This window comes from Streptomyces sp. NPDC003016 (genome assembly GCF_053591455.1).
Genome location: NZ_JBSFTV010000005.1, coordinates 1 through 225096, shown reverse-complemented (window position 1 = coordinate 225096; position 225096 = coordinate 1). Strand labels below are relative to the sequence as shown.

General features: G+C 71.6%; 200 protein-coding genes, 4 tRNA genes, 7 pseudogenes and 1 riboswitch (1 of these 212 only partly in view). Of the genes and pseudogenes, 84 read left to right on the top strand and 127 right to left on the bottom strand.

Annotated elements, in window-relative coordinates:
• From ACWDZ4_RS06350 to ACWDZ4_RS06340, 3 genes are all read left to right on the top strand, one after another.
• Positions 1–251 carry the end of a cysteine dioxygenase gene (locus ACWDZ4_RS06350; RefSeq protein WP_451507283.1) on the top strand. The gene continues 304 nt to the left of window position 1, outside the view, so 251 of the gene's 555 nt are visible here — the last part of the coding sequence; the start codon falls outside the window, past its left edge; it ends in the stop codon at positions 249–251.
• A gap of 13 nt (positions 252–264) precedes the next feature.
• Positions 265–1221, top strand: a complete 957-nt coding sequence (gene cofD, locus ACWDZ4_RS06345; RefSeq protein WP_451507282.1) for a 2-phospho-L-lactate transferase — start codon at positions 265–267, stop codon at positions 1219–1221.
• Positions 1222–1304: 83 nt separating this feature from the next.
• Positions 1305–2600, top strand: coding sequence for a coenzyme F420-0:L-glutamate ligase (locus tag ACWDZ4_RS06340; protein ID WP_451507281.1), 1296 nt, complete (start codon positions 1305–1307; stop codon positions 2598–2600).
• A gap of 255 nt (positions 2601–2855) precedes the next feature.
• Here ACWDZ4_RS06340 and ACWDZ4_RS06335 read toward each other — a convergent pair whose 3' ends face one another.
• The 3 genes from ACWDZ4_RS06335 to ACWDZ4_RS06325 form a co-directional block, all read right to left on the bottom strand.
• Positions 2856–3785, bottom strand: a complete 930-nt coding sequence (locus tag ACWDZ4_RS06335) for a DNA-3-methyladenine glycosylase family protein (RefSeq protein ID WP_451507280.1) — start codon at positions 3783–3785, stop codon at positions 2856–2858.
• 69 nt (positions 3786–3854) lie between these two features.
• Complete coding sequence (locus tag ACWDZ4_RS06330) at positions 3855–4937, bottom strand: sugar phosphate nucleotidyltransferase (protein WP_451507279.1); 1083 nt, start codon at positions 4935–4937, stop codon at positions 3855–3857.
• An 85-nt stretch (positions 4938–5022) separates the two neighbouring features.
• Positions 5023–6387, bottom strand: coding sequence for a peptidoglycan recognition protein family protein (locus tag ACWDZ4_RS06325; protein ID WP_451507278.1), 1365 nt, complete (start codon positions 6385–6387; stop codon positions 5023–5025).
• 137 nt (positions 6388–6524) lie between these two features.
• Here ACWDZ4_RS06325 and ACWDZ4_RS06320 point away from each other — a divergent pair, with 137 nt between their 5' ends.
• The 4 genes from ACWDZ4_RS06320 to ACWDZ4_RS06305 all read left to right on the top strand — a co-directional run bounded on the left by ACWDZ4_RS06320 (position 6525) and on the right by ACWDZ4_RS06305 (position 12496).
• Positions 6525–7289, top strand: a complete 765-nt coding sequence (locus tag ACWDZ4_RS06320; protein WP_451507277.1) for a TIGR03089 family protein — start codon at positions 6525–6527, stop codon at positions 7287–7289.
• Positions 7290–7453: 164 nt separating this feature from the next.
• On the top strand, positions 7454–8683 hold the full coding sequence (locus tag ACWDZ4_RS06315; protein ID WP_451507276.1) for an LCP family glycopolymer transferase: 1230 nt from the start codon (positions 7454–7456) through the stop codon (positions 8681–8683).
• A gap of 217 nt (positions 8684–8900) precedes the next feature.
• Positions 8901–10682, top strand: a complete 1782-nt coding sequence (locus ACWDZ4_RS06310) for an LCP family protein (RefSeq protein WP_451507275.1) — start codon at positions 8901–8903, stop codon at positions 10680–10682.
• Between the two features lie 350 nt (positions 10683–11032).
• Positions 11033–12496 (top strand): LCP family protein, encoded by a 1464-nt coding sequence (locus ACWDZ4_RS06305; RefSeq protein ID WP_451507274.1) that lies wholly within the window; start codon positions 11033–11035, stop codon positions 12494–12496.
• A gap of 355 nt (positions 12497–12851) precedes the next feature.
• Here ACWDZ4_RS06305 and ACWDZ4_RS06300 read toward each other — a convergent pair whose 3' ends face one another.
• Entirely contained in the window at positions 12852–13868 is a 1017-nt protein-coding gene (locus ACWDZ4_RS06300) for a glycosyltransferase family 2 protein (RefSeq protein ID WP_344496602.1), read from the bottom strand.
• A gap of 126 nt (positions 13869–13994) precedes the next feature.
• On the opposite strand from ACWDZ4_RS06300, the gene ACWDZ4_RS06295 reads away from it, so the two are divergent.
• On the top strand, positions 13995–15437 hold the full coding sequence (locus ACWDZ4_RS06295) for an LCP family protein (protein ID WP_451507309.1): 1443 nt from the start codon (positions 13995–13997) through the stop codon (positions 15435–15437).
• Positions 15438–15465: 28 nt separating this feature from the next.
• Here the strand turns inward: ACWDZ4_RS06295 and ACWDZ4_RS06290 are convergent, their stop codons facing one another.
• The gene (locus ACWDZ4_RS06290) at positions 15466–16035 is read right to left on the bottom strand and encodes an acyl-CoA thioesterase (RefSeq protein ID WP_451507273.1); all 570 of its coding nucleotides are present in this window, start codon (positions 16033–16035) and stop codon (positions 15466–15468) included.
• Between the two features lie 119 nt (positions 16036–16154).
• Between ACWDZ4_RS06290 and ACWDZ4_RS06285 the strand changes: the two genes are divergently transcribed.
• Positions 16155–17456 carry an LCP family protein gene (locus ACWDZ4_RS06285; protein WP_451507272.1) on the top strand — a complete coding sequence of 434 codons (1302 nt, stop codon included), beginning with the start codon at positions 16155–16157 and terminating at the stop codon, positions 17454–17456.
• A gap of 83 nt (positions 17457–17539) precedes the next feature.
• Here ACWDZ4_RS06285 and ACWDZ4_RS06280 read toward each other — a convergent pair whose 3' ends face one another.
• Positions 17540–18697, bottom strand: a complete 1158-nt coding sequence (locus tag ACWDZ4_RS06280) for an acyl-CoA dehydrogenase family protein (RefSeq protein ID WP_451507271.1) — start codon at positions 18695–18697, stop codon at positions 17540–17542.
• Positions 18698–18886: 189 nt separating this feature from the next.
• Between ACWDZ4_RS06280 and ACWDZ4_RS06275 the strand changes: the two genes are divergently transcribed.
• Positions 18887–20233, top strand: a complete 1347-nt coding sequence (locus tag ACWDZ4_RS06275; RefSeq protein ID WP_451507308.1) for a UDP-glucose dehydrogenase family protein — start codon at positions 18887–18889, stop codon at positions 20231–20233.
• A 53-nt stretch (positions 20234–20286) separates the two neighbouring features.
• Here ACWDZ4_RS06275 and ACWDZ4_RS06270 read toward each other — a convergent pair whose 3' ends face one another.
• Positions 20287–20790: a CGNR zinc finger domain-containing protein gene (locus ACWDZ4_RS06270; RefSeq protein WP_451507270.1), complete on the bottom strand. Its 504-nt coding sequence runs from the start codon at positions 20788–20790 to the stop codon at positions 20287–20289.
• Between the two features lie 88 nt (positions 20791–20878).
• Between ACWDZ4_RS06270 and ACWDZ4_RS06265 the strand changes: the two genes are divergently transcribed.
• On the top strand, positions 20879–21250 hold the full coding sequence (locus tag ACWDZ4_RS06265) for a VOC family protein (protein WP_451507269.1): 372 nt from the start codon (positions 20879–20881) through the stop codon (positions 21248–21250).
• 10 nt (positions 21251–21260) lie between these two features.
• Here the strand turns inward: ACWDZ4_RS06265 and ACWDZ4_RS06260 are convergent, their stop codons facing one another.
• The 4 genes from ACWDZ4_RS06260 to ACWDZ4_RS06245 form a co-directional block, all read right to left on the bottom strand.
• Positions 21261–22400, bottom strand: coding sequence for a dipeptidase (locus tag ACWDZ4_RS06260; RefSeq protein ID WP_451507268.1), 1140 nt, complete (start codon positions 22398–22400; stop codon positions 21261–21263).
• A 345-nt stretch (positions 22401–22745) separates the two neighbouring features.
• Positions 22746–23945, bottom strand: a complete 1200-nt coding sequence (locus ACWDZ4_RS06255) for a dipeptidase (RefSeq protein WP_451507267.1) — start codon at positions 23943–23945, stop codon at positions 22746–22748.
• On the bottom strand, positions 23942–24478 hold the full coding sequence (purE, locus tag ACWDZ4_RS06250; RefSeq protein WP_451507266.1) for a 5-(carboxyamino)imidazole ribonucleotide mutase: 537 nt from the start codon (positions 24476–24478) through the stop codon (positions 23942–23944). The genes ACWDZ4_RS06255 and purE overlap by 4 nt, the downstream gene beginning before the upstream one ends.
• Positions 24475–25593: a 5-(carboxyamino)imidazole ribonucleotide synthase gene (locus ACWDZ4_RS06245; protein WP_451507307.1), complete on the bottom strand. Its 1119-nt coding sequence runs from the start codon at positions 25591–25593 to the stop codon at positions 24475–24477. The genes purE and ACWDZ4_RS06245 overlap by 4 nt, the downstream gene beginning before the upstream one ends.
• Positions 25594–25833: 240 nt before the next feature.
• On the opposite strand from ACWDZ4_RS06245, the gene ACWDZ4_RS06240 reads away from it, so the two are divergent.
• Positions 25834–26400, top strand: coding sequence for a GtrA family protein (locus ACWDZ4_RS06240; RefSeq protein ID WP_451507265.1), 567 nt, complete (start codon positions 25834–25836; stop codon positions 26398–26400).
• 32 nt (positions 26401–26432) lie between these two features.
• On the opposite strand, the gene ACWDZ4_RS06235 is transcribed toward ACWDZ4_RS06240, so the two are convergent.
• Positions 26433–27698, bottom strand: a complete 1266-nt coding sequence (locus ACWDZ4_RS06235) for an ATP-binding protein (protein ID WP_451507264.1) — start codon at positions 27696–27698, stop codon at positions 26433–26435.
• Positions 27699–27713: 15 nt separating this feature from the next.
• Complete coding sequence (locus tag ACWDZ4_RS06230; protein ID WP_450259941.1) at positions 27714–28391, bottom strand: response regulator transcription factor; 678 nt, start codon at positions 28389–28391, stop codon at positions 27714–27716.
• Between the two features lie 426 nt (positions 28392–28817).
• Between ACWDZ4_RS06230 and ACWDZ4_RS06225 the strand changes: the two genes are divergently transcribed.
• Positions 28818–30317 (top strand): peptide MFS transporter, encoded by a 1500-nt coding sequence (locus ACWDZ4_RS06225; protein WP_451507263.1) that lies wholly within the window; start codon positions 28818–28820, stop codon positions 30315–30317.
• A gap of 218 nt (positions 30318–30535) precedes the next feature.
• Here the strand turns inward: ACWDZ4_RS06225 and ACWDZ4_RS06220 are convergent, their stop codons facing one another.
• Both ACWDZ4_RS06220 and ACWDZ4_RS06215 read right to left on the bottom strand, forming a co-directional pair.
• On the bottom strand, positions 30536–31027 hold the full coding sequence (locus ACWDZ4_RS06220) for an ATP-binding protein (RefSeq protein ID WP_451507262.1): 492 nt from the start codon (positions 31025–31027) through the stop codon (positions 30536–30538).
• A 192-nt stretch (positions 31028–31219) separates the two neighbouring features.
• Positions 31220–31588, bottom strand: coding sequence for an STAS domain-containing protein (locus ACWDZ4_RS06215; RefSeq protein ID WP_451507306.1), 369 nt, complete (start codon positions 31586–31588; stop codon positions 31220–31222).
• A 251-nt stretch (positions 31589–31839) separates the two neighbouring features.
• Between ACWDZ4_RS06215 and ACWDZ4_RS06210 the strand changes: the two genes are divergently transcribed.
• Positions 31840–32739, top strand: a complete 900-nt coding sequence (locus tag ACWDZ4_RS06210) for an RNA polymerase sigma factor SigF (RefSeq protein WP_451507261.1) — start codon at positions 31840–31842, stop codon at positions 32737–32739.
• Positions 32740–32829: 90 nt separating this feature from the next.
• Here the strand turns inward: ACWDZ4_RS06210 and hutI are convergent, their stop codons facing one another.
• From hutI to hutU, 4 genes are all read right to left on the bottom strand, one after another.
• Positions 32830–34017: an imidazolonepropionase gene (hutI, locus tag ACWDZ4_RS06205; RefSeq protein ID WP_451507260.1), complete on the bottom strand. Its 1188-nt coding sequence runs from the start codon at positions 34015–34017 to the stop codon at positions 32830–32832.
• Between the two features lie 161 nt (positions 34018–34178).
• A complete protein-coding gene (locus ACWDZ4_RS06200; protein WP_451507259.1) occupies positions 34179–35537 on the bottom strand; it encodes a formimidoylglutamate deiminase in 1359 nt (452 codons plus the stop codon).
• The gene (locus ACWDZ4_RS06195; protein ID WP_451507305.1) at positions 35528–36742 is read right to left on the bottom strand and encodes an allantoate amidohydrolase; all 1215 of its coding nucleotides are present in this window, start codon (positions 36740–36742) and stop codon (positions 35528–35530) included. The genes ACWDZ4_RS06200 and ACWDZ4_RS06195 overlap by 10 nt, the downstream gene beginning before the upstream one ends.
• A gap of 71 nt (positions 36743–36813) precedes the next feature.
• On the bottom strand, positions 36814–38487 hold the full coding sequence (gene hutU, locus ACWDZ4_RS06190) for a urocanate hydratase (RefSeq protein ID WP_451507258.1): 1674 nt from the start codon (positions 38485–38487) through the stop codon (positions 36814–36816).
• Positions 38488–38606: 119 nt separating this feature from the next.
• Between hutU and ACWDZ4_RS06185 the strand changes: the two genes are divergently transcribed.
• The 6 genes from ACWDZ4_RS06185 (at position 38607) to ACWDZ4_RS06160 (ending at position 43650) form a co-directional block, all read left to right on the top strand.
• The gene (locus ACWDZ4_RS06185; protein WP_451507257.1) at positions 38607–39953 is read left to right on the top strand and encodes a diaminopimelate decarboxylase; all 1347 of its coding nucleotides are present in this window, start codon (positions 38607–38609) and stop codon (positions 39951–39953) included.
• 104 nt (positions 39954–40057) lie between these two features.
• Positions 40058–41425 (top strand): APC family permease, encoded by a 1368-nt coding sequence (locus ACWDZ4_RS06180; protein ID WP_451507256.1) that lies wholly within the window; start codon positions 40058–40060, stop codon positions 41423–41425.
• Between the two features lie 132 nt (positions 41426–41557).
• Complete coding sequence (locus ACWDZ4_RS06175) at positions 41558–41932, top strand: hypothetical protein (protein WP_451507255.1); 375 nt, start codon at positions 41558–41560, stop codon at positions 41930–41932.
• 47 nt (positions 41933–41979) lie between these two features.
• On the top strand, positions 41980–42729 hold the full coding sequence (locus ACWDZ4_RS06170; protein ID WP_451507254.1) for a transcriptional regulator: 750 nt from the start codon (positions 41980–41982) through the stop codon (positions 42727–42729).
• A 37-nt stretch (positions 42730–42766) separates the two neighbouring features.
• On the top strand, positions 42767–43198 hold the full coding sequence (locus ACWDZ4_RS06165) for a roadblock/LC7 domain-containing protein (protein ID WP_451507253.1): 432 nt from the start codon (positions 42767–42769) through the stop codon (positions 43196–43198).
• 77 nt (positions 43199–43275) lie between these two features.
• Positions 43276–43650 (top strand): hypothetical protein, encoded by a 375-nt coding sequence (locus ACWDZ4_RS06160; protein ID WP_451507252.1) that lies wholly within the window; start codon positions 43276–43278, stop codon positions 43648–43650.
• Here ACWDZ4_RS06160 and ACWDZ4_RS06155 read toward each other — a convergent pair.
• The 3 genes and pseudogenes from ACWDZ4_RS06155 to ACWDZ4_RS06145 form a co-directional block, all read right to left on the bottom strand.
• Complete coding sequence (locus tag ACWDZ4_RS06155; RefSeq protein WP_451507251.1) at positions 43619–44233, bottom strand: hypothetical protein; 615 nt, start codon at positions 44231–44233, stop codon at positions 43619–43621. The genes ACWDZ4_RS06160 and ACWDZ4_RS06155 overlap by 32 nt on opposite strands.
• A gap of 149 nt (positions 44234–44382) precedes the next feature.
• Positions 44383–45219 (bottom strand): MurR/RpiR family transcriptional regulator, encoded by an 837-nt coding sequence (locus tag ACWDZ4_RS06150; protein ID WP_451507250.1) that lies wholly within the window; start codon positions 45217–45219, stop codon positions 44383–44385.
• Between the two features lie 85 nt (positions 45220–45304).
• Positions 45305–45535 (bottom strand): annotated as a pseudogene (locus ACWDZ4_RS06145) (histidine ammonia-lyase); the annotation flags it as partial.
• A gap of 202 nt (positions 45536–45737) precedes the next feature.
• On the opposite strand from ACWDZ4_RS06145, the pseudogene ACWDZ4_RS06140 reads away from it, so the two are divergent.
• Positions 45738–45887 (top strand): annotated as a pseudogene (locus ACWDZ4_RS06140) (ABC transporter ATP-binding protein); the annotation flags it as partial.
• Between the two features lie 51 nt (positions 45888–45938).
• Here ACWDZ4_RS06140 and ACWDZ4_RS06135 read toward each other — a convergent pair.
• Entirely contained in the window at positions 45939–48389 is a 2451-nt protein-coding gene (locus ACWDZ4_RS06135; protein WP_451507249.1) for a glycoside hydrolase family 95 protein, read from the bottom strand.
• A 416-nt stretch (positions 48390–48805) separates the two neighbouring features.
• On the opposite strand from ACWDZ4_RS06135, the gene ACWDZ4_RS06130 reads away from it, so the two are divergent.
• On the top strand, positions 48806–49222 hold the full coding sequence (locus ACWDZ4_RS06130; protein ID WP_451507248.1) for a hypothetical protein: 417 nt from the start codon (positions 48806–48808) through the stop codon (positions 49220–49222).
• A gap of 297 nt (positions 49223–49519) precedes the next feature.
• On the opposite strand, the gene ACWDZ4_RS06125 is transcribed toward ACWDZ4_RS06130, so the two are convergent.
• Positions 49520–50920, bottom strand: a complete 1401-nt coding sequence (locus ACWDZ4_RS06125; protein WP_451507247.1) for a cystathionine beta-synthase — start codon at positions 50918–50920, stop codon at positions 49520–49522.
• A gap of 157 nt (positions 50921–51077) precedes the next feature.
• Here ACWDZ4_RS06125 and ACWDZ4_RS06120 point away from each other — a divergent pair, with 157 nt between their 5' ends.
• The 3 genes from ACWDZ4_RS06120 to ACWDZ4_RS06110 all read left to right on the top strand — a co-directional run bounded on the left by ACWDZ4_RS06120 (position 51078) and on the right by ACWDZ4_RS06110 (position 54622).
• Positions 51078–52076: an SGNH/GDSL hydrolase family protein gene (locus tag ACWDZ4_RS06120; RefSeq protein ID WP_451507304.1), complete on the top strand. Its 999-nt coding sequence runs from the start codon at positions 51078–51080 to the stop codon at positions 52074–52076.
• A gap of 196 nt (positions 52077–52272) precedes the next feature.
• Entirely contained in the window at positions 52273–53493 is a 1221-nt protein-coding gene (locus ACWDZ4_RS06115) for an acetyl-CoA C-acetyltransferase (RefSeq protein WP_451507246.1), read from the top strand.
• 232 nt (positions 53494–53725) lie between these two features.
• Positions 53726–54622 carry a hypothetical protein gene (locus ACWDZ4_RS06110; RefSeq protein WP_451507303.1) on the top strand — a complete coding sequence of 299 codons (897 nt, stop codon included), beginning with the start codon at positions 53726–53728 and terminating at the stop codon, positions 54620–54622.
• Between the two features lie 30 nt (positions 54623–54652).
• On the opposite strand, the gene ACWDZ4_RS06105 is transcribed toward ACWDZ4_RS06110, so the two are convergent.
• Positions 54653–54982 (bottom strand): hypothetical protein, encoded by a 330-nt coding sequence (locus ACWDZ4_RS06105; RefSeq protein WP_451507245.1) that lies wholly within the window; start codon positions 54980–54982, stop codon positions 54653–54655.
• A gap of 100 nt (positions 54983–55082) precedes the next feature.
• Between ACWDZ4_RS06105 and ACWDZ4_RS06100 the strand changes: the two genes are divergently transcribed.
• Positions 55083–55313, top strand: a complete 231-nt coding sequence (locus ACWDZ4_RS06100) for a DUF4287 domain-containing protein (RefSeq protein WP_451507244.1) — start codon at positions 55083–55085, stop codon at positions 55311–55313.
• A gap of 135 nt (positions 55314–55448) precedes the next feature.
• Here the strand turns inward: ACWDZ4_RS06100 and ACWDZ4_RS06095 are convergent, their stop codons facing one another.
• Both ACWDZ4_RS06095 and ACWDZ4_RS06090 read right to left on the bottom strand, forming a co-directional pair.
• Entirely contained in the window at positions 55449–56321 is an 873-nt protein-coding gene (locus ACWDZ4_RS06095; RefSeq protein WP_451507243.1) for a Bax inhibitor-1/YccA family protein, read from the bottom strand.
• Between the two features lie 102 nt (positions 56322–56423).
• A tRNA-Leu gene (locus ACWDZ4_RS06090) sits at positions 56424–56505 on the bottom strand.
• Between the two features lie 389 nt (positions 56506–56894).
• On the opposite strand from ACWDZ4_RS06090, the gene ACWDZ4_RS06085 reads away from it, so the two are divergent.
• On the top strand, positions 56895–57671 hold the full coding sequence (locus tag ACWDZ4_RS06085; RefSeq protein ID WP_451507242.1) for an ABC transporter ATP-binding protein: 777 nt from the start codon (positions 56895–56897) through the stop codon (positions 57669–57671).
• A gap of 57 nt (positions 57672–57728) precedes the next feature.
• Complete coding sequence (locus ACWDZ4_RS06080; RefSeq protein ID WP_451507241.1) at positions 57729–60257, top strand: ABC transporter permease; 2529 nt, start codon at positions 57729–57731, stop codon at positions 60255–60257.
• 81 nt (positions 60258–60338) lie between these two features.
• Here the strand turns inward: ACWDZ4_RS06080 and ACWDZ4_RS06075 are convergent, their stop codons facing one another.
• From ACWDZ4_RS06075 to ACWDZ4_RS06035, 9 genes are all read right to left on the bottom strand, one after another.
• The gene (locus ACWDZ4_RS06075; RefSeq protein ID WP_451507240.1) at positions 60339–61658 is read right to left on the bottom strand and encodes a class I SAM-dependent methyltransferase; all 1320 of its coding nucleotides are present in this window, start codon (positions 61656–61658) and stop codon (positions 60339–60341) included.
• A 312-nt stretch (positions 61659–61970) separates the two neighbouring features.
• Complete coding sequence (locus ACWDZ4_RS06070; RefSeq protein ID WP_451507239.1) at positions 61971–63365, bottom strand: NAD(P)/FAD-dependent oxidoreductase; 1395 nt, start codon at positions 63363–63365, stop codon at positions 61971–61973.
• Positions 63366–63816: 451 nt separating this feature from the next.
• Positions 63817–64758: a Ppx/GppA phosphatase family protein gene (locus tag ACWDZ4_RS06065; RefSeq protein ID WP_451507238.1), complete on the bottom strand. Its 942-nt coding sequence runs from the start codon at positions 64756–64758 to the stop codon at positions 63817–63819.
• Complete coding sequence (locus ACWDZ4_RS06060) at positions 64755–65303, bottom strand: DUF501 domain-containing protein (RefSeq protein WP_344496673.1); 549 nt, start codon at positions 65301–65303, stop codon at positions 64755–64757. Before ACWDZ4_RS06060 ends, ACWDZ4_RS06065 begins: the two co-directional genes overlap by 4 nt.
• 67 nt (positions 65304–65370) lie before the next feature.
• Entirely contained in the window at positions 65371–65847 is a 477-nt protein-coding gene (locus tag ACWDZ4_RS06055; RefSeq protein ID WP_451507237.1) for an FtsB family cell division protein, read from the bottom strand.
• Between the two features lie 130 nt (positions 65848–65977).
• Entirely contained in the window at positions 65978–67264 is a 1287-nt protein-coding gene (gene eno / locus ACWDZ4_RS06050; protein WP_451507236.1) for a phosphopyruvate hydratase, read from the bottom strand.
• 258 nt (positions 67265–67522) lie between these two features.
• Positions 67523–68260, bottom strand: a complete 738-nt coding sequence (locus tag ACWDZ4_RS06045) for a transglycosylase family protein (protein ID WP_451507235.1) — start codon at positions 68258–68260, stop codon at positions 67523–67525.
• A gap of 3 nt (positions 68261–68263) precedes the next feature.
• Positions 68264–68434, bottom strand: a riboswitch (cyclic di-AMP (ydaO/yuaA leader).
• 267 nt (positions 68435–68701) lie between these two features.
• Complete coding sequence (locus ACWDZ4_RS06040; RefSeq protein WP_451507234.1) at positions 68702–69715, bottom strand: transglycosylase family protein; 1014 nt, start codon at positions 69713–69715, stop codon at positions 68702–68704.
• Between the two features lie 113 nt (positions 69716–69828).
• The gene (locus tag ACWDZ4_RS06035; protein WP_451507233.1) at positions 69829–71100 is read right to left on the bottom strand and encodes a cytochrome P450 family protein; all 1272 of its coding nucleotides are present in this window, start codon (positions 71098–71100) and stop codon (positions 69829–69831) included.
• A gap of 467 nt (positions 71101–71567) precedes the next feature.
• Here ACWDZ4_RS06035 and alr point away from each other — a divergent pair, with 467 nt between their 5' ends.
• Positions 71568–72731, top strand: a complete 1164-nt coding sequence (alr, locus tag ACWDZ4_RS06030; RefSeq protein ID WP_451507232.1) for an alanine racemase — start codon at positions 71568–71570, stop codon at positions 72729–72731.
• Between the two features lie 112 nt (positions 72732–72843).
• Here the strand turns inward: alr and ACWDZ4_RS06025 are convergent, their stop codons facing one another.
• The 4 genes from ACWDZ4_RS06025 to ACWDZ4_RS06010 form a co-directional block, all read right to left on the bottom strand.
• Positions 72844–73824 (bottom strand): nucleoside triphosphate pyrophosphohydrolase, encoded by a 981-nt coding sequence (locus ACWDZ4_RS06025; RefSeq protein ID WP_451507231.1) that lies wholly within the window; start codon positions 73822–73824, stop codon positions 72844–72846.
• A 60-nt stretch (positions 73825–73884) separates the two neighbouring features.
• Positions 73885–74541 (bottom strand): SurA N-terminal domain-containing protein, encoded by a 657-nt coding sequence (locus ACWDZ4_RS06020; RefSeq protein ID WP_451507230.1) that lies wholly within the window; start codon positions 74539–74541, stop codon positions 73885–73887.
• Between the two features lie 71 nt (positions 74542–74612).
• Complete coding sequence (locus ACWDZ4_RS06015; RefSeq protein ID WP_451507229.1) at positions 74613–75062, bottom strand: GtrA family protein; 450 nt, start codon at positions 75060–75062, stop codon at positions 74613–74615.
• A complete protein-coding gene (locus tag ACWDZ4_RS06010; RefSeq protein WP_451507228.1) occupies positions 75059–76021 on the bottom strand; it encodes a glycosyltransferase family 2 protein in 963 nt (320 codons plus the stop codon). Before ACWDZ4_RS06010 ends, ACWDZ4_RS06015 begins: the two co-directional genes overlap by 4 nt.
• A gap of 222 nt (positions 76022–76243) precedes the next feature.
• Between ACWDZ4_RS06010 and ACWDZ4_RS06005 the strand changes: the two genes are divergently transcribed.
• The gene (locus tag ACWDZ4_RS06005) at positions 76244–78886 is read left to right on the top strand and encodes a YfhO family protein (protein WP_451507227.1); all 2643 of its coding nucleotides are present in this window, start codon (positions 76244–76246) and stop codon (positions 78884–78886) included.
• 62 nt (positions 78887–78948) lie between these two features.
• The gene (locus tag ACWDZ4_RS06000; protein ID WP_451507226.1) at positions 78949–79860 is read left to right on the top strand and encodes a class I SAM-dependent methyltransferase; all 912 of its coding nucleotides are present in this window, start codon (positions 78949–78951) and stop codon (positions 79858–79860) included.
• 113 nt (positions 79861–79973) lie between these two features.
• On the opposite strand, the gene ACWDZ4_RS05995 is transcribed toward ACWDZ4_RS06000, so the two are convergent.
• From ACWDZ4_RS05995 to ACWDZ4_RS05985, 3 genes are all read right to left on the bottom strand, one after another.
• Positions 79974–81506: a protein kinase domain-containing protein gene (locus ACWDZ4_RS05995; protein ID WP_451507225.1), complete on the bottom strand. Its 1533-nt coding sequence runs from the start codon at positions 81504–81506 to the stop codon at positions 79974–79976.
• On the bottom strand, positions 81503–82159 hold the full coding sequence (locus ACWDZ4_RS05990; RefSeq protein WP_451507224.1) for a hypothetical protein: 657 nt from the start codon (positions 82157–82159) through the stop codon (positions 81503–81505). The genes ACWDZ4_RS05995 and ACWDZ4_RS05990 overlap by 4 nt, the downstream gene beginning before the upstream one ends.
• 121 nt (positions 82160–82280) lie before the next feature.
• Entirely contained in the window at positions 82281–84335 is a 2055-nt protein-coding gene (locus tag ACWDZ4_RS05985; RefSeq protein WP_451507223.1) for an N-6 DNA methylase, read from the bottom strand.
• Positions 84336–84531: 196 nt separating this feature from the next.
• Between ACWDZ4_RS05985 and ACWDZ4_RS05980 the strand changes: the two genes are divergently transcribed.
• Complete coding sequence (locus tag ACWDZ4_RS05980) at positions 84532–85368, top strand: DUF4190 domain-containing protein (protein ID WP_451507222.1); 837 nt, start codon at positions 84532–84534, stop codon at positions 85366–85368.
• A gap of 98 nt (positions 85369–85466) precedes the next feature.
• Here ACWDZ4_RS05980 and ACWDZ4_RS05975 read toward each other — a convergent pair.
• From ACWDZ4_RS05975 to ACWDZ4_RS05965, 3 genes and pseudogenes are all read right to left on the bottom strand, one after another.
• Positions 85467–85988 (bottom strand): annotated as a pseudogene (locus ACWDZ4_RS05975) (N-acetyltransferase); the annotation flags it as partial.
• A gap of 2 nt (positions 85989–85990) precedes the next feature.
• Positions 85991–86740, bottom strand: a complete 750-nt coding sequence (locus ACWDZ4_RS05970) for an HNH endonuclease family protein (RefSeq protein ID WP_451507221.1) — start codon at positions 86738–86740, stop codon at positions 85991–85993.
• A 50-nt stretch (positions 86741–86790) separates the two neighbouring features.
• Complete coding sequence (locus tag ACWDZ4_RS05965) at positions 86791–87690, bottom strand: SCO6745 family protein (protein ID WP_451507220.1); 900 nt, start codon at positions 87688–87690, stop codon at positions 86791–86793.
• Positions 87691–87789: 99 nt separating this feature from the next.
• On the opposite strand from ACWDZ4_RS05965, the gene ACWDZ4_RS05960 reads away from it, so the two are divergent.
• From ACWDZ4_RS05960 to ACWDZ4_RS05950, 3 genes are all read left to right on the top strand, one after another.
• Positions 87790–88434: a TetR/AcrR family transcriptional regulator gene (locus tag ACWDZ4_RS05960; protein WP_451507219.1), complete on the top strand. Its 645-nt coding sequence runs from the start codon at positions 87790–87792 to the stop codon at positions 88432–88434.
• Positions 88431–90026, top strand: coding sequence for a hypothetical protein (locus tag ACWDZ4_RS05955; RefSeq protein WP_451507218.1), 1596 nt, complete (start codon positions 88431–88433; stop codon positions 90024–90026). Before ACWDZ4_RS05960 ends, ACWDZ4_RS05955 begins: the two co-directional genes overlap by 4 nt.
• A 178-nt stretch (positions 90027–90204) precedes the next feature.
• Entirely contained in the window at positions 90205–91515 is a 1311-nt protein-coding gene (locus ACWDZ4_RS05950; RefSeq protein ID WP_451507217.1) for an SGNH/GDSL hydrolase family protein, read from the top strand.
• A 72-nt stretch (positions 91516–91587) separates the two neighbouring features.
• Here the strand turns inward: ACWDZ4_RS05950 and ACWDZ4_RS05945 are convergent, their stop codons facing one another.
• Both ACWDZ4_RS05945 and mfd read right to left on the bottom strand, forming a co-directional pair.
• Positions 91588–91881 carry a hypothetical protein gene (locus ACWDZ4_RS05945; RefSeq protein WP_451507216.1) on the bottom strand — a complete coding sequence of 98 codons (294 nt, stop codon included), beginning with the start codon at positions 91879–91881 and terminating at the stop codon, positions 91588–91590.
• 175 nt (positions 91882–92056) lie between these two features.
• A complete protein-coding gene (gene mfd / locus ACWDZ4_RS05940; protein ID WP_451507215.1) occupies positions 92057–95587 on the bottom strand; it encodes a transcription-repair coupling factor in 3531 nt (1176 codons plus the stop codon).
• Positions 95588–95796: 209 nt separating this feature from the next.
• Here mfd and ACWDZ4_RS05935 point away from each other — a divergent pair, with 209 nt between their 5' ends.
• The gene (locus ACWDZ4_RS05935) at positions 95797–96063 is read left to right on the top strand and encodes a type II toxin-antitoxin system Phd/YefM family antitoxin (protein ID WP_451507214.1); all 267 of its coding nucleotides are present in this window, start codon (positions 95797–95799) and stop codon (positions 96061–96063) included.
• Positions 96060–96434 carry a type II toxin-antitoxin system VapC family toxin gene (locus ACWDZ4_RS05930; protein WP_451507213.1) on the top strand — a complete coding sequence of 125 codons (375 nt, stop codon included), beginning with the start codon at positions 96060–96062 and terminating at the stop codon, positions 96432–96434. The genes ACWDZ4_RS05935 and ACWDZ4_RS05930 overlap by 4 nt, the downstream gene beginning before the upstream one ends.
• 84 nt (positions 96435–96518) lie before the next feature.
• Here the strand turns inward: ACWDZ4_RS05930 and ACWDZ4_RS05925 are convergent, their stop codons facing one another.
• Both ACWDZ4_RS05925 and ACWDZ4_RS05920 read right to left on the bottom strand, forming a co-directional pair.
• Positions 96519–99101 carry an ABC transporter permease gene (locus ACWDZ4_RS05925; RefSeq protein ID WP_451507212.1) on the bottom strand — a complete coding sequence of 861 codons (2583 nt, stop codon included), beginning with the start codon at positions 99099–99101 and terminating at the stop codon, positions 96519–96521.
• On the bottom strand, positions 99098–99886 hold the full coding sequence (locus ACWDZ4_RS05920; RefSeq protein WP_451507211.1) for an ABC transporter ATP-binding protein: 789 nt from the start codon (positions 99884–99886) through the stop codon (positions 99098–99100). The genes ACWDZ4_RS05925 and ACWDZ4_RS05920 overlap by 4 nt, the downstream gene beginning before the upstream one ends.
• Before the next feature lie 424 nt (positions 99887–100310).
• On the opposite strand from ACWDZ4_RS05920, the gene ACWDZ4_RS05915 reads away from it, so the two are divergent.
• Both ACWDZ4_RS05915 and ACWDZ4_RS05910 read left to right on the top strand, forming a co-directional pair.
• Positions 100311–102086 (top strand): MDR family MFS transporter, encoded by a 1776-nt coding sequence (locus ACWDZ4_RS05915; RefSeq protein ID WP_451507210.1) that lies wholly within the window; start codon positions 100311–100313, stop codon positions 102084–102086.
• A gap of 344 nt (positions 102087–102430) precedes the next feature.
• Positions 102431–103744, top strand: coding sequence for an LPXTG cell wall anchor domain-containing protein (locus ACWDZ4_RS05910; protein WP_451507209.1), 1314 nt, complete (start codon positions 102431–102433; stop codon positions 103742–103744).
• Between the two features lie 107 nt (positions 103745–103851).
• Here the strand turns inward: ACWDZ4_RS05910 and ACWDZ4_RS05905 are convergent, their stop codons facing one another.
• The 4 genes from ACWDZ4_RS05905 to ACWDZ4_RS05890 all read right to left on the bottom strand — a co-directional run bounded on the left by ACWDZ4_RS05905 (position 103852) and on the right by ACWDZ4_RS05890 (position 105287).
• Entirely contained in the window at positions 103852–104007 is a 156-nt protein-coding gene (locus ACWDZ4_RS05905) for a hypothetical protein (protein WP_451507208.1), read from the bottom strand.
• Complete coding sequence (locus tag ACWDZ4_RS05900; protein WP_451507207.1) at positions 104004–104153, bottom strand: hypothetical protein; 150 nt, start codon at positions 104151–104153, stop codon at positions 104004–104006. The genes ACWDZ4_RS05905 and ACWDZ4_RS05900 overlap by 4 nt, the downstream gene beginning before the upstream one ends.
• Positions 104154–104247: 94 nt before the next feature.
• Positions 104248–104463, bottom strand: coding sequence for a DUF397 domain-containing protein (locus tag ACWDZ4_RS05895; RefSeq protein WP_451507206.1), 216 nt, complete (start codon positions 104461–104463; stop codon positions 104248–104250).
• A complete protein-coding gene (locus tag ACWDZ4_RS05890; RefSeq protein WP_451507205.1) occupies positions 104439–105287 on the bottom strand; it encodes a helix-turn-helix domain-containing protein in 849 nt (282 codons plus the stop codon). The genes ACWDZ4_RS05895 and ACWDZ4_RS05890 overlap by 25 nt, the downstream gene beginning before the upstream one ends.
• A 117-nt stretch (positions 105288–105404) precedes the next feature.
• Here ACWDZ4_RS05890 and ACWDZ4_RS05885 point away from each other — a divergent pair, with 117 nt between their 5' ends.
• The 3 genes from ACWDZ4_RS05885 to ACWDZ4_RS05875 all read left to right on the top strand — a co-directional run bounded on the left by ACWDZ4_RS05885 (position 105405) and on the right by ACWDZ4_RS05875 (position 107277).
• Positions 105405–105710 (top strand): hypothetical protein, encoded by a 306-nt coding sequence (locus tag ACWDZ4_RS05885; protein ID WP_451507204.1) that lies wholly within the window; start codon positions 105405–105407, stop codon positions 105708–105710.
• Between the two features lie 154 nt (positions 105711–105864).
• Entirely contained in the window at positions 105865–106812 is a 948-nt protein-coding gene (locus ACWDZ4_RS05880) for a hypothetical protein (RefSeq protein WP_451507203.1), read from the top strand.
• Positions 106813–106887: 75 nt separating this feature from the next.
• On the top strand, positions 106888–107277 hold the full coding sequence (locus ACWDZ4_RS05875) for a thiol-disulfide oxidoreductase DCC family protein (RefSeq protein ID WP_451507202.1): 390 nt from the start codon (positions 106888–106890) through the stop codon (positions 107275–107277).
• 36 nt (positions 107278–107313) lie between these two features.
• Here ACWDZ4_RS05875 and ACWDZ4_RS05870 read toward each other — a convergent pair whose 3' ends face one another.
• The 3 genes from ACWDZ4_RS05870 to ACWDZ4_RS05860 form a co-directional block, all read right to left on the bottom strand.
• Positions 107314–108207, bottom strand: coding sequence for a cellulose-binding protein (locus ACWDZ4_RS05870; RefSeq protein WP_451507201.1), 894 nt, complete (start codon positions 108205–108207; stop codon positions 107314–107316).
• Between the two features lie 333 nt (positions 108208–108540).
• Positions 108541–111168, bottom strand: coding sequence for an SUKH-4 family immunity protein (locus ACWDZ4_RS05865; RefSeq protein ID WP_451507200.1), 2628 nt, complete (start codon positions 111166–111168; stop codon positions 108541–108543).
• 7 nt (positions 111169–111175) lie between these two features.
• Positions 111176–112159: an SMI1/KNR4 family protein gene (locus ACWDZ4_RS05860; RefSeq protein WP_451507199.1), complete on the bottom strand. Its 984-nt coding sequence runs from the start codon at positions 112157–112159 to the stop codon at positions 111176–111178.
• A 238-nt stretch (positions 112160–112397) separates the two neighbouring features.
• On the opposite strand from ACWDZ4_RS05860, the gene ACWDZ4_RS05855 reads away from it, so the two are divergent.
• Both ACWDZ4_RS05855 and ACWDZ4_RS05850 read left to right on the top strand, forming a co-directional pair.
• A complete protein-coding gene (locus tag ACWDZ4_RS05855) occupies positions 112398–112988 on the top strand; it encodes a YwqJ-related putative deaminase (protein WP_451507198.1) in 591 nt (196 codons plus the stop codon).
• A gap of 10 nt (positions 112989–112998) precedes the next feature.
• A complete protein-coding gene (locus ACWDZ4_RS05850; RefSeq protein ID WP_451507197.1) occupies positions 112999–113535 on the top strand; it encodes an SUKH-3 domain-containing protein in 537 nt (178 codons plus the stop codon).
• Positions 113536–113794: 259 nt separating this feature from the next.
• Here the strand turns inward: ACWDZ4_RS05850 and ACWDZ4_RS05845 are convergent, their stop codons facing one another.
• Entirely contained in the window at positions 113795–115117 is a 1323-nt protein-coding gene (locus tag ACWDZ4_RS05845) for a sensor histidine kinase (RefSeq protein ID WP_451507196.1), read from the bottom strand.
• A gap of 154 nt (positions 115118–115271) precedes the next feature.
• Here ACWDZ4_RS05845 and ACWDZ4_RS05840 point away from each other — a divergent pair.
• The 7 genes from ACWDZ4_RS05840 to ACWDZ4_RS05810 all read left to right on the top strand — a co-directional run bounded on the left by ACWDZ4_RS05840 (position 115272) and on the right by ACWDZ4_RS05810 (position 121065).
• A tRNA-Gln gene (locus tag ACWDZ4_RS05840) sits at positions 115272–115343 on the top strand.
• Between the two features lie 109 nt (positions 115344–115452).
• Positions 115453–116901, top strand: coding sequence for a bifunctional UDP-N-acetylglucosamine diphosphorylase/glucosamine-1-phosphate N-acetyltransferase GlmU (glmU, locus tag ACWDZ4_RS05835; protein ID WP_451507195.1), 1449 nt, complete (start codon positions 115453–115455; stop codon positions 116899–116901).
• Between the two features lie 121 nt (positions 116902–117022).
• Positions 117023–118000: a ribose-phosphate diphosphokinase gene (locus ACWDZ4_RS05830; protein ID WP_451507194.1), complete on the top strand. Its 978-nt coding sequence runs from the start codon at positions 117023–117025 to the stop codon at positions 117998–118000.
• Between the two features lie 194 nt (positions 118001–118194).
• Entirely contained in the window at positions 118195–118776 is a 582-nt protein-coding gene (locus ACWDZ4_RS05825; RefSeq protein ID WP_451507193.1) for a 50S ribosomal protein L25/general stress protein Ctc, read from the top strand.
• Positions 118777–118910: 134 nt separating this feature from the next.
• Positions 118911–119501 carry an aminoacyl-tRNA hydrolase gene (gene pth, locus ACWDZ4_RS05820; RefSeq protein WP_451507192.1) on the top strand — a complete coding sequence of 197 codons (591 nt, stop codon included), beginning with the start codon at positions 118911–118913 and terminating at the stop codon, positions 119499–119501.
• 67 nt (positions 119502–119568) lie between these two features.
• Entirely contained in the window at positions 119569–120036 is a 468-nt protein-coding gene (locus ACWDZ4_RS05815; RefSeq protein WP_451507191.1) for a hypothetical protein, read from the top strand.
• 207 nt (positions 120037–120243) lie between these two features.
• A complete protein-coding gene (locus ACWDZ4_RS05810; protein ID WP_451507190.1) occupies positions 120244–121065 on the top strand; it encodes an LPXTG cell wall anchor domain-containing protein in 822 nt (273 codons plus the stop codon).
• Positions 121066–121154: 89 nt separating this feature from the next.
• On the opposite strand, the gene ppc is transcribed toward ACWDZ4_RS05810, so the two are convergent.
• Positions 121155–123881 carry a phosphoenolpyruvate carboxylase gene (ppc, locus tag ACWDZ4_RS05805; protein WP_451507189.1) on the bottom strand — a complete coding sequence of 909 codons (2727 nt, stop codon included), beginning with the start codon at positions 123879–123881 and terminating at the stop codon, positions 121155–121157.
• Between the two features lie 202 nt (positions 123882–124083).
• On the opposite strand from ppc, the gene ACWDZ4_RS05800 reads away from it, so the two are divergent.
• From ACWDZ4_RS05800 to ACWDZ4_RS05775, 6 genes are all read left to right on the top strand, one after another.
• The gene (locus ACWDZ4_RS05800) at positions 124084–125067 is read left to right on the top strand and encodes an acyl-CoA desaturase (protein WP_451507188.1); all 984 of its coding nucleotides are present in this window, start codon (positions 124084–124086) and stop codon (positions 125065–125067) included.
• Positions 125064–125753 carry a TetR/AcrR family transcriptional regulator gene (locus ACWDZ4_RS05795; protein ID WP_037647586.1) on the top strand — a complete coding sequence of 230 codons (690 nt, stop codon included), beginning with the start codon at positions 125064–125066 and terminating at the stop codon, positions 125751–125753. The genes ACWDZ4_RS05800 and ACWDZ4_RS05795 overlap by 4 nt, the downstream gene beginning before the upstream one ends.
• 72 nt (positions 125754–125825) lie before the next feature.
• Positions 125826–126323 carry an ATP-binding protein gene (locus ACWDZ4_RS05790; RefSeq protein WP_451507187.1) on the top strand — a complete coding sequence of 166 codons (498 nt, stop codon included), beginning with the start codon at positions 125826–125828 and terminating at the stop codon, positions 126321–126323.
• A 35-nt stretch (positions 126324–126358) separates the two neighbouring features.
• Complete coding sequence (locus ACWDZ4_RS05785) at positions 126359–126961, top strand: Uma2 family endonuclease (protein WP_451507186.1); 603 nt, start codon at positions 126359–126361, stop codon at positions 126959–126961.
• Positions 126962–127063: 102 nt separating this feature from the next.
• A complete protein-coding gene (locus ACWDZ4_RS05780) occupies positions 127064–127369 on the top strand; it encodes a DUF6247 family protein (protein ID WP_451507185.1) in 306 nt (101 codons plus the stop codon).
• Positions 127366–127626, top strand: coding sequence for a hypothetical protein (locus ACWDZ4_RS05775; RefSeq protein WP_451507184.1), 261 nt, complete (start codon positions 127366–127368; stop codon positions 127624–127626). The genes ACWDZ4_RS05780 and ACWDZ4_RS05775 overlap by 4 nt, the downstream gene beginning before the upstream one ends.
• Before the next feature lie 57 nt (positions 127627–127683).
• On the opposite strand, the gene ACWDZ4_RS05770 is transcribed toward ACWDZ4_RS05775, so the two are convergent.
• The 6 genes from ACWDZ4_RS05770 to ACWDZ4_RS05745 all read right to left on the bottom strand — a co-directional run bounded on the left by ACWDZ4_RS05770 (position 127684) and on the right by ACWDZ4_RS05745 (position 132484).
• On the bottom strand, positions 127684–128745 hold the full coding sequence (locus ACWDZ4_RS05770) for a serine hydrolase domain-containing protein (RefSeq protein WP_451507183.1): 1062 nt from the start codon (positions 128743–128745) through the stop codon (positions 127684–127686).
• Positions 128745–129671: a DUF6895 family protein gene (locus ACWDZ4_RS05765; RefSeq protein ID WP_451507182.1), complete on the bottom strand. Its 927-nt coding sequence runs from the start codon at positions 129669–129671 to the stop codon at positions 128745–128747. Before ACWDZ4_RS05765 ends, ACWDZ4_RS05770 begins: the two co-directional genes overlap by 1 nt.
• Positions 129668–130651, bottom strand: a complete 984-nt coding sequence (locus ACWDZ4_RS05760; RefSeq protein WP_451507181.1) for a DUF6895 family protein — start codon at positions 130649–130651, stop codon at positions 129668–129670. The genes ACWDZ4_RS05765 and ACWDZ4_RS05760 overlap by 4 nt, the downstream gene beginning before the upstream one ends.
• Positions 130648–131364 carry a hypothetical protein gene (locus ACWDZ4_RS05755; RefSeq protein ID WP_451507180.1) on the bottom strand — a complete coding sequence of 239 codons (717 nt, stop codon included), beginning with the start codon at positions 131362–131364 and terminating at the stop codon, positions 130648–130650. Before ACWDZ4_RS05755 ends, ACWDZ4_RS05760 begins: the two co-directional genes overlap by 4 nt.
• Positions 131364–131549, bottom strand: coding sequence for a hypothetical protein (locus ACWDZ4_RS05750; RefSeq protein WP_451507179.1), 186 nt, complete (start codon positions 131547–131549; stop codon positions 131364–131366). Before ACWDZ4_RS05750 ends, ACWDZ4_RS05755 begins: the two co-directional genes overlap by 1 nt.
• An 80-nt stretch (positions 131550–131629) precedes the next feature.
• A complete protein-coding gene (locus ACWDZ4_RS05745) occupies positions 131630–132484 on the bottom strand; it encodes a trans-aconitate 2-methyltransferase (protein WP_451507178.1) in 855 nt (284 codons plus the stop codon).
• An 88-nt stretch (positions 132485–132572) separates the two neighbouring features.
• Here ACWDZ4_RS05745 and ACWDZ4_RS05740 point away from each other — a divergent pair, with 88 nt between their 5' ends.
• On the top strand, positions 132573–133070 hold the full coding sequence (locus ACWDZ4_RS05740) for a MarR family winged helix-turn-helix transcriptional regulator (RefSeq protein ID WP_138907813.1): 498 nt from the start codon (positions 132573–132575) through the stop codon (positions 133068–133070).
• Here ACWDZ4_RS05740 and ACWDZ4_RS05735 read toward each other — a convergent pair.
• The 6 genes and pseudogenes from ACWDZ4_RS05735 to ACWDZ4_RS05710 all read right to left on the bottom strand — a co-directional run bounded on the left by ACWDZ4_RS05735 (position 133029) and on the right by ACWDZ4_RS05710 (position 138925).
• Complete coding sequence (locus ACWDZ4_RS05735) at positions 133029–133796, bottom strand: LuxR C-terminal-related transcriptional regulator (protein ID WP_451507177.1); 768 nt, start codon at positions 133794–133796, stop codon at positions 133029–133031. The genes ACWDZ4_RS05740 and ACWDZ4_RS05735 overlap by 42 nt on opposite strands.
• A gap of 328 nt (positions 133797–134124) precedes the next feature.
• Positions 134125–135312, bottom strand: coding sequence for a galactokinase (galK, locus tag ACWDZ4_RS05730; RefSeq protein ID WP_451507176.1), 1188 nt, complete (start codon positions 135310–135312; stop codon positions 134125–134127).
• Entirely contained in the window at positions 135309–136277 is a 969-nt protein-coding gene (gene galE, locus ACWDZ4_RS05725; RefSeq protein WP_451507175.1) for a UDP-glucose 4-epimerase GalE, read from the bottom strand. The genes galK and galE overlap by 4 nt, the downstream gene beginning before the upstream one ends.
• Positions 136274–137344: a galactose-1-phosphate uridylyltransferase gene (gene galT, locus ACWDZ4_RS05720; RefSeq protein WP_451507174.1), complete on the bottom strand. Its 1071-nt coding sequence runs from the start codon at positions 137342–137344 to the stop codon at positions 136274–136276. Before galT ends, galE begins: the two co-directional genes overlap by 4 nt.
• A 405-nt stretch (positions 137345–137749) precedes the next feature.
• Positions 137750–137911 (bottom strand): annotated as a pseudogene (locus tag ACWDZ4_RS05715) (transposase); the annotation flags it as partial.
• A gap of 477 nt (positions 137912–138388) precedes the next feature.
• Complete coding sequence (locus ACWDZ4_RS05710) at positions 138389–138925, bottom strand: hypothetical protein (protein WP_451507173.1); 537 nt, start codon at positions 138923–138925, stop codon at positions 138389–138391.
• A gap of 271 nt (positions 138926–139196) precedes the next feature.
• Here ACWDZ4_RS05710 and ACWDZ4_RS05705 point away from each other — a divergent pair, with 271 nt between their 5' ends.
• The gene (locus tag ACWDZ4_RS05705) at positions 139197–142058 is read left to right on the top strand and encodes an AfsR/SARP family transcriptional regulator (protein ID WP_451507172.1); all 2862 of its coding nucleotides are present in this window, start codon (positions 139197–139199) and stop codon (positions 142056–142058) included.
• A gap of 821 nt (positions 142059–142879) precedes the next feature.
• Here ACWDZ4_RS05705 and ACWDZ4_RS05700 read toward each other — a convergent pair.
• The 10 genes from ACWDZ4_RS05700 to rsmI all read right to left on the bottom strand — a co-directional run bounded on the left by ACWDZ4_RS05700 (position 142880) and on the right by rsmI (position 155483).
• Complete coding sequence (locus tag ACWDZ4_RS05700; protein WP_451507302.1) at positions 142880–143554, bottom strand: helix-turn-helix transcriptional regulator; 675 nt, start codon at positions 143552–143554, stop codon at positions 142880–142882.
• Positions 143555–143834: 280 nt separating this feature from the next.
• Complete coding sequence (locus ACWDZ4_RS05695; RefSeq protein WP_451507171.1) at positions 143835–145589, bottom strand: outer membrane protein assembly factor BamB family protein; 1755 nt, start codon at positions 145587–145589, stop codon at positions 143835–143837.
• A gap of 71 nt (positions 145590–145660) precedes the next feature.
• Positions 145661–147496: an outer membrane protein assembly factor BamB family protein gene (locus ACWDZ4_RS05690; protein ID WP_451507170.1), complete on the bottom strand. Its 1836-nt coding sequence runs from the start codon at positions 147494–147496 to the stop codon at positions 145661–145663.
• Between the two features lie 229 nt (positions 147497–147725).
• Positions 147726–149525 (bottom strand): ABC-F family ATP-binding cassette domain-containing protein, encoded by a 1800-nt coding sequence (locus ACWDZ4_RS05685; protein WP_451507169.1) that lies wholly within the window; start codon positions 149523–149525, stop codon positions 147726–147728.
• 89 nt (positions 149526–149614) lie between these two features.
• Positions 149615–150514, bottom strand: coding sequence for a 4-(cytidine 5'-diphospho)-2-C-methyl-D-erythritol kinase (locus ACWDZ4_RS05680; protein WP_451507168.1), 900 nt, complete (start codon positions 150512–150514; stop codon positions 149615–149617).
• Positions 150511–151404: a 16S rRNA (adenine(1518)-N(6)/adenine(1519)-N(6))-dimethyltransferase RsmA gene (rsmA, locus tag ACWDZ4_RS05675; protein WP_451507167.1), complete on the bottom strand. Its 894-nt coding sequence runs from the start codon at positions 151402–151404 to the stop codon at positions 150511–150513. Before rsmA ends, ACWDZ4_RS05680 begins: the two co-directional genes overlap by 4 nt.
• A gap of 243 nt (positions 151405–151647) precedes the next feature.
• Complete coding sequence (locus ACWDZ4_RS05670) at positions 151648–152976, bottom strand: ubiquitin-like domain-containing protein (RefSeq protein ID WP_451507166.1); 1329 nt, start codon at positions 152974–152976, stop codon at positions 151648–151650.
• Between the two features lie 109 nt (positions 152977–153085).
• Positions 153086–153958, bottom strand: coding sequence for a TatD family hydrolase (locus ACWDZ4_RS05665; protein WP_451507165.1), 873 nt, complete (start codon positions 153956–153958; stop codon positions 153086–153088).
• An 86-nt stretch (positions 153959–154044) separates the two neighbouring features.
• Positions 154045–154458, bottom strand: coding sequence for a hypothetical protein (locus ACWDZ4_RS05660; protein WP_451507164.1), 414 nt, complete (start codon positions 154456–154458; stop codon positions 154045–154047).
• A 128-nt stretch (positions 154459–154586) separates the two neighbouring features.
• A complete protein-coding gene (gene rsmI, locus ACWDZ4_RS05655) occupies positions 154587–155483 on the bottom strand; it encodes a 16S rRNA (cytidine(1402)-2'-O)-methyltransferase (RefSeq protein WP_451507163.1) in 897 nt (298 codons plus the stop codon).
• 61 nt (positions 155484–155544) lie between these two features.
• Here rsmI and ACWDZ4_RS05650 point away from each other — a divergent pair, with 61 nt between their 5' ends.
• From ACWDZ4_RS05650 to ACWDZ4_RS05640, 3 genes are all read left to right on the top strand, one after another.
• A complete protein-coding gene (locus ACWDZ4_RS05650) occupies positions 155545–157275 on the top strand; it encodes a dolichyl-phosphate-mannose--protein mannosyltransferase (protein WP_451507162.1) in 1731 nt (576 codons plus the stop codon).
• A gap of 151 nt (positions 157276–157426) precedes the next feature.
• On the top strand, positions 157427–159058 hold the full coding sequence (locus ACWDZ4_RS05645) for a penicillin-binding transpeptidase domain-containing protein (RefSeq protein ID WP_451507161.1): 1632 nt from the start codon (positions 157427–157429) through the stop codon (positions 159056–159058).
• A gap of 57 nt (positions 159059–159115) precedes the next feature.
• On the top strand, positions 159116–159607 hold the full coding sequence (locus ACWDZ4_RS05640) for a YbaK/EbsC family protein (RefSeq protein ID WP_451507160.1): 492 nt from the start codon (positions 159116–159118) through the stop codon (positions 159605–159607).
• A 173-nt stretch (positions 159608–159780) separates the two neighbouring features.
• Here ACWDZ4_RS05640 and ACWDZ4_RS05635 read toward each other — a convergent pair whose 3' ends face one another.
• The 10 genes and pseudogenes from ACWDZ4_RS05635 to ACWDZ4_RS05590 all read right to left on the bottom strand — a co-directional run bounded on the left by ACWDZ4_RS05635 (position 159781) and on the right by ACWDZ4_RS05590 (position 166818).
• Positions 159781–159984, bottom strand: a complete 204-nt coding sequence (locus tag ACWDZ4_RS05635; RefSeq protein WP_451507159.1) for a hypothetical protein — start codon at positions 159982–159984, stop codon at positions 159781–159783.
• Positions 159981–160151 (bottom strand): hypothetical protein, encoded by a 171-nt coding sequence (locus tag ACWDZ4_RS05630; RefSeq protein WP_451507158.1) that lies wholly within the window; start codon positions 160149–160151, stop codon positions 159981–159983. Before ACWDZ4_RS05630 ends, ACWDZ4_RS05635 begins: the two co-directional genes overlap by 4 nt.
• A 67-nt stretch (positions 160152–160218) precedes the next feature.
• Positions 160219–160437 (bottom strand): annotated as a pseudogene (locus tag ACWDZ4_RS05625) (hypothetical protein); the annotation flags it as partial.
• A gap of 277 nt (positions 160438–160714) precedes the next feature.
• Positions 160715–161656 carry a transcriptional regulator gene (locus tag ACWDZ4_RS05620; RefSeq protein ID WP_451507157.1) on the bottom strand — a complete coding sequence of 314 codons (942 nt, stop codon included), beginning with the start codon at positions 161654–161656 and terminating at the stop codon, positions 160715–160717.
• The gene (locus tag ACWDZ4_RS05615; protein ID WP_451507156.1) at positions 161631–161954 is read right to left on the bottom strand and encodes a helix-turn-helix transcriptional regulator; all 324 of its coding nucleotides are present in this window, start codon (positions 161952–161954) and stop codon (positions 161631–161633) included. Before ACWDZ4_RS05615 ends, ACWDZ4_RS05620 begins: the two co-directional genes overlap by 26 nt.
• A gap of 199 nt (positions 161955–162153) precedes the next feature.
• A complete protein-coding gene (locus ACWDZ4_RS05610) occupies positions 162154–162936 on the bottom strand; it encodes an SDR family NAD(P)-dependent oxidoreductase (protein ID WP_451507155.1) in 783 nt (260 codons plus the stop codon).
• A gap of 7 nt (positions 162937–162943) precedes the next feature.
• A complete protein-coding gene (locus tag ACWDZ4_RS05605) occupies positions 162944–164101 on the bottom strand; it encodes a serine hydrolase domain-containing protein (protein WP_451507301.1) in 1158 nt (385 codons plus the stop codon).
• Between the two features lie 104 nt (positions 164102–164205).
• Positions 164206–164949 carry an energy-coupling factor ABC transporter ATP-binding protein gene (locus tag ACWDZ4_RS05600; RefSeq protein WP_451507300.1) on the bottom strand — a complete coding sequence of 248 codons (744 nt, stop codon included), beginning with the start codon at positions 164947–164949 and terminating at the stop codon, positions 164206–164208.
• An 11-nt stretch (positions 164950–164960) separates the two neighbouring features.
• On the bottom strand, positions 164961–165722 hold the full coding sequence (gene cbiQ, locus ACWDZ4_RS05595) for a cobalt ECF transporter T component CbiQ (protein ID WP_451507154.1): 762 nt from the start codon (positions 165720–165722) through the stop codon (positions 164961–164963).
• 1 nt (position 165723) lies between these two features.
• Complete coding sequence (locus ACWDZ4_RS05590; protein WP_451507153.1) at positions 165724–166818, bottom strand: energy-coupling factor ABC transporter permease; 1095 nt, start codon at positions 166816–166818, stop codon at positions 165724–165726.
• Positions 166819–166975: 157 nt separating this feature from the next.
• Between ACWDZ4_RS05590 and ACWDZ4_RS05585 the strand changes: the two genes are divergently transcribed.
• Positions 166976–167359 (top strand): SsgA family sporulation/cell division regulator, encoded by a 384-nt coding sequence (locus ACWDZ4_RS05585; RefSeq protein WP_344496779.1) that lies wholly within the window; start codon positions 166976–166978, stop codon positions 167357–167359.
• A gap of 215 nt (positions 167360–167574) precedes the next feature.
• On the opposite strand, the gene ACWDZ4_RS05580 is transcribed toward ACWDZ4_RS05585, so the two are convergent.
• Positions 167575–169809, bottom strand: coding sequence for an MMPL family transporter (locus tag ACWDZ4_RS05580; RefSeq protein ID WP_451507152.1), 2235 nt, complete (start codon positions 169807–169809; stop codon positions 167575–167577).
• Positions 169810–169955: 146 nt separating this feature from the next.
• Entirely contained in the window at positions 169956–170531 is a 576-nt protein-coding gene (locus ACWDZ4_RS05575) for a TetR/AcrR family transcriptional regulator (protein ID WP_451507151.1), read from the bottom strand.
• Positions 170532–170970: 439 nt separating this feature from the next.
• Here ACWDZ4_RS05575 and ACWDZ4_RS05570 point away from each other — a divergent pair, with 439 nt between their 5' ends.
• Positions 170971–174306, top strand: a complete 3336-nt coding sequence (locus ACWDZ4_RS05570) for a S41 family peptidase (RefSeq protein WP_451507299.1) — start codon at positions 170971–170973, stop codon at positions 174304–174306.
• Between the two features lie 186 nt (positions 174307–174492).
• On the opposite strand, the gene ACWDZ4_RS05565 is transcribed toward ACWDZ4_RS05570, so the two are convergent.
• From ACWDZ4_RS05565 to ACWDZ4_RS05550, 4 genes are all read right to left on the bottom strand, one after another.
• Complete coding sequence (locus ACWDZ4_RS05565) at positions 174493–174753, bottom strand: hypothetical protein (RefSeq protein WP_451507150.1); 261 nt, start codon at positions 174751–174753, stop codon at positions 174493–174495.
• A gap of 100 nt (positions 174754–174853) precedes the next feature.
• Positions 174854–175771, bottom strand: a complete 918-nt coding sequence (locus tag ACWDZ4_RS05560) for an SDR family oxidoreductase (RefSeq protein WP_451507149.1) — start codon at positions 175769–175771, stop codon at positions 174854–174856.
• Entirely contained in the window at positions 175768–176709 is a 942-nt protein-coding gene (locus ACWDZ4_RS05555; protein ID WP_451507148.1) for an alpha/beta fold hydrolase, read from the bottom strand. Before ACWDZ4_RS05555 ends, ACWDZ4_RS05560 begins: the two co-directional genes overlap by 4 nt.
• Complete coding sequence (locus ACWDZ4_RS05550; RefSeq protein WP_451507147.1) at positions 176706–178286, bottom strand: flavin-containing monooxygenase; 1581 nt, start codon at positions 178284–178286, stop codon at positions 176706–176708. Before ACWDZ4_RS05550 ends, ACWDZ4_RS05555 begins: the two co-directional genes overlap by 4 nt.
• A gap of 164 nt (positions 178287–178450) precedes the next feature.
• Between ACWDZ4_RS05550 and ACWDZ4_RS05545 the strand changes: the two genes are divergently transcribed.
• A complete protein-coding gene (locus ACWDZ4_RS05545) occupies positions 178451–179149 on the top strand; it encodes a MerR family transcriptional regulator (RefSeq protein ID WP_451507298.1) in 699 nt (232 codons plus the stop codon).
• A 53-nt stretch (positions 179150–179202) separates the two neighbouring features.
• Here ACWDZ4_RS05545 and ACWDZ4_RS05540 read toward each other — a convergent pair whose 3' ends face one another.
• Positions 179203–180000 (bottom strand): exodeoxyribonuclease III, encoded by a 798-nt coding sequence (locus ACWDZ4_RS05540; RefSeq protein ID WP_451507146.1) that lies wholly within the window; start codon positions 179998–180000, stop codon positions 179203–179205.
• Positions 180001–180065: 65 nt separating this feature from the next.
• Here ACWDZ4_RS05540 and ACWDZ4_RS05535 point away from each other — a divergent pair, with 65 nt between their 5' ends.
• Together ACWDZ4_RS05535 and ACWDZ4_RS05530 are read left to right on the top strand one after the other, a co-directional pair.
• Positions 180066–180548: a GNAT family N-acetyltransferase gene (locus tag ACWDZ4_RS05535; RefSeq protein ID WP_451507145.1), complete on the top strand. Its 483-nt coding sequence runs from the start codon at positions 180066–180068 to the stop codon at positions 180546–180548.
• 116 nt (positions 180549–180664) lie between these two features.
• The gene (locus ACWDZ4_RS05530; RefSeq protein WP_451507144.1) at positions 180665–182134 is read left to right on the top strand and encodes an MFS transporter; all 1470 of its coding nucleotides are present in this window, start codon (positions 180665–180667) and stop codon (positions 182132–182134) included.
• Positions 182135–182245: 111 nt separating this feature from the next.
• Here ACWDZ4_RS05530 and ACWDZ4_RS05525 read toward each other — a convergent pair.
• The 7 genes from ACWDZ4_RS05525 to galU all read right to left on the bottom strand — a co-directional run bounded on the left by ACWDZ4_RS05525 (position 182246) and on the right by galU (position 187673).
• A tRNA-Ala gene (locus ACWDZ4_RS05525) sits at positions 182246–182319 on the bottom strand.
• 61 nt (positions 182320–182380) lie between these two features.
• Positions 182381–183481 carry a divisome protein SepX/GlpR gene (sepX, locus tag ACWDZ4_RS05520; RefSeq protein ID WP_451507143.1) on the bottom strand — a complete coding sequence of 367 codons (1101 nt, stop codon included), beginning with the start codon at positions 183479–183481 and terminating at the stop codon, positions 182381–182383.
• Positions 183482–183643: 162 nt separating this feature from the next.
• Positions 183644–184270 carry a GNAT family N-acetyltransferase gene (locus tag ACWDZ4_RS05515; protein ID WP_451507297.1) on the bottom strand — a complete coding sequence of 209 codons (627 nt, stop codon included), beginning with the start codon at positions 184268–184270 and terminating at the stop codon, positions 183644–183646.
• The gene (locus ACWDZ4_RS05510; RefSeq protein WP_451507142.1) at positions 184267–184926 is read right to left on the bottom strand and encodes a MogA/MoaB family molybdenum cofactor biosynthesis protein; all 660 of its coding nucleotides are present in this window, start codon (positions 184924–184926) and stop codon (positions 184267–184269) included. The genes ACWDZ4_RS05515 and ACWDZ4_RS05510 overlap by 4 nt, the downstream gene beginning before the upstream one ends.
• On the bottom strand, positions 184923–185402 hold the full coding sequence (gene moaC / locus ACWDZ4_RS05505) for a cyclic pyranopterin monophosphate synthase MoaC (protein ID WP_093800458.1): 480 nt from the start codon (positions 185400–185402) through the stop codon (positions 184923–184925). Before moaC ends, ACWDZ4_RS05510 begins: the two co-directional genes overlap by 4 nt.
• 62 nt (positions 185403–185464) lie before the next feature.
• Positions 185465–186766: a molybdotransferase-like divisome protein Glp gene (gene glp, locus ACWDZ4_RS05500; RefSeq protein WP_451507141.1), complete on the bottom strand. Its 1302-nt coding sequence runs from the start codon at positions 186764–186766 to the stop codon at positions 185465–185467.
• A gap of 4 nt (positions 186767–186770) precedes the next feature.
• Positions 186771–187673 carry a UTP--glucose-1-phosphate uridylyltransferase GalU gene (gene galU, locus ACWDZ4_RS05495; protein WP_451507140.1) on the bottom strand — a complete coding sequence of 301 codons (903 nt, stop codon included), beginning with the start codon at positions 187671–187673 and terminating at the stop codon, positions 186771–186773.
• 80 nt (positions 187674–187753) lie between these two features.
• Between galU and ACWDZ4_RS05490 the strand changes: the two genes are divergently transcribed.
• Positions 187754–188350, top strand: a complete 597-nt coding sequence (locus ACWDZ4_RS05490) for a 5-formyltetrahydrofolate cyclo-ligase (protein WP_451507139.1) — start codon at positions 187754–187756, stop codon at positions 188348–188350.
• Between the two features lie 34 nt (positions 188351–188384).
• On the opposite strand, the gene ACWDZ4_RS05485 is transcribed toward ACWDZ4_RS05490, so the two are convergent.
• Positions 188385–191231: a penicillin acylase family protein gene (locus ACWDZ4_RS05485; protein WP_451507138.1), complete on the bottom strand. Its 2847-nt coding sequence runs from the start codon at positions 191229–191231 to the stop codon at positions 188385–188387.
• 202 nt (positions 191232–191433) lie between these two features.
• Here ACWDZ4_RS05485 and ACWDZ4_RS05480 point away from each other — a divergent pair, with 202 nt between their 5' ends.
• The 6 genes from ACWDZ4_RS05480 (at position 191434) to mscL (ending at position 197190) form a co-directional block, all read left to right on the top strand.
• Positions 191434–192939, top strand: coding sequence for a potassium/proton antiporter (locus ACWDZ4_RS05480; protein ID WP_451507296.1), 1506 nt, complete (start codon positions 191434–191436; stop codon positions 192937–192939).
• 255 nt (positions 192940–193194) lie between these two features.
• A complete protein-coding gene (locus ACWDZ4_RS05475; protein ID WP_451507137.1) occupies positions 193195–194460 on the top strand; it encodes an MFS transporter in 1266 nt (421 codons plus the stop codon).
• A 66-nt stretch (positions 194461–194526) separates the two neighbouring features.
• Positions 194527–194883 carry an FmdB family zinc ribbon protein gene (locus tag ACWDZ4_RS05470; RefSeq protein ID WP_451507136.1) on the top strand — a complete coding sequence of 119 codons (357 nt, stop codon included), beginning with the start codon at positions 194527–194529 and terminating at the stop codon, positions 194881–194883.
• Between the two features lie 89 nt (positions 194884–194972).
• Positions 194973–195806, top strand: a complete 834-nt coding sequence (locus ACWDZ4_RS05465; RefSeq protein ID WP_451507135.1) for an S-methyl-5'-thioadenosine phosphorylase — start codon at positions 194973–194975, stop codon at positions 195804–195806.
• Between the two features lie 256 nt (positions 195807–196062).
• On the top strand, positions 196063–196590 hold the full coding sequence (locus tag ACWDZ4_RS05460) for a hypothetical protein (protein ID WP_451507134.1): 528 nt from the start codon (positions 196063–196065) through the stop codon (positions 196588–196590).
• A gap of 123 nt (positions 196591–196713) precedes the next feature.
• Complete coding sequence (gene mscL, locus ACWDZ4_RS05455; protein ID WP_451507133.1) at positions 196714–197190, top strand: large conductance mechanosensitive channel protein MscL; 477 nt, start codon at positions 196714–196716, stop codon at positions 197188–197190.
• A 10-nt stretch (positions 197191–197200) separates the two neighbouring features.
• On the opposite strand, the gene ACWDZ4_RS05450 is transcribed toward mscL, so the two are convergent.
• The gene (locus ACWDZ4_RS05450; RefSeq protein ID WP_451507132.1) at positions 197201–197425 is read right to left on the bottom strand and encodes a hypothetical protein; all 225 of its coding nucleotides are present in this window, start codon (positions 197423–197425) and stop codon (positions 197201–197203) included.
• Positions 197426–197563: 138 nt separating this feature from the next.
• Between ACWDZ4_RS05450 and ACWDZ4_RS05445 the strand changes: the two genes are divergently transcribed.
• Positions 197564–198652 (top strand): P1 family peptidase, encoded by a 1089-nt coding sequence (locus ACWDZ4_RS05445; protein ID WP_451507131.1) that lies wholly within the window; start codon positions 197564–197566, stop codon positions 198650–198652.
• Between the two features lie 143 nt (positions 198653–198795).
• Positions 198796–199602 carry a DUF6227 family protein gene (locus tag ACWDZ4_RS05440; protein ID WP_451507130.1) on the top strand — a complete coding sequence of 269 codons (807 nt, stop codon included), beginning with the start codon at positions 198796–198798 and terminating at the stop codon, positions 199600–199602.
• An 87-nt stretch (positions 199603–199689) separates the two neighbouring features.
• On the opposite strand, the gene ACWDZ4_RS05435 is transcribed toward ACWDZ4_RS05440, so the two are convergent.
• From ACWDZ4_RS05435 to ACWDZ4_RS05420, 4 genes are all read right to left on the bottom strand, one after another.
• Positions 199690–201834 carry a PTS fructose transporter subunit IIABC gene (locus ACWDZ4_RS05435; RefSeq protein ID WP_451507129.1) on the bottom strand — a complete coding sequence of 715 codons (2145 nt, stop codon included), beginning with the start codon at positions 201832–201834 and terminating at the stop codon, positions 199690–199692.
• A gap of 34 nt (positions 201835–201868) precedes the next feature.
• Entirely contained in the window at positions 201869–202816 is a 948-nt protein-coding gene (pfkB, locus tag ACWDZ4_RS05430; RefSeq protein ID WP_451507128.1) for a 1-phosphofructokinase, read from the bottom strand.
• 12 nt (positions 202817–202828) lie between these two features.
• The gene (locus ACWDZ4_RS05425; protein ID WP_451507127.1) at positions 202829–203590 is read right to left on the bottom strand and encodes a DeoR/GlpR family DNA-binding transcription regulator; all 762 of its coding nucleotides are present in this window, start codon (positions 203588–203590) and stop codon (positions 202829–202831) included.
• 165 nt (positions 203591–203755) lie between these two features.
• Positions 203756–205294 (bottom strand): MFS transporter, encoded by a 1539-nt coding sequence (locus tag ACWDZ4_RS05420; RefSeq protein WP_451507126.1) that lies wholly within the window; start codon positions 205292–205294, stop codon positions 203756–203758.
• Between the two features lie 62 nt (positions 205295–205356).
• Between ACWDZ4_RS05420 and ACWDZ4_RS05415 the strand changes: the two genes are divergently transcribed.
• Positions 205357–206340, top strand: coding sequence for a helix-turn-helix transcriptional regulator (locus ACWDZ4_RS05415; RefSeq protein WP_451507125.1), 984 nt, complete (start codon positions 205357–205359; stop codon positions 206338–206340).
• Between the two features lie 97 nt (positions 206341–206437).
• Here the strand turns inward: ACWDZ4_RS05415 and ACWDZ4_RS05410 are convergent, their stop codons facing one another.
• Complete coding sequence (locus ACWDZ4_RS05410) at positions 206438–207460, bottom strand: sigma-70 family RNA polymerase sigma factor (protein ID WP_344496806.1); 1023 nt, start codon at positions 207458–207460, stop codon at positions 206438–206440.
• A gap of 162 nt (positions 207461–207622) precedes the next feature.
• Between ACWDZ4_RS05410 and ACWDZ4_RS05405 the strand changes: the two genes are divergently transcribed.
• From ACWDZ4_RS05405 to ACWDZ4_RS05395, 3 genes are read left to right on the top strand one after another with little or no spacing between them, the layout of a single operon-like run.
• Positions 207623–207769: a hypothetical protein gene (locus tag ACWDZ4_RS05405; RefSeq protein ID WP_451507124.1), complete on the top strand. Its 147-nt coding sequence runs from the start codon at positions 207623–207625 to the stop codon at positions 207767–207769.
• 40 nt (positions 207770–207809) lie between these two features.
• A complete protein-coding gene (locus ACWDZ4_RS05400) occupies positions 207810–208307 on the top strand; it encodes an N-acetyltransferase family protein (protein WP_451507123.1) in 498 nt (165 codons plus the stop codon).
• Positions 208308–208367: 60 nt separating this feature from the next.
• Positions 208368–209390, top strand: a complete 1023-nt coding sequence (locus ACWDZ4_RS05395) for a questin oxidase family protein (protein ID WP_451507122.1) — start codon at positions 208368–208370, stop codon at positions 209388–209390.
• A gap of 87 nt (positions 209391–209477) precedes the next feature.
• Here the strand turns inward: ACWDZ4_RS05395 and ACWDZ4_RS05390 are convergent, their stop codons facing one another.
• A complete protein-coding gene (locus tag ACWDZ4_RS05390) occupies positions 209478–210239 on the bottom strand; it encodes a dioxygenase family protein (protein ID WP_451507295.1) in 762 nt (253 codons plus the stop codon).
• 106 nt (positions 210240–210345) lie between these two features.
• On the opposite strand from ACWDZ4_RS05390, the gene ACWDZ4_RS05385 reads away from it, so the two are divergent.
• Positions 210346–210837, top strand: a complete 492-nt coding sequence (locus tag ACWDZ4_RS05385) for a MarR family winged helix-turn-helix transcriptional regulator (protein ID WP_451507121.1) — start codon at positions 210346–210348, stop codon at positions 210835–210837.
• Between the two features lie 94 nt (positions 210838–210931).
• Here the strand turns inward: ACWDZ4_RS05385 and ACWDZ4_RS05380 are convergent, their stop codons facing one another.
• Entirely contained in the window at positions 210932–212458 is a 1527-nt protein-coding gene (locus ACWDZ4_RS05380; RefSeq protein WP_451507120.1) for an MFS transporter, read from the bottom strand.
• Positions 212459–212536: 78 nt separating this feature from the next.
• On the bottom strand, positions 212537–213259 hold the full coding sequence (locus ACWDZ4_RS05375) for a TetR/AcrR family transcriptional regulator (protein ID WP_451507119.1): 723 nt from the start codon (positions 213257–213259) through the stop codon (positions 212537–212539).
• A gap of 274 nt (positions 213260–213533) precedes the next feature.
• Between ACWDZ4_RS05375 and ACWDZ4_RS05370 the strand changes: the two genes are divergently transcribed.
• Positions 213534–214901, top strand: coding sequence for a M6 family metalloprotease domain-containing protein (locus ACWDZ4_RS05370; RefSeq protein WP_451507118.1), 1368 nt, complete (start codon positions 213534–213536; stop codon positions 214899–214901).
• A gap of 85 nt (positions 214902–214986) precedes the next feature.
• Here the strand turns inward: ACWDZ4_RS05370 and ACWDZ4_RS05365 are convergent, their stop codons facing one another.
• Positions 214987–216690 (bottom strand): class I adenylate-forming enzyme family protein, encoded by a 1704-nt coding sequence (locus ACWDZ4_RS05365; protein WP_451507117.1) that lies wholly within the window; start codon positions 216688–216690, stop codon positions 214987–214989.
• Positions 216691–216895: 205 nt separating this feature from the next.
• Between ACWDZ4_RS05365 and ACWDZ4_RS05360 the strand changes: the two genes are divergently transcribed.
• Positions 216896–216971, top strand: a tRNA-Arg gene (locus tag ACWDZ4_RS05360).
• Positions 216972–217039: 68 nt separating this feature from the next.
• Here the strand turns inward: ACWDZ4_RS05360 and ACWDZ4_RS05355 are convergent.
• From ACWDZ4_RS05355 to ACWDZ4_RS05310, 10 genes and pseudogenes are all read right to left on the bottom strand, one after another.
• Positions 217040–218191, bottom strand: a complete 1152-nt coding sequence (locus ACWDZ4_RS05355) for a tyrosine-type recombinase/integrase (RefSeq protein WP_451507116.1) — start codon at positions 218189–218191, stop codon at positions 217040–217042.
• Positions 218191–218379 (bottom strand): helix-turn-helix domain-containing protein, encoded by a 189-nt coding sequence (locus ACWDZ4_RS05350; protein WP_189882858.1) that lies wholly within the window; start codon positions 218377–218379, stop codon positions 218191–218193. The genes ACWDZ4_RS05355 and ACWDZ4_RS05350 overlap by 1 nt, the downstream gene beginning before the upstream one ends.
• Complete coding sequence (gene repSA, locus ACWDZ4_RS05345) at positions 218376–219755, bottom strand: replication initiator protein RepSA (protein WP_451507115.1); 1380 nt, start codon at positions 219753–219755, stop codon at positions 218376–218378. The genes ACWDZ4_RS05350 and repSA overlap by 4 nt, the downstream gene beginning before the upstream one ends.
• Complete coding sequence (locus ACWDZ4_RS05340; protein ID WP_451507114.1) at positions 219752–219949, bottom strand: hypothetical protein; 198 nt, start codon at positions 219947–219949, stop codon at positions 219752–219754. The genes repSA and ACWDZ4_RS05340 overlap by 4 nt, the downstream gene beginning before the upstream one ends.
• A gap of 90 nt (positions 219950–220039) precedes the next feature.
• Complete coding sequence (locus tag ACWDZ4_RS05335) at positions 220040–220384, bottom strand: SpdD-like protein (protein ID WP_451507113.1); 345 nt, start codon at positions 220382–220384, stop codon at positions 220040–220042.
• 17 nt (positions 220385–220401) lie between these two features.
• The gene (locus ACWDZ4_RS05330) at positions 220402–220596 is read right to left on the bottom strand and encodes a hypothetical protein (protein ID WP_451507112.1); all 195 of its coding nucleotides are present in this window, start codon (positions 220594–220596) and stop codon (positions 220402–220404) included.
• 14 nt (positions 220597–220610) lie between these two features.
• The gene (locus tag ACWDZ4_RS05325; protein ID WP_355253339.1) at positions 220611–220802 is read right to left on the bottom strand and encodes a mobile element transfer protein; all 192 of its coding nucleotides are present in this window, start codon (positions 220800–220802) and stop codon (positions 220611–220613) included.
• A 17-nt stretch (positions 220803–220819) separates the two neighbouring features.
• A pseudogene (locus tag ACWDZ4_RS05320) lies at positions 220820–221469 on the bottom strand (DUF2637 domain-containing protein).
• Between the two features lie 106 nt (positions 221470–221575).
• Positions 221576–222469: pseudogene (locus tag ACWDZ4_RS05315) on the bottom strand (FtsK/SpoIIIE domain-containing protein); the annotation flags it as partial.
• Positions 222470–222476: 7 nt separating this feature from the next.
• Complete coding sequence (locus tag ACWDZ4_RS05310) at positions 222477–222731, bottom strand: HD domain-containing protein (RefSeq protein WP_451507111.1); 255 nt, start codon at positions 222729–222731, stop codon at positions 222477–222479.
• 543 nt (positions 222732–223274) lie between these two features.
• On the opposite strand from ACWDZ4_RS05310, the gene ACWDZ4_RS05305 reads away from it, so the two are divergent.
• Positions 223275–224102: a DNA-methyltransferase gene (locus tag ACWDZ4_RS05305; RefSeq protein ID WP_451507110.1), complete on the top strand. Its 828-nt coding sequence runs from the start codon at positions 223275–223277 to the stop codon at positions 224100–224102.
• A gap of 45 nt (positions 224103–224147) precedes the next feature.
• On the opposite strand, the gene ACWDZ4_RS05300 is transcribed toward ACWDZ4_RS05305, so the two are convergent.
• Positions 224148–224963, bottom strand: coding sequence for a ScaI family restriction endonuclease (locus ACWDZ4_RS05300; protein ID WP_451507109.1), 816 nt, complete (start codon positions 224961–224963; stop codon positions 224148–224150).
• Between the last annotated feature and the right edge of the window lie 133 nt (positions 224964–225096).

Here is a 225096-nt window from a genome sequence, read left to right as displayed (position 1 = left end):
CCGAACGGGCGGGGCGGGCACAGCGCACGCTGGGCGCGGGCTCGCAGCGGGTGTTCACTCCCGGGTACGTCCACGAGGTCACCAACGACTCGCTGGAAGCGGCGGTCAGCCTGCACGTCTACTTCCCCGGGCTCACCGAGATGCCGATGCGTCCGGCGCAGTCGGACCAGGCGGCTCAGTGCTCCTCGGGCTCTCCGGGTTTCCCGGGTTCTCCGGGCTCCCCGGCGGCCCGGGATGTCGTACCTGCCTGACAGACTGCTGTGCATGCGCATTGTGGTTCTGGCAGGCGGTATCGGTGGCGCTCGCTTCCTCCGCGGCCTCAAGTCGGCCGCGCCTGACGCGGACATCACCGTCATCGGCAACACCGGTGACGACATTCATCTGTTCGGGCTCAAGGTCTGCCCCGACCTCGACACCGTGATGTACACCCTCGGCGGTGGCATCGACGAGGAGCAGGGCTGGGGGCGTGCGGACGAGACCTTCCAGGTGAAGGGCGAACTCGCGGCGTACGGCGTGGGGCCCGAGTGGTTCGGGCTCGGTGACCGTGACTTCGCGACGCACATCGTCCGTACGCAGATGCTCGGCGCGGGCTATCCGCTGAGCGCCGTGACGGAAGCGCTGTGCGAGCGGTGGCAGCCCGGGGTGCGGCTGCTGCCCATGTCCGACGACCGGATCGAGACGCATGTCGCCGTCGAGGTGGACGGGGAGCGGAAGGCGATCCACTTCCAGGAGTACTGGGTGAAGCTGCGCGCTTCGGTGGACGCGCAGGCCGTTGTGCCGGTGGGCGCGGAGCAGGCGAAGCCGGCCCCGGGGGTCCTGGAGGCCATCGGTGCGGCCGACGTCATTCTCTTTCCGCCGTCCAATCCGGTGGTGAGCATCGGGACCATTCTGGCGGTGCCGGGGATTCGTGAGGCGATCGCCGACGCGGGGGTGCCGGTGGTCGGGCTCTCGCCGATCGTCGGGGACGCGCCCGTGCGGGGCATGGCCGACAAGATGCTGGCCGCGGTGGGTGTCGAGTCGACCGCTGCCGCTGTCGCCCGGCATTACGGGTCCGGGCTGCTCGACGGGTGGCTCGTCGACACGGTGGACGCGGGGGCGCTCGAGGACGTGGAGAGCGCGGGGATCCGGTGCCGGGCCGTTCCGCTGATGATGACCGGTGTCGAGGCCACGGCCGCTATGGCCCGGGAGGCGCTGGTGCTGGCCGAAGAGGTACGGGCGTGAGAGCGTCGGGGGGTGGGGTCGTTGGTTCTGGGGCTGGGGCTGTTGGTTCTGGGGCTGGTTCTGGGGCTGTCCCGGCCTATCGGGTGTGGGCACCGGGCGGGATTCCGGAGGTGCGGGCCGGGGACGACCTCGCCAAGCTGATCGCGGATGCGGAACCCGGGCTCGTCGACGGCGACGTCCTGCTCGTCACTTCGAAGATCGTCAGCAAGGCGGAGGGCCGCGTCGTGGAGGCGGTCGACCGCGAGGCGGCCATCGACGCCGAGACCGTACGGGTGGTCGCGCGGCGCGGAGCGCTCCGTATCGTCGAGAACCGGCAGGGGCTCGTCATGGCCGCGGCCGGTGTCGACGCGTCCAACACGGCGGCCGGGACCGTGCTGTTGCTGCCCGAGGATCCGGACGCTTCGGCGCGGCTGATCCGGGACGGACTGCGGGACGCGCTCGGCGTGGACGTGGGGGTTGTCGTCACGGACACCTTCGGGCGGCCCTGGCGCACCGGCCTGACGGATGTCGCGATCGGGGCGGCCGGGGTCCGGGTTCTGGACGACTTGCGGGGCGGGACCGACGCGTACGGCAACCCGTTGAACGCGACGGTCGTCGCCGTCGGGGACGAACTGGCGGCGGCGGGCGATCTGGTGAAGGGGAAGGCGGAGGGGCTGCCGGTCGCGGTGGTACGGGGGCTTTCGCATCTGGCCGGCGGAGGCTCCGGCGGCGACGGTGGCGACGTCGGCGGGCGGGCGCTGGTCCGGGCTGCGGCCGACGACATGTTCCGGCTCGGGACGTCGGAGGCTGTGCGGGAAGCGGTGACACTGCGGCGTACGGTCCGGGACTTCACCGACGAGCCCGTGGATCCGGGCGCGGTACGACGCGCGGTCGCGGCGGCTGTGACGGCGCCCGCGCCGCACCATACGACGCCTTGGCGCTTCGTACTGGTCGAGTCGGAGGCGGCGCGGGTGGCTCTGCTCGACGCGATGCGGGACGCGTGGGTCGCGGACCTGCGGGCGGACGGGAAGTCCGAGGAGTCGGTGGCGAAGAGGGTGCGACGGGGGGACGTGCTGCGCAGGGCGCCGTATCTGGTGGTGCCGTGCCTGGTGATGGACGGCTCGCACGTGTACGGGGACGCCCGTCGCGACGCGGCGGAGCGGGAGATGTTCGTGGTCGCGGCCGGGGCGGCTGTGCAGAATTTCTTGGTGGCGCTGGCGGGTGAACGGCTGGGGTCGGCCTGGGTTTCGTCGACGATGTTCTGCCGTGGGGTGGTGCGGGACGTGCTGGGGCTGCCGGAGGGGTGGGACCCGATGGGCGCGGTCGCGGTGGGCCACGCTGCGGCTCCGCCGAAGGAGCGGGCGGCGCGGGATTCGGCGGCGTTCGTCGAGGTGCGCTGAGGCGGGGCGACACGGGGTGCGTGCGGGGCGGGGTGCGGAGTGCGGGGCGGGATGGTTGCGGGGGCTTCGGGGTCGGTGCCGCGCCGGGGCGTCTCCTCGGGCGCCGGACGTTCGGGTACGCCGGTGTGTCCGGGGTGGTTGCGTTCGACGCCCTGCGGGGAGCGCCCCGGTGCGTCCCCTCCCGGCACCGCGACGGGTGGGGCGGGGAAATATGCCGGGGCTGCCGGCACCGTGGCAGGTGGGGCGGGGTGGTGGTCAGAGGCGGGCTATGTCGCGTGGGGTCATGCGGGGGGACCGGCGGGGCGGGGTCCGGCCGGAGAGAAGGATCAGGCGGGCCGCCCGGTGGCGTTGGCCCGCGTACGGGGCCAGGAGTTCGAGCATGGCCGCGTCGTCCGCGTCGCGGTTGCCCGCCAGGGCGTAACCGACCGTGCCCGGCAGGTGGAGGTCGCCCACCGTCACCGCGTCGGGGGCTCCGTTGCTGCGCTGCAGGGTTTCCGCCGCCGTCCAGGGGCCGATGCCGGGGATGAGTCGCAGGCGGGCCGAGGCGTCCTCCGGGGACATGGCCGCGGCCTCCTCCAGGCGGCCTGCCACGCGTACCGCCCGCAGGATCGTCGAGGAGCGCTTGCTGTCGACGCCCGCGCGGTGCCACTCCCAGGAGGGGATCAGCGACCAGGTGCGGGGGGAGGGCATGACGTGCATGTTTTTTACCGGGCCCGGGGCCGGTTCGCCGTACGTGCGGAGCAGCAGGCGCCATGCCCGGTACGCCTCGTCCGTCGTGACCTTCTGCTCCAGGACGGAGGGGATCAGCGATTCGAGGACCAGGCCGGTGCGGCCGAGCCGCAGGCCGGGGCGGCGGCGCCGTGTCTCGGCGAGGAGGCGGTGGCGCGGCACGAAGGCGGACGGATCGTCGGACGCTCCGAGGAGGGAGGGGAGCTGGTCGAGGAGCCAGTCCGCTCCCCGGCCCCAGGCGGTCGCCTCCACCTCGCCGTGGTGCGCGGCGAGGTGGAGGGTGCCGGGGCCCGCGGGCGTTCTGCTGGTGCGCCAGAAGGAGCCGTCGGGGGCCGTACGGAAGGTGGGGTCGGCCGGTCCGCGCCGCAGTGGGGCGAGCACCAGTTCGAGGTCCAGCGGACCCGGTGGTGTCCAGGCGCGGGTGAGCCCCGTGGTGGTGGCGGCGCGGCCTGACATGGGGGTCCTCGGGTCCGGGATGGACTTCGAGCCTACGGGCATCGGGGCCCCGGACCCAAGGGACCGGCGTTACTGGTCCGACGAGAAGCGGAGCGAGGCGTCGGGGAGGGACGCGCCGCACCACACCCGTACGCCCTCGCGCAGCTCGTTGTCCGCCCCCACCGTCGCGCCGTCGCCGATCACCGCGCCGGAGACGACCGTACGGGCGCCTATCCTGGCGCCCGCGCCGACGAGGGAGTCGGTGATCACCGCGCCCGGCTCGATCACGGAGTGGGGAAGAAGGGCGCTGCCGGTGATGCGGGCGCCCTCGCCGACCACCGCGCCCTCGCCGACCACCGTGCCGCCGGTGAGCTTCGCGTCCGTGGCGACGGATGCGGTCGGCAGGACCAGGCGGTCGCCGCAGCGGCCCGGTACCGCCGGGGACGGGGCGCGGCCCATGACCAGGTCGGCGGAGCCGCGGACGAATGCCTGCGGGGTGCCCAGGTCCAGCCAGTACGTCGAGTCGACCATGCCCTGGAGGTGCGCTCCGGAGGAGAGGAGGTCGGGGAACGTCTCGCGTTCGACCGAGACGGGGCGGCCGGCCGGGATCGTGTCGATGACCGAGCGGCGGAAGACGTACGCCCCCGCGTTGATCTGGTCGGTGACGATCTCCTCGGGGGTCTGGGGTTTTTCGAGGAAGGCGGTCACCCGGCCGGTGGCGTCGGTGGGGACCAGGCCGAAGGCTCTGGGGTCCTCGACCCGGGTGAGATGGAGGGAGACGTCCGCGCCGGAGGCGGTGTGGGTGGAGACGAGGGCGCCGATGTCGAGGCCCGTGAGGATGTCACCGTTGAAGATCAGGACCGGCTCGTCGGGGGCCGAGTGGAGGCGCGAGGCCACGTTGCGGATGGCGCCGCCGGTGCCGAGCGGTTCTTCTTCGGTGACGTACTCCAGGTGCAGACCGAGGTCGGCTCCGTCGCCGAAGTACGGTTCGAAGACCTCGGCGAGGTACGAGGTCGCGAGGACGATGTGTTCGACTCCGGCCGCCCGGGCGCGGGCCAGCTGGTGGGTGAGGAAGGGCACACCCGCCGCCGGGACCATCGGCTTCGGTGTGTGCACGGTGAGCGGGCGCAACCGGGTGCCCTTGCCGCCGACCAGGAGGATCGCTTCAGTCACCTTGTCGTCTCTGCTTCCTGCTGGGGCCGGCCGGGGTACGGGCAGGCCAGTGTATGCAGACCGTTCGGTGTACCCCGGGCGGCGGTCAGCGGCCCTGGAGACGGGCCGAGGCGGTCCGGGTCGCACCGAGCTTGCGGTAGAGGCGGCCTCCGGGGCAGTCGGTCACGTATCCGTCGCGGTGTCCGGAGATGACGTTGAGCTTGACCTTGGTGCCCTTCTTGTAACGGTTGCCGCCACCGGACTTGAGCGTGGTCTTCGCGCGCGGATCCGCGCCGTACAGGCCGAGTTTCCAGGCGGTGAGGCGGGCAACTCCGTTCACGACGGCGGTGGGTGGTTTCGACTTGCTGTACGTCCCGAGGACGGCGATGCCCGTGCTGTTGGTGTTGAAACCGAGAGTGTGCGCCCCCAGGACCGGCTTGGCCACACCGCCTGCCCGGCCCTCGTAGATGTTTCCGCACTTGTCGATGGCGAAGTTGTAGCCGAAGTCACGCCAGCCACTGCTCTTGACGTGGTAGCGGTAGATACCGCGCAGGACTGAGGGTGCTTGCGAGCAGGTGTAGTTGTTCCCGGTCGCGCTGTGGTGCACGAAGGCCGCCTTGACGCGCTTGGTGTAGACGAAGCTGCGCTCGCGGAGCTTCTCGTCCGCGCCCCACCCCTTGCGCGTGACGATGCGCGGGCGTGGCCCGATATGCGGCTTCGCTCCCAGGAAGGCGACTTCCTCCTCCGTCTCCGCCCGGCTCAGGGCGGGCACTTCGGTGGCGCCGAGCGGTGCGAGGTCGGCGTTGACCGCCGAGCTGGCGGCTTCCTCGGCGGACAGGACGACGGTGGTGGTGGTCCGGGGGTCGTCGATGGCGTCGGTCTCGGCTTCGGTGTTGGTCGTGGTGTCGTCGTCGACGCGGGAGCCCGCAGGGGGGTCGTCGCCGGGGTCGACCAGTTCGAGGCGCAGGCCGGCCGGGAGCGGAGGGGGGGTGGCGGCGCGTACGCCGTCGGCTCCCTCGGGGCGTACCCGTACCTCCACGCCGTCACTGTCGCCGACCCACAGGGGCGCGGTCGAGCCGCGGACCTTCCCCGCCTCGCGCTCCGCCGTGCCCAAGTCGGCGGCGTGGTCGTGGTTGTGGGTCTCGACGTCCTGCCAGCCGGACCAGCCGGCCGACCCGGTGGGGCGGGTACGGACCTGGACCGTGCCGTGAAGTTCGGCATCGGCGTCGTCCCAGACGACCCCGACCAGCGAGAACGGTCTGACGTCGCGTGGTGGCAGGCCGCGCGGGGCGGTGCCGGCGGCCCGGTCGGTCCCGGGGCCCTCCGGCACGAGTGGCGCGAGTGGCAGCGACTGGGTGGAGCCGGGCGGCGCGGGGGCGGGTTCGGCGACGGGAGCGGCCACGGCGCCGGTGGGCAGGACCAGAGCGGCGGTGCACGCGACTCCGATCGCGGAAGCAAGGAATGCACGCATGGTGTAGATCTTGTGCATAACCCTACAAATATGTCCATTTGTGGATGTGACGCCTCGTCGGTCCGACGGGGTACGGCCGGCCCGCCCGCGCCCGGACTCCACGGCGTCCGGGCGCGGGCGCGGCGTACTCTTGCGCGGTGAACGCCACTGATCGCACCCCCGCCGACCTGCTGCGATCCGCGCTCGCCGCGGATCCGGCCCGTCCTCTGGTCACCTTCTACGACGACGCCACGGGCGAGCGCGTGGAACTGTCCGTCGCCACCTTCGCCAATTGGGTGGCCAAGACCGCCAATCTGCTCCAGGGCGACCTCGCCGCGGCCCCGGGCGACCGGCTCGCGCTGCTGCTGCCCGCGCACTGGCAGACCGCGGTCTGGCTGCTCGCCTGCTCCTCGGCCGGCGTGGTCGCGGACGTGGGCGGCGACCCGGCCGACGCCGATCTGGTGGTCAGCGGGCCCGACACGCTGGAGGAGGCGCGGGCCTGCGGCGGGGAGCGCGTGGCGCTCGCCCTGCGCCCCTTGGGCGGCCGCTTCCCGCAGCCGCCCGCCGGATTCGCCGACTACGCCGTCGAGGTGCCGGGGCAGGGCGACCGTTTCGCGCCGTACGCCCCCGTCGCCCCGGACGGGCCCGCGCTGCGGGTCGACGGTACGGAGCTGACGGCCGCGGAGGTGGTCGACCGGGCGCGCGCCGACGCGAAGGCCCTCGGACTCGGCCCCGGGGCGCGGCTGCTGTCGGGGCTGGCGTACGACACCTGGGAGGGCCTGTCCTCGGGGCTGTTCGCGCCGCTCGCCTCCGGTGGTTCCGTGGTGCTGTGCCGGCATCTCGGCCGGCTCTCCGAAGAGGGCCTCGCCCAGCGGGCCGAGAGTGAGCGGGTCACCAACACGGCGGTACGACAAGCGCCCTGAGGTCCACCCGTCCGGCCCACCGGCTGCCGAGTCCTTGGGGCGGAGCGCCGGCTCCGGTAGATGATCGGCGGTACGCACCGCACAACCAAGCGCGAGGTTCGGCCGTCTACCCCTGCGACCGGCGGCCCAGCGCGCCGTCGACCCCGTGAAGGATGGACGCAGACGTGACCGACAGTGCTGGCACGCCCTCCGAACCGGACAGCACGGCCGAGGCCGAGGCGGAGGGCCAGGCCGCGGAAGGTGCGGGCGCGGACGAGGAAACCGGGGCCGGCGCCAACGGGAGGCGGCGCTGGCTCCATTGGACCGCTCTCGGTGTCTCCTTCCTCCTCCTCGTCGCGGCCGGCGCCGGCTGGTGGCTCTACCAGAAGCTCGACGACAACATCACCACGGACACCGGCGCCGCCACCGAGCTGGAGAAGTACGAGAAGGAACGCCCCGCCTCCCTCGCGCTGGACGCCCAGAACATCCTGCTCATCGGGTCCGACACCCGCTCCGGCAAGGGCAACCGCAAGTACGGCCCGGACGGGGGAACCCAGCGCTCCGACACGACGATCCTGCTGCACCTCGCCGCGGACCGCAGGAGCGCGACGGCCGTCTCGCTGCCGCGCGACCTGATGGTGGACATCCCCGGCTGCCGCAAGCCCGACGGCACCCGCACGAAGAAGCAGTTCGCGCAGTTCAACTCGGCGTTCGAGCTCGGGGGTACGGCGTGCACGATCCGTACGGTCGAACGGCTCACCGGCATCCGCATGGACCACCACATGGTGATCGACTTCGCGGGGTTCAAGGGGATGGTCGACGCGGTGCACGGCGTCGAGATCTGCGTCAAGGAGCCGATCGACGACGACGACGCCCTTCTCCGGCTGGACAAGGGCCTCCAGAAGCTCGACGGCGAGCAGGCCCTCGGCTACGTACGGGCCCGCAAGACCGTCGGCGACGGCAGCGACACCGAACGCATGGACCGCCAGCAGAAGTTCCTGGGCGCCCTGGTGAACAAGGTGCAGAGCAACGGCGTGCTGCTCAATCCGGCCAGGCTCTACCCGGTGCTGGACGCGGCGACGAAGTCCCTCACCACCGATCCCGGGCTCGACTCGCTCAGGGATCTGTACGACCTGGTGCGCGGCATGCGGGACATTCCGACCGAGCGGGTGCAGTTCCTGACCGTGCCGCGCCAGCCGTACACGTACAACCGCAATCGCGACGAACTCGTCGAGCCGGCCGCCGGTCGTTTGTTCGAGCGATTGCGGGAGGACGCGCCCGTCTCGGTCGTGCCGACGGGCTCGGAGAAGGACGACGAGAAGGACGACGAGAAGCCGGACGATCCGGGACCGTCCAGCCCTGCTCCGGCGCCCACTTTCACCGGAAGCAATGCCGCCGTCGGCACGTGCGAGTAAAGCCATACCCAAGGCATGACCGCCAACAGAACAGATTGGGCGTATTGCCCAGTTGTAAGGGGCGTGGAATTTGTCACGGACGTCGCTCCGCGCTGAACTGGGCGGATACTGTGACGCGATCCGGTGCTTCCGGCCCTGAGGTCGCACTGCTGGAATGAACGACCGGGCGCCTGGGGGAGGCGCATCGCGTCGCACCCGACGGAGGACTCAAGCAACCGTGGATGCGCAAAACCGTGGGCGGGCGGAAGAAATCGATCCCGCTGACCAGTGGGTGCTCAACCCGGAGACCGGTCATTACGAATTGCGACTGGAACAATCCGCTGGGCAATCTCCCGCGGCGCCCCAGCCCCGGAGAGCCCCGTCGAGAACACAGGCCCGCGAGCGGACCGCCGCACCCCGGCGTGAGGTCCCGGCGCAGCGCAGCCGGCGGGCCGCGAACGGCTCACGCGGTTCCGGCGGCTCACGCGGTTCGGGCGGTTCACGCGGTTCCGGCGGCTCACGCGATTCCGGCGGCGAAAAATCCGCTCCGCAGGCCGGCCGGCGCAAGCGCAAGGCGAAGAAGTCCGGCAAGAAGAAGGCGCTGATGTGGACCGGTGGCGTCATGGGCTTCGTGCTCGTCGGCGTCTCGGTCGGCGCGTACGTCCTCTACGACCGCCTCAACGGGAACATCAACTCGGTCGACGTCGGTGACGCCGCCAACGGCGGCTCCCTGAAGGACGGGCCGATCAACATCCTGATCATCGGCACGGACATCCGGACCGGCGAGGGCAACGAAGACTACGGAGACCGGCAGAACACCACCGGCCACGCCGACACGACGTTCCTCTTCCATGTGTCGGAGGACCGCACCAACGCGACCGCGCTGAGCATCCCCCGCGACTTGAAGACCGACATCCCCGACTGCCCCACCAAGCAGCCGGACGGTTCGACCAAGATCATCCCTGGCAAGGCGTACACGAAGTTCAACGAGAGCTTCGGCGTGGCGGGCCGTGACCCGGGTTGCACCATGCGCACGGTCAAACAGATCACCGGCGTCTCGATCGACCACTTCATGATGGCCGACTTCAACGCGGTCAAGACGCTGACCACCGCGATCGACGGCGTGGACGTCTGCCTGACCGAGCCCATCAAGGACGACAAGTACTCCAAGCTCGATCTGGCGGAGGGGGACCACACCCTCCAGGGCGAGGAAGCGCTCGCGTTCCTCCGCAACCGGCACGGCCTCGGCAACGAGAGCGACCTCGACCGGATCAAGATGCAGCAGCAGTTCATCGCCTCGATGATCCGCAAGATGAGGGAGGAGACCCTCGGCAACCCGAAGCGGATGCTCGCTCTCGCGGACGCGGCCACCCAGGCGCTCACGGTGGACAAGGGAATCAGTGACATCCCGAAGCTGAAGGGTCTCGCCGACGAGCTGGGGCGGATCAACCTCAAGAACATCACGTTCACGACGGTCCCCGTGGTCGACAACCCCGATGAGAAGGTCAGGGCGACCGTCGTGCTGGACCCGGTCAAGGCCCCGCAGGTCTTCAGCATGCTGCAGACCGACACCTCCTTCACCGCGGTGAAGAAGAAGGAGAAGGCCGCCAAGAGCAAGCAGGCAGCGCTGCTCAAGGGCCCGAGGGCCGATGCCTCCGAGGTGCGCGTCGACGTCTACAACGGCAGCGAGACCGCCGGGGCCGCACAGAAGACACTCAACTGGCTGCAGGTCGAGAAGGGCGTGCTCAAGTCCACGAACAAGAGCAACGCCCCGGAGAAGATCGCCAAGACGACTCTTGAGTACGCGCCGGACCAGGCCGACCAGGCACGCAAGCTCGCGGACCTGATGGGCCTGCCCGCCACGGCGCTCAAGAAGGGCGCCGAGGACGCCGGCGAGACGCAGGCGATGGTCCTGACCCTCGGCGGCGACTTCAAGGGCGCGGGGGTGCCCATCGCCGGTCCGGTGGAGCCGCCCGAGGTGGACAAGGTCGAAGCGGACAAGAAGGTCTGCGCACAGTGAAACCGGGACGCCCGAGGACGAGGCGCGCCTGAATGACAGGGGGGCCAGGGGTGGGACGCGACAGCGTGCGCGGGGAGGGGATGCGAGGGGGCGTCCGAGACGCCGGTGAACGAGGCCGCGGCGGGGGCGGACCGGAGGGAACCGGGCCGGCGGCCGGCACGGCGCCGGAACCGGAGGGACCGGTGCCCGAACCGGCGAGACCGGTGCCCGAACCGGCCAGACCGGTGCCCGAACCGGCCAGACCGGTGCCCGAACCGGCGGGACCGGTGTCCGACGGCACCGGTCCGCGGCGACGCGACGGCGTGCGCCGGTACGGTGGCACACGCGGGAAGCGGCGGATACTGCGCTGGGTGGCCTCCGTACTGTCCCTGCTGATACTCGGCACGGCCGGCGCCGGTTACCTCTACTACCGCCAGCTCAACAGCAACCTGAAGAAGGAAGAACTCAACCTCGGCGACAAGCCGATGGCCGGTCACAAGGTCAACGCCGCGGGCCAGACCCCGCTGAACATCCTGCTCATCGGCTCGGACGCGCGTAACTCGGACGCGAACAAGCGGCTCGGCGGCGCCAGGGACACCTTCGACAGCCCGCCGCTCGCCGACGTACAGATGCTGCTCCACGTCTCCGCCGACCGCAGCAGCATCTCGGTGATCAGCATGCCGCGCGACACGCTGCTCAAGATGCCCAAGTGCACGGACCCGGAAACCGGCGAGGTCTACCCGGCGACGACGGGGCCGAGGATGACCAACGAGAGCCTCGGACGCGGAGGGCCGGGCTGTACGGTCGCCACCTGGTACGAACTGACCGGCATCACCATCGACCACTTCATGATGATCGACTTCTCCGGAGTGGTCTCCATGGCGGACGCCATCGGCGGCGTCCCGGTCTGCGTCACCGACAACGTCCACTCGCGCAACAGCAAGGGCCAGGGATCGGGCCTGAAGCTGGAGAAGGGCACGACCTACGTCAAGGGCGAGCAGGCCCTCCAGTGGCTGCGCACCCGCTACGGCTTCGAGGACGGCACCGACCTCGCCCGTACGCACGCGCAGCACATGTACATGAACTCGATGGTCCGCGAGCTGAAGAAGAACACCAAGCTCAGCGACCCGGACAAACTGCGGAAGCTGGCCGAGTCCGCCACCCGGGCGCTCACCGTCGACGAGCGGCTCGACACCGTCAAGAAGCTGTACGACCTCGGCGAGGAGCTCAAGAAGGTACCGGCGAGCCGCATCACCATGGTCACCATGCCCTGGGTGCCGCAGGGCGGCCGGGTCCTCCCCAAGCCGGGCGAGGCCGAGCTGCTCTTCAAGATGATCCGCGAGGACACCCCGCTGGACGGCGAGGCTTCGAAGAAGCAGAAGCCGAAGGCGTCCGGGGACCCGGCCGCGCCGGACGCGGAGATCGGTGTGATGGTGCGGAACGGCACCTCCACGGATGCCCTCGGAGTGGCCGCGGGGCGCGCCGCGGAAGTCGCCGGCGTACTCGCGGAGAAGGGCTTCGCGCAGGCGAAGGCCGACACTCAGCGCACCCCGCGGGAGCGGACCACCGTGTACTTCCCGAGCGTCGACCTGGAGGGCGACGCCCAGGCGGTCGCCAAGTCCCTGAGCCTGCCCCTGAGTTCGGCGAAGAGGTCCACCGACGTCTCGGGCGTCACGCTGGTCGTGGGCGCGGACTGGCGCACCGGCAGCACGTACCACGGGTCCGCGGCGGAGGACGACGGCAAGGACAAGGACGAGGCCCTGAAGTCCGGCCGCGCGCTGAACGGCGAGGACACCAAGGCCTGCATGACGGTGCAGCCGGGGTTCACCTGGTAACCGGGCCGAGCCACAAGGCGGCGGTGCTCCTCACGCGCGAGTGAGGGGCACCGCCGCCTTTTCGAATGGGCCGACAGGGCAGACGGCGTAGAAGTCGAAACACTGCGACGCGTTGTTGTTGTTCTTCAGCGTCGAGTGGAAGTCGTCCGAAGCGAAGCGCCTATCAGGCCGAGACCGAGGCTGGGCACTCCGACGGATACCGCTTCCGCGGTGACCTTGTTCCGGGTGTTCGTTTATTTCCCCTCAAGACAAGCACAGCGCCAACTCGCCCCCCGCGCAGCACTGATGAACGGGGAAACTGCGCACGAACGGGCGAGTGCTTGTTCTTGGCGGGAAAACGTCCGCCCGCCCGGCGTCAGACCGTCGTGGCCGTGACCGCGGGGCGGCGGCTCGCGATGACCTTCTTCGCCAGCGAGCGCGGGCTCGTCAGGAAGCCGTAGCCCCACGACATGTGCATGGTCGCCAGGGCCACGGGGATCTGCGCGCGTGCCTTCAGCGACAGGCCCTTGCCGGCCGGGACCGAGCCCGCCACGATCGCGGCCAGGTAACCGGCCGGGACGACGAAGCCCCACGGCGTGAGGGCGGCGCCGACGACGAGGCCGGCCGCGATGGCGCACACGGCCGTCGGGGGCGCGAGGTAGCGCAGGTTGATCGAACCGGCGTGGTAGCGGGCGACGACGTGGCGCCAGCGGCCGTAGTCCTTGTACTGCTTGGCGAGGGCCCGGACGGAGGGGCGGGGACGGTACTGGACCCTCAGCTCGGGCGAGAACCAGATCAGGCCGCCCGCCTCGCGGATGCGGAAGTTCAGCTCCCAGTCCTGGGCCCGGATGAACTCCTCGTTGTAGCCGCCCTGCTGTTCGAGGGCCTCGCGCCGGAAGACGCCCAGGTACACGGTCTCGGCGGGCGCGGCCTCGCCGCCCGTGTGGAACGCCGCGTTGCCGACGCCGATCTTCGAGGTCATCGCGGCCGCGACCGCGTCCTCCCAGGCGTTCTCGCCCTCGGCGTGCATGATGCCGCCGACGTTCTGCGCGCCGGTCTCCTCCAGGAGGCGGACGGCGGTCGCGATGTAGTCCGGCGAGAGCATGCCGTGGCCGTCGACCCGTACGACGACGGGGTGCCGGGACGCCTTGATGGCGGCGTTCAGCGCGGCGGGGGTACGGCCGGTGGGGTTCGGGACGGTGCGGACGCGGGGGTCCTCGCGCACCAGCTCGGCGGCGATCTCCTCGGTGCGGTCCGAGGACGGGCCGATCGCGATCACCACCTCCATCTCGCCGTCGTACTCCTGCTCCAGGATGTGGCGGACCGAGTTGCGCAGATGCCGCTCCTCATTGAGGACCGGCATGATCACGGAGACTGCGGGTGTGGCGTTCATATCAGGGGTCACGTTACCGCGAACGGGGGACGCGGACGCGCGGCGGCCACGTCGCTGCCCGGGACGTAGATCGTATGGGCTTACGTTGCTCACTTGTCCCCCCTCGCCTTCGCGGAGGTGTCCCACGTGCCCACGTCGCCCCCTCCACAGCCCCGTCCGCGGCAGGGCCGCGGCCGGAGGCAGGACGAGCATCCGCGGTGGTCGACGCGTCTGGTCACCGCGATCTCGGTCCTGGTGCTGTGCGCCGGCGGCATCGGCCACGCCGTGGTGACCGGCTTGGACACCCGCATCGAGCGGGTCGATCCGTTCAAGGACATGAAGAACCGTCCCGCGGGGGGCCACGGCACGAACATCCTGCTCGTCGGCACCGACGGCCGCGACAGGATCACGTCCGAGGAGAAGCGGAAGTACCGGCTGGGCGGCGAGCCCTGCCACTGCACCGACACGATCATGGTGGTGCACATCTCCGCGGACAGGAAGCGCGCGAGCATCGTGAGCCTGCCGCGCGACAGCTACGCACAGGTGCCCGGGCACACCGACCGGTCCACGGGCGAGCACCACGACGCCCACCCCGTGAAGATCAACGCGGCGTACGCGGAGGGCGGTCCGCAGCTGACGGTGCGGACCGTGGAGCACATGACGAAGGTGAAGATCGACCACTACCTGGAGCTCGACTTCACCAGCTTCATGAAGACGGTCGACGTGCTCGGCGGGGTGGAGATCTGCACGGTCCGCCCGCTCGAGGACCACTACACCGGCCTCGACCTGCCCGCCGGCACCCACCGGCTGAACGGCGGCCAGGCACTCCAGTACGTCCGCTCCCGGCACGTCGACGGGGCGTCCGACTTCGGCCGCATGCAGCGCCAGCAGCGCTTCCTCGCCGCCCTGATCGCCAGGGCCACCGAGAGCGGCGTCCTGCTGAACCCGGCGAAGTTCCGGCAGGTGACGTCCACGCTGCTCTCCTCCGTCCGCGCGGACAAGGGGTTCGGTACGGAGGAGATGCTCGCCCTGGGGCAGGCGATGCGCGGCTTCACACCCGCGTCGTCGGAGTTCACGTCCGTGCCGGTCGCGGGCATCAACCCGCCCGCCCGGGGCATCGGCTCGACGGTGAAGTGGGACCAGGCGAAGGCGGAGAAGCTCTTCCGGGCGCTGCGCGACGACAAGCCGCTCGCTTCCCGCTCCCCGAAGAAGGCGGGGGCGGCGCTCGTCGACGTACCGCCGCGGCAGATCGCCGTGCAGGTCTACAACGGGACGTCGGTCCCGGGCCTGGGCAGGCGCGTGGACGACGCGCTGCGCTCCACCGGGTTCAGGACCACCCGCACGCCCGGCGACGCCGAGCTGGACGACGTACGGCGCACGATCGTCATGTACGACCCGCGCTGGGACCGCTCGGCGAAGGCGCTCCAGGCCGCGCTGCCCGGGTGCGAGCTGCGGGCGGTGGACGGGCAGGGCGGGCTGCTGAAGGTGCTGGCGGGCACGGACTTCAAGAAGGTGCGGCCGGTACGGGCGGACGATCCGTATCAGGGCAGGCCCGCCGCGGTCACCGGGGACCAGGTCGTCTGTCCGTGACCGTGACCGGCCGTGCCGGTCGTCCGTGTCAGCCCTCCGCGTCCAGGCCCTCGGCGGCGCGCCTGTCCCGCAGCTCCTTGATCGCGCGGCGCCGCGCGAGGCGGTGCGTGCGCCGGATCTGGGCCTCCTGGTAGCGGCGCCGGTCGCGCTCCGTCTCGGGGACGACCGGGGGCACGCGGCGGGGCTTGCCGTCCGCGTCGACGGCGGCGAACACGAGATAGGCGCTGCCGACCTGCGTGGCCGGGGTCGACTCGTTCCAGCGCTCGGCCAGGACCCGTACGCCGACCTCCATCGAGGACCGGCCCGTCCAGTTGACCTGGGCTTTCACATGCACCAGATCTCCTACACGCACCGGCTCCAGGAAGACCATCTCGTCCATGGAGGCGGTGACGGCAGGCCCGCCGGAGTGCCGGCCCGCGACGGCGCCCGCCGCGTCGTCCACCAGCTTCATGATCACGCCGCCGTGCACCGTACCGAGGAGGTTGGTGTCGCTGCCGGTCATGATGTGGCTGAGCGTGGTGCGGGAAGCGGAGGTGGGCTTGCCCGGAATATCGCCCGGCTGGAGTGTTCCGGTCGGAACGGGGGCCTGATCTGTCATGCCCTCCACCTTATGCGGGGGCTTGCGCGGGGGCGCATTGCATCAGGACTGCAACAGCCCTGACTCGATTTCCCACCCGCCCTGTAAGCGGCCCACCCCTTGCCTGCACACTGGTCCGCATGAGCGACTGGCCCGACGGATGGACCGACGACCGCGGCGACCGGCACGGACGCGGCAGCGGCAGCGCGCAGCCCGAGGGCGCGCGCGTGATGCGGCATGTGCAGCGCGGCCAGGTCCCGCCGCAGCCCACCGCCCCCGTGCCTGCCGCGCCTCCGGTCCACGGTCCGGTGCCGTCGCAGCCGCAGGGGTACGACGACGGCTACGGCCAGGGCGGCTACGGCCGGGCGCACGGCGGCGACGGCTACAACACGGGCCAGGTCTACGGCGGCGGACATGCGTCCTCCGGCGGCCGGGGCCCCCGTCCGCCGCGCGGCGGCCCGGCGCCCGACTGGGGCCGCCGGATCAAGCTCGGGTCGCTGACGCTGGTCGTCGTGCTCCTCGCCGTCTCCATCGGTACGTACTTCTGGGCGGACTCCAGGCTCAAGCGCGAGGTCGACCTGGCGAAGGTCATCGACCGGCCCGAGGAAGGCGACGGCACCAACTACCTGATCGTGGGCTCCGACAGCCGCGAGGGCATGAGCGCCGACGACAAGAAGAAGCTGCACACCGGGTCGGCCGAGGGCAAGCGGACCGACTCGATGATGATCCTGCACGACGGCTCCAACGGCCCGACGCTCATCTCGCTGCCGCGCGACTCCGACGTGGAGATCCCGTCCTTCGTGGGCTCGGAGTCCGGCAAGAGGTTCCCGGCCCAGGGCCGGCGCGTGAAGCTGAACGCGGCGTACGCCGAGGACGGCCCCGAGCTGCTGGTCCGTACCGTCGAGCACAACACCGGTCTGCGCATCGACCACTACGTCGAGATCGGCTTCGCCGGCTTCGCCAACATCGTGGACGCGATCGGCGGGGTGGAGATGGACATCCCGAAGGCGTTCAAGGACAAGAAGTCGGGCGCCGACTTCCAGGCGGGCAAGCAGACCCTCGACGGCGAGCAGTCGCTGGCCTTCGTCCGCACGCGGTACGCCTTCGCGGGCAGCGACCTGGACCGTACGAAGAACCAGCAGAAGTTCCTGGCGGCGCTGGCGAGCCAGACGGCGACGCCCGGCACGATCCTCAACCCGTTCAAGCTCTACCCGACGATGGGCGCCGGCCTGGACACGCTCGTCGTCGACAAGGACATGAGCCTGTGGTCCCTGGGCCAGATGTTCTTCGCGATGAAGGGCGTCACGGGCGGCGAGGGCACGTCGATGAACATGCCGATCTCGGGCAGCAACGGCGGGAACCTGGTCTGGGACAGGGCGAAGGTCGCGCAGCTCGTGGAACAGCTGAAGAACGACGAGAAGGTCACCGTCAAGGGCAACTAGCCGCGGCGGACGAGGACGAGGGGCCCGGACGGATCACCGTCCGGGCCCCTCGTCCTCGTCCGTGTCTACGGCGTCTACGGCGTCTACGGCAGGTTGCGCGCCATGACGATGCGCTGGACCTGGTTCGTGCCTTCATAAATCTGCGTGATCTTCGCGTCGCGCATCATGCGCTCGACCGGGTAGTCGCGGGTGTAGCCGTAGCCGCCGAGGAGCTGGACCGCGTCCGTGGTGATCTCCATGGCCGCGTCGGAGGCGTAGCACTTGGCCGCGGCGCCGAAGAAGGTCAGGTCGGCGTCGACGCGCTCGGACTTCGCGGCGGCCGCGTACGTCAGCTGGCGGGCGGCCTCCAGCTTCATCGCCATGTCGGCGAGCATGAACTGCACGCCCTGGAAGTCGCCGATCGGCTTGCCGAACTGCTTGCGCTCCTGGACGTAGCCCTTGGCGTAGTCGAGCGCGCCCTGCGCGATGCCGAGGGCCTGGGCCGCGATCGTGATGCGGGTGTGGTCCAGGGTCTTCATCGCCGTGGCGAAGCCGGTGCCCTCCTCGCCGATCATGCGGTCGGCGGGGATGCGGACGGTGTCGAGATAGACCTCGCGGGTCGGCGAGCCCTTGATGCCGAGCTTCTTCTCCGGGGCGCCGAAGGAGACGCCTGCGTCGGACTTCTCGACGACGAAGGCGCTGATGCCCTTGGAGCGCTTCGCCGGGTCGGTGACGGCCATGACGGTGTAGTACTCGCTGACGCCCGCGTTGGTGATCCAGCGCTTCACGCCGTCGAGGACCCAGAAGTCGCCGTCGCGGACCGCCCTGGTCTTCATGCCCGCCGCGTCCGAGCCCGCGTCCGGCTCGGAGAGGCAGTACGAGAACATGCCCTCGCCCTTGGCGAGCGGCGTCATGTACTTCTTCTTCAGCTCCTCGGAACCGGAGAGGATCACCGGCAGCGAGCCGAGCTTGTTGACCGCCGGGATCAGGGAGGAGGAGGCGCAGACGCGCGCGACCTCCTCGATGACGATGACGGTGGCCAGCGCGTCGGCGCCCGCGCCGCCGTATGCCTCCGGGACGTGGATGGCCTGGAGGTCGGAGGCGACCAGGGCGTCCAGCGCCTCCTGCGGGAAGCGGGCCTCCTCGTCGACCGCCGCGGCGTACGGCGCGATCTTCGCCTCGGCGAGCGAGCGCACCGCGTCACGGAGCATGTCGTGCTCCTCGGACGGGCGGTACAGGTCGAAATCAGGCGAGCCTGCCAAGGTCTCTCACTCCCCAAAGATGCTAACTACCGTTAAGTAACCCAATTTTAGTGGGCGGGCCGCCCCCAGGGATACGTGAGCTTGCCGACAGGGGCCCGGCAGGGGCCCGTCACGGGAAAAGCGTCCCCGTCGGCGGGCGCGACTATGCTCGGGCGGCGAATGTCTGCCCGTACCCTCCTGGAGCACTACATGGCCCTCAAGATCACCGTGATCGGCACCGGCTACCTCGGCGCCACCCACGCCGCGGCCATGGCTGAGCTGGGCTTCGAAGTCCTCGGCCTCGACGTCGTGCCCGAGAAGATCGAGATGCTGGCGGCCGGCCGGGTCCCGATGTACGAACCCGGGCTCGAGGAGCTGCTGCGCAAGCACGTCGCGGGGATCGAGGGGTCGACCGGGCGGCTGCGCTTCACGACCTCGTGGGAGGAGGTCGGTGCGTTCGGCGACGTGCACTTCGTGTGCGTGAACACGCCGCAGAAGCACGGCGAGTACGCGTGCGACATGAGTTACGTCGACTCCGCCTTCGCCTCGCTCGCGCCGCAGCTGACCCGGCCCGCCCTCGTCGTCGGCAAGTCGACGGTCCCGGTCGGCAGCGCCGCCCGGCTCGCGGCGAAACTCGCGGAGCTGGCGCCGGTGGGGGCGGACGCGGAGCTGGCGTGGAACCCGGAGTTCCTGCGCGAGGGGTTCGCCGTGCGGGACACGCTGCACCCGGACCGGATCGTGGTGGGCGTGGAGAGCGAGCGCGCCCAGAAGCTGCTGCGCGAGGTGTACGGCGGGCCGATCGAGGAGGGGTCGCCGTTCGTGGTGACGGACTTCCCGACGGCCGAGCTGGTGAAGACGTCCGCGAACTCGTTCCTGGCGACGAAGATCTCATTCATCAACGCGATGGCGGAGGTGTGCGAGGCCGCCGACGGCGACGTGGTGAAGCTGGCCGAGGCGATCGGGTACGACGAGCGGATCGGCAAGAAGTTCCTGCGGGCCGGGATCGGCTTCGGCGGCGGCTGCCTGCCCAAGGACATCCGGGCGTTCATGGCGCGCGCCGGTGAGCTGGGCGCCGACCAGGCGCTGACCTTCCTGCGCGAGGTCGACTCGATCAACATGCGGCGCCGGGGCCACATGGTCGAGCTGGCGCGCGAGGCGGTGGGCGGCAGCGGCGGTTTCCTGGGGAAGCGGGTCGCGGTGCTGGGCGCGACGTTCAAGCCGGACTCGGACGACGTACGGGACTCGCCGGCGCTCAACGTCGCCGGGCAGATCCACCTCCAGGGCGGCCAGGTCACGGTCTACGACCCGAAGGGGATGGAGAACGCGCAGCGCGTCTTCCCGACCCTCGGGTACGCCCCGACCGCGCTCGAAGCGGTGCGCGGCGCGGACGTGGTGCTGCACCTGACGGAGTGGCGCGAGTTCCGGGAGCTGGACCCGGTGGAGCTGGCCGAGGTGGCTTCGGTACCGCTGATCCTGGACGGGCGCAACGCGCTGGACCCGGAGCTGTGGCGCGGGGCGGGCTGGACGTACCGGGCCATGGGGCGTCCGAAGGCGTAGCGGCGACCGTTGTTCCGACGAGGGCGCCCCTTCCGCGCGGGAGGGGCGCCCTCCTACGTTCTCGCGCGGCCGGCGCGGTACTTGCGCATCTTGGCCCGGCTGCCGCAGACCGCCATCGAGCACCAGCGGCTCCGGCCCGCCGGGCTGCGGTCGTAGTACGCCCACCGGCAGTCCTCGGCCTCGCACGCCTTGAGGCGCGGCCAGGTCCCCTCGGCGGTCGCCGTCGCGATGGCCGCGGCGATGCGCGAGGCCAGGGCGTCCGGGTCCGCCGGGCGCAGGGCGGCCGCGCCCGCGGCGTCCACCGTGACCAGCAGCGGGGCCGTCGCCAGCAGCCGGTCGAGGGCGGCGGTGGACACGTCGTGGCCCGCGTGGGCCAGGCACGCGGCGCGCAGGGCCTCGCGGAGTTCGCGGGCCGCCGGTACGTCGCTTTCGGCGAGGCCGAAGGGGGCGCGGCCGGGCTCCGTACCGAGGGAATCCGTACCCGTTTCCACGTCGAGCGTGTTCACCAGGGCTTCCACCAGTGCGAGTTCTCCCGGTGCGGGCGCCCTGTCGTTCATGGTTGCGAGGTTACCCCCGATACGGCAGCATGCAGTAACGGTTACCGCTTGAAAGCATTTAACGGTAACCACAACCGAGGGAGGAATCATGGGAAGCACAGCCGTGGTGGCCAAGCTGGGAGCCGTCGTCCTGGACTGCCCGGACCCGGACGCGCTCGCCCGTTTCTACGCGGAGCTGCTGGGCGGGGAGCCCGGGGGCGACGACGGGTGGGTGGACCTCGCGGGGCACGAGGGGACGCCGCTGGCGTTCCAGAAGGCGCCCGGGTTCGTACCCCCGCGGTGGCCCGCGCCCGAGGGCTCGCAGCAGTTCCATCTGGACCTGGCGGTCGGTGATCTCGACGCGGCGGAGGAACGGGTGCTCGCGCTCGGCGCGAAGCCGCTGGACGCGGCGGACCGTGGACGGTCCTGGCGGGTCTACGCCGATCCGGCCGGGCACCCGTTCTGTCTCTGCGCCTGCTGAGCGGACGACGTCACGGGGCGGCGCGGCGACGGGAGGCGCGGGAGGTGAACTCCGCGTCCCGCACCACTCGTGCCACGTTGCCCCACGTCAGCAGGGCCACGTCCGTCCCGTCCCAGCCGCGGTCGAGCAGCTCCGCGACGAGACGCGGGTAGCAGGACACGTCCCGCAGGTCGTCCGCGTGCGGTACGTCCGCCACGTCCCTGCCGTACATGCCACTGAGCCCCACGCACTCCCGGCCCGCCACCTCCCGCACGTGGTCGAGGTGGTCCGCCACGCGGCCCACGCTCTGTTCGGGGGCGAAGCCGACCATGCAGACACCCCGGTCGGGGGCGAGGGCGCGCAGGACGTCGTCGGAGACGTTCTCCGGGGTGTCGGTGAGCGCGCGGGCGCCCGAGTGGGAGAAGAGCACCGGGGACCGGGTGACGGACAGCACGCCGTGCACGGCCCGGTCCGGTGCGCCCGTGAGGTCGATGAGTACGCCGAGGCGGTTCATTTCCCGTACGGCCTCGTGGCCGAAGGAGGACAGCCCCTCCCCCTCGCCGCCGGACCAGCGCGTTCCGGCGAACAGCACGCTGCGTACCCCCAGTGCGTGGTACGCGCGGAGCGTGCCCAGGGAGTCGCCGAGGGCCTGGCCCGAGACCGGTCCGAGGAGGGAGGCGATGCGGCCGCAGTTGCGGGCGTCGGCCAGGTCACCGGCGGTGAGGGCCAGGCGCAGACCCTCGGGGTACGCCGCGACGACCGTCTTGACGAGGTCGAGCTGTTCGAGGGTGGCGCTGACGGCCCGGTCGCCGGTGCACTCCGCCGGGACGCTCAGGGACCAGAACTGGGCGCCCACGCCGCCGGCGCGCAGGCGGGGGAGGTCGGTGTCCAGGGTGCTCTCGCCCAGTTCGAGGTCGTGCCACTGGCGCTGCGCGAGGGCCCGGCCGAGGTGATTGCACCCGTCGGCGACGGGATGCGCGGCGAGGAGTGCGCGGGCACGGGCGAGACTGCCCTCGGGCGCGGGCGGCTCCTCGGGAGCGGGCGGTTCCTCGGGAGCGGGCGGCTCGGCGGGCTGCGCTCGTGCGGGGGCGGCCGTCCGCGGTATTCGGTCGAGCTCGCCGACCGCGGCGGTGGACGAGGACTGCGGGTCGTCCTGCTGCAGATCTGCCATGACGGGGCTCCGGATTCAGAGACGCGGTACGGCCACCGTGTCACGGGAGCGGCGAGGGTTCGCGGCGGACGGTGCGTTCGGGGGACGGGGACCGCCGCACACCGCTCCGCCTCGCCTCGCCCGTCACCGTGCCGGAAGGGGACGCGCCGGGGCGCTCCCCGCAGGGCGCCGAACGCAACCACCCCGAAGAACTTCCCGTACCCGACCGCTCGGCGCCCGAGGAGACCCCCCGGCGCGGCGCCGGCCCCCCGCGCCGGCAACATCACGGCACCCCCGCCGGACCATGGCCCCGGGCGCGCTGGGCCCCGCCCCCAGCACACCGGCCTGCGCGTCCCTGCCCCGTCCCTACCCGTCCAGCTCGCTCAGCGTCGCGTTCGACGGGGGACGGTGCCGGAGCCCCGCGGCCACCGACTCCGCGTCGCGCAGGGCCCGTACCGCGTTGTGCCACGTCAGCTTCGCCAGGTCGGCGTCCGACCAGCCGCGCCGCAGCAGCTCCGCGACCAGGTTCGGGTACCCGGCCACGTCCTCCAGCCCGGCCGGAGTGAAGGCCGTGCCGTCGTAGTCGCCGCCGATGCCGACATGATCGACGCCCGCGACCTCGCGCATGTGGTCCAGGTGGTCGGCCACCGTGGCCGCCGTCGCGACCGGACGCGGATGCGCGTCCTCGAAGGCGTGCTGCACCTTCATCGCTTCCGCCGTCATCTCCAGGTGGTGGAAGCCGTGCGCGCGCATGTTCTCGTCCGCGCGCCGCGTCCACTCCACCGCCTCCGGCAGCACGAACTTCGGCACGAACGTCGCCATCGCCACTCCCCCGTTGCCCGGGAGCAGCTCCAGCACGTCGTCGGGGACGTTGCGCGGGTGGTCGCACACCGCCCGCGCCGACGAGTGCGAGAAGATCACCGGAGCCACCGACGTGGCCAGCGCCGCCCGCATCGTCGTGGCCGCCACATGGGACAGGTCCACCAGCATCCCGATGCGGTTCATCTCGCGGACCACCTCGTGGCCGAACGGCGAGAGCCCACCGACCCCCGGCTCGTCCGTCGCCGAGTCCGCCCACGCGATGTTGTCGTTGTGCGTCAGCGTCATGTACCGGACGCCCAGCGTGAACAGGGCGCGCAGCGTGGCGAGGGAATTGTTGATCGAGTGCCCGCCCTCGGCGCCCGTCAGTGACGCGATCCGCCCCGCGCCCCGCGCCGCCTCCATCTCGTCCGCCGTCGTCGCCCGCGCCAAGTCGCCCGGGTAGCGCGCCAGAAGCTGCTCGACGACGTCGATCTGCTCCAGCGTCGCGCTGACCGCCTCGTCCCCGGCGAGGTCGGAGCGGACGTACACGGACCAGAACTGCGCGCCCACGCCCCCCGCCCGCAGCCGGGGGATGTCGGTGTGGAGGCAGGCCGACTGGTCGGTGGCGAGGTCGCGCCGGTCCAGGTCGTAGCGGACCTGCTCGCGCAGCGCCCACGGCAGGTCGTTGTGGCCGTCGACCACCGGGTGCGCGGCGAGCAGCTCGCGCGCCCGGCCGGTCAGCCGGTCGTGCTCCACGGGCGTCACGTGCCGAAGCCGAAGGAGTCCGCGCCCATAGCCTTCGCGCGCAGCCGCTTGCCCTTCTCCGTCGCCTGGTCGTTGAGCTCCTGCTGGAACTCCCGCATGCGGCCGAGGAGTTCGGGGTCGTGCGCCGCGAGCATGCGGATCGCCAGCAGCCCCGCGTTGCGCGCCCCCGCCACCGACACCGTGGCCACCGGCACGCCGGCCGGCATCTGCACGATGGACAGGAGCGAGTCCATCCCGTCGAGGTACTTGAGCGGGACCGGTACGCCGATGACCGGCAGCGGCGTCACCGAGGCCAGCATGCCCGGCAGGTGCGCCGCGCCACCCGCGCCCGCGATGATCACCTTGAGGCCGCGGCCGTCCGCCTCCTCGCCGTACGCGATCATCTCGCGCGGCATCCGGTGCGCCGAGACGACGTCGACCTCGTACGGGACCGAGAACTCGTCCAGCGTCTTCGCGGCGGCCTCCATGACCGGCCAGTCGGAGTCGGAGCCCATCACGATGCCGACTACGGGGGCTGCAGCAGGGTTCGTCATTCGGTGATCGTTCCTCGCAGGTAGCCGGCGGCGTGACGGGCGCGCTCCAGCGCGTCGTCGAGGTCGTCGCCGTAGGTGTTGACGTGGCCGACCTTGCGGCCGGGCTTCACGTCCTTTCCGTACATGTGGATCTTGAGCTGCGGGTCGCGCGCCATGCAGTGCAGGTACGCCTGGTACATGTCCGGGTAGTCGCCGCCGAGGACGTTCGCCATGACCGTCCACGGCGCGCGCGGGCGCGGATCGCCGAGCGGCAGGTCCAGCACCGCGCGGACGTGGTTGGCGAACTGCGAGGTGATCGCGCCGTCCTGCGTCCAGTGGCCGGAGTTGTGCGGGCGCATCGCCAGCTCGTTGACGAGGATGCGGCCGTCCGTCGTCTCGAAGAGTTCGACGGCGAGGTGGCCGACGACGCCGAGTTCCTTCGCGATGCGCAGCGCCAGGGTCTGCGCCTGTCCGCCGAGTTCCTCGGAGAGGCCGGGCGCCGGGGCGATCACGGTGTCGCAGACGCCGTCGACCTGCCGCGACTCGACGACCGGGTAGGCGACGGCCTGGCCGTGCGGGGAGCGGACGATGTTCGCCGCCAGTTCCCGTACGAAGTCGACCTTCTCCTCGGCGAGGACCGGGACGCCGGCCCTGAAGGGCTCCTCGGCGTCCTTCTCGTCGCGCACGAACCAGACGCCCTTGCCGTCGTATCCGCCGCGCACGGTCTTCAGGATCACCGGGAAACCGCCGGTCTCGGCGGCGAACGCCGCCGCGTCCGCCGGGTCGCCCACGATGCGGTGGCGCGGGCAGGGCGCTCCGATCTCCGTGAGCTTCGCTCGCATCACGCCCTTGTCCTGGGCGTGCACCAGTGCGTCGGGCCCCGGCCGGACGGGGATGCCGTCCGCCTCCAGGGCCCGCAGGTGCTCGGTCGGGACGTGCTCGTGATCGAAGGTGATCACGTCGCAGCCGCGCGCGAAGTCGCGCAACGTGTCCAGATCGCGGTAGTCGCCGATGACGACGTCGCCGACGACCTGGGCCGCCGAGTCCTGGGGTGTGTCACTGAGGAGCTTGAATCTGATGCCGAGGGGGATACCGGCCTCGTGGGTCATACGGGCGAGCTGACCGCCACCGACCATGCCGACTACGGGGAACGTCACTCCTCCAGGGTATCCGCAGGCCCGCGGCCCCCTGTCCGCGCCCGCCGGCGCATCCCTCGCCCGCCGGCGCGCCCCTCACCCGCTGCCGCAGCTTCGGCACGTCTTCGACGGCGCCCACGAACATCCTGGCGGGCCGCTGGTTAGCATGGCTGGGTCGACGGCACCGACCGGCCGTCGACGACGGGGCGACACCGATCGAAACGGGGCTGAGCGATCACCATGAGTGGACGGGACGGCGGCCCTCTGCGAAGGCGCCTGGAGCGGTTCGGGCGCGAATTCGCGAAGTTCGGCACGATCGGCGGTCTGGGGCTCCTCGTCGACCTCGCCGTCTTCAACCTCCTGCGCCACCTCACGGACGTTCCCGTGGTGCGGGCGAGCATCTTCGCCACGGTGGTCGCGATCGGCTTCAACTACCTGGGTTTCCGCTACTTCACGTACCGGGAGCGCGACAAGAACCGCAGGACCAGGGAGCTCACGCTCTTCCTGCTGTTCAGCGTGGTCGGCCTGGTGATCCAGAGCGGTGTGCTGTACACCGCGACGTACGGCTTCGGCTGGGACAGCCCGCTCCAGAGCAACGCCTTCAAGTTCCTGGGCATCGGCATCGCGACCGTCTTCCGCTTCTGGTCGTACCGCACCTGGGTCTTCCGGAAGCTGCCCGAGCGCGACGCCGTGGAGAGCGACGGCATAGAGCCCGGCGCCGTGGAGACCGGCGCCGTGCGGGCCGCGGAGTCGGATCCGCTCCTGGGCACCCCCGCCCCCCGGGTCCCCGTCGACCGCGCCACCTGACCGCCGGCTGCCTCACCCGACCGCCGGCCACGTCACCTGACCGTCGGCTCCGGCTCCTGCCGGGGGCGCGTCACCCTGCTCAGGAAGAGCGCGAACACCGGCGGCTGCTGCTGGAGCATCTCCAGGCGGCCGCCGTCCGCCTCCGCCAGGTCACGTGCGACGGCCAGGCCGATCCCCGTCGAGTTGCGGCCGCTGATGGACCGCTCGAAGATCCGCGCGCCGAGGTCGGCGGGCACCCCCGGGCCCTCGTCGGTCACCTCGATGACGGCCTGGTTGCCGGTGACGCGGGTGCGCAGGGCGACCGTACCGCCACCGTGCATCAGGGAGTTCTCGATCAGCGCGGCCAGCACCTGGGCGACCGCGCCCGGCGTGCCGACGGCCTGCATGCCGTGCTTGCCCGAGTGCACGATGGCCCGGCCCGCGCTGCGGTAGGCCGGGCGCCATTCCTCGATCTGCTGCTTGACGACCTCGTCGAGGTCGAAGACGACGGCGGAGCCCGTGCGCGGGTCGCGGGAATTGGTGAGCAGCCGTTGTACGACGTCGGTGAGCCGCTCGACCTGCGTCAGCGCGATCGTCGCCTCCTCCTTCACCGTGTCCAGGTCCTCGGTGAGGGTGATCTCCTCCAGCCGCATGGAGAGCGCGGTCAGCGGCGTACGGAGCTGGTGGGAGGCGTCGGCCGCGAGCCGGCGCTCGGCGGTCAGCATCCGGGCGATCCGCTCGGCACTGGAGTCGAGCACGTCGGCGACCCGGTCGAGCTCGGGCACGCCGTACCGCTTGTGGCGGGGGCGCGGGTCGCCGGAGCCGAGGCGTTCGGCGGTCTCGGCGAGGTCGGTGAGCGGGGAGGCGAGCCGGTTGGCCTGGCGTACGGCGAGGAGGACCGCGGCGATCACGGCGAGCAGCGCCACCGCGCCGATGATCAGCAGCGTACGGCCGACCTCGTCGGTGACGGTGGAGCGGGACTCCTGGACGGTGACCTTCTCGCCGGACTCGCTCCGCGCCACGCCCTCCATGACGCTGCCCTCGGGGCGTTCGCCGATCTCGATGGGGGCGCGGCCCGGGATGTCGATACGGGCGTACCGCCGGGGGTCGATCTGCTCGCCCAGCACCCCCGGGTTGACGCTCTCATCGCCGAGGAGACGGCTCTCCACGACGCTGATCAGGCGCAGCGCCTCGGAGTCGACGCTCTCCTGGGCGCTGTTGCTGATGGTGCGGGTCTCCACGATGACCAGGGAGACGCCGAAGACGGCGATGACGACGAGCACCACGGCGAGCGTGGAGTTGATCAGACGGCGGCGCATGGCTGTGTGTGTACGTCAGCTCTTCTCGAAGCGGAAGCCGACGCCCCGCACGGTGGCGATGTAGCGCGGGTTGGCGGCGTCGTCGCCGAGTTTCTTGCGGAGCCACGAGATGTGCATGTCGAGGGTCTTGGTCGACGACCACCAGGTGGTGTCCCAGACCTCGCGCATCAGCTGGTCGCGGGTGACGACCCGGCCGGCGTCCCGGACGAGGACCCGCAGCAGGTCGAACTCCTTGGCGGTGAGCTGGAGTTCCTCCTCACCCATCCAGGCGCGGTGCGACTCGACGTCGATCCGTACGCCGTGGGTGGCGGGCGCGGGGGCGTGGTCGCCGGCGCCGCGCCGCAGGAGGGCCCGTACGCGGGCGAGGAGCTCGGCGAGGCGGAACGGCTTGGTGACGTAGTCGTCGGCGCCGGCGTCGAGGCCGACGACGGTGTCCACCTCGTCGGCGCGGGCGGTCAGCACCAGGATCGGGATGGTGTGGCCCTCGGCGCGCAGCCGGCGGGCGACCTCCAGGCCGTCCATGCCGGGCAGCCCCAGGTCGAGCACGACCAGGTCGACGCCGCCCTGGAGGCCGGCGTCGAGTGCGGACGGACCGTCCTCGCGCACCTCGACCTCGTAACCCTCCCGACGCAGGGCGCGGGCCAGCGGCTCCGAGATGGATGCGTCGTCCTCGGCGAGCAGTACACGGGTCATGGGGTGATGGTAGTCCGCGACAGGTACGGGACGTGGTCGCCCGTCGAGTGATCGTTCCGACCTGTGGCCCTGGGATGCGATCCTGGTATCGACCTTCGAATCAGGCCCCTTGGTTCCGACGTCACCTGTGATCCATCTCTCAACCTCTTCCATATGGGGCACTGCCGTGACGTATGGTGGCAAGACTGCTTTATCACGACTCAGGGGCCTTTGGTCTGTCCTAACACGCCGAAGGTCTCTTTTTCTGTGCGGGGTTGGCACTGCCGGCCCGGCAGGGAACGACCTTTGGGCCGGGCCCCTCACGCGATGGCGCGCGGAGGGAGTTGATCCTGGCGCGGACCTGCTCCGCGTCGGTGCCGGCCGCCCCTCCACCGGGCGCGTATCCGCTCACGAGGCGGACGCGTCCCGAGCAAGCAAGGATCGATCATGGCGTCCAGCCTGACGAAGGACACCCCCGAGGCCGCCTCGGGCGGGAAGACCTTCCTCGGCCACCCCCTCGGCCTGCCTATCCTCTTCCTGACGGAGATGTGGGAGCGGTACAGCTTCTACGGCATGCGAGCGCTGCTCGTGCTCTACCTCTCGGCCACGGTGGCCGACGGCGGGCTGGGTTTCGACACCGCCACGGCCGTCGCGATCTACAGCGTGTACAACGCGATGGTCTACCTGCTCGCCCTTCCCGGCGGCTGGTTCGGCGACCGCGTCTGGGGCGCCCGCAAGACCGTGACCGTGTCCGGCACGATCATCATGGTCGGGCACTTCCTGCTGGCCGTGCCGCTGGAGATCTCGTTCTTCGCCGGTCTGGTGCTCATCGCGGCCGGCTCGGGCCTGCTCAAGGCCAACATCTCCACGATGGTCGGCCACCTGTACCCGGACCGGAACGACCCGCGCCGTGACGGTGGGTTCACCATCTTCTACATGGGCATCAACCTCGGTGCCTTCATCGCGCCGCTGACCATCGGCTACGTCGGCCAGAAGGTCAACTGGCACTACGGCTTCGCCATGGCCGGCGTCGGCATGGCCCTGGGCCTCGCCTGCTTCCTCCTGGGCTCCCGCACCCTGGCCGAGGAGAGCAGCCTCGTTCCGGCTCCGCTCTCCGACGTCGAACGTGCCGCCGTCATCAAGAAGGTGCTGATCTGGCTGGCCGTCGCGGCCGTCGCATACGGCGTCATCGGCGGCAGCGGTTCCTTCACCATCGACTGGGTGCTGTGGCCGCTGACCATCCTGGGCCTGGTGCTGCCCGCGTACTACATCTTCCGCGTCAAGCGTGACCCCGAGCTCGACGCCGTCGAGAAGTCCCGCATGTCGGCGTACGTCTGGTTCTTCGTCGCCGCCGCCATCTTCTGGGGCATCTACGACCAGACCGGTTCCACGCTGAGCCTGTTCGCGGAGCGGAACACCGCCACCGACCTGTTCGGCTTCGACTTCCCGGCCAGCTGGTTCCAGTCGCTGAACCCGCTGTACGTGATGGCGCTGGCCCCGGTCTTCGCCTGGGCCTGGGTGGCACTCAACCGCCGCTCCAAGGAGCCGAGCACGCTGACGAAGTTCGCCTTCGGCCTGGTGCTCGTCGGTGTCTCCTTCGGCGTGATGATGCTGGCGCAGACCGCGGCCGCGGGCGGCGCGATGGTCACCCCGCTGTGGCTGGCCGCCGTGTACCTCCTCCAGACCGTCGGCGAGCTGACCCTCTCCCCGGTCGGCCTGTCCCTCACGACGAAGCTGGCCCCGGCGAAGTACGCGAGCCAGATGATGGGTGTCTGGTTCCTGGCCGTGACGGCCGGCGACTCGGTCATCGCGCTGCTCCAGCTGCTGGGCGCGCCGACGGACACCGAGTTCTGGTTCGCCAGCCAGGGCGCGCTCGCCGTCCTCGCCGGCGCCGCGATCTTCATGTACCGCAAGAAGGTCCAGCCGCTCATGGGCGGCGTGCACTGACGCGCTGAAGCCCGCAGAAGGAAGGGCCGCCGCACCGACTCGGTGCGGCGGCCCTTTTCGTCGTACGACGCGTGCGAGGCGCTGTCCGGCCGCACACCGGCCGGGACGCCCCGCCGCCGGGCAGGGGTACCACCGGGGCAGGGGTCCCGCCGGGCAAGAAGAAAGTGCACGCCGGGCCGGCGTGCACCAGAAAGGCCGTGAACCGCCGCCGGGGCGGGTTACGCGGGAGCGGCGAGTTCCGCCCAGACCGTCTTGCCGGGGGAATCCTGGTTCCGCTCGACTCCCCAGTCGAGACACAGCCGCTCCACGATGAACATGCCGTGGCCGCCGGGCCGTCCCGCCCGGTGCGGCGTACGCGGGGCCGGCTGGCCCGCGCCGCGGTCGACGACCTCCAGGCGCAGCACCTTGCCGTCGCACGCGACGCGCAGCTCTTCCGGCCCCTCGGCGTGCAGGCAGGCGTTGGTGACCAGTTCGGAGACGACCAGCAGGACGTCCTCGGCGGCGGCCCGCCGGTCCGCCGACGAAGCGGGGAGCCAGCCCCAGTCGTACAGCGCCTGGCGGGTGAAGTCACGAGCCAGCGGCACGATGCCGCTGGCACTGCTCAGCGCCAGGGAACGCGCCTGGTCGGTGGCGGACACGGCAGAGGCCGAGCTGTGACTCGCAGCCTCCGGGCCGAGATCATCCGACCGAGGCTGCCGGGTGGTGCTCATCAGCGCTTCACCTCACCGATTCGCCAATTCATCAATTCATCACTGCAGGAACGTGGAGGCTTCCGAAGCCTCCGGAGTCGTCGGGGTCAGAGACCTCCTGCCCGGCCGAACGGTGAGAACACCCACTTTTTCGGTACGGACGTGCGACACGGGTGACCAACCGGTCGACAGGAGGCGCCGGAGGGCCGGAATTCAGTCTTCCATCGCGGTTTCGAGCGACTCGTGGATCGTGAAGACAGCCTCGGCCCCGGTGATCTCGAAGACCCTGGCCACTACCGGCTGCATCCCGGCCAAGTGGACTCCTCCCCCGGCCGCTTCGGCCTTGAGGCGAGCACCGAGCAGCACGTTGAGCCCGGTGGAATCGCAGAAATCGAGCGAGGAGCAGTCGATGACCAGGCGCGAACGCCCGGCTTCGACCGCGTTTTCCAGAGGCTCACGGAGCAGCTCGGCGGTGTGGTGGTCCAGCTCACCCGCCGGCGTGACAATCTCGCTCTGTCCCTCGGTCCGAACTGCGACCCGGAGCCGACCCCGGTTCGCGCTGCCGACCGTCCCGCGCTCCATGCCCGTCTCGTCTCTCTTCGCGGTCGTGCCTGTCATTGACGTGCCAGAACCTTACGCCTTCTGTGCGCCGATCGGTACCCGAAGAGCCGCGCAATACTTACCAATTCGGACATAAGGAACTTGCGAGTGCCGGTCACGAGCGGGTAGGGGTAGGAGGGACACAACCAACACGACCGGCTTTGGAGGCGCCGCACATCGCACGCAGACGTATCGGCATCGGCAGCCATATGCCGAGAACGATGGAGGACACCATGTCACCCCGGCTCGACGACCCGCGCACGCTTCCCCCGCAGCAGACCGCGACGTCGACACCCCCGCCCGAGCAGATCGAGACCGGACCCGAGGGCCTTGAAGGGCTCCCGGAGATCCCCCCGTACGACCAGGTGGGGGCGCTGGACGCCAGGGCACTGTCGAAGACGCTCTTCGGACGTCTGGAAACCCTCGAAGAGGGAACGCACGCGTACGCGTACGTGCGCAACACACTCGTCGAACTCAACCTGGCCCTGGTCAAGTTCGCCGCTTCCCGGTTCCGCTCCCGCAGCGAACCGATGGAGGACATCGTCCAGGTCGGCACCATCGGCCTGATCAAGGCGATCGACCGCTTCGAACTCAGCAGAGGCGTCGAGTTCCCGACCTTCGCGATGCCGACGATCGTCGGCGAGATCAAGCGGTTCTTCCGCGACACGTCCTGGTCGGTCCGCGTGCCGCGGCGCCTCCAGGAACTGCGTCTGGACCTCGCCAAGGCCGGCGACGAGCTCGCCCAGCAGCTCGACCGCTCCCCCACGGTGAGTGAGCTCGCCCAGCGCCTCGACCTCAGCAACGAAGAGGTCGTCGAGGGCATGGCCGCGAGCAACGCGTACACCGCGAGCTCGCTGGACGCCCAGCCCGAGGAGGACGACTCCGAGGGCGCGCTGGCCGACCGCATCGGTTACGAGGACCACGGACTCGAAGGCATCGAGTACATCGAATCCCTGAAGCCGCTGATCGCCGGGCTCCCTGCACGGGACCGGAAGATCCTCTCGCTGCGCTTCGTCGCCAACATGACGCAGTCCGAGATCGGCGACGAGCTCGGCATCTCGCAGATGCACGTGTCGCGCCTGCTGTCGCGCACGCTGACCAAGCTGCGCAAGGGCCTGACGCTGGAGGAGTGACGCCCCGGCGTACGCGTCGACGAGCCCATGAAGAAGTGAGGGCCTGCCCCAGGCGCTATCCGGGGCAGGCCCTCTTCTTCGCCGTGATGCCTACCCGGCGTGCCCGGCCGTACGCACACCCCGGTGCCATACCTCGGCGACGAGCGGCACTCCGGGGCGGTAGGCGAGGTGGACGTGGGACGGGGCGTCGAGGAGGGCCAGGTCGGCGCGGGCGCCGGGGGTGACGCGGCCGACGTCCGTGCGGCGGAGGGCTGCCGCGCCGCCCGCCGTGGCCGACCAGATCGCCTCGTCCGGGGTCATGCCCATCTCCCGTACCGCCAGGGCGACGCAGAACGGCATCGAGCTGGTGAAGGACGAGCCCGGGTTGCAGTCCGTGGACAGCGCGACGGTCGCGCCCGCGTCGATGAGCCTGCGGGCGTCGGGCCAGGCGGCTCGGGTGGAGAACTCGGCGCCGGGCAGCAGCGTGGCGACCGTACGGCTGTTCGCGAGGGCGTCCACGTCGGCGTCGGTGAGGTGGGTGCAGTGGTCGGCGCTCGCCGCGTCGAGTTCGGCGGCGAGCTGGACGCCGGGGCCGTAGCTGAGCTGGTTGGCGTGGATGCGGGGGTGCAGGCCCTTCGCCTTGCCGGCGGTGAGGACGGCGCGGGCCTGGTCGCCGTCGAAGGCGCCCTTCTCGCAGAAGACGTCGATCCAGCGGGCGTGGGGGGCGCAGGCGTCGAGCATGTCGCCGGTGACGAGTTCGACGTACGCCGCCGGGTCGTCGGCGTAGTCGGGGGAGACGATGTGGGCGCCGAGGTAGGTGACCTCGTCGGTGTGGGCGGACGCGATGCGCAGGGCGCGGGCCTCGTCGTGGGTGGTCAGGCCGTAGCCGGATTTCGTCTCGAAGGTGGTCGTGCCCTGGCGCAGCGCCTCGCGGAGGTAGTGGGTGAGGTTCGCTTCGAGCGCCTCGTCGGACGCGGCGCGGGTGGCGGTGACGGTGGTGCGGATGCCGCCGGCGGAGTAGGCGCGGCCCGACATGCGGGCGTTGAACTCCTGGGTGCGGTCGCCGGCGAAGACGAGGTGGGAGTGCGAGTCGACGAAACCGGGGATCGCGGCGCGGCCCTGCGCGTCGTAGGAGGTGTCGGCGGCGGGTGCGGCGGCGGCTTCGCCCACCCAGGCGATGCGGTCGCCTTCCATGACGACGGCGGCGTTCTGGATCAGGCCGAGGGGGCCTGTGCCGGTGCCTTGGGCGGGGTCGTTGGTGACGAGGGTGCCGATGTTGGTGACGAGGGTGGTGCTCACGGGGTCCTCTCGGGGGGCGGTGGGGGCTGGGGCCGACCGCTGCGCGGGGCTTGTTCCCCGGCCCGCCCCTTCCCGGACCGGGGCGGGCCGGGCCGGGCCGGGGTGGAGTGGGAAGGGGCGGGTGGGGAACAAGCCCGCCTCAGGCGCCGCGCCCGTACCCGTTATCTGTAAACGGCGGTGATCGCCTCGGCCAGGGCCCGGGGGACGTCCGGGATCATGGTGTGGGCGCCGTCCTTCACGATGTGGCGGCCCGCCACGACCGTGTGGCGCACGTCGCAGGCCGAGGCCGCGAACACCGCCGTCTCGGCGCCCAGGCGCGGCAGTGGGCCCGCCGTCCTGACCGAGTCCAGGGCGATGGTCGTGAGGTCGGCCAGGGCGCCCGGCTCGATCGTGCCCGCGTCCGGCCAGCCCAGCGCCGCGTGGCCGTCCACCGACGCGGCCCGGAGCAGGGCCGCCGCCGTCCAGTGGCCGCGGGTGCGGGAGCTGAGGCGTTCGTTCAGCTCCATCGCGCGGGCCTCCTCCAGGAGGTCGATCACCGCGTGGCTGTCGCTGCCGAGGGAGAGGGGCGAGCCCGCCCGCTGGAGGCGGGAGGCCGGGCCGATGCCGTCGGCCAGGTCGCGTTCCGTCGTGGGGCACATGCACGTACCCGTGGAGGTTCCGCCGATGAGGGCGATGTCCTCGTTCGTCAGGTGCGTGTTGTGGATGCCCGTGGTGCGGGGGCCGAGGACCCCGTGGTCCGCGAGCAGCCGGGTCGGGGTGCAGCCGTGCGCGGCCAGGCAGGCGTCGTTCTCGGCGGTCTGCTCCGAGAGGTGGACGTGCAGCGGGGCCTCGCGGGCCCGCGCCCAGGCCGCCACCGTCGCCAGCTGGCCGGCGGGGACCGCGCGCACCGAGTGGACGGCCGCGCCGATCCGCGCGTGGTCGCGGTCCTTGAGCAGCGACGCGCGCTCCGCCCAGGCGTCGGCCGTGCCGTCGGAGAAGCGCTGCTGCGGGCGGCTCGGCGGCGTACCGAAGCCCGACGCCAGGTAGGCCGTGTCGAGGAGGGTGATGCGGATGCCGGCCTCGGCGGCGGCCGCGATCAGGGCCTCGCCCATGGCGTTGGGGTCGGAGTAGGGGGTGCCGCCCGGCGCGTGGTGGAGGTAGTGGAACTCCCCCACCGCGCTGACCCCGGCCAGCGCCATCTCCGCGTACACGGCCCGGGCGAGGTCGAAGTACGTCTGCGGGGTGAGGCGGGAGGCGACGCCGTACATCACCTCCCGCCACGTCCAGAACGTGCCCGAGCCCACCTGCACCGTGGATCGCAGCGCCCGGTGGAAGGCGTGCGAGTGGGCGTTGGCGAGGCCGGGGAGGGTCAGGCCCCGCAGGACCACGGCGCCGGGCGGCGGGGCCGGGACGTCCTTGCGGACCGCCGTGATCCGGCCGTCGGTGCCCGTGGCGGAGCCACCGGTGGACACGGTCAGGGCCACGCCCGGTTCGACGAAGGCGTCGAGCCAGGCGTGCTCCAGCCAGTAGGTCACGTGCACGCGAGCCCCTCCAGTACGTCGGCGAGTGCGATGACCCCCGCGACGCAGTCGTCCTCGGCGGCGTACTCGGCCGGGGAGTGCGAGATGCCCGTGGGGTTCCGTACGAACAGCATGGCGGTCGGGACCGAAGCGGACAAAATACCCGCGTCGTGTCCCGCGCCCGTGCCGAGGACGGGGATGCCGCCGCCGAGGAGCTTCGCGAGCTCGTCGCGCAGGGCGTGCTCGAACTCCACCACCGGGGTGAACGACTCCCGCGTGATGCGCAGGTCGATGCCGCAGCGGGTGGCGTTCTCGTGCGCCGCCTGCTCGATGCCGGCGATGACCCGGTCGAGAGTTTCCTGGTCAGCGGCGCGCGAGTCGAGCCAGCCGCGGACCAGCGACGGGATCGCGTTGACACCGTTCGGCTCGACGGCGACCTTCGCGAAGGTGGCGAGGGCCCCGGCGAGCCGCGCCTCGCGGCGGGCGGCGAGGACCGTCTCGGCGTACGTCAGCATCGGGTCGCGGCGGTCCTCCAGGCGGGTGGTGCCCGCGTGGTTGGCCTCGCCGTGGAAGTCGAACCGCCAGCGGCCGTGCGGCCAGATGGCGGACGCGATGCCGACGGGGTGGCCGGCGCCCGCGGCGGAGCCGCTGTCGGACACAGCCAGCGCCCGGCCCTGTTCCACGTGCAGCTCGACGAACGCGCCGATACGGGCCAGGCGTTCCGGGTCCGGGCCGATGGCGGCCGGGTCGTGACCGGCCGCCTCCATCGCCCGGGGGAGGCTGACGCCGTCCCCGTCCCGGAGTTCGTGGGCCTTGGCGGCCGTCAGCTGACCGGCCGCCAGCCGGGAGCCCACGCAGGCCAGACCGAAGCGGGCGCCCTCCTCGTCACCGAAGTTGGTGACGGCCACCGGCTTGGTGAACTCCGCTCCCCTGCGGCGGAGTTCGTCGAGCGCGGCGAAGGAGGACACGACACCGAGCGGGCCGTCGAACGCGCCGCCGTCCGGGACCGAGTCGAGGTGCGAGCCGGTGACGACCGCGTCCCCGGCGAGGGGATCGCCCTGCCAGGCCCACTGGTTGCCGTTGCGGTCCACCTCGTAGGTCAGGCCGCGGGACTCGGCCTGGGCCCTGAACCAGGCGCGGCAGTCGGTGTCCGCCGCCGTCCAGGCGTAGCGGCGGTAGCCGCCGGAGCCGTCGTCGCGGCCGATCGGCAACAGATCCGCCCACATCTCGTGGAACGAGGTGGAGGTGGAGCCGGCGGCGGAGGGGTGCGGCGGGCCGTCGGCGGGCGCCACGGAGGTCACTCGCCCTCCCGCATCGGGACGCGTACGCCCTGCTCGTCCGCCGTCTTCTCCGCGATGTCGTAGCCCGCGTCGACGTGACGGATGACGCCCATGCCCGGGTCGTTCGTCAGTACGCGCCGGATCTTCTCGCCCGCGAGCTCCGTGCCGTCCGCGACCGACACCTGGCCGGCGTGGATCGAGCGGCCCATGCCGACGCCGCCGCCGTGGTGGATGGAGACCCAGGAGGCGCCGGAGGCGACGTTGACCATGGCGTTGAGCAGCGGCCAGTCGGCGATCGCGTCGGAGCCGTCGAGCATGGCCTCGGTCTCGCGGTACGGGGATGCCACCGAGCCGCAGTCGAGGTGGTCGCGGCCGATCGCGAGCGGGGCCGCGAGGGTCCCGTCGGCGACCATGTCGTTGAACAGGGCGCCCGCCTTGTCGCGCTCGCCCTGGCCGAGCCAGCAGATGCGGGCCGGCAGGCCCTGGAAGTGGACGCGCTCGCCGGCCATCTTGATCCAGCGGTGCAGGGACGCGTTCTGGGCGGAGTCGTCCGCCGGGAAGAGGTCGAGCAGCGCCTTGTCGGTCTTGTGGATGTCCGACGCCTCGCCGGACAGCGCCGCCCACCGGAAGGGGCCCCTGCCCTCGCAGAACAGCGGGCGGATGTACGCCGGGACGAAGCCGGGGAAGTCGAAGGCGCGCGCGTACCCGGCCAGCCGGGCCTCGCCGCGGATCGAGTTGCCGTAGTCGAAGACCTCGGCGCCGGCGTCCATGAAGCCGACCATCGCCTCGACGTGCTTCGCCATGGACTCGCGGGCGCGCAGGGTGAAGTCGGCGGGCTTCTCGGCGGCGTACGACGCCATGTCGTCGAACTCGACGCCGACGGGGAGGTACGCGAGCGGGTCGTGGGCGCTGGTCTGGTCGGTGACGATGTCGATGGGCGCGCCCTCGGCCAGCATGCGCGGCAGCAGCTCGGCCGCGTTGCCGAGGAGGCCGATGGACAGCGGCCTGCGGGCGTCGCGGGCCTCGACGGCGAGCTGGAGGGCGTGCTCCAGGCTGTTCGCCTTCACGTCGAGGTAGCGGTGCTCGGTGCGGCGCTCGATGGCGCGCGGGTCGACGTCGATGCAGATGGCGACGCCGTCGTTCATCGTCACGGCCAGCGGCTGGGCGCCGCCCATGCCGCCGAGGCCGGCGGTGAGGGTGATCGTGCCGGCGAGGGTGCCGTTGAACCGCTTCGCCGCGACGGCCGCGAAGGTCTCGTACGTGCCCTGGAGGATGCCCTGGGTGCCGATGTAGATCCACGACCCGGCGGTCATCTGGCCGTACATGGTCAGGCCGAGCGCCTCCAGGCGGCGGAACTCCTCCCAGTTCGCCCAGTCGCCGACCAGGTTGGAGTTGGCGATGAGCACGCGCGGCGCCCACTCGTGGGTCTGCATGACGCCGACCGGGCGCCCGGACTGGACGAGCATCGTCTCGTCCTGCTTCAGGGTCTTCAGGGTGCGCACCATGGCGTCGAACGAGCGCCAGTCCCGCGCCGCCTTGCCCGTGCCGCCGTAGACGACGAGCTTGTCGGGGTGCTCGGCGACCTCGGGATCGAGGTTGTTCTGGAGCATGCGCAGGGCGGCCTCCTGCTGCCATCCCAGGGCGCTCAGCTCCGTACCGCGCGGTGCCCGTACGGGGCGGGGTCCTGACATGGGGTGCCTCCTCGCAAGTGACTGCATCGTCGTCTATTCACATCCTGGCCGGGTGAATAGAACTAGTCAATACCGCCGGCCGCCCGCGCGCGGCCGGAGCCGGTGGTTGGCTGGAACACATGGCTTCGGACATGAGTGCACCCGAGCGGCGCGAGCGGGCCGTACGCGCCGCCGTCGAGCAGGGGGTCGTCGGCCCCGGCGCCCCGCTCGCCGGTCTCCTCGACATCACCGGCATCCGGGCCTCGGCCGCCGCCCTGCGCGCCGCGTTCGACGAGGTCACCCCGCCCGGCACCCCGGTCCTGCACGCCTTCGCCGTCAAGGCGACGCCACTGGTCCCCGTCCTGCGGCTGCTGTACGCGCACGGGGGCATCGGCGCCGAAGTCGCGAGCCCCGGCGAGCTGGCCCTGGCCCGCGCCGCCGGCGTGCGCCCGGCGGACACCGTCCTCGACTCCCCCGCCAAGACCCGAGCCGAGCTGCGCGAAGCCCTCGCCCTGGGCATCGCGGTCAACGCCGACAACCCCCAGGAGCTGGCGCGCATCGACACGCTGGTGAAGTCGGCGGCCCCCGCCTCCCCCGTCGGCCTGCGCGTCAACCCGCAGATCGGCGGCGGCTCCATCGGCGCGCTCTCCACCGCCACCGCCACGTCCAAGTTCGGCGTGGCGCTGCGTGATCCCGGCGCCCGCGCATGGGCCGTGCGCGCCTACCTCGACCGGCCGTGGATGACCCGGCTGCACACCCACTCCGGGTCGCAGGGCCTGCCGCTGGAGCTGATGGTCCGGGGCGTGGCGGCGGCGTACGAACTCGCCGAGGAGGTCAACGCGGCGGCGGGCCGCCGGCAGATCGACACCGTCGACATCGGCGGCGGCCTCCCCGTCGACTTCGCCTCCGACACCGAGACCCCGACGTACGCCGACTACGCCCGCCTCCTCAAGCAGCACGTCCCCGGCCTGCTCGACGGGCGCTACGGCCTGGTCACCGAGTTCGGCCGCTCCCTGCTCGCCAAGCACGGCACGGTCCTCGCCCGCGTCGAGTACGCGAAGACCTCCGGCGGCCGGCCGATCGCCGTCACCCACGCGGGCGTCCAGGTCGCGACGCGGACCGTGTACGCCCCCGAGTCCTGGCCGCTGCGCATCACCGCGTACGACGCGGAGGGCCTGCCCAAGCCGGGCCCGCCCGTCGCGCAGGACGTGGCGGGCCCCGCGTGCTTCGCGGGCGACCTGCTCGCCGAGAACCGGCCGCTGCCGCTCCTGGAACAGGGCGACTACGCGGCGGTGCTGGACACCGGGGCGTACTGCATGGCCGCGCACTACGGTTACAACAGCCTTGCCAGGGCCGGGATCCACGGCTTCACCGCCACCGCCACCGCCGACGGGGTCCGCTTCAGCGTCGTACGGCCGCCGCAGACCTTCGACGAGATCGTCGCCGAGTCGGGCGGGGAACACGCGGACGCGCTCCTGGACTTCTGAGGTTCCGGCCGCACCTGTGGCCCGGACGGCACGCGTCGCACCACACGCATCACACCGGCCGCACCGGGCAGAACATCCCCCAGTCCATCTCGGGGGAGGTTCCCTTGTCCGCATCCGACGCCACACCCGGCGCATCCGCCGCACCAGTCGTCGACGAGACACCGCTCAAGCGCGCGCTCGGGCCCAAGCTGCTGATCCTGTTCGTGATCGGCGACATCCTGGGCACCGGGATCTACGCCACCACGGGAAAGGTGGCGGGGAAGGTCGGCGGCGCGCTGTGGCTGCCGTTCGCGATCGGCTTCCTCGTCGCGGTCCTGACCGCGGCTTCGTACGTCGAACTCGTCGGCAAGTACCCGAAGGCGGCCGGCGCCGCGCTCTACACCCAGAAGGCCTTCAAAGTCCCCTTCCTCACCTTCATCATCGCCTTCATGGTGATGTGCTCGGGCCTGTCGTCCGCGAGCGCGGCCGCCCGCGCCTTCAGCGGCGACTACCTGGCGGAGTTCACGGACGCCGTGCCGCCGACGCTCGTCGCGATCCTGTTCATCGTGGCGCTCGCGGCGCTCAATCTGCGCGGCGTCTCGGAGTCGGTGAAGACGAACGTGGTGCTGACGCTCGTCGAGCTGACCGGCCTGGCGATCATCCTCGTGATCGGCGCGTACGCCGTGTTCTCGGGCGACGGCGAGCCCGCGCGGCTCGGCGAGTTCCAGGCGTCCGGCACCGGTTACGCCCTGCTGACCAGTGTGCTCGGCGCCACCGCGCTCGGCTTCTTCGCCTTCGTCGGCTTCGAGGACTCCGTCAACATGGCGGAGGAGACGAAGGACCCGCAGCGCACCTTCCCGAAGGCGATCTTCATCGGTGTCGCGGTCACCGGCACCATCTACGTCCTGGTCGCGCTGGTCTCCTCGCTGCTCGTCGACTACACGACGCTGGAGAAGTCGAGCGGGCCGCTGCTGGAGGTCGTGAAGGCGGGCGGGGTCGACTTCCCGCCCAGGCTCTTCGCGCTGATCGCGCTGTTCGCCGTGGCGAACTCCGCGCTGATCAACATCATGATGGCCTCGCGGCTCTGCTACGGAATGGCCAACGAGCGCATCCTGCCGCGCGCCATGGGCCGCGTCCTGTCCCGGCGCCGTACGCCCGTCGTCGGCATCGTCTTCGTCTCGCTGCTGGCGATCGGCCTGGTGTCGACGGGCGAGATCGAGGGTCTCGGCGACACCACGGCGTTCCTCCTGCTGTGCGTCTTCGCCGTCGTCAACGTCACCGTGCTGGTGCTGCGCAAGGACCGGGTGGCGCACCGCCACTTCCGTACGCCGACGATCCTGCCGGTGCTCGGCGCGATCACCGCGATCCTCCTCGCCAGTCCGCTGGCCGACCGGCCGGCGGACGTGTACATCCGCGCAGGTGTCCTACTTCTGATCGGAATCGGTCTCTGGGCGATCAATAAAGCAGTAATGAAGATACGAGGCGAAAGCTAGCTGGCATGTGCGCCGGGAAAATGCCGGAACCACGTGCCGGCGCACCTCTCTTTACGTAACGTCCTCACCACTGCCACAGAACGTGTGTCCGGCAGACCGCATCCGTGTGCCACGCCGGAAGGGGGGTTCCGCATGCCCGGAATCGACGAATGTCTGCTCTCGGCGATGGCCGTGCCCGGCGCCCTCGGAGCCTCCCTGGTGGACTGGACGAGCGGGCTCGCGCTCGGTACGGAAGGGCAGTCGCCCAACGGCGACCACGAGGCCACCGCGGCGGAGACCGCGGAACTGGCCCGGATGGCCGCCGAGTACCGGGCGTTCTCCCCGCAGGGGCTCCCCGTCGAGGACGTCATCGTCACCACGCCGAGCGGCTACCACCTGCTGCGCTTCGTCGAGACCGCCTTCGACAGCAGCGTCTTCCTGCACCTGTGGCTCGACCGCGAGGAAGGCAATCTGGCCCTGGCCCGATTACGCCTGCGCGGCCTCGCCGAGCAGTTGGTCCTGGCATGACCGGGGCGGGGGCCGGGGCCACGACCGGGGCCGCGACCGTTTCCCCGATGCTCGTGCGGCTGGCCGCCGAGCGCGCCACCGGCGCCCTGCTGCGGGACCACGGGACCCTCTACCTCGACGAGGGACGGATCGTGCACGCCGAGAGCCCGGCGGCGCCCGGCATCGACGTACTGCTGACCTCGGCCGGGCGGCTGCCCGCCGCGGACTGGCGGGAGGCCGTCGACCGGGCGGGCGCCCGCGGCCGGGTCGGGCGCTTCCTCGTCGACAGCGGCCGGCTGACCGGCGGCGAGCTGGAACTCTGCCATCTGAGCGCGCTGTTCGACGCCGCCTTCTTCGTCCTCGCCCCCGGCAGCGGCCCGACGCGGTTCCGTTACGGGGCGGCCCACTGGCTGGGCCGGATACGCCCGGTCTCCGCCGCGGCGGTCGAGCGGGAGTCGTGGCGGCGCAGACGGCTGCTGGACGGGCTCTGGCCGTACCCGGACACCGACACCGCCCCCGTCGTACGCCGCAGCGGACCGTCGGGGCGGCCGGTCACCCGCAGGCAGCGCGCCGTCCTCGACCTGGCGGACGGCGAACGCACCCCGGGGGACATCGCCCGGGCCCTGGGCCGGCCGGCCTTCCACACGCTGGTCGACGTACGCAGGCTCGCGGCGGCGGGGACGGTCGCCACGCCCCGCGACACCCCGGCGCCCCCGCCCCCCGTGCCCGCCCGGGTCGCGCTGGCCCTGCAGACCACCGACGACCCGGACACCGCCCTGTTGCGCCGGCTCCGCGACGCCCTGGAGGCAAGTCTGTGATTCCCCGGACCGTCGGCGCGGCCCTCGCCACCGCGTCATGAGGCGCGCCCTGAGACAACGTGCCGAAAGGAGAATGCTGATGGCGTCCGAGCCCGAAGTCCTCCACGAGTTGCGGCAGTTGAGAGCCAGGGTCCCCCAGCTGACCGGGTCCCTGGCGGCGAGCGTCGACGGCCTCGTACTGGCTCAGGACACCCCGGCCGTGGAGGCCGAGGGGGTGGCGGCGCTCACCGCGGCGGCGCTCGGCGTCGCGGTACGGCTGGCGGACGCGACCGGGCAGGGCGCCTTCCGCGAGCTGCTCGTGCGCGGTGACGACGGCTACGTGGCCACCTACGCGGCGGGGTCCTCCGCCGTCCTCACGCTCCTCGCCGAACCGCGCGTCAACGTGGGCCGCCTCCATCTGGAGGCGCGCCGGGCCAGTGTCCGCATCGGCGCGCTGGTCGACGGCGCCCGGGCCCGGGAGAACGCATGACCGTACCGAAGCGCACGGCAGCAGCAGCCAGGAACACCACCGGACGAACCATCGGACGAAAAGGAAGTGCGACGCTCATGGCCAACACCGAAACCGCGCTCAAGGAAGCGATGACCGGCATCGAGGGCACCCTGGGTGTCGCCCTGGTCGACTACACCAGCGGCATGGCACTGGGCACCCTCGGCGGCGGCAAGGACCTCGACCTGACGGTGGCCGCCGCGGGCAACACCGATGTGGTGCGCGCCAAGGTCCGCACCATGGAACACCTGGGTCTCAAGGACGAGATCGAGGACATCCTGATCACCCTCGGCGGCCAGTACCACCTGATCCGGCTCCTGAAGGGGCGCGGCACGAACGGCCTGTTCCTCTACCTGGCGCTGGACAAGGCGCGGGCCAATCTCGCGATGGCCCGCCACCAGCTCAAGAGGATCGAGGCCGAACTCGACCTGTGAGCACCGCCGCGGGTGCCGGGCGGCGCCGCGCGCCGCCCGGCGCGGCGTCGCCCGCCGCGATCCCGGTGGTGCGGTACACCGCGACCCGCTTGCCGGCGGGTCCGCCGCCGAGCCAGTCGGTACGTACCCACAGCAGGGTCTCCTCGCGGCGCTCCCCGGCGCCGATCCACACCGCCTTCAGCCACAGTCCGGCGCCCGCGCCCGCCATCAGCAGTCCGCCCGCGCCCGGAACGGCGAACGAGGTGCCCACGGCGGCGAGGAAGGCGGCCGCCAGCCACCAGCGGCGGCCGCGACGCCGGACCCGCGCCGTCACGGACCGGTCCTGGAGGAAGTCGCGGCGGGCGGCGCGGGTGGCCGCCGAGGCCAGAGCGGTGTAACGGCCCCTGCGCGCGAGCAGGGTGGTCGCGGCGGCGACCACGCAGAGCGCGGCCCCCGCCAGCAGCCCGATCCTGCGCCCGGTCAGGCCGGGTACGAGTGCTCCGATCCCGGCGGCCGACAGTCCGAGCCACCACAGCGGCGCCGCCCCGGCCCGTACGACCACCGCCACCCGCGCCAACGACTGTGCCTGTTCTCCGCGCCCCACGACCGCCCCTCCTTGCCGGCTTCGACTGTTTCCAGTCGGGGAGGGTAACGCCCGATTCTGAGCACCGTCTGAGAAACCGCCGATGACACGGAAGGACACAGGCGGACCCAGGCGGACCCAGCGGGCGGGACCGGGCCAAGGGCCGCCGGTCACTCGACGAACAGGCCCCGCGCCGCCGCCTTCGCGTCGAACTCCTCCAGCCGCGCCTGCGCGTCCGGCAGGCCGTCGCACATCGCCTCCAGCAGCACCCGCCCCAGCAGCATCGGCGCGCACGCCGTGTCGAAGGCGAGGCCCGTGCCGACCGCCGCCGGGATCAGCAGGTCGCTGTGGGCGGCCACGGGCGCGAAGGCGGAGTCGGCGACCGTCACCACCGTCAGGCCCTGTTCGCGCGCGTACGCCAGCGCGTCCACGACCTCGCGCGGATGGCGCGGCAGAGCGAAGCACAGCAGCGCGCTCGCGCCCGCCCGGCGGGCCCCGTCGATGCGGTCCGCGAGCATCGTGCCGCCCTCGTCGAGCAGCCGTACGTCCGGGTGGACCTTCGCGGCGAAGTACGCGAAACCGCGGGCCTGCGAAGAAGCGGCGCGCAGGCCGAGGACGGGCAGCGGACGGGAGGCGGCGAGAACCCGGCCCGCCTCCTCGACCGGACGGGGGTCGGTGAGCAGCTCGGCGAGGTGCTGGAGGTTCTCGATCTCGGCCTGGACGGCCTGCTGGTACTCGTTGTAGTGGTCCTCGCCCCGCGCGGACTCGGCGGGCGCGACCTCGCGCAGGTGCTTGCGCAGCGCCGGGTAGCCGTCGAAGCCGAGTGCGACCGCGAAGCGGGTGACGGAGGGCTGACTGACCCCGGCCAGTTCGGCGAGCTCGACGCTCGACAGGAACGGCACCTCGGCGGCCTTGCGTACCATGCAGTGCGCGATGCGCCGCTGGGTCGGCGTGAGCCGGTGCCCGTCGAAGAGCTGCTGCAGTCGTGCGGCAGGGCTGTCGCTCATGCCATCCCCCTCGGAGGTCGGTGAATCGGAGGTCGGTGAATCGGAGGCCGGTGAATCGGAGGCCGGTGAATCGGAGGCCCGCGTATCAGGTGTCCGCGAACCGGTCGAGCAGCGCGGCCGCCGCAGTCACATCATCGGTGAGCGGGCGGTCCACGTGTCCGGGATCGAGCGCGGCGTCCGCGAGCGCGAAGGCGCGGCCGACCGGGAGCGCCGGGCCAGGGCGCAGATCACGCTGACGCAACGCCCCTACGGCGGCGGCACGTTCGCAGCCGGCGCCGTGGGCGAGCCGTACGGCATCGGCGACGGGGAGGCTCTGCCCGCCCGGGACGACCGCCCTGTGGGACGACTTCATTCGTGAACCCCTCCTTTCCGGACAGCTCGTCTCGCACACCGGCCGGCCGCCACCGGTGATTCACCTCGGGGCATGGGCATCTATTCAGTCACACAGAATTCTGCATGATTGTATGCAGTCCCGGCAGGGAACGGCCGATGCCCACATGCGGCGCAGCGCACAAGCGCTCCACATGACCCACCGCATGCTCGACCCGGCCTCGGGCACCATCCGGGTCGCGGGCCGGCACATCCTCGAAGCGGACGCCGCCGAGCTGCGCCGCGGCACCGGTTACGTCATCCAGCAGTCGGGGCTCTTCCCGCACCGCACCGTCCTCGGCGACACGACGGGCATCGTGGTCTTCGCGGCCGTCACCGCGTGACCCCCGTCAGCCGGCCGGCCGGGCGACGATCCGGTAGTGCTCGCCGGCCCGGGTGGGCAGGGTGAGCACGCCGTCGTCCACCGTGTGACCGGCGGGCTCCCCGTCCTGCGCGTCGTCCCGTACGACACGGAACGGGCCCGCGAAGAGCGGGCTGCGCAGCCTCGCGGTCACCCCGCTGCCCGAGGTGATCCGGATCTCCGTGGCCGCCCCCCGCCGCCAGTCCACGCCGACGGTGAAGTCGCCGCGGGCGCGCAGGCCGTCGTACGACCCGCGTGCGGCCCAGACCGAGGGCAGCGCGGGCAGCACGTCGACGACAGTGCCCGCACCTGCGTCCGCGCCCGCGTCGCGCCCGTGGCTCTGGAGCAGCATCTCCGCGATGCCGGCCGTGGCTCCGAAGTTGCCGTCGATCTGGAACGGCGGATGGGTGTCCCAGAGGTTCGGCAGGGTGGAGGACTTCAGCTGTTCGGCGAGCATCCTGGCGGCGTGGTCGCCGTCGCGCAGCCGCGCCCAGAAGTTGATCTTCCATGCCTTCGACCAGCCGGTGCCGCCGTCCCCGCGCGCCGTGAGCGACACGCGCGCCGCGTCGGCGTACGCCGAACCGGCCTCGATCCGGCGCCCCGGGTGCAGCGCGAAGAGGTGGGAGACGTGCCGATGGGTGTTGGTGCGGCTGTCGAGGTCGGCCTTCCACTCCTGGAGCTGGCCCCACGAACCGATGCGCAGCCCGGAGTCGAGGCCGTCGAGCGCGTCCCTGACCTCCGCACGGAACCCGGCGTCGGCGCCCAGGACTTCGCTCGCCTCGGCGGTGTTCGTGAGCAGGTCGTGCACGATCTGCTGGGAGAGGGAAGGACCGGCCGTGAAGTCGCCCTGTTCGGGCGAGTAGCCGGGCGAGACGACCAGCTTGCCGTCGCGCGGGTCGGTGTGCAGGTTCGCCAGCCAGAACCGGGCCGCCTCCTTCATCGCGGGGTAGGCCGTCTCCCGCAGGAAGTCCTCGTCCCGGCCGAAGAGGTAGTGCTCGTACAGCTGCTGGACCAGCCAGCCGTTGGCCTCCGGCATCCAGAAGGAGGTGGGCCAGTCGTGCACGCCGGTGTGGCCGAACGCGTTGGTGTTCTGGTGCACCACCCAGCCTTGCGTGCCGAACATCGACCGGGCGGTCCTGCGCCCCGGCGCCCGCAGGCCCTCGATGAACTCGTGGTACGGCCGGGCGGTCTCCGCGAGGTTCGCCGGCTCGGCCGGCCAGTAGTTCATCTGGAGGTTGATGTTGGTGTGGTAGTCCGCGTTCCAGGGCGGGGTGTTGGAGTTGTTCCACACGCCTTGGAGGTTGGCGGGGAGCGAACCGGGCCGCGAGGAGGCGATGAGCAGGTACCGCCCGTACGCGAAGAAGAGCGCTTCCAGCGCGCGGTCGGCGGGTGACGCCCCGTCGCCCGTGTAGGAGCCGAGCAGCTGGTCGGTCGGCACATCGGGGGTCGCGCGCTGCCCGATGTCCAGCCGCACCCGGTCGAACAGCGCCCGGTGGTCGGCCGCATGGGCCCGCAGCAGCTCGCCGTACGGCTGCTCGGCGGCCCGGTCGACGGCGGCCGTGACGCGGGCGTGCGGGTCCTCGCCCCGGTAGTCCGGAGGGGTGGGGGCGTAGTCCGTCCCGGCGCAGAACACGAACGTGGCGCTGTCCGCGCCGGTGACGGTGATCCGCCCGTCGTCGCCGTCGGCCCGCTTCCCGCCGGTGGTGAGGACCCGTACCTGCCCCTCGTACGTCAGCCCGTTGTCGGCGAGCGCGCCGCGGACGAGCAGCCGGCCGTCCTTCGCCGTCACCGACGCCCGGTCCTGCGCGCTCCTGAAACCCAGCGTGAAGGAGACCTTTCCGGGCCGGTCGGCGGAGATCCGCCCGACGACGACGCCGCCGGGGCGGCTGGCGAAGTACGCACGGGTGAAGCGGGTCTCCCCGTCGCCGTACGAGACGGTGGCGACGGCGTCGGCGAGGTCGAGGCCGCGGCGGTAGCCGGCGGGCGAGGCCGGAGCGCCGGGCACGTCGAGGAAGAGGTCGCCGAAGTTCTGGTAGTCGCCGAAGCCGGGGATCCTGCCGCCGGTCGCGTACGCCGGGTTGCCGAGCCGCCGGGACACCTCGTCGGGGTCCATCGCCCCCTTCTCGTCGATGATCCTCTGCACGTCGGCGAGGGCCCCGGGGCGCGGCGTGGGCCAGTCGCCGTGGTCGTAGCCCTCCGCGCTGCCGGGGCCGCCGGTCCACAGGGACTTCTCGTTGAGCTGCAACCGCTCCCGTGCCACCTCGCCGAAGACCATGGCGCCCAGGGCGCCATTGCCGATGGGCAGCGCTTCGCGCTCCCAGTCGGTGGCGGGCTCGTCGTACCAAAGGAGGGTGGGAGAGGCGGCGGGAGCGTGGGCGGCGCCGCCGCCGGTCGTTCCCGGAGAGGCGGAGACGGTGGCGAGACCGGTGGCTGCGGTCATGACCGTTCTCCGGGTGCGCTTCCGCGACAACGGACCCACTCCTCAAGCAGTAGCGGCACAAGAGCTCGGATGAATGACGAGCCGAACCTAGGAGGAGAGGGGCGGTCGAGGCAATAGTGCGGCACCGCTCGGCGAGATGTGCGCTCAGTCATCGGGTGTACGGCGGTGGGGGAAGCGGCGGGCTGTCCGTCCGAGGCGCAGGGCGGCTTGGGCGCGGGTCCAGGTCCTCACCGGGTCGGACGCCTCCGCCTCCCCGGTGGTGGAGGTCGGCGCGCCGCGCCCCCCGCACCGGCGCGTGATCGCGGCATGGGGCGGCCGGCCGCCGCCGCGAGGAGGCCGCACCGGCGGCTTCTCCCCTCGCGAAAGGGGGGGTAGCCCTACTGCGGCAAGCCACCCCGCTCCCTAGCGTTGTCACCATGGAAGCCCGCGACCCTGAACTGAAGAAGGAACTCGACGCCACCTTGCGTGCCCGCAAGGAGCTGGGCGAGGACTACGAGTCCGCGCTGGTCGAGTCGTTCCTGGAGAAGGTCGAGCAGCGTCTCGACAGTACGGTCGACCGCCGCGTCCGGCGCCGGCTCGCCGAGCAGCGGACGGCCACCGCCCGGGGCACCGCCGAGCCGCCGCGCGGCGGGCCGGGCTTCGGCGAGCGGTTCGGCTTCGGCGCGGTCTCGCTGGTCCTCGCCGTCCCGCTGTCGGCGATCGGCGTCGCGAACGAGGGCCTCAAGGGCCTGGTGGTGGCCTGGCTGGGCATCGTCGGCGTCAACGCGGTCCACGCGGTGCGCGGTCTGCCCCGGCTGCGCGGGGACCGCGGGAAGTCCGACTGGGAGGAGTGAGAAGGAGGCAGTGGCGCGGGGACCGCCGCACCCCCGGTTGCCCGGAGGGCGGGACGACGGCGGTCCCCGCGAGGGGCGCGGGCCGGGTTCAGGGCCGGCCTCGCGTCCAGGCGTCCATGGAGGTCCGGGAGCCGCTCCGGTTCTCCTTGACGCCGACAACGACCACTGTGCCCCAGGCGTGTTAAGCCGGTGCTGCGCGGACGTGTCGCGCTCGTACCGCTTTCGCGAACCGCGGCCTTCCGCCTCCCCGGGAAGCCGCGGCCACGGATGCGCCCACGACCGCGCTCACGCCTGCGGTTACGGCTGCGCCTGCGGCTTCGCCAGGAAGGCCAGCAGGTCCTGCCTGCTCACCACACCCGTCGGCTTCCCCTCGACCAGCACGATGGCCGCGTCGTGCTGCCCCTTGCCGCCCAGCACCGCCATCAGGTCCTCCACCGGCTCGCCCGAGCCGACCTGCGGCAGCGGCGCGCTCATGTGCTTGTCCAGCGGGTCGTTCAAGGACGCGCGCTGCGCGAACAGGGCGTTCAGCAGCTCGCGTTCGACGACCGAGCCGATGACCTCGGCGGCCATGACGTCCGGGTGGCCCGCACCCGGCTTCACGATCGGCATCTGCGAGACGCCGTACTCGCGCAGCACCTCGATCGCCTCGCCGACGGTCTCCTCCGGGTGCATGTGCACCAGCTTGGGGATCGCGCCCTCCTTGTGCCGCAGGACGTCGCCGACGCTCGCGGACGGGCCCGAGTCCTCCAGGAAGCCGTAGTCCGCCATCCACTCGTCGTTGAAGATCTTGCTGAGGTAGCCGCGGCCGCTGTCCGGCAGCAGGACGACCACGACGTCGTCGGGGCCGAGCCGCTCCGCCACCCGCAGCGCGCCGACCACCGCCATGCCGCAGGAGCCGCCGACCAGCAGGCCCTCCTCCTTGGCGAGGCGCCGCGTCATCTGGAACGAGTCCTTGTCGGACACCGCGACGATCTCGTCCGTGACGGTCCGGTCGTACGCCGACGGCCAGAAGTCCTCACCGACGCCCTCGACGAGGTACGGCCGCCCCGAGCCGCCGGAGTACACCGAGCCCTCCGGGTCCGCGCCGATGACCTTGACCCTGCCGCCGCTGACCTCCTTCAGGTAGCGGCCGGTCCCGGTGATCGTGCCGCCGGTGCCGACGCCCGTGACGAAGTGGGTGATCTTCCCATCCGTCTGCGTCCACAGTTCGGGACCGGTGGTCTCGTAGTGCGAGCGCGGGTTGTTCGGGTTGCTGTACTGGTCGGGCTTCCAGGCGCCCGGCGTCTCGGCGACCAGCCGGTCGGAGACGTTGTAGTACGAGTCGGGGTGCCCGGGGTCGACGGCCGTGGGGCACACGACGACCTCGGCGCCGTACGCGCGCAGCACGTTGATCTTGTCCGTGGACACCTTGTCCGGGCAGACGAAGATGCACTTGTAGCCCTTCTGCTGGGCCACGATGGCGAGACCGACACCGGTGTTGCCGGACGTCGGCTCGACGATCGTGCCGCCGGGCTCGAGGGCGCCGCTCTCCTCCGCCGCCTCGATCATGCGCAGGGCGATCCGGTCCTTCACGGACCCGCCCGGGTTGAAGTACTCGACCTTGGCCAGGACTGTCGCCTGGATGCCGGCCGTCACACTGCCCAGCCTCACGAGCGGGGTGTTGCCGACGAGGGTGATCATCGAGTCGTGAAATTGCACGATTTTCTCCGGGGTCTCCGTGATGGTGCAGCCCAGCGTAAAGGGCCGACGACGGCGCGTTCACCTCTGGGCGCGATTGAAAAGCGCCCACTACCGGGCAGTAAGCAAGTGTGCGGGAGGCTTCGAGGAGGTGGCTGCGACGGTGTCGAGGGCAAGGGTGGCACGGCGGATCGCCGCCGGCGCGGCGTACGGCGGGGGCAGCATCGGTCTGGTCGGCGCGGCGGCGGTGGGGATCTTCCTCGCCGAGGTCCAGCTGGCCAAGCGGTCGGTGGGTGGCGGCCGGGCCCCGGTGCCCCCACTGGCGGACGGGCTCTACGGCATGCCCCTGGCCGGGTACCCCATGGATCCCCCGCTGCGGCTCGCCATGCTCGGTGACTCGACGGCGGCCGGCCAGGGCGTACGCCGGGCCGGGCAGACACCGGGGGCGCTGCTCGCGTCCGGTCTCGCGGCGGTGGCGGAGCGCCCGGTCGCACTCCACAACGTCGCGCAGCCCGGAGCGCGGTCCGACGACCTGGAGCGCCAGGTCACGGTGGCGCTGGCGGACCGGGAGCGGCAGCCGGACGTCTGCGTGATCATGGTCGGCGCGAACGACGTCACGCACCGCATGCCGCCCACGCAGTCGGTGCGCCACCTCGCCTCGGCGGTACGGCGCCTGCGTACGGCGGGGGTGGAGGTGGTCGTCGGCACCTGCCCCGACCTGGGCACGATCGAGCCGGTCTACCAGCCGCTGCGGTGGCTGGCCCGGCGCGTCTCGCGGCAGCTCGCGGCGGCGCAGACGATCGGCACGGTGGAGCAGGGCGGCCGTACGGTGTCGCTGGGCGACCTGCTGGGCCCCGAGTTCCTCGCGAACCCCCGCGAGCTGTTCGGCCCGGACAACTACCACCCCTCGGCGGAGGGCTACGCGACCGCGGCGATGGCCGTACTGCCCACACTGTGCGCGGCGCTCGGGCTGTGGCCGGAGTCGGACCGCCTGGACGCCTCGCGCGACGAGGACATGCTGCCGGTCGCCAAGGCGGCGGCAGAGGCCGCGGCGGAAGCCGGTACGGAGGTCACCGCCGCACGGGCCCCCTGGGCCCTCCTCAAGCACCGCCGCCGCCGGCGCCTCCCCGTCCCGGCGGAACCGGCCCACCAGCCGGAGCCCCGCCGCGCGCTGTGACCCTTCCCGGCTCCGCCGCGCGGGGCGGAGCCGCAGTTTGGGCACGGGGCGGGCAGGGGAAGGAAACCCACCGACTGAGCGGACGCTTAGAAAAGAGGCCCGCATCACATCACCCGGTCGGTGACCGCAGCCGTACGTACGGGTAACTTCCCACTCAGCCGTGCCCAACCGCCCTTCTCGCCCCCATGGAGCCGTCGTGCCCGAAGCCGTGATCGTTTCCACCGCCCGTTCGCCCATCGGCCGCGCCTTCAAGGGCTCCCTGAAGGACCTGCGGCCCGACGACCTGACCGCCACCATCGTGCAGGCCGCCCTCGCCAAGGTGCCCGAGCTCGACCCGCGCGACATCGACGACCTCATGCTCGGCTGCGGCCTCCCCGGTGGCGAGCAGGGGCACAACCTGGGCCGCATCGTCGCCGTACAGATGGGCATGGACCACCTGCCGGGCTGCACCGTCACCCGGTACTGCTCCTCCTCCCTCCAGACCTCCCGCATGGCACTGCACGCCATCAAGGCCGGTGAGGGCGACGTCTTCGTCTCCGCCGGTGTCGAGATGGTGTCCCGCTCCGTCAAGGGCAGCTCCGACGGCATGCCCGACACCCACAACCCGCTGTTCGCCGAGGCGGAGGCCCGTACCGCCGCCGTCGCGCAGAGCGAGGGCGCGGACTGGCACGACCCGCGCGAGGACGGCCTCGTCCCCGACGCGTACATCGCCATGGGCCAGACCGCCGAGAACCTCGCCCGCCTCAAGGGCGTCTCCCGCGCCGAGATGGACGAGTTCGGCGTACGGTCGCAGAACCTCGCCGAGCAGGCCATCAAGAACGGTTTCTGGGAGCGCGAGATCACCCCGGTCACGACCCCCGACGGGACCGTCGTGTCGCAGGACGACGGCCCGCGCGCCGGCGTCACCCTCGAAGGCGTCCAGGGCCTGAAGCCCGTCTTCCGCCCCGACGGCCGCGTCACCGCCGGCAACTGCTGCCCGCTCAACGACGGCGCCGCCGCCCTCGTCATCATGAGCGACACCAAGGCCCGTGAGCTGGGCCTGACCCCGCTGGCGCGGATCGTCTCGACCGGCGTCTCCGGGCTCTCGCCCGAGATCATGGGGTACGGCCCGGTCGAGGCCAGCAGGCAGGCGCTCAAGCGCGCCGGGCTGACCATCGGCGACATCGACCTCGCCGAGATCAACGAGGCCTTCGCCGCCCAGGTCATCCCGTCCTACCAGGACCTCGGCCTGGACCTGGACAAGCTCAACGTCAACGGCGGCGCCATCGCCGTCGGCCACCCCTTCGGCATGACCGGCGCCCGCATCACCGGCACGCTGATCAACAGCCTCCAGTTCCACGACAAGCAGTTCGGTCTGGAGACGATGTGCGTGGGCGGTGGCCAGGGCATGGCGATGGTCGTCGAGCGCCTCAGCTGACCCCGTCCGGGGCCCCGACCGCACCCGGTTCGTAATCCAATCTCCCCCAGGATGTGATCTATCTCCTGGGGGAGAGGCATACCCCCAGGTCAAGGACGGTTTCAGGCCGAACGCCCGCCAGAAAGATCTGTCCAATTCGTGACGTAATGCACTGACAGGCGGCGCGCACTCACCTCAAGCTGATGTAGGAAGTCGGGGGATCGATGAAACCGGGAGTAAGTCAGTGAGCGCCATGCCTCTTGCCCTGCTGCTGACCACGGCCGTCGCCACGGCTGTGGGCGCCGCTGCCCTGCACGCAGTCCACGGACTGCGCAAGCAGGTCGCCGCTCTGCGTACCGAACTCACAGCAGCCGCGTTCGGCCGCTCCGGGGCCGCCGTCCCCCGGCAGCCCCGTTTCGCGGAGGCCGACGGGATACGGACGGCCGTGGCCGAGGCCCTCGCGGAGGAGCGCGAGCGCGAGCTCGCCGAGGCGCGCGCCTTCTGGGCCGCGCAGGAGGCCCGTGACGCCGCCGACGCCCCGTCGCTGCTGGGCGGCCTGGCCGGCCTGGGCGACGAGACGCCTCCGTTCTTCGTCCCGCGCCAGGCGGACTTCACGGGCCTGGAGTCGTTCGACGCGTACGAGGCGCTCGAATCCCTCGACCGGGCCGACCGGGCCGACGCCCTCGATCCCCTCGGCTGCGTCGACGGCATCGACGGCATCGACGGCATCGAAGGGCTGGACGACCTGGAGCCGGCCGACGCGTTCCCCGAGGACTCCCCCGAGCTGGCCGCCGCCCGCCGCCGCCACCCTTCGCACCCGGACTTCGTGCCGGTGCAGGCGCCGGTCGTGACCGACCACGAGCGCACCGTGGCCCGCCTGGAAGAGCTCGCGGCCGCCCGTACCGCGCTCACCGACGTACGCCCGGGACCGCTCGGCACCCTCGACGTCTACGTCTTCACGGACGGTACGACGCTCTGCATGACCCCCGGCCACCGCGAGACCGCCGAGCGTCTCGCCGAGTCGCTGCGCGCCGGCGAGTCCCCGGTCCTGCTGGGCGGCTCCGGGATCTCCGGTGCGTACGCGCTGACCTTCTCCTGCGGCGAGGAGAGCGTCTACATCCTCGCCGACCGCGTCATCGCGTCGGTCTGAGCGGCCGACCGGCCGACCGGTCAGAACCGGTCAGACCTGCGCCCGCGACGCGGCGGCTCCCACCAGACTCACGGCCTCGTCCAGCCCGGCCCGGGCGGACGGGGCCGTTCCCCGTTCCAGCGCGCACGCCAGATCATGACCGGCCACCGCGAGTTGGTCGGCCACCGCGAACACGCCCGCGTCCGGCATGATCCGCGGCTCCCGCCCGGGCTCCTCGATCCGCTGCGCCCGCAGGGCCAATTCCCTGGCCAGGGCGAGCCCTTCGGCGGCGGCGCCGCGCTGCAGGCGGCTCTGCGGGGCGGCGCGCAGCCGGTCGGCGAATCGGTCCACGGCGGCCGTAAGGGGCGTTGTATCGAGCACGCCGCGACCCTACGCGCCTCCCCGGGGCTGTTGCCAACGGGCGGACACTCGGGCACGGTGACGTGAAGGAGCACTCGCGCGAAGCGTCCGGAGGCGCCGAATGTCCCACGTCTTCTCCGAAGAGACCCACCGCAACCTGCTGTCCCGCATCCCTCACTGCACCGGTCGTGAAGTCTCCGACTGGCTCCGCGCCGTGGACGACGGCCCCGCCCTCTTCCGTTTCGAGGAGAAGGTGAGCTGGCTCCGGAGCGAACACGATCTCGCCTACGGTCACGCCAAAGCGATCATCCACGAGCACGACCTGAGGCGCGCCGCCCGGCGACTGCTCTAGCGACCGGGCCGGGGCGCGCTCAGCAGCACATGAGGAAGGGCCCGCCGGGCGAATGCCGGACGGGCCCTTCCTCAGTTCTCAGCGGTTCCCAGCGGTTCCCAGCAGCTTTCAACAGCTCCCGGACCGCCGGGGCGACTAGTCGTTGCCGCTGAGGATGGAGACCAGCCGCAGCATCTCCAGGTAGATCCACACCAGGGTCATGGTGAGGCCGAAGGCCGCCATCCAGGACTCCTCGCGCGGAGCGCCGTACGCGACCCCGTCCTCGACCTGCTTGAAGTCCAGGGCGAGGAAGAAGGCGCCGAGCAGCACACCGACGACACCGAAGATGATGCCCATGGTGCCGCTGCGGAAGCCGAGGCCGTCACCGCCGCCGAACACCATGAACAGCAGGTTCACGGCGGTCAGGACCATGAAGCTGATCGCGGCGATCATCAGGTAGCGCGTGAAGCGCTGGGTGACCCGGATGATCCGGGTCTTGTACAGGACGAGCATGGTGACGAAGACCGCCATCGTGCCCAGCACCGCCTGCATCGGCGCACCCGGCGACACCCATGTGTTCACCAGGTTGCTGAGGGCGCCGAGGAAGATGCCCTCGAAGGCCGCGTACGCCAGGATCAGCGCCGGGACGGGCTTGCGCTTGAAGGACTGGACCAGCCCGAGCACCATCGCCACGAGAGCGGCCCCGATGGCCAGGCCGATACCGAGGTTCATCACCCAGGCGACGGTGGCGCCGGCGATCACGAGGCCGAGCGTGATGCCCGTCCGCGCGACGACGTCGTCCATCGTCATGACGGTGCCGCGTACGGGCGCCTGCGGGGCGCCGTACTGCGTGTCCTGCTGGGCGTAAGGGTTCGTCGCGTACGGGTTCGCGGGGGCGCCCTGGGCGTACGGGTTGCCCTGCGCCGTACCGACGGCGGGGCCCCCGGCCTGCGGTGCCGCGGTGAAGCCCGCAGTGCCGTTGTCGCGGCTGAAGCCCCGTCGCGAGAAGACCGGGTTGCTGCTCCTCATCTCACTCCTCCATGGCCACCCTGCGTGGCCTTGACTCAAGAGTAATGGGAAAGCAAAAGGAACACCCTAGTGCCAGGGGAGGATCTTTCTGGGACCGTGACGTGCCCGGAGCCGGACTCGAACCGGCACGCCCCGAGGGGCAGCGAGGTTTAAGCTCGCCGTGTCTGCATTCCACCATCCGGGCAAGGTGCGCGGCTCCGCAATTCGCGGGTCAGAGCCTATCCGGACGATTCCCCCGGACAGCGGAACTCCTGGCCAATGTTGTCTTATTTTATGGGCGCCTGAGGGGGCGTCAGCGCACATAACGGGCCGTCGGCACATGCCCGACGCGGCGGGCGGGCCCGGGGGACCACATGCGGGAAAGGCGGAAAGTCGACTGCCCGGCCCCTGACCCGCACCCCGCCCGCACCCTTGCCCGGCCTGGGGGACGGCGTCATACCAAAGGAGGACGGGCGGGCCCGGCGGTGCGACTCAAGAGGGCCGCGGGAACGGGTACGAGGGCTGATCCGCGGGCGCCGGCCGGACGGGACGATGGACGAGTCCCACAAACGTCCCCGACAGGAGTGCCCTCTCGTGACCACCACCCCCACCGCCACCGCCCGCCGCACCACCGCGGTGGCCGCACGCGCCACGGAACTCTCGAAGGTCTACGGGCAGGGCGAGACCCAGGTGGTCGCCCTGGACCGGGTCACCGTGGACTTCCGGCAGGGTGAGTTCACCGCGATCATGGGGCCGTCCGGGTCCGGCAAGTCGACGCTGATGCACTGCGTCGCCGGTCTCGACTCCTTCAGCTCCGGCTCCGTGCGGATCGGCGAGACCGAGCTGGGCACCCTCAAGGACAAGCAGCTCACGCAGTTGCGCCGGGACAAGATCGGCTTCATCTTCCAGGCGTTCAACCTGCTGCCGACGCTCACCGCCGCAGAGAACATCACGCTGCCGATGGACATCGCGGGCCGCAAGCCCGACAAGGAGTGGCTGGACACGGTCATCGGCATGGTCGGTCTGGCCGACCGGCTCAGCCACCGCCCCACCGAGCTCTCCGGCGGCCAGCAGCAGCGCGTCGCCGTGGCCCGCGCCCTGGCGAGCAGGCCGGAGATCGTCTTCGGCGACGAGCCGACCGGAAACCTGGACTCGCGCTCGGGCGCCGAGGTCCTCGGCTTCCTGCGCAACTCCGTGCGCGAGCTGGGCCAGACCGTCGTCATGGTGACGCACGACCCGACGGCCGCGTCGTACGCGGACCGCGTGATCTTCCTGGCGGACGGCCGGATCGTCGACGAGATGCTCGCCCCGACCGCGGACGGCGTCCTCGACCGGATGAAGGAGTTCGACTCCAAGGGCCGCACCAGCTGACCCGTACGAGCCCGTCGCCCTCCGGCCGCCCCCTCCATCCTCAGGACTGACAGAAACATGCTCCGTACCGCCCTGCGCAATGTGCTCGCGCACAAGGCCAGGCTGCTGATGACCGTGCTCGCCGTCATGCTCGGCGTGGCCTTCGTGTCCGGCACCCTGGTCTTCACCGACACCCTCTCCCACGCCTTCAGGAACCAGTCCGCGAAGAGCTACGACAACGTCGCCGTAGCGGTCACCACCTACCCGGACCGCGAGAACGGCGAGAAGGAGCAGGGCATAGACGCCCGGACCCTGGAGAAGATCCGGGGCCTGGACGGCGTCGCCTCCGCCACCGGGCGCGTCTCCGGCTTCGCCGGTGTCGCCGACCCCGACGGCAAGCTGATCGGCAACGGCTGGTCCAACACCGGGGCGAACTTCGCGCCCGGCGGCGACGGCAAGGACGCCGCGTACGACTTCACCGACGGCTCCGGCCCCGCGAAGGCCGGCGAGATCGCCCTCGACAAGGCCACGGCCGACAGGGGCGAGTACAAGACCGGTGACACCGTGCGGGTCGCGACCAACGGCCCGGTGCGGGAGTACACCCTCTCCGGCGTCTTCACCACCGAGGACGGCCAGGTCAACGCCGGCGGCTCGCTGGTGCTCTTCGACACGCCCGTCGCGCAGAAGCTCTACCTGACGCCCGGCCGCTTCAAGGACGTCACCGTCACCGCCGCCGCCGGCGCGTCCGAGCAGCGGCTGCTCGACGCGGTGGAGCCGCTGCTGCCCGAGGGCGCCGAGGCCCGGACCGGCCAGGAGCTCGCCGACGACCAGGCCAAGATGATCGAGGACAGCCTGAGCGCGCTCAACCAGGTGCTGCTCGCCTTCGCCGCGATCGCGCTCTTCGTCGGCATCTTCCTGATCTCCAACACCTTCACCATGCTCGTCGCCCAGCGCACCAAGGAACTGGCGCTGATGCGGGCCGTCGGCGCCTCCCGCCGCCAGGTCAAGCGCTCGGTGCTGCTCGAAGCGCTGGTGGTCGGCGCGCTCGCGTCGGTCGTCGGCTTCGCCCTCGGGCTGGGGCTCGCGACGGGGCTGCGCTCCGCGATGTCCGCCTTCGGCGCGAAGACCCCGGCCGGCCCGCTGATCGTCTCCCCCACCGCCGTCGCCGCCGCGTTCGCGGTGGGCGTGCTGGTCACGATGGGCGCCGCCTGGCTGCCCGCCCGCCGGGCCGCCAAGATCCCGCCGGTCGCGGCGATGAGCAGCGTGCACGCCTCTCCGACCACCAAGTCGCTGGTCGTACGCAACTCCGTCGGCGGCGCGATCACGCTGCTGGGCGCGGCCGCCATCCTCGGCGGCGCGGCGGCCGGCGAGGACGGCCGGATGCTCATCGGGGCCGGTGCCTTCCTCGCGCTGATCGGCATCATCGTGCTGATCCCGCTGCTGTCGCGGCCGGTGATCGCGCTCGTACGGCCGCTGATCGGCAAGCTCTTCGGAGTGTCGGGCACGCTGGCCGGCCAGAACGCGGTGCGCAATCCGCGGCGTACCGGAGCCACCGCGTCCGCGCTGGCCATCGGTCTCACCCTGGTCACCGGGCTCTCCGTGCTCGGCGTCACCATGGGCCGGGCCGTGGACAAGATGACCACGGACAACATCAAGGCCGACTACATGCTCTCCATGGCCAACGGGGGCTCGCTGGACGCGTCGGCGCTCGGTGCCCTGGAGAAGACGCCCGGTGTTTCGGCCCTCTCCCCGCAGACGGCCGCCGACCTCGAACTGAAGGGCACCTGGGCCGCGGCCTCCGGTGTCGTCCCCGGCGACATCGAGCGGGTCATCAACGTCGCGCCGGTCTCCGGCTCGCTGGGCTCGCTCGCCGAGGGCGGGATCGCGGTCGCCGAGGAGACCGCGAAGAGCAGCGGCCTCGAGGTCGGCGACAGCGTGCCGGTGGAGTTCGCGGACGGTGAGAAGGAGAAGCTGACGGTCGGCGCGACGTACAAGGGCAACGAGTTCCTCTCGCCGGTGCTGATCGACCAGAAGATCGTGGCGGAGCACGAGGCCAAGCCGTACATCCGGGAGATCTGGGTGAAGACGGACGGTGGCGCGAGCGCGGCGAACGAGAAGGCGCTCGTGGACGCGCTGGGCCAGAACCCCGCGATCAACGTGATGGACCAGCAGGACATCCGCAACCAGTTCGGCGGCATGATCAACCAGATGCTGAACATCATGTACGGGCTGCTGGGCATGGCCCTGCTGATCGCGGTGCTCGGTGTCATCAACACCCTGGCGATGTCCGTCTTCGAGCGTCAGCAGGAGATCGGCATGCTGCGGGCGATCGGCCTCGACCGCGGCAAGGTCAAGACCATGATCCGGCTGGAGGCCGTGGTCATCTCGCTCTTCGGCGCGGTGATCGGCATCGGCCTCGGCACCTTCCTGGGCTGGGCCGTCGGCCGGACGGTCAAGGACTCGGTGCCGGGTTACGCGCTGGTCCTGCCGTGGGACCGGTTCGGCGTCTTCCTGCTGCTGGCCGCGGTGGTCGGCGTACTGGCCGCGATGTGGCCGGCCCGCAGCGCCGCGAGGCTGAACATGCTCGCCGCGATCAAGGCCGAGTAGGCGGCCCGCGCGGCGGTGGTACCGCGCGCACGGTGAAGGGCCGGTCCCGTCCGGGGCCGGCCCTCCACCGTGCGCCGGCCGTTATCCGGCCGCCGGGTTCCACGTCCGGGCGCGCAGCGGCATGCCCGACGCGCCCCCCTCCCCGGGCCGTACGGCGAGGACCTGGTTCACGCCGATCCTGTTGTGCTCGAAGGAGAGCGCGGAGGCCGCCATGTAGAGCCGCCAGACGCGGGCCCGCCCCTCGGAGGTCGCCCGTACGGCCGCCGCCCAGTTCGCCTCCAGGTTGGCGACCCACTGACGCAGTGTCAGGGCGTAGTGCTCGCGGATCGACTCGACGTCGCGGACCTCGAACCCCGCCTCCTCCAGCGTCCCCACGGTCCGGCCGATGGGCGCCAGTTCGCCGTCCGGGAAGACGTACGCGTCGATGAACTCGTCCACGTGGTACACCTCTTCGTTCCGCTCGGGGCGCCGCGCGATCTGGTGGTTGAGCAGCCGGCCGCCGGGCTTCAGCAGGGCGAACAGGTCCTCGGCGTACTCCCGGTAGCGGACCGAGCCGACGTGCTCGGCCATCCCGATCGACGAGATCGCGTCGTACGGACCGTCCCTGACGTCCCGGTAGTCCTGCACCCGGATCTCGACGCGGTCGGTCAGGCCCTCGTCGGCGATGCGCTTGCGGGCGTACGCCGCCTGCTCCTTGGAGAGCGTGACGCCGGTGACCCGGGCGCCGTACTCGCGCGCCGCGTGGATGGCCATCGAGCCCCAGCCGCAGCCCACGTCCAGCAGCCGCGTCCCTTCCCCGATCGCCAGCTTGCGGCTGATCAGGTCGAGCTTGGCGTACTGGGCCTCTTCGAGGGCCGGCCCCCCGGCAGAACCGGCGGAGTCGTCGAAGTACGCGCACGAGTAGACCATCGAGGGGCCGAGCACCAGCCCGTAGAAGTCGTTGCCCACGTCGTAGTGGTGGCTGATCGCCTCCTTGTCGCGGCGCTTGGTGTGCAGCGGCCCCGTGCGGCGTCTGACCTCTTCGGCGGGCGGGGGCGGTGGCGGCCAGGGGCCCGCGATGGCGATCAGGCCGCGGGCGGCGGCGCGCAGGCGGGGGTCGCGCACGGCGTGGACGGCGGACTTGGCCTCGGCGCCGCGCTCCCAGAGCAGTCCGGCGATGCGGTCGAGGGTCTCGTACAGGTCGCCCGGGATGTCGATCTCACCGGCCACCCAGGCGCGGGCCAGGCCGAGTTCGCCGGGTTTCCACAGCAGGCGACGCAGCGCGCGGCGGCTCCGGACGACGAGGGTCGGGGCGTCGGAAGGGCCGGATTCACTTCCGTCCCAGGCCCGGATACGGATCGGTAGGGGAGATCCGAGGAGTTCCTCGGCAAGCGTGGTCAGCCGCAGGGCGGCGTCGGCCATGGTGCGCACCTCCGTGACGGTGGAGCCCGGATTGTTCGGCGACGTTCTCCCCTCAATAACGCCGCTGCGCACTCCGCCGCATCCTGGTCCCGGGTAAGGGATCAGCAAAGCGGATGGTCTCTACATGCTCTGCGTGTACGAACGTCGTAAGCCGGTACGCCGAAGGGGCCGCCCGCACCACGGATGGCGGGCGGCCCCTTCGGGCTGCGCTGTACTGACTGACTACCTGACTGTCCGGCTGTCCGGCTGTCCGGCTGCCTGCGGATCGGCCGCTGCTCGGCCTACCGCCGCTTCACCGGGGCTGCCGGTGTGTCAGGACGCCTTGGCCTTCTGGCTGCCGGCGGGCGCGCCCGCCTGGGCGGCCGGGGCCGGGGCCGGCTTGGCGGCCTCGTAGAACTCCTCGCGCGGAGTCTCCATGGCGCCGAGCGAGACGACCTCGCGCTTGAGGAACATCGCGAGGGTCCAGTCGGCGACGACGCGGATCTTGCGGTTCCAGGTGGGCACGGCCAGACCGTGGTAGCCACGGTGCATGTACCAGGCGAGACGGCCCTTGAGCTTGATCTTCATCTTGCCCATGACGATCATCGCGACGCCCTTGTGCAGGCCGAGACCGGCGACCGCACCCTTGTTGGCGTGGCTGTAGTCCTTCTGCGGGAAGCCGCGCATCCCGGAGATGACGTTGTCGCCGAGGACCTTGGCCTGGCGCAGCGCGTGCTGGGCGTTCGGCGGGCACCAGGCGTTCTCGACGCCGGCCTTGCGGGCGGCGATGTCCGGGACCTGGGCGTTGTCGCCGGCGGCCCAGATGTAGTCGGTGCCCTGCACCTGGAGCTTCTCGGACGTGTCCACGTGACCGCGCGGGCCGAGCGGCAGGCCGTAGCGGGCCAGCGCCGGGTTCGGCTTCACGCCGGCGGTCCACACGATGGTGCTGGAGTCGACCTCCAGGCCGTTGTTCAGCACCACGTGGCCGTCCACGCAGGAGTCCATGCCGGTCTTGAGGTAGACCTCGATACCGCGGCCTTCGAGGTGCTCCTTGCCCCACTTGCCGAGCTCGGGCCCGACCTCGGGGAGGATCTTGTCGGCCACGTCGACCAGCAGGAAGCGCATGTCCTCGCGCTTGACGTTGGTGTAGTACTTGGCCGCGTCGCGGGCCATGTCCTCCACCTCGCCGATGGTCTCGGCGCCGGCGAAGCCGCCACCCACGAAGACGAAGGTCAGCGCCTTGCGGCGGACGTCCTCGTCGGTCGTGGAGTCGGCCTTGTCCAGCTGTTCCAGGACGTGGTTGCGGAGGCCGATGGCCTCCTCCACGCCCTTCATGCCGATGCCCTGCTCGGCCAGGCCGGGGATCGGGAAGGTGCGGGAAACCGCGCCGAGCGCGACGACCAGGTAGTCGAAGGGCAGCTCGTAGGCCTCGCCGACGAGCGGCGCGACCGTGGCGACCTTGCGGTCCTGATCGATGGTGGTGACCCGACCGGTGAGCACCTCGGCCTTGGGCAGGACGCGTCGCAGGGGTACGACGACGTGCCTCGGCGAGATGCTGCCGGCGGCGGCTTCGGGGAGGAAGGGCTGGTACGTCATGTACGAGCGCGGGTCGACGACCGTGACGGTCGCTTCCGCGTAACGCATCTTCTTGAGGATGCGTCGAGCTGCGTACAGGCCTACGTACCCACCGCCTACTACGAGGATCCTGGGACGCTCCGTGGTGCTCATGCCATCGAGTATCCACCCCTCGGAGGGGGGTGGCTCGTGAGCCCCTTCACAAGCATCCGGGGCACCTCTGCTACACTCCGCCGCCCACGTGACACAGGTCATGGTGCGGCAGGGGAACCACGGTGTACGACAGAGCGTTGAAAACCCCTCGTGAGCTTGTGGTTCGGGACTTTTCGGGGGCTGTACCACCGGCCTGTTTCACCTCGGCGCAACGCGCCCGGAACCGTCCGAAATGCGAGTGGCGCACCCGAGTTGGGCCGCGGACGGGGCCCCGGACCCCCGATCGGAGGCCGACAGCCCCCAATTCCTTGTGAAGAACTTCACGAAGTTCGCCGACGGGGAGCCTCCGCGATGCCCGGGGAGGGCTCGGGGAGGCCCCGGGGAGGGCCTGCGGACCCCGCCCGGAGCCTCTCCGGGCGGGGTCCCGCCGCCCCGGGGTCCGGGCGCCCGCTCAGGCGATGGACCAGCCGATCCCGTCGAGGATGTCGTGTTCGCTGACCACGACCTCCCGGGCCCCGGTCCGCTCCATGACCTCCAGCAGTACGAGCGCGCCGGCCGCGATGACGTCCACCCGGCCCGGGTGCATGACGGGGATCGCGGCCCGCTCGTCGTGCGTCGAGGAGAGCAGCCGGTCGGTGATCTCCGCGACCCGCTCGTACGGAATGCGGGAGTGGTGGATCGCCGCCGAGTCGTACGTTTCGAGGCCCAGCGCGATCCCGGCCACGGTCGTCACCGAACCCGCGAGTCCGACGAGGGTGTGCGCCTCGCGCAGCGGCACCGTCTCCTCGGCGAGGTCGAGCGCGGCGCGGATGTCGGCGCGGATCGCGGCGGTCTGCCCGGGGGTGGGCGGGTCGGTGACGACGCCGTCCCGTACGAGGTGGCGCTCGGTCATCCGTACGCAGCCGATGTCGACGGAGCGGGCCGCCCGTACCCGGTCGTCGCCGGTGACGAACTCCGTGGAGCCGCCGCCGATGTCCACGACGAGGTAGGGCCCGGTCAGGTCCTCGCGGCCGGTCAGCTCCCTGGTCGCGCCGGTGAAGGAGAACTCGGCCTCCTGGTCACCGGTGATCACCTCGGGCTCCACGCCCAGGATGTCGTGGACGCCGCGTACGAAGTCCTCGCGGTTCTCGGCGTCGCGGGAGGCCGAGGTGGCGACGAACCTGACCTTCTCGACGCCGTGCGCCGCGATGGCCTCGGCGTACTCGCGGCAGGCGGCGAAGGTGCGCTCCAGCGCCTCGGGGGCCAGGCGCCCGGTGCGGTCGACGTCCTGGCCGAGCCGCACGATCCGCATCCGGCGGTCGATGTCGGTCAGCTCGCCCGTGGCGGGGTCGGCGTCGGCGACGAGCAGGCGGATGGAGTTCGTACCGCAGTCGATGGCGGCCACCCGGGTCACTTGGCGTCCTCCTGGCCGGTGTCGCCCTCGGCGCACGGCGTCACGCACGGGCCCTTGGCCCACCACTCGGGCAGCAGCGCGAGCGCCTCGTCGCCGAACGGGTTCACCCCGGGGCCGGCCGCCAGCGCGTGGCCGACCAGGACGTGCAGGCACTTCACGCGGTCCGGCATGCCGCCGGCGCTCGGGAAGCCCTGGAGCACCTCGATCGCGTCGCGGCGCCGGATGTAGTCCTCGTGGGCGGCGCGGTAGGCGGCGGCCAGCTCGGGGTCCTCGGCGAGGCGGTCCTGCATCTCCTTCATCAGGCCGGAGCCCTCCAGGGTGCCGATCGCCCCGGCAGCGCGCGGGCAGGTCAGGTAGTACAGCGTCGGGAACGGCGTGCCGTCCTCCAGGCGCGGGGCCGTCTCGACCACGTCCGGCTGTCCGCACGGGCAGCGGTGCGCGATGGCGCGCAGTCCGCGCGGCGGGCGGCCCAGCTGCAGCTTGAACGCGGCGATGTCCGCCTCGGTGGGCTCGGTGCGCGGGGTGGTCGGGGGTGCGGCGTCCATGCGTGCGTTCGTGCCTTCGTGTGTGTCGTGACTGCTGATGACTGGTTGCTGCGCTGCTGACCGCCGGTCACCCGGCCGGGCGGTCGGCCTGGTCGACACCGTCCCAGAGGTTGGTGTACCAGGGACGGCCGGTGCCCGCCCGGTCGTCGCGGCGCTTGTCGCGGGCGCCGGGGTCGACGACGGTGAAGCCCGTCTCCCCCGGCCGTACGAGGTGGAGGTGCTCGCGGGCGAGGCGCTCGATGTACGCGTCGTCCTTGAGCCGGGCCTTCTCGTCGCGGAGCTCCTCGACGCGCCGGCCGGCCTCCCGCATCTTGCGCTGCTGGTCGGCGATCTCGCCGCGCTGCGACACGTACTGACGCATCGGATAGGCGAGGGCCACGATCAGCGAGCACAGGACCAGGACGAGGAGCGCGGCCCGGCCGGTGAGCCGGGAGCGGCGGGCCTGACGGCGGTTCTGCGAGCGGTAGACGCGGGCGGCGGTCTGCTCGCCGAGCACCCGCAGCCTGGTCGCGGTGGAGAACCGGTCCCGGTCCTTCCCGGCCATGTCTCCCGCCTCCCCTGCCGTTACGCACGTACGTCCCCGGACACGGTACGGGACCGCGGCCGGGGACGTACGGACGACTGGCTGTGCTGTTACGCCGTGGCTGGTGCGCCGTGACTGGTGCGCCTCGCGGTTACGCCTTGAAGCGCGGGAAGGCGGAGCGGCCGGCGTACACCGCCGCGTCGTCGAGGATCTCCTCGATGCGCAGCAGCTGGTTGTACTTGGCGACGCGCTCGGAGCGGGCCGGGGCGCCGGTCTTGATCTGGCCGCAGTTGGTGGCGACGGCGAGGTCGGCGATGGTGACGTCCTCGGTCTCGCCGGAGCGGTGCGACATCATGCACTTGAAGCCGTTGCGCTGCGCGAGCTCGACGGCGTCCAGGGTCTCGGTCAGCGAACCGATCTGGTTGACCTTGACGAGCAGCGAGTTGGCGGCGCCTTCCTCGATGCCGCGCGCCAGGCGCTCCGGGTTGGTGACGAAGAGGTCGTCGCCGACGATCTGGACCTTGGTGCCCAGCTTGTCGGTGAGCGCCTTCCAGCCGGCCCAGTCGTCCTCGTAGAGCGGGTCCTCGATGGAGACGAGCGGGTACGCCGCCACGAGCTCCTCGTAGTACTCCGTCATCTCGGCGGCCGAGCGGGACTTGCCCTCGAACTCGTAACTGCCGTCCTTGTAGAACTCGGAGGCGGCGACGTCGAGCGCGAGCGCGATCTGCTCACCGGGGACGTAACCGGCCTGCTTGATCGCCTCCAGGATGAGGTCGAGCGCGGCGCGGTTGGAGTCCAGGTTCGGGGCGAAGCCGCCCTCGTCGCCGAGGCCGGTGGACAGGCCCTTGGACTTCAGGACGGACTTGAGGGTGTGGTAGACCTCCGTGCCCCAGCGCAGGGCCTCGGAGAAGGACTCGGCGCCGATCGGCGCGATCATGAACTCCTGGATGTCGACGTTGGAGTCGGCGTGCGACCCACCGTTGAGGATGTTCATCATCGGAACGGGCAGCAGGTGCGCGTTCGGGCCGCCGAGGTAGCGGAAGAGGGGGAGGTCGGACGCCTCGGAGGCGGCGTGCGCGACGGCGAGGGAGACGCCGAGGATGGCGTTGGCGCCGAGGGAGCCCTTGTTCTCGGTGGCGTCCAGGTCGAACATGGCCTGGTCGATCAGGCGCTGCTCGGTGGCGTCGTAGCCGACGAGCTCCGGGCCGATCTGCTCGATGACGGCGAGGACGGCCTTCTCGACACCCTTGCCCTGGTAGCGGTTCGGGTCACCGTCGCGAAGCTCAATGGCCTCGAACGCTCCGGTGGAGGCACCGGACGGAACAGCAGCACGACCGGTGCTGCCGTCGTCGAGGCCGACCTCGACCTCGACCGTGGGATTGCCTCGGGAGTCCAGGATTTCCCGGGCTACGACGACGTCGATGGACGGCACGAGCATCTCCTTCTGGGATGTGACGCTAGGGGTGCAGGGTCACTTTGGCCTTGCGACAAGAGCCTAACCGGCTCGGGGGCATCGATCGGCCGTTCGCCCGCCCGCTGGGACAAGAAGACGCCCGAATCCCCGCAATAGCGGACGTAACTCTGGGATGTGCGGGACGGCGTTCCGGACTACTGATCGGTAAGGGGAAAGGGGAAACCCCGGCCCGGCGCGCACGGGGGAGCGCGCCGGACCGGGGTGCTCCGGAGGGGAGGCGGGTCAGCCGAGGTGCAGCTGCTGGCCCACGTAGATGACATCGGCGTCGTCGACGATGTCCTTGTTCAGCTCGAAGAGCTTCTCCCAGCCGCCCTTGACCTTCTTCGCTTCGGCGATCTTGCCGAGGGTGTCGCCGGACTTGACCTTGTACTCGCCGTCGCCCTTCTTGATGGTCTTCGGGGCGGCGGGCTTCGCGGTCTCGGCCTTCGGCGCGGAGCGGACCTCGCTGCGCGAGGCGGGCTGCTCGGCGGCGCGCGGGGCGGCCTGCTCCTGCGTCTGCTGCGGCTGGGGCGCGGCCTTCTGCTGCTGCGGCTGCTGCTGCTGCTGCTGCGAGGAGCCGGAGGTGTCGACACCCGGGTCGACACCGTCGTTGGTCAGGCCGCCGGCACCGGCGCAGGCCCAGGCGCCCGGGCCCTGCATGTCGAGGAGCTTCTCGGCGGTGGCTATCTGCTGGGCCTTGGATGCCTTGTCGGCGGTGGGGGCGTACTGCGTGCCGCCGGCGGCGGCCCAGCTGGACGCGGAGAACTGCAGGCCACCGTAGTAACCGTTGCCCGTGTTGATGGACCAGTTGCCGCCGGACTCGCACTGGGCGACAGCGTCCCAGGTCTCGACGGAGGCGGCGGAGGCCGACGTCGCGCCCATCAGCGGGACGGCGACAGCGGCGCCGGTGATGCCGGCGAACGTGGCGATGCGAGTGACCTTGGACGGACGACGGTGCTTGGCCTTGCCGGAAAACAGCATGCGACATCTCCTCACCGACGCCTACGAGGTGAGCTGTCGGGTTCGGGCCAATGAGTGCCCGGCCGCGCGATCTGTGTCGCGCGCCTTAACCCCAAGCCGGTTCCGTCCGTCTTGCGACGTCCGGGCCCGGCGCCTACCTGGGTCCCCCGCTCCTGCCTACGGCGCTTTACGCGTCAGTTCCCCCCGGCCGCCGGCAGGATTCGGCGTGACGGTCGACGGGGCCCGCGGTGGCGAGCGGTTCGACCGTAAACACATGAGCCCGTGATGTTCAAAGAGGAGCATCGCGGAAATATCACCCATTTACCCTCCCCCCTGATCCCCATCCGCGCAGGTCAGGGGCGAGACTGACGGACCGTTCGGGCCGACCGTGTGAAGTGAGGCAAAGAGATCCATGTCTCACTGACACCAATGGGGACATAGCGGCCCGAACTGCCCCCGATTTCAGTCCAGATCGAGGCTTTGGCCAGGGACGATGAGGTCCGGATCGGACCCGACGGCCTTCTCGTTCGCGGCGTAGAGCGCCGGCCAGCCGCCGCGCACGTCGTGCGCGTCGGCGATGGCCCAGAGGTTGTCGCCGGCGCGGACGGTGTAACCCTGGTCCGCGTCCTCGCCCTTGCCCGCGTCCGCTTCCTGCCCTTGCTCTTGCTCCCGGGCGCCGGACGTGTCGACCGCGTCACGTGTCGGTCCGTCACCTCGCGAGGCATGGCGGCCCGATTCGCGGTCGATGCCCGAATCGCCAGATATGACGTCCGCGTCCTCCCGGGCCCCCGCGCCGCGGTGCCTGCCCTGGGAGGCGCCCTTCTCGGAGGTGGCCCCAGCGACCTCACGGGCGGGCGCACCGGGCTTCTCGGCGGCGGCGCCGGCCTCGGCCTCCGCGGAGTCGGCAGCGCCGGCCGGCGGGGTCGTCGCCGGCTCGGCGGACTTCCCGGCCCCGGCCGCCTTCCCGCCCGAGGAAGCCTTCGGGGCCGTAGTGCTCGCCGGCGCCTCGGCCGACGTGTCGGCCTTGGAGCCGGCCTTGGAGCCGGCCTTCGGCGCGGCTTCCGGCCCGGCGGTCGCGCCGCCGCCCGGCGCGGCGTCCTCATCCTCCGTCAGGCCCGAGATGGGCGCGCAGCTCGGCCACGCCTGCGGTCCCTGTTCGGCCAGTACCTTCTCGGCCACCTGGATCTGCTGCGAGCGGCTGGCGAGGTCGGCGCGCGGCGCGTACGCCGTACCGCCGAAGCGCTGCCAGAGTTCCGGCGAGAACTGGAGTCCGCCGTAGTAGCCGTTGCCGAGGTCGGCGCTCCACATGCCGCCGCTCTCACAGTCGGCCACCCGGTCCCAGGTCGTGGCTTCGGCAGCGTTCGCGCCGGTCGCGCCGAGCAGCGGGATGGCGATGGCCGATCCGGCGACTCCTGCCGCGACGACGAGAGCTGGAGCCTGACGGGGGCGGCGGTGTCTACCGTTCCCGGAGCGCATGCGGTGGCCTTTCGAGTGACGGCTGAGGTTGACGGTGAACGTAGCCGCACTCGAACGTCTGTCACAAGTCGATACAGCGGAGATCACATGAAGGTCTCGCCCGTGACGCGCCGTCACTTCCGTTCTGCCCCGAACTGCACGGGCAAGGTGCGCAATCCGCGCATAATGAGGCCGCCACGCCACCGCAGATCGTCGGGTTCTGCCGCAAGCCGCAGATCGGGGAGGCGTCGCAGCAGCGTCGCGATCGCCGTCTGCCCCTCCAGCCGGGCCAGCGGCGCACCGAGGCAGTAGTGGATGCCGTGCCCGTACCCGAGGTGCTGGTTGTCGCGGCGCGCGAGGTCGAGCGTGTCCGGGTCGTCGAAGCGTTCGGGGTCCCGGTCGGCCGCGGCGAGCACGACGAGCACGGGGTCGCCCACCCCGATGTCCCGGCCACCCAGGGTCAGCGCCTCGGTGGCGTACCGCCAGGTCGCCAGCTCCACCGGGCCGTCGTACCGCAGGAGTTCCTCGACGCCCGTGGCGAGCAGCTCCGTGTCCCCCTCGTCGAGTGCGCGCTGGAGGCGCTCGCGCTGCTCCGGGTTGCGCAGGAGCGCGTACACGCCGTTGCCGATGAGGTTGACCGTCGTCTCGAAGCCCGCGAAGAGCAGGATGAAGGCCATCGCTGCGGCCTCGTTCTCGGTGAGGTGCTCGCCGTGGTCGCTGGCGCGGATGAGGCCCGAGATGAGGTCGTCGCCCGGCTCTTCCCGCTTGCGGTGGATGAGCTCGGCGAGGTAGTTGCGCATCTTCTTCACCGACCGGGCGACGCCGCCGCGCGGCCCGCCGCCGTGGCGGATCATCATGCCGGCCCAGTCGCGGAAGTCGTCCTGGTCCTCGCGCGGTACGCCGAGCAGGTCGCAGATCGCGTAGATGGGGAGCGGGAACGCGAAGTCGTGGATGAGGTCGGCCTCCCCCTCCTCCAGGAAGGCGTCGATCAGCCGGTCCGTCAGCTCCTGTACGCGCGGGGCGAACTCGGCCACCGTGCGGGGGGTGAACGCCTTCGACACCAGGCGACGCAGCCGCGTGTGGTCCGGCGGGTCGATGTTCAGCAGGTGCGTCATCAGGTCGGCCTTGCGCTCGCCCGGAATGCCGGTCCTGCCCCTGGCCTGCGCGGAGCCGCTGTGGTGGGCCGGGTCCTTGGAGAGCCGCTGGTCCGCGAGTGCCTGGCGCGCGTCGGCGTACCGCGTCACCAACCAGGCCTCGACCCCGCTGGGCAGCGTCGTCCGGTGGACGGGCGAGTGCTCGCGCAGCCAGGCGTACGCCGGGTAGGGGTCGGTGGCGAACTCCCAGGTGAAGAGTTCGGGCACGGGGCCCTCGGACGCGGGTTCGGGGGTGTTCTGGTGGTGCGGCACGCCGTCGACCGTATCCCTTTGTCCTCACCCGCCGGAGGGCCGAGCGGGTCCGGCCCTGTCCGTCCCGTGCGCCGGCGGCCCACCTGGGCAGGGAGGGGGAGCGGGGTGCTGTCCGAGCCCGTTGCGATGCGCAGCGGGCGCCAGGGGTACGCCACCCGGAAGGGCCGGCGCACCGTCTGCCGGCGACCCGGAACCGTCGGCCGGACCTGCACAACCAGCCTGTGCGGTAAGCCGGTTCCCCGGCGCGGCCAGGTCTTTCACTCCGTTACGGCAGCCTCTACACTGCCGTCGGCTCCATGGGCTGCGTCGGCGTGAAGCCGGCGCCGCGAAGAAGCCGTGGAGCGTGCCGAGGAAGAACGACAAGGTATACGTGTGGGGGCGGCGACCCAGTACCTGAGCGCGCCCCAGGGGTCGTAGGGGGCGGTGCCCCAGGACTGTCGGCGGCCCCTGAGGGGACTGGGGACGCGATGAGTGAGACAACTGCTGCGCCGACCGCTGCCGTGCGCGCACGCGCCGAGATCGATCTGAGCGCCCTGCGCGCCAATGTGCAGGTCCTGCGCGCCCGGGCCCGGGGCGCCGCCGTGATGGCCGTCGTCAAGTCCGACGGGTACGGCCACGGCGCGGTGCCGTGCGCCCGCGAGGCCCTCGCCGCGGGCGCGAGCTGGCTCGGCACGACCACGGCCGAGGAGGCTCTCGAGCTGCGCGCGGCCGGGCTTCCCGGCCGCATCCTGTGCTGGCTGTGGGTGCCGGGCGGGCCCTGGCGACAGGCGATCGAGGCCGACATCGACGTCTCGCTGGGCGGCATGTGGGCCCTGCGGGAGGTCGTCGAGGCCGCCCGGGCGGCGGGACGCCCCGCGCGCGTGCACCTCAAGGCCGACACCGGGCTCGGCCGCGTCGGCTGCCTGCCCGGCGAGGACTGGGCCGGACTCGTCGCGGCGGCGCTGCGCGCGGAGGCCGAGGGGCTGGTCCGGATCGCCGGGCTGTTCTCGCACTTCGCGTGCGCCGACGTGCCGGGGCACCCGTCCATCGCCGCCCAGCTCGCCCTCTTCCGGGAGATGACGGCGTACGCCGAGGAGCAGGGCGTACGGCCCGAGGTGCGGCACATCGCCAACTCGGCGGCCACCCTCACCCTGCCCGGGACCCACTTCGACATGGTCCGCACGGGCATCGCCATGTACGGCGTCTCGGCCAGCCCGGACCTGGGCGCCCCGGAGGACTTCGGGCTGCGCCCGGTGATGTCGTTCAGCGCCGCGCTGGCCCTCGTCAAGCGCGTCCCCGGCGGCCACGGCGTCAGCTACGGCCATCACTACGTCACCCCCGGCGAGACCACCCTCGGCCTGATGCCGGTCGGCTACGCGGACGGCATCCCGCGGCACGCCTCGGGCAGCAGCCCGGTGCTGGTCGACGGCAAGTTGCGGACGATCGCCGGGCGGGTCGCCATGGACATGTTCGTGGTGGACCTGGGCGGCGACGAGCCCCCGGTGGGCAGCGAGGCCGTGCTGTTCGGGCCCGGCGACCGGGGGGAGTCCACCGCCCAGGACTGGGCACAGGCCAGCTCCACGATCGCGTACGAGATCGTCACGCGCGTCGGTACGCGCGTTCCCCGCGTCTATCTGAACGCGTCTGCGTGAGCGCGTCCGTGCGAACGCGTCCGTGTGAACGCACTCAGGTGAACGGGCAGGAAGCCGGGTGCCCCGTTCCGCGGCGGCACCCGCCCAGGCGGACTGCGGTACACGGAAACGGCTAGCCGGTGTGGCCCTCCGCCGACCGGATCGCGTCGCGGTAGGTGCGGGCCGCGGCGCGCAGTGCGGCTTCGGGGTCGACGCCGGACGCCTCCGCCCGTACCGCCATGGCCAGCAGTTCGTAGCCGATGCCCTCGCCCGCCGGGAGCGGTACGTCGAGGTGGGCGCCGCGTACGCGCGAGGAGAGCTTCGCGGCGAGTGCCAGGCCGGGCTGGCCGAGGGGGACGCCGTCCGTGACCGAGTCGCGCTGTTTCTCGGCCGCCTTCGTACGCAGCCAGTGCGCCTTGACGTCTTCGGGGGTCTCGGCGGTCTCGTCGCCGAAGACGTGCGGGTGGCGGTGGATGAGCTTGTCGACGATCGTGCCGGCGACGTCGTCGATCGAGAAGGGCTCGTCCTCGGCTTCCTGGGCGATGCGTGCGTGGAAGACGACCTGGAGGAGTACGTCGCCGAGCTCCTCGCGGAGTTCGGCGCGGTCGCCGTCCTCGATCGCCTCGACGAGTTCGTACGCCTCCTCGATGCCGTACTTCGCGAGGCCCTTGTGGGTCTGGCGGGAGGACCACGGGCATTCGAGGCGGATGCGGTCCATGACCTGGACCAGGTCGAGGAGGCGGGCGCCCGGCAGGTCGTACGAGCCGGGCAGCAGCTCCAGGTCGGGCATCTGGACCCTGCCGGACCCGGCCAGCCTGGCCAGGCCGTCGGTCAGGGCCTGGTCGCCCTCGCCGGACGGCACGACGACCACGGTGCGGTCGCCCTCGCACGCGTCGAGCAGCTCCTGGGCGGTCGGGGCCGCGTGCTCCACGGTGACGCCCGCCTCGCGCAGGTACGGCAGCTGCGGGTGGTCCGCGTCGGCGCACACCACCAGGTCGGCGTCGCGCAGCGTCTGCCAGGCGGGCCAGGAGAGGAGTCCTGGAGCGACCCGGTGGCTGGCGGTGAGGAGGACGATACGGCCGGGGGCGGCGGGGGCGGAGGCTTCGCTGGTCACCCCTCGAACGTACCCCGGCGGTGTGACAGCCCGGCCCCGGGGCCGCCGGCCGGGCGTGGGCTAGGCGCCCGCCTGCTGCGCCTCGGGGGCGGCCGCCTCCTTGGTGACCTGGGTGATCCACGGGGCCTTGTAGTCGCCGAGCTCCATCTTCTGGTCGTCCCACGTGCCGTAACGCGGGTTGACGTCGATGTCGAGCTTCTCCGACGCGGCGACGAACGCCTCGTTCACCTTCTGCTGGCCCTCGGGGGTGTTCGTCGCGCCGATCTTCTCTGCGAGCTTGCCGACCAGGACGTCCCTGCGGACGGCGTCGTCGATCTGGTCGGGGGCGACGCCGCGTTGCTGGAGGTACATCGCGGCGAGCTGCTCCTCGCCGCCGGCCTGCTCGGCCGCCTGCCCCCGCGCGGTCTGGATCTCCTTGCGGCTCACGCGCGCACCGGCGTCGTCCGCGGCCCGCTCCACGATCCGGTCCACGATGAGGTCGTAGAGCTTGGCGCGCCCGAGCTGCCCGGTCGCGCCGACGAGCTGGGCGGACTGCGGTGAGGACTGCTGGGCCTGGCGTACGTCCCTGACCTGCGACTGGAGGGCGGAGACCTCGATACGGCCGCCGCCCACGACGGCCGCGGCCCCTGGATGCGCCTCGTTTCCGCAGGCGGCGAGGAACGGCGCCGCGACCAGGAGCGCGGTGGAGAGGGAGAGCGCGGTGCGACGGCGGTGCAAAGGGTGCCTCCCGGCGGTGATCGTGCGGCATGGCAACGAAAGTGCGACGAACGACCTTGCGGTGATCGATGTTAGGCAGTCGGAGTGGTCCGGGCCACTGATTCGCCCAACGATTCGTTCGTGTTCGTGGATGCGCCGCCCCGGGAATTCCGGGAGGGGCCGCCGAGCATGATCGTGCGGGAGACGACGAAGGTGATGGGGATCGCGGCGGACGCGGCTATCAGCGGGGCGTACGTGCTGGGGAGATGCAGGACGTCCACGAGGAGATAGACGCCGCTGGTCGTGATCACGAAGTTGGCGGCGTTGGTGAGCGGGAAGAGCAGGAACGTCCGCCAGGTGGGGCGCGTGTTGTAGGTGAAGCGGCAGTTGAGGAAGAAGGACCCGGACATGCTGATGACGGCGGCCAGGACATGCGCGGCGATGTACGGGAGCCACGGCAGGAGCAGCAGGTAGCAGGCGTAGTACGTCCCGGTGTTCACCACACCCACCAGGGCGAACCTGACCAGCTGGCGACGGATCATCGGCGTACGAGCTCCCGGCTGCGCGGGTGGGCGGGCGCCGTCTCCACATTCGTGGCCTTCACCAGGAAGTGCGGGCGGCGCTTCACCTCGTAATAGATGCGGCCGACGTATTCGCCGACGACGCCGATCATCAGCATCTGGACCCCGGCGAGCGCGGTGACGGCGACGAGCAGCGTCACATAGCCGGGGGTTTCCACGCCGTTCACGAGGGTGACACCGACGATCCACGCCGAATACGCCATGGCGACGGTGAGCAGCAGCAGGCCGAGATAGAGCGCGGCCCGCAGTGGCTTGTCGTTGAAGGAGAGCAGGCCGTCGAGTCCGTAGTTGAGCAGTTTCGAGAAGGTCCATTTCGAGCGGCCCTCCTCGCGCACGGCATTCTCGTACTCGAAGGTGACGGTGCTGAATCCGACCCAGGCGAAAAGACCTTTGGAGAAGCGGTTGTACTCGGTGAGCCCGAGCACGGCGTCGACGCTGCGGCGCGACAGCATGCGGAAGTCACCGACGCCGTCGACGAGCTCGACGTCGACCAGGCGGTTGATGATCCGGTAGTACGCACGAGCGGTGAGCGTACGCGTGACCCTGTCGCCCCTCCTCGTGCGGCGGGCGACGACCTGGTCGAAGCCCTGCTCGTGCAGCGCCACCATGCGGCGGACCAGCTCGGGCGGGTGCTGGAGGTCGGCGTCCATGATGACGACGGCCTCGCCCGAGGCGTTGCGCAGGCCGGCCAGCATCGCCGCCTCCTTGCCGAAGTTCCGGCTGAAGGAGACATAGCGCGTGCGCGGATCGGATTCCGCGATCTCCTGGAGGACTGCGAGCGTGCGGTCCTTGCTCCCGTCGTCGACGTAGACCAGCTCGACGGGGTGGCCGAGGCTGCCGAGTTCTTCCGTCACGCGCTCGTGGAAGCGGCGGATGATCCCCTCTTCGTTGAAGCACGGAACGACAATGGAGATGAGCACGGCTCTCCCGGTGTTTTCGCACAGGTGAAGCAGGCGAAGTCGGACGTTCAGCGAAGAACAGCCCCCGGACATGGCGGAGTCCGACTCTCCACGTGACGTGCCGACAACCAATGGGTGAACTCGCCGCTTTCTGCGGGAATTTGACCGCCGCCGATGTCATGGAGATCTCTTTTTCCGTCACATGCTGGCTTATTCGTCGGCGGGCGCAGTAGAAGGATCATCATGTCGATTACGGAAGCGGCCAGAGGCCGCGCGGCGGCGCTGTCCGCGCTGATCACGGTGGCGGCGGTGTGCACCGGTGACGCGCTCGCCCGCTCCTTCCCCTTCGGGCCGCGCACGCGCAGCGTCAATGACCTCGGCAACCAGTTCGTGCCGTACCACACCCGCCTGTGGGACCTGCTGCACGGGCGCGCGGACGGCGGGGTGCTGGTCAACTGGCAGTCCGGGTACGGCACGAGCTTCCTGCCCGACATCGGCACGTACCTCGGCAGCCCCTTCGCGCCCCTCGTCGGGCTCTTCCCGCGTGACGAGATCGACCTCGCCGTCTACCTGATCACCCTGCTGAAGATGGCCGCGGCGGCGGCCGCGATGACCGTGCTGCTGCTCGCCCTGCGCGGGGGCGGGGACCGGTGGTGGGCCGCGGGGGTGCTCGGTTCGTCGTACGCGCTGTGCGGGTGGGCGGTCACCGAGGCCGTCTACAACCCGATGTGGATGGACGGGCTCGTCGCGTTCCCGCTGCTGTGCCTGGTGGGCGAGTGGGCGCGTGCGGGGCGCCGGCGCGTCCTGGGGCCGGTGGTCGTGGCCGTCGCCTGGACCGCGAACTTCTACACGGCGTACATGGCGACGCTCGGGGCCGGACTCGTCCTGCTGCTGCGGCTGCTGACCGACGCCGTCGGCGACGACGACGTCGCGCCCGTGCGGGAGCGGCTGCGCGTCCTGCTGCGTGCCGCCCTCACCACCCTTCTCGGCACAGGTCTGGCGGCGCCCGTGCTGGCCGTCGTCCTCCTCGGGTCGACCCACGCGTACCCGGGCTGGACGCGGGAGTTCGAGCCCGCCGGCTGGAGCGATGTGTTCGCCCGCGCGCTCCCGGGGACGTACAGCTTCTTCACGCCCGCCGTCTTCCTCGGCACCGGCACGCTGCTGCTCGCCGCCACGCTGCTCCTGAACCGGGCGGCGCCGGGGCGCGAGAGGCGGGCGTGGACGCTGCTCGCGGCCGTGGTGGCGGTGTCGGTGCAGTGGGGGCCGACGCACCTGGTGTGGCACGTCTTCGCGACGCCGAACGGCAGCCCGTACCGGCAGACGTTCGTCCTGGCCGGGGTCCTGGTGATGGCGGCCTGGGTGTCGCTCTCCTACGGCTGGCCGGGGCGGCGGGCGCTGCTCGGCGGGGTGGGCGTGGTCGCGGTCGTGGCCCTGGGCGCGGCGACCAGTCCCCGGATCACCTCCTGGACGTATCCGCTCACCGTGGCCGGGGTGGTGGCGACGGTGGGCGCGGTGGTGCTGGCGCGGCGCGCGGAGCAGTGGGCCCGCCCGGCGGGCGAGGGCGAGGGCGGGGGTGCTGGGCGGGGGCCGGGGCGGAGGGCTGGGCGAGGCCCGGGGAAGGGCACGGGGTGGGGACCGGGGCGGGGTCCGGCCTGCGGGCGGGTGCTCGCGGTGGCCGCCGCGCTGCTGCTGGCCGGCGCGCAGGTGGCGCAGGCCGCCGTGACCACCGCGTACGCCGACCGCCGGCGGCTGGCGCACCTCGACGACTACGCGCCGTGGGGCGACCGGCAGCGGGCCCAGGCGGACGCGGTGGCGGACGCCGACGGGTGGCCCGCCCACCGGACCGAACCCGGACGCGAACAGACCACCGCCAACGACCCGTTGACCGTGGGCGGCCAGGGCGCGGCGTACTACAGCAGCCACACGCCCGACGTCCTCACCCGCACGCTCGCCGCGCTCGGCGCCGGCTGGACGTCCAACGGCCGCTCCGTCCAGAGCGTCGACAACCCGGTGACCGACGCGGTCTTCTCCGTCGGCGCGCGCGTGCGCATGCCGCGCGATCCGCACCAGGTCCGGTCGCGGCCCGACGACCGCGAGGTGACGGTGGTCCGCGCCACGGTGCCGCGGCTGGTCACCGTGCGCCCGCCCGGCCCCGAGCCGCGCTTCGGCGCCTCCCCCTTCCGCAACCAGGAGAAGCTCCTCGGCTCCCGCGTCTACACGCTCCCGGCCACCGCGCTGCGCGGCGGGACACTGACCGCCGTCTGCCCGGCCCGCAGCGAGGTCTTCCTCTGGGCCCCCGACTTCTTCGGTACGGCCCGGCTCGGACCCGGCGGTACGGAGACCGGCCTGCGCGGCGGCCTGCCCGCGCGGCGCGCCGCGATGCAGCCGCTCGGCGCCGCCCCGGACGACGGCCGCGTCACGATCGCACTGAAGGGCGACCGGGCCGGCGGGCTGCCGCGTGAGAGCGTCGGCTGCCTGGACCGGAGCCGGCTGGCCGCCGCCGTGGACGGCCTCAGGGCGGGCGGCGCTGTCTCGGTGCGCGTCACCGACAGCGGTGTACGGGCCGTCCTGCCGCCCGGCGCCGTCGGAACGGCCGTCTTCGCCATGCCCCGCATCGCCGGCTGGAGCTGCGGCACGGACGGCGCGAAGGCCCGGCCCGCCGGCTCCTACCTGGGCCTGGTCGCCGTACCCCTGGACGGCCGCTCCACGCCGGCCGCCGTGAGCTGCCGGTTCAGTCCTCCCGGACTGCGCGCCGGCGGGTTCGCGGGCGGGCTGTCGCTGCTCGCTCTCGTCGCGGTGGGCGTGTTCGGGCGCGTACGGGCCCGGCGCAGGAGCCACACGAAGGCTTCATCCGAGGACCACCGGCTCGTGGCCCGCACGGCATGAGCCACGGCGTACGGTCGGCCGCCTGCCCCCCACTCCCAGGACCGAAGCCAGAGGCGAACCCCATGCCATCTCTGCTGAGCAACCGGCTGACGAGGTGGGCCCTCGGCCCCGTCGCCGCACTCGTCGACCAGCGCATCTCACGTCACACCGCCGGGCTGCGCGGCGAGATCTCCGAACTCCGGCGCAAGCAGCACGGCGTCGGCATGCTGCTCGACCGCACCGGGCGCGGCCAGCACCGGATGCCGACGCCCGAGCAGATCGACACGCTCGTGCGTGAGGTCCGCGCCGTGACGGACGCGGGTGAGCGCGCCCGCCGCAACGTCACCGTCGCCTACCGCAATGTGGTGGCCCTGGAGGCGCTGGGCGTCGGCCGGATGGCGGGCGGTACGTCCAACGTGTGCGGCAAGCTCGCCACCGTCCCGCTGCTCGCGCGGCCGCAGGGCAGGAACGGCGACGTACTCGAAGTGCTCGAAATCGGCACACTGCACGGGCTGTTCGCGGCCGCCCTGATGCGGATGCTGCACCGCACGGGCATCGAGGCGACACTGACGATCGTCGATCCGCTGGCGGGCTCCCAGCTCCAGCCGGGCACCTCCGACTACGAGGAGCCGACGGGGACTCCGGTGCGCGAGGACGTCGTACGGGCCAACCTGGCGCTCGGCGGCGGCCGTCCCGGCACCGGGGCGCGCATCCGGCAGGGTTTCTCGGGGGATCCGGAGGTCCGGGCGGAGGTCTCCGACCGGAAGTACGGCGTGATCGTCGTCGACGGCGACCACTCCTTCGAAGGCGTCCTCGCCGACCTGGAGTGGGTGGAACTGATCGCCGCGCGGGACGGCGTCGTGGTGCTCGACGATTACGGCGACGGGCGCTGGCCCGGGGTCAAGGACGCGCTGGACCAGCACCTGGCGGGCGGTGGCAGCCGACTCACGATGGTGGGCCGGGTCGCGACCTCCGCCTTCCTGCGGGCGCGCTGACCCCGCGGGCGTTCCCGGTTCCGGTTCTCGGGCGTCCCACGGTTCTCGGACTCCCGCGGTTCTCGGACTCCCGCAGTTCTCAGACTCCCGCAGTTCTCAGACTCCCGCAGTTCTCAGACGTCCCGTATCCGCTGGTGCCGGTCGAGGGCGCGGCGTACCTCGGCCGGCAGCGGGTGGTACGGGCCGTACCCGCGCTCGGCGTCGTACAGCAGGCTCTGCAACTGGCGGTGCGCGGCGGCGTGGTCGCCCATCGCGAGCAGCAGGTTCGCCGTGCGGTGGCGGATGTCGAAGGCGCGGGCGGTGGCGTCGGCCGCTGACGGGCCGCCCCCGTACTGGTTCTCGTAGTACGGGAGCAGGGCGCGGTACTCGGCGAGCGCCGCGGCCGGTTCGCCCAGCTGCTCCAGGCACTGCGCCGCTTCGTACCGGAACTGGAGGGCCTGCGGGTCGGCCAGGCCCGCCTCGGCGGCCCGGTCGTCGGCGAGGCGGCGGAGCTCGGGCAGGGCCCGGCGGTACTGCCCGTCGTCCAGCAGCGTCGCGGCGTACTGCTTGCGCAGGATGCGCACGACCGGGGAACGCTCGCCGTGCTGGGCGGCGGCCGCCGGGAGGATCCCGCCGAGGATGTCGACGGCCTGGGTGATCCGTCCCTCGCCGAGCAGCTGCTTGACCTCGTCGACGGCGCCCGCGACGTCCGGCTGCGCCTGCGCGGGGGCGGGCTGGGCGGCGGGCGGGGTGGTGGCGCGGTCGGGCCAGGGGGCGTGCGGGCGCAGGAACGGGCGGGTCGGGTCGAGGGGGCCCGACGGGGTGCCGCCGTGGGCCGGCAGCAGCGGGGCCAGGGCCTCGTAGACCTCCTGCGCGGAGGACGGGCGGTGCTGGGGGTCCTTGGCGAGCAGCCGCAGGACCAGCGCTTCGAGCGGCTCGGGGACGTCCTGGCGGAGCTGGCGGACGGGAAGCGGCGGCTCGTAGAGGTGGCGGTGGAGGACGCCCAGGGCGGTCGGTCCGGCGAAGGGGACGTCGCCGCTGAGGAGTTCGTGCAGGAGGACGCCGAGGGCGTAGAGGTCGGTGTACGGGCCGACCGCGCCGCCCATCGCCTGCTCGGGCGCCATGTAGGCGGGGCTGCCGATGGGCGAGCCGGTGTGGGTGAGGCGGGTGGTGTCGGTGTCGAGGACGGAGGCGACGCCGAGGTCGAGGACGGTGACCGTGCCCTCGGGCCTGACCATGACGTTGCGCGGCTTGAGGTCGCGGTGGACGATCGGCACGGCGTGCACGGCGGACAGCACGGCGCAGAGCTGGGCGGCGACGGAGACGGCCCACGGCCAGGGGTAGGTGTCCTGCTCGGCGAGGTGGTCGGCGAGGTCGGCGCCCTCGACGTACTGCATGACGAGGTAGAGGTCGTCGTCGTCGCTGCCCGCGTCGTGGACGGTGACGAGGCCCGGGTGGTCGACCTGGGCGGTGACACGGCACTCGCGCACGAAGCGGCGGCGCATCTCGTCGGCGGCGGTGGCGGCGGCCATCCGGTCGGGGCGCAGCAGCTTCACGGCGACGCGGCGGTCGAGGCGCTGGTCGTACGCCGTCCAGACCTGGCCCATGCCGCCCTGTCCGATGACGGTGGACAGCTCGTAGCGCCCGGCGATGATCCGTCCGTTCACCGGGGGCGGTCACCCCGCTGGTCCTTGCGCAGGAGGTCGCTGAGCTCGTCGAGCTCGGCGCGGACCTGGTCCATGCGGTGGGGGGTCTGCTGGTGCTGGGGCTGCTGCTGGGGGTGGGGCTGTGCCGGGGGCTGGGGGATCGGGGCAGGCGCGGGGATCGGGGCCGGGCCGACCGCCGGGGTGCTCGCGTACGGGTTGGGGTAGCCGTACTGCGGCGGGGCGGCCTGCGGGACGTACGGGGGCTGCGGGGCCTGCGGGGCCTGTGCGGCCTGCGGGTTGTACGGACCGTACGGAGCCCGCGGAAGGGTGGCCCCCCGGCCCGTGGCGGCGAGCCGCGCGTAGTGCTTGATGTCGAAGACCAGGAAGTACACGGCGCTCGCCGCTCCGAGGAGCAGGACGCAGGACATGGCGATGTCGGTGGAGACGTGCCCCTCGGGCATCTCGCCGACGACGGCGAAGGCCGCGATCGCCGTCGGCAGGCTCAGCCAGGCGGCCACCCAGTCGACCGGGCGCCCGCGCAGGATCGCGACGCGGAACAGCGGCACGCACGACAGCATTCCGCAGCTGATGACGGCACAGGCCGTGAACAGCACCCGCAGGGTGATGACGACGCCTTCACTGCGGACTGGCGGCGTGCTGCCGGAGCCGTGCATGGATGCTCCTGAAGACCTGGTGAGAGACGTGAGCGGGGACACGCGTGGGGACGCGCGCTTCGAGCGTATACACCGACACCGACAACGGCCCATGGGTTGTACGGATCCGGTGTGGCACCGCTCACTCCGGCCGTACGGTTCCGTCCGTCAGCCCGTCGTACATCCCCTGCACCAGCTGTTCGCCGAGCCGGCCCGCCCGCCGCAGCGCGGCCTCGAACTCCGCGAGCGCGCGGAAGCGTTCGCCGTACCGCCGCTGGTCGGTGAGCGGCAGCCGGGGCAGCTGGAGGCGGCGCACGTCGAGCCGGGCCGAGGTGGAGGCGTAACTGCTGGCCTGCCGGTTGTTCGCGGTGCCGCGCAGGAACCCGGCGAGGAACCAGGGGTCGACGGCCGCCGGATCCGGGCGCAGCAGCTGGAGGCCGCGGCCGAGGGCGGCGCCCGCGGTGGCCTCGTCGACGACGCGTGCGACCGAGCCTCCGCCGAGCACGGGCACGACCACGTCGCCCTCCTCGACCAGCACGGGGATCTCCGCCGGGCCTTCGGGGAGAGTGCCCGAGGGCGCCGCCGCGGCGAGGACGTCGTGCTCGGTGAGGACGGGTTCCCCGGAACCGGCTCCCGCGCCGCCCGCGCGCAGCACGAGCGCTCCCGCCCTCGCCAGTTCGCCGACGGTGGTGGTGGGCCAGCGGGGAGGCTCGGCGGACTCGACGGCGGGAGGCGTCAGTTCGGCGGTCGCCCGCAGCGTGTCGGCCAGCCGCTCGCGTACGCCGGCGAGTTCGGCGGCGCCGCCGCCCGCGGCCGGGGGCGGCAGATGGCGGGCGGGGGCGAAGTCCACGTCGTCGTCGAGCAGCTCGATGACGGACACCGCGCGGCTGACGCCCGGGCGTTCCTCGACGGTGCCGTGGCGGTCGAAGGCCTGCCAGGTGTCGAGGACGGCGGTGTGCAGGGCCTGCCAGTCGAGCTTGTCGCGGCCGGCGGCGGAGAGGTCGGCGGTGTCGACCAGGAGCAGTTCGTGCGAGGGCCGGCCGCCGGGCGCGGGCTTGCGCAGGACCCACAGGTGGAGGCCGATGCCGTACGGGGGCGCGGCGCCCGCGGGCAGCGCGACGACGGCGCGCAGGGCGCCGCGCCGCAGCAGGTCGGCGCGGATGCGGCGGCCGGAGCGGCGGGAGGCGGCGGCGGGGGGCATGAGGAGGACGGCGGTGCCGCCCTCGCGCAGCCGGGCGAGGGCGTGCTGGACCCAGGCGAGTTCGGACTCCGTACGGGCCGGGAAGCCGTACTCCCAGCGGGGGTCGTACGCCAGCTCGTCGTGGCCCCAGTTGCGTTCGTTGAACGGCGGGTGGCAGAGCACGGCGTCGGCGGCGAGGTGCGGGAAGGCGTCGGCGCGCAGTGAGTCGGCGGCCGCCACCCGCACGTGGGCCGTGCCGGTCCCGCTCTGGAGGGCGAGGCGCAGCGCGGCGAGGGCGGCCAGGTCGGGGTCGGCCTCCTGGCCGTGGACGGCCGGTCCTCCCCGGGTGCCGACGGTGGTCCGCAGGGCGGCGCGCAGCAGGGTGCCGGTGCCGCAGGCCGGGTCGAGAACGGTGCGGGGGCTGCCCGCGAGGGCGGCCATCAGGGCGGCGGGGCCCGGCGGGGTGAGGGTGTGCTGGCGCGGGTTGGCGTCGAGGTGGCGGCCGAGCAGGAACTCGTACGTCTGGCGGGTGCCGAGCTCGGCGGCGAGTTCGGCGGCCGCGCGCAACAGGGGCACGGAGGCGGTCAGTTCGGGCGTGCCGGGGGTGTGAACGGCGCGGTCCGGACCGAAGCGGGGAGCGAGGACCTCCTCCAGGGCGGGCGGCAGCAGGAATGCGAGTTTCTCGTCGGAGACGGCGGCGAGCTGGAGCCAGGCGGTGGGCCTGTCGCGTACGAGCAGGAGCGCGCAGCCCGTGTGGATCAGGGCCGGGACGGCGCCTGCCGGGTGTCCGGCGAGCTGCTGCCAGACGCGCTCGCGCAGGGGCACTTCGGCGATTTTCCCCTGGTCGCGCAGCCACTGTTCGACCTCGGCGAGAGCGAAGGAAGGGCTCGTCTCGGTGCCGCCGACGGGCTGGGGGAAGTCGGGGTGGCGGCGGCGCCAGTTGCTCACGGCGGCGCGTCCGACCCCGGCGAGCCGGGCGATTCCGGCGGCGGTCACCTCTGTTGCGTGGTCCGACACCGGCCGACTCCCCTCGTACACCTGCGCCTGCTTGTGGCAGCGAGCATACCTGTGCAGGCAAGAGAGACCCCTTCACGACGTGAACAGGAGTCCTTGAGTAAATCGTGTTGACTCGGTTCACAAGCTCTGCTGTGATTACTCCATCGCAGCACGGGGCGGCAGGCAGTCCCGAACACACCCTGTCCGGAGGACACCCATGTCTCAGTACACGCAGCAGCCCCAGTTCCCGCAGGCTCCGGTCCCCGCCGCGCAGGCCCGCAACGGACTGGGCACTGCCGCCCTGATCCTCGGCATCATCGGCGCGCTGTCGGGTCTGATCCCGTTCTTCTTCTGGCTCGCCGGCATCCTCGGCGTCATCGCCCTGGTCATGGGCCTGGCCGGCCGGGGCCGCGCCAAGCGCGGTGGGGCCACCAACAAGGGTGTCGCCCTGGCGGGCGCCATCCTGGGCCTGGTCTCCCTGATCATGTCGGTGGTCGGCGCGGTGATCCTGTTCAAGGCCGTGGACGACGCGGTGAGCGACATCGACAAGGCGACCAGCGACTCGTCGGTGGTCAAGACGCCGGGCGACGGCTCCGCGAAGGGCGGCGGCAAGAGCGGGAACAAGGGGGCGGACAAGGCCAAGGGCGAGGACAGGAGCAGCGACGAGACGCTGGAAGCCGGTGACTCGGCCGTCTACGACGACGAGCTGACCGTCACCGTGTCCGACCCCAAGACGTACACCCCCGGCGATTACGCGCTCGGCCACACCAAGGGCAACAAGGCCTACCTGGTCACGGTCGTCATCGACAACGCCGGCAAGGAGAAGTTCGACGCCACGTTCATCACCGCCGAGGCCCGCGCCGGCGAGGAGGGCGTGAAGGCCGAGGAGATCATCGACGGCAAGGTCGGCGAGATCTTCACCGGGTCGATCATGCCGGGCAAGAAGGCCACCCTGCAGTACGCCTTCGACGCCCCCGCCGACGCCGAGAACCTGGTCGTCGAGGTCTCCCCCGGCATCTCCCACGACGACTCGCAGTGGGACCTGAAGCTCTGATCAGCGGCAGAACCGCAGGACCGCAGGACCGCAGGACCGCAGGACCGGGGAGGCCGTCGGAGGGGGACGGCCTCCCCGAAGCACGTCTGCGGCCCGCGTCACATGCGGTGGCGCACCCACACGTCGGGCTCGACGTGCACGGCGTACCCGCCCCTCGTCTCGCAGTGGACCGGGGCCAGTGCCCCCGGAACCTCCACGGGCCCGTCCGCGTCGAAGGCCGGTCCGGTCCACTCCCGCCACTGCGCGAGTGGACCGGACACCTTCATGGAGGCCGGGCCACGGCCTCGGCGGTTCCGCCCGCCCGGACATGGACGCGCAGCCGGGGACCGTGCGGCAGGCCGTCCGCCTGCCGGGTGCGGAACGCGTACTCGTCCATCGGCGCGAGCGGTTCCCGGTGCTCGGCATGGGGCGGCACGGGCGCGACGACCTCACCGAATCCGCGTGTACGGGCGTTCTCGCGCGGGGCGGTGGGCATCTTCCCCGGAATCCCGCGTCCCCTGTGCGGGTCGGCTGCCGTGATCCCGATGGCACTCAGCGTGTCCGGCACACGGCCGTGCCGCCGGCCCGAGAACGCCCGCAGCAGCGCCTGGCCCCAGCCGCGCGGGCAGCTCCCCGCGCCCCGCTACTCCCCGCACTGCGCGAGCATCGCGCTCTTGTCCGCCGCCGTCACCGGCATCTCGTACTTCAGAGCCACCTGCGCGAACCGCACCGCGTACGAGCAGCGGACCTGCTTGTTCGGCGGCAGCCAGGACGCCGGACCGGAGTCGCTCTTGGAGCCGTTGGTCGGCCCGTCGACCGGGATGAGGTTGAGCGGGTCGTTGGCGAGCCGCTCGCGCTTGTCCTCGGACCACCGCGACCCGCCCATCTGCCAGCCGTAGGACAGCGGGACGACATGGTCGATCTGCACGGCGGCCGCCTCCTGCTTCCGCCATTCGACGGTGGTGCCGGTGTACGGGTCGTCCAGTGTCATCGCCACGACCACACAGTCGGAACCGGAGCGGTACTCGAGGTCCTCCCCGTCCCTGGCCAGGAGGTCGTTGCGGGTGTCGCAACCGTTGCGCGCCAGCGGCACGCCGTCCGCCGTGTCCATCCAGGCGTAGCCGAACTCGTCACGGTCGTAACCCGTCTTCGGCCCACGGCCCTTGGTGGACACCTCGCCGATCAGCTGCCGGGCCGAGGCCCGGTCCGTCTCGGAGGCGACCGGGGCCAGGCCCGGCTCCGTACCGTCGGGGTTGCGCAGCGGGTTCGTACCGCTGTCACCGGTCGCGCGGCCCTGCCCGCCGGCGCTTTCCACGCCGGGGGTGCAGCCGGTGACGGCGAGGGCGGCGGCGAGCGCCGCGACGGGGAGGGCTGTCCTGAGTGTGCGTATCACGGCGTTCCGTCCTGACGGGTCCGGATCAATGCTCTCAGAATGCCACGAACCTAGACCTTGCCGATCCCCAGCGTGGTCTCCGAAGGCAGCAGACCGGAGCCCAGCACCTCGACCCAGAAGGGTCCCAGCAGTTCGGCGAGGCGCGCGGTCCCTCCGCTCCCGAGCGCCTGCCAGGGCGCGGCGGCCAGTTCGTCGGTACGCCGCTCGATGCCGGCGCGCAGCGCGCGCCCGGCACCGGTCGCCACCGCGTCCTCACCCTCGTCTCCACCCCTGTCCTCGTCCAGCAGTCCACGCGCCACGAGCCGCTCCCTCGCCGCGCTCCACTCCTCCTCGCTCCACCCCCGGCTGCGGAACGTCCTGGCGGACGCCGCCCCGATCCCCGCGAAACCGACGAGGGCCTCGACCGGATCGAGGCCGGAGGCGAGCAGCGCCGCCACGTGCCCGTCGCCGCGGTGTTCGCGCAGGACGGTCGCCGCCTGCCACAGCACGAGGTGCGGGGCGTCGGGCCAGGGCAGCGCCGCGTTGGCGGCGGCGAGCGGCCGGCCGGCGGTGTTCACGGCCTCGGCGGCCCGCCGGGCGAGCGCGGCGGCCTCGGCGATCTCGGGCCCGTCGGCCCGCTCCCCGAAGAGCGCGCGGTACGCCCCGTCCATCCCGCGTGTCCGCGCGGCCAGGACCTCCGCCGGGTCCGCGACCTCCCAGGCGGCCGGGACGTACTCCGCGACCGTGCGGGGGCTGAAGCTGTGGAAGACCGCGGAGACGACCCCGGCGCCCACCGCCCCCAGGGGCGCGGACCGCCAGGCGAAGTAGCTCGGCCAGCGGGTGTCCGTCCCGTACCCCAGCTTCTCGGCCTCCCCGAAGACCTCGGGCGCGTAATAGAGGACGGCGTGCAGCGGCTCCAGCAGATGCCACATCTGCCGCACGCGCCCCAACTCCCCTGTTTCCCCGGCCATGGCTCCTCCTCCGGTCACGCACCACCCATCTAGGCGTTGACTAGATTCCTCTCCCCCGTCAAACTTGTCAACGACTAAATCCGGCGTAATCTGCTGGGCATGACCAGCCGCGACACCTACCACCACGGCGACCTGCGGCGGGCCGTGGTCACCGCAGCGCTCGACGTCATCCGCGCGGAGGGTCCGGCCGCCCTCTCCCTGCGCGATCTCGCCCGCCGGGCAGGCGTCTCCCACGCCGCCCCCGCCCACCACTTCAAGGACCGGACGGGCCTGCTGACCGCGATCGCCACCGAGGGCCACGACCTGCTGACGGCAGCCCTCCGCGACGCGACGGACCTGCGCGACGCGGGTGTGCGCTACGTCCGCTTCGCGGCCGGCCACCCGGCGCACTTCCAGGTGATGTTCCGCCCGGACCTCCTGCGCACCGACGACCCGGACCTGACCGCCGCGCAGGCCCGCTCGTACGAACGGCTCCGCACCGGAGTGGCCACCCTGTCCCAGGACCCCACCACGGACGCCGCACTGACCGGCATCGCCGCCTGGTCGGTCGCCCACGGCTTCGCGACCCTCCTGCTGACCCACAACCTGGACCGCTCGCTGGGCGACCGCACTCCGGAGGACGCCTTCCGGGCGCTGACCGCCGCCCTGTTCAAGAGCGACAGCACAACCATCGGGACAACCGAGAAGTCAGACCTGCGTCAGACCAACAGGTCAACCGGCGCAGGACTGATGGGGAATCCTTGAGAAAGATCACGGCAGCGGTGGCCACGGCCCTCGCGGTCTCCGCAACCACACTGGTCGCCGCGCCCGCCGCGCAGGCGGCCGACGTCAGCCTTGAGGCTCGCACGTGGACCCGCGAGGGGGACGGTGTGATCCGTGCCGTCTACGAGTCCTACGACGACGACGTCCGCCCGGAAGACGTCACGATCCGGGTCCGCGAGAAGGGCAGCGACCAGGTCCTCACCACGCTGGACCTCAATGACACCGACAAGTGCGCGCCGGAAAGCGACTGCTGGGACATGCAGTTCCCGACCGATCCGGTCACGCTCCCCCAGATGGGCGTGTACACGATGGACGTCGTGGTCCGGGAGGGCCTGCCGGACGAGCGTGTGGATCGCGACAACGGCCACCTCAACTACGGCCTCGACCCGCAGCTGACCGTTGCCGGCGACCGTTCGTGGATTTCGTACGACAACACCCGGATCAACGTCTCCGGCGCCTTGGTCGCCACGGACCCGAACACCCGCGAGGTCAAGCCGTTCGCGGGAGCCTCCCTTTACTACCGCGGCCGCATGCAGGGCGACGAGGGGTGGCGTCGGCTGGACGAGGCGGGGCGTTTCCGGATGCCCCTGACCTTCTCCGAGTACAGCACCGACACCGAACTCGCGTTCGTGTTCGACGGAGAGAGCGAAACGCTCCGGCTGCCGTTCCGCCAGCAGGAACTGAAGCTCACGGTGGACACGCCCGTCAGCGCCGTCACGGCCCCGTACGGCAGCGACGTTCCCGTACGCGGCAAGCTCACCCGTGTCGCCGACGACGGCAGCGAGAAGCCGCTGGCCGGCGCGAGTGTCACGATCGGCAACCGGACAGCCGCGCCGACCCGGGACGACGGCACCTTCACCGGCGCGCTCACCGTGCTGCGGACCGGCACGGTGAACGTCGACGTCGACCACTCGCGCTGGTTCAAGAGCCTGCCCGAGCAGTCCTTGCGGATCGGCAGCGCTCCGAAGACGAGCACGTTCTCGCCGCTCACGGCCGGCGTGGACAAGTACCGGAAGGTCACCTTCACCGGAAAGCTGGGGGTCACGGAGGGTACGTACCCCGCCGGTACGTCGGCGGAGGTCTCCGTCCAGCACTCCACGGACGGCAGCAGCTGGTCGACTGTCGGCTCCTTCACCGCGCGGTACGGCACCACCTTCACGCAGTCCCCGTCCAAGAAGGGCACGGCCGGCAGCTACTGGCGCCTGCGCCACTCGGCCGCGTCCCTGAACAGCACGTCGTTCAAGCTCGGCCGCAAGGCGACCGAGCTGTGGAACGACGACGTCACGCCCGAGGGGGTGCGCAAGGGGACGACGATCACGGCCAAGGGCGGCCTGATGCAGCAGTCCGGGACCTCCTGGAAGACGTACGCCGGCCAGACGGTCCGCATCTACTTCAAGGCATCCACGAGCGGCGCCGCGTGGAAGCAGCTGGGCACCGCCAAGACGCTGAGCAACGGCACCTTCAGCAAGAAGTTCACCGCACAGCAGGACGGCACCTGGCAGATGCGCTACATCGACACAGTGAAGACGCACTACGCGGACTACGGCCGCCAGGACTTCGTCGACGTCCGTTAGAGGGACGTCCGTCAGAGCGACGTCCGTCGGCGATGTCCGTCGGCGATGTCCGTCGGCGACGTCCGTCGGCGAAGAGAGCACATGTCCCGCCCCGGCGCCCCTGGGAATAGCCCGAGTCGATCGGTGATTGACCGTGTCGCATGCACGTAGACAACGTGAACGACAGAGGGCAGGACAGATGAGTTCCACCATTTCCTTACGCCGTACGGGTGTTGCGCTGTTCTCCGCGGCCGTACTGGCGGCGCTGCCGGTCGTCGGCTCCGGCGGGCCGACCGGGTCTGCCGGGTCCGCCGGAGCCGTCGCGGCCGAGCAGCACGGCCGGACCGCGTGGCAGGGCGGCTGGGCGGCTTCGCCGCAGGCGCCGACCGCGCCGTTCGGACCGAACTGGTCCGGGCGGGGCTTCGCCGACCACACGGTCCGGCAAGTGGTCAGAGTCAGTACGGGCGGCACGAAGGCCCGTATCGAACTGTCCAACCGCTACGGCTCCACCCCGCTGCGCATCACCGGCGCGACGGTGGCCCGTACGGACCAGGGGGCCAAGGGGGCTTCGGTCCAGGCCGGTTCGGTCCGGCAGCTGTCCTTCGGCGAGAACCGGTCGGTGACGATCCCGGCCGGCGGCAAAGCGCTCAGCGACGGGGTGCCGTTCCGGGTCGAGGCGCTGGAGTCGGTGACCGTCACGCTGTACCTGGCCGCGCCGACCGGCCCCGCCACCTTCCACCTCTCCTCCTCCGCCACGAGCTACCGGGCGCAGGGCGACCACCGCTCGGACCGCGACGGTACGGCGTTCAAGGAGACCAGCGACTCCTGGTACTACCTCACCGGCGTCGAGGTCAGCGGCGGGGAGAGGTCCGGGCGCCGGGAGGGTGTGGTGGCCTTCGGCGACTCCATCACCGACGGGGTCGGCTCCACGCTCGACACGAACAACCGCTACCCCGACGAACTCGCCGAGCGCTTCGCGGCCGCCGGGGAGCCGCGCAGCGTCCTGAACCACGGCATCGCCGGCAACCAGGTCACCAACGACTGGGACTGGGCCGGCGAGAAGGGCGTCGCGCGTTTCAGGAAGGACGTACTCAGCGAGCCGAACGTAGGCACGGTCATCGTGCTGGAAGGCATCAACGACATCGGGGGCAGCGCCGAGGGCGTTCCCAGCCACCCGACCCCCGAGGTGTCCGTCGAGCAGCTGATCGAGGGCCACCGCTCTCTCATCCGTCAGGCGCACGCCAAGGGGATCAAGGTGATCGGCGCGACCCTGACCCCCGTCAAGGGCTCGTTCTATTACAGCGAGGCCAACGAGACCAAGCGCGACGCGGTCAACCACTGGATCCGTACGTCCGGTGAGTACGACGCGGTGGTCGACCTGGACCGCGCCCTGGCCGACCCCGCCGACCGGGACCGCATGCTCCCGGCCTACGACTCGGGTGACGCCCTGCACCCGAACGACGCCGGATACCGCGTGATGGCCGAGGCCCTCGACCCGGACACGCTCTGACGAGTCCGCCGGTGGCCACACACCGGCCGTACACCGGCCGTGCCCGGGCACGGCCGGTCCGGGCACGGCCGGTCAGTCGTCCCGTGGGCGCCAGCGCTGCGACTCCCGTACCGCGCTCAAGGCGGCCCAGCCCGCCACCGCCACCGCCACCGCCAACATGCCCAGCACCGCCACCACCACGGTGAGCAGCTGGGGCGGCAGCTCCCCGTTCCGGGGCGGGGTGGTGTAGGGCAGGGTCACCCAGACCGCACTGACCACACTGACCGCACTGACCGCACTGACCGCACCCAGTACGGCGGCCACGCACAGCGGCACGGCCAGGGTCCAGGCGGCCACCGTCACGTACACGCGTCTGCTGCCGCTCACCACGGACGGCAATACACCAACGTTCAACAAACCGGAGGTGAACTACAGTTGACCAAAATTTGGCGTGCCCATGATGGTACCTCCCCGCCCATCACCGAGAACGTCCGCTTGCCTTCGCTCGCCGGTGGGACGCGGGACGTCGATCGCGCCGGGGCCGGACCTGGGCGTCCCTGGGTTACGACCCCAGGATCGTCGTGAGGAACTCCCCGGTCCAGGCGAGCAGTTCGCGGCCCACCACCGGCTTGCCGCCGATCTGGCCCGTGGTGGGGCGGGGGACCAGGATCTGGCGGGTGGCCGGTTTCAGGACCGTGCGGGGGTAGAGGCGCTTGAGGCGCAGCTCCTGGGATTCGCGCAGTTCCACCGGGCCGAAGCGGATGTTGGGGCCGGCCAGGGTGATGTCCGCGACGCCGCACGCCCGGGCCAGCATGCGCAGGCCCGCGACCAGGAGCAGGTTCTCCACCGGCTCGGGAAGCTTGCCGTAGCGGTCGGTGAGTTCTTCGCGGACGGCCCTGATGTCGTCCTCGGAGTTCGCCGAGGCGATCGCCCGGTACGCCTGGAGACGCAGCTGCTCGCCGGGGGCGTAGTCGTGCGGAACATGGGCGTCCACCGGGAGCTCGATCTTGACCTCCAGCGGGGGCTCCTCCTCGGTCTCGCCGTCCACCGCCGCCCGGTAGTCCGCCACCGCCTCGCCGACCATGCGGATGTACAGGTCGAAGCCGACGCCCGCGATGTGCCCGGACTGCTCGCCGCCCAGCAGGTTGCCCGCGCCCCGGATTTCGAGGTCCTTCATGGCCACGTACATGCCCGCGCCCATCTCGGTGTGCTGGGCGATCGTCGCCAGGCGCTCGTGCGCGGTCTCGGTCAGCGGCTTCTCCGGCGGGTAGAGGAAGTACGCGTACCCGCGGTCGCGGCCACGGCCCACGCGGCCGCGCAGCTGGTGGAGCTGGGAGAGGCCGAAGTTGTCGCCGCGCTCGACGATCAGGGTGTTGGCGTTGGAGATGTCGATGCCGGACTCGACGATCGTCGTCGAGACGAGAACGTCGAACTTCTTCTCCCAGAAGTCGACGACCACCTGCTCCAGCGCGTTCTCACCCATCTGCCCGTGCGCCGTGGCGATCCGCGCCTCCGGGACGATCTCGCGCAGCTTCGCGGCCGCCCGGTCGATCGACTCGACCCGGTTGTGGATGTAGAAGACCTGGCCCTCGCGCAGGAGTTCGCGGCGGATCGCGGCGCCGATCTGCTTCTCCTCGTACGGGCCGACGAAGGTCAGGACCGGGTGGCGCTCCTCCGGAGGCGTCGTGATCGTCGACATCTCGCGGATGCCGGTGACCGCCATTTCGAGCGTACGGGGGATGGGGGTCGCGGACATCGTCAGGACGTCGACGTTGGCACGGAGCTTCTTCAGCTGCTCCTTGTGCTCGACGCCGAAGCGCTGCTCCTCGTCGACGATGACCAGGCCCAGGTCCTTGAACTTCGTCTCGGAGGAGAAGAGCCGGTGCGTACCGATGACGAGGTCGACCGAACCTTCCTTGAGGCCCTCCAGTGTCGCCTTCGCCTCGGTGTCGGACTGGAAGCGCGAAAGGGCCTTCACGACGACCGGGAACTGGGCGTACCGCTCGGAGAACGTCCCGAAGTGCTGCTGCACCAGCAGGGTGGTGGGCACGAGGACGGCCACCTGCTTGCCGTCCTGGACCGCCTTGAAGGCCGCGCGGACCGCGATCTCGGTCTTGCCGTAGCCGACGTCGCCGCAGACCAGGCGGTCCATGGGGACCGACTTCTCCATGTCCTCCTTCACCTCGGCGATGGTGGACAGCTGGTCGGGCGTCTCCACGTACGGGAAGGCGTCCTCCAGCTCGCGCTGCCACGGGGTGTCCGGGCCGAAGGTGTGGCCGGGGGCCGCCATGCGCGCCGAGTACAGCTTGATGAGGTCGGCGGCGATCTCCTTGACCGCCTTCTTCGCGCGCGCCTTGGTCTTCGTCCAGTCCGCGCCGCCGAGCCGGTGGAGGGTGGGGGCCTCGCCGCCGACGTACTTGGTGACCTGCTCCAGCTGGTCGGTGGGGATGTAGAGGCGGTCGCCGGGCTGGCCGCGCTTGGCGGGGGCGTACTCGACGAGCAGGTACTCGCGGGTCGCGCCCTGGACCGTCCGCTGGACCATCTCGATGTAGCGGCCCACGCCGTGCTGCTCGTGGACGATGAAGTCGCCGGCCTGGAGCGTCAGCGGGTCGATGGTCTTGCGGCGGCGGGCCGGCATGCGGCCCAGTTCCTTGCTGGCGGTGCGCTGGCCGGTGAGGTCGGTCTCGGTCAGTACGGCCAGCTTGAGGCCGGGGTCGACGAAGCCGTGGTCGATCGAGCCGCAGGCGACATGGACGACCGACGGCTCGATCCCGGCCAGGTCCGCCTTCAGGCGGGCCGGGATGCCCTCGCCGCCGAGGACCTCCACGGTGCGGGCCGCGGGACCGTGGCCCTCCGTGATGTAGACGGTGCGCCAGCCGTCGGCCAGCCAGCCCTTCGTGTCGGCGAGCGCTCTCGCCGTGTCGCCGCGGTACGCCTCCGGGGCGTGCATGCCCAGCTTGAGCGTGTCGTCGGACAGCTCCTCGTCGGCGGCGAACGGCGCCACGGACCACCACAGCATGTCCAGCTCACGGGCCCGTTCCCGTACCTCGGCGATCCCGCGCAGCGAGGCCGCGCCCACGTCGATCGGGGCGTCGCCGCCGCCCGCCGTGGCCGCCCAGGACGCCTGGAGGAACTCCTGCGACGTCGCCACCAGGTCCGCCGCCCTGGTCCGCACCCGCTCCGGGTCGCAGACCAGCGCCATCGATCCCTCGGGCAGGATGTCGAGCAGGAGCTCCATGTCGTCCACGAGGACCGGGGCGAGGGACTCCATGCCCTCCACGGCGATGCCCTCGGCGAGCTTGCCGAGCAGTTCGCCCAGCTCCGGGTGTTCCTCGGCGAGGGCCGCCGCCCGCTCGCGCACGCTGTCGGTCAGCAGCAGCTCGCGGCAGGGCGGGGCCCACAGGCCGTGCTCGGCCACCTCCAGGGAGCGCTGGTCGGCGACCTTGAAGTAACGGATCTCCTCGACGTCGTCGCCCCAGAACTCCACGCGCAGCGGGTGCTCCTCGGTCGGCGGGAAGACGTCGAGGATGCCGCCGCGCACCGCGAACTCACCGCGCTTCTCGACCAGTTCGACCCGGGAGTACGCCGCTGCCGCGAGCGCGGCGGTCACGTCCCCCAGGTCGGCGCTCTGCCCGGTCCGCAGCGCCACCGGCTCCAGGTCGCCCAGCCCCTTGACCTGCGGCTGGAGTACGGACCGTACGGGAGCCACGATCACGCTCACCGGGCCGGCGGACGGGTCGTCGGCATGGGGGTGCGCGAGGCGGCGCAGGACGGCGAGACGGCGGCCCATCGTGTCGCTGCGCGGCGACAGGCGCTCGTGCGGCAGCGTCTCCCACGACGGGTAGTCGACGATCCCCTCCTCCGGCAGCAGCGTGCGCAGCGCGGCGGCCAGGTCCTCGGCCTCGCGGCCCGTCGCGGTGACGGCGAGCACGGTACGTCCGGTCTCGCGGGCCAGCGCGGCCACCGCGAAGGGGCGCGCGGCGGGCGGGCCGACCAGGTCGATGTGCGTGCGGTGGCCGTCGGTGGCGGCCTTCACCGCTTCGGCGAGCGCCGGGTCTCGTACTACGGCGTCCAGCAGACCGTGCAGGCTCATGAAGGGTTTCCGTCCGGGTAACGAGGTGACGAGGTGGACAACGCGAAGGGCCCGACACGTCTCACGGGCCGGGGGTGCTCCCAGCCTACGACGCGGGGCCGTCACCCGCGCGGGTGAACGCTGCGGCCCGTACAGCGGTACCGGACTACGCTGGGGAGTGGACTAGGTGGTTAGTCCACACCTTCGCCCCGGCTCCCTGTGAGGCAGTGATGGAAACAGTCCGGCAGTACAACATCCACGAGGCGAAGACCCACTTCTCCCGGATACTGCAACAGGTCGAGGCCGGCGAGGAGGTCGTGATCAGCAGGGCCGGTGAGCCCATCGCGAAGGTCGTGCCGCTGCGCCCCGAGGTCCGGCGGACCGACTGCGGCTCCCTCCGGGGGCAGACCGTCGTCTTCCACGACGATTTCGACGACATCTCCGACGACGAGGGATTCGCCGAGGCGTTCGGGCTGCGCGGTGAGGGATCCGCATGAAGCTGTTGGCCGACACTCACGTTGTCGTGTGGTGGCTGCTCGACTCCCCGCAGCTGTCCGAGGAGATCAAGCACTTGCTGAACACAGAACCACTGGCGTACGTCAGTGCCGTCACCCCTTGGGAGCTAGCGGTCAAGCAAGCACTCGGAAAGCTGGAAGGCCCTGTGGACCTGCCGGAGCGGGTGCGGGACTGCCAGCTCAAGCCGCTACCCGTCACGGCCGGGCACGGCATTCGCGCCGGGCAGCTCCCGCCGCTCCACCGGGACCCCTTTGACCGCATGCTCATCGCTCAGGCCCGAAGCGAGGGGCTGACGCTGCTCACCCGCGACAAGTGGATCCCGCAGTACGACGTCCAGGTCCTGGCCGCCTGAGCACGGCAGCGGCCCGGCCCCGGTGAGCATGGAGGATGCTCACCGGGGCCGGGGGTCCGTCACCGCACCGCCCCCGCCACTCCGCTACTCCGTGGCGATCGCGTTCAGTACGTTCATCCGGCCCGCCCGGAAGGCCGGGACCAGGGCGGCGAGCAGTCCCACGAAGGCCGAGGCGACGAAGACCGCGACGATCGTGGTCCACGGGATCTCCAGGACGCCGAGGCCCTCCAGTGCCAGCAGCTTCTGGGCCGAGGTGCCCCAGCCCATACCGAGCCCGAGGCCGAGCAGGGCGCCGAAGAGGGCGATGACCACCGACTCCAGGCGGATCATGCGGCGCAGCTGGCGTCGGGAGAGGCCGATGGCCCGCATCAGGCCGATCTCCCTGGTCCGCTCGACGACCGACAGGGCGAGGGTGTTCACCACACCGAGCACCGCGACGATGATCGCGAGGGCCAGCAGGCCGTAGACGATGTTGAGCAGCTGGCCGACCTCGTCCTTCAGGTCCTGCTTGAAGTCGGTCTGGTTCTGCACCGTGAACTGCGGGTACGCGGCCAGCGCGTCCTTGAGCCCGGCGTACGCCGCATCCTCCTTGCCGTCCACCGCCTTCGCGAACATGATCAGGTTCGGCGGCACCCGGTCGGCCGGCAGGTACTGCGCGGCGGTCGTGACGTTGGTGTACATCGCGCCCTTGTCGACGTTCGACTCGTCCGAGGTGATCGCCGCGATCCGGAGCTTCGCGGTCTCGCCGCCCTTGAACGCGACGGTCATCGTGTCGCCGACCTTGATTCCGTGCCTGTTCGCGTAGTCGTCGCCGACCGACATGGCGTTCTTGCCGTACGCCGCGCCCAGCTCACCGGCGACGGTCTCGCGCCGCAGGTCCTCGGCGTACGTCGGGTCGGCGGCGGCCAGCTCCTCGGTCTCCGTCTTCCCGTCGGGAGAGGTCAGCTCGACCTCGATCATCTTGTAGCTGGTGACGTGCTCGATGTCGGGAGCGGCGCGCAGCGCCTTCTCGGCCCTGGGCACGATCGGCCCGCTGGGACCGCTCTGGATGATGAAGTCCGCGCCGACCGACTTGTCGAGCTCCTCCGTGGCCGAGGCGACCATCGAGGACCCGACGACCGAGAGACAGGCGACCAGCGCGAGGCCGATCATCAGGGCCGCGCCCGTCGCTCCCGTACGCCGGGGGTTGCGCAGCGCGTTGCGCTCGGCCATCCGGCCGACCGGGCCGAACATCCGCAGTACGACGGCGCTGATCGCCTTGACCACGACGCCCGCGAGGAGCGGGCCCACGACGACGAAGCCGATGAGGGTGAGGACGACGCCGCCGCCGAGGAACAGCGAGCCCTCGCTCGCCTTGTCCGCCCGCGTCGTCAGGTAGAGCAGCGCGCCGCCCGCCCCGGAGAGGGCCAGGCCGAGCCCGGCCCGTATCCAGCCGGCCTTGCCGTCCGCGGGGGTCCCGGCGTCGCGCAGCGCGGCCATCGGGGAGACCTTGCCGGCCCGCCGGGCCGGGATGTAGGCGGCGACGACGGTGACGACGATGCCGAGCGCGAGCCCGACGGCCGGGGTCGTCCAGGCCACGGTCAGGTCCTCGGTGGACAGTTCCAGGCCGACGGCGCCCATGAGCTGCATCAGGCCGACGGCGAGGCCGACACCGGCTCCGACGCCGAGGATCGAACCGACGGTGCCGAGCAGCAGCGCCTCCACCAGCACGGACCTGTTGATCTGCTTGCGGCTGGAGCCGATGGCCCGCATCAGGCCGATCTCGCGGGTGCGCTGGGCGACGAGCATCGAGAAGGTGTTGACGATGAGGAAGATGCCGACGAGGAAGGCGATTCCGGCGAAGCCGAGCATCGCGTACTTCATCACGTCGAGCATGGAGCCGATCTCCTCGCGGCCCGAGTCCGCGGTCTCCTTCGCGGTCTGGAGCTTGTACGGGCCGTCGGCCCCGCCGAGCGCGCCCGCGACGTACTGCTTCAACTGCTTGTCGCTGACGCCCTGTTCGGCGGTGACGGCGATGTGCGTGTAGGCGTCCGGCTTGCCCAGCAGCTTCTGCTGCGAGGTCGCGGTGTCGAAGTAGACGACGGTGGCGCCCGGGTTGGTCACCTTGAAGGAGGCGATGCCGGAGATCCTGGCGCTGATGTCGCCGGTGACGGCTATGGTGCGCAGTTCGTCGCCGAGGCTCAGGCCGTGCTTGTCGGCGGTGTCGGCGTCGACCATCACCTCGGTGGGTCCGCGCGGGGCGTGTCCGGAAGTGATCTCCATCGACTTGAGGTCGCCGCGTGTCCAGTTGCCGGCGACCGTCGGTGCGCCGCCGTCGGAGCCCATCCTCTTGTCGTCCCCGTTGACGACGGTCACCGACGTGCTGGAGACGGCGCCCTCGGCGGACTTCACGCCGTCCGCCTTCGCCACCTGCCGGACCGCGGACGCGGGGAGCGTCTCGGGCCTGCCGGTCCGGGGCCCCTGGCCGTCGCTCTCGGCCGACTTGGGGCTGACGGTGACGTCGGCCGCGGTGGAGGCGAAGATCTTGTCGAAGGTCGTGTTGACGGTGTCGGTGAAGACGAGCGTGCCGCACACGAACGCCACCGAGAGCAGGACCGCGACGGCGGAGAGCGCCATCCGTCCCTTGTGCGCGACGAAATTGCGCAGGGAGGTCTTGACCACGGTCATGACGTCCGCCCGCGTGCGTCGAAATCCTTCATGCGGTCGAGGACCTGGTCGGCGGTCGGCGAGAACATCTCGTCGACGATCCGGCCGTCCGCCAGATACAGCACCCGGTCCGCGTAGGAGGCGGCGACCGGGTCGTGGGTGACCATCACGATGGTCTGGCCCAGCTCGTCGACGGACTTCCGCAGGAAGGTCAGCACCTCGGCGCCCGCCCGGGAGTCGAGGTTTCCGGTCGGCTCGTCACCGAAGATGATCTCGGGGCGTGCGGCCAGGGCCCGCGCCACCGCCACCCGCTGCTGCTGGCCGCCCGAGAGCTGCGTCGGCCGGTGCTTGAGGCGGTCCGCGAGGCCGACCGTCTCCACCACCTGGTTCAGCCACGCCGCGTCCGGCCTGCGGCCCGCGATGTCCATCGGCAGCGTGATGTTCTCCAGCGCGTTGAGCGTCGGCAGCAGGTTGAATGCCTGGAAGATGAAGCCGATCCGGTCCCGGCGCAGCTGCGTGAGCTTCTTGTCCTTGAGCTGGGTGATCTCGGTTTCGTCGAGGTAGACCTCGCCCGAGGTCACGGTGTCCAGGCCCGCGAGGCAGTGCATCAGCGTGGACTTGCCGGAGCCGGACGGGCCCATGATCGCGGTGAACTGCCCCCGGTTGATGTCCACATCGACATGGTCGAGCGCGACGACCCGGGTTTCCCCCGCCCCGTACGCCTTGACGACCTGCCGCGACCTCGCGGCGACGGCCGTACGCCCGCCGGCGCCTCCATGCCTGGGAATGGTCATAGCCGTTGTCACGGTAAGTCTCCTATGTCGCTCAGGTCGTAAGTCATGCGCCATGTGCCGTATTCCGCGTGAGGCGTGAGGCGTGAGGCGTGCGAGGCGTGCAAGCCGTCGGTGATCAAGTCCTTCGAGTCTGGCGGCCCCAAGCCCTTCGCACAGTGGTGTTCAGCGCCGTATTCACCTGAGGAAAACCCCACCCCCGAGGTGCGGTTGTCCCTCTGCCGTGCCTGGTGGAGCAGTAAGACCAAGCTAAAGAACGGGCGCGTTCTCCTCGTCCTCCACCGGGACGAACGTCCTCTGGCCAGAAGTAAGGAGAACCCCCTAGGGGCCCTCCACCCGCAGGTGGACCCCGCCTCCGGGTCCTCTGCACCCTCCCCCTGTGTGACCTGCGAGTGAGAAGGTGTCGAGAACCAGATACGTGCACGGTGAAGGGATCTTGGTGAGCGGCGCCGGAAGCAGTGCGGGCAGCACGGGTGGTACGGGCAGTACGGGCAGTACGGGCAGTACGGGCAGTACGGGCAATGCGAGCGGTACGGGCAATGCGAGCGGTACGGGCAATGCGAGCGGTACGGGCAATGCGAGCGGTACGGGCAGTGCGAGCGGTACGGGCAGCACGGGCGGCACTGGAAGCACGGACAGCACCCGCGCGGCTCCCGGCCGCCCGGACACCGCCGGCCGTCCGCCAGGAGCCGTCCCGGACCCCCGCCGCGGCCCCGTCGTCGCCGCGCTCATGCTCGGCATGGCCCTCGCCGCGCTCGACGGCACGATCGTCTCCACCGCCGTCCCCCAGATCGTCGGCGACCTCGGCGGCTTCGCCGTCTTCTCCTGGCTCTTCTCCGGTTACCTCCTCGCCGTCACCGTCACCCTCCCCGTGTACGGCAAGCTCTCCGACACCTTCGGCCGCAAGCCCGTCCTGATCACGGGCATAGCCCTCTTCCTCCTCGGCTCCCTGCTCTGCGCCGCCGCCTGGAACATGGGCAGCCTGATCGCCTTCCGCATCGTCCAGGGCCTCGGCGGCGGCGCCATACAGGGCACGGTCCAGACGATCGCCGCCGACCTCTACCCCCTCAAGGAACGCCCGAAGATCCAGGCGAAACTGTCCACCGTGTGGGCGGTGTCGGCCGTCGCGGGCCCGGGACTCGGCGGACTGCTCGCCGCGTACGCCGACTGGCGCTGGATCTTCCTCATCAACCTGCCGGTCGGCGCGGTCGCCCTCTGGCTCGTCGTCCGCCACCTGCACGAACCCGCCCGTACGAAGAACAAGCCGGCCACCCGCCCCCGGATCGACTGGGCCGGCGCACTGGCCGTGTTCGCGTGCGGCGGCCTGCTGCTCTTCGCCCTCGTCCAGGGGGGCGTCGCCTGGCCCTGGCTCTCCGCGCCGTCCCTCGCCCTCTTCGGCGCGAGCGCGCTCCTCGCCGCCGCCACCGTCGTCATCGAACGCCGCGCCGCCGAGCCGATCATCCCCGGCTGGGTGTGGCGCAGGCGCACCATCGCCGCCGTCAACCTCGCCCTCGGCTCGCTGGGCCTCCTGATGGTCGCCCCGACGGTCTTCCTCCCCACCTACGCCCAGTCCGTCCTCGGTCTCGGCCCGATCGCCGCCGGCTTCGTCCTGTCGGTCATGACCCTGAGCTGGCCGCTCTCCGCCGCCCTGAGCCAGCACGCGTACAACCGCATCGGCTTCCGCCTCACCGCGATCACCGGCATCACCTGCGCGGCGCTGATCCTGCTCGCCTTCCCGCTCCTCCCCTTCCCGGGCGCGGCCTGGCAGCCGGCCCTGATCATGCTGCTGCTCGGCGCGGCGCTGGGCCTCTTCCAGCTGCCGCTGATCGTCGGCGTCCAGTCGACGGTCGGGTACGCGGAGCGCGGTACGACGACCGCGTCCGTACTCTTCTGCCGCCAGGTCGGCCAGTCCGTCGGCGCGGCCCTCTTCGGCGCGATCGCCAACGCCACGCTCGCGTCCCGGCTCGCCGCCGCTCCCGAAGAGATACGGGACGGCCTCCCCGGCGACCTCGACTCCGTCTCGCACGCGCTGGGCGACCCGGGCTCACTCACGGCGGAGGCCGCCGACTACCTCCGGCGGGCGGTGGACACGGCCGTCGACCACGTCTACGTGGGAGCGGCGATCGCGGCGGGCCTGGCCCTGCTCGCACTCGTCTTCGTGGCGCCGCGCCGCTTCCCCGTCATCACCGAGGCCGAGGAAACACCGACCGGCTGACAGCCCCCGTCCGGGCGGACTGGCGGCTTCCTGACCCCGCCCCGAAGTACGGCCGGGCGGCGTGGAGTTCGGGCACCCCGAGAACGAACCTTCTCCGCACCGCGCGCCAGTTCCGTGACATGCCCCACAGAGAAATCACAGATCTCGTGGGCAACCGTCCGCGAATACCCTTTTTGACCATCTCTCACGTCGGCGCCATCCACCACATCGGTCAAATCCTGCTTCCCCCGGCTCTTTTGACAGCTCTACTCTTCGACGAAGTCGCGCAGCGTGAAGCCCTCCTACGGCGACTGTTCTTGTTTCTATTTCTTTTTCTGTACGTTCGGACCCAGAGAAGGTCGCCTGTGAGATTCCGCCGCATTCTCGCCACTGCCGCTGTCGCCGCCGTGACGACGCCCGTCGCGCTGTTCTCCGTCACCCCCGCGTTCGCCGACACCAAGCCGGCCGCGCGGGAGCAGTTGAGCAAGCCCACCCTCGCCCAGCTCGAAAAGGCCGCCGCCGAGGCGCAGAAGGCGTACGACGACGCCGTGCTGGCCGAGAAGGAGGGCAAGGAGGTCCTGGAGGCGGCGCTCGCCGACACCACCCCCCTCGCCGTGGCGGCCACCGCCGCCGTGAACGCCGCCAAGGAGGCCGAAGCCGCCAAGGTCGCCGCCGACAAGGTGCTCGCCGACGCCAAGGACAAGCTCGACGGGCTCCCGGCGACCGCCACCCCGGAAGAGAAGGAAGCGGCGGAGAAGGCCGTCACCGACGCCGAGACCGCGGCCAAGGCCGCCGCCGGGGCGAAGACCACCGCCGACGCCGAGGCCGAGACCGCCCTCGACGCGCGGGACGACGCGCGGGTCGCCGCCATTCTGCAGTACGAGCTGCTGAAGAAGGCCGTGGAGAAGGCCCTCGAAGACAAGACGGCCGCCGACGAGGCCCTCGCCAAGGCCAGGGAAGAAGAGGACGAGGAGGGGAACGAGGGCGAGACGTGCGTCCCGGAGCCCGATCTCACCACCGTGGTGACCGGCCTGCCCTCCAAGGTCGTCGCGGGCGACTGGGTCGACTTCCGGCTCCGCCTGACCAACGGCACCGAGAAGACCATGGACGAGGTCTACCCGTACGCCAGCGTCCACGCGACCGACAAGAGCGGCCTCAAGGACATCGACGACCTGCTGAAGCTGCAGTGGTCCTCCGCGTCCTCCACCGCCTGGAAGCCCGTCGACGACACCTCGTACATCGACCCCGTCAGCCCGCTGAAGGCCGGCGCCCACAGCGACATCAAGCTGCGCCTCAAGGTCGACGCGAAGGCCCCGGCGGGCCAGGGCATGGCCTTCGCCGCCGGTGACTACTACAACGACGACGAGTCCTGCGGTGGGACTCCGGACCTCGCCACGTACAAGTTCGAGATCGCGGCCGGCACCCCCGGCAAGACCCCGGACGCCAAGCCCACGCCGTCGGCCACCCCCGCCCCCACCGCCACGCCCACCACCGCACCGGCCGCCGTGGTCCCGACGCCGCAGGGCGGTGTCTCCCACCAGCCGGTGAGCGGCAGCCTCGCCAACACCGGTTCGTCCTCCGCCGTCCCGCAGATCGCCCTCGTGGGCGGCGCGGCCGTGCTGGCCGGCGTCGGCGCGATGTTCGTCGTACGCCGCCGCAAGGCCGACTCCGCCGCATAAGGCAGAGCCGCCCCCGTCGAACGGCCGAAGGGCCCGCATCCTCAAGAGCACCGGATGCGGGCCCTTCCCGGTCACAGCGGCGTACGCCGTACCTCGCACCCGTCGCGTCAGGCGTACGCGGAGAGCAGCTCGTCCAGGGTCCACACCGTGGCCACCACCCCCGAAGTGCGGAGGGCTCCGGCGAACCGCTCGGCGCAGGTGTGCCGGGCCCGCCCGTCCGGCGACTGCGCGAGGCGGTGCCCGGTTTCGGTGACCGCGGTCACCGGCAGCATTCGAGTCCGTCCAGCGCGTGGGACGTGCCGCTGCTGTTGCGGCCGATGAGCACGGTCGGCGGAGCGGGCCTGAGCCGCTCGTCGCGGAAGCCCTTGAACGCGGTGAGGCGGACCCCTTCGACGGCCTGGGCAGTCACACCCGCCGAGTTACCGGAGGCCCCTCCCACCACCAGTCCGCGTCCGGGCCCGGTGGCGGACTGCACGCATGCGCCGATACCAGCGGGAGCTGGGTCAGCCGGAGAGCCCGGCGCCCTTCAGGCCGCCCACGAAAGCGGCCCACGCCCCGGCCGGGAAGAGCAGTACGGGACCGTCAGGGCTCTTGCTGTCACGGACCGGGGCGAGCTCCGGGAAGCCGTCGGCGATCTCGACGCAGTCGCCGCCCTGTCCGTTGCTGTACGTACTCTTGCGCCACCTGGCGTTGCTCAGGTCGGCTCGTGCGGCGCACATCCGCTGTACCCCTCCCTTACTGACCGGATCACGGCCAGAGACTCATCTGGCGGCAGGGCTTTCGCCTGCAACAGATCGTATGCCAGCGCGTATTCGGCCACTCCCTCCGAAGCCTCCACGAGCTGTCCGGAGTGCGAACTCTCCATGTAAGCCACATCCGGCCTCCGGTCGAAGCCCAGCAGGGTCAGAGAACCACCCATTACAGGGTGCTCACCCTTGTCAAAAGGCAGCACCTGCACCACCACATGAGGAGTCCGCGCCATACGCAGCAAGTGGTCCAGCTGGTCGCGCATGACCGCCGGGCCCCCCACAGGCCGGCAAATCACCGCCTCGTCCAGGATGCACCACAACAGCGGCGGGGATCCTCCTGCCAGGATGGCCTGCCGTTCGAGCCGGGCCGCAACCAACACCTCGACCTGAGCGTCGGTATCGCGAGGCCGGCTGATGCGCAGCAGGGCACGCGCATAAGCCTCCGTCTGCAACAGGCCCGGCACCGCGTGCGCCATGTACTTGAACATCCTGGCCGCCCTGGCTTCATAGGCCATGAACGTCCGTACCCAGTCGGGGAACGGCGTCCGCTTGACGTGCCCCCACAGATCGGTCAAGTCGCCGTCCGCGCCCAGGAGCTCATCCAGCTTCCTGTCGATGTCCTCGGGGGGCGTCTCCTTACCCAGTTCGAACTGGGCGATCCGGTTGTGGGCGATGGGGACCTGGTCCCCAAGCTCGCGCTGAGTCCACCCGGCCCGGAGGCGAAACTTGCGCAGCTTCGCCCCGTACAGCGCGGCCAAGGACGTGGACGGGTCAAGTTCCTTCGGTGCGGGCATCGGTGCCCCCTGTTTTCGTTACGTCACCGCGAAAATCGTTACCCCTGGTGATCGTAGCCCTACGCGCCGATGCTCATGAGCGAAAGAAGCACGAGCCTCCGGGAAGGCGCCACGCACATGGGAACGGCACAGGACAGAGAGAGCTTCACCCGGCACATCCGCGAACTCGTCGAAGCGACCGCCCCGCAACTCTTCGCGGTCGTCGAAGAGTTCGATCCCCCGGACGGCGAACCCGACGCCCGGGTCGCCGCCTGGGGCCTCGCCCACGACGACGGCACCGCGCACGTCACCTCCACCGACGGCACCCTGCGCATGTCGCTGCGCACCCCCGACCGGGCCGCCGAGTGGATCTCACGCCGCCCCGGAAGCACCGGCAGCCTGGTCTGGGTCACCACAGCCAAGGGCAAGTCGCCCACAGGGTAAGGAAGTTGGTGCGGCGCACACAGAGGGTGGTGTACCGTGACCGCGTCATCACACTCCGCGCATGCGCGCATACGGGGAGTGGAGCGGTCCCCGGCGGTGCTAGCAACACCGGCCGAGGACCTTCACCACCGAATGGATTCAGAGGTCCACCGGGATGCTTCGGCATGCTATCGCGCCCGTCCGGCGCTTCTTGAAGGTTTCGCACGACGTCGTCCGCCACGCGCGGCTGAACTCCGACGCGAAGATCCTGCTGCTGTACGTACACGGCCTCCCCGACGGGCTCTCGCACAAGGCCCTCAGCGAGCACGCGGCGAAGCTCGGCATCAAGGGCCGGGCGTACCAGCGGGCGAAGGAACTCCTCATCGCCTCCGGCCACTTGCACGAGTGGCGTGCGCAGAACGACCGCGGGCGGTGGGTCACCACCCAGCTGCTCGCGAACGTCACCCTGACGAGCGAGGAGGCGGCGCGGCTCCGTGACGCGCCCCCACCGGGTGAGCAGAATCCGACGGTCGGCGGACCGACCCCACGGGTGGTCGGTGACTACCCTCCGGAAGACGACAACGGGGAGAAGAACACTCCCCACCCACCCTCCGAAGGCGCCCCGTCCGAAGGCGCCTCGCCCGAACCGGCTCCCGAGACCGGCCAACGAGCCGAGGCCGAGCAAGTCCTGCTCTCCCTGCGCCATACGCACCGGGATCTCCACCTCGGCGTACGGGAGGCCCGGAGCCTGGCCGAGTCGGCGGCCGAGTGGCTGCGCCGGGGGGTGTCGCCGAACGACCTGTGCCGCGCACTCGCCACCCAGCTCCCCCCGGAAGGCGTACGTTCGGCGGTCGGCTTCCTCCGCCACCGCCTGATCCAGAAGCTCCCCGACGCCCGCCCCTTGGCTCCCACCGCCCCGCCGCCACCGCCGCCCCACGAGCAGCGGACAGGGCTCCTGCCGGTCACCTGCCAGGGCCCCGGCAACGAGCACGTCTTCCGCCCCGTGGGCGACGAAACCCACTGCGGCCCCTGCCGCCGGGAGGCGGCGGCCGAGGCGCACTACGCCCGTACGGCCCAGACCGGCCTGCCGCACAGGCCGGCCGCGCTCGCGCCTGGAGCATGACGACGCCCCCGCCGCCACGGCCCCGGAGGCAGCCCTGCTGTGATCCGCATCCGCCGGGCGCGGCACCATGGAGCCATGCGGACCGAACCCGTACTCGTCTACGACGGCGACTGCGCCTTCTGCACCACCTCGGTGAACTTCGCCGAACGCCTCCTGCGGCCCCGTTGCGAGATCACCCCGTGGCAGTTCGCGGATCTGGACTCCCTCGGCGTCACCCGGCAGCGGGCCGCGTACGAAGTCCTGTGGGTCACGCCCGCCGGAGCGGTGCACGGCGGCGCACAGGGCGTCGCCAAGCTGCTGCTGAACGCGGGCCGGGGGTGGGCCGTGCTGGGGGCGCTGCTCACGCTGCCGCCCCTGCGGTGGCTCGCCCACGGCGTGTACCGGCTCGTCGCGAACAACCGCGAGCGGATGCCGGGCGGTACACCGGCCTGCGCCCTGCCGGCCCACCGCCGCCCGGCCGCCTGAGGCGCGGGACGGCGGCCCGCCGCGCTCCTGCGCCGCTCAGCCCTCCGCCGCGGCGCGACCGGTCAGGGCGGCCAGGCTGGTGCGTACGTGGGCCATGTGGGCCTGCACCTCCTCGCGGGCGTCGTCGTGCTCGCGCAGGATGCGCTCCGTCTCGCGTGCGGCGCGCTCCTCGCGCACCCGCGCCTCGACGAGCAGTTCGGCGGCGCGCGCCTCCGCGTCCTCCTGGCCGTGGCGGGCGGCCTCCTGCGCCTCGGCGAAGACCCGCTTCGCGTCCGCGAGGCCGCTCTCGGCGCGGGCCGTCCGTTCGGCCTCGCGGGCAGCCAGTTCCGCCTCGCGTCCGGCGTGTTCGCGCTCGGCCTTCTCCCAGTGGTCCGCGTGCTCCTTCTCCTGGTCGGCGAGCAGGCCGGCCGTACGCTGCCGCATCTCCCTCAGCGCCGCGACGGCCTCGCTCCGCCACTCCTTCACGTCCCGGCGGGCATCGGCCCTGATCTCCTCGGCGGCGCGCTGGGCACCGGCGAGGACCTCCTGGGCGCGGGCCTCGGCGTCCGCCAGCACCCTCTCCGCGTACTCACGGGCCGCGTCGCGGACGGCAGCGACCTCCGCCACGGCCGCGTCGTGCGTCTCCTGGGCCCGGTCGTGGGCCGCGGCCGTCAGTTCCGCCGCCTCCTCCTCGACCACCGCGAGGAGGTGCTGGGCGCGCCTGCCGAGAGCCTCGTACGTCTGGGGAGCGAGCCCGTCCGCCTGCTCGCGCATCCGTGCCGCCTCGGCCTCCATCTCCTTGGTGAGGACGGTGAGGCACGCGGCACGCTCCCACGCGGCGTCGCGGTCCTGGGAGAGCCCGGCCGCGTACCGCTCCACCTGTTCCGGACGGTAGCCGCGGCCCCGTACGGCGACGAAGCCGTGAGGTGACGGTGGAACCGATGCACTCATCCTTGAAGCCTCTCTCCGACACGCAACGCGATTCTGCGCAATCCTGACGGATGGGGTGGATGGCGCAAAACACGACACTCCGCCCGACCGTCCCGCTCAAGGATGCGCCCCTGGGCACCGGAAGCCGGAATCGGAGTGTCCTCGGGCGGGCGCGTGGAAGGGATTTCCGGCCGCCGCCCCGGGCCGGCCCGTACCCGCGCCCGTACCCGTTGCCCGTACCCCCGTTGCCCGTACCGGGCGGAGGCGTCCGTCGTACGGAGACCGGCCGGGGGTGCCCGGCCCCTCGCAGGCCGGGCACCCCGGTACGCCCTCAGGAACTCCGCCGGGAAGCCGTCAGAGCAGGCCGTCCCACATCTGCTCCAGCAGCACCGACCACCAGCTCTCCGGCGACGCCAGCGCCACCGGGTCCAGCGCCGCCAGCTGCGCCTGGAAGTCGACCGTCCAGCGGCCCGCCTGCTCGGGCGTGAGCCCGAAACGCAGCCGCCACATGTGGCCGAGCAGCGCCAGCGAGCGCGTGAACTCCGGCAGGCCGGTGTTCACGAACTGCGGCGGCACGGGGTGGCCGCCGGGGCCCGCCTCCACCGGTACGGCCACGATGTTCGCCGTGCCGTACTGGACGCAGAGGGCCCGCCCGAAGTCGCTGCCCATGACGAGGTACGAGCCCGCGTCCGCGGCCGGCTGCACCCCGCGCTGCGCGGCGAGTTCCGCGAGCGTGGGCACCGGCTGGCCCGGCACCGCCTGCGCCCAGAAGAACGGCCCGAAATCGACCGGCAGACCCGCCACCACGAGCGTGTGCGCCACGATGTCCGGCACGCCCTGGCGCGACACCGCCGCCCGGTCGAAACGGAAGACGCCCTGCGGCCCGAAGGCACCCATCAGCTCGTGCGCCACACCCTCGGGCGGAATCGGCGGCGCCGGCATCAGCTGCCCCGGCGGCGGCAGCGGCGCCCGCACCGGCGCGGGGCGCGCCGGGCCGTCCGCGACCTGGTGCAACTCGCCCTGGTGGGTGAGGAGATGCCGCATGCCCTGCTGACGGCCGGCGTGGTCCTTCCCGTACGGCGCCACGCTCGTGATCCGCACCTGGGGCCAGGTCTCACGGATCATGCGGGCGCAGTAACCGCCGGGCAGCTCGCACGACTCCAGCTCCGTGTGCAGCTCCAGCACCTGCTGCGGCGGCACGTTCATGGCGCGCAGCTCGTGCAGGATCTGCCACTCCGGGTGCGGGGTGCCGGGCGCGGAGCGGCGGATGAGCTGCTGCTCGCTGCCGTCCTGGGCGCGGTAGCGCAGTACGGCCTGGTAACCGGGGCCGACCGTCGGCAGCCCGGTCGGTCCCGGCTGCGGGTAGCCGTAGGCCGGGGGCTGCGGCATGGGCATGGGTGGCTGCGGCACGACGCCCGGCGGCATCCCGGGCGGGCCGGGCGGACCCGGAGGGCCGGGCGGACCGGGTGGCTGCGGCGCGCCGGGCGGGGGGCCGGACAGCATGGTCGCCGCGTGGTGCACACCGCCGCCGGGCGGACCGGGCGGCTGCGGAGCGCCGGGCATGCCGCCGCCCTGGCTCCGGTCGGCGAGCATCGTCGCCGCGTGGTGCACGCCTCCGCCGGACGGCGGCGCGGGCGGACCAGAAAGACCAGGGTGACCGGGCGGGCCGGGCGGATTGGGCGGACCGGGCGGGCCGGGCGGGCCGGGCGGGCCGGGCGGACCCGGGGGGTGCGGAGCGGCACCCGGCATGCCCCTGCCCTGGCTCGGGTGGGCGAGCATCGTCGCCGCGTGGTGGACACCGTCACCGGACGGCGGCGCGGGCGGGCCGGGCGGCTGCGGCCCGTCGGGACCGAGCGCCGAAACGAGCTGAGTCGGTACGTACCCGCCCGCCGGGACACCGGGCTCGTTGGGCCCCTCCGGCGGAGCCGGGGGCGCCGGCGGCGGCGGAACCGCGCCGGGCCGCGCACCGGGCGGCGTCACGGGAGCCTTGCCGGTCGTAGCGTCGGCGATCTCCTCGGCGCCGGGCCCGAGCCCGGCGGCGCGCGCGGGCGCCCCGGGCGGCTGCGGAACCTCACCGGGCACGGCGGGAGCCACCGTGGTCGAGGGCAACCGGCTGCCGCCCGACATCAGCGCCGTCCTGGCCTCCGGCGCCACACCGGGCGGCGGGAAGTCGTCCTCGTCGGAACCGGAGAGCGGCGGCGCGAAAACCGTGGCCGGCAGCGGCACGGACGCGTCGTCGGAGCCCAAGGCCGGGGTGGTGTCGGTCCCGGACCAGGGGGTCGCCCCGACAGGCATCGCGGGCGCCGCCGGCACCCCGTCGGAAGCGGTGGGCTCGTAGTCCGCCCGCTCCGCGCCGGCACTGGGCCAGGAGACCTCCCCGGTCCCCCGCCCGGCCTGCGAAGCGCTCCCGCCCGCACCGGCCCGATCCGCGCCCGCGGAAGGCGAAGCCGCGCCCGGCGCCGGCCCGTCGCCACCCGTGCCGGCGGAATCCGCGCCCGCCTCCGGGGGCAGAACCGCACCCGCGGAAGGCGAACCCGCACCGCCCGCCACCGGCGGACCCACCGGTGAACCGGCAGACGAACCCGGCACAGGACGGTCCGGGAGGCCCAGGCTGTCCGCCGCCTCCTGGAGCCACTCCGGCGGCGTCAGCAGGAACGACGTCTGTTCCAGGTCCACCCGCTGCGCCGGAGCCGGCCCCGCGTCCGCCGCCGGTGCCACCTCCGGCGTCCCGTACTCCTCCTCGTACCGGCGGATCACCTCGCCCACCGGCAGGCCGGGCCACAGCGTGGCCTCACCGCCGTCCCGGGCGATGACCAGGCGCTGCCGCCCGCCGTCCGACGCGGGACCGTTCTCACGGTCCTCCGCCCACACCACGAAACCGAGTTCGAACTCCCGCACCCGCACCTCACGGTGCGACGGCGCCGGCACGTCCCCGTTGACCCACTCTTCCGCGCGCTCCTGCGCCTGCGCGAAGGTCACCATCGGACCCTCACCCCTCGTCCGAAACCGGGACGGCGCGCGCGAAGCCGCCGTCGACCATCAGATTCGCCACGGTCTCCAGCTCCGGCGGACTGCCCGCCAGCCGCTGGAGGAAAGCGTCGAAGTCCTCACCGCAGGGCAGCAGAAGCCGCTCCACACGTTCGTGCACCGTCAGCCCGTCGCGGTCCCGCGCGTCGTCGTACGCGACGAACCACACCGACCCGGCCCCCTCGCCCCGCACCTTCACGGCCAGCAGACCGCCCTGGACGAAGGCGACACCCAGGTAGTCCTTGGTCATGTGGTCGCGCAGACACTTGTTGACGTACACCAGATCGTTCACCGCGGCCTCGTCCCGCACCGTGAAGAACGGCTGGTCGACCAGCAGCCCCAGCTCCGCGTCGAGCGCCGTACCCACCGGCGCGCAGCCGCCCGCCGCCTTCAGGAAGGACCGGTAGGCGCCCGGAAGCCGGTAGCCGAGGTCCTCCTCGACGCCCAGGATCTGCTGCTCGCTCACCGCCACGGAACCCCTCGGCAGCCCGAAGTGGGCCGGCCGCGTCTCCTGCAACGGACGCGTGCCGCGCTTGTCCTGGTCGACGGCGGCCGTCGTGAGCCCGCCGTGATGCCGCAGCAGCGCCTTCACCTCGACCGGTACGAGCTCCATGCGCCGGGTGCCCGCCACGTGGTGCCAGGTCCAGCCGTGCGGGGTGGCGACCGCCGGAATGGTGTCCCACAGGGCGTGCCCGTCGGCGGCCAGCGCCGCGTTGGCGGACACGTAGTCCGTGAGCCGCAGCTCGTCGACGCCGAAGCCCTCCGGGGGCTCGGCGATCTCCGCGGCGGCACGCGCGTACGGCGAGAAAACCGGGAAGCCGTCCTCGTCGACCCGTACACCGCGCGGGTGACGAGAGGCCCGGACCGGGTCCGGAAAATGCACGACCTGCCCGGCGTAGGCCGCGTTCGGTGGCGCGGCTTGCTGCCCGAGCCGACCTGTCGTCATGGCGGTTGCCCCCTGCTGCTGCTGGCTGGTTCGCCACAGCCTATGCGGTGGGACAACAGGGGGCCTGCCCCTCGCCTTGCGTAACGAACCGTCACGTGCGGGTCACCACCCGGCGACACCTGTACACGATTCACCGACCCAGCTTCCGCACCGGCGGACACATTTGGCAGGCTGTCCCCGCAACGCGGGGGCGTGCACACCAGCGGCTACCGCCGCGGGCACGGAGGGGAGCACCACCATGCACACGGCACAGACAACCGCCACGACGACACCGACAGGCACGGCCACGACCACCACGGCGACCACCGCGACCAGCGCACCTCCGGCGACCACGACGGCCGGAGACCCGCGCCTGAGCTGGAGCAGCGACGAGCCCACCCGCGCGCCCGCCCTCAGCCACCGCCGCGACGGCATCCTGCCGACGGTCGCCGCCGCACTCTCCGTGCGCGGCGCCGACACCCTCACGTGCACCGCAGGCCGGGGCGACCGGCCGCCCCGGCTGCACCCGCTCGTCCAGGACTTCCTCGACACCCTCACCAGCGGCCAGCGAGAACGCTTCACCGGCCGCTGCCCGGAAGCGATCCTGCTCTCCCGGCACATCACCGCCGTGGAAGGCTCACGTTCCAAGCGCGCCTCCCGCAGACCCCTCACCACCGGCGAAGCCCGCCGCTCCCTCAAGCACGCCAAGCTCACCGCACGCCGCATCCGCGAGGACGGCGACCCGCTGCACGGCAGCTACGCCCCGCCGTGCCGCTCCTGTACGCCGATGCTCGCCCATTTCGGCGTACGCACCGTAGACCCCACCGCGTCCCCTACCGAGAAGGGCTGACCCGCAGCCGATGCCGGGCCCCATTCCCCACCCCGCCGCCCCCCGCTCCCACACCAGCACCACCCGCTTCCCGGTGGCCGTGGACGCCGCCCTGCGCGCAGCAGGCTGGCAGCCGGGACGCTGGGACATGCGGCAGGCGGAGCACTGGGCCGACACCCTGCGCGCCCACACCTCACCGGCGGGCCACCGGCACAGCGTCTTCCCCGCCGCCGTCGAGGTCTGGGCCGAGTTCGGCGGGCTGCACATCACCGCACCGGGACCCGGCCGGCAGATCGCGCCGACACCGGTACGTTTCGACCCGCTGAGCGGCCTCCACCACGCCCGCACCCTCGCCGACCTCGGCCGCGCGCTCGGTACGGAGGTCTGTCCGCTCGGCACGGAGCTCAGCAGCGGCGGGGACGCCGGCCAGGCGGTACTCGCGATCGACGCGCAGGGCCGTGTCTACAGCCTCGACCACACCGGCGACTGGTACCTGGGCCCCGACCTCGACCAGGCCCTGGCCACCCTGGTGACCGGCACCCAGCCGAGCCGGCTGGCCCCGGTGTAGGGGTCGCGCCGGGGCCGTACGGCGTCCCGGGGCCCGGCGTCCCGCGCGGTGCGGGGGCTTCGGGACCGGTGCCGCGCCGGGGCGTCTCCTCGGGCGCCGAACGTTCGGGTACGGAGATTCCTTCGGGGTGGTTGCGTTCGACGCCCTGCGGGGAGCGCCCCGGCACGTCCCCTCCCGGCACCGCGACATGGCACATGGCACATGGGCCCAAGTGCCGCAGCGGGAAGGAGTGCACAGCACCACCCCGCCCCGCAGCCGCCTACGCCCCGCGCGGGCGCGCCGGCAGCACCGCCGACACCCGGAAGCCCCCCGCGTCCGTCGGCCCCGACACGAACACGCCCCCCAGCGCCGTCACCCGCTCCCGCATCCCCACCAGCCCGTTGCCGCCGCTCGGCAGCCCCGCGTCGGCCGTACCGCCGTCCGACGGGCCGTTCTCCACCTGCAGGGCGATCTCCGACCCGCGGTACGCGAGCCGCACCCACGTCTTCGCCCCCGCCGCGTGCTTGTGCACGTTCGTCAGGGCCTCCTGCACCACGCGGTACGCCGTCTGCTCCACCAGCGCCCCGCACCCGACCGGCGCACCCTCCGCCGAGAACTCCACCACCATCCCGGCCTGCCGCGACTGCCCCACCAGCGCCTCCAGATCGGCCAGGCACGGCCCGTCCTCCGCCTCCGCGGCGGCGACCGACGCGGCGGCCGCGGCGACCGACGCCAGCGGAACCTCCGACGCCACCGGCCTCGCCCGGTCCCCCGAACGCAGCACCCCGAGCATCTCCCGCAGTTCGGTCAGCGCCTGCCGCCCCATGTCACCGACCAGCGCCGCGTTCCTGACCGCCTTCGCCGGGTCCTTCAGCGCCACCGCCTGAAGCGCCGCCGCGTGCACCACCATCAGGCTCACCCGGTGCGCGACCACGTCGTGCATCTCACGCGCGATCCGCGTCCGCTCCTCGGTACGCGCCCACTCCGCCCGCTCCTCCGCCCGGTCGGCCAGCAGCGACAGCTCCCGCTCCAGCGAATCCGCGCGCTCCCGCAGGCTCTCCATCAAACGCCGCCGGGCCCCTATATAGAGCCCGTACAGCACCGGCGGCCCGGTCAGCCCCAGCGACAGGAACAGCGAGGCCAGCGGCACGTACCAGGGTCCGGGGTCGAAATCCCCGTCCGCCGCGTTCGCCACGTCCTGCCGGGTCCGTACGAACGTCACGATCAGCGTCCCGGCCAGCGACATCCCCGCCAGCACCGTGATGATCCGGCGCGGCACCTCCGACGCCGCCAGCGTGTACAGCGACACGATGCCCATCAGGAACGCCATCTCGGCGGGCGTCACGGCGATCGCCACCAGCACCACCGCGATCGGCCACCGCCGCCGCACCAGCAGCACCGCCCCCGCGACCAGCCCGAACCCCGCCCCCACCGGGACCGGCAGTCCCGCGCTCCCCGCGAACCTCACACCCTCCAACGCGCATTCGAGCGCCGAAACCAGCGCCAGCCCCACATCCAGGACGACACTGCGCCGCCTGTCCCACCACCAGTAGCGCCGGGCGGTCATACCCGGGGCGTCCTGATCTGCCCCCGTCACGGTCATGCCGTCCACCCTACGGGCGGCCGCCACCCAATATCCGGAGACCGGACGAGCGTGGAACGGGCCGCATGCCCGTCGCATCGGAGGCCGCTGTTACGGCATAGTGTTTGCAGCCACGACGACAGCCTGACGCGATGTCGGGTTCAGTCAGCCATATTCCCCTGTGGTGTAATTGGCAGCACTGAGGCTTTTGGTGCCTTATGTCCGGGTTCGAGTCCTGGCAGGGGAGCAGTTCCATCCGGGTCCTGACCACACTGGTCAGGACCCGCGCGCGTTTCGGTCCTGAGGCCCCCCGGTATCCTGCGGGTGTCCACCACCCGAAGCCGAAGGGCATCACCGTGAGCGCCTCCCGCCCTGCCGCCGTCGTCGTCCTCGCAGCGGGTGAAGGCACCCGCATGAAGTCGGCCACCCCGAAGGTCCTGCACGAGATCAGCGGGCGCTCGCTCGTCGGCCATGTCGTCGCGGCCTCCCGGGAGCTCGGCCCCGAGCACCTCGTCGTCGTCGTCGGCCACGCCCGCGAGCAGGTCGCGGCGCACCTCGGCGAGATCGACGCCGAGGCCGTGACCGCCGTGCAGGAGCAGCAGAAGGGCACCGGGCACGCGGTGCGCATGGGCCTTGAGCGGCTCGGCGGCGGGATCGACGGGACCGTGGTCGTCGTCTGCGGCGACACCCCGCTGCTGACCGGCGACACGCTGGCCGGCCTCGCGCGCACGCACGCCGCCGACGGCAACGCCTGCACCGTGCTGACCGCCGAGGTCCCCGACTCGACGGGGTACGGGCGGATCGTCCGGGACGACGTCAGCGGCGCCGTCACCGCGATCGTCGAGCACAAGGACGCCACCGAGGCGCAGCGGGCGATCAGCGAGATCAACTCCGGGGTGTTCGCCTTCGACGGCCGGCTGCTCGCGGACGCGCTGGGCAAGGTCCGCACCGACAACAGCCAGGGCGAGGAGTACCTGACCGACGTCCTCGGGATCCTGCGCGAGGCCGGTCACCGGGTGGGTGCGGCGGTCGCCGCCGACCACCGGGAGATCCTGGGCATCAACAACCGTGTGCAGCTGGCCCAGGCGCGCAGGCTGCTGAACGCCCGGCTGCTGGAGCGCGCGATGCTCGGTGGTGTGACGGTGGTCGATCCCGCGTCGACGTTCATCGACGTGACGGTGACATTCGGCCAGGACGCGACCGTGCACCCGGGTACGCAGCTGCTCGGCGCGTCCCACCTCGGCGAGGGCTGCGCGGTGGGTCCGAACTCGCGCCTGACGGACACGGTCGTCGGCGCGGGCGCCCGGGTGGACAACACGGTGGCGGAGCGAGCGGAGGTCGGCGAGGGGGCGAGCGTGGGCCCGTACGCCTATCTGCGGCCCGGCACCAGGCTCGGCGCGAAGTCCAAGGCCGGTGCGTACGTGGAGATGAAGAACGCCGTCATCGGCGAGGGCACGAAGGTGCCGCACCTGTCGTACGTCGGTGACGCGACCATCGGCGAGTACACGAACATCGGCGCCGCGAGCGTCTTCGTGAACTACGACGGCGAGTCCAAGCACCACACCACGATCGGTTCGCACTGCCGGACGGGCTCGGACAACATGTTTGTGGCTCCTGTCACGATCGGGGACGGCGCGTACACCGCGGCGGGCTCCGTCATCACCAAGGATGTGCCGCCCGGTTCCCTCGCTGTCGCCCGCGGGCAGCAGCGGAATATCGAGGGTTGGGTGGCTCGCAAGCGTCCGGGAAGCGCTGCCGCGCAGGCGGCTCAGTCGGCGGCCGTGACGGCCGACGGCGAAAGCTGACCGGAAACAGGTGCGTCCTTCACGGCGTACCGTGATAGGTGCACACAATTCGGCTGGCTCGCATGCGATTCAAAGGCGTGTGGGCGCAGCAGCAATGATTCACGTCCGAGGAGACAGTGCTGTGACCGGGATCAAGACGACCAGCGAGAAGAAGCTGATGCTCTTCTCCGGCCGCGCCCACCCCGAGCTGGCCGAGGAGGTCGCGCACCAGCTGGGCGTCGACCTCGTGCCGACGAAGGCTTTCGACTTCGCCAATGGTGAGATCTACGTCCGCTACCAGCAGTCGGCGCGCGGTGCCGACTGCTTCCTGATCCAGAGCCACACGGCTCCGATCAACAAGTGGATCATGGAACAGCTGATCATGCTGGATGCTCTGAAGCGGGCTTCCGCGCGGAGCATCACCGTGGTCGTGCCGTCCTACGGCTACGCCCGTCAGGACAAGAAGCACCGTGGTCGCGAGCCGATCTCGGCCCGTCTGATCGCCGACCTGATGAAGACGGCGGGTGCGGACCGCATCGTCACGGTCGATCTGCACACCGACCAGATCCAGGGCTTCTTCGACGGCCCGGTCGACCACCTGTTCGCGCTGCCGGTCCTCGCGGACTACGTGGGCGCGAAGGTCGACCGTTCGAAGCTGACGATCGTGTCGCCCGACGCCGGCCGGGTGCGGGTCGCCGACCGCTGGTGCGACCGCCTGGACGCGCCGCTGGCGATCGTCCACAAGCGCCGCGACAAGGACGTCGCCAACCAGGTGACGGTCCACGAGGTCGTGGGTGACGTCGAGGGCCGCATCTGCGTCCTGGTCGACGACATGATCGACACGGGTGGCACGATCTGCGCCGCCGCGGACGCCCTGTTCGAGAACGGCGCGGAGGACGTCATCGTGACGGCCACGCACGGCATCCTGTCGGGTCCCGCCGCCGACCGTCTGAAGAACTCCAAGGTGAGCGAGTTCGTGTTCACGGACACGCTGCCGACGCCGGGCGAACTGGAGCTCGACAAGATCACGGTGCTTTCGATCGCGCCGACGATCGCGCGCGCGGTGCGCGAGGTCTTCGAGGACGGTTCGGTCACGAGCCTCTTCGAGGAGCAGGCGTGACCGTCCGGCCGCGAGGCTGATCCGAAGATCGATTTCTGGTGCGGCCTCCCCGCCGGGTAGACTCCCCGAGTTGCTCGGCGAGGGAGGCCGTACTCATGGGGTACGGCGGATCCGTTATCGACGCGCTCTTCGTAGCAGGCCGTTTCGTGGCCGGGTGACCCTTCCGTTTTCCGTCACCCACGAGGAGTGCAGCCATGGCCGAGATCAAGCTCGCCGCTGAAGTACGTACCGAGTTCGGCAAGGGTGCCGCCCGTCAGACCCGTCGTGCCAACAAGGTTCCCGGCGTCATCTACGGCCACGGCGCCGACCCGGTCCACGTCACCCTGCCGGGCCACGACCTCATGATGGCGCTCAAGACCAGCAACGCGCTGCTGCGCCTCGACGTCGACGGCAAGTCCGAGCTGGTCATCCCGAAGGCCGTCCAGCGTGACGCCATCAAGCGCACCATCACCCACGTCGACCTGCTCGCGGTCAAGCTGGGCGAGAAGGTCACGGTCGAGGTCGCCGTCCACACCGAGGGCGAGCTGGCCCCGGGCGGCAACCTGCTCGAGAACGTGCTGAACACGCTGTCGGTCGAGACCGAGGCCACGCACATCCCCGAGTCCGTCACGGTCTCCATCGCGGGCCTCGAGGCCGGTGCCACGATCCACGCCAAGGACGTTCCGCTGCCCGAGGGCACCACCCTGGAGACCGACCCGGACGCGATCGTCATCCAGGTCCTGGCCCCGCAGGCCGAGGAGGCGCCCGCCGAGGGTGCCGAGAGCTCCGAGGTCTGAGCCTCGCTGTTCGCCGTCCAGCCGCCGTCCCGCGCCTCTGCGCGGGACGGCGGCTGGCGTATGAGGGCGTACGAGGGCGTACGAGGGCGCAGAGCGTGTGAGGGCGTGCGAGGGCGTATGAAGGAGACATGCAGATGACGGACGCAGCCGATCCCTGGCTGATCGTGGGTCTGGGCAATCCGGGTCCTGACTACGCGGCCAACCGGCACAACGTCGGCTTCATGGTCGTCGACCTGCTCGCCGAGCGGATGCGGGCGAAGTTCAAGGCGCACAAGGCGCGGGCCCAGGTCGTCGAGGGCCGTATGGGCGCGCCGGGTCCGGCCAACCGCCGTGTGGTGCTGGCCAAGCCGCTGTCGTACATGAACCTGTCCGGCGGCCCGGTCACGGCGTTGCGCGACTTCTACAAGGTGCCGACGGCGCACATCGTCGCGATCCATGACGAGCTGGACATCGACTACGGCATGCTGCGCGTGAAGCTGGGCGGTGGCGACAACGGCCACAACGGTCTCAAGTCGATGACCAGGTCGATGGGTCCCGACTACCACCGGGTGCGCTTCGGCATCGGCCGGCCGCCGGGACGTATGCAGGTGGCCGACTTCGTGTTGAAGGACTTCTCCTCGACGGAGCGCAAGGAGCTGGGGTACTTCGTGGACCGGGCGGCGGACGCGGTGGAGTGCCTGGTCACCGAGGGCCTGGAGCGTGTGCAGAGTACGTACAACTCCTGAGGACAACCTCCGAAGATGATGGGCAGAGGTTGACCGAGCGTGGCCGCATGGCCAAGGATCGCGCTCCATGGCCTCGAAGCGGATCCAAGCCCTTCTGTACGTCCGACGGGCGGCGATGGCCGGCATCGCGCTGCTGCTGCTCGTCGCCGGCGTCCGCTCCTCCTGGGAGACGGCCCAGCACGTCATGCTGGCGAAGGGGCGCGAGCACGGCACGCTGACGGTCGCCGGCTGCGGCGCCGAGACCTGTACGGGGCCGTACGTCCCCGAGAGCCCCGCGCCCCGCCGCTCCCCCGTGACCATCGACAGGTCGGTCGCGGTGGAGAAGGGCGCGGCCCTGCCGGTCGTCCTGAAGCCCGGCACGTCCGAAGCGGTACGCGCCGAAGCCCCCGGCATCCTCCACGCCTGGACCCCGCTGGGCGGCGCCCTGCTGCTCGCGGGCCTGGTCATCGGCGGCGGCCTGCGGCTGACCCGCGCCGCGTGGGGAGCGGGGACGGCCGGCGGGGCACTGCTGCTCGCGTCGTTCTTCGCGCTCTGAGCCGGGCTCGGGGCCGCTCCCGGGGCCGTCCCCGGGCCGTGCGGCCCCGTTCCGGAACGGCGTACGCCTGATCGTTATCCGAGACCTTTGGGTCAAGTCACGGCGCATGGGGCGAATGGGCCAAGATCGTCCTTGACTGGGCGCAGAGGCCGCAGGAGGCTGAGCCGCCCCCCACGGCACCCACTTCTCTCACGTTGGACTGCCCCTATGCGCACCCTCATTCCTTCCGGCGCTCTGGTGACGGCTGTCACCGCCTCCTTGCTCCTGGCCCCTTCCGCCCACGCCACGCCCAAGGGCGACAACGGCACGGTGAAGATCCACGACAGCACGACCGGCGAGGAGCTTCGCAAGAACGAGCCCAAGGTCTGCTCCTTCTACCTCGACGCCTTCGGCTTCGACGCGGCCCAGAAGGTCGTCTGGCACATCGAGGCCTGGGCGAACAACACCGCCCCCAAGGGCGAGACCGTCAAGTCCGGTTCGCTGACGCTCGACGGCTCGGGCCACGAGCGCACCGAGGACATGGTCCTGCCGGACGGCCAGTACAAGCTGTTCTGGAACTTCGAGGGGGAGAACGGCAAGGCCAAGCACAAGGTCTTCAAGACCGACTGCGCGACCGAGGACAAGCCGGGCGAAGGCAAGCCGGACGAAGGCAAGCCGGAGAAGCCCGGCAAGCCCGACGAGAAGCCGGGCGAGGAGCCGGGCGGCAAGCCCGGTGACAAGCCCGGTGAGGAACCCACCGAAAAGCCCACCGAAAAGCCCGGCGAAAAGCCCGGCGACAAGCCCGCCGAGGAGCCGTCCGCCGAGCCCACCCCGGCCGGCGACGGCGAGCAGCCGGACGGCAGTGCCTCTCCGGCGGCGCCCGCCCCGGCGTCCCCGGCCCCGTCCGGCCAGGGCGATGCCTCCGGTGACCTCGCCGAGACCGGTTCGGGCGCGCCCGTCGGTGCTCTCGCCGCCGCCGCCGCGGCCCTGGTCGCCGCCGGCGGCTACCTGGTGATGCGCCGTCGCAAGGCCCAGGCGCAGGCCCAGTAAGCACTGACGCCGGCGCTGACCGGCACACGAACGGCGGTGGTCCTCCCGGACCACCGCCGTTCTCGTGCGTCTCGTACGTCCCGCCGGGGTCAGCCCGTGTTGCGCAGACCCGCCGCGACACCGTTGACCGTGAGCAGCAGCGCCCGCGACAGCAGCGGGTCGGGCTCCTCGCCCCGCTCGGCCGCCGCGCGCTGGCGGGCCAGCAGCGAGACCTGGAGGTAGGAGATCGGGTCCAGGTAGGCGTCGCGGATCGCGAACGTCTGGTGGAGCACCGGGCTGGAGCCGAGCAGCTGCTCCTCGCCCGTGATCCGCAGGACCTCCGCCACCGTGAGCTCGTGCTCGGCGCGGATCGTCTCGAAGACGTGCTTCAGATGGTCCGGGACGAGCGTGTCGACGTAGTGCTGGGCGATGCGCAGGTCGGTCTTCGCCAGCGTCATCTCGACGTTGGAGAGGAAGTTCCGGAAGAAGTGCCAGTTCTCCTGCATCTCTTCCAGGACCGTGTCCAGGCCCGCCTCCCGCAGCGCCTTCAGGCCGGACCCGACGCCGTACCAGCCGGGCACGATCTGCCGTGACTGCGTCCAGCCGAAGACCCACGGGATCGCGCGCAGGCCGTCGAGGCCCGCCCCGCTGTCCGGGCGGCGCGAGGGGCGCGAGCCCAGGTGCAGGTCCGCGAGCTGGTCCACCGGTGTCGCGGCGAAGAAGTACGCCGGCAGGTCCGGGTCCTCGACGAGCTTGCGGTACGCCGTGTGGGCGGCCTCGGAGACCGTGTCCATCGCCGCGTCCCAGCGGGCGAGCGCCTCGTCGGACTGACGGGGCGCGGTGTGCAGCGCGGACGCCTGGAGCGTGGCGGCGACCGTCAGCTCCAGGTTCTCCCGGGCCAGGGACGGCACCAGGTACTTGTCGGAGATGACCTCGCCCTGCTCGGTCACCTTGATCTCGCCCTCCAGCGTTCCCCACGGCTGCGCGAGGATCGCGTCGTGCGAGGGGCCGCCGCCGCGGCCGACGGTGCCGCCGCGGCCGTGGAAGAGGCGCAGGCGCACGCCGTACCGGTGGGCGACGTCGCGCAGCCGGCGCTGGGCGCGGTGGATCTCCCACTGCGAGGTCGTGATGCCGCCGAACTTCGACGAGTCGGAGTACCCGAGCATGACTTCCTGCACGTCGCCGCGGAGGGAGACGAGCCGCCGGTACGAGGGGTCCGCGAGCATCTCGTCGAGGATCACGTCGGCCGCGCGCAGCTCGTCCGTGGTCTCCAGGAGCGGCACGATGCCGATCTTCGCCCAGCCCGAGTGCAGGTCGATCAGGCCCGCCTCGCGGGCCAGTACCGCGGCGGCGAAGACGTCGTCGGCGCCCTGGCACATCGAGATGATGTACGACTCGATGACCTCGGGCCCGAAGCGCTCCAGGGCTTCCCTGACCGTGGTGAACACGCCGAGGGTCTTCTCCCCCGCGGCGTCCAGCGGCGCGGGCGTCGGGGCCAGCGGGCGCCTCGACCTGAGCTCCTTCGCGAGGAGCTTCTGCCGGTAGTCGCGCGGCATGTCGGCGTACCGCCAGGACTCCTCGCCGAGCCGGTCGAAGAGCTGCCCGAGGGCGTGGTGGTGCGCGTCGGCGTGCTCGCGCACGTCCATGGTGGCGAGCTGGAGCCCGAACGCGGCGAGGGTGCGGATCGTGCGGTCCATACGGCCGTCGGCGAAGAGGCCGCCGCGGTGCTCGCGCAGCGACGTCTGGATGAGCGCGAGGTCGGCGATCAGCTCGCCGGTGCCGAGGTAGTCGATGCCGGGCCGGTGCGGGCTGCCCTTGGCGAGGCGCTCGCGCGTGTTGAGGAGCTTCTGCCGGATGCAGGTGGCCTTGAGCCGGTAGGGCTCCTCGGCGTTCAGGCGCTTGTAGCGGGGGCTGATGGGCAGCCGCTCCAGGTCGGCCTGGAGGGAGGCCAGCAGCTCCTCGGTGACGCCGGTGTGGCGGATGGAGTTCGACAGCTGGCCGCGCAGCTCGTCGACGAGCGCCAGGGCGTCGGTGATGCCGTGCTCGTGCTGGAGGATCAGCACGTCCCAGGTGACGGCCGGCGTCACGTTCGGGTTGCCGTCGCGGTCGCCGCCGATCCAGGTGCCGAAGGTCAGCGGCCTGGTCTCCGCGGGCAGCTCGATGCCGACGCGTTCCAGTTCGGCGGCGAGGTCCTCCAGGACGTCGCCCACCGCGCCGGCGTGCAGCTCGTCGAGGTAGTAGATGGCGTTGCGCGCCTCGTCGGCCGGCTCGGGGCGTACGACGCGGAGCTCGTCCGTCTGCCAGATGAGGTCGATCGACTCGGCCAGACGGAGGTCGTGGCGGCGCCGGTCGGAGGCGATGACGGGGGTTTCGAGGAGCTCGGCGATGCGGCGCAGCTTGTTCAGTACGGACCGGCGCGCCGCCTCGGTCGGGTGCGCCGTGAAGACGGGCCTGACGTTGAGGTTCCTGACGGTGTGGCGCAGGTGCTCGGGGTCGGCGTCCTTGAGCCGGTCCGCCGTACGGGCGAGGAGCCCGCCCTCTTCGGCGCGCTTGGCGCGCATCTCGCGGCCGCGGTGCACCTGCTCGGTGACGTTGGCAAGATGGAAGTAGATGGAGAAGGCGCGCACCAGCCGGGCGGCGGTCTCCAGGTCGGTGTCGCCGAGCAGCTCGGCGGCGGCTTCGCCGTCGGTGCGCGTCAGGGCGCGCACCCGCTCGACCAACTCGAGGAGTTCGGGACCTTCCTGCCGTACGAGCGTCTCGCCCAGCAGGTCGCCGAGGCGGCGGATGTCGGCACGCAGCTCCGCGCTGGTGGTGGAGTTCTGGTCGGCACTGCTCACAGGTGCGGCTCCTTGCAGTGTTTCAGCACGTCTGGAGGTTTTGTGGACCACGCTGTCCGACGAGGCCCAGGATATGCGGCGCGGCTGAACCTGTGCTCCTCGGCCTCTTGCCGCGAGACAAAGCGCTGCCATACTTACGATGCCGTAGGTTACGCATCCGTAGCCAACGCATCAGTCACTTCCCTCACCCCCAGGGGACCCCATGACCACACGTTCCGACGTGCTCGAAGACGCCAGCGGAGCGACGGCCGGCACCTCGGCCCCCTCCGCCACGCGCGGTGGGGAGTCCAAGCGCTCCATCGAGCAGCTCGCACTTCTCGTCTTCATCACCGTTCCCTTCGTCGCCCTTCTGGCGGCCGTGCCGCTCGCGTGGGGATGGGGTGTGAGCTGGCTCGACCTGGGCCTGCTGGTCTTCATGTACTACCTGGGCTGCCACGGCATCACCATCGGTTTCCACCGTTACTTCACCCATGGTTCCTTCAAGGCGAAGCGTCCGCTGCGCATCGCCCTGGCGGTCATGGGCTCCATGGCGGTGGAAGGCCCCCTGGTCCGGTGGGTGGCCGACCACCGCAAGCACCACAAGTTCTCGGACGCCGAGGGCGACCCCCACTCCCCCTGGCGTTTCGGCGAGACCCTGCCCGCCCTGATGAAGGGCCTGTGGTGGGCGCACATCGGGTGGATGTTCGACGAGGAGCAGACGCCGCAGGACAAGTACGCACCGGACCTGATCAAGGACCCGGCGATCCGCCGCATCTCCCGCGACTTCGTCTACTGGACGATCCTGTCCCTGGCCATCCCCCCGCTGGTGGGCGGTCTGGTCACGATGTCGTGGTGGGGCGCGTTCACGGCGTTCTTCTGGGGCTCGCTGGTCCGCGTCGCCCTCCTGCACCACGTCACCTGGTCGATCAACTCCATCTGCCACGCGGTGGGCAAGCGCCCCTTCAAGTCGCGTGACAGGTCCGGCAACGTCTGGTGGCTGGCCGTGCTGTCCTGCGGCGAGTCCTGGCACAACCTGCACCACGCCGATCCGACCTCGGCCCGGCACGGTGTGATGAAGGGACAGGTGGACTCCAGCGCCCGCCTGATCCGCTGGTTCGAGCAGGCCGGCTGGGCGTACGACGTCCGGTGGCCGAGCGCGGACCGTATCGACTCCCGACGCAGGACCGGGCCCTCCGAAGCGGCATGATGGGTGACGTGGCGATCGACGGCAGCAGTACGAACAGCGAGAAGAGCAGGCCCACTCCGAGCCGGCGTGCCCGCCGCGTCCGCATGACCGGCAAGGAGCGCCGCGAACAGCTGCTGGACATCGGCCGCACCCTCTTCGCCGAGAAGGGGTTCGAGGGCACGTCGGTGGAGGAGATCGCGGCGAAGGCGGGCGTCTCCAAGCCGGTGGTGTACGAGCACTTCGGCGGCAAGGAGGGCCTGTACGCCGTGGTGGTCGACCGGGAGATGAGCCGCCTGCTCGACATGGTCACCGGCGCGCTGACCGCCGGCCACCCGCGCGAGCTCCTCGAACAGGCCGCGTTCGCCCTGCTCGACTACATCGAGACGTACACCGACGGTTTCCGCATCCTGGTCCGGGACTCGCCGGTGGCCCAGTCCACGGGCTCGTTCGCCTCCCTGATCAGCGACATCGCCACTCAGGTGGAGGACATCCTGGGCCTGGAGTTCAAGGCCCGCGGCTTCGACCCCAAGCTGGCCCCGCTGTACGCCCAGGCCCTGGTCGGCATGGTGGCGCTGACGGGCCAGTGGTGGCTGGACGTCCGCAAGCCGAAGAAGGCGGAGGTCGCGGCGCACCTGGTGAACCTGTGCTGGCACGGCCTGGAGAACCTGGAGGCGAAGCCCCGCCTGATAGGCCACCGCAAGAGCTGACCGGCCCGGACGACGACGTGGCTCGTCGCGGAGAGCCGGGGCGCCCGCCTCGCCCCCGAAGGAGGTCACGGCGTGCCTCCGCTGATCGGGGTCGCCCACGACGCCCTGGCCCACTGCCCCGGCGCGTCCCAGGCCCTGGGCCTGCTCTCACTCCCCGGCGGGGATCTCGCCCCGGCGGGCGTCGCCCGGCGTTACGTACGGATGGCGGCCCTGTCCTGGCGGCTGCCGCCGGACACGGCGGACGCCTTGGAAACGATCACCGGGGAGCTCGCCGCCAACGCGCTGGAGCACACCGACAGTCGCTCCCTCACGATCGCGCTCTCCCGCACCGCTCACGAAGCCACTGTCAGCGTGACCGACGAAGGGCAGGGCGGCGGACGGGTGCCCGTACCGGACACGCCGGAGCCCGAACAGGAACACGGACGCGGGCTGCTGATCACCGACGCGCTGGCCACCCGCTGGGGGCAGCGGCGGACCTGCGGCGGGCTCACGGTCTGGGCCGGGATCACTACCGCCGAGCCCGCCGTCACTCCTTGTGATGACGCCGCTGGATTCCAACCGCTACGGTGAGGGAACAGGCCAGAATCCCGCTCGTGGGAGGAACCATGACCGCCGAACCGATCGCCGAGCCGGGCTGCCGCTGGCCGGTGCCGCCGCAGGACGGCTACACCGTGGACGACCTGTACACGCTGCCCGATCTCCCGCCGCACACCGAGCTGATCGACGGGAGCCTCGTCTTCGTGAGTCCGCAGCGACTTTTCCACAGCCGCATGATCGACCTGCTGATGAACGGCCTGCGTCACACCGTGCTCCCGGAGCTGAAGGTCACACGCGAGATGACCGTTGTCCTGGACCGTCGCAACGGTCCCGAGCCCGACGTCTGCGTCGTCCGCGCCGAGGCGGTCACCGGTCTTGAGCAGACCCGTTTCCAGGCGGCCGACGTCCTTCTCGCCATCGAGGTGGTCTCCCCGGACTCCGAGGCGCGCGACCGCGACACCAAGCCCCGCAAGTACGCCGCGGCCGGCATCCCGAACTTCTGGCTGGTCGAGATGGCCGGAGCGGACCAGCACCCCGTTGTGCGTGTCTACGAACTCGATCCGCTGTCCAAGACGTACGCCGTGTCCGGCATCCACCACGACCGGGTCAAGACCGGCGTCCCGTACACGATCGACATCGACATCACGCTGGACGCACTCCACCAGCTCTGAGCCCGCCACCACAGCTGCCGGTACTGTACGAAGACTGAATCACCCGCACCGGAGGCCACCGTGAGTGCCCGGTCCAGTGGCCCGTACGGACCACTGATCCCCATGCCCGAGCTCACGCCCGACGCGCTGCGGAACGCAGTCTCCCGCATCGCCCCCAGCCGGGTCCCCGCGCTCACCCAGCACCTGTTCGAGGCCACGACGAACGCCCAGCAGACGCAGAGCCTCGCTCCGCTGCGTGCCTTCGTGCATTCGTGGGCCGTGTTCGTCGCGATCGAGCGGTATCCGGAACGCGCAGCTCAGCTGCGTGAACTGGAGCGCATCGTGGACGCGGGCGAGCAGGATCCCACCGACGCGATCGTCGAAATCCGTCGGATCCGGGAGGCAGCCGAGGCGGAGGCCCGGCTGTGACGGACTGGACGTGGGATCACAACCCGAGCGCCGAGGACCTCACCAGTGGACTGCCACTCGGTGTCGTGGCAGAAGTAGAGCGGCTGGCCACCGAGCTGGCCGCACTCGGACACGACTCGGTGAAAGTCGGCCGGCCCATCGACCGCGAGGGTGGGCTCCGAGAGTTCGATCTGATGGGCGGGCGCGGATTCATCAGCTTTCTCGCTGTACCGCGCCATGAATGCGTCTACGTCTGCAACATCACCTGGTACGGCTGACGTCCACGACGCCTGAGCCCGCGTCGGACGTGGTCACGTCCCCAACGGGACGCGCACTCACACCGCCGGGTCGGCGGCGAGGGCGTACAGCAGCTCGTAGGCGGTGTTCACCAGGCGGGAGCCGCGGCCCGGACGGGTGACGAGGGCGGCGACGCCGGTCGCGGAGGCCGGGTGGAAGCCGAGGAACGCCTGCTGGCCGAAGGTCTCTCCGCTGTGGAAGAGCAGCGGCCCGCCGGGGGCCGGGTGGTGGTACCAGGTCAGTGTGTGGGTGTTGCGGTGGCGCAGGCCGCGGCGCAGCTGCGGGACCTGGACGTCGCGCAGGGGCAGGCGCAGGGGCACGGGCGCTCGCTCGGGGTCGAGGTGTGCTTCGAGGTACGTGAGCAGGTCGGCGGGGGTGGAGCGGGCGGCGCCCGCGGCGAGGAAGGGGCCCATGCCGATGCCGGGGACCGGGGTGGTGCCGTCCGCGCGGTGGCCGGTCGCGGTGGTGGCGGGGTCGCCGGGGCCGAGGGTGGTGCCGGTCAGGCCGAGGGGGTGCGTCACGTGGCGGGTGAGCAGGGTGGGGCAGTCGGTGCCGGTGGCATGGGCCATGGCGGGGCCGAGCAGGGCCACCCCGAAGTTGGAGTAGTGCCAGCGGGTGCCGGGGCGGTGGCGGGGCCGGGTGCGGGCGAAGGCGCGCAGGAGGTCTTCGGCGTCGTACGTGGCGTAGCCGTCGACGTGCGGACGCAGCAGGGCACGGGGCTTCAGGCCAACGGGGATGCGGGGCAGTCCCGCGGTGTGGGTGGCCAGGTGGCGCAGGGTGATACGGCGCGAGTCGGGGTGGCGCAGGGGCAGTTGGGGCAGGTGGGCGGCGAGCGGGTCGTCGAGGTGCAGGACGCCGGAGCGGGCGAGGTGGGCGAGGAGCAGCACGGTGAAGGTCTTGGTGATCGAACCGAGTTCGTAGCGCAGCGCGTGGCGCGGCACGGCCGGGGCGGGCCCGGTGCCACCGGTGACGGTGGTCCGCCGGCCGTGGCGGGTGACGGCGAGCACGACGTCCGGGGCGCGGATCGCGGTGAGCGTGTCCGCGAGGCGGACCGCGAGCGGGGTGACGGGCGTCCTGGCGGCGGGTGCGAGCGTGCTCATCACGCGGCGGACATCGCACGGGAGACGGCCATCGCGGAGACGAACGCGGCGACCAGGGTGGGGTGGTGGACGATGTCGAAGACCTCCGCCGCGTCGCCGTCCGGCATGCCGTGGTGGAGGGGCATCGCCCCGGTGTCGGACTGCGCGGCGGCGTACCGCTCCCAGATCTCCGCGTCCAGTACGGGCCGCGGCAGGCACGTGTCGACGAAGAGGAGTTCGCCGAGCAGGTCCCAGTGTTCGAGGTCCGCCCAGTCCTCGAGCCACGCGGGCAGGTACAGCGCGAGATAGGAGGCGATGTCCGGGGGAATGCCGTCCGGATTCTCGCCCCAGTTGGTGAGGTGGAAGACGGTGTGCGTGATGTCGTACGCGATGTGGTACTGCACGGTCCACGGTTCGGGCAGCCGTCCCAGCCAGGTGCGGCTCAGGGCCCGGTCGAAGTCCTCCCTCGGCACCAGGCCCGTCTGGCGTTCGGAATTGATCACGCCGAGCCGCCGGTTGGGCACCATCTCCAGCGCCGACCAGGTGAGGGTGCGGCGGCTGGCCTCCACGGCCGAATCCAGTCCCGGGTGACGGAAACCCAGCTCGTGGAAGGTCGAATAGATTTCCAGAGGTACGGAGGAGAACGGCTCTTCGTGCTGGAAGGCGGCCAGCACATTGCCGCCGTCGAGCAGTTCCCGCCAGGCGAAGTCCAGCAGGTGCCCGGCGCGGGCGTGCTGGTGCGAGCCCGCCACGCCCTCCCGGAAGAGCACCCGCAGGTTGATCGACAACTCACCGATGGGCTTGAGCCGTTCGATGACACCTCTGCTGGTGGCCCGGTCCTCGGGGGTCAGCCGGAAGTGCTCACGGTGGTCGTCGAGCCAGGCCAGAGCCCGGTCGCCGATGCCGTGCAGCAGCGCGGGGGAAGCGGCTGCGGATGTGACGGTCATGGGGCCACCTCGTCTTCGTGGAACTGCCGCCCGGCGGTCGTCGTCACGGTCTCGCCCGGTGCGGCCGCGCTCTCGTCCAGGGCGATACGGGCAAGGGTGGCGGCGAAGGCGGTCACCAGGGTGGCGTGGTAGCAGGCCGCGAACGCCCCGGCGCGGTCGCCCTCGGGCGGCGCGGCGCCCATCACGGGCACGCCGCCGTCCGGTGCCTGCGCTTCGGCCAGCCGCTGCCAGGCCACCGGATCGTACGGAGCGGCGGGCAGACAGGCCGTCACGGCCAGCAACTCACCCGCCAGGTCCCACATTTCCTCGTCCAGCCAGCTCTCCAGCCAGGCGGGGAGCCACAGCCGCAGATAGCCGGCGAGCGGCCGAGGCAGCCGCCCGCGGGCGCGGCCCCAGTCGGTGAGGTGGAAGACGTCATGGGTCAGGCCGTACGCCGCCTCGCGGTCCAGCGTCCACGGTTCCGGCGTCAGGCCGAGGCCGGTCAGTTCCAGCACCGCCTGGAAATCGGCGTGCCGGCGCAGACCGATGCGCTGCTCGGCGTTGAGGACGGAGAGCGTCCGGGTGTGGTCCCCGCGGGCGATCCGCCAGTTGCGCAGCCCTGTTGTCGTCGTCAGCAGCTCGTCCACGGCGGTGTCGCGCAGCCCGGCCTGTGCGAAGACCCCGTAGATCTCCACCGGATACGTCGCATGCGGCTCGCCGCGGATCAGTTCGGCGAACAGTTTCCCGTCGCGGGTCTCGCTCCAGGCGAAGGCGAACAGTCCGTCCGCCACCGAGCGCAGGTCGGCGCGCGGATGTGACGTCCTGATCAGGTGCGTCAGTTCGGCCAGTTCTCCGAGGGGCTTGAGGGACAGATCGGGGTCGGCGTCGGTCGTGACGTCCGGAAGCAGCCGGAAGTGCGCGCGCGCCCGGTCCAGCCACCCCAGGCTGTCACCGACCATGCGGTCGAGCAGCAGCGCCGGGGCGGCCGTGGAGCCGGTCATCCACTCCGCCCGTAGAACTGCCGCGCTGCCGCGAGATGGAGCGCCACCCGGGCGTCTCCGTCGCTCATGTGCCGTACGAACGCCAGCCCGTTGTCGAGGCCGAGAGTCGGCGGCACCTGCCCCAGCCGGGCCAGCCAGCGCCCGAGGCCGGCGGCTTGGAGCCAGTCCCTGCGGCGCACCGCCCGGACGAAACCACGGGCCAGGTCGTCGGTGCGCGGCGCCAGCCGGCCGGCCAGGTCCGTCGCGATTCCCGGGAGTGCGAGCGCGGCCAGCTGTGACGTCCGGTGGGAGAACTTGGGCCAGGGGTCGTCGGTCACCCAGGCCGATCCGGCCCGCGGCGCCTGCGGCCAGTGGTCCGCGCCACCGGGCAGGAAGGCGTGCGACGCCTCGACCAGTCCCCGGTAGCTCCACACCGTGACCTCCGACGCGTCAGGTCCCGGCGGGTACGCCGTCAGCGCCTCCCGTACCACCGCCTCGTCGTCCGCGCCACCCGGCGTCGCCCGGTGGTCCAGCGCGTACGGCGCGAGCGCGTCGGCGCCCAGCACCCGGATCGCGGCCGACGCCAGCGCGTCGCCCTGCCGCAGGAGGCGGGAGAGCGCATAGGGGTCGCCCTCGCCCCGGAGGGCGAGGACGACTCCTGTTGCGGCATCAGCGATCACAGCGCTCAGCGGGGCTGCTCCCGCTCCTGTCTGCTCGGCCAACGCATCCGCCATTAACGGGATTCCTTCTTCGGACGGGGGGTCGGCGGTGAGCTCTTGAGCGACCCGGCGAGCAGAAGTATGGCGCCACACTCACGCGTGTCGCGGAAGAATCCCTCGGGTTCGGCTGAGTCCAGCAACCCCTCGACCTCGGCGGTCAGAGCGGCCGTCTCGGCGCGGGAAGTGCGGTCCGTAATCATGCGACCATCTCCTTGTTGAGGCGGTATAACCAGCTTTACATGGGCTCCAATTGCTCGCAAACGGTAGAAAAAGGGCAAGGTCAGCGCGGGCGTCCCGCCCTCCTGGCGACGGCGAAGACGCGCCGGAACGGAAACACCGTGCCGTGCGGGCCCGCCGGATAGGCGGTGCGCAGGGCCCTGGCGTACTCCGCGACGAACGCCTCGCCCGCCTCGGGGTCGTCGGCGAGGGCGGTGAGGACCGGGCGCAGGGCCGTGCCCTTCACCCAGTCCAGGACCGGGTCCTCGCCGTGGAGGATCTGAAGGTACGTCGTCTCCCACACGTCGGCCTCGCAGCCCAGCGCGACGAGACGGGTGAGGTACGCGCCGGGTTCGAGGACGGCCGCCGCGCGGTCGCCCGCCCCGCGCAGGCGGGAGCGCCAGCGCGGGGAGTCGCGCAGGGCCGCCAGGATCGTGTGGCTGGGGGCGGTGAAGTTGCCGGGGACCTGGAAGGCGAAGGTGCCGCCGGGGGTGAGGGCGTCCAGCCAGACCGGGAAGCGGTCGGCGTGGCCCGGGACCCACTGGAGGAGGGCGTTCGAGACGATCAGGTCGTACGGTGCGCCCCCGGGCTCCCAGGTGGCGGCGTCGGCGTGGACGAAGTCGAGGCGCGGCCCCGCGTACCGCCGGGCCCGCTCCAGCATCTGCGGGGAGTTGTCGTAGCCCGTGACGCGGGCGGCGGGCCAGCGGTCCGCCAGCAGCGCGGTGACGTTGCCCGCGCCGCAGCCGAGGTCGGCGATGCGGGCGGGCCCGGCGCCGGGTCCGGGGTCGGATCCATCGCCGGTTCCAGCGCCGGGGCCGGGTCCGGGGCCGACGCGGGCGAGGAGGTCGAGGAAGGGCCGGGTGCGGTGGCCGGCGTGCCGGAGGTACTGGTCCGGGTCCCAGGTCGGTCGTACGGTCATGACGGCAGCCTCGCGGACCTTTTCTCTCGATGTCAAGATTCTCGACCCCAAGAGACTTCATGTCGACAGACCAACTACACTGATCGTCATGGAGGACGAGGTCGACCGACTGGTCGCTGCATGGCGCCGCGAGCGCCCCGACCTCGACGTGGAACCACTCGAGGTCCTCAGCCGTGTCTCCAGGCTGGCCCGCCACCTCGACCGCGCCCGCCGCATAGCCTTCTCCGAGCACCAGTTGGAGCCGTGGGAGTTCGACGTGCTGACGTCGCTGCGGCGCGCCGGCGACCCGTACCAGCTCTCGCCGGGCCAGCTGCTGACCCAGACCCTGGTCACCTCCGGCACCATGACCAACCGCATCGACCGGCTCGCCAAGAAGGGCCTCGTCGAGCGGCTGCCCGATCCGAGCGACCGCCGCGGCGTACTGGTGCGGCTCACCGCGGAGGGGCGCGACCGGGCCGACCAGGCGCTCGCCGGCCTGCTCGCGCAGGAGCGGGCCATCCTCAGCGAGCTCTCGCGCACGCAGCGCGGCGAACTGGCCGGTCTGCTACGCCAGTTGACCGCCCCGTTCGACAACATCCCCGGCTAGGTCCACCGGCCCGACCCCCGCCCGGCGCGCCAGCGCGACCGCGGCGAGCGTCGAGTGCACCCCCAGCTTCCCCAGCACGTTCTGCATGTGGGTGCGCACGGTGTGCGGAGAGAGGAAGAGACGTTCCGCCACCGCCTTGCGGCCCAGCCCGGCCACCATGCACCGCAGCACCTCGCGCTCGCGCGGCGTCAGCGACTCGACGAGCCGCTCGCTCTCGGTGCGGTGCTTGCGGGCGGCGGTCAACTCCCGCAGCACGCCCGTCAGGAGCGCGGCCGGCAGATGCGTCTCTTCGCGCAGTACGCCGCGGACGACGGCCAGCAGGCGCTGCAGCGAGCAGTCCTTGGCGACCCAGCCCGAGGCCCCGGCCTGGAGGGCGAGGGCGGCGCGGTGCGGGTCGTCCTTCTCGGCGAGCACGACCGTACGGACGGACGGACGGCCGGTACGGACGCCCGCCACCAGGGAGATGCCGTCCACCGGCGTGTCCCCGCCCGGCTCCGGCACGCGCACGGCGCGGGCCGTCACCGCGGTGGTGGCGCCGAGGTCGGCGTCGACGAGCATGACGTCGAACCCGCGGCCCTCCGCCCCCGCCCGCTCCAGGCAGCGCAGCGCGGCCGGGCCGCTGCCGGCCGCGGAGACGTCCACGTCGGGCTCGGCGGCGAGGGCCGCGGCGAGCGACTCGGCGAAGATGCGGTGATCGTCCACCACCAGTACCCGGATACGAGCCACAGACACCCCCATGCCGCGTTGTGCCGAAGTGTCCCCCCTGGACCCCCGGGGAGGCGGACCACATGCGGGTACGGCGCCCGGGGAAGCGGACGGTCCGGACGCACGGCCGCCGCCGCGCATCTGCCCCTGCCCGTCCCGGACGACGTACCCGACTGTCTCGCCCCTGATCAAGCACCGGCCCCCACCGGCGCTCTGTTTCAGCGTACGGCGGAGGGCGGGAAGCCGGAGGCGATTCGCAGAACTGGTCGGCCGGTGTGGTTGAGGTGTGTCTCCTGTTCAGCAGGGAGACAGAAGGCAACAGAAGACGACAGGAAATGCCGCGGCCGGCTCAGGCGACGCGGTGCGCCCCCCGGGACGGGACCGCCGGGAAGACCCGGGGCGAGGCGAACCCGTGCGCCGCGAAGGCCGCCTCGACGGCCCGGGTGACCTGGTCCGCCGCCGCCGACTCCACCAGGACCACCGCCGAGCCGCCGAACCCGCCCCCCGTCATCCGCGCCCCCAGCGCGCCCGCCGCGACCGCCGACTCCACGACCAGGTCCAGCTCGTCGCACGACACCCGCAGGTCCTCGCGGAGCGAGGCGTGGCCCTCCGTCAGCAGCGGCCCGGCCGCCCGCACGTCACCGTCCGCCAGCAGCTGCGCGATCCGGACGACCCGGTGGTCGTCCGACACGATGTGCCGGACGTAGCGCCGTACCGTCTCGTCCTCCAGCCGCCCCAGCGCCTCGTCCAGGTCCGCGTACGGCACGTCCCGCAGGTGGCTCACCCCGAGCACCCGCGCGCCCTCCTCGCACCCCGCCCGCCGCGCGGCGTACGCGCCGTCGCCGAGGGCGTGCTTCACCCGGGTGTCGACGACCAGCAGCGACAGGCCGTGCGCGGCGAGGTCGAAGGGGACCTGCCGGATCGACAGCGAGCGGCAGTCGAGGTGCAGCACGTGGCCCTCGACCGCGCACGCCGACGCCGTCTGGTCCATGATCCCGCAGGGCACGCCGACGAAGTCGTTCTCCGCGCGCTGCGCGATGCGCGCCAGTTCCGGGCGGCTGAGCCCGAGTGCGTACAGGTCGTTGAGGGCGAGCGCGGTGACGACCTCCAGCGCCGCCGACGAGGACAGGCCCGCGCCGGTGGGGACGGTCGACGTCAGGTGCAGGTCGGCGCCGGGCACCCGGTGCCCGGCCTCGCGCAGCGCCCACACCACGCCCGCCGGGTACGCCGCCCAGCCGCCGTCCGACAGCGGGGCCAGCTCGTCGAGGCGGAGCCGGACGACACCGCCGTCGACGTCCGCCGAGTGCAGGCGCAGTACGCCGTCGTCGCGGCGGGCGACCGCGGCGACCGCCGTGTGCGGCAGGGCGAGCGGCATCACGAAGCCGTCGTTGAAGTCGGTGTACTCGCCGATGAGGTTGACGCGGCCGGGGGCCGCCCAGACCCCGTCGGGCCCGGCGCCGTACAGCTCGGCGAAGGTACCGGCGACGGCCTCGGCGACGGCGGCCGTGGTGGTCCCGGTGGTCGTGGTGGCGGTCATACGTCCTGCTCCTCCCGGCGGGCGAACGCCCACGCGTCCGCGACGATGCCCGCGAGGTCCGCGCGGGACGGGATCCAGCCGAGCTTCTCGCGCGCCGCGTCGGCGGACGCGACGAGCACCGCCGGGTCGCCGGCCCGGCGGGGCGCCATGACCTCGGGGACGGGGTGTCCCGTGACCTTGCGTACGGTCTCCACGACCTCGCGGACCGAGAAGCCGTTGCCGTTGCCGAGGTTGCAGATCAGGTGGGACCCCGGCTCGGCCGCGCCCAGCGCCAGCAGGTGCGCCTCGGCGAGGTCGGCGACGTGGATGTAGTCGCGGACGCAGGTGCCGTCGGGGGTCGGGTAGTCGTCGCCGTACACCGAGATCGCCTCGCGCCGGCCCTGCGCGACCTGGAGGACGAGCGGGATGAGGTGGGACTCCGGGTCGTGCCGCTCGCCGTACGCCCCGTAGGCGCCCGCGACGTTGAAGTAGCGCAGCGAGACCGCGGCGAGCCCGTGGGCGGCGCTCTCGCCGCTGATCATGTGGTCGACGGCGAGCTTGGAGGCGCCGTACGGATTGGTCGGCGCGGTCGCCGCGCTCTCCGTGACGGGCGTGGAGACCGGTTCCCCGTACGTCGCCGCCGTCGAGGAGAAGACCAGTTTGCGCACGCCCGCGCCGCGCATCGCGGCGAGCAGCGCCACCGTCCCGCCGACGTTGTTCGTCCAGTACTTCTCGGGGTCGACGACGGACTCGCCGACCTGCGAGAACGCGGCGAAGTGCAGGACGCCGTCGTAGGACGGGTCCAGCCAGCGCGCGGCGTCCTGGACGCGGCCCTCGACGAAGGCGGCGCCGTCCGGGACGCCCTCCCGGAAGCCGGTGGAGAGGTCGTCGAGGACGGTCACCTCGTGACCGGCTTCCAGAAGATGGGCCGCGACCACGCTGCCCACATATCCCGCACCGCCCGTGACCAGGTACTTCTGCTTCACTCGCTCGCTACCTCTCGCAGTCGCGCTGCCGCGGCCTCCGGCGGCACATCGTTGATGAACACATTCATGCCGGACTCGGAACCCGCGAGGAACTTCAGCTTGCCCGAAGTACGTCGGATGGTGAAAAGCTCGAGGTGGAGTCCGAACTCGTGTCGGCCGAGCCCCTCCGCGCCGTCCACATCGCCCACGTCGCCGAACGGCGCCTGGTGCCAGGCGGAGATGTACGGCGTCGGCGGCTCGCCGGGGCCGAAGATCCGGTCGAACCTGCGCAACAGTTCCAGATAGATCTGTGGGAACTCTGTGCGCGCGCCGTCGTCGAGGGCCCGCAGGTCGGGCACGCGCCGCTTCGGGTAGAGGTGCACCTCGTACGGCCAGTGCGCGGCGTACGGCACGAAGGCCACCCAGTGCTCGCCCTCCAGCACCACCCGGGTGCCCTCGGCGCGCTCGCGCGCCACGATGTCGTCGAAGAGGTTCTGGCCGGTCCGGGCCAGGTGCGCGGCCGTCGAGCGCAGCATCAGGGCCGTGCGCGGGGTGACGAAGGGGTAGGCGTAGATCTGGCCGTGCGGATGGCCGAGGGTGACGCCGATCTCCGCGCCCCGGTTCTCGAAGCAGAACACCTGCCGCACCTGCGGCAGCTCGGCCAGCTCCGCCGTCCGGTCGGTCCACGCCTCCAGGACGAGGCCGGCCTGCTCCTCGGTGAGGGCGGCGAAGGACGCGTCGTGGTCGGAGGTGAAGCAGACCACCTCGCAGCGTCCCGCGTCCCCGGCCAGTGAGGGGAAGCGGTTCTCGAAGACGGCCACGTCGTACTCGGCGGCCGGGATCTCGCTGTGCCGGCCGCCGCGCGACGGGCAGAGCGGGCATTCGTCGGCGGGCGGGTGGTAGGTGCGGCCCTGGCGGTGCGAGGCGACGGCGACAGAGTCCCCGAGCAGCGGGTCGCGGCGGACCTGCGAGGTGGTCGCGATCGGGTCGAGGGGCCGCTGATCGACGGCATCGCGCACGGCGTCGTCACGGGAGTCGTAGTAGAGCAGCTCCCGGCCGTCGGCCAGCCGGGTCGACGTCTTCTTCACACGCAGGCTCCTCATCACATCCACCCAACACAACCGAACACAAACAACCATGAGAGAACAGCACAGTCAACACCCTCCCCCGGATTCCGCCCGACCGTTCCCTCACGATCGAACAAAGAACACCACCAAAAGTATTCACTTTCACCCCGGACGCGTAGGTTCCGTTCCGATCCTCCGATCCGTTCGCTCGGCGGAGAGGGAGCAGGCCCCCGTGCGCTGCCTGGCCGAAGGGCTTCGGCTCCCCGCCCACGGGCCCGGCTGCACGATTCCGGCGATCTGCCTCCGACCCCGCCCTGCCTCTCCGCCCCCGCCCGGCGCTCCGCCCCCGAGGGCGGACAGTGGAGGACGTCCTTGGCCCGGAGGCGCGAAGCGCCGGAGTTCGCCGCGCCTCCGGGCCGGGCAGGTTCATGCTGGGCGTTGCCGGCTCTCGATGTACTGGCGTACGCCGGTCAGCGGTGCGCCGCCGCAGGAGCCTGCGAAGGAGCAGCCGCACCAGAAGCGTCCGCCCCACAGGCAGCGGCGTACGTACGTGCCGTACTTCTTGCGCAGGTACCGGGAGGAGACGCCTTCGAGGCTGTTGGGAGGCTATTGGCCAGTTCGGCTCCACGGGCGTGTCCTCAGACACCCGTAGGGCTGGAGGTACGGGACGGGCCGGGGTCCGGGGCAGCGACCCGGTTCGGGAAGGGGCGGGACGGAGAGGAGAAAAGGGCCCCGCGCAGCGAACCCATGCTGTAAGTTCCGCAGTTTCGCGAGCACTTCCGCGTGATCATGAGCAACGGTGACGTTCGGTGGCGGTCAGTTGATGGCTGTCGATGATCTTCTGTATGCGCCCGGAGATGCAGCCCAGTGAGCAGCCAGCGGCGGCTCGTTGATGGTGGTTGGCGCAGCCTGATGGGGACGGTGATGCCCGGAACGTTTCAGGGTTTCGGGCATCACCGCCAGCGGCGGGGGCACCGCATGAGTCAGTTGGAGACGCCATCAGTGGAGGTCAGGGCCGGGGCGTAGGGCTCCAACTGTGAGGGGCCCGTGTCGCGCGCCCGGTTGTCAGCTGATGGTGTAGGAACTGGCCCTGTCGTTCCAGTTGCCGGCCGGGCAGTCGCCTGTTCCTCCTCCGCCGAGGAAGGAGCACTGGTTGATGTACGTGGTGGAGGCTCCGGTGAAGTTCGTCCCCTCGAAGAACTTGATGTCGCACCGGCTCGCGGTCTTGACGGACGTGATGGTGTCGTTCATGTTCAACCCGTTGGGATACCAGGCGTTGTCGCCGAGGTTGCCGTCGTAGTACTCCACCGTGTTGGTGTCCGCCGAACAGGCGTGGCTGCCGGTCAGGATCTTGTAGCCACCTCCCGTCTGGAAGTTGTACCAGTTGTAGAGGTAGACCAGATCCAGCTCTGCTGACGCCGACACATGCTGCTTCAGGGCGGCTTCGCTCTCGAAGCAGGCGGATCGGCCTGTGCTCAGGCTTGTCGAGCAGTACGGCCCGGTCGAGGCCGTCGGTGTGGGTTCCGTCCGCGGTGAGGCCGAAGCCGGTGTCGCGATCAGCACGGTGCTGATGACGAACAGACTGCCGATGAGCTTTCTCATTGTTTTCCGTCCTCTGTGTTGATGCTCCGTGCGAGAAAGAGGAATCTCGCTTCCTTCCTCGCCTGACCGGCGATCGACCACCGGCCGGGGTCGTGCGGGGCAGGGGCGGCGTGCCCTTGCCCCGGCGACCGGGACTGGGTGGCGATGTCGATGACCTTCTCGTGTGCCGTCACCATGTCGTCATCACCGCGTCACCGCCGGCGTTGAGGGATCAGTTCCGCGCACGTTATGCTCCGACGGGTTACTTTGGGTGACGGGGGCGGTTCGGGGGATGGACTTTCGCGTACTGGGCACGCTTGAGGTCCGGACGGGCCAGGAACGGTTACTGGTGCCGGGAGCGCGGCGGCAGCGGGTTCTGGCCGCTTTGCTGCTGGCACCGAACTCGGTGGTGCCGCTGTCCAGGCTCGCGGACATGACCTGGGATGACGAGCCGCCCGTGACTGCTGTGAAGCAGGTGCAGAACTCGGTGTCGGTGCTGCGTGAGCGGTTGGGCGATACCGCGCAGCGGCTCATCCGTACCGAGGACACCGGCTACCTGATCCGCGTTGGGGAACAGGACCTCGACTCGCTCCGGTTCGCCGCTGGGGTCGCCGAGAGCCGTCGCCACGCAGCGGAGAGAAGGCTGCATCAGGCAGTCGCGGAGATCCGAACAGCACTGGACCTCTGGCGCGGGACCGCGCTTGAGGGTTTAGGCACCGCAGCGCTGACCAGATCCGCCGCACGGCTGGACGAGCAGCGACTCAGCGCGCTGGAGCTGTCTGTCACATGGCAGCTGGAACTGGGCGAGCACCACGAGGTCGCCGATGACCTGGCAGATCTCGTGCATGACCATCCACTGCGCGAGACCCTGCATATGCTGTCGATGGAGGCGCTGGTCCACTGCGGACGACGCGCGGACGCGCTGCACGTCTTCCATCGCCTCAGAACCCGCCTCGCCGAAGAACTCGGAGTCGACCCTGGGCCGGATGTGCGGCGCCTGCATGAGCAGATCCTGCGCGGTGAACAACCCAGGTCCCGCCCGGACCATCGCACTCAGGGTGTCTACCGCATGCCCGCCATGAGACAGCCGGGGTCCCTCGCCCCATCAGTGCCACGTCAACTTCCGCAAGCAGTCCGAGACTTCGTTGGCCGGGCTGATCACCTGGACGCGCTCGACGCCCTGCTACCGCCGGTCGCGGGGCAGGCCGTGGTGATCTCCGCACTCGACGGCTCGGGCGGAGTAGGCAAGACAACGCTCGCGGTGCACTGGGCCCACCGCGTCCAGGACCGGTTCCCCGACGGCACACTCCACACGAATCTTCGCGGTTACGGTCCCGGCAAGCCCGCGCATCCGGACGAGATTCTCGACGACTTCCTGGTCGCGCTCGGCGTACACCCGGCGGCGGTACCTGCTGGGACCGGCGCCCGCTCGGGACTCTTCCGCACACTCGTGGCGGGACGGCGCATGCTGATCGTGCTGGACAACGCCCATAGCGCCGAGCAGGTCCGGCCGCTGCTGCCCGGAGCACCTGGCTGCATGGTGGTGGTGACCAGCCGTGACAGCCTGACCGGCCTGGTGGTCACCGAAGCCGCGCAGCGGCTCACCCTCGACGTGCTCACCCCGTCCGAGGCGCTGGACTTGGTCGTCGGCGTCATCGGTCCTTCCCGAGCCCAGGCGGAACCCGCCGCAGTGGAGAACCTCATCCAGCTGTGCGCGCGGCTGCCTCTGGCGCTGCGGATCGCCGCGGGGCGCGCAGCTGCGTACGAAAACGTCTCCGTCGCCGACATCGTCGGCGAGCTCGCCGACGAGAACTCCAAGCTCGACGCCCTAAGTTGGGGCCGAGACCCCTACGCGGCGGTCCGCAGCGTACTCGCCTGGTCCTACGATCAGCTGACCATCGGGCAGGCGAACCTGTTCCGGCGTCTGGGCCTGCACCCGGGCCCGGACATCTCGACACCCGCGGCCGCGGCCCTCGCGCATCGGCCACCACGCCAGACACGGCAACTGCTCAACGCGCTGGCCGACGCACACCTCATCGAACCCCTCGCGCACGACCGATACCGTTTCCACGACCTCCTGCGCGCCTACGCGGAAGAATTGTCCGGTGAGCACGACACCGAGGATCAGCGGCGCGACGCCCTCGACGCCATGCTCACCTGGTACAGCCACACCGCTCACACCGCCGACCGCCAGCTCTACCCGACCAACACACGCGTGGTGACGACCGTCGCAGAGCCCGACCACCCCCTGCCCTTGGCCGACCGCGATGCTGCCTGGGCCTGGTTCACCGACGAACGCGCCAACCTGATCGCCGCTCTGTACCACGCAGTGGACCGCACCATGGATGACTACGCCCTGTACCTCATCGACGCTCTCGGCTTCCTCGTGCTCATGGGCGGCTGGGAGGAACGCGTCGATACTGCCAGCGCGGGTCTGCACGCGGCACGGCGGTCCGGTCGGACCGTCCACGAAGCGAACGCCCTACTCGCCCGCGGAGAGGCGCTGGCGCACTTGCGGCACCCCGACGCGCAGGCGGACCTCACTTGCGCTTGCCGGCTCGCCCAGGACGCCGGCAACGTCCACGTCCAGATCGCCGCCCGCATCGAACTCGGCCAGCTACTGCGTCAGCAGACCCGCTTCGTCGAAGCGCAGCACCACTTCGAGGAAGCCCGCGAGCTCAGCAGAGGATTCGACACCGGCCGGTGGGAAGCGGTGGCGGAAGGGCACCTCGCCACACTCCATTCCGATCTCGGCAATCACCAGCAGGCCATCGACTGCGGCACACGCAGCGCGGCACTGCGCCACCAGCTCGGCGACACGGACGGCGAAGCATGCGCTCTCGCGGCCATCGCCGTGGGATGGCAGGGCATCGGCGACCACGACACGGCGATCGTTCACTGCCGACGCGCCATCGCACTCGGCCGCGCGTCCCTGGGCAGCCATGAAGAAACCCTCGCCGGGCCTCTCACCGTCCTCGCCACCTCGCTGCACGCCCTCGGACGCGTGAACGAGGCAATCGACTGCTGGCAGGAAGCCGCTTCCATTTACGCCGACCGGGGACTGGACGCCGACGCCGCCACCCTGCACCACCGCATCCGAGCGGCAGACCAATGGCCTGCCCTGCCTCCCGCACGCAGGTCCGCCGCCCCTTGATGGTGCCCTGGAGAAGACATCAACTCCCGGGGCATCCGCTGCGGCTACGCTCTCTGCACCATGGTCACGATCTGCATGGCATGGGTGGCGGACCGGGGCGGGACCGTCATAGCTCACTGACCGCCCGGCCCGGCGACGCGCCAGCCGGGCGCTGATCAGCTGCACGAACCGAAGGCGGTGAGCCTGGCGTGGCCAGCCGTCGTACGATGCCGCCTTCGAACTGCTTCCGCAGGCACCGCAGTTCTGCGTCCTGGGTGGCAGTCTGCGTGTCCCGGGCGGAGTACGACGACGACCTGCTTGAGGCGGGCGATCTGGCTGGTCGCCCCCGCCGCGCGGCTGCACTCAGGCTCAGCATCCCCCGAACCTCCCTCAACAGGTGTCTGAAGAAGCCAAAGACGACCGTGGGATTCGCGATCTTCAAGCACCACCGCGGTCATGTTGTGCACGCGCTACTGGACCGCAGCCATAACAACGTTGAGGGCTGGAGGGTCGAGACCTCCTGACCGGGCTGCTCTCCCCTGATCCCGGCCGCAACACAGCCGACGATCGCCGGTTTGGGCAACCGGTGATCGTCGCGACTATCGAAGCTCACCCTGACCCCGAGCTTCCCGCGCAGAACATGAACAACACACCCCCTCGCGGCCCGCGAACCCAGGGCCCACTACTGGCAGTGACTACCGCCAGAGCCCAGCGGGCGATTCTGCTCACGGTCCCCCCATACGAGTGCTGCTCATGAGACGCGGAATCCGGCGTTTCCGCAGGAGCCAGTGCTCACGAAGTCACGCTCCCTACACCGGCGCCGTCCGGCGCCCCACCCGCCGTCAGCGGTCCAGCACCGCCCGGTCCAGCAGCCCCGTGCGCGCAGCGAGCGCCGCCGCCTCCAGCCGCGAGCCGACGCCGAGCTTCATCAGGACCCGCTGGACGTGCGTACGGGCGGTGCTCGGCGCGATGCCCATGCCGGCCGCGATCAGCCGGGTGTCCTCGCCGTCCGCCACCCGCACCAGGACCTCGGCCTCGCGCGGCGTCAGCATCTGGAGCAGCCGCCGGCCCTCGTCGTCGGGGAGCGCCGCCGGGTTGAGCAGCTCGGCGAAGGCGCTCTGGAGCAGCTGCGGCGCCACCGCCGCCTCCCCCGCCCGCGCCTTCACCATGGCGCGCTCGACGCCTTCGATGCGCTCGTCATGGCGTACGTAACCGGACGCCCCGGCGGCGAAGGCCGCGGCGATGCCGCGCGGGCTGGGCACCGGGCCGAGGACCAGAACGGCCACCTGCGGCCGTTCGCGCTTGATGTGGGCGATCGGGTCGAAGACCCCCGGTCCGGCGGGGGCCGCCGTACCGAACAGGCACACCTCGGGCGCCCTGCTGACGACCAGTTCCGCCGCCGCCCCGGACGTCGGAGCGGTCGCCGCCAGCACCCGGTGCCCGCGCAGTTTGAGTGCCGAGGCGAGCGCCTCGGCGAGCAGTCGGTGGTCGTCGACCACCATGAGCCGCACGCCCATCGACGAATCCCCCATACCCCTGCCCCTGAAGCTGGCCCCCCGGCCTCCTGACCCGGCAAGCTACACGCTTGTCCGACGTTGCGCGCCCCTTACCGGTAAGAAGCCCCCCGGATTGCCGAATTCCTGGCGATTCAGGACTACTTGCCGGTCGGTGTGTGACAAGGGACGGCCCCGGCAGTGGCGACGAACCACTGCCGGGGCCGTTGTGACCTGTGCGTCGGACGCGTCGAGCACGTCCGGAGCGTCGAGCGCGCCAGGAGTGTCGAGCGCGCCGGGCGCGTCAGCCGGTGCCGAAGCCGGCCGCCAGGTAGCGCTTGAAACCGTCGCGCTGCTGGCTCATGAGGCGCGCCCCCATGAACAGCCGGCCGTCGGCGTAGCGGTAGTGCGCGGAATCCACACCGAAGCTGGTCACCACATCGCGGACCGCGTCACCGACCGGGATCTCCAGCAACAGCGTCTCCTTCATGGAACCGCCGTCGAGGCTCACGACCTGGCCGCCCTTGTCGTAGGGCGGCGACTTGTACGCGATGATGTTGCCGCCGTCCATGCGGATCGGGTGCAGCGTGTAGCGCTCGCCCGCGTCGGCCCGGTCGCTGGTGGGCTTGCCGGTCGCGAGGTCGAAGGAGACGATCTCGTTGGTACGGACGCCCACCCCGCTGCCCTCGTGCTCCTCGGTCGGCACGTAGATCCTGTCGTTGCCGACGACGACCTTGGTGCACCCCTCGGTGTCCCGGCACCTCGGCGCGTACTTCTGGGCGTCGGCCGCGATCCTGGCGCGCAGCTTGCCGGTCTTCTCGTCGATCGAGAAGAAGTCGGTGACACCACTGCCGTCGCCCGCCGTGTCACCGACGTCGGCGGCGGCGACCAGCGGCTTGGTGGAGACGATGCTCGCCCGGTCCACGCCGCTGGGCATCTTGTACGTGGCGAGCGGCGTGCCGTCCTTCGGGTTCAGGTACTGGACGGAGAGCTGGGGAGCGCTGATCGAACCGCAGCTGCGCACCGTGGCGAGCGCCTCGCCGCCCGCGTACCCGACGTCGCGGCACTGTTCGGCGTTGTCGTCCGGCTGCCAGCGGAGCTTGCCGGTGGCGACGTCGAAGGCGGCGCCGCCGCCGGTACCGCCGGCGCCGACCGCGTCGCCGCCGACCGTGACCTCGCTGAAGGCGATCTTCTGGTCACCCGCCTCGACCGACTTCTGCCACACCAGTTTGCCCTCGGCGAGGTCGATCACCCCGACCTCGGTGCAGGGCGAGTACGTCTTGCCCGCCGGCATCGGCCCCGCGAAGAGGATCGCGGTCCTGTTGTCCTCGGTGACGTGGGGCGACGCCGCGCAGACCTCGCCGGGGAGCGGGATCGTCCACAGTTCCGTGCCCTTGTCGAGGTCGTGGGCCACGACCTCGTTGAGGCCGCTCTTGACGTACGCGTCGTCGGTGATCCAGGAGCCGTTGACACCGGCGACCGACTCCTTCACCTCCGGGGCGGGCAGCCGGAAGAGGAGCCGGGCGTCGGTGTCGGCCGGCTTCTCCTCCTTGCCGGCGCCGTCGGGCGCGGGCTTGCCGTCACCGCCCCCTCCGCCGGACGCGCCCGCGGAGGAGCTCCGGGCCGGGTCGTCCTTGCCGCCCTCGTCGCTGCCGGACGCGTACCAGACGCCCAAGCCGACGATCAGCGCCACCGCGACGACCGCCGCGACGACGATCGTCGTCGCGGTGCTGATCTTCTTGCCGCCGCCCGCGCCCTGCGGGGGCGGACCCTGGGGATAGCCGTACGGCGGCTGCTGCTGGCCGTACGGCGGCTGCTGGCCGTACGGGTTGGGCTGACCCGGCTGACCCGGGTAGCCGTACCCGGGCTGCTGGCCGGGCTGGGCCGGGTAGCCGTACCCGGGCTGGGGCTGGGCGGGCGGTCCCGGCGGCGTCTGCGGGTAGCCGTACCCGGGCTGTGCCGGAGCGCCGAAGCCCTCCGGGGGCGGCGGGGTCGGGGCGCCGAACCCGCCCTGCGGGGGCTCGTTGGGCGGCGGGGGCGGGGGCGGTGGCTGCGTCATGGCGTACGTACCTCTGGAGAAGGGGGGGTGAAGACGTCGAGAACGTGGACCCGGAACTCAGTCACGTGCCGTCACTTGCCGAAGACCATCATGGTCTTCTGCTCCTTCTCCTCCTTGTCGTTGCTGGCGCTGACGCGGGAGTTGACGACGTAGAGCTGACCGCCTTCGTAGGCGATCTCCGGAGCGAAGAAGGCGTTCTCGATCGAGGCCGTCGACCTCGGGTTCTGGAGCACCACCTTCGGCTTGCCGCCCGACGCCGGGATGGTCGCGACCGCGCCGCCCCTGTCGTACGAGCCGTCGATGTGGACCACGAGGTCACCGCCCTCCATCCGCAGCGGCGTCATCGTGCGGTCGGCGCCCGGGGAGGAACGCCACTTGGGCTTGCCGGTGTCGAGGCTGAACGCGACGACCTCGTTGGTGCGGTTGAGGCCGCTCGTCTTGTCCGCGGTCACCATGTAGAAGGTGTCCTCGTCTGCGGCGACGCCGGTGCATCCTTCGAGGTTCTTGCCGAAGATGACGAACGTGCCGCCGCACTTCGGCTGGAACTTGTCCTTGCCGCCGTCGATCTCCGAGCGCAGCTTGCCGCTGTCCGTCAGGGAGATGACGCTCCAGCTCTTCTTCTCGCGGTGCGTCGCGGACACGACGAGCGGGGAGACGGAGTAGACCCGGTCGACCTCCCAGCCCTCGGCCAGCGGGTACGACCACTTCACCTTGCCGGTGGCGGAGTCGTGCTCCTGGATGCGCTGGTGGTTCTTGGCGGCCTCACCGGTGGAGCAGGCCGCGGCGGCGATCAGCTTGGCGCTGCTGGTGAAGGCGTACGGCTGGCACTCACCGGGCAGCTTGCCCCAGAGCTTCTTGCCGTCCGTCATGCTGAAGGCGGTGGAGTGGCCGGTGCGGCCGGCGGTGACGGTGTTGCCGCTGATCGCGACCGTGATGTCGGAGAGGAGGTCGAACGCCCCTTCCTTCTTCACCTCGGCCGTCCAGCCCGCCTTGCCGGTCTTGAGGTCGACCATCTGGAGCTTGCTGCACTTGGCCCGCTCGGTGGTGTCGCTCTTGACACCGAAGACGATCCTGTCGTCGTCGGCGGCCCTGCTGGGCGCCGCGCAGAGCTGCGTGGGGAGCGGAAGACTCCACTTCTCCTTGCCGTCGCTGGTGTCGTAGGCCGCGACCTTCTTGTACATGGCCTTGACGACGAGGCCGTTGTCGGTGAACCACGGGCCGAGCACGTCCGCGCCGTTGCGCGGCAGGTCCACGTCGTTCTTCTGCAGCCACATGACCTTGGCCTCGCCCGACTGGCGCCCGCCGTTGAGGTCGTCGTCGGCGTCGCGGCCGCCGGCGGAGCCGCCGTCGGCGGAGCCGGTGTCCCCGGAGGGCAGGCCGCCCGTCCCGGCGTCCTTGCTTCCGCCCGCGACGGGCTTCTTCCTGCCACCGCCGTCACCGCTGGTGGCGAGGTAGACACCGCCGCCGACGACGAGGACCGCGGCGAGGGCCGCGCCGATGATGACCGCGGGCCTGCCCTTGAAGGGGCCGCCGTTGCCGCCGTTGCCCGGGGCGGGTGCGCCGGGGTAGCCGCCGTAGGGACCCGGCTGCGGCTGGCCGTACGGTCCGGGCTGCGGCTGGCCGTACGGTCCGGGCTGCGGCTGGCCGTAGGGGCCGGGCTGCTGGCCGTACGGTCCCGCCTGGCCGGGCTGGCCGGGCTCCTGGCCCGGGTAGCCGTACCCCGGCGGCGGGGCCTGCGGGTAGCCGTACCCGGGCGGGGCCGGGGGCTGCTGCGGCGGGGCGCCCGGCGGACCGGGCGGGGCCGGGGGCGCCTGCGGCGGCTGGGCCGGGGGCTGGGGCGGCTGCTGCCGGGGGTCCTGGGGGGCTCCGAAGCCGCCCTGCGGCGGCTGGTTGGGCGGCTGAGACATCAGCGCTTACCTCTTCACACGAGACCGCCGCCCGTTCGGCCTCCCCCGCAATTCCGGCGGCGTAATCCCTTCGGAACGGAGCGAATCGGACTTGAGCCCCGCAGATCTACGTCAGTCGAGCGGGGCTTCTTTCTATCACCCGGACCCCTCCCGACGAGGGTCCGGTCCGCCCCTGTTCCCAAGGGAGGACCGGCCCGTGACGCGCTCGTTATTCAGCTTTACGTATGGACTACGCGTCCTCCGCGAGTTCCATCCACCGCATCTCCAGCTCGTCACGCGCGGTGACGAGCTCCCGCAGTTCGGCGTCGAACAGGGCGACCTTCTCGAAGTCGGTCGCGTTGTCCGCGATTTGGGCGTGCAGCTTCGTCTCCTTGTCGGAGAGCTTGCCGAGCTGCCGCTCGATCTTCTGCATCTCCTTCTGGGCCGCGCGGGCGTCGCCGGACGCCTTCTTCCTGGCGGGGGCGGCGGCAGCGGGCACCGGGCCCGCGGCCTCGATCATCTGCCGCCTGCGCTCCAGGTACTCGTCGAGGCCGCGCGGCAGGTTCCGCAGCGTCCGGTCGCCCAGCAGCGCGTACACCTTGTCCGTGGTCCGCTCGATGAAGAACCGGTCGTGGGAGATGACGATCAGCGATCCGGGCCAGCCGTCGAGCAGGTCCTCGAGCTGCGTGAGCGTCTCGATGTCGAGATCGTTGGTCGGCTCGTCGAGGAACAGCACGTTCGGCTCGTCCATCAGCAGCCGCAGGATCTGCAGCCGCCGCCGCTCACCACCGGACAGGTCGCCGACCGGAGTCCACTGCTTCTCCTTGGTGAACCCGAACTGCTCGCACAGCTGACCCGCCGTCATCTCGCGGCCCTTGCCCAGGTCCACCCGGTCGCGTACGCGCTGGACGGCCTCCAGGACCCGCAGGCCGGGGTCGAGCTCGCCGACCTCCTGGGAGAGGTACGCGAGCTTCACGGTCCTGCCCACGACGACCTTGCCCTCGGCGGGCTGGACGTCGCCCTGCGTGCGCGCGGCCTCGGCCAGCACCCGCAGCAGTGACGTCTTGCCCGCGCCGTTCACGCCGACGAGGCCGACACGGTCGCCGGGACCGAGCTGCCACGTCAGATGCTGGAGCAGCGTCTTGGGCCCGGCCTGGACGGTGACGTCCTCGAGGTCGAAGACGGTCTTGCCGAGCCGCGAGTTGGCGAACTTCATCAGTTCGGAGGTGTCGCGCGGCGGCGGCACGTCGGCGATCAGCTCGTTGGCCGCCTCGACGCGGAAGCGCGGCTTCGACGTACGGGCGGGAGCGCCGCGGCGCAGCCACGCCAGCTCCTTGCGGACCAGGTTCTGGCGCTTGGTCTCCTCGGTCGCCGCGATGCGCTCGCGCTCGGCGCGCGCGAACACGTAATCCGAGTAACCGCCCTCGTACTCGTGGACGGCGCCGCGCTGCACGTCCCACATGCGGGTGCAGACCTGGTCGAGGAACCAGCGGTCGTGCGTGACGCAGACGAGCGCGGAGCGGCGGGCCTGGAGGTGCTGGGCGAGCCAGGCGATGCCCTCGACGTCGAGGTGGTTGGTCGGCTCGTCGAGGACCAGCAGGTCCTGCTCGTCGATGAGCAGCTTGGCGAGGGCGATGCGCCGGCGCTCACCACCGGAGAGCGGACCGATGACCGTCTCCAGCCCGTGCTCGAAGCCCGGCAGGCTCAGCCCGCCGAAGAGGCCGGTCAGTACGTCGCGGATCCTGGCGTTGCCCGCCCACTCGTGGTCGGCGAGGTCGCCGATGATCTCGTGGCGGACGGTCGCGGCGGGGTCGAGCGAATCGTGCTGCGTGAGGACGCCCAGACGCAGGCCGCCGCTGTGCGTGATGCGGCCGGCGTCGGCCTCCTCCAGCTTGGCCAGCATGCGGATGAGGGTCGTCTTGCCGTCGCCGTTGCGGCCGACGACACCGATCCGGTCGCCCTCCGAAACGCCGAGGGACACGCCGTCGAGCAGGGCACGGGTGCCGTAGACCTTGCTGACGGCCTCGACATTGACAAGGTTGACGGCCACGAGTGCGCACTCCAGGGACAGGAAAGGGACAGACGCTCAAGCGTAGTCGCCCCCGGCGCCCTGCCGACGACTGCCCGGTTCCGGGCTGCTCAGGCGCAGGTCACCGTCGCGCCCGGCGCCGGCGACCGGGCCACCCGCGCCGTGCGGCAGGTGCCCGAGGCGGTGAGGGCGGCGGCCACCGACTCCGCCGACTCCGCGTCCTTCGTCAGGAACGCCGTCGTCGGCCCCGAGCCCGAGACCAGGGCCGCCAGGGCGCCCGCCTCCGTGCCCGCGGCCAGGGTGGCGGCGAGGGAGGGGCGCAGGGACAGGGCGGCGGGCTGGAGGTCGTTCACCAGCGCGCCCGCCAGGGCCGTCGCGTCGCCCGTGCGCAGGGCGTCCAGGAGCACCGGGGACGCCACCGGGGGCGGGACCTCGGTGCCCGCCGTCAGGCGGTCGAACTCGCCGTACACCGCCGGCGTCGACAGTCCGCCGTCCGCCACCGCGAACACCCAGTGGAACATCCCGCCCACCTCAAGAGGCGTCAGGTTCTCGCCGCGCCCCGTCCCCAGCGCCGCCCCGCCCACCAGACTGAACGGCACGTCACTCCCCAGTTCCGCGCAGACGGCCAGCAACTCGGGCAGGGAGGACCCCGTACCCCACAGCCTGTCGCACGCCAGCAGCGCGCCCGCGCCGTCCGCGCTGCCCCCCGCCATGCCGCCCGCGACGGGGATGTCCTTGTCGATGTGAATGTGCACGTCGGGCGACACACCGTGCCGCGCGGCCAGCGCGATCGCCGCCCGGGCCGCCAGGTTCGTACGGTCCAGGGGGACCTGGTCCGCGTCCGGCCCCGAGCAGGTGACACGCAGCGAATCCGCCGGCGTGACCGTGACCTCGTCGTACAGCCCGACCGCCAGGAAGACGTTCGCCAGGTCGTGGAACCCGTCGGGGCGCGCCCCGCCCACCGCCAGCTGGACGTTGACCTTCGCGGGCACCCGGACCGTGACCGTCATGCCGCCGCTCCCTTGTGCTCCGCGATACGGGCGAACTCCTCCACCGTCAGCGACTCGCCCCGGGCCTGCGGCGAGACCCCGGCCGCGACCAGCGCGGCCTCCGCCGCCGGAGCCGATCCCGCCCAGCCCGCAAGCGCGGCCCGCAGCGTCTTGCGGCGCTGTGCGAAGGCCGCGTCGACCACGGCGAAGACCTCCGCCTTCGAAGCCGAGGTCTTGACCGGCTCGCTTCTCCGCACCAGCGACACCAGCCCGGAGTCCACGTTCGGGGCGGGCCAGAAGACGTTCCGCCCGATCGACCCGGCCCGCTTGACGTCGGCGTACCAGCAGGCCTTCACCGACGGAACGCCGTACACCTTGTTGCCCGGCCGGGCCGCGAGCCGGTCCGCGACCTCCGCCTGGACCATGACCAGCGTGCGCTCGATGCTCGGGAAGCGCTCCAGCATGGTGAGCAGCACGGGGACCGCGACGTTGTACGGAAGATTCGCGACCAGCGCCGTGGGAGCGGGCCCCGGCAACTCCGTCACCTGCATCGCGTCGGAGTGCACCAGGGCGAACCGCTCGGCCCGCTCCGGCATCCGCGCCGCGATCGTCGCCGGCAGCGCGGAGGCGAGCACGTCGTCGATCTCCACGGCGACCACCCGCTCGGCGGCCTCCAGCAGCGCGAGGGTCAGCGAGCCGAGACCGGGCCCGACCTCGACCACCACGTCGTCGGGCCGCACGCCGGCCGTCCGCACGATCCGGCGGACGGTATTGGCGTCGATGACGAAGTTCTGGCCGCGCTGCTTGGTCGGGCGTACGCCGAGCGACGCCGCCAGTTCCCGGATGTCGGCGGGGCCCAGCAGGTCGTGCAGGGGCTCGGGAGGCGTCTCGGAAGGCTCAGTGCTGCTCACCGCTCAAGCGTAAAGGCCCCCGGCACCGGCCTCGTCCCGCGTGGTCCGCCCCCGCGCCGCTTCGCACACCGGGGTGCCGGGAGGGGACGTGCCGGGGCGCTCCCCGCAGGGCGTCGCACGCGACACGCCCGGACAAGGCCCCGTACCCGAACGTTCGGCGCCCGAGGAGACGCCCCGGCGCGGCACCGGCCCCGGAGCCCCTGCGGAGAACGGCGACCGCACCGCCCCCGAAGTCCTCCCGCCTCACCCCCGCAGCCTGCCCCCGCAGTGCGGCCAAGGACTGGCCCCCCGCTGCACGTACAGCTTCTTCGCCCGGAACGTCTGCTCGCCCGCGCTCGCGTCCTGCGGCCGCCCGCGGCCGCCCAGCGCCTGCCAGGTCTGCGTGTCGAACTGGTAGAGGCCGCCGTAATGGCCCGTGGAGTCCACCGCGCCGGGCCGCCCCCCGGACTCGCAGCGGGCGAGCCCGTCCCAGTCCAGCCCGTCGGCCCCGGACACGGAGGCCGGCCGCTCCTTGGTGCCGACCTTCACGCGCTGGGCGACCGGCTCCCGCGCGATCTCCTCGGCGATCCTTCTCGGCTTCTGCCTGACCCCGTTGACGATCCGGACGGAGTACGTGATTTTCCTGGAGCCGTACTGCCCGGCCTGCACGACCGCTTCGGTGCCCTTGAAGAGGGACGGGTCGGCCGTCCTCTCGACGGCGAACGGAATGATCTCCTCGCGTACTTCCTCCGTGCCCCTGATCCGCATCACGGTGACCGTCTGCCCGTCGCGCGGGAAGCTGCCGGGCGGCACGGAGGTGGTGTCCTGGCCGCGCAGGGTGATGCCGGCCTCCTCGACCGCCTCCCGCACGGTCGCGGCGTTCGTGCGGACGGTGCGCTCGCGCCCGTCCGCCATGAACGTGACGGCCCGCTCGGTGCGTACGTCCAGCGCCAGCCCCGCCCGCCCGATCTCCAGGGAGCGCGAGGCGGAGAGGTACGCGCCCTCCGCGCGCACCCCGAGCTGGCGCAGTGCGCCCTCGACCGTACGGGCGGTGGTCCACACCCGGCGCCGCTGCCCGTCCAGTGTCAGGGCCACGGGGCGGCCGTACCGGACCACCACCTCGTCGCCGCTCGCCAGCGCCTCGCCGGGCGCGGGCGCGACGAGGTCGTGCGCCCCCACCTCGACGCCCTGGTCCTCCAGCAGCTCGGTGACGTCGTCGGCGAAGGTGTGCATCGTGCGGGGTACGCCGTCGACGCTCAGCTTCACCGCCTTGTCGTGGGCGACGAACGCCGAGGTGCCGCCGGCCAGGAACACGACGAGCAGCGCCTGCGGCACGAGGCGGCGCAGCGCCTCCGGGCGCTCGGCGCCCCTGCGGCGCCCGGCGGCGCGCCGGGCCTCCGCCCTGCCGCTCCCACCGCCGGGCACCTCGGGCGGGGCGGGCGGGGCGGGCGGGGCGGACGCGCCGGGGCTCTGGCGGGGCAGCCGCACCTCCCGGAGCCCGTAGGACGGCACCACCAGCGGCGGCGCGCCGTACTCCGCCGTACGGCGGCCGCTGCCGCGCACCGCCCGGTGACTGCCCTGCGAATTGCCCACGACGCTCCAGAAGTCCGGTCCGCCCCGATGACGCTGCGGGCCGGGACACTAGCGGAGCCGCGGTCACTCTCCAAGGCAATCCGACCACGGAGAGTCGCGTCGACTACCGTCAGTAGTCGAACGCGCGGGCCGTGTTCGCGGCGAGCGCCGCGGCCAGCACGTCCTCCTCGACCCCCTTGACCGCCGCCATGGCCCGCACGGTGACCGGAATGAGGTACGGGGCGTTGGGCCGTCCGCGGTAGGGCGCGGGGGTCAGGAACGGCGCGTCCGTCTCGACGAGCACCAGTTCCAGCGGCGCGACGGCGAGCGCGTCCCGCAGGTGCTGGGCGTTCTTGAAGGTCATGTTCCCCGCGAAGGACATGAAGTAGCCCTTGCGGGCGCAGACTTCGGCCATCGCGGCGTCGCCGGAGTAGCAGTGGAAGACGGTCCGCTCGGGGGCGCCCTCCTCCTCCAGAACGCGCAGCACGTCCTCGTGCGCCTCGCGGTCGTGGATGACGAGCGCCTTGCCGCGGCGCTTGGCGATCTCGATGTGGGCGCGGAAGGACCGCTCCTGGGCGGCCATGCCCTCGGGGCCCGTACGGAAGTAGTCGAGACCGGTCTCGCCGACACCGCGTACGTACGGCAGGGCCGCCAGCCGGTCGATCTCGGTGAGCGCGTCGTCGAGCGCCTCGTCCCCGCCCGCGGTCCGGGCGCCCTGCCGCGACCCGCCTCCCCCAGGGTCCCCCAGGACGATGCGGGGGGCTTCGTTGGGGTGCAGGGCCACGGCGGCGTGGACGTTCTCGTGCGCCGCCGCGGTCTCGGCCGCCCAGCGCGAGCCCAGCACGTCGCAGCCCACCTGGACGACGGTCGTGACGCCGACCGAGGCGGCCTTCTCCAGTGCCTCCTCGACCGTGCCGTCCTGCATGTCCAGGTGGGTGTGCGAATCGGCGACCTCTCCCCGGAGGGGCTCGGGCAGCGGCGGAAGTGCGTCCTTGGGGCTCATGGTCACGATCGTACGAAAACCACACGCCGTGCCCGTGGCGCGGCGGTCCGGTGCGGCGGCCCGGTGCGGCGGCCCCCTGCTTCCGGCTACTTCCGGTGGTGGAACGGATGCAGCAGATCCGACAGGTGCCGGTGGCGCTTCACCCGTACCGGACCCGGGGCGTCGTCGCGGTCCGGCGCCGGCCCCGGCATTCCCACCACCGGTCCGCCCACGGGGACGTCCACCACGGCGGCCCGCAGCATCTCCCTGATCGAGGAGACCTGACCGGCCTTCATGATGCGCACGACGTGTCCGCCGCAGTTCAGACAGGTGGGGCGGGAAAGCGGCGAAGGAACTCGCTCGCCGTCAGCCGTGTAGGTCACGAATGCGTGGCCCTTGGCGTCGACGTGGTGATGTATCTCGAACGACTGCTCCCACCCGTGGCCGCACCTCATGCAGGCGAAGGCGTAGGCCTCGTGAACGACGGTTCCTGTGCCGGCGGGGTCTGCGATCTCGCTCATGCCAGCTCCTTTCCACTGGTCCAGTGGACGCCTGTCTCGGCGGGAGCGCATCGGGGCCTGTCGAAATATGGAGCGGACTTGGCCTTTCCATGGAAAAAGGCCCGGTGCGCGGTCTGCGCTTTACCTGTTCACGATAGTCCTTTGCCGTCCGCGGAGCCCGTCCGTGCCGCGTTCTTTGCCGCGACGACGGCATCGAACACCTCGCGTTTGGGCAGGCCCGCCTCGGCGGCGACCGCCGCGATCGCCTCCTTGCGCCGCTCCCCCGCCTCCTCGCGCACCTGCACCCTGCGCACCAGTTCCGCCGGGTCCAGATCCTGCGGTCCGGCGTCGGGGGCGCCTTCCACCACGACGGTGATTTCCCCCCGTACCCCTTCGGCCGCCCAGGCGGCGAGCGTCTTCAGCGGGCCGCGCCTCACCTCCTCGTACGTCTTGGTCAGCTCGCGGCACACGGCGGCCCTGCGCTCGGCGCCGAAGACCTCGGCCATCGCGGCGAGGGTGTCGTCGAGGCGGTGCGGCGCCTCGAAGAACACCATCGTGCGCTTCTCCTCCGCCACCTCCCGCAGCTTGCCGAGGCGCTCGCCCGCCTTGCGCGGCAGGAAGCCCTCGAAGCAGAAGCGGTCGACGGGCAGGCCGGACAGGGCCAGGGCGGTCAGTACGGCCGACGGGCCCGGCACGGCCGTGACCTTGATGTCCTTCTCGACGGCCGCGGCGACCAGCCGGTAGCCGGGGTCGGAGACCGACGGCATGCCCGCGTCGGTGACCAGCAGGACCCGCTTGCCGTCCTCCAGCGCCTCGACGAGTTCGGGCGTACGGGCGGACTCGTTGCCCTCGAAGTACGACACCACGCGCCCCGTCGTCTGCACGCCGAGCGCCTGCGTCAGGCGGCGCAGCCGGCGGGTGTCCTCGGCGGCCACGACGTCGGCCGTCGCCAGTTCGGCGGCGAGGCGGGGCGGCGCGTCGGCCACGTCGCCGATGGGAGTCCCCGCGAGGACGAGCGTTCCGGTCGTTCCAGTCGTTCCAGTCACAAGGACCATCCTCCCAGGGCGCACGGGCGACGCGCACAGATGTGTTCCCTACGATGGCGCGGTGACCAGTACCGCGTCAGAAGCCCAGCAGGGCCGGGCCCCCGGGGAACAGCCGCCTCCATGGCAGCGGCGGCTGCGCCGATTCGGCTACGCGCCCGGGCCCGGCCGCCACGTCGGGCTGCGGATGCGGCTCGTGCCGCCGTACAGCAGGCCCGGCACCCAGGTCTGGCGGGTGCTCGGGGTGCCGCCCGTACTCGCGGGGCACCTGGTGCGCTGGGCCGCGTGGGGCGGGCCGCTGCTGGTCGCGCTCGTCGCCGGGCTGCTGCGGTTCTGGCACCTGGGCAGCCCCAAGGCGGTGATATTCGACGAGACGTACTACGCCAAGGACGCCTGGGCGCTCATCCACCAGGGGTACGAGGGCCAGTGGCCCAAGGACGTCGACAAGAAGATCCTCGCCGACCCGTCGGCGGTCCCGGTCCCGGACGATCCCGGCTACGTGGTGCATCCGCCGGTCGGCAAGTGGGTCATCGGGATCGGCGAGCAGCTCTTCGGGTTCACGCCCTTCGGCTGGCGCTTCATGGTGTGCGTACTCGGAACCCTCTCGGTCCTGATGCTCTGCCGGATCGGGCGCCGCCTCTTCCGCTCGACGTTCCTGGGGTGTCTGGCGGGCGTGCTGCTCGCGGTCGACGGCCTGCACTTCGTGATGAGCCGCACGGCGCTGCTCGACCAGGTGCTGATGTTCTTCGTGCTGGCCGCGTTCGGCTGTCTGCTGGTCGACCGCGACCGGTCCCGGCGCCGGCTCGCGGCGGCGCTGCCGTACGACGCCGAGGAGGGCGTGCTGCGCCCGGACGCCGGTGTCGCACAGGGGCTGCGGCTCGGGTGGCGGCCGTGGCGGATCGCGGCCGGCGTGTGCCTGGGGCTGGCGTTCGGCACCAAGTGGAACGGCCTGTACGTCCTGGCGGCGTTCGGCCTGATGACGGTGGTGTGGGACGTGGGCGCGCGCCGGACGGCGGGCGCGCTGCGGCCGTACGCGGCGGTCTTGAAGCGGGACGTCGTGCCCGCCTTCGTGGCGACGGTCGTGGTCACCTTCGTGACGTACCTCGTCTCCTGGACGGGCTGGATCGTCACCAAGGGGGGCTACTACCGGAACTGGGCCCAGGGCGACGGCAGGGGCGGCGACTGGACCTGGCTGCCCGACTGGCTGCGCAGCCTGTGGCACTACGAGACCGAGGTCTACAGCTTCCACATCAGCCTGACGTCGGGCCACACCTACCAGTCGAACCCCTGGAGCTGGATCGTCCTGGGCCGCCCCGTCTCGTACTTCTACGAGTCGCCGAAGCCCGGCAAGGAGGGCTGCCCGGCGACCGGGACCGGCGACTGCGCCCAGGAGGTGCTGGCGCTCGGCACCCCGCTGCTGTGGTGGGCTGCGTGTTTCGCGGTGCTGTACGTGCTGTGGCGGTGGGCCTTCCGGCGCGACTGGCGCGCGGGCGCGATCGCGTGCGGCATCGCGGCGGGCTGGGTGCCCTGGTTCTTCTACCAGGAGCGCACGATCTTCCTCTTCTACGCCGTCGTCTTCGTGCCGTTCCTGTGCCTGGCGGTGGCGATGATGATCGGCGCGATGCTGGGGCCACCGGGCTCGGACGAACGGCGGCGGACGGTGGGGGCGGTCGGCGCGGGGGTCCTCGTGCTCCTCATCATCTGGAACTTCATCTACTTCTGGCCGATCTACACCGGCCGGACGATCCCGACAGAGGAGTGGCGCAACCGCATCTGGCTCGACACCTGGGTGTGAGTGCGGGCGCCCCCCTCCCCGGCCGTCCGAACCGTCCGTCCCGGTCCTGTAACGGTCGCCCCCCGGTGTCACCGGTGTCCCGTACAGTGCGGTACAGCACTTCTTGAACACGTTCAGTTCAGGAGGACTCCTGGGGAGGGGACGGCACAGCATGCGTGGTGGAGCGAAGGTCGCCATAGTCGGCGGGGTGTTCCTGGTCGCGGCCGGGGGCGTGAGCTACGGCGCCTACTCCGTGGTGAGCGGCGAAACCGGCGGCACGGACCTCACGGGCGCCTCGGCGCCGAAGAGGACCGGGCCGCCGAGCGCGGACGAGGTCGAGCGGACCACGAAGGACTTCCTCGCCGCCTGGGCGAAGGGCGACGCCCGCGCGGCCGGTGAGCTGACGGACAACGCCGCCGCCGCGCAGCCCGCGCTGCTCGCCTACCGCGACGAGGCGCACATCAGCGAGGTGCGGCTGACGCCGGGCACGGCGGCCGGCGCGACGGTGCCGTTCACCGCCGACGCCACGGTGACGTACAAGGGGAAGAGCAAGGCGTTCTCGTACGCGTCGGAGCTGACCGTCGTACGCGGGAAGACCTCGGGCAAGGCCCTGGTCGACTGGGAGACGTCCGTCCTCCACCCCGGTCTGAAGGACGGCGAGACGCTGCGGGCGGGCGAGGCGTCGGCCCCGCCCATCCGGGCGGTCGACCGCGACGGCACCGAGCTGACGAAGGAGAAGTACCCGTCGCTCGGTCCGGTCCTGGACGCGCTGCGCGAGAAGTACGGCGAGCAGGCGGGCGGCACGCCGGGCATCGAGCTGGCTGTCGAGAGCCCGGGCGGCGCGTCACCCGCCCGGACCGTGCTCACCCTCACCAAGGGCAGGCCCGGCGAGCTCCCCACGACACTGGACGCGCAGGTGCAGGCGGCGGCCGAGACGGCGGTGAAGCGGCACAGCGAGGCGTCGGTCGCGGCGGTCAAGCCCAGCACGGGCGAGATCCTGGCGATCGCCAACCACCGCGCCGACGGCTACAACGCGGCGGCCCTCGGCAAGCAGGCGCCCGGCTCCACGATGAAGATCGTGACGGCGGCGATGCTGCTGGAGAAGGGCCTGGCCGGGGCGGACCGCACGGCGGAGTGCCCGCAGACCGTGCTCTACCAGGGCCGGAGCTTTCACAACCTGGACGGCTTCGCGATCCCCGACGGCACTTTCGCCACCAGCTTCGCCCGCTCCTGCAACACCGCTTTCATCAAGCTGATCGACAACACCAAGGACGAGGCGGCGCTGCCCAAGACGGCGCGTGAGGTCTTCGGCCTCGGCCTGGACAACTGGCAGGCCGGCATCGTCACCGCGGACGGTTCGGTGCCCGAGGTCACCGGCGGCGAGGCGGCGGCGCAGTACATCGGACAGGGCGCGATCGAGATGAACGCCCTCAACATGGCGTCGGTCACCGCCACCGCCAAGGCCGGCACGTTCAAGCAGCCGGTCATCGTGCCGCAGTCGCTCGACGGCCGGCAGCTGGCGACCGCGACCCGCTCCCTGTCGCCCTCCGTGCACAGCCAGCTGCTCGGCATGATGCGGCAGACGGCGACGGCGTCCTGGGGCACGGCCACGGAGGCGATGGCCCCGGTCGGCGGTGACAAGGGCGCCAAGACCGGTTCGGCGGAGGTCGACGGGCAGGGCAAGTCCAACAGCTGGTTCGCCGGTTTCAGCGACGACGTGGCGGCGGCGGCGTCCGTCGAATCGGGCGGCCACGGCGGCGACGCGGCGGGCCCGCTGGTGGCGGCCGTGCTGCGGGCGGGGTGACGGAGGGCTGCGGAACCGGCTCGCGTGGCCCGTACCACCACCGCTGGCGTGCGGGCCATGAGCACTCCGGAAAGCCAAGCCCCTCCCCGGTTCGCCGAAGCCCTGCGCGCGCTCGGCATCCCGGACCTCGGGGTACGCCGCTTCCCCGACGCCACGCGCACCGCCGCCGAGGCGGCGGCGGCGATCGGCTGCGAGGCCGACGAGATCGTGAAGTCCCTGGTCTTCGAGGCCGACGGGGCGCCCGTCCTGGTCCTGGTGGACGGTTCGTCGCGGGTCGACGTGGAGCTCGTACGACGCGAACCGGGCGCGGAGAAGGTCAAGCGGGCGAGCGCGGATCTCGTACGGCAGACCACCGGTTACGCGATCGGCCGCGTACCGCCCTTCGGGCACCGCACGCAGACCCGGGTACCGGCCGACCGGGGCCTGCTCGCACACGCGGTGGTGTGGGCGGCGGCGGGCACCCCGCACACCGTCTTCCCGCTGGAGCCGAAGACGCTGATCGCCCATGCGGGCGGCACGCTGGTGGACGTGCGCGAGCGGGCCGGGTGACGCCTGTCGTCGCGGCGGCGGTCCTGACCGCCGCGATCACGCACGCCGGCTGGAACGCGATGGCGCACCCCACCACACCCGACTACCAGTTCCGAACATACGCGCACGTCAGAGAAGACAGAAGCCCCGTACGGCACTTGGGCCGCACGGGGCGTCTCGCTGCTTGGGAAGGGCTAAGCGCCCCGCTCCAGCTCTCCGGGGATGGGGCCGGGGACGAGTTCCGCCGCGTGGTCCGGGCACGCGTAGAGGGTCGTTCCGGGGCCGCTGTTGCTCTGAATCCAGCGGACGGGGACCGGGGCGTCGGTGAGCTGGTGGCACTTGACGCAGAGCGCCACGTTCACGGTGGGCAGTTCGTTGGTGAGCGCTTCGCGGGTCACGCGGTCACCCCCGCAGCGGCGAACGCGGACCGGGGAAACGGTGCGCCCTCGTACGTGTACGGGTAGTCCACGCCGAGTGAGGCGAGCGCGGCAGCCCGGCGACGCTCGTGGATCACGCCGAGTTCCATCGCGGTTTCGGCGAAGGCGTAGGGACGGATGAGTGCCACGTCTTCACCCCGCAGCGGGGTGTGCAGAGCTCGGATGTGCTCGGGGATCGGCGTGGGCCAGGGTCGGGACCACGGGCTCACGGGGGCGGGCCCGGCAGCCGGTTTTTATGGCGCCAAGCCGCTCAGCGGGGGTGGCCGTGCGGACCGACTCGGGCTCGGCTTCCCACTCGGCTCCGCCGCAGACGGGGCGCAGCGACCAGTACGGGCCGGCGATTCCCCGGAACTCCCCGACACGATCGTCACGGCTGGTGTCCACCAGGACCGCGCCAACCATCGGAGCGCTCATCCCAGCGGCTCCGAGACGCTGCGCAGGCCCGGACGCGGGTCTTTCTTCGGGGGCCCGGACGCCGGCTCGGTGAGCACAGCGTCGGACCAGTTCCCGGCGGAAGCGTCGTACAAGACACGTCGCCGAGCACGTTGCACGGGACTTCGGTTCATGGCCTGGTCTCCCGGTTTCCGTGGGGGCGGAAACCCGACCGTAAAGCCATGACACCAGGTCAGACCACGTGCCGTCCGTGGTAGTTCGCGCTAAGTAACGGCGCAACTACCACGTTTCGTAGTGGTTACTCGAAAACCCCCAGGTAGGAAGCCATGTCCCGCATCTCTGTGGTCAGCGTCCGTCTGCGGGACTTGAGTACGTCTCCCATGACGTACCGTGCCAACGGCTGATGCCGGAGCCACGCGGCCGATGTGTTTCGGAGCCCGGCCAGTTCGGCCATAGCGTCACTGTGCGAGCCAAGCCGCACATGCGCTTGAGCAACGTCAAGCCGATGCCGACCCCAGTTAGGTGCCGTTGGCGTCCCAAGGAACTTGAGTGCCTTACTGCTCAACACCCCTTCATCGGCTCGTCGAAGAACCCCGCGAGAGTCTCCAACCAACGCCAGGTCTTCGGTTGCTTTCATCTCTGCTGTTACGGGGCCGAACCCACCCCAGTGGTTTGGAAAGCTGTTGTGTTCGCGGCCCAGTGCGCTTGCTGCGGTTCCCGCCATGCGGCGGGCTTCCGTTGCTACATCGGGGCGGTTGTTGCGCATTGCGCTGGACGCCACGCGTAGCCACAGTTCACCCCACACCGCCAGCTCTCCGGGCGTGGCCGACGACACGCGGGGCTCCATGGCTTCCGCGGTTTGGGCGGCAAGCGCTTCGCTCTCATCGAATCGGTCTTGCCTCAGCAGCAGCCAACACATGCCAACGATGCCCGTACCGGCCGTGGGCGACTGCCCCGTTTCACGACCCAGTCGGATGGCTTCGGCGAGGGAGTGATAGGCCAAGTCGTATTGCCTGACTTGAGTCAGGTACTTCCCGGCCAACAGCAACGAGTGCGTGCGAGCGACCAGCGCGGAACGCGTGTCTTCGTCTCCCTCCGCCCTCGCGGCAGTCACCTCGGACTCCCGCAGCAGAGCGGGCAACTTGCGCGCGACGGAGTCGTAGCGGTCCGCCCAATACAGCGTGTGGCAATCCGCAATACGGCGGTGCAGCTCATCAAGGTCCGTGGGTTCGCCCGTCACCACCAACCGGTGCGGCGAGACCTACGGGCGGCATGAGTGCCTTTCGTAGCTCCACTAGAGAGCGCCGAGTCCCCTCGTCGCCTACAACCGGCTCGGGTACATCCGTCGCGAACAGGGCACTTGTCTCCACCCCCAGGGTTCGCGCGAGGGTGTGAAGCGTGTCCGTCCGTACGTCGCCGCCCTGTTCGATCTTTCGGACAGTGCCGATGGAGACCCCTGCGCCGTCGGCTAGTTGCTCTTGGCTGAGCCCGGCAGCTCGCCGGTACTTGCGGACGTTCTGCGCGAGTGCGGTTGTCATCGCACCCCCTTCCCTTCTGTGCCACGGTACGCCGAACGGGCGCGTATCCACGTAAGCACCCGCGACACCTTGACGGAACACCGAAAGCCCCGCCGCACCCCGGTGATGGAAGTACGTCGGGACTGGGTGACGCTGCCCGGCGGAAGCTTTTGGGGCGCGCGGGGGTGCCGAAGTTGATCCCGGCGGGGCGCGGCCCGGGTCAGCGGTCCTGCGGGCCGACGAACGCGCCACGCATCCCCAGATTGCTGATCAGCAGGCCGCCGTCCACCGGGAGCGTCACCCCTGTGATCCACGCCGCGTCGCGGGACGCGAGGAACGCGATCGCCGCCGCGATGTCGTCCGGCTCCCCGACCCGGCCCAGCGGATAGTGCGCCGACGCCCGTCCCAGCGCGCCGTCCCTGCCCTCCCACGCGTCCGTCCGTACCGTCCCCGGCGCCACCAGGTTGACCCGTACGCCCCGCGCCGCCGCGTGCCCCGCCAGTGTCCGGGTGAAGCTCGCGAGGCCCGCCTTGGCCGCGCTGTACGCGTGGTTGCCGAAGTCACGCTCCCCGTTCACCGAACCGACGTTCAGGATCACCCCGCGCCCCGACGCGGCCAGGTGCGGCAGCGCCGCCCGCGCGCACCGGTACGCGCCGGTGAGCGTGACGTCGAGGTCGCGCTGCCACGCCGCCTCGTCGTCGTCCTCGAAGAGCTCCGTGTCCGGCCCGCACGCGTACGCGTTGTTCACGAGCACGTCGAGCGCCCCGAACTCCCGTACGGCGTGAGCGACCGCCGCCTCGACCGCCTCGGCGTCTCGTACGTCACAGGCCAGCGCCCGCGCACCCGGTATCGCCTCCGCGGCGTTCTCCGCGCGGTCCCCGTCCAGGTCGGTGACCAGGACCCGCGCCCCTTCTGCCGCGAACCGCCGCGCCGTCGCCTCGCCGATGCCCTGTCCGGCGCCGGTGACCAGTACGCCGTACCCCTCGAACCGCTGTGTCAGCATGGGCCGATCATGCAGCGGCATGCACCGCCCTGACCAGGGCCTGCGCGCGCGGGTCGGAGGTGACTCCCTTCTGGTGCCCGTTGGTCACGTATCCGAAGGCGATCCCGGACTCCGGATCGGCGAACCCGAGCGAGCCGCCCCGCCCCGGGTGCCCGAACGAGCCGGGGGCCAGGAGCGGCGCGCCGGAGCCGTGCAGCATGAAGCCCAGCCCGAAGCGGGTGTTGACGATCAGGACCCGGTCCGGGCCGGCCGATTCCTCGGTGCGCGCGAGCGTGAGCGTCGCCGGGGCGAACAGGCGGTGCCCGTCGACCGGCCCGATCATCGCGGCGTAGCAGCGCGCCAGCGCCCGCGCGGTGGATATCCCGTTCGCGCCGGGGAGTTCGGCGGCCCGGAACGCCGGGTCGTTCAGGTCCGCGCGCGGGTCGATCGCGTCGAACGCGCGCCGGGTGAGCGACGCGGGGTCCGCGTACGCCTCGCTCACGCTCCGCCTGGGCCGCATCCGCAGCGCCCCGCCGTCCACGGGCGGCGCCTCGACCGGACCGGCCCGGCCCACCCGGTGCGCCTCGTCCGCCGGCAGTCCGACCCAGAAGTCGAGCCCCAGCGGGCGGGCGATCTCCTCGGCGATCCACCGCCCGACGGTCCGCCCCGTCACCCGCTTCACGAGCTCGCCGATCAGCCAGCTGTACGTCTGCGCGTGGTAGCCGTGGTCGGCCCCGGGCTCCCAGGCGGGCGCCTGGGCGGCGACGGCGCGCGGGCCGGACACTCCGTCGATCGCCTCGGCGGGCGTCAGCGGGCGGTCGAGCGCGGGTACGCCCGCCCGGTGGGACAGCAGGTGCCGTACGAGGACCCGTTCCTTGCCGTTGGCCTTGAACTCCGGCCAGTACGTGGCGACCGGCGCGTCCAGGTCGATCTGTCCGCGCTGGTGCAGCAGCAGCGGCACGGCGGCGGCCACGCCCTTGGTCGCGGACCGTACGACCTGGGCGGTGTCCACGGCCCACGGCTCGGCGCCGTCCACGTCGCGCGTCCCCGCCCACAGGTCGACGACCTTGCGGCCGTCCCGGTAGACGGCGACGGCGGCTCCTCGCTCGCCCCGTTGCCCGAAGTTGCGCACGAACGCGTCCCTGACCGGTTCGAATCCGGCCGCCACCGTGCCCCGTGCATCCACTGCTGCGCTCGCGCTCATGCCCACCATGGTGCAACGGCCCTGCGGGGCGGGGTGGCGGGGGGTGCGGGTGGCGCCGCGCGGGGCTTTCCCCAGCCGGCCGGTCCCTACGCCTCCACCCGCACCGAACCCGGGTCGAACCCGAACGGCAGCTCCAGCCGGTGCGCCCGCATCACCGCTTCGTCCGACAGCAGCTCCTGCGTCCGCCCGTCCGCCACGATCACGCCGCCGCTCAGGATCACCGAGCGCGGGCACAGCTCCAGGGCGTACGGCAGGTCGTGCGTGACCATCAGCACCGTGATGTCCAGCCCCCGCAGGATGTCCGCCAGTTCCCGCCGCGAGGCCGGGTCCAGGTTGGACGACGGCTCGTCCAGCACCAGGATCTCCGGCTCCATCGCCAGTACGGTCGCGACAGCCACCCGGCGCCGCTGCCCGAACGACAGGTGGTGCGGCGGCCGGTCGGCGTACTCCGCCATGCCGACCCGCTCCAGCGCCCCCCTCACGCACGCCTCCAGCTCCGCGCCGCGCATGCCGGCCGCCGCCGGGCCGAAGGACACGTCCTCGCGGACGGTCGGCATGAAGAGCTGGTCGTCGGGGTCCTGGAAGACGATGCCGACACGGCGCCGGATCTCGGCGAGGTGCCGCTTGCCGACCGGCAGCCCGGCCACCGTCACCGACCCCGCGCCGGCCGTGAGGATGCCGTTGAGGTGCAGTACGAGCGTGGTCTTGCCGGCGCCGTTGGGGCCGAGCAGCGCGACGCGCTCGCCGTGCGCGACGGACAGGTCGACGCCGAAGAGGGCCTGGTGGCCGTCGGGGTAGGCGTAGGCGAGGCCGCTGACCTCGAGGGACATCGTCGTATCGGTCACAGGGTCCGTCCCAGCAGACAGACCGCCAGCGCGGACACCGGGAGCGCGGCCGCGTACGACCACTGCGTCCGCGTCGCGGTCACCTCGTCGATCACCGGCATGGTGCCCGTGTACCCCCTGCTGACCATGGCCAGATGCACGCGTTCGCCCCTCTCGTACGAGCGGATGAAGAGCGCACCCGCCGTCTTGCCCAGGACGCCCCAGTGCCGCACGCCCCGCGCCTCGAACCCGCGCGAGCGCCGCGCGATCGACATCCGCCGCATCTCGTCCGTGATCACATCGCCGTAGCGGATCATGAACGACGCGATCTGGACGAGCATCGGCGGCAGCTTCAGCCGCTGGAGTCCGAGCAGCAGGGAGCGCAGCTCCGTGGTGGAGGCGAGCAGCACGGAGGCGGCGACTCCGAGCGTTCCCTTGGCGAGGACGTTCCAGGCGCCCCACAGGCCGGAGACGCTCAGCGACATGCCCAGCACCTCCACCCGCTCCCCCTCGGCCACGAAGGGCATCAAGGCGGCGAAGGCGACGAAGGGCACTTCGATGAGCAGCCGCTTGAGCAGGTAGCCGGCCGGAACGCGGGCGGCGTAGGCGACCGCGCCGAGCAGCGCGGCGTACACGCCGAACGCCCACATCGCCTCGCGCGGTGTCGACACGACGACGAGCACGAAGCAGAAGACGGCGACGAGCTTGCAGTGCGGCGGCAGGGCGTGCACGGCGGTGTGCCCGTGCCGGTAGAGCTTGTGGGCGTGGCCCGCGCCCATGTCAGGCGGTTTCCTTTTCCTCGGTACGCGCCGACGGGGCCTCGGCCGCCGACTGCTGCTGCTGTCCGCGCCGGCGCCGCACCGTCCGGAAGACGCCGCTGCCGACGGCGACGGTCGCGCCGACGCCGACGACGCCCGCGAGGCCGCCGGAGAGACGGCCGTCGCTGATGCTCTCGACGGTGTAGTCGGCGAGCGGGGAACCGGCGGCGTCGTGCTCCTCGACGTTCTTGTCGATGCCCTGGTCGGCGGCGACCTTCTCCAGTCCGTCCGGGCTGGCGGAGGCGTAGAACGACACGAACCCGGCGAGGACGAACGCGGCGGCCAGCCCGGCGCCCCAGACCTTGCGGGTGGAGCGGGCGGCGGCGGGGCCGGGTGCCTCGGCGGGAGCGGGCGCCTCGGCCGGAGCCGCGTCCACCAGCTCGCCGCCCACCAGCAGCTTGAGCGGGGCGGCGAGCCCGCGCGCGCCGTGCACCAGGTCGGGGCGTACGGCGATGACGGCGCCCACGGTCAGCGCGGTGATCGCGGCCTCGCCGATGCCGATGAGGACGTGTACGCCGACCATCGCGGTCAGCACCTTGCCGATCGGCACGTCCGTCGTGCCGCCGACGGCGTAGATCAGCGTGAAGGCGGCGGCCGCGGCGGGCACGGACACCAGGGCGGCGACGAACGCGGAGGCGGTGACCGAGCGGCGCCCGCGCGGCAGGATCTTCACGAGGCCGCGGAAGAGCGCGTACGCGACGACGACCGTGACCACGCCCATGACGGTGATGTTCACCCCGAGCGCGGTGAGGCCGCCGTCCGCGAAGAGGATGCCCTGCATCAGCAGGACGACCGAGATGCAGAGCACTCCCGTGAACGGGCCGACCAGGATCGCGGCGAGCGCGCCGCCGAGCAGATGACCGCTGGTGCCGGCCGCGACCGGGAAGTTCAGCATCTGCACGGCGAAGACGAACGCGGCGACGAGTCCCGCGAGCGGGGCCGTCTTCTCGTCCAGTTCGCGGCGCGCTCCGCGCAGGCTGACGGCGACGGCGGCCACGGCTGCGACGCCCGCCACAGCCGAAACAGGTGTGTTGATGAATCCGTCGGGGACATGCATGGGGAGGCTCCGCTTCCTGCGGGGTGGTTAACCGTTCGATGATAGTGCCCTCCTGCAAAGAGGTCGCAAGAGCGAACGGGTCACAAGTGGAGCCTGGCGCGCACCGCAGAATATGGGATATTAAGGGACAAAAGCCGCAAATTTGAGGAGTAGCCCGATGCAGCCGGCAATCGAGGGCCACGCACGGGCCTGCCTCATCACCGATGGCCCCCAGCGTCACGCCGTCCCCGTCGCCCTCCGCTACGACCCGGAGAGGGACCCGCGCGCGGTGCGCCTGGTCTTCCCGCCGGACGTCTCGCCCGACGGCGCCGCCAACGAGTGGGTCTTCGACCGCGCCCTCCTGGAGGCGGGCCTGACCCGTCCGGCCGAGACCGAGGCCGGCGACGTCCGGGTCTGGCCGTGCGGCCGGGTACAGGCCGTGATGGAGCTGCGTTCGCCGCAGGGCACGGCGGTGATCCAGTTCGACAGGGCGCCGCTGCGCCGCTTCCTGGAGCGTACGCACGCGGTCGAGGAGCCCGTGGCCCCCGAAGCCGCCCGCTGAGAACCGGGAAACGGTGAGGTCCCCCTGGTCTTCCGGCCAGGGGGGCCGGGGGACCAGCAGGAGCAGCAGGACCAGCAGGACCAGCAGGACCAGCAGGACCAGGAGGACCAGGGGGATCTCACCCTCGCACCGGATCCCGTCCCCACGAGCCGGTGCGCGACCGGGGCCGCCCCTCCGCTCAAGAGGCGGCCCCGGAGCTTCCCAGCGCCTGGCGCCTAGGCGCGCACCAGCTCGCGCTCGCCCTCGGAGGCGTCGTCGCCCAGCTGCTTGCGCAGCTGTTCGCCCTCGACGTCCACGTTCGGCAGCGCCCTGTCGAGCCAGCGCGGCAGCCACCACGCCTTCTCACCGAGCAGCGCCAGCACGGCGGGCACGATGGCCATCCGTACGACGAAGGCGTCGAAGAAGACGGCGATCGCCAGCCCGAAGCCGATCATCTTGACCATCGACTCGCTCGATCCGATGAACCCGGCGAAGACGGCCATCATGATCACTGCGGCGGCGGTGACGACCCGCGCGCCGTGCCGGAAGCCGGTGACGACCGCCTGTCCCGGCCGCTCCCCGTGGACGTACGCCTCACGCATGCGCGTGACGAGGAAGACCTCGTAGTCCATGGCGAGGCCGAAGACGACACCCACCATGAAGATCGGCATCATCGACATCACGGGGCCGGTCTGCTCCACACCGATCACCTCCGCCAGCCAGCCCCACTGGAAGACCGCGACGACCGCGCCGAGCGCCGCCACCACGGACAGCAGGAACCCGAGCGCCGCCTTGAGCGGAACGAGGACCGAGCGGAACACCAGCATCAGCAGCAGGAACGCGAGGCCGACGACGAGCGCGAGGTACGGCAGCAGCGCGTCGTTCATCTTCTGCGAGAAGTCGATGTTCATGGCCGTGGCACCGGTCACCAGGACCTCGGCACCGGTGTCGGACGTGATGCCGGGACCCGCGTCGCGGATCGCGTGCACCAGCTCCTCGGTCTCCTCGGAGCTGGGCCGGTCCTTCGGGACGACGGTGACGACCGCCGTGTCGCCGGCCTTGTTCAGCGGTCCGGGCACGGTGGCGGCGACGCCGTCCAGGCCCTTCACGATGCCGGTGACCCGGCCGACCGCGTCCTGGGGCCGCTCGGCTCCCTCGACGTCGACCACGACCATCAGCGGCCCGTTGAAGCCGGGCCCGAACCCGTCCGAGAGGAGGTCGTACGCCTTGCGCTGCGTGGTGCTGACCGGCTGCGACCCGTCGTCGGGCAGCCCCATCTCCAGCGAGGCGGCGGGTACGGCGACCACACCGAGCCCGACCACGGCGGTGACCAGGACGGCGATCGGCCGGCGCAGTACGAGACGGGCCCAGCGCGTACCCATGTTGGGCTTGCCCGCCTCGGCGGCCTGTCCCTGCCCCTGTCCCTGTCGCTGTCCCTGTCGCTTCCGCGCCTTGCGCCCGAAGACCTTCCTGCCCGCGAACCCGAGCAGGGCGGGAACCAGCGTGAGCGCGACGAGAACGGCGATCACGACCGTGCCGGCCGCGGCGAAGCCCATCTTCGTCAGCATCGGGATGTCGACGACGGCGAGCCCCACGAGCGCGATCACCACGGTCAGCCCGGCGAACACGACGGCGGACCCGGCGGTTCCGACGGCCCGCCCGGCCGCGTCCTCCGGCTCACGCCCCTCGGCCAGCTCGGCCCGGTAGCGGGAGACGATGAACAGCGCGTAGTCAATGCCGACCGCGAGGCCGATCATCATCGCGAGCGTCGACGTCGTGGAGCCGAGATCGAGGACATTCGCGAGCGCGGTGATCGTGGAGACCCCGATGCCCACGCCGATGAGCGCGGTGAGCAGCGGCAGCCCGGCGGCCACCAGCGACCCGAAGGTCACCACCAGCACGATCGCGGCGACCGCGACGCCGATGATCTCGCCCGACCCGGTCTCGGGCACGGCCTGGAGCGCGTCACCGCCGATCTCGACGGCCAGCCCGGAGTCCCGGGCCTCGTCCCCGGCCTCGACGAGCGCCTGCCTGGCCTCCTCGGTCAGCTCCATCCCGCTGACCTTGTAGGAGACCTGGGTGTACGCCGTCGTACCGTCACGGCTCACGGCCTTGCCGGCGTACGGGTCGACGACCGAGGCGATCTGCTCGGCCCCGGCACCGGACCTGAGCCCCTCGACGACCTTCTCCACCTCGCTCCGGTGTCCGGCGTCGGTCATCCGCTCCCCTTCGGGAGCCTTGAACACCACGCGGGCGGTGGCACCGTCCGCGGCGGCGCCGGGGAAGCGCCGGTCGAGCAGGTCGAAGGCCTTCTGGGCCTCGGTCCCCGGTATGGAGAAGGAACTGGAGACGGCGGTGGAAGCGGAGGCGGCGCCGAGGCCGGCGAGCACCAGCAGGACTGTCCACGCGAGAGCGACGAAGGGGCGGCGGCGGAAGGCGAACCGGCCGAGTCTGTAAAGGAAAGTGGCCACGAGGGCGTACTCCCGGTCAGGTCGTTGGGACGAGCAGGGCAGGGGGAACCAGCCCGACGACGAGAGCGGTGCGCGTCAGGTGGGGCGTTTCTACGGGGACGGGCACCGGGTGGGGACCCCGCGGCGCCGCCGAGGTACTGCGGCCGTCAGGCGACACCCAGCGCGGGCAGCACCACGGCATCGACGTAGTCGGCGAGGAAGGCCCGGTCGGGCGACCGGTCCTCGATGAGCTCCCGGGCGACGAAGGCGCCCAGCATCATGTGCGGGACGTACCGCAGGGCGGGCGTCCCGGCGGGGATCTCGCCCCGGTCCACGGCCCGCCGCAGCAGGCCGTCGAGCCCGGTGAGCTCGGGGGCGACGAGCAGCTCCCGAAGCGCCTGGTGGAGATCGGGGTTCTGGTGCACGGCCTGGGCGAGACCCCGCATCAGCGCGGAGTCCCTCTCCAGCTGACAGTCGTCGGAGCGCTCCACCAGGGCGTGGAAGTCCCCGCGCAGCGTGCCGGTGTCGACGTCGGCGGTACTGACCGGCTTGCTGTGGCGCAGCGCCCTGGCGACCAGTTCCGGCTTGCTCCCCCACTGGCGGTAGAGGGTGGCCTTGCTGGACCGGGTGCGGGACGCGACGGCATCCATGGTCAGGGCGTCGTAGCCGACTTCGCGGAGCAGGTCGAGCACGGCTCCGTACAACTCACCCTCACGCTCGGCCGTGAGCCGTGTGCGCGCCATCCTCCACCCCTCTCCTGAACGAAACGGTTTCGTACACCACAACATACGCCCACACCTCATCGAAACGAAACCGTTTCGGTGGTGTTCTGCGCCACAAGTTGCCGCGCCCCCTCCGGGCGGAAAGCATTGGGGGGTGAGCGACGAACCCGGGTCCGTCGGCCCGCAAGAGACCGCACCCCCCGAGCCCCTGGGCACCACGGGCATCTCTCCGGCCGCTCCCGCGCGGGAGGCGCCGACCGCCGCCTCGCCCGACACGGTGGCGGAAGGGGACGTGCCGGGGCGCTCCCCGCGGGACGCCGGACGCGACCGCCCCGAACGCACCGGCGTACCCGGGCGTCCGGCGCCCGAGGAGACGCCCCGGCGCGGCACCGGCCCCGACGCCCCCGCGACACGACCGCCCCGAAGCGACGGCGCCCCCGCCGACGGCACCCACCCGTACCTGCGCTTCCCGCACCTGCACGGCGACCTCCTCTGTTTCACGGCGGAGGACGACCTCTGGCTGGCCGCGATCGCGCCCCCCGGAAAGCAGCCGGACCGGGCCTGGCGCCTCACCGTCGACCGCACCAAGGTCTCCCACCCCCGCTTCTCCCCCGACGGCCGCCACATCGCGTTCACGACCTGGCGCAGCCTCGACCCCGAGGTCCACCTCCTGCCCGTGGACGGCGGCCGGCCCGCCCGCAGGCTCAGTCACTGGGGCTCGCTCGACACCCGCGTCTGCGGCTGGGCACCCGGAACACCCGACAGCCCCCCGCACATCCTGGCCGTCGCCTCCCACGGCCAGCCCTTCTCGCACTTCTCCTGGGCCTACACCCTCCCCACCGACGGTGGCCCCGGCGCCCAGCTGCCCTGGGGCCCGGTCTCCGACATCGCGGTCGCGGACATCGACGGCGAGCGCCGCACGCTCCTGCTCACCGGCAAGCCCCCGCACGAACCCGCCGCCTGGAAGCGCTACCGGGGCGGCGCGACCGGCCGCCTGTGGCTGCACGGCGAGCGGCTGCTCCCCGACATCGGCGGCCACCTCAACTGCCCCATGTTCGTGAACGGACGCGTCGCGTTCCTCTCCGACCACGAGGGCGTGGGCAACCTCTACTCCTGCGCGTACGACGGCACCGACCTGCGCCGCCACACCGACCACGACGCGTTCTACGCACGCAACGCCTCCAGCGACGGCGCCCGCGTCGTCTACCAGTGCGCGGGCGACCTGTGGCTGGTGGACGACCTGTCCCCCGGCGCGACCCCGCGCCGCCTGGACGTCCGTCTCGGCGGCCCCCGCGCCGGCCGGCGCCCCCACCACGTCCCGGCCGCCAGCAACATCGACGGCCTGTCCGTCGACACGACCGGCCGCGCCAGCGCCGTCGTCGTCCGCGGCAGCCTGTACTGGCTCACCCACCGCGACGGCCCGGCCCGCACCATCACGGACACCCCGGGCGTACGGACCCGCCTGCCCGAGATGCTCGGTGGCGGCGGCAAGGTCGCGTACGTCACGGACGCCGAGGGCGAGGACGCCGTCGAGATCGCGTACCTGCCGCGCGCCAGCGGCGACCGCGCACCGCGCCGCCTCGCGTCCGGCCGGCTCGGGCGCGTACACGAACTGGTGTCGGATCCGGAGGGCGAGCGCATCGCGATCGCCTCGCACGACGGCCGGCTCCTCCTGGTCGACACCATGGAGGGCGCAGAGGGCGCAGAGGCCGCAAAGGCCGCAAAGGCCGCAAAGGCCGCAGAGGGCGCGGAGGACGCGGAGGACGCGGACGGCGAGGTCACCGAACTGGTCCGGTCCCTCAACGGCCCGGTCCGCGACCTCGCCTTCTCCCCCGACGGGGCCTGGCTGACCTGGTCGCACCCCGGCATCGGCCGCTCCCTGCGCCAGATCAGGATCGCCAAGATCGAGACCCGGCAGGTCGTCGACGTCACCGACGGCCGCTTCGAGGACGAGAACCCGGTCTTCACGAGCGACGGCCGCTACCTGGCCTTCCTCTCCTGGCGCGGCTTCGACCCGGTGTACGACGTCCACACCGGGGACCTCTCCTTCCCCCTGGGCTGCCGCCCCTACCTGGTCCCGCTCTCCTCCGCGACGCCGTCCCCCTTCGCGATGTCCGCGGAAGGCCGTCCGGCGGCCGGCGGGCTGGACCTGGCGGACGCCGGGGAGAGCGAGAGCGCCGACGGCACGACGGTCCTGGTGGAGGTCGAGGGCCTGCCGAACCGGGTGACGCCCTTCCCCGTGACCGCGTCCAAGTACTCGGGGCTGCACGCGGTCTCCGGCGGCGGCCTGGTGTGGCTGCGCTGGCCGATCTCGGGAGCGCTCGGCGAGACGTTCGCCAACCCGGCCGACGTGTCGGGCCGCCCCACCCTCGAACACTTCAACCTCACCAAGGCGCGCAAGACCGAGCTCGTGAACGACCTCGACTGGTTCGCGGTGAGCGGCGACGGATCGCGTCTGGTGGTCATGGACGAGGGCGAACTGCGCGCGGTCCCCGCCACCGAGTCCGGCGACAGCGACTCGACGGTCTACCTGGACATGCGCCGCATCATGCACCAGGCCGACCCGGGGGCGCAGTGGCGGCAGGCGTACGCGGAGGCGGGCCGCATCGTCCGGGCGTACTTCTGGGAACCGGGCATGTGCGGCATCGACTGGGACGCGGTCCTCGACCAGTACCGCCCCCTGCTGGAGCGGGTCGCCACCCCGGACGAGTTCGCGGACCTGCTCCGCGAGGTCCTGGGCGAGCTGGGCACCTCGCACGCGTACGTCGCCGCCGCGCGCCGCAACGAGGGGCCGCCGCACTACCAGCGCGCGGTGGGGCTGCTCGGCGCCAACTTCGTGTGCCGGGACGGCACCTGGCTGGTCCGGCGGATCCTCCCCGGCGAGTCGTCCGACTCCAAGGCGCGCTCGCCGCTGGCCGGTACGGGCATCCGGGAGGGCGCGGTCCTCACCCACGTGGACGGCCGGCCGGTGGATCCGGTGGCGGGCCCGTACCCCCTCCTCGCGGCGGCCGGGGGGACGACGGTCGAGCTGACGTTCCGGCCTGCGGAGGGGGAGGGCCCGGCCCGCAGGGTCGCGATCGTCCCCCTGGTCGACGAGCGCCCCCTCCGCTACCAGGACTGGGTGGCCAAACGCCGGGAAGTGGTACGGAAGTTGAGCGGCGGGAAGTGCGGCTACCTGCACATCCCCGACATGGGCGGCTCCGGCTGGGCCCAGTTCAACCGCGACCTGCGCAGGGAGGTCTCCCTCCCCGCCCTGATCGTCGACGTACGGGGCAACGCGGGCGGGAACATCAGCGAACTGGTGGTGGAGAAGCTCACCCGCACCATCGTCGGCTGGGACCTGACGCGCGACGCGCAACCGGTCTCGTACGCCTCCGACGCGCCCCGGGGCCCGGTGGTGGCCCTGGCCGACGAGGCGACGTCCTCGGACGGCGACATGATCACGGCGGCGTTCAAACTGCTGCGCCTGGGCCCGGTGGTGGGCCAGCGCACCTGGGGCGGGGTGGTGGGCATGACCGGCCGCCACACGCTGGGCGACGGCACGGTGATCACGGTGCCGATGAACGCGGCGTGGTTCGACGCGTACGGGTGGTCGGTGGAGAACCACGGCGTGGAGCCGGACATCGAAGCCCTGCGCACCCCCCTCGACTGGGCGGAGGGCCGCTACGCCCAACTGGACGACGCGGTCCGGGTGGCGCTGGACCTGCTGGCAGCGCGGCCGGCGTCGACCCCTCCGACGTACGCGAACGTCCCCGACAGGACCCGCCCTCCCCTCCCGCCGCGCGCGACACCGTGACAGCCGCGACACCGCGACACCGCGACACCGCGACACCGCGACACCGTGACAGCGCCGCGACAGCGACACCGTGCGGCCACGCGAAAGGGCGCACCCGGTGGTGACCGGGTGCGCCCTTCGTACGGTCATGCGGCGGGGGCGGAGCAACGGCGCGACAAGACGCGCCGCCTCAGCCGTCGCGCCGCGTCAAGACCGGAGCCGCTCCTGGCCCTCGTCCCGCTCATCAAGCATCTCCCGGTCCGTGTCCCGGTCACGGTCCGTGTCCCGGCCCCCGACCGTGTCCCGGTCCAGGTCCAGGTCCCGGCCCATGACCTGGCTCCGGCCCTCCCGGGCCCGCCGGACATGCTCCGACGCCTCGCCCTTCGTGCCGCGCGAACCCTGCTTGGCCTGCTTGGCCTGCTCGGCGAGCTCCTGCGCCTTGTCCTTGAACTGGTCTGCGATGCCCATGAAGTTCACTCCTAGAGGGGTGTGAGGGGAAGTGGGGCGTGTCGGCCCCCTTGGGCCTCGACCAGACTGACACGACCGGACATTCAGCGCATTTCGATCATCAATGCGGTGTACCCGACGTACGCTCCGTGCGCCGCACACCCTCCGCGCGCGCCTTCTCGTCCGCCTCGCCCCCCGCCCCCACGAGCCCCTTCCCCACCCCTGCCAGCCGAGGCCCGAACCGCTTCATCTCCCGCTGCCCCACGACCCCGATGAGCGTCGGCAGATACCCGCGCACGGACTGCATCCCCCGCAGCCACCACTGCGCGTACACGTGCGAGGAGCGCCGCTCGATCCCCGCGACGATCCGGTCGACCGCCGGGCCGAGCGGATACGTCCGGTTCGAGGGCCACGGCAGCCGCTGCCGCAACTCCCGCATCACGTCGTCCTCGTCCGCGCCCCGCACCATGTCCGTGTCGGTCCACGACAGGTACCCGACCCCGACCCGCACCCCCCGGTGACCGACCTCCGCGCGCAGCGAGTGCGCGAACGCCTCGACGCCCGACTTCGACGCGCAGTACGCCGTCATCATCGGCGCCGGCGTGATCGCGGCCAGCGACGCGATCTGGAGGAAGTACCCCCGGCTCTCCAGGAGCACCGGCAGGAACGCCCGCCCCGTCACCGCCCCGCCGATCAGGTTGACCTCGACGACCCGCCGCCAGGCGACCGGATCCGAGTCCGCGAACGGCCCCCCGGAAGCGACCCCCGCGTTGGCCACGACGATGTCGACCTTCCCGAACCGCTCCTTCACCTCCCGTGCGACCCGCGCCATCGCCTCGTGGTCGGTGACGTCGGCGTACCACCAGTCCGCGTCGGAGTGCAGCCGCCCCGCCACCTGCTTCAGCCCGTCCGGCTCCAGGCCGACCAGCGCCACCTTCGCGCCGCGCGCCGACAGCTTGCGGGCCAGCAGTTCGCCGACGCCCCGCGCCGCGCCCGTGACGACCGCGACCTGCCCCTCCAGGTTCCGCCTGCCGCTCATACGGTCTGCTCCTTCTCCTCGTCACGGACGGTGGGGGTGACGTACGTGGTCACCAGTTCGCGGAGTTTCGCCGTGACGGCCTCGGGCGCCTCCACCGGCGTCATGTGCCCGACGCCGGTCAGCTCGGTGAGCCCCAGCGAATGCGGCAGCGCGGCCACGATCTCGCGGGCGTGCACGGGCGGCGTCAGCCGGTCGGCGGTCCCCGCGATGACAGCGGTGGGCACGTCCAACTCCCTTATCCGCGCCACGAGATCGAGCTCGCCGAGCACGTGCGACCAGGCCACGCGCGCGGCCCGCGGACAGGCGTGCACGATACGGGCGCACTCCGCCACCCGCTCCGGCGAGGTCCCGGGCCCCATCGTCCCGTACTTGAGGAGCGCCTTCGACAGCGCCGTGACGGGCCCCAGCGGCGCACGCGCCCCCAGCACCGCGCGCGTCATCCGCGTCCGCAGCCGGCCGGGCCGCATCGGCAGTACGAGCGACTCGGCGACCAGCCGCGAACCACCCGTGCTGCACAGCAGAACGGCGGCCGCGTGCTCGCGGAACCCGGGCCGTCCGGCGGCGGCCATCATCGTCATGCCGCCCATGGAGTGCCCGGCCAGTACGGCCCGCTCGCCCGGCGCGAGGACGGTGGCGAGCACCGCTTCGAGGTCGTCGGCGAGGGCGTCCGTGCTGTAGCCGCCCGGCCCGACGGCGGGGGAACGCCCGTGTCCCCGCTGGTCGTAGACCACGACCCGGTACCCGCCGGCGCCGGCGAGTTCACGTATCTGCGCCGACCAGAAGAGCGTCGAGCAGGTCCAGCCGTGCGCCAGGACGAGTGCGGGGGCGCCGCCGGGCCCGTACACCTCGACGTGCAGCCGCGATCCGTCGGCGGAGACGGCGGTCAGTTCGCGCGAGGGGACGAGCGGCTCGCCGACGGCTCGCATCAGCCGGCTCACGCGACTGCCTCCGCGGCCCCGGTGCCGGCACCCGCGCCGGCGCTCGCACCCGCACCCGCACCCGCACCCGCACCCGCACCCGCACCCGCACCGGATTCGGCCGATGCCCGCGCCCGTAGCACCTCGTACTCCACCAGATTCACTTCCCTCGTCGCGCGCCGGAACTCGCTCGGCGTCCCCGGCCAGATGGTGGTGTTGCGGCCGTTCGCGTCCAGGTACCAGCTGTCGCAGCCGCCCGTGTTCCACACGGTCCGCTTCATCCGGTCCTGCACCCGCCGGTTCCACGCGTGCACGGCCGAAGGCCGCGCGCCCAGCGCCGCCCTGCCGCCCAGGTCCGCCAACTTCCGGAGGTAGTCGGCCAGGTAGTTCAGCTGCGACTCGATCATCAGGATCATCGAGCTGTTCCCGAGCCCGGTGTTCGGCCCGATGACCGTCATCCAGTTGGGGAACCCGGCCGCCGTCGCACCGCGCAGCGACTCCATCCCGTCCTTCCACGCCTCGGCGAGCGTGATGCCGTCCGCGCCCACCATCCGCTCGGCGATCGGCATGTCGGTGACGCGGAAGCCCGTACCGAAGACGATCGCGTCGACCTCGGCCTCCGTCCCGTCGGCCGCCACGACCGTGGACCCGCGCACCTCCTTCAGCCCCGAGGCGACGACGTCCACGTTCCGCTGCGCGAGCGCCGGATAGTACGAACTCGACAGCAGGATGCGCTTGCAGCCGATCCGGTACGACGGTGTCAGCTTGGCCCGCAGCGCCGGGTCCTTGATGGCCTTGGCCATGTTGGCCCTGGCGAGCGACTCGACAACGCCGAGCCGCTCGGGGTGCTTGGTGAACGCGGTGACCTGCAACTCCCTTATTCCGAAGAGCAGTCCGCGCCGCGCCTTCCCGGTGAACGGCAGCTGCCGGTGCAACCACCGCTCGGGCCCGGTGATCGCCCGGTCCATGCGCGGCATCACCCACGGCGGCGTCCGCTGGAAGAGCGTCAGCTTCGCGACGTCGGGCTGGATCGACGGCACGATCTGGATCGCGGAGGCGCCCGTCCCGATCATCGCCACGCGCTTGCCGCGCAGGTCGTAACCGTGGTCCCACCGCGCCGAGTGGAAGACCTTGCCGGGGAAGCCGTCGAGTCCCGGCACATCCGGAATCTTCGGGTCCGACAGCGGCCCGGTCGCGGACACCACCACGTCCGCGGTGATCGTCCCGCGCGCGGTCTCGATCTCCCAGCGCAGCTCGTCGCCGTCCCAGCGCGCCATTCTCACTTCGTGGTTCAGCCGGATGTGCGGCCGCAGCCCGAAGGTGTCGGTGACGTGCTCCAGGTACGCCCTGATGTGCTCCTGCCCCGAGAACGTGCGTGGCCAGTCCGGGTTGGGCGCGAAGGAGAACGAGTACAGGTGGGAGGGCACGTCGCACGCACAGCCCGGATAGCTGTTGTCCCGCCAGGTGCCGCCCACCGCGCCGGCGCGCTCCAGGACGACGAAGTCGGTGATCCCCTCGCGGCGCAGCCGGACCGCGGCGCCCAGGCCGCCGAATCCGGATCCGATCACCGCCACTCGTACGTGCTCGTGCTCGGCCATGCCGACGCCTCCCGCGGTCTCACGACTCTGCCAGCAATCACTGGCACGATTCGGAGAGTAGAGCAGCCGCGTACTCATGGGTAGGGGTCGGACGCGGGAAAGTTACCGGGGGTACGACATAGGCTTCGCGCGTGGACAGAGCCGCAGGAGCCCGCGAGTACCGCATGGAGGAGCTGGCCGGGGAGGCCGGCATCACCGTGCGCACCCTGCGCTTCTACCGCGAGCGCAAGCTGCTGCCGCCGCCGCGCCGCGAGGGCCGTATCGCCTGGTACGACGACCGCCACCTGGCCCGGCTGCGCACCATCGCCGCCCTGCTGGCGCGCGGCCACACCCTGAACGGCATCGCGGACCTCACCACCGCCTTCGAGAGCGGCCGCGACGTCGGCGAACTCTTCGGCCGCGGCGAGGACGCCGCCCCCACCACCTGGACCGAGGAGACCCCGGTCCGGCTCTCCCCCGAGGACCTCGCCGACCACTTCGCGGGCGAGGTCACCCCGGAGAACCTGGCCGCGGCGCTCGACCTCGGCTATCTCGCCGTCGACGGCGAGGAGATCGTGCACATCAGCCGCCGCCTGCTGGACGTGTCGGCGGCCCTGGTGCGCGAAGGCGTACCGCTGGCCGCCGTGCTCCGGGCGGGCAAGGAGGTGCGGGAGCACGCGACGGCGATGGCGGAGATCTTCACGGCCATGGTCCGCTCCCACCTGAGCGACGACGCGCCGGGGGACGGCGCACCGGGCGGCGACGCGCCGGGGAGCGGTCTCCCCGCGTCCCTGGAACGCCTGCGCCCGCTCGCCAAGAGCGTGGTCGAGGCGGAACTCTCGATGGCCCTGGACCGCCTGATCAGGGCCGAGAAAGACCTCTGAACCGGCCGGTCCGAGCAGTGCGGCCGACCCGGCCGGTCCGGCCGGTCCGCGGCTCACCGCTCGAAGACCGCCGTCACCGGCGCGTGGTCCGACCAGCGCAGGTCGTAGCTCGGCGCCCGCTCGACGTACGCCTTGACCGCCCGCCCGGCCAGCCCCGGCGTCGCCACCGCGTAGTCGATGCGCCATCCCGAGTCGTTGTCGAAAGCCTTCCCGCGGTAGGACCACCACGTGTACGGGCCCTCCTGGTCGGGGTGCAGCGCGCGCACCACGTCGACGTACGCAGCCTCGTCGAACACCCGCGACAGCCAGGCCCGCTCCTCCGGCAGGAACCCGGAGGACTTCCGGTTCGCCTTCCAGTTCTTGAGGTCGGCCTCCTGGTGGGCGATGTTCCAGTCGCCGCACACCAGCACCTCGCGCCCGTCCGCCGCCGCGCGCTCCTTCAGTCCCTTCAGGTACGGCAGGAACTCGTCCATGAACCGCGCCTTCTCGTCCTGCCGCTCCGTGCCGACCTCACCGGAGGGCAGATACAGACTGGCCACCGTGACACCGGGCAGGTCCGCCTCGACGTACCGCCCGCTCCCGTCGAACTCGGTGCTGCCGAAGCCGACCCGCACCCGCTCCGGCTCCCGCCGCGTGTAGAGCGAGACGCCCGCCCGCCCCTTCGCGGCGGCCGGGGCGTGCACGGCGTGCCACCCCTCGGGCTCGCGCACCTCGTCCGGGAGCTGCTGCGGTTCGGCCCGCACCTCCTGGAGGCAGATCACATCGGCGGAGGTCCCGGCCAGCCACGGCACGAAGCCCTTCTTGGCGGCGGCGCGCAGGCCGTTTACATTCACGGAGGTCACAGTGAGCACCCCGGCACAATACAGAGATGGCGAATCCCCCGACACCGAAGCCGCATAGAAGTACGATACCCCGCATGAATATACAGACACGCCCGTACGACCACCCCGACGCCGTCAAGCTCGAAGCCGAGGTGCAGCAGGAGTACATCGAGCGCTACGACGGCGAGGGCGACACCACCCCCCTCGACCCCACCATGTTCGAGCCGCCGCGCGGCCTCTACCTCCTCGTGTACGACGACCGGGACCGCCCCGTCGCCAGCGGCGGCTGGCGCGCCCAGGACGAGAACGGCGAGGGCTACGCGGACGGCGACGCCGAACTCAAGCGCATGTACGTGATCCCCGACTGCCGCGGCCTCGGTCTGGCCCGCCGCATCCTCGCCGCCCTGGAGGACGATGCCCGTGCGGCCGGCCGCACGCGGATGGTCCTGGAGACCGGCACGGCGCAGCCGGAGGCCATCGCGCTCTACACGTCCAGCGGTTACGCCCCGACCGAGAAGTTCGGCCACTTCCGCGACTACCCGGACAGCCGCTGCTTCGCCAAGCTCCTGACGCCGTGACCGTGTTGACGCCGTGACGCCCGGGCGGACACGGTGGAATGCCACCGCGCCCGAGAACGTCCCACGGGCACGTACCCGGCAGCCGCCCCCTCACATCCCGCCCGGAGGCCGCACGCATGACGCAGACGACGACCGACCGCCCCGCCCTCGTCGTCCCCGTGCTGGCCTTCGCGGGAATCACCGTCGCCGTGATGCAGACCCTGCTCGTCCCGGTCATCAAGGACCTGCCGGTACTGCTCGACACATCGCCGGCCGACGCCACTTGGGTCATGACCGCGACTCTCCTGGCGGGCGCTGTCGCCACCCCCGTCATGGGCCGGCTCGGCGATCTCTTCGGCAAGCGGCGGATGCTGCTCGCCAGCCTCGCCGTCATGGTGGTCGGTTCGCTGGTCTGCGCGTTCACCGACGACCTCGTGACGATGGTGACCGGCCGGGCGCTCCAGGGCTTCGCCATGGGCGCGATACCGCTCGGCATCGGCATCATGCGCGACGCGTTGCCGCGCGAGCGGCTCGGTGCGGCGATGGCGCTGATGAGTTCGTCGGTCGGGGTGGGCGGCGGGCTCGCCCTGCCGGCCGCGGGCCTCGTCGCCCAGCACGCCGACTGGCACGCGCTGTTCCTCGGCGCGGCCGGGCTCGGCGCGCTGTCGATGCTGCTGACCGTTCTCGTCGTACCGGAGACTTCGGTGCGGGCCGCCGGCCGGTTCGACGTACTCGGCGCGATCGGCCTGACCGCGGGCCTGGTCGGCCTCCTCATCCCGGTCACCAAGGGCGGCGACTGGGGCTGGACTTCGCCCACCACGCTCGGTCTGTTCGCCGCGGCGGCCGTCGTCCTCGGACTGTGGGGCGTCATGGAGCTGCGGATCGAGGCCCCGCTGGTGGACCTGCGCACCAGCGCGCGCCGCGAGGTGCTGCTCACCAACCTCGCCTCCATCATGGTCGGCGTCGCCTTCTACGCCGTCTCCCTCGTCCTCCCCCAGCTGCTCCAGCTGCCCACGTCCACCGGTTACGGGCTCGGCCGGTCGATGGTGGTGGCGGGGCTGTGCGTGGCGCCGCTCGGCCTGGCGATGATGCTCGTCGCCCCGGTGTACGCCCGTCTCTCCGCCCGGCACGGCCCCAAGGCCTCGCTGATGCTCGGCCTGCTGATCATCGCGGTCGGTTACGGCGCGGGGCTCGGCCTGATGAGCGCCGCCTGGCAGACCGTCGTCGTCTCGGTGGTGCTGGGCGCCGGCATAGGACTCGCCTACTCGTCGCTGCCCGCCCTGATCGTCGGCGCCGTCGACCCGTCGCAGACCGGTGCGGCCAACGGCCTGAACACCCTGATGCGTTCCATCGGCACATCGGTGTCGAGCGCCGTGATCGGCATGGTCCTGGCGCACACCTCGGTCCGGACCGGCGGGGTCGCGGTGCCCAGCATGGAGGGCTTTCGCATCTCGTTCGCGATCGCCGCCGGCGCGGTCCTCGTCGGCCTGCTCCTGGCGGCGTTCCTTCCGTCGCAGCGGAACACCGCGCGGCTGGAACTGCGCGCCGCGCAGACCCCGCGCACGGACACCGGCGCACCGGAGTCCCGGGCCTCGGCGCCCCGCTGAGCGGCCGGGGCCGAGGTCCCGGGACCGGGACCGTCGGGCCTTGCCCTCACCCCCGCCCCGGAACATGCGGAGAGCCCCCACCGGCTTCCCGGTGGGGGCTCTCCATTGCGGTGGACCTGTGGGGATTTGAACCCCAGACCCCCTCGATGCGAACGAGGTGCGCTACCAGACTGCGCCACAGGCCCTTGCAACGAGTGAAACTTTAGCACCTCGATCGGGGTGCTCGGAAATCTGCTCCTCCCCAGGTCACTCGTTGACCGCGCGCGGCCGGTCTCCGTCCTCGTACTGGTCGAAGAGCGGTGTGCGGCCGTGACCCCGGTCACGGCGCGCCGGGTTCGCGCGCCGGCGCGGGGCCGGATCGGCGGTGGCCGGGGGCTCGGGCACGGGCGTCGGCTCCGCGGTGCTGGAGCGGGCCGAGCTCCAGGTGCCCGGGTCTCCGAAGTCGACGCCGCCCGTGGCGCGCGGGGCGACGGGAGCGGTGACGTACGTCGGCAGCGGGACCGGGACCGGGTCCCAGCTCTCGCCGCGGGCCGAGCCGCGCTCCCGCTCGCGCTGCTGGTCCTCCACCCACTCCGCGTGGTCCGTCTGCTCCACCAGCGCGCGCCTCCCCGCCTCCTGCGGGGACACGGCGGGCGCCGGCTCGGGCTCCGGGCGTACGACCGGCTCTTCGTCCGGCTCCGCGGAGGCCGGCCGGCGAGCCGGGTGCGGGCGGCGCTCGCGCAGGCGCTGCGCCGCCGCCTCCGCCCTGCGGCGGTCCATGGTGAAGGCGAAGCGACGCCGCTCGGTGGACCGCAGATGCACGATGTACGTGCTCAGCAGTACGGCGGGGACGGCCGGCGCCCAGAGGAACTGGAGCCCGCCGACCGCCGCGACGATCGCGCCCAGGGTGAAGGCGAGGAAGAGGACCACGGTGGTGCGCCGGCGGCGCGCGAGGACCTTCGAGCGCCGGGCCCGTTCGGCGGCGGCACTCGCGGTGCGCGCGCGCCGTTCCTCCCGAGCGTGTTCCCGCGCTTCCTCGCGCGCGTTCCCGGGTGCGTCCTCCCGCGCGGCAGGGTGTGCCGTCTGCGTCGGGGGCACGGCGAAGGCCCGGACGTCGACGGAACTCAATCGGTCCGTGACGGCGTCCGGGTCCACGTCGGGTCCCGCCTCACCTGCGGCGCGTTCCTCCAGCTCCCTGGCGTACCGGCGCTCCATGGCCGCTCGTCCGGACAGCAGCCGGATGGCCGTACTGAAGCGTTCGGTCGGACGGGCCTCGTTGAGCTCGTCCTGCCTGCGGAGCCACATCGGCACCAAGTAGGCGGCCCAGGCCCCGACGATGACTGCGTAGATGAGGCCGCTGCTGCTCACACCCCACACCGTAGAGGGGTTCGCGCAAGCCCATCCGCCAATTGAGCCGGTGTGTCGCACGATCTGGCTGATAACTCGAACTTTTTTTATGACTGATCAGATCAGCAGCCCGCTTTGTGGGTGCTTTTGCAGTCAACAGCCGATCGAATTCGAACACTTATTTCATTTACGGGATGGGCCGGATCGTGCCTGGTGCCAGCGGTCGAGCAGCCCCTCGGGGACTTCTTCCGCCGTGAGCGCGTAGACCAGATGGTCACGCCACCCGCCGTCGATGTGGAGATATCGGGGCCGCAGCCCCTCCTCGCGGAATCCGAGTTTCTCCACGACCCTGCGACTGGGCCCGTTCTCGGGACGAATACAGACCTCGATGCGGTGCAGACCGACCGTACGGAAGCAGTGGTCCACGGCGAGGGCGACGGCCGTCGGCATCACGCCGCGGCCCGCCACCTCGCGGTCCACCCAGTAACCGACGTGCCCCGAGCACATCGATCCCCAGGTGATCCCGGCGACCGTCAACTGGCCGACCAGCTGCCCCCGGTACTCGATGACGAAGGGCAGCATCCGGCCCGCGTTGGCCTCGGAGCGCAGGTGGCGGACCATCTGACGGTACGTCGGCCGCTGGGCCACCGGGCCCTCGGGCGCGGGCGGCGGGATCGTCGCCTCCCAGGGGCGCAGCCACTCGCGGTTGCGCCGGTTCACCTCGCGCCAGGCCCGCTGGTCGCGAAGTCTTATCGGGCGGAGGGCGACCTCTCCGTCCGCCAGCTCGACGGGCCAGGACGAAACGTTCAGCTCGGGCTCCCCGGTCGAGGGGAGCCCGAACCGGATCCGGGGTGGTCGCCACCCCGGATCTGGTCCACGGCGTGGGGCAGAAGGCGCTCCAGGACCGCGAGTCCGTCCCGTACGCCGCCGGTGGAACCCGGCAGGTTCACGATCAGGGTCCGGCCGGCGACGCCCGCCAGGCCCCGGGAGAGCGCGGCGGTCGGGACCTTCGCCAGGCCCTCGGCGCGGATCGCCTCGGGGATGCCGGGGATGTCGTAGTCGAGGACGCGGCGGGTGGCGTCGGGGGTGCGGTCGGTCGGTGAGATGCCGGTGCCGCCCGTGGTGAGGATGACGTCGTACGCGGCGGTGACCCCGTCGCGCAGGGCCCGCTCCACCGGATCGCCGTCGGGGACCACCAGCGGTCCCTCGACCTCGAAGCCCAGGGCGCGCAGGCCCTCGGCGAGGATCGGGCCGCCCCGGTCGGCGTAGACGCCGGCGGAGGCGCGGTTGGAGGCCGTCACGACGAGGGCGCGGCGCGGCGGCTGCGGCACGACGGCGCCGTCCGGCGCGAGGGCCGGGACGGGGGGCGGGGCGGGGACCGGGGCGGGTCCGGCCACCGGGCCGTGGCCGTGGTCATGACCGTGCCCGTGTCCGTACACCTCTCCGGCGCGGGGGGCGGGGCTCATGAGCGGCTCCAGTCGCCGGACTTTCCGCCCGTCTTCTCCTCGACCCGTACGTCGGTGATGACCGCGCCCTTGTCGACCGCCTTCACCATGTCGATCACGGTGAGCGCGGCGACCGTGACGGCGGTCAGCGCCTCCATCTCGACGCCCGTACGGTCCGTCGTACGCACCGTGGCGGCGATCTCGACGGCGTCGTCGGCGACCGTGAGGTCGAGCTTCACGCCGGAGAGCGCGAGCGGGTGGCAGAGCGGGATCAGGTCGGGCGTGCGCTTGGCGCCCATGATTCCGGCGATACGGGCGGTGGCGAGGGCGTCGCCCTTGGGGACACCCTCGCCGCGCAGCAGTTCGACGACGCGCGGCGCGACGAGGACGCGCCCGGTGGCGCGCGCGGTGCGCGCGGTGACGTCCTTGGCCGAGACGTCGACCATGCGGGCCGCTCCCGCCTCGTCGATGTGCGTGAGCCGTTCGTGCGTACTCATTACGTGTGGTGCTCCCGGTCAGGGCCTGTGAGGGCAGACACGGTACTCCCACCGGCCCCCGGTCAGCCGAGCAGGACCACGTCGACCTCGGTGGCGGGCTCGACCTCCGTGGCGTCCTCCGGGACCGTGATCAGGGCGTTCGCACGGGCGAGGGCGGCGATCAGATGCGATCCGGCGCCGCCGACGGGGGTGACGGTGCCCGACTCCTCGTCGTACGTACCGCGCAGGAACTGGCGCTTTCCGGCGGGCGAGGAGAGCGGCTTGCCGGCGCTCAGGGCGGCGCGGATCTTCGGGCGGTGCACGTCCTTGAGGCCCATCAGGGCGCGGATCGCCGGACGTACGAAGAGCTCGAAGGAGACGTACGAGGAGACCGGGTTGCCGGGGAGGGCGAGCAGCGGCGTGTGCTCGGGGCCGATGGAGCCGAAGCCCTGGGGCTTGCCCGGCTGCATGGCGAGCTTGCGGAAGTCGATGCCGCTGCCGGGCTCGTCCTCGTCGCCCACGGAGGACAGCGCCTCCTTGACGACGTCGTACGCGCCGACGCTGACGCCGCCGGTCGTGACGATCATGTCGGCGCGGATCAGCTGGTCCTCGATGGTGGCGCGGAGCGTCTCGGCGTCGTCGGTGACGGCGCCGACGCGGTAGGCGATGGCTCCGGCGTCGCGGGCGGCGGCGGTCAGCGCGAAGCTGTTGGAGTCGTAGATCTGCCCCGTGGCCAGCTCCAGGCCGGGCTGGACCAGTTCGCTGCCGGTCGACAGGACGACGACGCGGGGGCGGGGCCGGACCTTGACGGTGGCGCGGCCGATGGCGGCGAGCAGGCCGATCTGGGGCGGGCCCAGGACCGTACCGGCCTCCAGGGCGAGGTCGCCGGCCTGGACGTCGCTGCCGCGCGCGCGGACGTGCGCCCGCGCCTCGACGGGGCGGTGGACGCGGACCTCGCCGGACGCGCCCTCGGGGGCACCGCTCGCGGCGCGCATGGTGGCGGCCGGGCCGCCGCCCGTGCCACCGTCGGTCCACTCGACCGGGACGACGGCCTCGGCGCCGGGCGGCAGCGGGGCGCCGGTCATGATGCGGGCGGCCTCGCCCGGGCCGACCATGAGCGTCCCGCCGCTGCCCGCCGCCACGTCGCCGATGACGGTGAGGACGGCGGGGAACTCCTCGCTGGCGCCCGCCACGTCGCTCGTGCGGACCGCGTACCCGTCCATCGAGCTGTTGTCGAAGGGCGGCAGCGCGATCCGGACCATGACGTCCTCGACGAGGACACAGCCCTGCGCGTCCGGGAGCTGCAGCTCGATGGGTTCGAGCGGCTTGACCGTGGCGAGGATGTCCTCTAGGTGTTCGTCGACAGACCAGATCGTGCTGCTCAAGGTGTTACATCTCCTCGGTCACGTAACGGCGAAGCCAGGTCCGGAACTCCGGGCCCAGGTCCTCACGTTCGCATGCGAGTCTGACAATGGCACGCAGATAGTCACCCCGGTCACCGGTGTCATAGCGGCGGCCCTTGAAGACGACGCCGTGCACCGGGCCGCCGGCCTTCTCGTCCTCGGCCAGGTGCTGGAGCGCGTCGGTGAGCTGGATCTCGCCGCCGCGGCCGGGCTCGGTCCTGCGCAGTATGTCGAAAACGGCCGGGTCCAGCACATAGCGGCCGATGACCGCGTAGTTGCTGGGCGCGTCGGCCCGGTCGGGCTTCTCGACCAGTCCGGTGACCCGCACGACGTCGCCTTCGACGGTCGGCTCGACGGCCGCCGATCCGTACATGTGGATCTGGGCGGGGTCGACCTCCATGAGGGCGACGACACTGCCGCCGTACTGCTCCTGGATCTCGATCATCCGGGCCAGCAGGGGGTCGCGCGGGTCGATCAGGTCGTCACCGAGGAGTACGGCGAAGGGCTGGTCGCCGACGTGCGGCGCGGCGCACAGGACGGCGTGGCCGAGGCCCCTGGGGTCTCCCTGGCGGACGTAGTGCATGGTGGCGAGGTCGCTCGACTCCTGCACTCTGGCCAGGCGTTCGGCGTCGCCCTTGCGGCCGAGGGCCGACTCCAGCTCGTAGTTGCGGTCGAAGTGGTCCTCCAGCGGGCGCTTGTTGCGCCCGGTGATCATGAGGACGTCGGAGAGACCCGCGGTCACGGCCTCCTCGACCACGTACTGGATGGCGGGCTTGTCGACGACAGGCAGCATCTCCTTCGGAGTGGCCTTTGTCGCCGGCAGGAACCTCGTGCCGAGGCCGGCGGCAGGGATGACAGCCTTGCTGATCCCGGGGTGCGACTGAGTCATGGTCAGAACGATATCCGTTGACTATGGGCGGAAGATGAGCTTCAGGTCAGTAAATTCTCATAAGGGCGGTTTGTGGAGCCATGGTGATGTGTGACGAGTCTGGCAAGGCCGGGTTGCGACGAGAACTACTCGACATGAGATCCCGGTTGACCAGGGATGACGTGGAGAAGGCCGGTGCGGCTCTGGCCCGCGGGGCGCTGGAGCTGCCGGAGCTCGCCGACGCCGGGACGGTCGCCGCGTACGTGTCGGTCGGGAGGGAACCCGGCACCCGGGCGCTGCTGGACGCGCTGCGCGCGCGGGGCGTCCGGGTGCTGCTTCCCGTACTCCTCGCGGACAACGACCTGGACTGGGCCCCGTACGAGGGCGCGGAGCGGCTCGCGCGCGCCCGGCTCGGGCTCCTGGAGCCGCAGGGCGCGCGGCTCGGCGTACAGGCCGTGGCGGAGGCCGACGCGGTGCTGCTGCCCGGGCTCGCGGTGGACGGACGCGGGGTGCGGCTCGGGCGTGGCGGTGGATCGTACGACCGGGTGCTCGCCCGGCTGGAGGCTGCGGGCGCGCAGCCTCACCTGGTGGTGCTCCTGTACGACGAAGAGGTGGTCGCGCGGGTCCCGAGGGAACCGCACGACCACCTCGTGAGCGCCGTGGTGACGCCGGCCGGCGTCAGGCGCTTTACGGTCTGACGCTTTACGGCCTCACGCTTTACGGCCTGAGGCTTTACGGCCTGAGCACCAGTGTGTCGGTGGTGCTCTTCTCGACCGCCTCCTTGTGGAACGCCCAGTCGAGCAGCTCGCCCTTGGCCCACTTGTCGGTCTGGTCGGTGTAGTGCGCGCTGTACGCGTGGCCCGACGCGCCGGTGAGGTTGATCCAGCGGGACCTGTCGAGGTTGCCGAGGTTCACGACCATCCGCATGGACGGCACCCACATGACCTCGTAGCCGCCCGCCGCGTTCCAGCCGGTGGCGTTGACCGACGCCTCGCCGCCGCCCAGGTTCCAGGGGCCTCGGTTGAGCAGCCACTGGAGGGCGCCGGGGCCGCTGGTGCCCAGGGTCTGGTTCTTCAGCGTGAGCTGGTGCAGGCGGCCCCAGCTCCAGGAGTCGATGTCCTTGCCGAGCTTGGCCGTCAGCTCCCAGCGGGCGTCCTTCAGCGCGCGGGCGAGCAGCTCGTCACGGGTGTCGGTCGCCTTGTCCAGACGGGTCTTCGGCGTCTGCCACCACTCGTTCTTCTCGTCCCCCAGGATCGTGCGGACGACCTCGTACCAGCGGTCGCCGCCGTCCGGCTGCGCCGAGTCACCGGAGCGCCGCCCGCACTCGCGCACGCGCTCGTCGAGGTCGTCGACCGGGCCCGTGCTGTCGGCGGGACGGACGCTGAGGCACTGCCCCCTGATCCGCAGCTCCTTGGGCAGCTTGTTGCCGAAGGCGAGCTTGAGGACGTTGCGCCACACGGCGTTGAAGTACGCGGCGCCCGCCGAGTCCGGCTCCTGGGTGTAGTCCCAGCCTTCGAGCAGCTTCTGCGTCTCGCGGACGTCCGGGTCCGACACGTCGATCTTCAGCAGGTAGGGCGTGAGCAGCTTGGCGATCTCGCTGCTGTTGTCCGTCTGCATGGTGCGCATGTCCTCGGTCGAGATCTTGCCGCCGTCGGCGATCTTCGACTCGATGAGGTCGTTGATCCGCTGGCTGCGCGCGCCGTAGCCCCAGTCCTCGGTGAGGAGGTACGGGTACTTCTCCTTGTCGATCACGGCCTGGTTGGCGGTGACGATGTAGCCGCGCTCCGGGTTGTACTCGTACGGCAGCTCGGCCTGCGGGACGAAGCTCTTCCAGTTGTTGCGCGGGTCCCAGCCGGCGGCGGGCATGGTGCCGTCGTGGCCGGCGCCCCGGACCGGGATGCGGCCGGGGGCCTGGTAGCCGATGTTGCCCCGGGTGTCGGCGTAGACGAGGTTCTGGGACGGGACCTCGAAGTGGGCGGCGGCGGCGCGGAAGCTCTTGAAGTCCGCGGCCCGGTTCAGCTCGAACACGGCGTCCATGGACTTGCCGGGCATCAGCGCGGTCCACTTGAGGGAGATTCCGTAGCCTTCGCCGCGGTCGGGGGCGGCGTTGGTGACCGGGGCCTTCTCGCCGACCTTCCCGAGCTCGTCGCTGCGGTCGGAGACCAGCGGTCCGTTGTTGGTGGAGCGGACGGTGATCTTCTTCGGCTTGCCGCCGGCGACCTCGATGGTCTCCTCGCGGGTCGTGAAGGGCTTCGTGCGGCCGTCGTAGAGGTAGCCGTCGTCGGAGACCTTCTCCAGGTAGAGGTCGGTGACGTCGGCGCCGAGGTTGGTGAAGCCCCAGGCGATGTTCTGGTTGTGACCGATTATCACGCCGGGCATGCCGGAGAAGGTGTAGCCCGCGGTGTCGTACTGGCAGGTCGCGGAGACCTTCCGGCAGTGCAGGCCCATCTGGTACCAGAGCGAGGGCAGCTGGGGCGCGAGGTGCGGGTCGTTGGCGAGCAGCGGCTTCTTGGTCGTCGTGTACGTGCCGGAGACGACCCAGGAGTTGGAGCCGATGCCGCTGCCGCTGGGGCCGAGCAGGGCCGGGATCTCGTCGAGGGCGTCGGAGACGCCGGAGAGCTGGGCCTGGAAGCCCTGGGCGGCGGTGCCGGGGGTGCTGCCGGTGCCGGTGCCGGTGCCCGTACCGGTGCCGGTTCCGGTGCCCGCCGTGCCCGTACCGGTGCCGGTTCCTGTGCCCGCCGTGCCCGTACCGGTGCCGGTTCCTGTGCCCGCCGTGCCCGTACCGGTGCCCGTGCCCGAGGCGGGTGACGCCTCCGGGTCGTACTTCTTCGTGATCTCGTCGATCGCGCCCGCTTCGACGACCGGCTTGTTCCGGTCGTACGGATACGGCGGGTACAGGTCCTTGATCTGCTTCGCGCTCAGCCGGCTCGTCATCAGCGAACGGTCGATCTCCTCCTGCATGTTGCCGCGCAGGTCCCACGCCATGGCCTTGAGCCAGGCCACCGAGTCGACGGGCGTCCACTTCTCGGGCTTGTAGTCGTTGGTGAGCCCCAGAGCGGCGTACTCGACGGAGATCTCCTTGCCGTCGCGGCCTTCGAGGTAGGAGTTGACGCCGGCGGCGTACGCCTGGAGGTTCCTCTTCGTCTCCGGCGTGAGCTTGGTGTCGTACTCCTTCTGCGCGACCTCGCGCCAGCCGAGCGTGCGCAGGAACGCGTCGGTCTCGACCTGGCCCGCGCCGAACATCTCGGACAGCCGGCCCGACGTCATGTGACGGCGGACGTCCATCTCGTAGAAGCGGTCCTGCGCCTGGACGAAGCCCTGGGCTCGGAAGAGGTCTTCGTCGGTGTCCGCGTAGATCTGCGGAATGCCGTAGCTGTCGCGCTTGACGTCGACGGGCTCCGTCAGACCGTCGATCTCGATCGACCCCGTGGTCTGGGGAAAGGAGGCGCGCACCGTGCTGATGCTCCAGTAGGTGCCGTAGCCGACACCCGCGACAAGGGCCAACACCAGCACGATCACGAGCAGACGGGCGCGACGCCCCTTCTTCTTGCGGGAGGAGGCGGTGGTGTTGGCGGGCATCGCTGTCCTTCGAGGGGCAGGGTGGTCCTGGAGTGCTGGAGCAACCATAGGCGCAGCGCTCCCGCGCTCCGGACTCGGTATCTCCAACCGTGATCGTACGGATGATCGAAGGCGTCAAGGAAACGTTAAAGATTAGGTAAGGTAACGAAGTACCAGTCGCCGAAGGAACGATCCGGCAGGCGTGCGACGGAAGGAACGGCCACTGACTGTCCACCAGCTCAACGAACTCCTGCTCATCTGTTCGCTCGTGCTGCTCTTCGCCGTCGCGGCGGTGCGCATCTCGTCCCGGAGCGGGCTCCCCAGCCTGCTGCTGTACCTCGGGATCGGGATCGCCATAGGGCAGGACGGCATCTTCGACGTCAAGTTCGACAACGCCGAACTGACGCAGGTGATCGGTTATGCCGCGCTCGTGGTGATCCTCGCCGAGGGCGGCCTGGGCACGAAGTGGAAAGAGGTCAAGCCCGCCCTGCCCGCCGCGGTCGTCCTTTCGACCGTCGGCGTCGCGGTGAGCGTGGGCGTCACGGCGGCCGGTGCGCACTATCTCGTCGGGCTGGACTGGCGCCAGTCGCTGATCATCGGCGCGGTCGTCTCGTCGACGGACGCCGCCGCGGTCTTCTCCGTACTGCGCAAGGTGCCGCTGCCCTCCCGGATCACCGGTGTGCTGGAAGCGGAGTCCGGCTTCAACGACGCCCCGGTCGTGATCCTGGTGGTCGCCTTCTCGACGGTCGGTCCGGTGGACCACTGGTACGTGCTGCTCGGCGAGATCGTCCTGGAACTGGCGATCGGCGCGGGCCTGGGGCTCGCGATGGGCTGGCTCGGGGCGTTCGCACTGCGTCGTGTGGCGCTGCCCGCGTCCGGTCTCTATCCGATCGCGGTGATGGCCATCGCCGTATCGGCGTACGCCGCCGGAGCCATCGCGCACGGCAGCGGCTTCCTCGCCGTCTATCTGGCGGCGATGGTGCTGGGCAACTCCAGGCTGCCGCACTGGCCGGCGACGCGCGGGTTCGCGGACGGGCTCGGCTGGATCGCACAGATCGGCATGTTCGTCCTGCTGGGGCTTCTGGTGACACCGCACGAGCTGCTGGCCGACTTCTGGCCCGCCGTGATGGTGGGACTGGTGCTCACGGCGGTGGCGCGGCCCCTGGAGGTGCTGATCAGCCTGGCGCCGTTCCGCATCCCGTGGCAGGAGCAGGCCCTCATGTCCTGGGCCGGACTGCGCGGCGCCGTGCCCATCATCCTGGCGACCATCCCCCTGGTGTCGGACGTCGAGGGCAGCCACCGGATCTTCAACATCGTCTTCGTCCTCGTCGTCGTCTACACCCTCGTCCAGGGGCCGACGCTGCCCTGGCTGGCGACATGGCTGCGGCTCGGCGACGACCCGTCCGGGGCCGCCGACCTGGGCATCGAGTCCGCCCCGCTGGAGCGGCTGCGCGGACACCTGCTGTCGGTCGCGATCCCCGAGAAGTCGAGGATGCACGGCGTGGAGGTGGCCGAGCTGCGGCTGCCGCACGGGGCCGCGGTCACCCTGGTCGTACGCGGGGGGACCAGCTTCGTACCGCTGCCGACGACCGTGCTGCGGCGCGGCGACGAGCTGCTCGTGGTGGCGACCGATCCGGTACGGGACGCCGCCGAGCGGCGGCTGCGCGCCGTCGGGCAGGGCGGCAAGCTGGCCGGATGGCTGGGAACCGGGGGCGCGAACGCCCACTGATCGCAGGCCGTGTGATGCAATCCGTACGCATTCACAGGTGCGGCAGCAGAGACGACCTGTAAGATAAAGGTCTACTGATCGACCAACTCTGCCTGACGCAGAGCTGGCGCGACCGTACGGCGGCCGGCCCCTCGAAGGGGTGTCCTGGTATCTACCGCCGGTCCTGCGCAAGAGGACAGCTCTCGGCGGCTCCCGCACGCACCACATCCGCGCGTGCACAGGGGAGCGTCACCAGGCGGCAGAAAGGCAAGGACCGTGTCCCACACGGTCACGACCGACCGCCCCGGTTACGGGCAACTGCTGCGCACCCCCGGCGCATGGACGTACCTGCTGCCCGGGTTCCTGGCGCGGCAGCCCTTCGCGATGCTGACGATCGGCATCGTGCTGCTGGTGCAGCACACCACAGGGTCGTACGGAAGCGCGGGCGCCGTCGCCGCCGTCACCGGCGTTTCCATGGCACTGTTCGCGCCGCAGAGCGGCAAACTGGCCGACCGTTTCGGACAGAGCGCCGTGCTGTTTCCCGGCGTTCTCGTGCACACCGCTTCCGTCGTCACGCTGACGGTGCTCGCGCTCTCGGGAGCGCCCCTGTGGGCGCTCTTCGTCGCGGCCGTTCCCACGGGTGCGTCCGTTCCGCAGATCGGCCCGATGGTGCGGGCCCGCTGGGCGGCCAAGCTGGAGGGCTCGCCGCTGATGTCCACCGCGGCGGCCTTCGAGTCCGTCACCGACGAGTTCACCTTCGTCGTGGGACCGGTGCTCGCGACCGCGTTGTGCACCGGGGTGCACCCGGCGGCCGGCCTGGTCGCCGAGGCCGTCCTGACGCTGGTCGGCGGTCTGTTCTTCGCGGCGCAGCGGCGTACGCAGCCGCGGGCCGGGCGCCTGTCGCTGTCCGAGGGGCCGCGCGTCTCCGCGCTCTCCGTGCCCGGCGTACGGGTGCTCGCGGTGGCCTTCCTCGGCATCGGCTCGGTCTTCGGGGGAATGCAGGTCTCTCTGACGGCGTTCTCGGAGGAGATCGGCAACCCCGGTGTGAACGGACTGCTCTACGGAACGTTCGCCGCGGGCAACATGCTCGCCGGTGTCGCGTGCGGCGCCATCGCCTGGAAGGTCGGCCCCCGGCGCCGTCTGATGGTCGGGTACGCCGCTCTGACGCTGGCCGCGTCCGGGCTGTGGGCGGTGCACTCCGTGCCGCTGCTCGCGGGCCTGGGACTGCTGGTCGGCCTGTGCATCGCGCCCGCGCTGATCACCGGTTACACCATGGTCGAGACCCTGGTGCCCGCCTCGGTCCGTACCGAGGCGTTCACCTGGCTGACCGGCGCGGTGGCCCTGGGGCAGGCCGCGGGTGTCACGGTCGCCGGGCGGCTGGCGGACGCGAACGGTGCGAGCGCCGGATTCCTGGTGCCGCTGGTGGGCACCGCGCTCGCCCTCGCCACCCTGGTGGCACTGCGCTCGCGGCTCGCGCCGAAGGCTCCGGGACGGGTCGCCGCACGTGGCGTGAGTCACCGAGTGCCGGTGACAGTGGACTGATCTCTCGGAATACGTCAGTATGGAACGTCGTTAGCACTCATTGAGTGAGAGTGCCAGGAGGAGCAAGTGCCGACCTATCAGTACCAGTGCACCGAGTGCGGCGAAGGCCTCGAGGCGGTGCAGAAGTTCACCGATGACGCACTGACCGTGTGCCCGAGCTGTGAGGGACGCCTGAAGAAGGTGTTCTCCGCCGTCGGCATCGTCTTCAAGGGTTCCGGGTTCTACCGGAACGACAGCCGCGGCTCCTCGTCGAGCAGCACGCCGGCGACGTCGTCCTCGAAGGCCGGAGCGTCGTCGTCCTCGGGCTCCGACTCGAAGCCGGCCGCGTCGTCGACGAGCTCGTCGTCGGGCTCCGGCAGCTCGTCGGGTTCCGCCGGTTCGTCCAGCTCGTCCAGCTCTTCCAGCACCACTTCGGCCGCCTAGGCCGCCTGTTTCCGCTCGGTGCGCCGAGGACCCCGCCGTTTCCGACGGCGGGGTCCTCGGCGTTTTCCCGCCCGGCTACTGTGACCGCCATGGCGAACGCGGAGATCGGCGTGATGGGCGGCTCGGGCTTCTACTCCTTCCTGGAGGACGTCACCGAGGTCGAGGTGGACACCCCCTACGGGAAGCCGAGCGACTCGCTCTTCCTCGGTGAGATAGCGGGGCGGCGGGTGGCCTTCCTGCCCCGCCACGGGCGGGGCCACCACCTGCCGCCGCACCTCATCAACTACCGCGCCAACCTGTGGGCGCTGCGGTCCGTCGGCGCGCGCCAGGTGCTCGGGCCGTGCGCAGTGGGCGGGCTGCGGGCCGAGTACGGGCCGGGGACCCTGCTCGTACCGGACCAGTTGGTGGACCGTACGAAGGCGCGCACGCAGACGTTCTACGACGGTCGGACGCCGGTGGACGGGAAGCTGCCGAAGGTCGTTCACGTGACGTTCGCCGACCCGTACTGCCCCGAGGGGCGCGCGGCGGCGCTCGCGGCGGCGCGCGGGCGCGAGTGGGAGCCGGTGGACGGCGGGACGCTGGTCGTCATAGAGGGGCCGCGGTTCTCGACGCGGGCGGAGTCGCGGTGGCACGCGGCGGCGGGCTGGTCGGTGGTCGGCATGACCGGGCACCCGGAGGCCGTGCTCGCCAGGGAGCTGGGACTCTGCTACACCTCGCTGACGCTGGTGACGGACCTGGACGCCGGGGCCGAGACGGGTGAGGGCGTCTCCCACGAAGAAGTGCTCAAGGTGTTCGGGGCAAATGTGGGCCGGCTGCGCGACGTGCTCTTCGACGTGGTGGCGGCACTGCCGGCGGACGAGACGCGCGACTGCCTGTGCGCGCACGCGCTGGACGGGCTCGACACGGGGATCGCGCTGCCTTAGCCGGGGTGTCTTGGCCGGGCTGTCTTGGCCGGGGTGTCTTGGCCGGAGTGCCTTGGCCGGCGCGGGTGAGCGGCCGGCGGGTGAGCGGGTTGTCCACAGTCGGGGGGCCGTCCACAGGGCTCGGCAGGATCCGGGCGGACCGTGGATCGTGAGGAGCGTTCAGCCGGACTCCTCATGGCAGGCGGTGGTCACCGTGTCCCCCTATCCCTACGCCCCCACTCCTCCCGCGCCCGTTCCCGGACCGGAGCCGTGCGGTGTGCCCGACTTCTCTCCGCTGCGAGTGGACGGCGGCAGGCACCGGCTGCGGCGCGCGGTGCGGCGCAGGAGGCGGGCGATGGCGGCCGGGCTCGCGATGACAGCCGCCGCGCTGGCCGCTTCGGGGGCGCGTGACGCGGGGCGTACGGGCGGTGCGGCGCAGGCCGGGGCGCCGGCTGAGGCGCAGGGCGAGGCAGGGGCCGCCGGGGCGCGGCAGCGTGAGCGCCGGCCGGTGGAGATGGTGTCCGCACCGGTGCGGATCGCGGACGCCGCGACCGTGCGGCTGCTGCGCCGCGGAGACCGTGTCGATGTGATCGCTGCGGCGGCCGGTCCCCAGGCGGTGGGCGGGGAGCCGCCGGACGCCCGGGTGGTGGCTGCCGGTGTCCGTGTGGCCGACGTGCCGAAGGTGCGCGGGACCTCCGCGGGCGGGGACGAGGGAGCGCTGGTCGTTCTGTCCGTACCGCGCACCACGGCCGCCGCACTGGCCGGCGCGGGCGCGACCTCCCGGCTGGCGGTGACGCTGTGCTGACCAGAACTGACGACCTCTCATGTCACCGGTACGTGGACGGCGATTGGACAGGCCCTTCACCTGCTGACATAGGTTTCGGAACTGTTTGCTCCGCCCCCGGCACATGCGAAAAGAGGCTCATTAGTGAGCGAGGAGAAGAAGCAGAGCGTTCTGGCGGGCTTCAAGGCCTTCCTGATGCGCGGCAATGTGATCGACCTGGCTGTCGCGGTGGTCATCGGCGCCGCGTTCACCAACGTCGTGAACTCGATCGTCAAGGGGGTGATCAACCCGTTGGTCGGTGCGTTCGGCACGCAGGACCTGGAGAAGTACAGCTCCTGCCTGAAGCAGCCGTGCGCGCCGGACAAGAACGGCGTGATGCAGGGCATTCCGATCAACTGGGGGCTGGTTCTCAGCGCGGTCCTCAGCTTCCTGATCACCGCGGCGGTCGTCTACTTCCTCATGGTGCTGCCCATGGCCAAGTACCTGGCGCGGCGGGCGGCGCGGGACAAGGCGCAGGAAGACACCGCGGAGGTCATGGAGGCCACCGAGGTCGAACTGCTGAAGGAGATCAGGGACGCCCTGGTCGCGCAGCGCGGCCCGGGCCACGACACCACGCCGTAGTCCGGGTCGCTCAGAGGTGGTGCGGCGGCTTCTCGTCCAGGAATCGGGCGAGGTCTGCCGTGCTGCCGCCGCTGCCCGGAGGCCGCTCACCCCACCCGCGGTCCGTATCGTCCGCTGACTGCTGGTCCAGTGGATCGCCGAAGTCCAGCGCCGGCTTCGGCCGTGGCTTTCGCCCGGCCTGCTGCTCGGACGCCTGCTCCGGATCGCGCGGTCCGTGGGCGGGGGCGGTGCTCATGGTTCCAGGATACGGCGGGCGGCCGGTTCGGCGGACGGCCGGTTCGGTGTCATCCGCGGCCTCTGCGGCACCGGTTTTTTTCCGGCGGCCCCGGCGGCTCTGTCCTCACGAGGACGGTCCCGTGATACGCAGGATGCCATGGGACACCGGACGAGAGCGGACGCCCTGACCGATGTGGCCGGGCTGCGGGTCGGCCACGCACGCGTGCCGGGCGACCGCGCGCTGAGCGGCACCACCGTCGTACTGGCGCCGGAGGGCGGGGCGGTGGCCGCCGTGGAGGTACGGGGCGGGGCTCCGGGCACGCGCGAGACGGACGCCCTCGACCCGCGCAACCTGGTGGAGCGCATCGACGCCGTCGTTCTGACGGGCGGCAGCGCGTACGGACTGGACGCCGCTTCCGGGGTGATGGCCTGGCTGGAGGAGCGGGGCCGGGGTTTCCGGGTCGGACCCGACCCGACGCAGGTGGTGCCCGTCGTGCCGGCCGCCTGCCTCTTCGACCTGGGGCGCGGCGGCGACTGGCGGGCCAGGCCCGACGCCGCGACGGGACGGGCCGCCGTCGAGGACGCCGCCCGTACGGACATCGGGGCACCCGTGGCGCAGGGCGGGGTGGGCGCGGGGACGGGCGCGGTCGCGGGCGCGATGAAGGGCGGCGTCGGCACGGCCGCCGTCGTGCTCGGCTCGGGCATCACGGTGGGGGCGCTCGCGGTCGTCAACGCCGCGGGTTCGGCCGTCGATCCGCTGACGGGCGTCATCTACGGCAATGGCGTACAGGGGTGGGCCGACCGCCCGGCGGCGGAGGTCCACGAGGCGGCACAGCGCAGGCTGGCCGAAGCGCGGGAGGAGACGCGGCGGCGCTCGGCGGCCTCCGCGCGTCCGGTGCTGAACACCACCCTCGCGGTCGTCGCCACCGACGCGGAACTGTCCCGGGCGCAGGCGCAGAAGCTCGCCGGTACGGCGCACGACGGTCTCGCGCGGGCTCTGCGTCCCGTACACCTGCTCACCGACGGCGACATCGTCTTCGCCCTGTCGACGGGGACGAGACCGCTGCTGACCGGCTCCCCCGAGCCCGGGTTCGCGGCGCACGCGGGCGCGGACGTGACCGCTCTCAACGAGGTGCTGGGGGCCGGGGCGGACGCGCTGGCCCGGGCGGTGGCGAAGGCCGTGCTGGCGGCGGAGGGGGTCGAGGGGCCCGGGGGCGTTTACCCGGCGTACCGGGATCTCTACTGACGGACTGGCGCGGCGAGTCGGCCGGAAGTGCGGGAACCGTGCGTGCTCCTGCTCCGTTTTCCCCCAACCCGGCGACGTTGTCAGACCCAGGGGCTACGTTGAGCACTCGGCAAGTGACAAGCGGCGACGGCCTGGAGAGACCCTTGAGCGATCCGTACGAGACAACCGAGGAGCACCTCGAGCGACTCCTGGGGCGCGCACTCAACTCGTTCGACCTGCCCGACGCGACCGTGGAGCGGCTCGAATCCGCGCTGGCCCACAGCACGTCCCTGCACTCCTCGCACCACAGCGCGGGGCTGCACCGCGAAATGTTCAAGCACGTGTTCCTGCTCTCCGACGGCAGCTCCCTCACCCTGTGGGAGCTGGCGCACAACGCGAGCCGCGACGGCACCACGCAGCACGAGCTGTACACGGAGGCGGACGGGGTCCGGCTGGCCGTGTCCCGGCTGCCGCGCCCGGGCGGTAGGAGTGGTTCCGGTTTCCCCGACGGGGACGGCGCCACGGAGCGGGACTCTGGCCGGGACGCGGGCCGCCGGTCGGACCGCGATCCGGATACCGACCTGGATGCCGACCTCGAAATCCTTGCCACGCTCATGGCCGTGCGACCGCCCGCCCGTCGCATCTTCGTCCCGGACAACTCCGCCGACCACGCGCGCCGTGTGCTCCGCCGCGCCGAGAACGCCGACCGCCCGGGGCGGGACACCGCGCTGCGCCTGAGCGGCGCCGTCGCCCACCAGATCACCCAGGCCTTCGGCCGCCAGTGCAGCGTGGAGGGCCGGGACGCCGGGTTCACGCTGTACGAGCACGCGTTCCTGCTGTGCGACGGCAGCGAGGTGAGTCTGTGGGAGGTCGAGCACACGGCTACGCCGGACGGCCGGCACATGTGCGAGGTGTACGGAACGGAGCGCGCCGCGCGCGAGGCCATGGAGCTCCGCGCGCGGGTGCGCTGACCGGACCGTCGCGGCGCCGGGCCGCCGGGCCGCCGGGCCGCCGGGCCCCGCGTTGTCCGGCGGGGCCCGGCGGGTGTCAGGCGGGTGTCAGGCGGCTACTGCCACCTTGGTGCCGGTCTCCGTGGCTTCCCCGGCCTGCGCCGGCCGCGGCGTCTTCCGCAGTCCCTTGAGGAGGACGACCAGGCCCGTGCTGACCGCCGTACCGGCCAGGACGGCGACCAGGTAGAGGAACGGGTTGCCGATCAGCGGGACCACGAAGACGCCTCCGTGCGGGGCCCGCAGCGTGCACTCGAAGGCCATCGACAGGGCGCCGGTGACCGCGCCGCCCGCCATCGCCGCCGGGATCACGCGCAGCGGGTCGGCCGCGGCGAACGGGATCGCGCCCTCGGTGATGAACGACGCGCCCAGCACCCAGGCCGCCTTGCCGTTCTCGCGCTCGGTCCTGGTGAAGAGCCGGCCGCGTACGGTCGTGGCCAGGGCCATCGCCAGCGGCGGGACCATGCCCGCGGCCATGACGGCGGCCATGACCTTGAGGCTGCCGTCGTTGGGGTTGGCGAGGCCGCCGACTGCGAAGGCGTAGGCGACCTTGTTGAGCGGGCCGCCCAGGTCGAAGCACATCATCAGGCCGAGGACGGCGCCGAGGATGACCGCGTTGGCGCCGGAGAGGGCGGACAGCCAGTCGGTGAGCGCGCTCTGGAGCTTCGCGATCGGCTCGCCGACCACCAGGAACATCAGGAAGCCGACGACGGCGGAGGAGACCAGGGGGATCACCACCACCGGCATGATGCCGCGGAGGGGGGCGGGGATCCTGAGCCTCTGGACCGCCATCACCACCGCGCCCGCGATGAGACCCGCCACCAGCCCGCCGAGGAAGCCGGCGTCGATGGCGACGGCGATCGCGCCGCCGACGAAGCCGGGGACGAGTCCTGGTCTGTCGGCCATGCCGTACGCGATGTAACCGGCCAGGACCGGTACCAGGAAGCCGAAGGCCAGACCGCCGATCTGGAACATCAGGGCGGCCCAGCTGGTGGTGTCGGTCCAGGCGAAGTGCTCGATGACGGAAGGGGCCTTGTTGATCCCGTAGCCGCCGACGGCGAAGCCCAGGGCGATGAGCAGGCCGCCTGCGGCGACGAACGGCACCATGTAACTGACGCCGGACATGAGCCATGTGCGGAGCTTGGTTGCGTAGCCTTCTCCCGGCTCGCCTGTTTCCTCGACCGGGGAGCCCTTGGCCGCGGGCGAAGTGACCTCGCCGCGGGCGGCCTTGGCGCGTACTTCGGCGATGAGTTCGGCGGGGCGGTTGATGCCGGCCTTGGCGTTCACGTCGACCGTCGGCTTGCCCGCGAAGCGCTCCTTGTCGCGTACGGGCACGTCGTGGGCGAAGATCACGCCGTCCGCGGCGGCGATGACGGCGGGGTCCAGGCGCGTGAAACCGGCGGAGCCCTGGGTCTCTACGGTCAGCTCTACGTTGGCGTTGTTTCCGGCCTGTTCCAGTGCTTCGGCGGCCATGTAGGTGTGCGCGATGCCGGTGGGGCAGGAGGTGACGGCGACGATCTTGAACGGGGCGGTGGCGGGCGGGGCGGTGCCTTCGACGGCGGCGTCCTCGGGGGCGGGGGCTTTGGGGGCGGGGGCTTTGGGGGCGGTGCCGCGCCGGGGCGTCTCCTCGGGTGTCGAACGTCCGGGTACGGCGTGAGCTTCGGGGTGGTTGCGTCCGGCGCCCTGAGGGGAGCGCCCCGGCGCGTCCCCTCCCGGCACCTCGGTGTGCGAGGCGGTGCGGGGGGCGTCCGGCGGGGCGTCGCCGCGGATCAGGGCCGCCGCCGCTGCCGGGTCTTCGGCCGCGCGGAGGGCGGCGGTGAAGTCGGCGTCCATCAGATGGCGGGCCAGGCTGGAGAGGATCGTCAGGTGCTCGTCGTCCGCGCCCGCCGGGGCCGCGATGAGGAAGATGAGGTCGGCCGGGCCGTCCGGGGCACCGAAGTCGACGCCGCGTGCGCTGCGCCCGAAGGCGAGCGTCGGCTCGGTGACGTGTTCGCTGCGGCAGTGCGGGATGCCGATGCCGCCGTCCAGGCCGGTCGGCATCTGCGCCTCGCGCGCCGCGACGTCGGCGAGGAAGCCGTCGAGGCCGGTCACACGGCCGAGTGCCGCCATCCGTTCGGCGAGCGCGCGCGCCGCCTCTTCCTTCGTGCCGGCGGCCAGGTCGAGGTCGACCAGGTCCGCGGTGATCATCTGGCTCATCGCGGGCTCCTACGGGAGTACGGGGGTATGCGGATCATGCGGCCGGCTCCGCCAGCGCGCGGTCCAGGGGGATGTCTGCCGTCACGGCGACCGAGGAGGGGTTCAGGTCGGCCGGGGCCGGCATGACGCTGCCGGGCAGTTGGACGGCTGCCGCGCCGTGCGCGGCAGCCGCGGCCAGGGCCTCGGGGCCCTCGCCGCCCGCCGCCAGGAAGCCGGCGAGCGAGGCGTCGCCCGCGCCGACGTTGCTGCGGACGAGGGCGACCTCCGCGGTGGCGTGGTACGCGCCCTCGTCGCCGACCAGCAGTTGCCCGTCGGCCCCGAGGCTGGCGAGCACCGTGCGCGCGCCCGCGTCGCGGAGTTGCTGCGCCGCCTTCAGCGCGTCGCCGACCGTGGCCAGGGGGCGGCCGACGGCCTGGGCGAGCTCTTCGGCGTTGGGCTTCACCACGTCCGGGCGTTCGCGGAGTGCCGCGAGGAGGGAGGGGCCCGAGGTGTCGAGTGCGATGCGGGCGCCCGCCTCGTGTGCGCGGGCCACCAGTTCGGCGTACCACTCGGGGGCGAGGCCGCGCGGCAGGCTGCCGCAGCAGGCGATCCAGTCGGCGCCGGCCGAGTGCGTGCGTACGGTCTCCAGGAGGGAGACGGAGTCGGTGGCGGAGAGTTCGGGGCCCGGTGCGTTGATCTTGGTGAGGGTGCCGTCCGGCTCCACGAGTGTGATGTTGGAGCGGGTGTCGCCCGTGACGCGGACGGGCGCGACCTCGATGCCCTCCGCGCCGAGGAGTTCGGCGACGAGCGCGCCCGGTGCCCCGCCCAGCGGCATGACGGCGAGGGTGCGGTGTCCGGCCGCGGCCACGGCGCGCGAGACGTTGACGCCCTTGCCGCCCGGGTCCATCCGGTCGGCGGTGGCGCGCAGCACCTCGCCCCGCTGGAGGACGGGGAGTTCGTACGTCCGGTCGAGGCTGGGGTTGGGGGTGATGGTGAGGATCATCTGCACTCGTTCCTAGACACACTGCACTTCGGTGCCGGCGGCCTCGACGGCGTCGGCGTCTTCGGGGCTCAGACCGGTGTCGGTGATGAGCAGGTCGACATCGGTGAGGTCGCCGAAGCGGGCGAAGTGCTCCTGCCCGTGCTTGGCGGAGTCGGCCAGCAGGACGACCCGGCGGGCGGCCGCGACGACCGCGCGTTTCACGGCAGCCTCGGCGAGGTCGGGGGTGGTGAGGCCGCCGTCGGGCGAGAAGCCGTTGGTGGCGAGGAAGGCCACGTCGGCACGGATCTCGCCGTACGCGCGCAGGGCCCAGGCGTCGACGGCGGCGCGCGTACGGTGGCGGACCCGGCCACCGACGAGGTGCAGGTCGATGCCGGGGTGGTCGGCCAGGCGGGCGGCGACCGGGAGTGCGTGGGTGACGACCGTGAGGCCGCACTCCAGCGGTACGTCTGCGGCGAGGCGGGCGATCGTGGAGCCTGCGTCGAGGATGACGCTGCCGTCGTCGGGCAGTTCGGCGAGGGCCGCCCGCGCGATGCGGTCCTTCTCGTCGGCGGCGGTGGACTCGCGCTCGGCGAGGTCCGGCTCGAAGCCGAGGCGGCCCGCGGGGATGGCGCCGCCGTGCACACGGCGGAGGAGACCCGCGCGGTCCAGGGACTTGAGGTCGCGGCGGACGGTCTCGGCGGTGACCTGGAAGGTCTCGGCGAGAGAGAGCACGTCCACCCGTCCGCTCTCGCGGGCGAGGCGCAGGATCTCCTGCTGACGCTCCGGTGCGTACATGGGGGATTACATCCGTTCGATGCCCGAACCTGTGGTTTCGCTTGCAGAATACGGCCGAGTTTCGCAGTTGTAAACAGATTCGGGCATGGGGCGGACACGTTCGGGCACAAACGGAGACGGCGCCCGTGTCGGATGACACGGGCGCCGTCGGTCGGCGGTCCTGGCTCAGGGGGTGAGCGCCGGCTCCTTCGCCGGTACGGCTCCCGGGGCCCCGGGAGCCGCGCCTTCGGCCCCCGCCCGCGGCCGCGCCGGCAGCGCGAACATCAGGCAGAAGATGGCCACCAGCACCGCGGTCGTCCACCACAGCGCGTTCTGGAACGCGTCGACGAAGGCCATGCCGACGGCGGCCGGCGCCACGTGCTCGTCCATGGCGCCGAAGAAGACGACCGACACCAGGCCGAGGCCCAGCGCGTTGCCCGTCTGCTGCACCGTGTTGATCAGTCCGGAGGCCGAACCGGCGTGCTCGCGCGGCACCTCGGACAGCACCGCGTCCGTCAGCGGCGCCACGATCAGGCCCATGCCGAGCCCCATCACGACCAGCGGCAGTGCCATCTGCCAGGGGTGGATGGCCGTGCCGTACCGGTCGGCCTCCCAGATGTAGAGCAGCAGTCCGGCCGCCATCGTCAGCGCGCCCGCCTGGAGGACCTTCCGGCCGAAGCGCGGGACCAGCTTCTGTACGGAGAGGCCCGCGGCGAGCGAGACCGCTATGGAGAACGGGATGCCCGTCGTGCCGGCGCGAAGCGCGCTCCAGCCGAGCCCCATCTGCATGTAGAGGGTCCAGACCAGGAAGAAGATGCCCAGTGCCACGCCGAAGGTCAGCTGCACCGCGATGCCGGCGGTGAAGCTCTTGACCTTGAAGAGGGAGAGTTCGACCAGGGGCGAACCGTCCTTGCGGGTCTTGTAGCGCTCGTACACGCCGAAGAGGGCGAAGACGGCCGGACTGCCGGCCATGGCGAGGTGGCCCCACAGCGGCCAGCCCAGCTCCTCGCCGCGGATGAGCGGGTAGATCAGCATGAGGAGGCCGAGAGTCGCGAGCGCCACGCCGACCAGGTCGAGGCGCAGTGCCTCGGGGGCCTTGGACTCACCGATGAAGCGGATGCCCAGGACCAGTCCCGCGATGCCGACGGGCAGGTTGATGAGGAAGATCGGCCGCCACTCCAGGCCGAACAGGTTCCACTCGGTGAGCAGCGCGCCCAGCATCGGGCCCGACACGGCGCCGAGACCGACGATCGCGCCGAAGAGGCCGAAGACCTTGCCGCGCTCGTGCGCGGGGAAGGTGGTGTGGACGATCGACAGGACCTGCGGCACCATGAGCGCCGCCATCCCGCCCTGGAGGATGCGGGAGGCGACGAGCATCTCCGGGTCCGCGGCGAAACCGCAGAGCGCGGAGGCGAGCGTGAAGCCGGCGATGCCGATCAGGAAGAGGCGCTTGCGGCCGTAGATGTCGCCCAGCCTGCCGCCCGTGATCAGCCCGGCGGCGAAGGCCAGGGCGTACCCCGCGGTGATCCACTGGATCGCGCCGAAGGTGGCGCCCAGGTCCTTCCGGATGCTCGGAATCGCGATGTTGACGATCGTGACGTCGACCAGGTCCATGAAGGCGGCGGTCATCACGATGGCGAGCGCGAACCACCGGCGGCGGTCGGGCGTGCTCGTCCCGGTCCCGTCCGTATCCGTCCGCTCGGACTGCAGGGGTGTGGAAGTCATACGAGCGACACTAGGCCGGATGTAGGACGGATCGTGTCCCACTGGGACGGCATCCTGGAGGTATGACGACCGACACACCGGCCCGGCTGCTGCACCTGCTCTCGCTGCTCCAGACACCCCGCGAATGGCCCGGCAGTGAACTCTCCGAACGCCTGCGCGTCAGCCGCCGCACCGTGCGGCGCGACATCGACCGGCTGCGCGAGCTCGGCTATCCCGTACAGGCGACGATGGGCGCGGACGGCGGCTACCGGCTCGTGGCGGGCAAGGCGATGCCGCCGCTGGTGCTCGACGACGAGGAGGCCGTCGCCATCGCGGTGGGGCTGCGGGCCGGTGCGGGCCACGCGGTCGAGGGCATCGAGGAGGCGTCGGTGCGGGCGCTGGCGAAGCTGGAGCAGGTGCTGCCGTCCAGGCTGCGCCGGCAGGTCTCCACCCTCCAGGCCGCCACCATCCCGCTGACCAGCGGCGACGGCGCGACCATCGATCCCCGTACGCTCACGGTGATGGCGGGCGCGGCGACCGGGCAGGAGCGGCTGCGGTTCGCCTACCACTCGGGGGACGGATCGCGGTCCAGGCGTCTCGTCGAGCCGCACCGGCTGGTGAGCACGGGGCGGCGCTGGTACCTCGTCGCGTACGACCTGGACCGGGACGCCTGGCGTACGTTCCGCGTGGACCGGGTCAGTGAGCCGTTCGCCACGGGGGCGCGCTTCACTCCGCGGGGGCTGCCGAACGGGGACGCCGCCGCATTCATCCGGGACTCCATGAACCGGCTCCAGCCGCGGTACCGGGTGGTGGCGACGTTCGACGCGCCCGCCGAGTTCGTCGCGGCCCGGCTGCCGGGCTCGCTCGGCACACCGGAGCCGGTCGAGGGCGACGACAGCCGCTGCCGGCTCGATGTGACGGCCACCGACTCGATGGAGTGGCTGGGGCTCCGGCTCGCGCTGGTGGACTGCGAGTTCACGGTGTCCGAGCCGCGGGAACTGGTCGACTACCTGGCCGGGCTCGGCAGCAGGCTCACCCGCGCGACCGCCCCGCGGGAGCAGCAGTAGAGGGCAGTGGAGCGGTGGTGGACGCGGGGAGCCCCGGCGCCGGGGGGAGTGCGCCGGGGCTCGGCCCTGGAAAGACACGTACCTCGTTCGGAGCCGTTTATGCGACCGCGTCGAAGCCTGTGTCGTGAGCCATGCGCTTCAGGTCCATCAGAGCGTGCTTCTCTATCTGCCGGATCCGCTCACGCGTCAGTCCGTGCTGCTTGCCCACCTCGGTCAGGGTCCGCTCCCGGCCGTCCTCGATGCCGTACCGCATACGGATGATCGAGGCCGTCCGCTCGTCGAGCCGGCCTATGAGGTCCTCCAGCTCCTCACTGCGCAGCAGCGAGAGCACCGACTGCTCGGGCGAGACCGCCGACGTGTCCTCCAGAAGGTCGCCGAACTGCGTCTCTCCCGCGTCGTCGACGGGCATGTTGAGCGAGACCGGGTCGCGCGCCCAGTCCAGGACGTCACTGACGCGCTGGGGCTTGGCGTCCAGCTCGGCCGCGATCTCCGCGTGCTCGGGCTCGCGCCCGTGCTCACGGTTGAACTCGCGCTGCACGCGCCGGATACGGCCCAGCTCCTCCACCAGGTGGACGGGGAGCCGGATGGTGCGGGACTGGTCCGCGATGGACCGGGTGATGGCCTGCCGGATCCACCAGGTGGCGTACGTGGAGAACTTGAAGCCCTTCGTGTAGTCGAACTTCTCGACCGCGCGCACCAGGCCCGCGTTCCCCTCCTGGATCAGGTCGAGCAGGGGGAGCCCACTGCGCGGATAGCGGCGCGCGACCGCCACGACAAGACGGAGGTTGGCACGGATGAACAGGTCCTTGGCACGCTCGCCCTGCGCGACCAGTGCTTCCAGCTCCTCGCGGGAGGCGCCGCCCGCGTCGCCCTTCCCCTCCGTGGCAACGGCTGATGTCACTTCCTTGTCGAGGATCTGCTGCGCGTACACACCTGCCTCGATGGTCTGCGAGAGGTCGACTTCCTTGGCGGCGTCGAGCAGCGGCGTCCGTGCGATCTCGTCGAGGTACATACCGACCAGGTCGCGGTCGGCGATCTCCCCGCCTACGGCGCGAACGCTGCGTACCCCGCCGGATCCGCCGGTGGCGGTCTGGTGACGGGCGACGGCACGGGTTGCCATGCGTGCTCCCTTGCTGAGTAGGTCGCGATGTGGTGGCTGCCGGACTCCTTGTCGGGTGCCCCGCTTCCACTGGAAACAACGACTGGAATCCGGACAGAATTCCCCTGGCGTGCGTTCATTTTCGTGATCTTGCAGTACCCTGTCCGCCGTCGAGGGGGGCGCATGGCGCACGGACACCCGGAGGCGCAGGTCAGCGCGGGCACCGAGGCCGGCCTCAGCACCTTCACGGACATCTACCACCACTACGTCTGCGAGACGGCGATCACCTTCGGCACCACCGTCTTCACACCCGAGCAGCGCCGCCCGTGACTGCTCTCCCCTCCTGAAGACGGCCCATACCGGCTGCTGGTTGCCCGTGACGCCCGTTCCACCCGTTTATGCCCGTTCCGGCCTTTCTGCCCGTTCCGGCCTTTCTGCCCGTTCCGGCCGCTCCGGCCGCTCCGGCCGCTCCGGCCGTGTTCCCGGTTACGCGACGAGCAGACCCTTCCGCCCGAAGGCCGCCTACGGCACCTCCGTCGAAGTCGGCGCCCCCTGCGCGCCCGACGCCGGCGACCGCGGCATCGGCATCGGCACGCTGCCGTACGAAGCGCTCTTCGAGGCACTGGCGGGCGAGGACCTCCACCGCGCGTACGCCGGCGTGGCCCAGCCCAACGAGGCGTCCGCCCGGTTCCACGCCCGCCTCCGCTTCCGCCACGTCGGCATGTACCGGGAGGTGGGCCGGAAGCCCGGCCGCTACTGGGACGTCGCCCGGTACGAGCGCCCTCTCGGCGCCGGGACCGGCTCCGGCCCGGTTCCAGCCCCGGCGCCGACTCCGACTCCGGCCCCGATCCGGGCCCTGCGGACCTAGGCCCCGGCGTAGGTCCACAGCCCGTTACTCCCCGTCCGTCCCGCGCCTAGTCTCCGGCGCATGGACATCACAGGCACCCTCGACGAAGCACTCGAACGCCTCCACACCCACGGCCCCGAGCGCCTGGGCCGCCTCACCAATCACGCCCCCATGGCCGTCGAGTCCCTCGCCGCGCGCGGCCGGGCCGACTCCGTCCACCGCTGGCTGGATCTTTACGCCGCGCGGCTGGAAGACTTCCCCTCCCGCCACGCCCCGGTGACCGACGGCAACTGGCAGGAGGCGCTGGGCGATCCGCGCCGGGCCGCCGACTGGATCGCGTACTTCAGCCACCGCCTCACGGCAGCGGAGCAGCCGTGGCGCGAGGTGCTCGCCGCGTGGTGGCCCAGGCTGCTGCCGGGCGTGTACGGCGGCGCCACGCATCCGGTGATCCGGGTGGGCCACGCGGTACGCACCCTCCTGACGGACGGCGAGAACGCCCCGCGCCGCACCGAACTCGCCCACGGCCTCGGCTACTGGGCCGCCCGCTACCGCCCCGTGGAGCCGCCCGCCCCGCTGCCCGCCGCCCCCACCGCCGCCGAGGCTTTGGACGCCGTACCGCCCGTCGGCGTACGGCAAGGGGGCTTCCCCGACCGCCTCGACCGCGTCACGCGGCTCCCGGTGTGGGCGGGGGCGCTCGCCGCCACGGACCCGGACGAGGCCCGGCGGCACCTGGCCGAGCTGGTACGGGCCGCCACCCACCGGTACGCCACGCACGGCCACGGCGACGAGACCATGCTGGTCCACGCGGCGACGGCCCCCAACGCCGTCCTGCGCACCCTCCCCGCGCTCCCCCGCACCCTGTGGGCACCGAGCCTGCACGCCGCCTGGACGGCGTCGGCGGCGGTCACCGCGATGTACGCCCCGGACGAGCCCGCCCCGTACGCCGCACCGGGCTCCGTCGCTCCCGAGGAGGTCTTCGAGCGGGCGGCGGCGCACGGCGACGAGCATGTCATCAAGTTCACCGACACCGCGCTCGACATCGGCGACGAGCGGTCGCTGGCGGCCGCCCTGCGCGCGATCGAACTCAGCGAGCCCCTGACTTGAGGAGTTGAGGACCTGAGGACCTGAGGACCTGAGAACTTGAGGACTTGGAGCATTGGAGGATGGGAGCTTCGAGTTCCTGACGCCCCGTCAGCCGAACTGCACCGACCGCTTCGCCAGCCCCATCCAGAAGCCGTCGATCACCTCGCGCTGCGTCTCCAGCTCGCCCTCGGACGCGCCCAGCGTCACGAACAGCGGTGCGAAGTGTTCGGTGCGCGGGTGGGCGAGCCGGCCGGCCGGGGACGCGTGCGCGAAGTCGAGCAGCGCGTCCACGTCGGCCGCCACCAGCGCCTCGCGCCCCCACGCGTCGAACTCCGCCGACCAGCCGGGCACTCCCCCGCCCGGGTGCCGCAGGGCGGCCAGGTTGTGGGTGAAGAAGCCGCTGCCGACGATCAGTACGCCCTCGTCGCGCAGCGGCGCGAGCTTGCGCCCGATGTCCATCAGCCCCTGCGGGTCGAGGGTGGGCAGGGAGATCTGGAGTACGGGGACGTCGGCCGCCGGGAACATCTCGACCAGCGGGACGTACGCCCCGTGGTCGAGCCCGCGGTCCGGGATGTCCTGGACGGGCGTACCGGCGCCGCGCAGCAGCTTCCGTACGGAGTCTGCGAGTCCGGGGGCGCCGGGCGCGGCGTACTGGACGCGGTAGTAGTGCTCGGGGAAGCCCCAGAAGTCGTAGACGAGCGGCACCGCCTCGGTGGCGCCGAGTGCGAGCGGGGCCTCTTCCCAGTGGGCGGAGACCATCAGGATCGCGCGCGGCCGGGGAAGACCGGCGGACCAGGCCGCGAGCTGGCCGGGCCAGACGGGGTCGTCGGCCAGTGGCGGAGCTCCGTGGCTCAGATAGAGGGCGGGCATACGCTCCACGACCGCAACCTTTCCTTGAAACTTCAAGCAAGCTTGTGGAAGCAACCCTACCGCCGACTAGTTTAAGTTTCAAGAAGTGGGTCGTAGAGTGGTGTCCATGACGACGGCACCCCGCTGGCTCAGCGAAGAAGAGCAGCGCACCTGGCGCGCGTACCTCCAGGCCACCACCCTCCTGGAGGACCACTTGGACCGCCAGCTCCAGCGCGACGCCGGCATGCCGCACGTCTACTACGGCCTGCTCGTGCAGCTCTCCCAGGCGCCGGAGCGGCGGCTGAGGATGACCGAGCTGGCCGAGACCGCGAAGATCACCCGCTCCCGGCTCTCGCACGCCGTCGCCCGCCTGGAGCGCAACGGCTGGGTGCGCCGCGAGGAGTGCCCGTCCGACCGGCGCGGGCAGAACGCCGTACTGACGGACGAGGGGCACGCGGTCCTCAAGCAGACCGCGCCCGGCCATGTCGCCACCGTCCGCCAGGCGATGTTCGACCGGCTCACCCCCGAGCAGGTGCGCCGGCTCGGCGAGATCATGCGGGTCGTGGCGGAAGGGCTCCAGCCGACGGGCACGGGCGCGGACCTGCCCTGGCTCCGCTGAGGCCGCCTCCGAAGCAGAGGCGGAGGCGGAAGCGGAACCAGGGCAGGTCCGGGTCGTCGTGTCGCGCGAAAGGCACGCGAAGGTCACGCGAAGGTCAGTGGGCGATGACCGGAATCCTCAGCTCGTCCTCCGCGCCCGCGCCCGCACCGTCGCCCGAACCCGCGACCGTCGTCGTACCCGGACGGCCGGTGTTGATCAGCGTCAGCGCGATCGTCGCGGAGACGGCCAGGATGCCGACCGCCCACCAGATGGCACTCGCGTAGCCGTGCACCATCGCCTGCGCCTGGAGCAGCTGCGCGTTGGTCGCCCCGGCGGCGTGCGTGGTGACGTACGCCGTGGTGGCGCTGGCCGCGATGGTGTTCAGCAGCGCCGTACCGATCGCGCCGCCCACCTGCTGCGAGGTGTTGACCATGGCCGAGGCCACGCCCGCGTCGCGCGGCTCGATGCCGTGCGTCGCCAGCGACATGGCCGGCATGAACGCCGTACCCATGCCCAGACCCAGCAGCAGCTGCGCGGGCAGGATGAGCCCGGCGTACGACGAACCGATCTCCAGCTGCGTCAGCAGCAGCATGCCGAGCGCCGCGGTCAGGAAGCCGGGGCCCATCAGGTAGCGGGGCGCGACCCGCGTCATCAGACGGGCGCCGATCTGGGTCGAGCCCGTGATCATGCCCGCGATCATCGGCAGGAAGGCGAAGCCGGTCATGACGGGCGAGTAGCCCTTCACGATCTGGAGGTAGTAGGTGAGGAAGAGGAAGAGCCCGAACATCGCGATGACGGCGAGGCCCAGCGACGCGTAGACACCACCGCGGTTGCGCTCCATCAGGACGCGCAGCGGCAGCAGCGGCGACTTGACCTTCGACTCGACGGCCACGAAGACGGCGAGCAGCACGGCGGAGGCGACGAAGAGGCCGATCGTCGCGCCCGACGCCCAGCCGTCGGTCTCGGCGCGCGTGAAGCCGTACACCAGCGCGACCAGGCCGAGGGTGGAGAGGACGACGCCCGGGATGTCGAGCGGCGAGCGGTTGCGGCCGCCGGCCGGCTCACGGATCACGAAGTAGGCGCCCGCCGCCGCGACGACCGCGAAGGGGATGTTGACGAAGAACGTCCAGCGCCAGTTCAGGTACTCGGTGAGGAAGCCGCCCAGGATCAGGCCGACCGCGCCGCCGCCGCCCGCGATCGCGCCGAAGATGCCGAACGCCTTGGCCCGCTCCTTCACATCGGTGAACGTCACCGCGAGCAGCGAGAGCGCGGCCGGCGCGAGCAGCGCGCCGAAGGCGCCCTGGAGGGCGCGCGAGCCCAGCATCAGCGCCTCGTTGGTGGCCGCGCCGCCGAGGGCGGAGGCCGCCGCGAAGCCGAGCAGGCCGACGACGAAGGTGCGCTTGCGGCCCCACAGGTCGGCTATGCGGCCGCCGAAGAGCAGCAGTCCGCCGAAGGCCAGGGCGTACGCCGTGATGACCCACTGGCGGTTCGCGTCCGAGATCCCCAGGTCCTGCTGGGCCGACGGCAGCGCGATGTTCACGATGGTCGCGTCGAGGACCACCATCAGCTGGGCGAGGGCGATGAAGACCAGCGCTTTCCAGCGGCCCGGATCGGGGAGGAGGGTGTCGGCTGTTTTTGGCATGGAGATATCTACCTAAGGGTGCGAAGGGCGTAAAAAAGATACGTAACTACGTGGGTGGAGGCGGAGGTTGAGCGGGAGTCACGACTCCCGGCGCAGGCCCTCCCACGTCGCGGGTGTGCCGGGGAGGACGGAACGCGCCGGTGCCTCCAGGCCGTCGAGGAAGAGTTGCAGGTGGCGGTGGACGAACTGGTCGAAGTTCATGCACGCGCTGCCCGGCAGCGGCCGGGTGAGCTGGGAGAGGGCGACCAGCAGATCGCCGACGGCCACGTCGTCACGGAGCCGCCCGGCCTGCCGCGCGCGCTCCATGAGGCTGTCGACGGCCCCTTCGAGGCGCTCGCGCTCGGCAAGCAGTTCCGGGTGCTCCTTGTCGAAGCCGTCGGCGAGCATCGGGCACAGTGCGCCGATCCGCTCGTCGGCGGCCGCGTGGACGAAGCGGCGCAGCGCGTCGAAGGGGTCGGCCTCCTCGGCGATCGCCGCCCGGGCCCGGTCCGCGGCGCGGGACATGACGGAGACGACCACGTGGTGGATCAGTTCGGTGCGGTCCGGGAAGTGCCGGTACAGCGTCGCGTTGCCGACGCCCGCACGGCGGGCGATCTCGTCGAGCGGCACCTCGGGGCCGGACTCGACGAACATCTCACGCGCGGCCGAGACGATCCGCTCCCGGTTGCGCAGGGCGTCGGCCCGCGGGCGCTGGGCACGGGACCGGGCGACGTCGGTGCGGAGGCCGGTGCCGGTGCCGGTGCCGGCATCGGTATCGGTCTCGATGTCGGTATCGGTCTCGATGTCGGTATCGGTGGCCACGGCGCTCCCTCTCGTCCTCGTACCTTCTCGCATGGAAGCCGGTAACCGGGGACCTGGTCCCCGGTTCGGCGAACACAGGTGCAAACGGGGAGTCCGTCCCCGGTTATTTCCCGAACTACCACATGTGGCCCGGATCACAAACGGAGCATGGAATTCCGCACGATCGGCCTACCCGGAGGTCCGCCCGGCGAGCGCCCGGCGGCCCCCCGGCACAGGGTGAGCGAACGAGAGCAGTCAGGGACGGCCGGCTGCCGCGGACCCCGAAGGCGCCTCTATGCGGCAGACCCGCCCCCGGATACGCAGACCCCGCCACCTGGTGAGCGTCGCCGTCCTCACCGGCCTCGCCCTCGCGTCCGTGACCTCCGCGGGGTCCCCGCTCGCGACCGGGACCAGGGCGTCGGCGGGCCCGGTGGGCTCCGGCGATCTGGCGGTGTCCTTGGCCGGTGAGACCGCGCTCGAACCGTGCAGGATCGCGGGCGCCCTGGGCGTGCAGATGTCGGAGGGAATGCCGACGCCACCCGGATTCGCCCGCTCCACCGGTGACGTCCGCGCCCTGACCCTCATGATCGACTTCTCGGACGCGCCGGGGAAGGGCCCGGCGCGCGACCGGTTCGAGGAGTTCTTCCCGCAGACGGCGAAGTGGTTCGAGACGAGTTCGTACGGGCGCCTGCGCTACCGGCCCGTCACCCCGTTCACCGACTGGATACGGATGCCGAGGCCCTTCGCGGCGTACGGGATAGACCGCGGCTCACCGTACGAACCCGGCTACCGCCGTCTCGTCCAGGACATCGTCGCCGCGACCGACGGCCGGGTGGACTTCCGCTCGTACGACCTGGTCAACGTCCTGGTCACACCCAATGCCGGGCCCTCGGCCCTGGACACCGTCCTGTCCGTCACCTTCTCCGGCAACGAGGACGCGCCGCGCGCCGACGGCGTCCCGCTCGCCAACACGTCCTTCGTCTACAGCCGCCAGGACGACGGGTCGGGCTCGTACGCCGAGACCGGCTTCCGGGTCCTGCCGCACGAGAACGGCCATGTCTTCGGGCTGCCGGACCTCTACACCATGGACGGCGGGGGGTCGGTCGGGCACTGGGACATCATGTCCGAGGACTGGGGGGCCAACAACGATCTGCTGGCCTGGCACAAGTGGAAGCTCGGCTGGCTCGACAGTACGCAGATCCGCTGCGCGGCCGCGCCCGGCACCACCGAACACCTCCTGGCGCCGCTCGCCTCGCGGGCCGGGGACGGGGACGGGGACGGGGCCAGGGTCCGGGACGGGGACAGGGCCGGGGACGGAGGCGAGGACGGCAGGGCGAAGCTCGTCTTCATCCCCCTGACGGAGAAGGCGGGTTACGCGGTGGAGGTGCGCACCCGGGCGGGCAACGACGAGGCCGTCTGCAAGCCGGGCGTACTGATCTACCGTGTCGACGCCGAAGTCGACACGGGCCACGGCCCGGTGACGGTCGCCGACAGCGAGCGCGACAGCGGGGGCTGCACGCGGCGGCCCAATGTCCACGCCGAGCTGTCGGACGCGCCGTTCGAGGAGGGCCAGACCTTCAGGGACCGCCAGTACGGGATCCGGATCTCGGTGACCGACAGGACGGCGGACGGCGATTTCCGGATCCGCGTCACCCGCCGCTGACGCCCGGACCGCCACTGCCACCCTGGCCACCGCTGTCGCCCGAACAACTACCGGCCACCCGAACAACTACCGGCCGCCCGGGCCACTACCGCTCTCCCATCTCCCCCCGCAGCTCCCTCTTGAGGACCTTCCCGGTGGCGTTGCGGGGCAGTGGCCCCTCCCGCACGAGCACGTGGGCGGGCACCTTGAACGCGGCGAGGCTCCTGCCCACATGCGCCCGCAGCTCCTCCGCGCCGGCCACGGCGCCGGCCCGCAGCTGCACGACGGCGGCGACCTCCTCACCGAGCACGGGGTGCGGGACACCGAGTACGGCCGCGTCCAGCACCTCCGGATGGTCGTGCAGCACGCTCTCGACCTCGACGCAGTACACGTTCTCGCCGCCGCGGATGACCATGTCCTTGATGCGGTCCACGATGCTGACGTGCCCGTCGTCCCGCACGGTCGCGAGGTCCCCGGTCCGGAACCACCCGTCGTCGGTGAAGGCGCGCAAGGTCGCGTCGGGATCGTTCCAGTACCCCCTGACGAGCGACTGCCCGCGCAGCCACAGCTCGCCGACCTCGCCCTCGGCCAGGGCCTGCCCGTCCGGCCCCGCGATCCGCACCTCGACGGCCGGTGCGGGCCGGCCGACGCTGGCGGGGTCCGCGCGGTAGGCCGCGCCGAAGTTGGCCAGTACGCCGCCGCTGGTCTCGGTCAGCCCGTAGCCGTTGCGGGGCTCGATGCGCTCGCCGTGCCGGGCCGTGAGCCGCCCGACGAGACCGGCGGGCGCGGCGGCCCCGCCGGTGTTGAGCATGGCGAGGCTCTCCAGCCCGTCCCCGGCCGTCTCCGCAGCGTCCAGCAGCTGGAGGGCGGTGGCCGGCACACCGGCGTAGTACGTGACGCGGTGCTCGCGGATCAGCGCGAGCGCGCGCCCGGCGTCCCACTTGCGCATGAGGACGAGGGAGCCGCCGGCCGCCATGGCGGCGTACACGGCGGTGAAGGCGGCGACGTGGAAGAACGGGAACGTCATGAGCGACACGGGAGCGGGCCCCTGCCCCGGAACCTCCCCGCGCGCGAGCGCGGCCAGCGCGGCGTGGAAGCGCGGGTGCGTGGCGGCGCCGGCCTGGGCGAGGTGGGTGGCGACGGCTCCCTTGGGCCGCCCGGTGGTCCCGGACGTGTAGATGATGGTGGCGTCGTCCTCGGCCCGTACGTCGACATCGGGCGGCCCGAGAAGCGGATCGGCCCCCCGCATCCCTTCATACGCCTCGTACGCCTCGCATCCCTCGCCCCACTGCCCCGCGTCCCCGTGGAACACGACCACCCGGGGCCGCTGCTTCCGCGCCTTCTGCCCCATGAGCCACGGCTCGATCCGCGGCAACCGCTCCCCGTCGACGAGCAGCACGCCGGGCGCGCAGTCGTCGAGCGCGTACGCGAACTCCGCCCCGGTCCACCAGCCGTTGAGCGGCACGGCGACAAGTCCCGCCAACTGCGCGGCCCAGAAGGCAACTTGCCACTCGGGATGATTGCGCATGGCGATGACGGCCCGGTCCCCCGGTACAAGCCCGTACTCCTCGACGAACCGCCGGGCCAGCGCACAGGCGGCGGCGAAGAACTCGCCGTACGTGTACGTCCCGCTCTCCGCGACCAGGAACGGCCGGTCTCCGTACGCCCAGGTCGCCTCGGCAAACTCCCGCAGCGTCCGGGGTCCGCCGGCGTACAGCGGACTCCCGTCCTCCGCCCGTACGACCTCGAAGGGCGCCCCGGGGGCGGTCAGCGCGGCTTCGGCGGCGCGCAGCGGATCATTGTTCGACACGGACGAACCTCTCTAAGCGCTTGCTCAGCACTTGGACGCTATGCCCGCTCCCGCCGCCAGTCAAGATTCATGCATCGACCATCTTTCCTCCACCGTCCCACCGCGCCCCTGCCACCGACCCGCTGCCACCCCGCCGCAGAACCCATTCCCATCCGGGCCCCCAGACCCGGTACGCTAGCCCTCGGCCACGCACCACCACGGCCACGCCTCCGTAGCTCAGGGGATAGAGCACCGCTCTCCTAAAGCGGGTGTCGCAGGTTCGAATCCTGCCGGGGGCACCAGCGAAAAGACCCCCAGCCGATCATGGCTGGGGGTCTTTGACATCTACGGATGACATCAACGGGCACGGTCACTGAGGGCCGGGACGCCTCTTGAGCAGCCGGTCCATGTGGCTGATGGCCTCGCGCTGGGTGTCCTGGACGACGTGCGTGTACACGTCCATGGTGATGCTGATCTGGCTGTGCCCGAGGATCTCCATCACGACACGGGGAGCCACCCCAGCCGCGGTGAGCAGCGTCGCGCAGCCGTGCCGGGCGTCGTGCAGCCGGATCACCCGGAGGCCGGCGGATTCGGCGACGCGGGTGAAGGAGCGGTACACGTTGCGCGGCTCGACCGGTCGGCCGTTGCGTGTGGCGAAGACGTATCCGCCTTCCTCCCACGTCTCCCCCGCCCGCTGCTGCACGGCGGCCTGCCGCATCCGGTGCCAGCGAAGCGGCGCGATGCACATCGCCGGGAGCGGCACGGCCCGACGACGGCGCCCCTTGGGATCGTCGTTGTAGAGGACGCCGCGCCGACGCTGAGTCTGCTGGCGGACGTAGAGCACGCGCTTGTCCAGGTCGATGTCGAGCCACCGGAGACCGACGATCTCACCCCGGCGGAGGCCCATGGCTATGGCGAGGACGAAGGCCGTGTACAGCGGGTCCTTGCGGGCGGCGGCAAGGAAGTCCAGCGTTTCGTCGAGGGACCAGGGGCTCAGTTCCCGGGACTTGGCCCGAGGCGGCTCGACAAGACCAGCCACGTTCCGGCCCACCAGCTCCTCGCGGCAAGCAGCGGTCAGGGCGGTGCGCAGCACCCGGTGCGATTCCTTGGCGGTGGCCGCGGTGGTCTTGTTCTCCAGCTGGACGAGAAAACGGCGGACGTCGGCAGCACCCAGCGACTCAAGCCGCTTCGAGCCGATCATGGGCACGAGGTAGAGCCGGACGTGTGCTTCGTATTTGTCGTACGTGCTGAGCTTGCGCCGAGGCTTGATGACGTTGTCCAGCCAGTACGGCAGCCACTCGGAGAGCTTCGCCGACTTGGTGGGGACGGGCACGCCCTGGTCCACCTTGTCGAGAAGGACCCGGCGCTTGGCGTCGCACTCCGCCCAGGTCTTGCCGTAGGCGAACTTCCGGGCGCGGGTGCCGTCCGGTTGCAGCACGTAGACGGCAGCCTGATAGCGGCCGTCCTTGCGCTTGGTGATCGTGCCCGCGCCGTTGGGGTTGCGCTTGCGCTGGGTGGCCATCAGGCAGCCTCCTCGATCTCGCGGGTGATGAAGTCCCGGACAGCGTCGGCGGGTACGCGTCGAGCCCGACCTATGGTGATCGAGGTCAGTCGGCGCGAGCGGATCAGGTCGTAGACCGTCGAGCGCCCGAGCTTGAGCCGCGCCATGACCTCAGGCACGGTCAGCAGTTCGGCGGTTGCGGTGGTCATGCTGCGGCTCCTTCCAGGGCGAGTTGGTCGTGCAGGGCTTCACGGGCGGTCTCGCGGTTGAGCTGGAGATCGCGGGCGATGGTCGCGGCGAGGGCAGATTCGCCGGGGGTGTGGCCATGCCCGGCGTACTGCCAGGAGGCGAGGACGAGCACGGTGTCCGGGTCGCCCATGGCTTCCTGTTCCTGGGCGGCGCGGTAGTCGGCGCGGATCTGGCGGAGGGCGCCGAGGGTGGTGGAGTAACGGCGGGACTTGGTGGAGAAGTGGCCGCGGAAGCCGAGCATGTGAGCCCAGGCCGCCAGCTTCCGATCCGGGTAGAGCGGGGCGAGGTCGAGGCATGCCTCGATGAGGCGCCGGGGGTGGCCGGGCACGTCGAGGAGGACGAGGACTTCGCGGTTCCCGATCCGGCGATCGAGACTGCCAGTCGACTCGGCTGCTTTGGTGGCGTACTTGGCGACGTAGGAGGCCACCGCCTGCTCAGTGATGTCGGAGCCGTCGCCGAACGCCTTGACGGGCCGGATGTCGAGCTGTCGCCCCCAGCGAAAAGGCCGGCACGGCTGGTCCCCTGCGGCGGGCACCGTGATCGTGGTGTACGAGTGGGCGACGGCGGCGCGGATCGAGTCGGTGAGCACGGCGACCGTCGCCCAGGAGGGCGGCGGGGAGTCGGGCCCGTCCGGTCCGTCGAGGCGGATCACGGCGTGGAAGTGGATCGCGCCGCGCTTCTGGAATTCGGCGACCTTGCCGTAGGACAGCCGCAGTTGCTCAGCCAGCGCGCGTTGGGTGAGTCCGGCGCGGGCGGCGAGTTCGCGGCGGAGCCGAGTGGTGAAGCGCTGCCACAGTTGTCCTGCGTGGTTGTTGAACAGGACTGTCCCGGCGTAGTCGTACGTCGTTGGGTCGAGGGCGGTACCGAGGGCGGGATCGTCCTCCTGGTGGCGGGTGCCGCAGCGGCAGACGCCGTGATCCGGGCGGTTGTGGACGTGGCCGAACGAGGGTGCGGTGAAGGTGGCGAAGACCCGGGGGTGATCGCGGACGGTGGCCGGGATGTCCTTGGTCTCATCGCCAGCGAGCCCGGCGCGGATCAGGTGGTAGGTGTCTCCGGCGTAGGTGTAGGCGCAGGACGGGCAGCGGGAGGCGCGGCGGTTGCCGCAGGCGACGCGGAGCCGTCCGTCGGGTTCGGTGTCGGTCGAGTAGCGGCGCAGGGTTTCGCCGGTGGTCTTGTCCTTGGCGAGCGTCCAGCCGGTCAGGTGGATCGGGTCGGAGCAGCCGCCGGTGCGGCGCACTTGGTCTTGCCAGCGGTCGAAGCCGGGGGACCCGGCCACCCGGAGGATGTCCCCCAGGGTGGTCGGGTCCAGGCCCGCCAGGGTGGCGGTGTCAGTCACGCGCTCACCCCGGTGAGGGCGGGGAGCGAGCGGCGGGTGGCCGCACGGGTGCCGGTGCCGTGGCAGGCCGGGCAGTGGACGGTGATGGTGCGGAGGCAGCCGTGACGGTCGCGGCCGCCGAGGGTCACCCGCACGGTGGGGAAGCCGTCGCAGTTCGAGCAGACGCGCGCGGTGGCGGTCGTGTGGTCGGTCATGATGGGTGTTCCTTCCTGTCCTTCGGGGTGGGTTGGGGTACGGCTCCGGGGCGGCGGTGACTTGGCGGTTGACGACCGCCCCGGGGCCGGTCAGAAACGCTTGCGCGGGGTGTTGAGCAGGGAGCGGAGAACGACGGCACAGACCGCGACCGAGGCGGCTGTGACGGCGACCGCGAGGAGCATCGAGACCAGGACCGCGCCGACGACGAGGACCACGGCACCGCCACCGCCGACGAGGGCGAGGAGCGTGCCGGGGGTCATCTGGAGGGCGGGGCGACTGGCCGGGGCGGGTGCGTGAGCCGGAGCCGCAGCGGGGCTGTGCTGGCAGGTGCAGGCCGTTGCCGGGTGCTGCTGCTCGATGTGGGTCGGCTGGACGATGAGCGGGGTGACGATGCCGGTCGGGGTCGGCATGGTGGGGATGCGAGGGCGAAGCATGACCGTTCTCCTTTCGATCACTTCTGCGTGTCGTTGACGACGTCGACGCCGGTGCGCGTACCGGACTCGATGGCGGGGGCCAGGAAGGTGTCGGCGAGGAGGAAGCCGCCGAGGAGGAGCACGACGATCAGCCAGGTCGGCGGGCGGAAGAGTCGGATGCCGAAGTAGCCGAAGACGGCGATGACGAAGATGAGCGGGAGTTCGACGTTCATTGGGCGATCTCCTGTCAGGCGATGCGGCAGCGGTGGGTGCGTGCGGCGAGGGTGGCGGCGGCGCGGCTGGTGTAGTCCGAGGACCAGCCGCAGCGGTCGGCGGTGCAGACGGCGGCGTGCTTGGTACGGCCGTGGCGGTCGCGGTGGGTGCCGACCTGGACCGGGCCGACGCGCATCACGGAGTGGAAGAAGTCGCGGGCGGGCATGGTGATGTCCTCTCAGGTCAGGTGAGTTGGGCGGCGATGGCGTCGGCCATGGGAGCTGGGACGCCGAGGCGGGCGCGCAGAGTGTCGGAGTCGATGGGGTTGCCGGTCGCGGCGCGGTGGGCATCGGCGAGCTTGCGGGCGTGAGCAACGAGCGGGGCCGGAACCGAGACGGTGGCCGGTTCGGGCGGCGGTGCGGGCAGTGCTGGGGCAGGCTCCGAGGGCTCGACGGCCTCAGGCTCGGAACGCGGCTCGGGGGCCGAAGCCGGTTCGGCCGGCACGACGTCGACCGACTCGGGTTGAGGGTTAGAGGCATCGGTGGCGGCCGGGGAGTGGGCGAGGAGCGTGCCGCCGAGGAAGGCCCGGCGATACCGAATCGCAGCCAGGCCGGAGGGTGAGCCAGGTCGAGGAATCCGGCGGTGGCGACGTTCGCGCCGAGCGAGGCGACCAGGGCGATCAGGAACCAGCACCACGCCAGCCGGGACGGGCCGTCGTTGCGCAGCCGACGCCAGGCAGCGACCAGGAGCAGGTCGACGCTGACCGGGTAGGCCCATGCCTTCCACCCGGTCTGCCCGGCAGCGGCAGCCAGGTCGTGCAGGTGGGCGAAGGAGAGGGCCCCGGCGATCACGGCTTGCACGAGGACGGCGTCGATGCGGATCGAGTGGCGCATGTCCTCACCTCCTTTCGAGGGGTGGGCGGTCCCGCCCCCGAATCGGGCATGGCGGGGGTAGGGACCTGACGCGAGACGGTCGCGCCAACCGGGATGCAGAGGTGGATCAGACGGAGGCGGGTGCCTCAGTAGGAGCCGGGATCTTGACCAGCGAGACCGTGGGAGGCAGCGGTCGGAAGGAAGCCAGCTCCGGCAGATCCGGGGTGCGGTGCGCGTTGGCGTTGCAGACGTTCACGGCCTGGCGCAGCGAGGTGAACGGGGTACGGATGCGAACCCAGCCACCGGTCGAGTCACCGGCCACAGCGGTGCCGGGACGGTCAGCGGGAATCTGTGTGGCGGCGAGCACGGCATCCGGCGAGATATCGCCGAACGCCATCTTGGCGGAAGCTTCGTCGTTGACCCGGTGGGAGGTACGGCCGGTGAGCTGTGCACGGAGCATGGTGATCCCGTCGCCAAGCTCGGACCCGAAGCGCTGCCCACAGATCTCCACGTAGATACCGGCAGCCCGGCCGAGCTGGACGAGCCGGACCAGTGCAGTGATGATCCGTTCCCGGCGCTTCTTCTCCGCCGCATTGGCGAACAGCGACAGCTCGGCAACCTCGTCGACCAGGAGGACGATCGGCACGGGCCGGAGGTGTTCGGCCAGGCCCCAGATGTCGGCAGTGATCTCCGCGTCGGGGACGTCCGAGCTGATGCGCTGCTCACGGCGGACGATCCGGTACGTCGCGGCCATCCTGTCCACGAGGACGTCGAGCAGGTCAGCGGCATCATCGGCGTTGTCCGCGAGCGCCGAAAAGCGCCGGGCGAGAGGGTAGAGCTCTACTCCTTCCTTGCAGTCGATGCCGACCAGGGCGACGTCGAGCCCGGCGAGTTCCTTGACCAACTGCCGCTGGTAGACCGATTTCCCGGACTCCGTTGCCCCAAGGTTCAGGGCGTGCGGGACCTGGCGGTAGTCGCGGTAGTGGATCTCTCCGTCCTCGCGCAGGGCGACCGGGATGCGGAGGCCCTCACGCTCGGGCCGACAGATGACGGGCACCGTCGAGCGGATGGAACCCGGTGTCACGCAGCCCGGGCGCGTACCCGATGTCATGGAGCCAAGCCGCGGCGACCAAGAGGTCCCGCTCACTCTCTGGCAGAGCCTTCGACGCTTCAACGGCCCGCGCGGCAACAGCCTGAGTGTGCAGCCACCGGTTCCCGAGCGGTGGCAACAACGACTCGGCCAGCTCGGCCGCTCCCTGGGGCGTATCAAGCGCAGAAGGCATGAGCAGCACGGTAACCCAGCAGACGGGCAGGCCGACAGGCCAGCCAGGACCCATGGGAGTGGTGCGGTAGAAGTTTCCCTACTTCATCAAGACCCCGCGCACGGCGCGGGGCGCGCCGCCTCTGCGGCGCGGCCCGCCTCCTGTCTCCGCCCCGGCTGGCCGCGCCCCGGCGGCGCGCTACGTGCAGCGGGCGGAAGGTGGGAACCCCTCTGTGGCTGGGGCGGTCGGCTCCACGGCTTTAGGCAGCCACTTTGGGGCGAGCCTCTAAGATCATGGCCCCGATTCGGGCTATTGCGGGCAGGCTAGGTGCTGCCCGAATCGCGGCCAGCGTAAGGGGCCATGATCACTCGCCCCAAAGCAGCTCCAGCCCAAAGCCGCTCCACCGCCCGCGGTGACACACTCAGCAGCTCGCGCCAGAGATGCTTGATCAGAAGACGTTCTCATTCCATCAATGCCTCGAAAACACCTTCACGCCACAAACATGATAGAGTCGCGTGTCGCGATGTAGATCAAATCTCTACATTTCAATGGAGGGGAAAGGCCGTGGACACCAGGCTGGCCGAGATCAAACAGGCCCTAGGGGAGCCGTACTATGAGGCCTCGGACACCCTCCTATACCACGGAGATAGCCTCGATCTACTGAAGTCAATTCCGCCCCAGATCTTCGATCTCACCGTAACTAGCCCCCCTTATAACATCGGCAAAGAGTACGAAAATGTACTGACTATCGACGAGTACGTCTCATGGTGCGAGGCATGGATGGGCCGCGTACACGACGCTACGCGCGAGGGTGGGGCATTCTGGCTTAACGTTGGATACATTCCAGTCCCTGGGCAAGGAAAAGCAGTTCCAATCCCTTACCTCCTCTGGAACAAGAGCCCGTTCTACATGATCCAAGAAGTCGTTTGGAACTATGGTGCTGGCGTTGCTTCGCGAAAGTCGTTCTCTCCGCGAAATGAGAAGTTTCTCTGGTACGTGAGGAATCCAGAGAACTACTATTTCGATCTCGACTCTGTACGTGACCCCAATGTGAAGTACCCCAACCAAAAGAAGAACGGGAAGCTGAAATGTAACCCGCTGGGTAAGAACCCCACCGATGTGTGGCAGTTCCCCAAGGTTACATCAGGCGCCAAACGTTCGAGTGTCGAACGGACCGCGCATCCGGCGCAATTCCCCGTCGCCGTTATCGAACGCATCATCAAGGCCTGCAGCCCCTCAGATGGCGTAGTGCTCGATCCATTCCTCGGCTCGGGAACCACCGCGACTGTGGCCCGGGAGCAGGGGCGCTGCAGCGTGGGAATCGAAGTACGAAAAGACTACCTCGATATCGCAGTAGGCCGCCTAGAAGCAGGCACGCCGTCCCTCTTCTGATGGGCGAATCCCCCAACCCGGAATTAGCGAGTTGGGGGATTCACGCTACACACCCTTGGCGTATATCGTCAGGAGTTGGGTGTTAGCCACAATACCAGGTAGTGAAGATTGCTGACCTGTCTGCGATTTCTGCGCCACCCAATCCGTGTGGTCCAACCAGCCGTAGCGAATCAGCCTAATGCGCGGGAGCCTCCCGGGCGCATCGCTCCACTTCTCGAAATTGACGGCCACATAATAGCCATCCTTCGCCTTCTTCCCCCTGCCGGGATTATCGACCCCGAAGCTGCGGTTCCCAAAGATTTGATCCCTATGGGACGAAGTCTTAATCTCAATCGAATATTTCTGGTCTGGCACATAGACTAGATCTTTTTCGCTTGAGTCCAAGTCGGCCCGCCACCCAGGGTCCCCCTTGGCGAGCTCGAGAGGGATAAGAGCATGGAGAAAGAATCCCATGATCTGCGGGGTCGGCTCGATTTCGCGGCCGATATGGAAGCCGCTACCTAGTCGCGACTCAAAGATGGAGTCCCACGAAGAGAGCACTGCCGCAACGAGAGCTTCACCACTGAGTGGTTGTGCCGCGAGGAGCTCTCGGGTCACTTCCGGCCAATCATCACTATCCCACCCAAAGTAGGGTGAACTGGGCAATTTTGGGCGCATGGCTGCGCCGCCAGCTCGCCGACCAACTCTGGCTTCACTTACCCACTTGGGGAACTCTGCGTCGATCACGCCGCCAGGGAACCACAACCTAAGCCCCCGTGATCCCTGAATCGAAAAGCGGTGCTCAAGACTGGGAACTTGGGCCGCCAGTCGTCGGTCGATGTCCAAGCGGTCGAGCCGCCTCCTGACATCGCCAACTGACATCAACGGCAGCAAACTTGGACGACTTGGAGTGACCTAGCTGTTCTGTCCATGGAGGTTGGTGACGGCGATCACGGCTGGGGGATCTTGAACGAGTGAGGGCCTTCCGGGTTCGGTGTGGATTGCGACATCTCCA

Excerpts from the sequence above, each read along its gene's own strand:
- cofD (WP_451507282.1), top strand. The coding sequence starts at position 265 with ATGCGCATTGTGGTTCTGGCAGGCGGTATCGGTGGCGCTCGCTTCCTC.
- ACWDZ4_RS06335 (WP_451507280.1), bottom strand. The coding sequence starts at position 3,785 with ATGTCAGGCCGCGCCGCCACCACCACGGGGCTCACCCGCGCCTGGACA.
- ACWDZ4_RS06325 (WP_451507278.1), bottom strand. The coding sequence starts at position 6,387 with ATGCGTGCATTCCTTGCTTCCGCGATCGGAGTCGCGTGCACCGCCGCT.
- ACWDZ4_RS06300 (WP_344496602.1), bottom strand. The coding sequence starts at position 13,868 with ATGAACGCCACACCCGCAGTCTCCGTGATCATGCCGGTCCTCAATGAG.
- ACWDZ4_RS06290 (WP_451507273.1), bottom strand. The coding sequence starts at position 16,035 with ATGACAGATCAGGCCCCCGTTCCGACCGGAACACTCCAGCCGGGCGAT.
- ACWDZ4_RS06285 (WP_451507272.1), top strand. The coding sequence starts at position 16,155 with ATGAGCGACTGGCCCGACGGATGGACCGACGACCGCGGCGACCGGCAC.
- ACWDZ4_RS06275 (WP_451507308.1), top strand. The coding sequence starts at position 18,887 with ATGGCCCTCAAGATCACCGTGATCGGCACCGGCTACCTCGGCGCCACC.
- ACWDZ4_RS06270 (WP_451507270.1), bottom strand. The coding sequence starts at position 20,790 with ATGAACGACAGGGCGCCCGCACCGGGAGAACTCGCACTGGTGGAAGCC.
- ACWDZ4_RS06265 (WP_451507269.1), top strand. The coding sequence starts at position 20,879 with ATGGGAAGCACAGCCGTGGTGGCCAAGCTGGGAGCCGTCGTCCTGGAC.
- ACWDZ4_RS06260 (WP_451507268.1), bottom strand. The coding sequence starts at position 22,400 with ATGGCAGATCTGCAGCAGGACGACCCGCAGTCCTCGTCCACCGCCGCG.
- purE (WP_451507266.1), bottom strand. The coding sequence starts at position 24,478 with ATGACGAACCCTGCTGCAGCCCCCGTAGTCGGCATCGTGATGGGCTCC.
- ACWDZ4_RS06245 (WP_451507307.1), bottom strand. The coding sequence starts at position 25,593 with ATGGTCGGTGGCGGTCAGCTCGCCCGTATGACCCACGAGGCCGGTATC.
- ACWDZ4_RS06240 (WP_451507265.1), top strand. The coding sequence starts at position 25,834 with ATGAGTGGACGGGACGGCGGCCCTCTGCGAAGGCGCCTGGAGCGGTTC.
- ACWDZ4_RS06235 (WP_451507264.1), bottom strand. The coding sequence starts at position 27,698 with ATGCGCCGCCGTCTGATCAACTCCACGCTCGCCGTGGTGCTCGTCGTC.
- ACWDZ4_RS06230 (WP_450259941.1), bottom strand. The coding sequence starts at position 28,391 with ATGACCCGTGTACTGCTCGCCGAGGACGACGCATCCATCTCGGAGCCG.
- ACWDZ4_RS06225 (WP_451507263.1), top strand. The coding sequence starts at position 28,818 with ATGGCGTCCAGCCTGACGAAGGACACCCCCGAGGCCGCCTCGGGCGGG.
- ACWDZ4_RS06220 (WP_451507262.1), bottom strand. The coding sequence starts at position 31,027 with ATGAGCACCACCCGGCAGCCTCGGTCGGATGATCTCGGCCCGGAGGCT.
- ACWDZ4_RS06215 (WP_451507306.1), bottom strand. The coding sequence starts at position 31,588 with ATGGAGCGCGGGACGGTCGGCAGCGCGAACCGGGGTCGGCTCCGGGTC.
- ACWDZ4_RS06210 (WP_451507261.1), top strand. The coding sequence starts at position 31,840 with ATGTCACCCCGGCTCGACGACCCGCGCACGCTTCCCCCGCAGCAGACC.
- ACWDZ4_RS06195 (WP_451507305.1), bottom strand. The coding sequence starts at position 36,742 with ATGTGGGCGGATCTGTTGCCGATCGGCCGCGACGACGGCTCCGGCGGC.
- hutU (WP_451507258.1), bottom strand. The coding sequence starts at position 38,487 with ATGTCAGGACCCCGCCCCGTACGGGCACCGCGCGGTACGGAGCTGAGC.
- ACWDZ4_RS06185 (WP_451507257.1), top strand. The coding sequence starts at position 38,607 with ATGGCTTCGGACATGAGTGCACCCGAGCGGCGCGAGCGGGCCGTACGC.
- ACWDZ4_RS06175 (WP_451507255.1), top strand. The coding sequence starts at position 41,558 with ATGCCCGGAATCGACGAATGTCTGCTCTCGGCGATGGCCGTGCCCGGC.
- ACWDZ4_RS06170 (WP_451507254.1), top strand. The coding sequence starts at position 41,980 with ATGCTCGTGCGGCTGGCCGCCGAGCGCGCCACCGGCGCCCTGCTGCGG.
- ACWDZ4_RS06165 (WP_451507253.1), top strand. The coding sequence starts at position 42,767 with ATGAGGCGCGCCCTGAGACAACGTGCCGAAAGGAGAATGCTGATGGCG.
- ACWDZ4_RS06160 (WP_451507252.1), top strand. The coding sequence starts at position 43,276 with ATGGCCAACACCGAAACCGCGCTCAAGGAAGCGATGACCGGCATCGAG.
- ACWDZ4_RS06150 (WP_451507250.1), bottom strand. The coding sequence starts at position 45,219 with ATGAGCGACAGCCCTGCCGCACGACTGCAGCAGCTCTTCGACGGGCAC.
- ACWDZ4_RS06135 (WP_451507249.1), bottom strand. The coding sequence starts at position 48,389 with ATGACCGCAGCCACCGGTCTCGCCACCGTCTCCGCCTCTCCGGGAACG.
- ACWDZ4_RS06130 (WP_451507248.1), top strand. The coding sequence starts at position 48,806 with ATGGAAGCCCGCGACCCTGAACTGAAGAAGGAACTCGACGCCACCTTG.
- ACWDZ4_RS06110 (WP_451507303.1), top strand. The coding sequence starts at position 53,726 with ATGCCTCTTGCCCTGCTGCTGACCACGGCCGTCGCCACGGCTGTGGGC.
- ACWDZ4_RS06100 (WP_451507244.1), top strand. The coding sequence starts at position 55,083 with ATGTCCCACGTCTTCTCCGAAGAGACCCACCGCAACCTGCTGTCCCGC.
- ACWDZ4_RS06095 (WP_451507243.1), bottom strand. The coding sequence starts at position 56,321 with ATGAGGAGCAGCAACCCGGTCTTCTCGCGACGGGGCTTCAGCCGCGAC.
- ACWDZ4_RS06080 (WP_451507241.1), top strand. The coding sequence starts at position 57,729 with ATGCTCCGTACCGCCCTGCGCAATGTGCTCGCGCACAAGGCCAGGCTG.
- ACWDZ4_RS06075 (WP_451507240.1), bottom strand. The coding sequence starts at position 61,658 with ATGGCCGACGCCGCCCTGCGGCTGACCACGCTTGCCGAGGAACTCCTC.
- ACWDZ4_RS06070 (WP_451507239.1), bottom strand. The coding sequence starts at position 63,365 with ATGAGCACCACGGAGCGTCCCAGGATCCTCGTAGTAGGCGGTGGGTAC.
- ACWDZ4_RS06060 (WP_344496673.1), bottom strand. The coding sequence starts at position 65,303 with ATGGACGCCGCACCCCCGACCACCCCGCGCACCGAGCCCACCGAGGCG.
- ACWDZ4_RS06055 (WP_451507237.1), bottom strand. The coding sequence starts at position 65,847 with ATGGCCGGGAAGGACCGGGACCGGTTCTCCACCGCGACCAGGCTGCGG.
- eno (WP_451507236.1), bottom strand. The coding sequence starts at position 67,264 with ATGCTCGTGCCGTCCATCGACGTCGTCGTAGCCCGGGAAATCCTGGAC.
- ACWDZ4_RS06045 (WP_451507235.1), bottom strand. The coding sequence starts at position 68,260 with ATGCTGTTTTCCGGCAAGGCCAAGCACCGTCGTCCGTCCAAGGTCACT.
- ACWDZ4_RS06040 (WP_451507234.1), bottom strand. The coding sequence starts at position 69,715 with ATGCGCTCCGGGAACGGTAGACACCGCCGCCCCCGTCAGGCTCCAGCT.
- alr (WP_451507232.1), top strand. The coding sequence starts at position 71,568 with ATGAGTGAGACAACTGCTGCGCCGACCGCTGCCGTGCGCGCACGCGCC.
- ACWDZ4_RS06015 (WP_451507229.1), bottom strand. The coding sequence starts at position 75,062 with ATGATCCGTCGCCAGCTGGTCAGGTTCGCCCTGGTGGGTGTGGTGAAC.
- ACWDZ4_RS06005 (WP_451507227.1), top strand. The coding sequence starts at position 76,244 with ATGTCGATTACGGAAGCGGCCAGAGGCCGCGCGGCGGCGCTGTCCGCG.
- ACWDZ4_RS06000 (WP_451507226.1), top strand. The coding sequence starts at position 78,949 with ATGCCATCTCTGCTGAGCAACCGGCTGACGAGGTGGGCCCTCGGCCCC.
- ACWDZ4_RS05990 (WP_451507224.1), bottom strand. The coding sequence starts at position 82,159 with ATGCACGGCTCCGGCAGCACGCCGCCAGTCCGCAGTGAAGGCGTCGTC.
- ACWDZ4_RS05980 (WP_451507222.1), top strand. The coding sequence starts at position 84,532 with ATGTCTCAGTACACGCAGCAGCCCCAGTTCCCGCAGGCTCCGGTCCCC.
- ACWDZ4_RS05965 (WP_451507220.1), bottom strand. The coding sequence starts at position 87,690 with ATGGCCGGGGAAACAGGGGAGTTGGGGCGCGTGCGGCAGATGTGGCAT.
- ACWDZ4_RS05960 (WP_451507219.1), top strand. The coding sequence starts at position 87,790 with ATGACCAGCCGCGACACCTACCACCACGGCGACCTGCGGCGGGCCGTG.
- ACWDZ4_RS05950 (WP_451507217.1), top strand. The coding sequence starts at position 90,205 with ATGAGTTCCACCATTTCCTTACGCCGTACGGGTGTTGCGCTGTTCTCC.
- mfd (WP_451507215.1), bottom strand. The coding sequence starts at position 95,587 with ATGAGCCTGCACGGTCTGCTGGACGCCGTAGTACGAGACCCGGCGCTC.
- ACWDZ4_RS05935 (WP_451507214.1), top strand. The coding sequence starts at position 95,797 with ATGGAAACAGTCCGGCAGTACAACATCCACGAGGCGAAGACCCACTTC.
- ACWDZ4_RS05930 (WP_451507213.1), top strand. The coding sequence starts at position 96,060 with ATGAAGCTGTTGGCCGACACTCACGTTGTCGTGTGGTGGCTGCTCGAC.
- ACWDZ4_RS05925 (WP_451507212.1), bottom strand. The coding sequence starts at position 99,101 with ATGACCGTGGTCAAGACCTCCCTGCGCAATTTCGTCGCGCACAAGGGA.
- ACWDZ4_RS05895 (WP_451507206.1), bottom strand. The coding sequence starts at position 104,463 with ATGTGCGCCGCACGAGCCGACCTGAGCAACGCCAGGTGGCGCAAGAGT.
- ACWDZ4_RS05890 (WP_451507205.1), bottom strand. The coding sequence starts at position 105,287 with ATGCCCGCACCGAAGGAACTTGACCCGTCCACGTCCTTGGCCGCGCTG.
- ACWDZ4_RS05885 (WP_451507204.1), top strand. The coding sequence starts at position 105,405 with ATGGGAACGGCACAGGACAGAGAGAGCTTCACCCGGCACATCCGCGAA.
- ACWDZ4_RS05880 (WP_451507203.1), top strand. The coding sequence starts at position 105,865 with ATGCTTCGGCATGCTATCGCGCCCGTCCGGCGCTTCTTGAAGGTTTCG.
- ACWDZ4_RS05875 (WP_451507202.1), top strand. The coding sequence starts at position 106,888 with ATGCGGACCGAACCCGTACTCGTCTACGACGGCGACTGCGCCTTCTGC.
- ACWDZ4_RS05870 (WP_451507201.1), bottom strand. The coding sequence starts at position 108,207 with ATGAGTGCATCGGTTCCACCGTCACCTCACGGCTTCGTCGCCGTACGG.
- ACWDZ4_RS05865 (WP_451507200.1), bottom strand. The coding sequence starts at position 111,168 with ATGGTGACCTTCGCGCAGGCGCAGGAGCGCGCGGAAGAGTGGGTCAAC.
- ACWDZ4_RS05860 (WP_451507199.1), bottom strand. The coding sequence starts at position 112,159 with ATGACGACAGGTCGGCTCGGGCAGCAAGCCGCGCCACCGAACGCGGCC.
- ACWDZ4_RS05855 (WP_451507198.1), top strand. The coding sequence starts at position 112,398 with ATGCACACGGCACAGACAACCGCCACGACGACACCGACAGGCACGGCC.
- ACWDZ4_RS05850 (WP_451507197.1), top strand. The coding sequence starts at position 112,999 with ATGCCGGGCCCCATTCCCCACCCCGCCGCCCCCCGCTCCCACACCAGC.
- ACWDZ4_RS05845 (WP_451507196.1), bottom strand. The coding sequence starts at position 115,117 with ATGACCGTGACGGGGGCAGATCAGGACGCCCCGGGTATGACCGCCCGG.
- ACWDZ4_RS05825 (WP_451507193.1), top strand. The coding sequence starts at position 118,195 with ATGGCCGAGATCAAGCTCGCCGCTGAAGTACGTACCGAGTTCGGCAAG.
- pth (WP_451507192.1), top strand. The coding sequence starts at position 118,911 with ATGACGGACGCAGCCGATCCCTGGCTGATCGTGGGTCTGGGCAATCCG.
- ACWDZ4_RS05815 (WP_451507191.1), top strand. The coding sequence starts at position 119,569 with ATGGCCTCGAAGCGGATCCAAGCCCTTCTGTACGTCCGACGGGCGGCG.
- ACWDZ4_RS05810 (WP_451507190.1), top strand. The coding sequence starts at position 120,244 with ATGCGCACCCTCATTCCTTCCGGCGCTCTGGTGACGGCTGTCACCGCC.
- ACWDZ4_RS05800 (WP_451507188.1), top strand. The coding sequence starts at position 124,084 with ATGACCACACGTTCCGACGTGCTCGAAGACGCCAGCGGAGCGACGGCC.
- ACWDZ4_RS05795 (WP_037647586.1), top strand. The coding sequence starts at position 125,064 with ATGATGGGTGACGTGGCGATCGACGGCAGCAGTACGAACAGCGAGAAG.
- ACWDZ4_RS05785 (WP_451507186.1), top strand. The coding sequence starts at position 126,359 with ATGACCGCCGAACCGATCGCCGAGCCGGGCTGCCGCTGGCCGGTGCCG.
- ACWDZ4_RS05780 (WP_451507185.1), top strand. The coding sequence starts at position 127,064 with ATGCCCGAGCTCACGCCCGACGCGCTGCGGAACGCAGTCTCCCGCATC.
- ACWDZ4_RS05770 (WP_451507183.1), bottom strand. The coding sequence starts at position 128,745 with ATGAGCACGCTCGCACCCGCCGCCAGGACGCCCGTCACCCCGCTCGCG.
- ACWDZ4_RS05765 (WP_451507182.1), bottom strand. The coding sequence starts at position 129,671 with ATGACCGTCACATCCGCAGCCGCTTCCCCCGCGCTGCTGCACGGCATC.
- ACWDZ4_RS05760 (WP_451507181.1), bottom strand. The coding sequence starts at position 130,651 with ATGACCGGCTCCACGGCCGCCCCGGCGCTGCTGCTCGACCGCATGGTC.
- ACWDZ4_RS05755 (WP_451507180.1), bottom strand. The coding sequence starts at position 131,364 with ATGGCGGATGCGTTGGCCGAGCAGACAGGAGCGGGAGCAGCCCCGCTG.
- ACWDZ4_RS05750 (WP_451507179.1), bottom strand. The coding sequence starts at position 131,549 with ATGATTACGGACCGCACTTCCCGCGCCGAGACGGCCGCTCTGACCGCC.
- ACWDZ4_RS05745 (WP_451507178.1), bottom strand. The coding sequence starts at position 132,484 with ATGACCGTACGACCGACCTGGGACCCGGACCAGTACCTCCGGCACGCC.
- ACWDZ4_RS05740 (WP_138907813.1), top strand. The coding sequence starts at position 132,573 with ATGGAGGACGAGGTCGACCGACTGGTCGCTGCATGGCGCCGCGAGCGC.
- galK (WP_451507176.1), bottom strand. The coding sequence starts at position 135,312 with ATGACCGCCACCACGACCACCGGGACCACCACGGCCGCCGTCGCCGAG.
- ACWDZ4_RS05710 (WP_451507173.1), bottom strand. The coding sequence starts at position 138,925 with ATGAGAAAGCTCATCGGCAGTCTGTTCGTCATCAGCACCGTGCTGATC.
- ACWDZ4_RS05705 (WP_451507172.1), top strand. The coding sequence starts at position 139,197 with ATGGACTTTCGCGTACTGGGCACGCTTGAGGTCCGGACGGGCCAGGAA.
- ACWDZ4_RS05700 (WP_451507302.1), bottom strand. The coding sequence starts at position 143,554 with ATGGGCGTGCGGCTCATGGTGGTCGACGACCACCGACTGCTCGCCGAG.
- ACWDZ4_RS05695 (WP_451507171.1), bottom strand. The coding sequence starts at position 145,589 with ATGACGCAGCCACCGCCCCCGCCCCCGCCGCCCAACGAGCCCCCGCAG.
- ACWDZ4_RS05690 (WP_451507170.1), bottom strand. The coding sequence starts at position 147,496 with ATGTCTCAGCCGCCCAACCAGCCGCCGCAGGGCGGCTTCGGAGCCCCC.
- ACWDZ4_RS05680 (WP_451507168.1), bottom strand. The coding sequence starts at position 150,514 with ATGACGGTCACGGTCCGGGTGCCCGCGAAGGTCAACGTCCAGCTGGCG.
- ACWDZ4_RS05665 (WP_451507165.1), bottom strand. The coding sequence starts at position 153,958 with ATGAGCCCCAAGGACGCACTTCCGCCGCTGCCCGAGCCCCTCCGGGGA.
- ACWDZ4_RS05660 (WP_451507164.1), bottom strand. The coding sequence starts at position 154,458 with ATGAGCGAGATCGCAGACCCCGCCGGCACAGGAACCGTCGTTCACGAG.
- ACWDZ4_RS05645 (WP_451507161.1), top strand. The coding sequence starts at position 157,427 with ATGCGTGGTGGAGCGAAGGTCGCCATAGTCGGCGGGGTGTTCCTGGTC.
- ACWDZ4_RS05640 (WP_451507160.1), top strand. The coding sequence starts at position 159,116 with ATGAGCACTCCGGAAAGCCAAGCCCCTCCCCGGTTCGCCGAAGCCCTG.
- ACWDZ4_RS05615 (WP_451507156.1), bottom strand. The coding sequence starts at position 161,954 with ATGACAACCGCACTCGCGCAGAACGTCCGCAAGTACCGGCGAGCTGCC.
- ACWDZ4_RS05610 (WP_451507155.1), bottom strand. The coding sequence starts at position 162,936 with ATGCTGACACAGCGGTTCGAGGGGTACGGCGTACTGGTCACCGGCGCC.
- ACWDZ4_RS05600 (WP_451507300.1), bottom strand. The coding sequence starts at position 164,949 with ATGTCCCTCGAGGTCAGCGGCCTCGCCTACGCCTACCCCGACGGCCAC.
- cbiQ (WP_451507154.1), bottom strand. The coding sequence starts at position 165,722 with ATGGGCGCGGGCCACGCCCACAAGCTCTACCGGCACGGGCACACCGCC.
- ACWDZ4_RS05590 (WP_451507153.1), bottom strand. The coding sequence starts at position 166,818 with ATGCATGTCCCCGACGGATTCATCAACACACCTGTTTCGGCTGTGGCG.
- ACWDZ4_RS05585 (WP_344496779.1), top strand. The coding sequence starts at position 166,976 with ATGCAGCCGGCAATCGAGGGCCACGCACGGGCCTGCCTCATCACCGAT.
- ACWDZ4_RS05575 (WP_451507151.1), bottom strand. The coding sequence starts at position 170,531 with ATGGCGCGCACACGGCTCACGGCCGAGCGTGAGGGTGAGTTGTACGGA.
- ACWDZ4_RS05565 (WP_451507150.1), bottom strand. The coding sequence starts at position 174,753 with ATGGGCATCGCAGACCAGTTCAAGGACAAGGCGCAGGAGCTCGCCGAG.
- ACWDZ4_RS05560 (WP_451507149.1), bottom strand. The coding sequence starts at position 175,771 with ATGAGCGGCAGGCGGAACCTGGAGGGGCAGGTCGCGGTCGTCACGGGC.
- ACWDZ4_RS05550 (WP_451507147.1), bottom strand. The coding sequence starts at position 178,286 with ATGGCCGAGCACGAGCACGTACGAGTGGCGGTGATCGGATCCGGATTC.
- ACWDZ4_RS05545 (WP_451507298.1), top strand. The coding sequence starts at position 178,451 with ATGGAGGAGCTGGCCGGGGAGGCCGGCATCACCGTGCGCACCCTGCGC.
- ACWDZ4_RS05535 (WP_451507145.1), top strand. The coding sequence starts at position 180,066 with ATGAATATACAGACACGCCCGTACGACCACCCCGACGCCGTCAAGCTC.
- ACWDZ4_RS05530 (WP_451507144.1), top strand. The coding sequence starts at position 180,665 with ATGACGCAGACGACGACCGACCGCCCCGCCCTCGTCGTCCCCGTGCTG.
- ACWDZ4_RS05510 (WP_451507142.1), bottom strand. The coding sequence starts at position 184,926 with ATGAGCCCCGCCCCCCGCGCCGGAGAGGTGTACGGACACGGGCACGGT.
- moaC (WP_093800458.1), bottom strand. The coding sequence starts at position 185,402 with ATGAGTACGCACGAACGGCTCACGCACATCGACGAGGCGGGAGCGGCC.
- galU (WP_451507140.1), bottom strand. The coding sequence starts at position 187,673 with ATGACTCAGTCGCACCCCGGGATCAGCAAGGCTGTCATCCCTGCCGCC.
- ACWDZ4_RS05490 (WP_451507139.1), top strand. The coding sequence starts at position 187,754 with ATGGTGATGTGTGACGAGTCTGGCAAGGCCGGGTTGCGACGAGAACTA.
- ACWDZ4_RS05485 (WP_451507138.1), bottom strand. The coding sequence starts at position 191,231 with ATGCCCGCCAACACCACCGCCTCCTCCCGCAAGAAGAAGGGGCGTCGC.
- ACWDZ4_RS05465 (WP_451507135.1), top strand. The coding sequence starts at position 194,973 with ATGGCGAACGCGGAGATCGGCGTGATGGGCGGCTCGGGCTTCTACTCC.
- ACWDZ4_RS05450 (WP_451507132.1), bottom strand. The coding sequence starts at position 197,425 with ATGAGCACCGCCCCCGCCCACGGACCGCGCGATCCGGAGCAGGCGTCC.
- ACWDZ4_RS05445 (WP_451507131.1), top strand. The coding sequence starts at position 197,564 with ATGGGACACCGGACGAGAGCGGACGCCCTGACCGATGTGGCCGGGCTG.
- ACWDZ4_RS05435 (WP_451507129.1), bottom strand. The coding sequence starts at position 201,834 with ATGAGCCAGATGATCACCGCGGACCTGGTCGACCTCGACCTGGCCGCC.
- pfkB (WP_451507128.1), bottom strand. The coding sequence starts at position 202,816 with ATGATCCTCACCATCACCCCCAACCCCAGCCTCGACCGGACGTACGAA.
- ACWDZ4_RS05425 (WP_451507127.1), bottom strand. The coding sequence starts at position 203,590 with ATGTACGCACCGGAGCGTCAGCAGGAGATCCTGCGCCTCGCCCGCGAG.
- ACWDZ4_RS05420 (WP_451507126.1), bottom strand. The coding sequence starts at position 205,294 with ATGACTTCCACACCCCTGCAGTCCGAGCGGACGGATACGGACGGGACC.
- ACWDZ4_RS05415 (WP_451507125.1), top strand. The coding sequence starts at position 205,357 with ATGACGACCGACACACCGGCCCGGCTGCTGCACCTGCTCTCGCTGCTC.
- ACWDZ4_RS05410 (WP_344496806.1), bottom strand. The coding sequence starts at position 207,460 with ATGGCAACCCGTGCCGTCGCCCGTCACCAGACCGCCACCGGCGGATCC.
- ACWDZ4_RS05405 (WP_451507124.1), top strand. The coding sequence starts at position 207,623 with ATGGCGCACGGACACCCGGAGGCGCAGGTCAGCGCGGGCACCGAGGCC.
- ACWDZ4_RS05395 (WP_451507122.1), top strand. The coding sequence starts at position 208,368 with ATGGACATCACAGGCACCCTCGACGAAGCACTCGAACGCCTCCACACC.
- ACWDZ4_RS05390 (WP_451507295.1), bottom strand. The coding sequence starts at position 210,239 with ATGCCCGCCCTCTATCTGAGCCACGGAGCTCCGCCACTGGCCGACGAC.
- ACWDZ4_RS05385 (WP_451507121.1), top strand. The coding sequence starts at position 210,346 with ATGACGACGGCACCCCGCTGGCTCAGCGAAGAAGAGCAGCGCACCTGG.
- ACWDZ4_RS05380 (WP_451507120.1), bottom strand. The coding sequence starts at position 212,458 with ATGCCAAAAACAGCCGACACCCTCCTCCCCGATCCGGGCCGCTGGAAA.
- ACWDZ4_RS05370 (WP_451507118.1), top strand. The coding sequence starts at position 213,534 with ATGCGGCAGACCCGCCCCCGGATACGCAGACCCCGCCACCTGGTGAGC.
- ACWDZ4_RS05355 (WP_451507116.1), bottom strand. The coding sequence starts at position 218,191 with ATGGCCACCCAGCGCAAGCGCAACCCCAACGGCGCGGGCACGATCACC.
- ACWDZ4_RS05350 (WP_189882858.1), bottom strand. The coding sequence starts at position 218,379 with ATGACCACCGCAACCGCCGAACTGCTGACCGTGCCTGAGGTCATGGCG.
- ACWDZ4_RS05340 (WP_451507114.1), bottom strand. The coding sequence starts at position 219,949 with ATGACCGACCACACGACCGCCACCGCGCGCGTCTGCTCGAACTGCGAC.
- ACWDZ4_RS05335 (WP_451507113.1), bottom strand. The coding sequence starts at position 220,384 with ATGCTTCGCCCTCGCATCCCCACCATGCCGACCCCGACCGGCATCGTC.
- ACWDZ4_RS05330 (WP_451507112.1), bottom strand. The coding sequence starts at position 220,596 with ATGAACGTCGAACTCCCGCTCATCTTCGTCATCGCCGTCTTCGGCTAC.
- ACWDZ4_RS05325 (WP_355253339.1), bottom strand. The coding sequence starts at position 220,802 with ATGCCCGCCCGCGACTTCTTCCACTCCGTGATGCGCGTCGGCCCGGTC.
- ACWDZ4_RS05310 (WP_451507111.1), bottom strand. The coding sequence starts at position 222,731 with ATGCCTTCTGCGCTTGATACGCCCCAGGGAGCGGCCGAGCTGGCCGAG.
- ACWDZ4_RS05300 (WP_451507109.1), bottom strand. The coding sequence starts at position 224,963 with ATGTCAGTTGGCGATGTCAGGAGGCGGCTCGACCGCTTGGACATCGAC.